Genomic DNA, 221,511 nt, shown 5'->3' with positions numbered 1-221,511 from the left:
TTCACCTGCAATGGAGTCCGTCCATGTCAAGTCACAAATGACGATCTCAGAGCTGCTTGCGGCGCGGCGCAGGTGCAGACGGGCATCCAGAATAGGGCGGTTACCGCCTTGATCCAAAGGCAAGATGTGATGCTGAACGACAACGCCAATATTGGGAGCACGAGTTAGCCATGTGCTGGAGGATCCGTGGGTGTCAAAGTCGATCAATGTCACGGTTTGTCCTTGGCGGCGCAAATAAGCGGCCAAATTGGCAGAAACGGTACTTTTACCAACGCCACCTTTTTGACTGGTGACCAAAATTTTGAATGTTGACATTTTTTTATCCTCCATGCTGATGAAGCAGCACTTCTTTTTTTTTGTTTGCTAGAACAGAAATTCTTAGCGGGGAATGGAATTTACATGGGTGTCGAACACTTGGTCAATGTGCCATTTCGAACATAAATCAGGGCTTAAATGGGAAATTTCATGAATAAAGAATACTTTTAGACGCATCGGCGGCATCAAAAGAAATTAAATTAAGAAAATTGAATATCTTGTTGATTTATAAAAGTTTTTTCAAATGTGTCAAAAAAAACAACACTTTTAGATAGAAATGCCATCCGTTAAAATAAGAAGTCGATTTTTTACAAACTTGAAAACCATGTCCAAACGTATTGCTATTCTTTTTTCTGTCTTGTCTATCGCTTTGTTGTCAGCTTGTAGCTCAACCAAATTGGATAACGTGACTGATGCCAAGGCATCTTCTACGGTCGCTTCGGTGTTGGCTGATCACTTGAACCCCAACAGCGCGATCTCTAAAGAACGCAGCGTTTACTTCGATTTCGACAAGTTCGACATCAAGGCCGACCAAGCTGCAGTGGTTGAGCGTCAGGGTAAATACTTGGCATCCAACGGCGCCTTGAAAGTGCGCGTAGAAGGCAATGCCGACGAGCGCGGTGGCCGCGAATACAACTTGGCTTTGGGTCAAAAGCGTGCTGAAGCTGTTGTGCGTGGCTTGAAAGCTTATGGCGTGAAAGATGGCCAAGCTGAGCCAGTGAGCTTTGGTAGCGAGAAGCCAAAAGCTGAAGGCCATGACGAAGCTGCTTGGGCACAAAACCGCCGCGCTGACGTGGCTTACTCTGCCAAGTAATCTTCAGATTCATCGCTGAGTTCATGCAACTCAACAGCGAGATCATCACAACACCACCGCGGGCTTCGGCCACGGTGGTGTTGTTACGTGATGAGCCCGAAAAAGGCCTGCAGGTCTTTTTATTACGACGCCACAAAGCTTCGGCTGTGTTGGGTGGTGCCTATGTTTTTCCCGGTGGCAAATTAGACGATGCAGATTGCTCGCCTGATGTGCATGCTTATTTAGATGCACCTGCAGATGAACTCCATCGTGCGTTGGGCGAGCCCGAAATTACGCCTCAGAAAGCTGCTGGACTCTATGTGGCCGCTGTGCGTGAGGTACTGGAAGAGTGCGGTGTGTTGTACGCCTGTCTCAGTGATAGCGAGGCTACGGCGCATGACGCCATGCAACGCCAACAATGGCAACAAGCGTTGCACCTTGGTCAGTCTTTTGTGGATGTGCTCGAAGCTGCAGGTTTGCGCGTAGACACTCAGCACCTCGCGCCTTGGTCGCGTTGGATTACACCGGTGCAGCCTTCGGTCACCAATAAGCGGTTTGACACCCGATTTTTTATCGCTGTCTTGCCGCACGGGCAGCACCCCATTCACGACAGCATTGAAGCAATTGACAGTGTGTGGCTCACACCGATCGATGCACTCACCCGCTACTGGGCAGGTGACTTGCCGCTGGTGCCACCGCAAATCATGACCTTGGTGTCTTTGCTGCCGCATGCAAATACGGCAAGTGTTTTACAAGCAGCCAAGGCGCAAACACCCCCAGTAGTGCTGCCAGAAACTTTTGATGATGATGCCAGCGTTCGCACGATGTGCTATCCCGGTGATGAGCTTCATTCAGTACCGCAACGCGCCATGCCAGGTCCCACCCGTTTGCGTTTTGTCGCGGGACGATTTGAGCCTTTGGGTGGCTTTGAGGAATTTTTATGAACACGATGTCTGCCTTTCATTTGCAAGGCAAAAAGGGGTTGGTGCTGGGTCTCGCCAATGAGCACAGCATTGCTTGGGGCTGTGCGCGCCAAGCGCAGGCTATGGGTGCCGAGGTGGTGGCGTCCTGCTTGAACGACAAAGCACGTGCGTATGTCGAGCCGCTGACTCAGCCGCTGGGCATGGACTTGCAAACCTGCAACATTGAAACGCCTGAAGAGTTAGAGAAGTTAGTGGCGTACGCCGTCGCTAAATTAGGCCGACTAGATTTTGTGATTCACTCGATCGCATGGGCGCCATTGCAAGATTTGCATGGCCGCGTGATTGACAGCTCAAGTCTGGGCTTTGCACGTGCTATGGAAGTGTCATGTCACTCGTTTGCCACACTTGCCAAACTGTGTGCGCCGCACATGACGCAAGGTGGCAGCATGGTCACCATGTCGTACTTGGGTGCAGACGAAGCCGTGCCGCACTATGGGTTGATGGGGCCAGTCAAAGCGGCGCTGGAATCGCTAGTGCGCTACATGGCGTTAGAGCTGGGGCTCCAAGGCGTGCGTGTGTATGCCGTGTCACCTGGTCCCATCCTCACGCGTGCGGCATCGGGCATTGAAGCCTTTGATGCGCTCATGCAAAGCAATATTGCCAAAGCGCCGTTAGGCCGCTTGGTGACGCTGGAAGAAATTGCCAACCTCAGCACCTTCTTGTGCACCGATGCCGCCAGCGGCATGACGGGTCAAACGATTTATGTAGACGCCGGCAGCCACGCCGTGAATTGAAGAGCACCATGAACGACATCACTGACACCACCAACGACCCCAACAACGAGTGGCTGGAAAACTACCCCTACGACTGCATCGTGGTGGGCCAAGCTGCACGCTTGGTACGCACGCTGACCTTGGCAGATATTCAAGCTTTCGCTGCTGTGTCGGGCGACACTAATCCCGCGCATTTGGATCCCGAGTACGCCAATGCCACCTTGTTTCATGGCGTGATCGGTCACGGCATGTGGGGCGGTTCGCTCATCAGCAGTTTGCTGGGCACCGTCTTCCCGGGCCCTGGCACGATTTACCTTGAGCAAAACCTGCACTTCAGTCGCCCTGTGCGAATTGGCGACACCTTGAATGTGACGGTCACTTGCATTAGCAAACAAGACGACAAGAAAACGGTTGAGCTGGATTGTTTACTGGTCAACCAAAAAGGCGAGCGCGTGCTGTACGGCGTGGCCAAAGTGATGGCACCTTCTGAGAAGTTGCGTATGCCACGCATCCCTGCGCCGCACATCAGTTTGTTTGACCCCGAGCAGCGCCATGCCAATTTGCTGGCGTTGGGTGCTCACCTCGAGCCCGTGCGATGTGGTGTGGTGCACCCGTGTGATACTGACTCCTTGCAAGGCGCGATGGATGCGCACCACGCAGGCTTAATTCAAGCAGTCCTGATAGCGCCTGAGAAAAAGCTGCGTGCTGTGGCTGCAGAAGCGGGTATTGATTTGACGGGCATTGAAGTGATTGACGTGGCGCACAGCCATGAAGCGGCAGACTTGGCTGCACAAATGGCAGCTGACAAAAAGCTAGAAGCTTTGATGAAAGGCAGCTTGCACACAGATGAGCTGATTCATGCCGTGGTGTCGCAAAAAGGTTTGCGCACGGGTCGACGCATGTCGCATGTGTTTCGCTTTGAAGCGCCCATGTATCCCAAGCCGCTGTACATCACCGATGCCGCGCTCAACATCGCGCCTACCTTGGCAGAGAAAGCCGACATTGTGCAAAACGCGATTTTGTTTGCACAGATCATGGGCGTGGCCACACCGAAGGTGGCCATTCTCTCGGCCGTAGAAACAGTCAACCCGAATATTCCTTCCACGATTGATGCTGCGGCCTTGTGCAAGATGGCCGACCGTGGGCAAATCAAAGGCGGCTTGCTCGATGGTCCGCTTGCGTTTGACAACGCCGTATCAAGCCACGCGGCTGAAATCAAACACATTGCCTCTGCCGTGGCAGGTCAAGCCGACATCTTGGTGGCCCCCGATTTGGAGTCGGGCAACATGATGGCCAAGCAGCTGGAGTACTTGGCTGGAGCTTCCGGCTCGGGTGTAGTGCTGGGTGCGCGTGTGCCCATTGCGCTGACCAGTCGCGCTGACACAGCGACGACTCGCAGTGCTTCGGCCTTGTTGGCCAAGCTCATTGCCCACCACTACCGCACGCATCCCGCATGAGCATCCTCTCAGTCAACGCGGGCTCGTCGAGTCTCAAGTTTGCGCTGTACCCGATTCAAGGTGCAGGCGTGGATGCTTGCATAGGCGAAGCAGAAGTCACGGGCAACATCGAAGGCTTAGAGCCTTCGGGTCAACCACGCATCAGTTTTTGTGCGACCGGCCAAGCGAAAGAATCTGCTGGCGTACCCGTGCAGCCCGAACAAGATGTGTTTGATGCGGCACTGAGCACGCTTAAAAATTTATTGGCTTCACGCTTTGCACATTTGCGCGTGCAAGCTATTGCGCACCGCGTAGTGCATGGCGGCGCGTACTACAGCAGCAGCGTGCGTGTTACGCCTGAGGTGATGACTCAGCTCGCCACACTCAACGCGCTGGCCCCGTTGCACCAACCGCACAACTTGGCTGGCATCAGCGCATTTGCAGATTCGTTTCCTGATGTGCCGCAAGTGGCGTGTTTTGACACCGCATTTCATCGCACGCTCTCGCCACTCGAAACCACATTCGCCATTGATAAAAAGCTCACCGAGCAAGGCGTGCGCCGCTATGGCTTTCATGGCCTGTCGTACCAATACGTGAGCCAAGTGCTCAAGCGCGATGTGCCTCGCTCATCAGGCCGCGTGGTGATGGCTCACTTAGGCAACGGGGCCAGCGTGTGTGCCACCACCGACCACCAAAGTCGCGCCACCACCATGGGCTTCTCGGCCCTCGATGGGTTGATGATGGGAACGCGCAGTGGCGCGCTCGACCCTGGTGTGCTGCTGTACCTGATGGAACAGGGCTGGAGCCACGACCAAATTCAAAAGCTGCTTTACAAACAAAGCGGTTTGTTGGGCGTCTCAGGCGAAAGCGCTGACATGCGCACCTTGCGTGCTTCATATTCCGACGCGGCGCGCTTTGCCACCGATTTGTTTGCCCACCGCGTGGTGCGCGAAGTGGGTGCACTCAGTGCCTGCATTGGTGGCTTAGATGTGTTGGCCTTCACCGGCGGCATTGGAGAGCATGATGCGGTGCTACGTCAACAGGTGGGCGACGCATTGGCTTACCTTGGCGTGCAAGTCGATGCCACGCGCAACGCAAAGGCCTCTGGCGACCAAGTGGTTTCGATTCACGCCGACAATAGCGCCATCGAGGTGTGGGTCATCCCCACCGACGAAGGCCGTGTGGCTGCACAAGACGCGCTTGCGTTTTTATAAATTTTTTGAAAGCATGGCGTGAACATCAAAGACGCAATGAGTTGTTTCACCACCGGCGTGACTGTGGTGACTGCTCACACCCAGGGCCTTGACTGGGGCATGACTTGTAACTCCTTCAACACCGTGTCGCTAGACCCCGCCATGGTGCTGTGGAGTGTGCGCAAAACATCGGCCAGCCACGAGGCGTTTGTCACGGCTGGTGGCTACATGGTTAACGTTCTGGGTGCTCAGCAAAAAGACGTGGCCCTCAAGTTTGCACAAGGCACGCAAGCCGAGCGATTTGCAGACCAGCCCTTGGTGCGTGGCATTCATCAACACCCGCGCCTTGATGGTGTGATTGCTTGGTTTGATTGCCGCATTGCACAAGTGGTCTCAGCGGGCGACCACGACATCTTGATTGGCGAAGTGCTCGACTTTGGCGTGCAAGCTGGCCACGGCTTGGCCTATGCGCAGCGCAGCTTTGGCGTATTGGCTGCTTTGGACGATTGAGTCCATTTTTGGTTTACAATGTTGCCCTGTTCGGTGGTATAGCTCAGTTGGTTAGAGCGCAGCATTCATAATGCTGATGTCGCAGGTTCAAATCCCGCTACCACCACCAAAATAAAAACCCACAGTTTCACGACTGTGGGTTTTTTCTTGGCTGTATCAGTTCTCCACAATCAAGCGACAGGGGGAGTGAATTTTGTGTTCTTCCCGTTTTTCGTCGCAATAGCGCATGGCTCGGCGTTCACCTTCGGCTGACATCTTGATGAAGATCGAGCAACGAAAAGCCATTTTGTCGCCATCGCTGGTGCTGTCCCATGCCGCTGCGCAATGACTCTTGTCTGTGAACTCGGGCTGAATTTTTTGTATTGCTGTTGAAGCGATTCAGGAAGACGGCTGAGCAAGACTGTTTGATATGGGGTTTCAGCCAGCAGATGCGATGTCATTAAGACAGTCAGCACACACAGGCCCAAGGTTTTGAGGTGTCTCATGTTTGAATCGATGGATGGAGTTGGTCGTCCAGTTCATTGGAGCACCCATCGATGTCTTGAGATTTGATGGAAATCAAACCATCCGTGAATGACCAGGTCTTACCTGAAAGACTGCACGTAAAGGTCGATGGCGTTGACGCTATAGAGTGTGATGCCGAGCAGTGCGCAGAAGATGACAAGTACATAGAAGTTCAGCATTCCTTCCGTCTTTTCAATCTTGTGGAGCAGCTTCAACAGTGGCTCTGATTTTGTGAAAAGGTGACCATTGAAGTTGAAGCACAAGTCGCTCGAGGAAAATTGCACTTTGTATTTTTCGTACAAATATTGGCCGTACTCAGGGTTGCTGAGCTTGCGTGCTTTTTTATCGAATTGTTTGTGTTTCATTTCTAGCTGAGCCTTCGCGCTTGCCGTGACGGTAAATTCTAGGGCTTGTTGTGGTGCAGCTTCACCACGTCTTTGCTACGCTTGCGAAAGCGGATGTTGAGCATTTCAACACCCAGCGAGAACGCCATCGCGAAGTAGATGTAGCCCTTGGGCACATGGTGACCCAAACCTTCAGCCATCAGTACCACACCGACCACAACCAAGAAGGCAAGGGCCAACATTTTGATGGTCGGATGGTTAGAAACAAATTCGCCAATCCCTTTGGCAAACAACATCATCAAACCAACCGAGGTAATGACAGCTGCAATCATGATGGCGACTTCATCCACCATGCCTACGGCAGTGATGATGGAGTCGAGCGAGAACACCAAGTCAATCACCATGATTTGCAAAATGACCGATGTCATGGTGTTGGCTGCTGCACTGCTGGCGTGCTCTTCATCACCTTCGAGCGATTGGTGAATTTCGCCGGTGCTCTTCCAAATCAGGAACAGGCCGCCCACAATCAATATCAAGTCTCGGCCTGATATGTCTTTACCGAATGCGGTGAACAAGGGTTCGACCAAGCCCACGATGATTGACAACAACAGCAGCAAACCAATGCGCATAAACATGGCCATGAACAAACCAATGCGACGTGCGAGCTCACGCTTTGCAGGTGGCAGCTTGTCCACCAAGATGGAAATGAAAATGATGTTGTCGATGCCCAGCACTAGCTCAAGGGCGGTGAGGGTGGCAAACGCCATCCACGCTTGTGGGTTGGTCAAGAGTTCCATGCGGTACTTTCTGATTCAGCTAACCCGCATGGTAACGAGCCCATAAAAGTCCACAAACTGTGGGCTTTTATGAGCTCATCGCGACAGGCTTATTGGTTCTTGAACGCAGCAGGGCGTTTGTTGACAAACGCGTCCATGCCTTCTTTTTGGTCGGTCGTGGCAAACAAAGCGTGGAACAGGCGGCGCTCAAACATAACACCGTCGGCCAGCGAGCCTTCAAAGGCGCGGTTGACCGACTCTTTGGCGGCCATGGCGGCGATTTGTGAATAGCCACAAATCATGAGGGCAGCACCCAAGGTTTCTTCCATCAGTTTGTCCAGCGGCACAACGCGGCTGACCAAGCCTGATCGTTCAGCTTCCGCTGCATCCATCATGCGGCCAGTCAAAGCCAAGTCCATGGCTTTGGATTTACCGACGGCGCGGGGCAAACGCTGTGTGCCGCCTGCGCCTGGGATGACGCCGAGTTTGATTTCGGGTTGGCCAAACTTGGCGTTGTCAGCAGCGATGATGAAGTCACACATCATGGCCAGTTCGCAACCGCCGCCCAAGGCAAAGCCGCTCACGGCTGCGATGACGGGTTTGCGGATGCTGCGGATGGTTTCCCAATCACGGGTGATGTAGTCGTTCTTGTAAACATCGGCAAAGCTGTAGGTGGCCATCGCGCCAATGTCAGCGCCTGCGGCAAATGCTTTTTCGCTGCCAGTGATGACCATGCAGCCAATGGCTTCGTTGGCATCAAAGTCTTTGAGGGCTTGGCCCAGCTCAATCATCAAACCCGCGTTGAGCGCATTGAGCTGCTTGGGACGGTTGAGTGTGATGACGCCCACTTTCTCGGCTTCGGTGTGGACGGTGATGAATTCGTAGCTCATGGGATAACTTTCTAAATGGGTTCAGAGAGGTGGAAGGTTGTTGTTCTCAACTATAGGCCCAGCCACTTGGTGATGAGCTTGGGGTTGTCCAGCACGAGACGCCATGTGCTGTTGGCTTTTGCATCGGGTAACGCGAGGATCAGACGCAGCAGTTGACGGTCGCGGCTGATGAGGGCGGTTACTTTTTTGGCCGTGCCTGCGTAGAGCGCCAAGTCGTCGAGCTTTTTAAGTCGCCACGCAGAAGTTGCTTTGCCTGCCACCTCCAAGCCCAACCACTCATCGCCCGGCGCAAAGCCAGCCTTGTGCGCCGCACTGCCATTGAGCACGGTTTTGATCTGCACGCTGTGGTCTTCTGCCACGCGCAGGCCCAAACGTTGGGCCAGTTGTGCAGGTTCGTGTTGTACGTTCACGCCGTGGTGTGCCAATAGTTTTTCTAATGGCAAGTCGCGTGTGCCATGCACCCACGCTTTGAACTCGGCGGTCCATGAACGGCCAGTTAGTTCTTTCAGCACCGCCAGTACATCGGCCTCAGTCATGGGGCCGTTGTGTTTTCCAGTACAGCAACGTGCCCACAAAGCGCGCATCACATCGTCCAGCGACACGCTGTGGTTTTTCACGCCGTGCTGGCGCAGCGTCAGGTCTAGGCACAGGGCCACCAGTGCGCCCTTGGTGTAGTAGCTCACGGTCAGGTTGGGGCTGTTGGCGTCTTGGCGGTAGTACTTGGTCCACGCTTCAAAGCTCGACTGCGCCACGCTGTGCACCTCACGGCCTGGCGTTTGCAGCACTTGGTTGATGGTTTTGTTGAGCAGCTTCAGATATTGCGCATCGTCAATCAGCCCTGCGCGGCGCAGCAGCAAATCGTCGTAGTAGCTGGTGAATCCTTCAAAGAACCAGAGCAGCTCGGTGTAGTTCTCTTGGGTGTAGTCGTAACGCGCAAACTCTGCAGGGCGCAAGCGCTTGACGTTCCACGTATGGAAATACTCGTGGCTGATGAGGCCCAGCAGCGTGGTGTAGCCATCGCTTTGTTTAGCGTCGTGTGCCTTGGCATCTTTAGCTGTGCTGCTGCTATCGCTGACACGCGGTAAGTCAGCACGGTTGCAAATGAGTGCGGTGGAGTTGCGATGCTCTAAGCCACCATAGCCATCGGCCACGGCGTTGAGCATGAACACATAGTTTTTGTGTGGCGTGGCTGAGTGTTTGTTGCCATGCCAAAAACGGATGGCGGTTTCGCAAATCTTTTGGCTGTCGCGCAGCAGGCGTTCGCCGTCAAACGCGGGTGTCGCGCCGGCCACCACAAATCGGTGTTCGATGCCGCAGGCTTTGAAGCTGCCGCTCCAGAATGCGCCCATCTCCACGGGACAGTCCACCAACTCGTCGTAGTTGGCGGCCACATAGGTGCCAAAGCCTTGACGGTCGGTTTTGACGGGGGTCAGGCCGGTAGCCACTTGCCACTTAGAAGCTGCGCCACCCGCATTGAATGAATCAGCCACCAGCTCTAACTGATGCGGCACATCAGCCAAACCTTCGGCCTGTAAACACAAACTCGTGCCATTGAAAAAGCCACGTTGCGTGGTGAGCCACGCTGTGCGCACAGAGTCATCGTGAGCATGCACTTGGTAGTGCAGGGTGACCGGTTGGCCTGCTTCGCAGTCGACCACCCACGTGGCTTTGTCCAGTTGATGCACAGCCACATGGCGCTTGCCTTGGCGTGCACTGATGCCTGTGATTTGCTTGGCAAACTCGCGCACCATGTAGCTGCCTGCAATCCACACGGGCAGCGATACGAGTTGATTTGCTGCGGGTTGCTCAATGGTGAGCGTCACGCCATACAGATGGGCGTGCAGGTCGGCGGCTTCGATTCGGTAGTGCATGGCGCTCAAGTTGCTGCAGCGCCTAGCAAGCAACACAGGGTGGATACCACGGTCAAGCGAAAGCGCATGGTCATCCAGTCGCGCAGGCCTGCTTCAGGCCATGTTTTGCGGTCCACCAAGTAGCACGCTACCAAGAGCATGGCTAATAAGGGCAGGCCTGCATAGGCCGGCATGATGACTGCCACCCACGCCACCAAAGAAGGCACCACGCCCCACATCATGTGCAGTTTGCGCTGTGGTGCGTTGTGTCGCAGACCAATGCCCCAGTGAATGCCGCCCAAAAATGCGGCGATGGTGGCGCCATAGGCGCAAAGCGCAATGGCCACAAATGGATGCGCTTCAGGTGTGACGATCCACATGAAGAGCGCAAGCACCACAAACGGGATGAGTCCCGCGTAGCCCAAGCGTCTAATCAACTGGCCAGCGTCGCTGTCGGGGGTGATGGGGGTGTGAACCATGATGAACTCGTTTCTTCTGTGTTACTTGCTGGCGTCGGCCAACAGGCGTTCAATTTTTGTACTGTCAATCGCGCCCGGCACGCGTGTGCCGTCTTGCGCCACCAGTGTCGGCGTGCCGGTGATTTTGTATTTGCGGCCGAAGTCTAAGTTGCGGTCAATCGCGGCGGTGTTGCACTGCGCGGCGGCAGGTGCCATGTCTTTTTGCATCATGTCTTTCCACGCAGTGGCTGGGTCTTTCGCGCACCACACATTGCGCGATTTCTCAACAGAACCTGGGCCCAACACGGGCATCAAGAACAAATACACCGTCACGTTGTCCACCTTGGCCAAGTCGCGCTCGAAGCGTTTGCAGTAGCCGCAGTTGGGGTCTTCAAACACAGCGAGCTTGCGCTTGCCATTGCCGTGCACGATGGTGATGGCGTCTTTCAGTGGGAGGGCGCTGAAATCAATCGCGCTGAGTTTGGACTCGCGCTCTTCGGTGAGGTTGCGCTTGCTCTTGGTGTCGATCAAGTTGCCTTGAATGAGGAAGTTGCCTGCGGCGTCGCTGTAGTAAATCTCGTTGGTGCTCAGACGCAGTTCGTAAATGCCAGCCAAGGGTGTGGGCGTGATTTCTTCAATCTTGGGGATTTGCGGAATGCGTTCGCTTAAGACTTTGCGAATGGTGGCTTCGTGGCCTTGAGCCATAGCGCTAGAGAGGCTGAGTGCCATCAGGGCAGCGGCGGCGAGTGAGCGGAAGGTGTGTTGCATGTGGAGCTTCTTTTTAAATGTTTAACCCATCGCCTGCTGCATGGCCCAAGCCTTGATAGGTGCAAGGCTGTTGAACCCATTCATGCCCCAGTTGCGCAGTGCTTGCACGCCGGCGTTGGGGTGTGCAAACAGGCGTTGCAAACCATCGCATGCCGCCCAAGTGGGCACCATGTCAGCTTTGCGGGCGCGTTCGTAGCGACGCATGAAGTAGCGGTCGCCCACGCTGCGCCAATAGTCTTTGGTTTCGCGGGCTTTCAGCACATGGGCCAATTCGGCCACATCGGCCAAGCCGAGGTTGAGGCCCAAGCCAGCCAGCGGGTGAATGTTGTGCGCCGCATCGCCCGCAAGCGCCCAAGCACTGCCATCTGCAAAGTTGCCGGTCCAACGGTCGGCGTGTGCCAGTTGCAGTGGCCACATGGCGCGTTCGCTGGTGAGTTCGATTTGGCCGAGCACGCCATTGCTGGCGTTTTCGAGCGCGATGCCAAACGCTTGGGCGCTCAAAGCCAACATGTCTTTGGCACGTTCGGGGGGCAGCGACCACACCAAACTGGCGGTGTCGCCCTGCGCGCCGCCCAATGGCAGCAGCGCCAAAATTTCTAAGCCCTGAGCACCGTGGTGAAACCACTGCAGCGCTTGCTGACGGTGCGGCGTGCTGCAACGCACGCGGGCGGCCACGGCGTGTTGCTGATAGGGCAGCACTTCAAAGTTCACACCCAGCTCATCGCGGGTGGCGCTGGCGCGGCCTTCGCACACCACGGTCAAAGCGGCAGGTTCATGAGCGGAGAGGGGGGTAATTTCAGCTTGGTAACGCACGGCTTCGGCCAGCTGGGCTTCGAGCACGGGTACGTCTACGATCCAAGTCAGGCCCTCGGGCGTGGGGCTTTCAAAGTGGGTAAAGCCGCCATCGTCGCCCCACACACGCATGTGTTGCACGGGGGTGGCGTGCAGGGCGTCCGGCCAGCAGCGAAGTTCTGAAAGCAAGCCACGAGAGGCGCTATTGAGTGAGTAAGCCCTAACGTCCTGCGTAGTTTTGGGTGGCGAAGTGACCAATCCCACACGTAGTTTTTGGCGTGCGAGCAGCAGGGCCAAGGTGCGTCCCACCATGCCATCGCCGCGAATACAAACGTCCAGTTTTTGAGCCATAAAGTCGATTGTAGGAGGGCGGCACAATGCCGCATGACGTCCAGCTTTCAGCCCTCCACTTCGCAAGCCCAAGCGGCCGCTTTACCCATGCATTCCCCTGTCGAATTTGAAGCCCGCATTGACGCCTTGTGGGTGTTTCCCATCAAGTCTTGCGGCGGCATCTCGGTGCAACAAGCGGTGCTCACGCCCACGGGTCTCGCCCACGACCGTGCGTGGATGGTGGTCGACGCCGACGGCGAGATGGTCACCCAACGCGAACTGCCGCGCATGGCACTGATTCAGCCGGAGTTGGTTAATTCGGGGGTGGGCTTGGCTGAGCTGGTGTTGCATGCGAGTGGCATGGCCGCTTTGCACTTGCCTTTGACGATGGACGGGTGCTTTGTGCAGGCGGCAAATCATTCTGCTTCCCCCGAGGCTCACGCCATCAAAGTTCGCGTCTGGGACGACCCAGTGCCCGCCTTCGACATGGGTACAGAAGTCAGCAAGTGGCTGACTGAATTTTTGGGCAGCAGCCTAGGCCCCTTGCGTTTGGCGCGCTTTGACCCAAAGCACCAACGCCCCAGCAATACCAAGTGGACGCAAGGCTTGCCGTCGCTCAACCAGTTCAGTGATGGTTTCCCTGTGCTCGTGGCCAGCACCGCATCGCTAGATGAACTCAATGCGCGTTTGCAAGCCAAAGGCGAAGTAGCGGTCGACATGCGGCGTTTTCGCGCCAATGTGGTGTTGGGCGATATGGATGCGGCGTCAAATCAAGTTGGTGCACAGCCAGCAAGTGCCCATCCCATCAACGCACACGACGAAGACCGCATTAGCACCCTGACCATTCACACGCAAGCCGATGCCAATGGCGAAGCTGCCCAGCTCAAGCCCGTCAAGCCCTGCCCGCGTTGCCCCATTCCCAACATCGACCCAGATTCAGCCCAAAGCCACCCTGCGGTGAATGACACCTTGCAGGCCTATCGCCAAGATCCGCGTGTGAATGGCGCGCTGACCTTTGGCATGAACTGTTTGCCCGTGGCGGGCATTGGCCAAGTGCTGCGTGTGGGCCAACGCGTCAGCGCCGATTGGGCGTTTTAAGCCCATCAGCCGTAACGCTCAGCCCTCAGAGTTCAGCGCGCAGGGCTAGGCACAACGGGCCGTACTACCTCGTGCAAGATGCCGCCACTTTGCACGCTGCCTGTGCTGCTGCCCTCACCGCGCGCGCGGGCTTCGCAAGCCTCGCGGTCGTCACCCTTAAACACGCGGCAGCGCTTGAGTTGGTTCTTTTCAAACAAATTGGCTGTGGTGTCGCTCAGCAGGTTGCGCTTGGCCTCGGCCAAGGCGTTACGCGCCTCAAGGCGGCAAGCGGCTAGGTCTTGCGTGGCTTGTTGGGCCTCGCATTCGGCCAAATCTTGCTGGTAGCGTGCCGTGAGTTCGTCTTGAGGTTGTGCAGGTGTTTGCGCCTGTGCGTGCAGGCAAAAGCTGGCGCAAAGCAATGCTTGGGCAGCGAACAAAGCGGGGCGAAAAACAGTTTGATAAGTGCGGTTCATCAGTGGTTCCTAGGCGAGCAACCCGCCTCATTACAATCTACACCAGTTATAAGGATATTTTTATGAGTTTGAAATGCGGCATCGTGGGTTTGCCCAACGTTGGCAAATCCACCCTGTTCAACGCCCTGACCAAAGCAGGCATCGCGGCAGAGAATTACCCCTTTTGCACGATTGAGCCCAACACTGGCGTGGTCGAAGTGCCTGACCCTCGCTTGCAACAGCTGTCAGACATCATCACGCCAGAGCGCGTGGTGCCTGCCATTGTGGAGTTTGTGGACATCGCTGGCCTCGTGGCTGGCGCCAGCACCGGCGAAGGCTTGGGCAACAAGTTCTTGGCTCACATTCGCGAAACCGACGCCATCGTCAACGTCGTGCGTTGCTTTGAAGACGACAACGTCATTCACGTGGCCAACAAGGTGGACCCCATTGCCGACATCGAAGTGATTCAGACCGAGCTTTGCTTGGCCGACTTGGCTGCTGTGGAAAAAGCCATTCACCGCGTGAGCAAAATTGCCCGCTCGGGCGACAAAGAAGCCGTCAAGCAAATGGCGATTCTTGAGAAGTGCCAAACCGCGCTCAACGATACCAAGCCCGTGCGCACCATCGACTTCAGCAAAGAAGAGCTGGTCGAACTCAAGCAGTTCTTCTTCATCACCGCCAAGCCAGCTATGTTTGTGGCCAACGTGTCGGAAGACGGCTTTGAGAACAACCCGTTCTTGGACCGCCTCAAGGCTTTTGCACAAGCGCAAAACGCACCCGTGGTGGCCATCTGCGCCAAGATCGAAGCCGAGTTATCTGAAATGGAAGACGCTGACCGCTTGGAGTTCCTCAAAGAACTCGGCCAAGACGAGCCAGGCCTGAACCGCCTCATTCGCTCTGCCTACACATTGTTGGGCTTGCAAACCTACTTCACCGCTGGCGTGAAAGAAGTGCGCGCATGGACCATCCATGTAGGCGACACCGGCCCACAAGCTGCTGGCGTGATTCACACCGACTTTGAAAAGGGCTACATCCGCGCCCAGACCATCGCGTTTGACGACTTCATCACCTTCAAAGGTGAACAAGGTGCCAAAGACGCGGGCAAGATGCGCGCTGAAGGCAAGGAATATGTGGTGAAAGACGGCGACGTGATGAACTTCTTGTTCTCGTCTTAAGCAACTGCTCTGCAGTCAAGAGAAAGCCGCTCAGTGAGCGGCTTTTTTGTTGGTGGGCGATTAACCCATCCCCCAATGCTGCGGAAACACCCAAAGCAACCCACCCGTCATCACCACATACCGCGCAAACTTACCCACCGCCATGTAGGCCACGCACGGCCAAAAGGGCAGGCGCAGCCAGCCGGCCACGGCGCACAGCGGGTCGCCCACGCCGGGCAGCCAGCTCAGCAGGCAGGCTTTAGGGCCTAGGGCGTGCAGCCAGCGCAGGGCGCGGGCGTCTTGGGCGGATGTTTCTTTGTGGCGTAGTTTGTCGCTCACCTTGTGCGCGCCGTGCCCCATCCACCAACTGATAGCGCCGCCAATGGTGTTGCCAGCTGTGGCCACAACGATGGCTGGCCAAAAGAATTCGGGGTTAAGTTTGACCAAGCCAAACACCACAGGTTCCGAGCCCAGCGGCAGCAAGGTGGCCGACACCAGCGACACCACAAATACGGTGCTCAGGCCGTATTCGGGCAGGGCCAAGGCGGCCAGCACAGATTGCATCCAAATTTCCATGCGCTCAGTGTAGTGACGCCAGCAGCTAAATAAAGCCAATCCTTCGCGAAGCCTTACAAAATGGTCATTTTCAGACCACATGCTGAAATTTTGAGCAGGTACAATAACGCCTCCTTTTTAAGCACTCCTCACTTCTTCCCACCCCATGCACATCGGTCCATACACACTGGCAAACAACCTGTTTGTCGCGCCGATGGCTGGCGTGACCGACCGCCCGTTTCGCATGTTGTGCAAACAGTTGGGCGCGGGCTATGCGGTGAGCGAGATGGTCACCTCGCGCAAAGACTTGTGGACCAGCCTCAAAACCTCGCGCCGCGCCGACCACACGGGCGAGAGCGGTCCCATCGCTGTGCAAATTGCAGGCACCGATGCGGCCATGATGGCCGAGGCGGCGGTGTACAACATTGAGCGCGGTGCGCAAATTATCGACATCAACATGGGTTGCCCCGCGAAGAAGGTGTGCAACAAATGGGCAGGCTCGGCCTTGATGCAAGACGAGCCACTGGCCATGTCCATCGTGCAAGCGGTGGTCGATGCCGCGCAGCCCCACAACGTGCCCGTGACGCTGAAGATGCGCACCGGTTGGTGCGACGAACACAAAAACGCCGTGGCCTTGGCCCGCGCTGCCGAGGCCGCTGGCGTGCAAATGATCACCGTGCACGGCCGCACCCGCGAGCAAGGCTACAAAGGCTTTGCCGAGTACGACACCATCACCGCCGTCAAGCAAGCCGTGCGCGTGCCCGTGGTGGCCAATGGCGACATTGATTCGCCCGAGAAAGCCAAAGAAGTTTTAAAGCTCACTGGTGCTGACGCATTGATGATTGGCCGCGCCGCGCAAGGCCGTCCTTGGATATTTCGGGAAATCGCGCACTACTTGGCCACGGGCGAGCACTTGGCTCAGCCTTTGGTGGAAGAAGTCAGCCGCTTGTTGCTGGCGCACTTGGATGAGCATTACGCCCTCTATGGCGAGAGCACCGGCGTGCGCAGCGCCCGCAAACACATTGCTTGGTACATCCGCAGCTTGCCTGGTGGCGAGGCGTTTCGCCAATACATGAACACCCTAGAAGACAGCGCGTCGCAACACCGCGCCGTGGCTGCCTTCTTCGATGACTTGGCCGAGCGTCACGAGCGCTTGCCCGACCCTGTTTTATTAGAAGAACCGTTAGCTTTGCATGAGTAAAAAACACATTGAAGAGGTGGTGCGTGCCAGCCTCGAAACCTATTTCCGCGACCTCAAAGGCACAGAGCCCGACAACATGCACGACATGATGGTGCGCGTGGTTGAAAAACCGCTGCTCGAAGTGGTGATGCAGCACGCCGACCACAATCAGTCACGCGCCGCCGAATGGCTGGGCCTCAACCGCAACACGCTGCGTAAAAAACTTCTCGACCACAAACTCATCAAATAAGACTGCACCCCAATGAAAGCACTCATCTCCGTCTCTGACAAAACCGGCATCGTTGAACTCGCGCGTGATTTGCACGCCTTGGGCGTGGGCCTCATCTCCACCGGCGGCACTGCCAAGCTCTTGGCCGAACAAGGCTTGCCCGTGACCGAAGTGGCCGAAGTCACCGGCTTCCCTGAAATGCTCGATGGCCGTGTGAAAACCTTGCACCCCACAGTGCACGGCGGCTTGCTGGCGCGTCGCGACACGCCCGAGCACATGGCTGCCTTGAAGGCACACAACATCGACACGATTGATTTGCTCATCGTCAACCTGTATCCGTTTGAAGCCACCGTGGCCAAGCCCGGTTGCACGCTGGTCGACGCGATTGAAAACATCGACATCGGTGGGCCAGCCATGGTGCGCTCTGCCGCCAAGAACTGGAAAGACGTGGGCATCGTCACCGATGCCAGCCAATACACGAATGTGATTGCTGAGTTGAAGGCCAACGGCAAACTCAGCGACAAACTGCGCTTTGCCTTGTCCGTGGCCGCGTTCAACCGCATCAGCCAATACGACGGTGCCATCAGCAACTACTTGTCGAGCGTGAACTTTGAAGCGGAGAAGCTGAGCGAAGACTACGTGCCCGAGCGCGCCCAATTCAGCGGCCAGTTCAACGAGCAATACGTCAAGGTGCAAGACCTGCGCTATGGCGAAAACAGCCACCAGCAAGCCGCTTGGTACCGTGACCTCGCACCTGCTGCTGGCTCGCTCGCCACTGGCGTGCAGTTGCAAGGTAAAGAACTCAGCTACAACAACATCGCCGATGCAGACGCTGCTTGGGAATGTGTGAAGAGCTTCGAGACCTCAGCGTGCGTCATCGTCAAACACGCCAACCCCTGCGGCGTGGCCGTGGGTGCGAACCCGCTCGAGGCCTACAGCAAAGCTTTCCAAACCGACCCCACCAGCGCCTTCGGCGGCATCATCGCTTTCAACCGCCCAGTTGATAAAGCCGCTGCCGAAGCGGTGAGCAAACAATTCGTCGAAGTGCTGATGGCCCCTGACTTCAGCGCCGAAGCGCTGGAAGTGTTCAAGAGCAAAGTGAATGTGCGCTTGATGAAAATTGCTTTGCCTGCCAACTACGGCGACGTGCGCAACGCGATTGAGACCAAGCGCGTGGGCTCAGGCCTGTTGCTGCAAAGCGCAGACAACCACGAGTTGGCTTTGGCCGACTTGAAAATCGTCACCGTCAAACAACCCACGCCTGAAGAGCTGAACGATTTGTTGTTTGCTTGGAAAGTGGCCAAGTTCGTCAAATCCAACGCCATCGTGTTCTGCAAAAACGGCATGACCATGGGCGTGGGCGCAGGCCAAATGAGCCGCCTCGACTCAGCCCGCATCGCCAGCATCAAGGCCGAAGCAGCAAAGTTGAGCCTGCAACACACCGTGGTCGCCAGCGACGCTTTCTTCCCGTTCCGTGACGGCCTCGATGTGGTGGTGGACGCAGGCGCTACGTGTGTGGCCCAGCCTGGCGGCTCCATGCGCGATCAAGAAGTCATCGACGCCGCCAACGAGCGTGGCGTGGCGATGGTGTTCACCGGTGTGCGTCACTTCCGTCATTGATTGCACCCATTGAATATTGACAACACCAACGCGTCGCTCGATGCGGCACTGACGCAAGAGCCTGCCACCGTGAGCTTTGCCCAGCTCGGCCTCAACGCCGAGCTGCAAAGCTCTGCAGCTCAAGCAGGCTTCACCGCACCCACACCTGTTCAGGTCGAAGCCATTGGCCACGTGCTGAACGGGCGTGATGTGCTGGCTACTGCCCAAACCGGCTCCGGCAAAACAGCGGCCTATGTGCTGCCCGTGTTGCAGCTACTCATGGCCACAGCCGCCTCACGTGACGAAGCCCCCAAGAAGCACAGCACCCAAGTGCTGGTGCTCGTGCCCACGCGCGAACTCGCCACACAGGTGAGCGACGTGTTGCGCGACTTGGCACGGCCTTTGGCTCAGTCCATCAAAGTGGGCACTTTGTTTGGTGGCGTGTCCATCAACCCCCAAATGATGAGCCTGCGCAGCGGTGCTGATGTGGTGGTGGCCACGCCCGGTCGCTTGCTCGACATCGTGGACCACAACGCCTTGAATCTCGGCCAAGTGCAGCATCTCGTGTTGGACGAAGCCGACCGCTTGCTCGACCTCGGCTTTGCCGAAGAGCTGCAACGCATCTTGGCGCTGTTGCCCGCCAAGCGACAAAACCTGTTGTTCAGCGCCACTTTCGAGCCTGCGGTGCAAACCTTGGCGGAGGCTCTGCTGAGCAACCCCGCACGCATCACCATCGCGCACACCGAAGCGCACGCGCCCGACATTGCGCAACGTGCAATTTCTGTGGACGAAAAAAGTCGCACCGCTTTGCTGCGCCACCTCATCAAAACGCACGCATGGAAGCGCGTGTTGGTGTTTGTGGCCACGCGTTACGCGTGTGAGCATGTGGCCAACAAGCTCTACAAAGCCGGCGTGTTTGCCACCGCGTTTCATGGCGAGATGAGCCAAGGCGCGCGTCAAGACGTGTTGGCCGAGTTCAAAGAAGAACGTTGGGAAGTGGTGGTCACCACCGACCTCGCGGCACGCGGCATCGACATCGCGCAGTTGCCTGTGGTGGTCAACTACGACTTGCCGCGCTCAGCCACCGACTACACCCACCGCATTGGCCGCACAGGCCGTGCAGGCGCCAGTGGCGAAGCCGTGAGCTTTGTCACCGCCGCTACATTGGCGCATTGGCAGCTGATTCAAAAACGTGCCCAAGTGCAGCTGCCACTCGAAGTGCTGGAAGGCTTTGCGCTCACTGACGTGCCACCACCAGTGTCGCCACTCAACGACGGCACGGGCGGCATCAAAGGTGCACGCCCGAGCAAGAAAGACAAGTTGCGTGCGGCTGCTGCGGCGCAAGCCGCGCAGCAAAAACCTTAATCGTTGTGGTCGTCATCCAAGCCGTCAAACGCATGACGTTCTTGGTGCTCCAGCGCTTCACCCGCTGGGCGCTTGGTGCGCACGCCGGGCTTGGCCAATAGTTCCACATAAAACTGAGTGGCTTGATTCGCCACTGCGTTGTCGATGCAGGTGATGACGTTGGCCAAGTGCACGACTTCGGCGGTTTCTTCGGTCAAGCCAAATTTGCAATCAAAGTCCCAAAAGTCTGCGCCTTCTGGTACGTCGCGGCGGCGTTCGCGTTTGAGGTATTTGCGAATGTCGTGTTTGATGGCTTCAAGCAAGCGGTCCGGGTGCTTGCCTTCGACCTGAAGTTGGAATGTTTTTTTCATGTGTGTCCTTGTGGGGAAAAGCGCCCGAGAAGGACGAGAGGTAAAAGCGCGTTAAGGCGCGACGTTGTATTTGAGTTGAAAGCTGATGGCGCTGTGCACACGGTCGCCAATTTTGGGAACGAAACCAACATTCAAGCCCAAGCTGCGGCCCTCGAATGCCAATGTGGGAACGGCTGCTGGAAACCAACCACCCTCGTGCATTTGTGGGTAACCATTGAAAGCGCCAACGGCCGCGCCGAGTTTGACGGGGCCAGCTCTGAAGGGCATGACATACGCACCCACATAGTGAGAGGTGGTGCGGTCGCTGTTTTGAAACACACCGGCAGTCAACGAATAGGTGTCTGTGATGCTGGCTTCAACGCCAAAGCCGCCGTTGTGGTTGTTCAGATTTTTATCTGTGTCAAAGTGGTACGAGTAAAAACCGGGGTTCACCCAAAACGCTGCAAAAGCAGCGGGCGTTGCGGCAATCACACACAAGGCTAAAAAAAGTTTTTTCATAGTTGTGCAAATACGTCTGCGGCAGCAGCCACAGTTTGAGCAATGTCGGCATCGGTGTGTGCGGCGCTGACAAAGCCTGCTTCGTACAACGCAGGCGCGATGTAGACACCACGGTCGAGCAAACCATGAAAGAGCTTGTTGAACTTAGGACTGTCGCTGGTCATGACCTTGGCATAGTTTTGTGGCAGCTCGGGCAATAAGAAGAAGCCAAACATGCCGCCTTGGCAATCAGCGCTGAAAGGCACACCTGCCTTGGCGGCTGCTGCGGTGAGTCCGTCGACCAAGCTTTGTGTGCGTGCACCCAATGCATCAAAGAAACCAGGCTTGGCAATTTCACGCAAAGTGGCTAAGCCGCAAGCTGTGGCCACAGGGTTACCGCTAAGGGTGCCTGCTTGGTACACAGGGCCAGTGGGCGCGAGTTGCTGCATGATGGCGCGTGGGCCGCCAAACGCTGCCAACGGCATGCCGCCGCCAATGACTTTGCCCAGTACGGTCACGTCAGGCTTGAAGCCGGGAATGAGTTTGGCGTACACGCTTTGTGCGCTGCCTAGTGCCACACGGAAACCGGTCATGACTTCGTCAAACACAAACAGTGCGCCGTATTCGGTGCATAGCTCGCGGCAGCGTTTCATGAATGGCACGCTCGCACGCACAAAGTTCATATTGCCTGCGATCGGTTCAATCATCACGCACGCGAGTTCTTTGCCGTGCAGCGCAAAAGCTTCTTCGAGTTGGGCGATGTTGTTGTACTCGAGCACCAAGGTGTCACGCACCACTTCAGGCGGCACGCCTGCGCTGGTGGGGTTGCCAAAGGTGGCAAGGCCCGAGCCTGCTTTGACCAGCAACGCGTCGCAGTGGCCGTGGTAGCAGCCTTCAAACTTGATGAATTTGCTGCGGCCTGTCGCACCGCGTGCCAAGCGCAAAGCGCTCATGCCGGCTTCAGTGCCTGAGCTGACCAAGCGCACCATTTCCATGGAGGGCACGTGTTTCAAAATCTCTTCGGCCAGCTCAATCTCGCGCTCGGTGGGCGCGCCGAATGAGAAGCCATCCAAGGCTGCTTTTTGCACAGCCTCCAGCACTACTGGGTTGCCGTGGCCCAAGATCATGGGGCCCCAAGAGCCGATGTAGTCGATGTACTTTTGGCTATTGGCATCCCAAAAGTAAGCGCCTTGGGCGCGTTGTACAAAGCGGGGCGTGCCGCCCACAGCACGAAACGCACGCACGGGCGAGTTCACGCCACCGGGGATGACTTGGGCAGCGCGGTCAAACAGGGTTTGGTTCAAATCGGTCATGGTTTTCTAACTATCAATGTTTGGTTTCGTGGCGCGGTAGCGAGAAGTCTTCTGCAGTGGCCGGCAGGCCGTCAGTGTCTTCGCCTGCGTCGCCTTCTTCATCTTCTTCGGCCCAAAACATGCGGTCGGGCACGATGTGGCCCATGCCAGGCCGAAAGCCGTTGTTGAGGCTTTGGTCAAGGTAATTCAACGCTTCACGTGTGGCCAGCTCAAGGTCGGTGCCTGCGGCCAGCACAGCTGCCAGCGTGATGCTCAGCGTGTCGCCAGCTCCGGCAAACACGGCGTCAAAGCGTTCATAGCGTTCGCTCACCATCACCGTGTGCGCAGTGGCCAAAGCGTTTTCAATGTGTTGGTCTGGGTGGTTGATGCCCGTCACCAGCACATAAGGCACGCCCACTTCGGCGGCAGCGCGTGCGATGTCGCGTGGACTGGGGCTTTTCTCGTTGCTCCACTCGGGCAACAACCAGCGCCACAGCGTGTTGTGGTTGCCGACCAGTACGGTGGTTTGCGGCAATATCAGTTCACGAAAAGCGTCTAAGTACGCGTCAATCTTTTCGTCTTCCCACCACGACAGGTTGGGCATGTAGGCAATGACGGGCACGTCGGCATAGTCGGTGCTGATCTCGGCAATGATGCTGAGGTTTTCGGGGTCGCCGCAAAAACCCACTTTGATGATTTGCACACTCACGTCTTCCAGCACGCTGCGGGCTTGTTCGGCGACTGCGTCTTCATCAAACGCGATGTGGTCAAAAATTTCAGCGGTATCGCGCATGTAGGCGCCCGTCACCACGGGTAGGGCGTGCGCACCGACCGAGGCTGCCGCCAACACGTCGGCGGACAAGCCGCCTGCACCGCTGGGGTCGTTGGCGTTGAACACCAGCACGCACGGTGGCGCGCCGCCTGTCTCATCAGACAGGGCAATTTCGGTGGGAAGGGGGGTATTTTCTGGCGCCATGGGTGGGGTCGATACAATGCATTTCATTCTATGCGTTGACGAAAGAAATACTGTGGCTAATACCTGGATGTGTCTGATTTGTGGATGGATTTACGACGAAGAGGCTGGCGCGCCTGAACATGGCATTGCCGCTGGCACTGCGTGGGCCGATGTGCCCATGAACTGGACCTGTCCCGAGTGCGGCGCACGCAAAGAAGACTTTGAAATGGTGCAAATTTAATCGCCATGGAAGTACGCGCGCAGTTTGAAAGCCATGTGTTGGCCTTGCTGCGCCATCGTCCCGCAGTGGATTTGCATGCGGCGCGTGAGCTAGAGCTGTTATGTCAACGCCAGCTCGATGCGGAAACCATTGCTGGCTGGCGCACCTTTTGGGCGCTGGCCACCCATTTTTTTGAAGGCATGCGATTGGCTCCCAATCGCAGCATTGAAGAGTCTGAGGCCAGCGCGGCCTCGCAGGTGCTGAGCGGTTTGCAGTTGCGCGAGCAGTTCAATGAGCACCACAAACCTGTGGAAGACAGCCTGCAAGTCATCAACCATCTGCTGTTTTTAGAGCAGGCTGATGTGATTTCGCAGCGCTTGGTGAGTATCTTGAATGACTGGTCTGAGTCGCCAGAGTCTGACTTGCCAACAGAAGCCCAGCTGGACGTGCAAAGCATGGCGCAGCTCGCGCAAGATGTGCAGCTAACTGCGGTTCAACAAGTGGCTGATTCATTGGCCGTTCAGTTGGCTCGCCTTCGCGCCAAACGTGTGGCGGACGACATCAAAACCAGCCTGAGCGGTGCCCAAGAGGTGAGCCGCTTGCTGCAGCACTTTGCGGTGGGCAGCCTGCGCGATGCGCAGCCGCAAGTGTTGGCGGCCCTCAAAGGCGAATAGCCTTTGATTTACTGCTACTAAGGCGATTGACAGCGCTTACGCGCTGTCGTGGTGAATAGCATTTGATCGCCTGCTGCCTCTCGTTACTTCACTTTCTTCACCACCGCATAGCGTTCCAGCGTGTGCGCACGTGCCTCGGCGTGGTCGACGATGGGCCTTGGGTAATCGCGCCCCAGCACCAAACCCGCTTCTTCTAATTCCAAAGGCTTGGCCAGCCACGGTGCGTGAATGGCTTTGTTGCTGAGCTTGGCAAGTGCAGGCACATAACGGCGAATGAACTTGCCTTCGGGGTCAAACTTCTCGCTTTGGTTGGTGGGGTTGAAGATGCGAAAGTAGGGCTGCGCATCGCAGCCGCTAGAGCTGGCCCACTGCCAGCCGCCGTTGTTGGCGGCAAGGTCAAAGTCGTTGAGGTGCTCCGCAAAATAGCGCTCACCCCAGCGCCAATCGATGCCAAGGTCTTTGGTTAAAAAGCTGGCCACCACCATGCGCAGGCGGTTGTGCATATAGCCAGTTTGGTTGATTTGCGCCATGGCGGCATCGACCAACGGATAGCCGGTGCGGCCTTCGCACCACGCGGCAAACAGCTCTTTGGCATGCTTGTGGTGATCCCATTTGATGTCGTTGTATTCGGGCTTGAAAGCTCCCGTCACCACACGCGGGTGGTGGTGCAAGATTTGGTGATAAAAATCGCGCCAAACCAGCTCAGACAGCCACACCTCTGCACCTGCCGAGCCCACCAACATGCGCTTGTACGCGGTCGATGCCAGTTGGCGAATCGACACCGTGCCAAAGCGCAAATGCACGCCCAAGTAGCTGGGGCCTTTGATGGCGGGGAAATTGCGGGTTTCGTCGTACTTGTCCATGCGGTCGAAGAAATCTTCAAACAAGGCCAAGCCGCCGGGACTGCCTGTTGGCACGTGCAGGCTGCTGAGGTTGGTGGGCTCAAAGCCAATGTCGGCCAATGTGGGGACCGGCACTTGGTAGGCCTTGGGCCGTGCGGCCAAGGCTTTGATGTATTTGCCCACGGGGTAGGACTTCAAATAGTAGTCGTTCACCTTTTGCAGCCATGCATTTTTGTAGGGCGTGAACACGCCGTAGGGCTTGCCCATTTGGGTCAACACCTCGCTGCGCTCAAAAATCACATGGTCTTTGAAGGTTTGAAAACCAATACCAAAGTTGGCTAAGCCGCCACGCACTTGGGCGTCGCGGGCAAGCGCGTCTGGCTCGTCGTCGTGGTTGGCAAACACCTCTTGCACGCCCAGCTCGTGTGCGAGGCGTGGCACTTCTGTTGAGGCCACCGCGTGTCGCACGATCAGGCCCGCACCAGCTTGGCCTGCTACGGCGTGCAGCTCAGCGTCCAGCGCGGCCAGCGATTCGCGGATGAACTCCACACGTCGGTCCGCGCGCGGCAGGCTGTCCAAAATAGCTTTGTCAAACACGAACACGCAGTGCACTTGCTTGCAGCTTTTGAGCGCTTGAAACAGCGCTGCGTTGTCGAACGCGCGTAGGTCGCGGCGGAACCACATCAGCCCTTTGTCCACGTGGGGCAAGTGGTGTGTAGATTTAGACGACTGGCTAGGCATGTTCACCCTTTAAAATTGCTGCATGACCGCTGATTCTGCCTCCATCAACCTGACGCATCATTTTTTGATTGCAATGCCCAGTTTGGAGGACGAGCTTTTTGCTAAAAGCGTGGTCTATGTGTGCGAGCACAGCGAACGCGGTGCGATGGGGCTGGTCATCAACAAACCCAGCGAGTTGTCGATGGAAGGCTTGTTCGAAAAAGTCGAGCTGCCCCTGCACCGCCAAGACCTGATGAACGCCCCTGTGCTGCAAGGTGGCCCCGTACATACTGAACGCGGCTTTGTGTTGCACGATGCGCTGTGGAGCCATGAGGCGCAGCATATCGGCGAGGCTGTAGCGGTGACGCCACCGGTCAACGCAGCAGATGCTGCGCAACAAGAGGCACATCAAGCCGCTGCCGAAGCCGCCACCGAAGTTGCCGAAGAAGCTGCGGCCCTCAGCGCCGTGAGCGACAAAGACACCGTCTACGCCTCCACCATGACCATCCCCGGTGGTTTGGAAATGACCACCTCCAAAGACGTGCTCGAAGCGCTGTCGATGGGCGCTGGCCCCAAGCGTGTGTTGATCTCTTTGGGCTACTCGGCTTGGGGTGAAGGCCAGTTGGAGTCGGAGCTGGCTGAAAACAGTTGGCTGACCGTTGGCGCAGACATGGCGGTGATTTTTGACACGCCAGTGGAACAGCGTTACGCGCGAGCCATGAAGTTGTTGGGCTTAGAGCCTTGGATGCTGTCCAACGAAGTGGGGCACTCATGAGCGCAGCGTTGGATGTGACCACACAAACTGCAGCGCCTTTGGCATCTGCGCCAAAGCCAGCGGTGCCAGCCCACTTTCAATCCTTTCTTGCGTTTGACTTCGGCGTCAAACGTACCGGCGTGGCCTACGGCAGCCGCATGCTGCGCGAAGCCCAGCCTCAAGCCACGGTCAATGCTGAAGGCGATGCCCGTTGGGCTCTTATCACCAAACGCATTGCCGAGTGGCAGCCAGACGCACTGGTAGTAGGCGTGCCGTATCACCCAGACGGTGCGGCGCACGAGAACACGGCCAAGGCCAAAAAATTTGCACGCCAACTCAATGGGCGTTTCAACCTGCCTGTGTTTGAAGTGGACGAGCGTTACAGCACCACAGAAGCGCACAGCCAAGGTGCCAAAGATGCAGACGCTGCATCGGCTTGCATCATCCTCAATCAATTTTTTCGAGAGAACTTATGAGTACCCACGGAAACCTCATGCTGGACGCAGAGAGCTTGTACACCGAGCTGCTCAAAGGCGTGCGCAGCATGCTCACGCCCACCACACGTTTGGTGGGCATCACCTCGGGTGGTGCTTGGTTGGCAGCACGTTTGCAAAAAGATTTGAATCTTGAAGGTGAAGCCGGCAGCATTTCGTCAGCCATGCACCGCGACGACTTTGCACAACGCGGTTTGGCCGATGGCGGCCAAACCAAGCTGCCGTTTGAAGTGAACGGCGCACACCTCATCGTGCTCGATGATGTGCTCTACACCGGCCGCACCATTCGCGCCGTGCTCAATGAGTTGTTTGACTACGGCCGTCCTGCGCATGTGCAGCTGGCCGTGTTGGTTGACCGTGGCGGCCGCGAGCTGCCCATTCAGGCCGACTACGCCGCAGCGCGTGTGGCACTGCCCGCTACCCAATCGCTGGCGCTGACCAAAGACGACAACGGCCAATTTAATTTCTCAGTGAAGGGCTGATCACAAGAACTCCTATGCTCTACAAACGCAACCCCCAACTCAACAAAAACGGCGAGCTGATTCACCTGCTCTCCACCGAAGGTTTGTCGCGAAATATCTTGACGCACATCCTCGACACCGCAGCCAACTTCGTCTCGGTCAACGACCGCGAAGTGAAGAAGGTGCCACTCTTGCGCGGCAAAAGCGTGTTCAACCTATTCTTCGAAAACAGCACACGCACACGCACCACGTTCGAGATTGCCGCCACGCGTTTGTCGGCTGATGTATTCAACCTTGACATCGCGCGTTCATCGGCCGCCAAGGGAGAGTCGCTGCTCGACACCATCGCCAACCTCAGCGCGATGGCCGCCGACATTTTTGTGGTGCGCCACAGCGAGTCGGGTGCGCCTTACCTCATTGCTGAACACGTCGCGCCGCATGTGCACGTGGTCAACGCTGGTGACGGCCGTCACGCACACCCCACACAGGGTTTGCTGGACATGTACACCATCCGTCATTACAAAAAAGATTTCACCAATCTCACCGTGGCCATTGTGGGCGACGTGTTGCACTCACGTGTGGCGCGCTCTGACATTCACGCGCTCACCACACTTGGCTGCGCCGAAGTGCGCGTGGTCGGCCCCAAGACCTTGGTGCCCAGCGACTTGTCCGCCATGGGTGTGCGGGTGTTCAACAACCTCGAAGAAGGCATCAAAGGCTGCGACGTGATCATCATGCTGCGCTTGCAAAACGAACGCATGAGCGGTGCGTTGTTGCCATCGAGCCAAGAATATTTCAAATCGTTTGGCCTCACGCAAGAGAAGTTGCAATTGGCCAAACCCGACGCCATCGTGATGCACCCTGGCCCCATCAACCGAGGTGTGGAGATTGACTCTGCCGTGGTCGATGGGCCACAAAGTGTCATCTTGTCGCAGGTGACGTTTGGTATTGCTGTGCGTATGGCCGTGATGTCCATCGTGGCGGGGAATGAAGCATGAACATCCTGATTCAAAACGGTCGCGTCATCGACCCAGCCTCTGGCTTTGACCACACTGCCGATGTGGCGGTTGCTGACGGCCACATCGTGGCCATTGCTAAAGCAGGCGAGAAGTTGCCCGCCAACTTCAAAGCTGAAAAAACCATCGACGCCAAAGGCTGTATCGTCGCCCCTGGCTTGGTCGACTTGCAAGTGCGCTTGCGCGAGCCTGGCTACGAACACGAAGGCATGCTGGCCTCCGAGCTCATGGCTGCTGTGGCCGGTGGTGTGACCAGCCTTGTGTGCCCACCCGACACCGACCCCGTGTTAGACGAGCCAGGCTTGATTGAAATGCTCAAGTTCCGAGCAGAAAAACTGCACCGCGCACGCGTGTTCCCACTGGGTGCACTCACCCGTGGTTTGAAGGGCGAAGTGCTGACCGAAATGTCAGACCTCACCGATGCAGGCTGCGTGGGTTTCAGCCAAGCTGAAGTGCCGCTAGAAAACACGCAAGTGTTGCAACGCGCTTTGCAATACGCAGCTACCTTTGGTTACACCGTGTGGCTGCGCCCGCAAGAAGTTCATTTGGGTAAAGGCGTCGCAGCTAGCGGCCCACTCGCCACCCGTTTGGGTTTGGGCGGCGTTCCTGTGGCCGCAGAGACCATTGCCTTGCACACCATCTTCGCTTTGATGCGCAGCACCAAAGCCCGCGTGCATCTGTGCCGCATCTCCAGCGCTGAAGGCGTCGAGCTGGTACGTGCCGCTAAAAAAGAAGGCTTGGCTGTGACGGCTGACGTGAGCATCAACTCTCTGCACCTGAGCGACCATGACATTGGTTACTTCGACAGCCGCGCCCGAGTGACCCCCGTGTTGCGCCAACAACGCGACCGCGATGCTTTGCGTGCCGCATTGGCCGATGGCACGCTCGACGCTTTGGTGTCAGACCATACGCCTGTCGACAACGATGGCAAGGCCTTGCCATTCGCCGAAGCTGAATCAGGCGCAACAGGCTTAGAACTGTTGCTCAGCCTTTCACTCAAGTGGGCGCAAGACAGCAAGGTGAGCGTGCTGCGTGCGCTCGATGTGCTGACCGCACAGCCCGCCAAAGTGTTGGGCAACGTGCAAGGCCAAAGCAACAGCTTGGGCCAGTTGCATGTGGGCGGCGTGGCCGATATCGTGGTGTTTGACCCAACGGTTGAATGGCACGTCACACCCAATGCACTGCACAGCCAAGGCAAGCACACACCGTTTGCGTTTGACATGACGGGCATGTCTTTGCCCGCACGCGTCAAAACCACGCTGGTGGCTGGGCACGTGGCTTACCAAGCCGATTGATGCGCAGCTTGCGCGCCATCGCTAAGTTTCTGCGCGTCATCGCGCAGGTCTTGCGTGGCTACTGGACGATTCGCACCATCTTCCCCAAACTCAACGACGAGCAACAGGCTCGCTATGTCGAGGTGTGGGCCCGTGGCATGCTGGCCATCATTGGTATTGAAGTGCGCGTCAAAGGCCATCCTGCGCCAGGGCCGGTGTTGATGGCGGCCAACCATATTTCGTGGCTCGACATCTTGGTCATGCATGCGGCGTGTCACTGCCGCTTTGTGGCCAAGTCTGAAATACGCAGCTGGCCTTTGGTGGGCGTGCTCACCACGGGAGGCGGCTCGCTTTACATTGAGCGCGGCTCGCGCAACGACGCCATGCGTGTGGTGCACCAAATGGCAGAGGCGTTGCGCCAAGGCCAAGTGTTGGCGGTGTTTCCTGAAGGGGGGACGGGTGATGGCATCACAGTGCTGCCATTCCACGCCAATTTGTTGCAAGCGGCTATTTCCGCAGAGGCACCCATTCAACCCATTGCTTTGCAGTTCTTCGACGCTATGACCCAAGAGGTGAGTCTCGCTCCGTGCTACCGCGATGACGACACCTTGATCAGTTCGTTGTGGCGCACGCTGTGTGCACCGCCGTTGTTGGCGCAGGTGCGCTATGGTGACAAGCAATACGCCGAAGGGCGCAACCGACGCGAATGGGCGCAAGATCTGCAAGCGACAGTAATCAATTTGTGCAAGTGATATGCTTTAAATCTTATGGCAACTAAAAAAACACCTATATCGGCCGTCAAAGTAAAAGCCGTGCCTAAACCTTTGGCTGCAAAAAAAGCTGCGGTTAAAAAAATGCCAGCTGCAGCTGCGCCGGCAAAAGTGTCTAAGAAAGCGATAGCTAAATCTGTGGATATGGATTTAATGTTTGATTTGGCGGCTGAAACTTTCCGTGTCATGTCTGCACCGATGCGTTTGAAAATTATTAACTGCCTCTGCAGTGAAGAAAAAAACGTTGGTCAGTTGCTCGATGAAATTAACACTACGCAGCCCAATATGTCGCAGCACCTGAACACCTTGTTTAAAGCCAAAATTTTAGGTCGTCGCCGCGAAGGCGTTCAAATTTATTACCGCATCATCAACGAACGTGTAGTAACCCTCTGCCGTGCGGTATGTACGCAGATTGCGATAGACAGCGATATCGAACACGTTTGATATCAATGCAGGAATAGAAAAGGGCCGCTGTTTCGGCCCTTTGGTATTCGAGAAATCAAGTTTCAAGGCTTTAGGTATACGTGACCTTCTTTGGCTTGCAAGCGCGCCACCTCTGCCACGCCTGACGGAACGATCTTGGCATCCATCGAAACTTTGTTGGCATCGATGTTGCGCGAGGTTAGCGTGTTGTTGCACACGCGAAACTGCACGCCTTTTCCTGCGAGGTCAGACACCATGCCGCTGAATTCACGGCCCTTGTTGTCTTTGGCGCCATCTAGCAAGAAGTCAATGCCAGGCCCGTGTGTCACCACGGTGATTTTGGTTGTGGGGTCTGCATTCAAGTGATTGCGCACATTGCCCAAGATGGCTGCGGCTGTATCTACACCCGTGTTGACGTGGTAGACCACCTTGATGTCTTGCGCTTGCGCCGAGCCAAAGCTCAATGCCAGCATCAAGGCAGCCAAGGTGTGAGAGATGTGTTTGAGAATATTCATTTGGACCATTCTCACATCAAGCTATCAGCCCAAATGTTTTGAGCCCAGTTCCATGCGTAGATGCCTTCCAGTTCGTTGGGGGCAGAGGACACGCCGCCAGAACCTGGCACGGTTTTGTAGGTCTTGTCTTTGTCATCGTACTGATGGACAGAGGCCACGTGAACCACCAACTTGTCATTCACAAAGCTGTAGCAAGTGTTGCTGAGGAACGGTGATGGATTGACTGGCATGTCTGACAACTGCGCCACGATGGCTGCGGCAGTTACTTTGCCATGCGAGTTGGCCATGTGGCCAGACTTCGGCATGAGTGGGGCCAGCATGATGGAGTCACCAATGACGTGAATGTCTTTGGCTTGTGTGGACTCAAAGGTTTGGTAGTGCACGCCGCACCAACGTGCGTTCACGTTGGCCAAGTTCGATTGCACCGCAATGCCACCGGCACGCATAGCAGGCAACACGTTGAGAACGTTGGCCTTCACATCGTTTTGCACATCAAACTTCAATGTGTTGGTCTTGGCGTCCACCGCCACCACTTTGTGCTGTGGCATGTATTCCAAGATACCTTTGTAGTTGTCAGCCCAGAACTTTTTGAACAACGGACCTTTGGATGTGACGTCTTGGTTGGCATCCAAGATCAGCACTTTGGATTTGGGCTTGTGCTGCTTGAAATAATGCGCCACTTGGCTGGCACGCTCGTACGGGCCAGGAGGGCAGCGGTAGGGCGCTTCTGGAATAGTGATGGCGTAGACACCACCGTCATCCATGGCTTCGAGTTGTTTGCGTAGGGCCAAGGTTTCTGGGCCGCCTTTCCATGCTTGCAAAATTTGGCCGGATGCGCTGGCTTCTTTCAGGCCTTCGATGGTGTTGAACATCAAGTCGATGCCGGGTGACATGACAAGCTTATCGTAGCGAATGGTGGGGCCGCTGGCCAAGGTGACGGTTTTCTTGACGGGGTCCACACTGGCCACGTAATCGCGCACGATGTTGACGCCGTGTTTGCCAGAGAGTTTGTCGTATGGCGTGGTGATGTCAGCCATGGTCTTGCTGCCACCAATCACCAAGTTGGAGATGGGGCACGACACGAACGCGCCGTTAGGCTCGATCAGCGTGACGTCAATCTTGTAGTCTGACAGCATGCGCACGTACTTGGCGGCTGTTGCGCCACCATAGCCGCCACCCACCACAACCACGCGTGCTTTTTCGGGCACGCGTCCAACAGAAGCACAACCCACCATGCTGCCAAGAGCGCCAAAAGAACCAAGAGCCAATGAGGCTTGAACAAAACTGCGACGTTTCATGATGAATCCTTGATTAACGCTTGGTAGCGGCGTAATAGTTGGCGATGGTGTCGATTTGGGCATCGGTCAAACCCTTGGTGATTTGGTGCATCACGGTAGCTGGGCGGCTACCGTCTTTAAATGCTTTCATTTGCAACACCATGTAATCTTTGGGCATGCCTACCAAGGATGGAATGGCCGAACCTTCGGTGGTTCGGCCATCAGTGCCGTGGCAGTTGGCGCACATGGCGGCTGTCGCACGGTTGTGCAGCTGTGTGGCTTTGTCTTGTGCGTGAGCTGTAGCGCTCACACCCAGCATCAGGATGGTGGTGGCCAGGAGACGCACCGCGAGTGGAGATGTTGTTTTCATCGAGACCTCGTTGAACGGAGTAAATCAATCAGTGATCGGTAATATATACAAAATGGCAAAACGCCATCACGGGGTAAACCCAGTGATGGCGTATCCGTGCGTTGAAAACTATAACGTAAGAATTCGAATCAAACGTCTCAATTAAGGCTGCATCAAGGTTGGAGCACTGATAGGCGGTGCATCCATCCAGCGGTCGATCAAACCTGCGCCAAGCCACATACCAATCAGGGCTACCCATGCGGTCAGCGCAAAAATGGCGCCGCCTGTCACACCTGCGCCCACAGCGCAGCCTCCTGCCAGCATGGCGCCAAATCCCATGAAGATAGCGCCCACAATGTAACGGCGCATGGCATAGCCGTCTTTGAAACCTTCGAGCTTGAGCTCTTTGCCCAGCCATGCAGCAAAAAAAGAGCCTAAGAACACACCAGGCAACAGACCAAAGTCAAAGCCAATAGCGGGTGGGTTGGGGGCTAACACGCGCATGAGCCATTCGGCCGATGGGCCGCTGAAGGTGATGCCTTGGATGTGCACCACTTCGAAAGATGCTTTAGACACGCTGTACGAGAACCACCATGCCAAGGCGACGCTTAAGCCCGTGCCAATGCCGCCCACCCACATCCAAGCGCGCTGCGTGGTGCGTGTGGTGAAGTACAAAGCCGCGCAGAGCCAAATGCCGCCCACGATCAATCCAGTGGTGTGGCTCCATCCCAAAATGGCCAGTAGGTCGCGGCTGCTGCCGCCTTCGACTGTCCACAAGTTGGTGATTTCTTGGCGCAAAGGTGAGAGTGCGCCTGACAGCGCCGATTGCGCGGTGACTGCAAAGATCAAACCCGACAGCAAAGCTCGCAAGTTACCGTTGGCTGACAAGATAAGTAAGCGGCTGGCGCAGCCGCGCGTCATGATCATGCCGGCGCCAAACAACAAGCCACCCACCAAGGCCCCTGACATGCTGCCACGCGAAGCCAACTGGCGCGCGGTGCTGACATCCAAACTTCCCAGAACAATCAAACCTTGAATAGCGATGACAGCTGCTGAAAATGTAAGCAACCACACTGAAAGCTTTTCGCCAAATTGGCGATGCCAAAACTCGATTACGGCGGCACGTAAACAAAATTTAGAGCGTTGCGCGAAAAAGCCAAACAACAGGCCAACGATCAAGCCACCAAAGGCAAGGACATAGGGTTCGCCATAGGCTTCATTGAGAGCGGTGAGATTCATATGATTTAGTCTACGCTTATATTTGCACTATGCTAAGTGCTCTGGCTTGCTTGAAACTTGATACATATCAAGTACAAACCTGCTTGCCGTATCTGGAGAAGTGATTGTGAAACTGCTGTTGATTCCTCAAATTTTTTTGAGCGTGATATTGGGTTGTGTGGGCTTTAGTCAATCGGCCCAGGCGCAAAAATCTCAGCCCAATGGGACAGCTAAACCCATCATGCAAGCTAAGCAAGTGGTACCTAACGTTTATTACGTGCAAGGTGTGTCAGAGATGGGGTCATCAGCCAATCAAAATTTCATCTCCAACGCGGGATTCGTCATCACGCCTGCGGGTGTGGTGGTTATTGATGCGTTGGGCTCGCCCGAATTGGCGCGTCGTCTCTTGGCTGAAATTGCCAAGGTCACTAAGAAACCTATTCATACCGTGGTTCTGACGCACTACCACGCAGACCATATTTACGGTTTGCAAGAGTTCAAAAATTTGGGTGCGCACATCGTCGCGCATGGCGCTGCGCGTGAGTACCTCACATCCGACACGGCACGTTTGCGCTTGGAAAGTTCACGCCAAGAACTCTGGCCGTGGGTGGATGAAAAAACTCGCTTGGTACCTGCTGATGAGTGGCTGCATGGCCCTAAAGCGTTGACCGTGGGTGGCGTGCGCTTTGACATCCAGCCTGTGGGCCCCTCACATACGGCCGAAGATTTGGTGGTGTACATGCCCCAGCAAAAAGTTCTGTTCGCGGGCGATTTGGTGTTTCGCAACCGCATCCCGTTTGTGGGCCAAGCAGACAGCCGCCATTGGATCGAAGCCATGGAAAGCCTGCTCAAGTTTGACACCCGCTGGGTGGTGCCAGGCCACGGACCCATCTCCAGCGATGCCAAGACCGACATGACCCTCACGCGTGACTACCTGATCTACTTGCGTGAGTCCATGGGACGTGCTGCCAAAGACATGGAACCGTTCGAAAGCGGCTATGCCAGCACAGATTGGTCAAAGTTCGAGAAAATGCCTCTTTTTAAATCAGCCAACCGCATGAACGCCTACAACACCTATTTGTTGATGGAGCAAGAAGCCAAGTGACCTACGCTCCATGCTTCTCTCGACGCCAAGCCCTACAAGGCTTAACTTTGTGCTTGGTGGGTGCTGGCCCCTTGGCCACCATTGCTGCGCCCATCACATTGCCCAGTACGGAGTCCTTGGCTACTTCGCTTGACCAAGCGCTTCGAGTCAAGCAGCCCTTGGTGGTCATGGTTAGCCTGCAGGGTTGTGCGTTCTGCAAAGTGGTGCGCGAGAACTATTTGCAACCATTGCGTGCTTCGGGTTTGCAGGTGGTGCAAGTTGATATGCGTGATAACCGTGCGTTAGTTGACTTTGATGGCACGGCGTTGACACACGATGCGTGGGTACGCAAGCAAGGCATTAAATTGGCTCCTACGGTACTGTTCTTTGGCGCACAAGGGCGAGAAGTGGCCACACGTTTGAAGGGCGCATACCTGCCCGATTTTTACGGCGCTTACTTGGATGAGCAGTTGACTGTGGCTCGACGCGTGGTGGCAGGCGCATGATTCCCATCAAAACCGAATCTGCATGGCGTGGCACTTCGGATTGCCGCAACTGCGGTATTCGCGACATGGTGCTGTTTGCTGATTTGAATGAGCAAGACTTCAACCTCATCCACGCACCGATTGACGACTTGGTTTATCAGTCGGGTCAATCGTTGTACGACGAATCAGACAAAGCATTAGGCGTCTTCACCTTGCGCAAGGGACTCGTCAAGCTGGTGCGCGTCACGGCCGATGGTCGAGAGCGCGTGGTGCGTGTTTTATTTCCTGGTGATGTGGTTGGGCTTGAAGCTTTGGCCACGGGTCGTTACGACAGCCAAGCTGTGGCACTGAGTGAGGTCTCGTTGTGCCGTATTCCGTTGGATGTTATTCATCAATTGGGGGCAAATAGTCCGCGTTTGCATCGCAAGCTCATGGAGAAGTGGCAAAGCGCATTGAAGCTGGCGGACGATTGGCTGGCTGAGCTGAACTTTGGAAGTGCGCGTCAACGTGTATTGCACTTCATTCGCAAAATGCATGAGGTGTCAGAGGATGGCACGGCAACCTTGTTTGGACGCGACGACATGGGGGCCATGATGGATTTGAAACTTGAAACCGTCAGCCGCGAGGTGACCGCTTTGGTTCGAGCAGGAGTGATGGAGCCGCTCGATAAACATGGGCGGCATTACAAGGTGTTACTGCCTGATTGCTTGGAAGAAAAGTAACGAGGAGATTTGGCATGAAATTTTTTTTAGTTTTAGCTTTGTTCATGGGGGCTGGCTTAGCGAATGCCCAACAACACCCGCTTTTCAAAGATGCGGATTTGCAAGCCGGCGAAAAACTGATTGCAGAAAATAAATGCAACGAATGTCACATTCGTCGTGTGGGTGGTAACGGCAGCGCCATCTATAACCCGAAAGGTCGCATCAACACCGCGGGTGCTTTGCGCGGCATGGTGGAGTATTGCAACACCGAGCTTAATCTCGGTTTTTTTCCAGAAGACACCAATTCTGTGGCTGCTGTCTTGAACAAGAAGCACTACAAGTTTCGCTGAGCTTACAAAAAGGTTTGGCGTAAACCCGATGGTTCTCCCATCAGAGATGATTTATATTAGCGGGTGTTGATATATTTAACTGATGTGGAAGGACTGTCTGTGAAAACACCAGATGGCATTCAATCGGGTCGCGTTCAAAAAGCGCCCGAAAACTTTTTAGACCGTGACGGTATCAGTACTGTCATTGCTGAGAGCAAAGCTGGTCGTCGTAACTTCATTCGCAGCGCATTTGCCGCTGCCGCCGCAGGTGCTGCTGCGCCGATGGCGTTGGCTCAGGGCAACCCTGTGCCGACTGAGGGCGGTGATCCCAATATCTTGAACTTGCCCGAGCACGCCACAGGTCTTGGCCAAGGTGTGGCAGCCAATAACGGCTACGGTGTACCTTCAAAGTTCGAGTCCAACGTGCAGCGTCGTCAAAGCCCAGGCTTGACACAAACCACACAAGCTTCGGTGTCATTTGCACCGTTGCAGTCGTTGTTTGGCATCGTCACACCCAGCGGTTTGCACTTTGAGCGTCACCACCAAGGTTGGTGGGACATCGACCCATCTAAGCACCGCTTCATGATCAACGGCATGGTGAAAACACCCAAAGTGTTCACCATGGATGAAATCATGCGTTTGCCTTCTGTGTCGCGTTTCCACTTCATCGAGTGCGGTGCGAACACCGCGGTCGAGTGGGGCAACGTGGCTGTGCCCACCGTGCAATACACGCATGGCATGGTGTCATGCAGCGAATTCACGGGCGTGCCGCTCATCACGCTGCTCCAAATCGCTGGCGCAGATTTCAAGAACGCTAAATTCATCTTGGCCGAAGGTGGTGATGGTTCATCCATGACCCGCACCATCCCCATGAGCCTGATCTTGTCAGGTGAAGTGTTGGTGGCCTATGGTCAAAACGGCGAAATGCTGCGTCCAGAAAACGGCTACCCATTGCGCTTGATCGTGCCTGGTATTCAAGGCGTGAGCTGGGTCAAGTACCTGCGCCGCATTGAAGTGGGCGACATGCCCTACGCTGCCAAAGACGAAGCTGTGCATTACATGGACTTGATGCCCGATGGTCAACACCGTCAGTACACCAACATCCAAGAATGCAAGAGCGTGGTGACCACGCCTTCTGGTGGTCAAGTGTTGCTAGACAAAGGTTTCTACAACATCACTGGCTTGGCTTGGTCGGGTCGCGGCAAGATTCAAAAAGTCGACGTGTCTGTGGACGGTGGTCGCAACTGGCGTCAAGCCCGTTTGGAAACGCCAGTGCTCAGCAAAGCGCTGACACGTTTCAACATCGATTGGGTGTGGGACGGCAAGCCCGCCATCATCCAAAGCCGTGCCACTGACGACACAGGGTTCGTGCAACCCACTTACAAGCACCTCCGTGCTGCGCGTGGCACACGTTCGATTTATCACAACAACGCCATCCAATCTTGGTTGGTGCAAGAAAACGGCGAGGTCAAGAATGTCCAAGTTTCGTAAAGTCGCTTTGGTTTCTGCTTTGACCGCGGGGCTGTTGGCTGCTGCTGGTTTTGCCAGCGCACAAAGCACAGCCTACCCAGGCGTGGGCCGCCCAGCCACTGCCAAAGAAGTCGCCGCATGGGACATCGATGTGCGCCCTGACTTCAAGGGCCTGCCCGCAGGCTCAGGCTCGGTTGCGCAAGGCCAAGATTTATGGGAAGCCAAGTGCGCCCACTGTCACGGTGTGTTTGGTGAGTCCAACGAAGTGTTCAGCCCATTGATCGGCGGCACGACCAAAGACGACATCAAAACCGGCAACGTGGCTAACTTGAAGCGCGCAGATTTCCCTGGTCGTACCACACTGATGAAAGTCGCCACGGTGTCTACGCTGTGGGACTACATCAACCGTGCCATGCCTTGGACTGCGCCTAAGTCACTCAAGCCTGACGAGGTATATGCGGTCACCGCGTACCTCTTGAGCCTGGCCGACGTGGTGCCTGAGAACTTTGTGTTGACAGACAAAAACATTGCTGAAGTGCAAAAGCGCATGCCTAACCGCAATGGCATGACCACCAAGCACGCGATGTGGGCTGGCAAAGAGTTCAATGGCACAGCCAAACCCGACACAGCCAATGTGGCTTGCATGAAAGACTGCATCCCTGAAGCCAAAGTCGCTTCGATGTTGCCCGACTACGCACGCAATGCACACGGCAACTTGGCTGAGCAAAACCGTTTGGTGGGTCAGCAGCATGGTGCCAACACAGCGGTGCCTGAAAACAAGTCAGCACCCGTGGGTGCAGTTGCTGCCGCACCGGCTGTGAAGCCTGCTGTCAAAGTGGTGGACCCAGCCTTGGCCTTGTTGGGCAAACACAATTGCACCGCATGTCACGCGCAAAACACCAAAGTGGTGGGCCCTAGCTTCAATGACATAGCCAAAAAGTATCCAGGTAAGGCTGATTACTTGGCAGGCAAAATCAAGGCAGGCGGCTCGGGTATTTGGGGACCTATCCCAATGCCCGCACAATCTGCACCTGAAGCAGACATCAAAACGATTGCTAACTGGCTCGCTGCCGGTGCTGCAAAATAACTTCACGCATTTTTAGGAGCATTACATGCAAACTCGTCGCGAGACCCTCAAGCACAGCGCCGCTGTGGCAGGCCTCTTGGCCTCTACTGGCCTGTTCCCACAATACGCACAAGCGTTTGACAAAGCTGCCTTTGACGCCAAGAGCGTAGCTGAAGCTGTCAAAGCCATGGGTGGCTCAGCCCCCGTGGAAAGCAAGGACGTCACCATCACTGGTCCAGACATCGCTGAAAACGGCGCTGTGGTTCCATTGGGCGTGAGCACCAGCTTGGCCAACGTCAAGCGTGTGTTGTTATTGGTAGAGAAAAACCCATCTGCTTTGATCGCCATGTTCAACGTATCGCCTGAAGTTGAAGCCAACTTCGCAACCCGTTCCAAGATGGGGCAATCGTCTGATGTGTACGCAGTTGCGATCACCAACGACGGCAAAGCTTTCTTCGCTAAGAAAGAAGTCAAAGTCACACTCGGCGGCTGCGGCGGCTAATTTAAAGTTTTAGGAGAAATACCATGGCAGATCCAATGCGCATCCGCGCCCAAGCAGCTGGCGACAAAGCAACCATCCGTGTCTTGATGAGCCACGAAATGGAATCCGGTCAACGTAAAGACGGCAACGGCAAACTCATCCCCGCATGGCACATCCAAGACGTGACCGCTAGCCTTAACGGCAAAGTCGTCATGACCGCCGAGTGGGGCCCCGCTGTGTCTAAGAACCCATTCCTGCAGTTCACCATCAAAGGCGCTAAAGCTGGCGACAAAGTGGGCGTGGTTTGGAAAGACAACAAGGGCGACACACGCTCTGACGAAGCAACCGTTTCGTAATGACCCTGAACGCAGTGGAGACACGAATGAAAAAAATAGTTTTTGCCTTAGGGCTCATCGGCTTGTCGGCCGCTGCGTTCGCCCAAAAATCGTCGACGGATAGCATTGCCGAATACCGCCAAATGCTACAAGACGGTAACCCTGCAGATTTGTTTGAAGCCAAAGGTGAAGACCTGTGGAAACAAAAACGCGGACCCAAAAATGCATCGCTCGAAAAATGTGATTTGGGCAAAGGCGCAGGCGTTGTCAAAGGCGCTTGGGTCGAATTGCCCCGTTACTTCTCGGACACCGGCCGTGTGCAAGACCTTGAGTCCCGTTTGGTGACTTGCATGCAAGAGTTGCAGGGTTTCAACGCCGAAGAAATTGCCAAAACACCTTTTGGTCGTGGCGAGCAAAGCAACGTCACAGCCATGGCGACTTGGATTTCTGCGGAGTCCAAGGGCATGAAGTTCAATCTCTCACAAAGCCATGTCGAAGAACGCAAGATGTATGAAGTTGGCAAGCGCTTGTTCTTCATGCGCGGTGGCTCACACGACTTTGCCTGTGCCACATGCCACAGCCAAGATGACAAACGTATTCGCTTGCAAGACTTACCCAACCTCACCAAGAACCCAGGCGCTGGCGCTGGCTTTGGTGCTTGGCCCGCTTACCGCGTGTCCAACGGGCAAATGTGGGGCGCTCAGTTGCGCTTGAACGATTGCTACCGTCAACAACGTTTCCCTTACCCCTTGTTCGGCAGTGAAGCCACCATCGCCCTCGGCGTGTACATGGGTGTGAACGGCAAAGGCGGTGAAGCCATTGCGCCCGCGATCAAACGATAAGGACAACGCAAAATGAACCGCAAATATCAAATCGCTTTGAGCGCTGTCGCCGTGGCCTTGTTGACTGCTTGTGCAGCGCCCATGCCTTCAAGCGCTGACCTCGACAAACTCACCCAAGACATCTTGGGCCGTTCCTTCCGAGCTGAAGGCCAAGCCAAACTCGACCGCTTGAACCCAGACGAAGACAACCGTTTGTGCGCTGAGTCGGATAGCACCGGTGTTGCACTCGATGCGAAAGTGGCAGAAGCCATCGAAGCGCGCAACATGAAAACCATCAAAGCACCTGCCGATGGCAAATACTTGGGCGACTTCAAAGAAGGCGAAAAAGTAGCGCAAAGCGGTGCCGGGAAAACCTGGACCGACAAAGCCGACTCTGTGAACGGCGGCAATTGCTACAACTGCCACCAAATCAGCAAAGAAGAGTTGTCCTACGGAACGCTCGGCCCTAGCCTGTATAACTACGGCAAGATCCGTGGTGTGACTAATCCCAACAGCGCAGAGGCCAAACCCATCGTGGAATACACCTGGGGCAAGTTGCAAAATGCGCGTGCGTACAACGCATGCTCCAACATGCCTCGTTTTGGACACAAAGGTGTCTTGACTGAAGCGCAAATCAAAAACGTCATGGCTTTGTTGCTCGACCCAGCGTCGCCAGTCAACAAGTAATTTCATTTAAGGCCGCAGCATGAGCTTTTCATCTGCGGCTTTTTTACGCAAATTAAATAAGTAGGTGCTGATATGAACTTAACCAAACGCGAATTCATGCAAGTCATGGGTGCTGGCTCGATGGCGGGCCTCAACATGAATGCTTTTGCCCAAGCAGATAACAAAGTGGCTGCCAATGGCCTGTATGACATTCCCAAGTTTGGTCAAGTGTCATTCCTGCACATGACCGACTGCCACGCGCAGTTGAAACCCATCTATTTCCGCGAGCCCAGTGTCAACCTTGGCATTGGCAGTATGAAAGGCCAGTTGCCCCATTTGGTTGGCGAGCATTTGCTCAAAACGGCTGGTGTGCGTCCTGGTAGCGCCGAAGCCTATGGCATGAGCTATTTGAACTTTGAAGTGGCCGCCAAGCGCTACGGCAAAGTGGGCGGCTTCGCGCACTTAGCCACTTTGGTCAAGCGCCTCAAAGCCAGTCGCCCCGGAGCCTTGTTGCTTGACGGTGGTGATACTTGGCAAGGTTCAGCCACCTCGTTGTGGACCAACGGCCAAGACATGGTCGACGCTTGTAAGTTGCTTGGCGTTGACGTGATGACCGGTCACTGGGAATTCACCTACGGCATGGAACGCGTGCAAGAAATCGTCAACAAAGACTTTGCTGGCAAGGTCGACTTCGTCGCGCAAAACATCAAGACACAAGACTTTGGCGACCAAGTGTTCAAGCCTTACGTCATCCGCGAGATGAATGGCGTGCCTTGCGCCATCATCGGTCAAGCTTTCCCGTACACACCGATTGCTAACCCACGCTACATGGTGGCCGATTGGGCGTTTGGCATTCAAGACGAAAACATGCAAAAGATGGTTGACGAAGCCCGTGCCAAAGGTGCGCAAGTGGTCGTCGTCATCAGCCACAACGGTATGGACGTGGACTTGAAAATGGCCAGTCGTGTGAGCGGCATCGATGCCATCATGGGTGGTCATACCCACGACGGCATGCCAGTCGCTACTTTGGTGAACAACAAGGGCGGCAAGACCATCGTCACCAATGCAGGCTCTAACGGTAAGTTTTTGGGTGTGCTCGACTTCGAAGTGAAGAACAAGAAGATCACGGACTTCCGTTACAAGCTGTTGCCCATCTTCTCCAACATGTTGCCTGCCGATAAAGAGATGGACGCGCTCATCAACAAAATTCGTGCACCTTATGAGGCCAAGCTGAATGAAAAGCTGGCCATCACAGAAGGCACGTTGTACCGCCGTGGCAACTTCAACGGCACGGGTGACCAGTTGTTGCTCGACGCATTGATGGATGTCCAAGGCGCCGATATGGCCTTCTCGCCTGGATTCCGTTGGGGCACATCACTCTTGCCTGGTCAAGCGATCACGCGTGAATGGTTGATGGATATGACTGCAACGACTTACTCGTATGCCACCGTGACCGAAATGACCGGCGAGACCATCAAGACCGTGCTCGAAGACGTGTGCGACAACTTATTCAACCCAGATCCTTACTACCAACAAGGTGGCGACATGGTGCGCGTGGGTGGCCTCGAATACGTTTGCAAACCCAATGAAAAGATGGGCAGCCGTATCAGTGAGATGCGCCTGAAAGGCAAGCTCATCGATGCCAACAAAAAATACAAAGTGGCTGGTTGGGCACCCGTGTCAGAAGACGCCAAAAACCAAAACCTCAAGCAAGTGTGGGAAGTGGCCGAGCAGTGGCTCAAGGCCAGCGGCGGCAAGGTGTCAACACGCAAGCTCAACACGCCAAAGCTCGAAGGTGTGCTGCCTAACCCCGGCTTTGCTGCGGTTTGAAACGAATTTAAATTGGAGTAATTGAAATGACTGTCGAACGTTACATCCGCATTGTTGCGGGCTTGTTCATCATGGTGTCACTGGCTTTGGGTGTGGAGACGAGCCCATTGTTTGTGAGCCACTGGGCTTTGGCCTTCACGGCATTTGTAGGACTGAACTTGTTTCAGTTTGGCTTTACCAACTTTTGCCCCATGGGCATCATCTTGCGCAAGCTCGGCGTGCCCGAGGGCACTGCCTGCGCCGTTGCTGAATAAGTTGTTTCAGATAGGGCTGTTGATGGACTTGAGCGCTTTGTAAGTCAATCCAGCCCCTAAGATGATCGACACCAGTGTGAGCCACGCGGTGTTTGAGAAGATGGCACCACCACTCATGCCTGAGCCCACGGTGCAACCACCCGCCATGACAGCGCCAAAGCCCATCAACACGGCGCCTGTCAGGTAGTGACCCAGTTTGTTTTCAGTTTGAAAGCCTTCAAACTTGAATTCACCAAACATCACGCTCGCCACCAATGATCCAATAAATACACCTGGCAATAAGCCCGCATCAAAACCAAAGTTAGGTGCGGTGGTCGTGGAGAGGGTGCGCATCAACCATTCTGCTGAAGGGCTGCTGAAACTCAAGCTTTGAACGGGGATCGGTTCGAACGACACGCCTGCAATGAGTTGCGTGAAACCCCAACCCAAGGCGATGGCCAAACCGACAAACGCACCGGCCCAGTTCCAAGTGTTGCTGCTACTGTCTTCGCTGTGACGCAGGCGCCAAAGTGCCACAGCTCCCATGGCAATACCTATGACCAAACCCAGCCATGTGCTGGTGAGATTGAGCAAATTGCGGTCAGGGCCACCCTCGACCATCCACAGAGATGTGACCCACTGACGTGCGGGTGCCAAAAGTCCAGAGATAGAGGCTTGCACGGTTACAGCAAACACCAAACCAGAGAGCAGGGCGCGCAAATTACCGTTGGCCGAAAGAATTAACAAACGGCTGGCGCAGCCACGCGTCATGATCATGCCCATACCAAACATCAGGCCACCCACCACAGCACCAGAGATGCTGCCGGGCGAACCCAGATGACGCGAGCTTTCAGGTTTCAAGAAACCCACCAACACAATGGCTTGCACCGCCAGAATGGCCACAGCAAAACCCATCAACCACACCGCCAAACGCGAGCCCCAGGTGCCATCGCAGCATTCAATGACAGCGGCACGTGCACAAAACTTTGAACGTTGCGCAAAAAAACCAAAAAACAAACCAATGAGCGCACCACCCACGGCCAATACCGAGTGGTCTCCGAAGGTTTCAATCAAGTTGGTCAAGTTCACAAAGTTCCCCAATGGTCAGTGGCGGTCAAGCCTTCAATTGTCTCTTTTTTTTGAAAAGCTCGAACAGCGCCATGCCAACCATCATCGCCAGTACAAATATCAAGGCTTTGTCATTGCCAGAGGCCATGGCCACCAGAGCGGGGCCAGGGCAAAAGCCTGCCAGCCCCCAGCCCAAGCCAAACATCAAACTGCCCAGCACCAATGGCCGGTCGATTTGCGTCATCTCAGGCCAATGAAAAGGCGCACCTGAGAGGCTGCACGTTTTCTTCTTGGCCCAGCCAAAGGCAAGAAATCCGACCATCACGCCGCCGCCCATGACAAAAGCCAACGAGGGGTCCCACAAACCAGCCAAGTCTAAAAAACCTTGCACCTTGCCGGGGTCTGTCATGCCAGAAATCAACAAGCCCAAGCCAAAGGTGAGGCCCAACACAAATTCAATCACGCGTTGCATGTAAGACACCTCACAACACATGGCGAATCACAAACACGGTGATGAACCCCGTGCTCATGAAAGACAAAGTAGCGACCAAAGAGCGCGCCGACAAGCGACTGAGGCCGCAAATACCATGACCACTGGTACAACCCGCACCCCAGCGTGTGCCAAAGCCCACCAGCAAACCTGCTGCAATGACCATGGCCCAATTCGCATCAATGCGAGGGGTATGCACCAGCTCCGCAGGCAGGATGAATTTGGCTACCCATGGTGCTGCAAACATACCGAGTAAAAATGTGAAACGCCAGGGGGAATCAGCAGACTTAGGCGTCAGAAGACCTTCCAAAATACCAGTGACGCCCAAGATGCGTCCACTGTTTAAAAACAACGCGCCCGCCGCTATGCCAAGCAAAATTCCGCCTAACAAGGCAGGCCAGGGTGTGAAATGAAGCCAATCGATTTGCATACTACGTATATCTAAAGTTACCTATATTATTGTGCCCTTATGAACCAGAGCTTATCTATGTCCGCTGCACTGAACCCGATCGTTCACGGCATCTTCGATCCAGCCACTTGGACCGTGACCTATGTGGTTTATGAGAAAGAGGGCAGTGCTTGCGCCATCATTGATTCGGTGCTCGATTACGACCCCAAATCAGGACGCACCAGCACTGAGTCGGCAGACAAAGTCATCGCGTTTGTGCGTGAGAAAAACCTGCAAGTGCAATGGATTTTAGAAACCCATGCCCATGCTGACCACCTCACTGCAGCCCCTTATCTCAAGGCGAAGTTGGGTGGACAAACCGCGATTGGCGACCACATCACTGCAGTGCAGCGTGTGTTCAAAGGCATCTTTAATTTAGAAGCTAGCTTCAAAGAAGACGGCACACAGTTTGACCATCTGTTGCAAATGGATGAAACATTTGCCATTGGTAACTTACGTGCCCAAGCCATTTATGTGCCGGGGCATACGCCCGCCTGTGTGGCCTATCAAGTAGGTGATGCGGTGTTTGTGGGTGACACCTTGTTCATGCCCGATGTGGGCTCGGCACGCTGTGACTTTCCTGGCGGTTGCGCCAAAACCCTCTATGCGTCAGCTCGCAAAATTTTGAGCCTGCCAGGCAACACCCGCTTGTTCATGTGCCACGACTACCCGCCCGAGACGCGTGACGTGAAGTTTGAAACCACAGTGGCCGAGCAACGCGCAAACAACATTCATTTGCACGATGGCATCGACGAAGCAGAGTTTGTGCGCATGCGCACTGAACGTGACGCTACCTTGGCTATGCCGGTGCTCATCTTGCCGGCGGTGCAAATCAATATTCGCGCGGGGGCGTTTCCGCCCAAGGACAACAACGGTGTGTCGTACCTCAAAATCCCATTGAACGCGCTTTGACACTGGCTTAGATGTTTCGGTAATTAACTACCAAAAACTCTGTCGTTCCCTTTTGGCGCTGTTGCGCCAAGAATCCATCCATCGCAAATTTAGATGGATTCAAAGGGAACACAATGATTCAACGCAAACACTTTCTCAAAACTCTGGTGGCCACAGCCTTTGTAGCTGTGAGCGGTTTGGCAACTGCACAAACCGCCCCCGTCACCTTGCTCAACGTGTCGTACGACCCGACCCGCGAGTTGTACAGCGAGTTCAACGCCGCCTTCGCCAAACACTGGAAAGCACAAACTGGCCAAGACGTGACCATCAAGCAGTCGCATAGTGGCTCGGGCAAACAAGCCCGCTCGGTCATTGACGGCATTGATGCAGACGTGGTCACCTTGGCATTGGCCGGTGACATTGATGCCTTGTACAAAAACGGTGGCCTCATTCCCCAAGACTGGCAAAAGCGTTTGCCACACAACTCGTCGCCTTACACCTCCACCATCGTGTTGGTGGTGCGCCAGGGCAACCCCAAGGGCATCAAAGACTGGGACGACTTGGTCAAGCCCGGCATCAGTGTCATCACACCCAACCCCAAAACATCGGGTGGCGCACGATGGAACTACTTGGCTGCTTGGGAATTTGCCAAGCGGAAATACGGTGGCGATGCAAAAGCCAAAGACTTTGTGAAGAAACTCTATGAGAATGTGCCCGTGCTCGACACTGGCGCCCGTGGCTCCATCATCACGTTTGCACAACGCAACCAAGGTGATGTCTTGATCGCTTGGGAAAACGAAGCTTACTTGCTCGAAAAAGAATTCGGCGCTAAGTTTGATGTGGTCGTACCTTCCATTTCTATCCTCGCGGAACCCGCTGTCACCGTGGTTGACAAAAATGTGGACAAGAAGGGTACGCGTGCCGTGTCACAAGCGTATTTGGAATATCTTTACAGCGAAGAAGGCCAAGACATTGCAGGCAAAAACTTCTACCGCCCTACATCTCCTAAAGCCCAAGCCAAATACGCCAAGCAGTTCCCTAAGCTGAACTTGGTCACCATCGATAAATCATTTGGCGGCTGGAGCAAAGCCACCAAAGAGCACTTTGCGGACGGCGCGAACTTTGATCAAATCTATCTCAAGAAGTAAGTGGGTACAGGATTTGTGGGGACTTTTGAAAGTCCTACAATCTAATAAAGTTGATGATTGATGCCTATGAAATACCTATTTGCATTTTTGCTGGCTTCTATGAGCTTTTGTGGCTACGCCCAAAAAGCGGGTGATTTGTTTGGCGGTATCAATTACTCTTTGGCGACTTTAAAAACTGAAAGCCTCGGAACTTACAAGCCCTCAACGCTTGGGCTTGGTCTGAGTTATGTGGCGATTGATAACTTGGCCATCGAAGGAGGTGTCTTTGGTGGTCTGCAAAGCTCATCTGACGCTTCCAATGCGGGCACACCTATGACGCTTAAAGTGATTGATGGATATGGCTTTAGTTTTCGTCCATTTATTGGTTTGAATGAGTCGTGGGGTGGCTATGTCAAGTTAGGCCGTCAATACGGCACACAGGAAGTTGTGTTCCAAAATGGCTCGAGTCAGCAGGCCACCTATGCGCACACCATTTATGGCTTGGGTGTGTCGCACAAAATCCATTCCCAATGGGGTATCACTGCTGATTACACCAAAACAAAACGTATCCCTAGCGAAAAGGCCACTTCTACCGCCATTGGCATTGGACTTCGCTATAAGTTTTAATGATGAGTGTCGATGGATCATCTAACTGCCCGCATGCATGCGGGCTTTTTCTTTATACGGCTACGTTGTGTATGGCTTCTTGGGCGATGTGAACTTGTTCCATGGCCGAGCCCACGAAGGCGAAATGCACATCGGTGTGGAAGACCAAACTGTGCGCGTGGCAAGCCCTGAGCACCATGACACACAAGATGCCAAAGCCTTTGCCTATGTGCGTCCGCATGACTTGGATGTGCGTCGCTACACCCATGGCGAAGAAGGCATCGTCGCTAAGCTCACGCGTGCGATTGTGGTGGGGCCGATTGCCCGCCTTGAGCTGATTGCCGCAGAAGGCGACAGCCCGTCTGACGAGCAGATCATTGAAGCGCAAATCCCTGCATCGCAGTTCTACGAGCAGGGATTTACAGAGGGGGAGACCTTGGTGCTCACACCGCGCAAAGCGCGGGTGTTTGTGGCCTAAGCGTTGTTCGCTTAAACGTATTGCTTGAGCCAAGCTATAGCGCGGCTCCAGCCATCTGCCGCAGGTGCTGCACGGAAGCTGGCACGGTAGTCGGCATGAAACGCGTGCGGTGCATCTGGGTACAACACAAACTCACTGGCCTTGGCCGCTTTGTTGCCTTTTGATGCAGCTTGCGCCAAGGCTTCTTTCATGTTGTTGATCGATGTGACGGGAATGCCAGTGTCGGCCCCGCCGTACAAACCCAGCACAGGTGCTTTCAAAGAAGCGGCTAATTCAATCGGGTGCTTTGGGTTGTTGACATTGGTTTGGCCCTCCATGCGACCGTACCAAGCCACACCTGCTTTGACCTTGGGGTTGTGCTCTGCGTAGAGCCATGTGATGCGACCCCCCCAGCAAAAACCAGTGATGGCCGCACGGTTAGCATTGCCACCGTTTTTGCCTGCCCATTGCAAGGCGGCATCTAAGTCGGCCATCACTTGTGCGTCTGGCACTTTGGAGATGATCTCTGCTTGCAGCTTGGCAATTTCGCCATACATGCTGGGATCACCTTGGCGCACAAACAGCTCGGGTGCAATGGCCAAGTAGCCGGCTTTGGCAAAGCGGCGCGTCACGTCGGCAATGTATTCATGCACACCAAAAATTTCGGAAATCACCAAGACCACGGGCAAGTCGGTTTTACCTTTGGGCGCCGAGCGGTAGGCTGGCATTTTGAAACCATTGACGTCAATCGTGACTTCGCCTTCGATCAAGCCTTCACCTGAAGTTTGAATGGCGGTCTGTGCGATCAAGGGCATGGCCGAAGCGGCGTACCCCAAGCCCAGTGCAGTTTGCAAAGCGAGGCGACGTGTGGGTGCCGATTCATCTTTGCTGTTGAGCAATGCCTGTGTGTCTTGGATCCAATTGGTGTGCATGAAGTGCCTCTTTAGAAATCGCCTTTGAGGACGGGGAAGCCCAATGCTGCCCAGTCCAACATACCGCCACGATAGTAATAAATTTTGGAAGCCGGGAAGCCATCACGTGTCATAGCCAGAATGGCCGTGGGGCTTTGTGGGCACACGGGGCCATTGCAAAACGCAAACACTTTTTTGGCGCTTGCACAGTCCCATCCTTTGGCTGTTTTCTTGCAGCCCAGTTCGTCCATGCGTGCAGACACTTCGGTGTAGACGATGTGGTGTGAACCGGGGATGGTGCCTGCGGCACGGTCTTCGGGTTCACGCATGTCGACCAACATGGCATCGCGGTCATTCATGGCGTTGAGCATTTCAATCTCGCCAACGGGGGTAACACCTGCGACCGGCACCATGGGTTGGAGCCAACCTTTGTTTTTGGCGCAGGGTGTCATGACGCGTTTTATTTCGCGCTCTTCGCCTTTGGCGTTCTTCACCACGAACTTGGTGTCAGTGCCAATGATGCGCAGGTATTCAGGGTCAGCGGCGACGCTGTTCAGGCTCAAGGTGGCCAAGCCGAGGGCTGCGAGGAGGTGGGTGATGTTGAGTTTCATCTTTTTCTTTCTATGCAAATGCTAAAAAAAGAGCTTCCCGAGGGAAGCTCATGAAGGTACGAGTACCAGTCGTATTACTTGGCGCCTGACAACACCCATGCAGCAAGGGTTTTTGCATCGGCATCGCTGAGTTGCGCTTGTGGTGGCATGGGGATAGGACCCCATTTGCCGCTACCGCCAGCTTTGATGCTTTTGGTCAGGTTGGCTTCAGCATCGGCTTGTCCGGCATATTTTTTGGCCACGTCTTGGTAGGCTGGGCCCACAATTTTTTTGTCTACAGCATGGCAAGCCAAGCAGTTGTTTTTCTTGGCCAAATCAGCGTTAGCCCATGCGCCTGTGCTGGCAAGGGCCAAAAGGGTGATGGCTGTCAATTTTTTCATTTGTCAATCCTCTGAGAATCTAATTCGTTAGTTGCTTATGTATAAATTCTAGCAATCTTGATTCAGACTATCTTCAAGGGATTTCCCTGTCTTTGCTGGACGCTTTACCAAACACGCAACATGCGTTTGGGCTTGACCAGCGATTCTTTGCACATCTTGTCATCGCCTCGTGCATGTTGCATGTAAGCAATGTTGCGAAAGTAGCTGATCTCTTTGATTTGCTCCACATTCACCACCGCGTCTTTACGAAGCTGGCCATCCATCACTACAGGGCAGGCAATGATTTGCCACCATTTGCGGTCTTCGCCGTATTGGCTGCGAAGTGCTTTGTCGACGGCCGCGATGTCCTCTGCACAGTTACTGGCCGACGCAGGTGATGCTGCCAGTCCTAAAAAGCTGGCAAGCAAAAACGTGTGGAGGAGTCGCGACATGGCCATGGCTTATTTCAGCAAAGCATTCACTTGGCGTAATTGGGCTTCGCCCAATTCACCACTTGCGGCAGACAAGCGCAGTTGCTCCATGGCGGTTTGAATGCGCAGTTGCACCAAGGCCAACTCGGCCTGTGCAGCATCGTGCTCAGCGCCTAACAGTTCGTTGGTGGTGCGCGCACCGGTGCGGTGAGCTTGGCGCGTGGATGTGAGGCGCGCCTTGCTGGCTTGCTCGGATTGACTCAATGCTTGTAAGCGGGCTTGCGCGGTGCTCAGGCTTTGCCACGCGTCGCGTACCTGTTGCTCGATTTGTTGCTCAACCGCTTCTTGGTCGTAGCGCAGTTTTTCGACTTGCTTCAAAGCTTCGCGCTCGCGCGATTCCACCATACCGCCTGTACTGAGTGGTGCATTGAGCTGAATGCCCACCATGTATTGCGCCGTTTGGTTGCTGGCACTGCCATACATGCCTTGGCCAGATAGTCGATCCATTTGCGCTTGAGCCACCCAGTTCACTGTCATGGCATTGCCAGCTTTGATGCGTTTGGCTTCCTGGCCTTGGATGGCCTGCTGCAAGCCCATCATTTGGAGACTGGGGGATTGTTGTTTGGCGCGCTGAACCCAAGTGTTGGCATCAGCCAAGTTGGGTGGTGTGAGATTGATGTTGCCGATGGGCAGCAATTGCGTGGGTTCTTGGCCTGTTAATTGGCGATAGGCCACCTTCTTGTTGGCTAAGTTGTTTTCATGCGTGAGCACTTGGGCGCGAATTTCAGACACACGTGCGTTGGCCTCTTGCACATCCATCACGCTGGCATCGCCCACGGATTGACGTTTGCTGATTTCGGCAGCAGCTTGCTGCATGGCTTTTTGTTGTCGCTGCAACACGCTGAGAGTTTGTTCAGCGCCCACCACATCAAAGTAGCGTTGCGCCGTGCGCATGATGAGTGCTTGCTGGGCTTGCTGCCATTGGGTTTGTACGATTTGTGCGGACAGCTCTAACTGCTTGCTTTGCGCTTCGCGCTCTGGGCTGATCCATGCTTTTTGTGCGCCGATGCTGGCACGCGTCAAAGCGCCTGCATTCACATTCGTTTTGAATGTCACATCGCTTTGGTCCATGGCCTCTGCACCTTTGGTGCGACTGTCTGCGCCGCCTATGCCAACAGCACCACCAGCGGACACCATGTGTGCCCACAAGGCTTTGGCTTGTTCTTGTCTGAACGTGGCCTGCTCGTGCAAGGCACGTGCGGCTGCGATTTCTGGATCACGGGCAAGCGCTGCTTGCCATGCGTCTATCAAGTCGGCGGCGTGTGTGGCAGAGGTGATGCCAGCCAAGGTGAGTGCGGCAATGAGGGGCAAGCGTTTCATGCGTGTTCTCCAGAAATGACGGAAGCAGGCTTGTTCTTGAAAGCCATGAAATAGAGCAACGGAATCACCAACAAGGTGAGTGCGGTTGAGACAAAAATACCGAAGATGAGCGAGATGGCCAAGCCATTGAAGATCGGGTCATCCAAGATAAAGAACGCACCCATCATGGCGGCCAAACCGGTCAACACAATGGGTTGAGCGCGGGTGATGGCTGAGGCCACCACGGCATCTTTCAGGGCTACACCTTGCGAGACTTGCAAGCGGATGAAGTCCACCAACAAGATCGAGTTGCGCACGATGATGCCAGCCAAAGCGATCATGCCAATCATGGATGTGGCGGTGTAGGGCGCACCCAGCAAAGCGTGGCCTGGCATCACACCAATGATGGTGAGCGGGATAGGTGCCATGATGATGAGCGGCACGAGGTAAGAGCCAAATTGCGCTACCACCAGCAAGTAAATGAGCACCAAGCCCACGGCATAGGCAGCACCCATGTCGCGGAAGGTTTCATACGTCATTTGCCATTCACCATCCCACTTCACGGCGAAGTGTTGATAGGGGTCAGCGGGTTGTTGGATGAAGTACTCATCCACAGGTTTGCCATTGGGTGCTTGAATTTGGTTCAAGCCACTGCGCATGCCAAACATGCCGTACAGCGGGCTGTCGACCTTGCCAGCCATGTCACCCACCACGTAGGTGACGGGCAGCAAGTCTTTGTGATAAATCGGCTGTTCGCGCTGGGTGTCACTGATGGTGACGAGCTGACGAATGGGCACGATTTCGCGTTGCGAGTTACGCACGCCAAGGCTGAGTAGTTTGTCTAATGAGTCTTGCTCGCTCTTGGCTAAGCGAATGACGATGGCACCTGCGTATTTGTGTTGGTCATGTGCGTAGACGGTTGATTCACCTGCCAATGCCGCACGTAAGGTGCTGACGATGGCTTGTTGCGATACACCCATCTGCGCTGCTTTTTGGCGGTTGATCAACAGCACTTGGCGAGGCGCTGCGCTGATGGTGCTGTCGTCCACATCCACCACGCCTTGTTGTGCGCTGAACATCGCGCGCACAGATTTGGCCACTTGATTACGGCCTTCGTCTGTGGGGCCATACACCTCGGCCACGATGGGGGCCAACACGGGTGGGCCTGGTGGCACTTCAATCACTTTGACATTGGCGTTGAACTGCTTGCCAATCGCTTGCAGGGCAGGGCGCTCGCGCATGGCGATGATGTGGCTTTGCGCTTTACGCAAGTGCTTGTCTTGCAAGTTGACTTGGATGTCACCCACGTTGCCGCCGCTGCGCAAATAATATTGACGCACCAAACCGTTGAAGTTGATGGGGGCACTCAGGCCTGCATAAGCTTGGTAATGCGTCACCTCTGGCACGGTGGCTAAGTGAGCCCCCAAGGCACGCAAGACTTTTTCGGTTTCTTCCACGCGGGTGCCTGCGGGCATGTCGACCACGATTTGGAATTCAGACTTGTTGTCAAACGGCAGCATCTTCAAGGCAACCAAGCCAGCCACTGGTAAGGCCACCGACACCACGATCGCGCCGAGCACGGCAGCGCCTAGGCTCCAACGGTTGCGCTGGCCAGACTTGTCATTCAAGAAAGGTGTGAACACGCCATTGAAAAAACGCTTGAGCCATTGTTTGAATGCACTGTCATCTACAGCGCCGTGGGCTGGTGCGGCTTTCATCCAAATGCGAGCGAGCCAAGGTGTGACTACAAACGCCACAGCCAGCGACAACAACATGCCCATGCTGGCATTGATTGGGATAGGGCTCATGTAGGGCCCCATCAAACCAGTCACAAACGCCATGGGCAACAAAGCTGCAATGACGGTGAAGGTGGCAAGGATGGTGGGTGCGCCCACTTCGTCCACCGCGCCTGGAATGATTTGTGTGAGGGTTTTGTGAGGGAACAAACCTTGGTGACGGTGGATGTTTTCCACCACCACGATGGCGTCGTCCACCAAGATACCAATCGAGAAAATCAGTGCAAACAACGACACGCGGTTGAGCGTGAAGCCCCAAGCCCACGACGCAAACAGAGTGACCGTCAAGGTCAAGATCACAGCAGTACCCACAATGGCAGCTTCTCGGCGACCCAAGGCAATGAACACCAAGGCCACCACAGAGGCTGTGGCGAACAGCAGCTTTTGAATCAGCTTCTTGGCTTTGTCGTTCGCGGTTTCGCCATAGTTGCGCGTGCTGGTGACTTCCACGTTTTGTGGAATCTTGCTTTGCTTGAGTGTGGCCACTTGTGCCAATACTGCATCAGCCACCTCAATGGCGTTTTCGCCGGGCTTCTTGGTGATGGCGATGGTCACTGCGGTACGTTCGCTTGGCTTGGCACCTGCCACGCCATGCCACACAGCGGTGTTGGCCTGTGCGCCGCCATCACGCACTTGGGCAATGTCATGCACATGCAAAGGCGTACCCGCACGCACGCCCACCACCAAACTGGCCACATCTTTGGCACTGCTCAAGAACGGGCCAGACTCAATCGCAATGGCTTGTTGGCCGACCAACAAATCACCCACCGGTGCGCCCAAATGCGCCGCTTGCAAAGCCATGCGTAGCTCAGGCACAGTGATGCCAGCGGCTTGCATGCGTGCAGGGTCAATGTCAATTTGAATGGCGCGTGATGGGCCGCCCACGGTGGTGACTTCGCGTGTGCCTTTGACGCGTTTCAAATCTATCTCAATGTTTTGTGAAATGCGCTCCAGTTCAAAGGCACTCAGGTCGGCGTCCTTGCCGTGCAAGGTGAGTGAAACGATGGGCACATCATCAATGCCTTTGGGCTTGATGAGGGGCTGCAACACGCCCAAGCCTTTGGGCAGCCAATCGGCATGCGAGTTAACCGTGTCATACAAACGGACCAATGCTTCGGTGCGCGGCACGCCCACCTTGTATTGCACAGTCACCACCGACATGCCGGGCTGCGAGACTGACATGACGTGCTCGACACCGGCAATTTGCGACAGCACTTGCTCGGCAGGGCCAGACACCATTTGCTCCACATCCTTCACCGATGCGCCCGGGAAGGGGATCAGCACATTGGCCATGGTCACGTTGATCTGTGGTTCTTCTTCACGCGGCGTCACCAAGACGGCGAATACACCGAGCAGAAAGCACACAAGTGCCAGCAGTGGTGTGATCTGTGAAGCTTGAAACATGCGGGCCAATCGGCCAGAGATGCGGAGTTTTGAATCAGTCATGGCGGCTATTCTATAAATAATTGACTGATTATTTAACTAAACAATTAAATAATCAATCACTTAAATAAGTCTACAATTCGTTCATGACCCAACTTCCAGAGCAAGCCATCGACCGTGTGGCCAACTACTTCCAAGCACTGGCCGAACCCACGCGCCTTCGCATCTTGAACCTGCTACGCGAGGCTGAGCACAACGTGGGCGAGCTGGCCGAGGCTTGTGGCTACACGGCCGCCAACATGTCGCGCCACTTGGCAGTGTTGATGCAACAAGGATTCGTCAAGCGCGAAGGCCGTGGCACCAGCGTGTATTACCAAATTGCGGACCCCACTATTTATGCCCTGTGTGATTTGGTGTGCGATCGCATCGCCCAACAGCACTCAGAACAATCGTGGCCAACCGCCATTGCTTCTAAAAAACGTAACGTCACAAGGAAAGCCGCATGAAAACCGCACACGATTTAGTTGTTGAAGCCAAGCAAGCCGTACAAGAAATTTCCGTCGATCAGGCTGTTGTCGCCCTTCAGTCGTGTGACGTTCTGATTGATGTGCGCGAGACAGACGAATATTTGGCAGGCCATTTACCAGGCGCCATCCACATGTCGCGTGGCATGTTGGAGTTCAAGATGGCGGGCAACCCCAAGATGCAGGCGCGAGACCTAAACATCCTGCTGTATTGCAAAACCAGTGGCCGTGCGGCTTTGAGCGCTAAGTCACTTGCTGAGATGGGCTACACCCACATCCAATCCATCGCCGGGGGCATTGATGCTTGGGTGGCTGCAGGGCACGACGTGTTCAAGCCTGCACAGCCTTCATTTGAATAAATCAAGGAAAAGCCTATGTCAGGAAAAACTATACGCGTTGAGCTATCGCAACGGCATGACTACCGCTTCGACATAGCATTTGGCGATGCAATGCCCGTGCTCACCAGCGACGAGCCCGCCCCCCTAGGAACAGGCTTAGGCCCATCGCCGGTGCAAATGCTTTGCGCAGCGGTGGGTAATTGTTTGTCAGATTCCTTGTTGTTTGCGTTTCGAAAATTCAAACACGAACCCAGTCCTATCCAGTGCGTGGTGATGGCCGAAATTGGGCGTAACGATGACAACCGTTTGCGCGTGTTGCACATGAATGCGCAAATTCGCATGGGTGTGCTGGCCGCGTCGCTAGAACAAGTCGACCACGTGTTGGCACAGTTTGAAGAGTTTTGCACTGTGACGCAAAGCGTGCGTCAAGGCATTCCCATCACGGTGGAAGTGTTTGACAGCGTTGGGCAGCAACTGAAGTAATTTGAAGAGGATCACACCATGAGTACGTTTGATCATGCCAACTTGATGCAAGGCATCAACGAGTGCTTGACGCCCTTTCGTAAATCGCAATCCGAAGCTATGCAAGGCTTTGGACAACTCGCGCGTGCTTCTATGGCTGAGGGCGCTATCACTGCCAAAAACAAAGAGCTGATCGCTTTGGCCATTGGCATTACTCAGCACTGCTCTGGTTGTGTGGGATTTCATGTCAAGGCTTTGCGTAAATTGGGTTGCACCCGCGAAGAGCTAGAAGAAATGTTGACCATCTGCGTGTACATGGGCGGTGGCCCTGCGTTGATGTATTCGGCCGAAGCCCTCAAGGCTTGGGACACATTGGCTTAAATTTTTTAATATTCGATTGAGTTTTATGATCACAGATAAGCAAGACCCCAGAAAAGTCATCTCTATCCAAGCTGTGCCAGTGGACGAGAGTGAAGAAATGGTTTCGCTCTACGCCGCAGCTAAGAAAATCTACCCACGCTCGGTCGAAGGCATTTTTGCTTATTGGCGCTGGATCACAGTGGCCATCACGCAAATCGTGTTTTACGGTTTGCCATGGGTGGAGTGGGGTACACGCCAAGCGGTGTTATTTGACTTGGAAGCCCGTCGCTTCTATATCTTTGGCTTGGTGTTGTACCCGCAAGACTTTATTTACTTGACTGGCTTGCTGGTCATCTCTGCTTTATCGCTGTTTTTGTTCACCGCAGTGGCGGGGCGTTTGTGGTGCGGTTATGCATGCCCGCAAACCGTGTACAGCGAAATCTTTTTGTGGATAGAACGCAAAATTGAAGGCGATCGCTCTGCGCGAATGCGTTTAGATGATGCAGAATTTTCTGTGAAGAAGCTCAGCAAAAAAATCTATAAGCACACAGCATGGATTCTGTTGTCACTGTGGACGGGGCTGACCTTTGTGGGCTACTTCACCCCGATTCAAGAATTGGTGTCGACAGCAGTGGCTTGGAGCTTTGGCCCATGGCAAGCCTTCTGGGTATTCTTCTACGCATTTGCCACCTATGGCAATGCAGGCTTCATGCGCGAGCAAGTGTGTAAATACATGTGCCCGTATGCACGCTTCCAAAGCGCCATGTTTGACCACGACACCCTCATCGTGACGTATGACGCAGAGCGTGGCGAGCCACGCGGTGCCCGTTCTAAGAAAACAGACTTAGTGGCTGCCAACTTAGGCTCGTGTGTTGATTGTTCGCTGTGCGTTCAGGTGTGCCCCACTGGCATTGATATTCGCAACGGCTTGCAATACGAGTGCATTGGTTGCGGTGCGTGTGCCGATGTGTGTGGCACAGTGATGGACAAGCTGGGCTACGCCAAAGGCTTGGTGCGCTACACCACGCAAAACGCCATGAACAACAAATGGACCACCAAGCAAACGCTGATGCGTGTTCTGCGCCCACGTGTGCTGATTTACACATCCATTTTGATGGCGATCATCATTGCCGTAGGTGTGTCCTTGGCCATGCGTACACCGTTCAAAGTGGATGTGGTGCGTGACCGTGCGACTTTGGCTCGAATCACTGAGAACGGTGGTATTGAAAATATCTACCGCTTGCAAGTAATGAACGCTTCCGAGGTCGATAAGACTTACCAAGTGTCAGTGGACGGCATGAAAGACATTGCCATCACCACGGATGCACAAGTGAAGGTGGCTGCAGCCCAAGCCCATTGGGTGGTGTTGAGTGTGAGCATTCCATATGGTTCGGCAGATGCGGGTTCTCACAAAATTACCTTCGATATCAAGGACACCTCTGGCAGCGATGTCATTCACGAGAAGTCCGTCTTCTTGGTGCCGCGTTAAAACGGTTAACTGTTTAAGCAGGGCCTGATGGCCCTGTTTCTTTTTGACTTTTCTATTGCCTATGACATCTCCACCTTCGACTGCTTTGCACTGGCGCACGCTGGTGCAGATGACGCGTCCCGGCTTTTTGGTCATCACGGCCGTGGCGTGTGTGTTGGGCACTTTGGTGGCTGCCGCATGTGGGCACAGCCCCAACATGTGGACGGCGCTGGCCACCTTGGTGTTGGCCTTGTTGATGCACGCCGCCGCCAATGTGATCAATGATTATCACGATGCCCTCAACGGCGCAGATGATGCCAACACGCAAGGCCTGTTTCCCTTCACCGGTGGTGCACGTCTGATTCAAAACGGCCATGTCAGCGTGCAAGACACGCACGACTTGGCTAAGGCTCTGTTTGTGTTTCTGATTCCTTGCGGGGCTTTGCTGGCGGTGAAGACGGGCGGAGGTTTGGTGGTGTTGGGGTTGGCAGGCATGTTGCTGGGATGGGGCTACTCAGCGCCGCCGCTTGCTTTGATGAAGCGTGGTTTGGGCGAGGCCACGGTGGCGTTGACGTGGGGCTTGGTGGTGGTGGGCGCTGACTATGTGCAACGTGGCCAGTTCTTTGTGATTCCTGTAGCCGTGGCGCTGAGCTTTGCGCTGTTGGTGGGCAACATCTTGGTCATCAATGGTTTTCCAGATGCGGTAGCAGATGCGCAAGTGGGCAAGCGCACGCTGGTGGTACGTTTGGGTACACGCCGCGGCGCTTGGCTGTATTTGCTCATTGCCTTGCTTGCGCATGCGTGGCTTGCGGCAGGTGTGTGGCTTTTTATTCACCCCGAGCCTGCGTTGTGGGGTTTGGTGTCAATGCCCTTATCGGTTTGGGCTTTTGTGCTTTTGCTTAAAAATGCAGACCAACCCGCACGTTTGGCCTTTGCCATTGTTTTGACCATCGCTGCTGCTGTGGTGCATGGTTTGGCCATTTCGGCTGGATTGCTCACTTTGATTTTTTAGGTCTTGTATGAACCGTCATCTAGTTTTGTTGTCTATCGCGCAGGGCTTGTTCCTGACCAACAACGTCACCTTCATTGCCATCAATGGTCTGGTGGGTTTGAGCTTGGCACCTGTCGCATGGATGGCCACATTGCCTGTCATGGGCTATGTGGTGGGTGGCGCATTCAGCACCGGCTTGGTGGCCAAATCGCAGCAGCGTTTTGGGCGCAAGGGCTCGTTTCAGTTAGGGCTGTTGGTGGCTTTGTTGTCCGCAGCCTTGGGCGCGTTTGCCGTGCTGTCGCAATCCTTCTGGTTGTTGGTCACGGCCACAGTGGTAGCGGGCTATTACAGCGCCAATGGCCAGTTGTATCGCTTTGCGGCGGCTGAGCTGTGCAAGCCTGACTACCGCGAGAAAGCGGTGTCGTTGGTGATGGCCGGCGGTTTGATTGGCGCGATCATTGGCCCCAACTTGGCGATTCAAACCAAGAGCTTATTTGGCATGCCGTTCGCCGGTGCCTATGTGGCCTTGATGGTGGTGGCTGTGTTGTCTATGGCGGTGATGAGCAAGATTGAATTCCCACCCGCACCCGTGGTCAAAGCCGATGAGGCAGGTGGCCGTCCCTTGGGCGAAATCATGCGTCAGCCTGTGTTCTTCATTGCGGCCTTGGCTGCTGCCTTGGGTTATGGCGTGATGAACTTGTTGATGGCCGCCACGCCACTGGCCATGCAGGTGTGCGGGTTCCCATTTGAAGACACAGCTTGGGTGTTGCAGTGGCACGTGATCGGCATGTTTGCGCCCGGCTTTGTGACGGGCCACCTCATCAAACGGTTTGGTGTGTTGACCATCATGGGCGTGGGCGTCTTACTGAATATTGGCTGCATTGCCGTGGCTTTGTCGGGTGTGGACTTGCACCAGTTTTTGTTCGCACTTTTCATGCTGGGTGTGGGCTGGAACTTTTTGTTCACAGGCAGCACCACCTTGTCGATGCAGGCCTACACGCCTCAAGAGAAAAACCGTGCCCAAGCCGCCATCAACTTTTGCGTGTTTTCTACCATGGCCTTCACTTCGTTTGCGTCAGGCGCGTTAGTGACCACACGAGGGTGGGCGTGGCTCAATTGGGGCTCGTTGGTGCCTGTGCTCATCACTGGTGCAGGTTTGCTCTGGTTGGCACGTAAAAAAGCCTCAGCCGCTTGAAAGCGCTGAGGCTGGTGTGAAGCGAGGGCTGTTTACATAGCAGGCTCTTCTTCCACCACTTTGAGTGGGCATGTGTTCAAACCCAACAAGGTGTACGCACCGCAAAAGCGGAACACACCTGTGGCCATCACGATGCCACCCACGATGTAGCCCCACAGTCCCACCACATTGGCGGCTGCCAATGCCATGAGTACCAAGCCTGCGACGATGCGCAGAACGCGGTCAATGCCGCCAACGTTTGCTGTCATGTATTTCTCCTAAGTGAAGCTTCATTAGACACCCAAGGCGTGGCATGGTGTTTGAGTTAAATCAATGCTTCAGAATTGGTAAAGCTGGTTCGGGTTGTCAACCAACACTCGTTGCTGTACTTCTGTGTTGGGTAGCCATTGCATGCGCTCATGCACAAGCGCATTGGCCGTGATAGCTCGGTACCGACTCACCTCATGTGGTCCTTTGCCTGGTTCTCGGTTTGTGTGTGGCCAGTCGCTGGCCCATAGCAAACGATCGGGGCGTGTGGCCAGCAAGCGTTGGCTCAGGGCCAGCAAAGTCTGCGCATCTTGGATGGGCGAACGGTAGCTGGCAGAGAGTTTGATGTAAATCTTGCCCTGTTCTAGCAAGTGCAACAAGGCTGTGGATTCAGGAGATGTGCAACTTGAGTCAGCCCACAGTGCAAAGTGATCCAGCACCACAGGCACCGCCAACTGATTGATGCACGCAGCACATGCCACGGTCACGGCCAACGGTGCATAGACTTGGATGTGCCAACCCAAGTCAGCCAACCTTGGTGCCCAAGTCTGCAAGGTCTCGCGCAATATGGCTGCGTTCAAAGCAACATCGTGCGCGCCCGAGCTTTCTAGGTTCAGTCGAATGCCCCGAACGCCTTGTGCATCCATGGTTTGCATAGCTGCCATGGGTGTGTCTGTGTCGAGCACCGCTACACCTCGGGCTTGTCCCTGCATGGCCTGCAAGGCATCGAGCATGCATTGGTTGTCGGTCCCATACACGCTTGGCTGGATGATGACCGTGCGCGTTAGTCCTTGGTGTTGCAGGTGGGCTTGCAGTTCAGGCACAGATGCAGGCCCCGGTGTGTATTGCCGTTCATCCACCATCGGATACGCCTGTACGTCACCGATGACGTGTACATGCGTGTCGCATCCACCCATAAGTATCATGGGTGTTGCAGGCGCTTCACCACGGCTTGACCCGTTGCTTGTGTGCCCAGCTTCCCGCCGATGTCGCGGGTTGATTCACCAACGGCAATGCATGCCGTGATGGCGTTTTCAATGGCGCTTGAGGCGTGCAGGTATGACTGCTGACCGCTGCGCTGTGCATGCCAGCTCAGCAGCATGGCTGCCGAGGTGATGAGCGAAAACGGATTGGCAATGTCTTGGCCTGCAATGTCTGGTGCAGACCCATGTGCCGCTTGTCCCATGGCATGGTGCAAACCGGCATTGAGTGAGCCGCCGAGACCTAAGCTACCCGAAAGTTCTGCAGTGAGGTCAGACAAGATGTCGCCAAACATATTGGTGGTCACGATGACGTCAAACCGATCAGGGGCGCGAACCACATGAGCCATCATGGCGTCGACGATGAAGTCATCTACAGTGACTTGTGGAAACTCTAAGGCAACGCGGCGGCAAGCATCCAAAAATATGCCGTCGGTGATCTTGAGTACATTGTGTTTGTGGACCAATGTCAAATGTTTGCGTCGTTGCATTGCCACTTCAAATGCGCTGCGTGCAATGCGCTCACAGCACTCACGTGTGATGCGACGCAGTGAGATGGCAACATCAGGAGTAACCAAGATCTCACTGTTGCCAGACTCCACGTTGCGGTCTGCATAAAAACCTTCTGTGTTTTCACGTACCACCACCAAATCAAATGGTGAAGTGATGGTTTTGACGCCCATATAAGTCCGTGAGGGGCGAATGTTGGCAAAGAGGTCGAGGCTTTTTCTAAAAAACTTTGAAGGATTAATTTCTCCTTTGGCTTCATCTTTGAAGTCGTAGGTGGCCATGGGGCCAAGCATTAAACCATCGGCGTTTTTTACTTTATCAAGCAAAGCTGGCGTCACTGTGGCGCCATGTATTTTTAAGCTCTCGTGACCTGCGATGTCATGCAATAAATCTAAATTGAAACCAAATTTTTCTGAGGCTGCACGCAGTACATCTACCGTGACTGCCATGGTCTCTGGGCCAATGCCGTCACCGGGTAAAACAACAATCTTCATATCACTGGTCAACTTTCACGTTTGCTTCTTTGATGAGTTTTTCAAATTTCACTGATTCAGCTTTGACATAGTCTGCAAATTCAGCGGGTGTGTTTTTTGGCACAGCCACGTTGTCTGATTCGAGTCTTGCACGGATGTCGGGCATCGCCAGTATGGCATTGACTTCGCGGTTCAAGCTGTCAATCACAGCAGTAGGTGTGCCAGCTGGCGCAAATAAACCACCCCACAAGGTGTAGCTGAAACCGGGCAAGCCCGCTTCAGCAATTGTGGGGACTTGTGGCAAGGAGTTCATGCGCTGTGGTGTGGTGACACCTAAGGCTTTGAGTTTTCCACCTTTGATTTGTGGCATCGCAGCAGAAGCACTGCTGAAGAAGGCTTGCAAGCGGCCTGCCATCAAATCAGACAACAAAGGACCAACGCCTTTGTAGGGCACATGCACCATATTGAGTTTGGCGCCAAGGGCTAGGGCCACAGCCGACAAATGGCCAGGTGTACCGGCACCCACAGAGCCGTAGCTGAAGTCGCCAGGTTTGGCGCGAGCCATTTGAATGAATTCATTCACGGTGTTGTAGGGAGCATCTGCAGGGGCAAGCATCACCAATGGCGCATTGCCAATCAAGACAACAGGCACGAGTTCTTTCATGGGGTCATAACCCATGTCTTTGATGAGCAATCGGTTCACCGTGATCTCACCTGTTTGTCCCAATAACAAGGTGTAACCATCGTTCTTGGATTTGGCTGCGATGCGTGTGCCCACTGTGCCTGAGACACCAGGTTTGTTATCGACCACCACAGGTTGTTTATAGACGGTGGAAAGCTTTTCGCTTACCAAGCGTGCAAATACATCGCCTTGTCCGCCGGGTGCATATGCCACAACGATATTGACGGGCTTGGTGGGGTAGTCTGTGTCTGCAGCAAACCCGCCAGTGGCAGCGAGGATAAGCATCAGTAAGGCAGCGATTTTTTTCAAGGCGTTCTCCGGTTATTCGGGTTTGATGTTGGCGTCTCGCACCACGCGTGACCATTGCGCCAACTCTTGTTTCAGCAAACTGTCGAGTTCTTGAGTGGAGGAGCTCACGGCTTGCAGACCTAGTTTGTTGAAGCGCTCTTTGACATCAGGGCGTTGCATGATGGTACGCAGGTCTTGGTTCATTTTGTCGACAATGGGTGTGGGTGTTTTGGCTGGCACAAAAAAAGCCAGCCAGATGGTGGTGACATAGCCTGACACGCCTTGCTCGCTGATGGTGGGCAGGTCTGGCAAGTCGGGATGGCGTTTGGCGCTGGCAATGCCGAGTGCTTTGACGCGGCCAGCTTTGATGTTGGGTACCGCAGAGTTGAATGCATCAAACATGAGCTGGATATGGCCTGCCAACAAGTCTTGTGCAGCAGGGCCTTGGCCTTTGTAGGGCACATGGCCTAGCTGTGTCTTCGTCATGTTGGCAAACATTTCTGAACCTAAGTGATAGGTGCTACCTGTGCCAGAAGAGCCATAAAACAATTTGCCGGGATTGTCTTTGGCGTAGCGAATGAACTCTTGCACGTTGTTGGCAGGTACGGACGGATGGACCACCATGATGTTTTCAATGGTGGCCACGGTGCTGACTGCAGCAAAGTCACGCACTGGGTCATAGGGTAGCTTTTGCATCAGCGCAGGGTTGGCAGCCATGATGCTGCTGGTGCCAAACAAAATGGTGGTGCCGTCAGCGGGCGAACGCGCCACAAAATCAGCGCCAATCGCACCTGTGGCGCCTACGCGGTTATCGACGATCACGGTTTTACCCATGGCTTCTGAAAGCAACGGTGCAATCACCCGCGCCGCGATGTCTGTCGGACCGCCGGTCGAAAATGGGACAACCAAACGAACGGTGTTGCTTTGTGCGAAGCTACAGCTAGCCGCTAAGAGTAGGCTGATAGCTATAGCGATGTGACGACGAGAAATCATGTCAAGCTCCTGCGGTTGAATGTCATTCGCTCAGCAAGCGTTGGCGAATGTCTAGCGGTGAGATTACTTCGAGTGGCTCTTGACCGCCTTCAGGGATACCCACTTGGGTGGCATTGAGCAGCATCGACACCATCACATAGGTGCCAGACAGCACGGTGAGGTCGACCACCGCTTGTTCCCCCATTTCTGCCACGGCTTTGTGCCAGAGATCATCAGGCACACGATGGTTGAGGCTGAGTTGAATGCAAAAGTCATAAACCAGTGCTTCATCGTCCTGCATGCCGATTGGTCGTTTGCATTCACGCAGTTGCTCGATGATGTGTGTGGACAAACCGGCACGCTGTGCAATGGGGTCATGTGCCCACCATTCGTATTGCGCATTGGCAATGCGCGCTTGAATCAGGATGGCAAACTCATTCAAGCGCTTGCTCACCGAAGTGCGAAAACGTAGGTAGTCTAAGAAATCAAAACAACGACGTGCCATGTCGGGGCTTCGCAGCAAAGCGTTATAGGGCCCGCCCAATGCAGCACTAGAAACTTTCAAAATATCGTCTGCCAAGGGCCGCACTTCAGGTGCAAGCTCTTCGTAGCTGAGTTGTCGAAAACGTTCCATCTGTGTGTCTTTCAAGGCAGGCTGCGCGCGTACACGGCCATGGCTTCTATTTCTTCATCGGTCAAGCTGCGTGCAGCGCTCGCCATCGTGCCGTCCATGTCGGCGCGGGCGCCAGAGCGTAAGTTGCGCAGCTGTGTGACGAAGTATTCAGATGACTGGCCTGACAAGCGAGGCACATGTTTTTGACCTTGCAGTTGTGCACCGTGGCATGACGAGCAGTATTGCTGTTGCGCAATTTGTTGGCCACGTGCGATTTTTTCTGCATCCCCACCGGTGTGCGGTGGTGGGGCGGGTTGTGAAGCGTAGTGCGCTGCAATATCGCGCATGTCTTGTTCGCTCAATGTGGCGGCAATGGCTTCCATGCCACCACCTTTGCGGCGTTGGTCTCGAAACTGCAGCAGTTGATAAAAGATCGACAGCTGCGGTTGTGCTGCCAAGTGGGGTGTACCAGTGATTGAGGAAACACCTTTGTCGCCATGACACGCCGCACAGACTTGTGCTTTGTCTTTTCCAGCGATTGCATCGGGCGCAGCCCATGCGATGTCAGTGGACAGCAGTATGAAAAAAAAGGCCATTGATGAAATGGCCTTTGAAGTTTGCATAGACATTACTTGCTGTGTGAGATGCGGAAAATTGCGCCAGCCACGTCGTCAGACACGAGCATCGAACCGTCCTTCATGACGTGTACGTCAGCGGGGCGGCCCCAGAAGTCGTCGCCTTGAATCCAGCCAGAGACAAACACTTCTTTCTTGGTCACGTTGCCTTTGGCATCCAGGGCCACGCGCACCACATCGAAGCCTGTTTTCTTGGTGCGGTTCCAAGAGCCGTGTTCAGCGATGAAGATGTTGTGTTTGAACTCAGCAGGGAATTGCTTGCCAGTGTAAAAGCGCATACCCAATGCAGCCACGTGCGGGCCAATTTTCAAGACAGGTTTGTCAAACTCATCACATGAGCGACCTTTGCCGTAGTCGAGGTCAAGCAAGTCGCCTTGATGGCAGAAGGGATAGCCAAAGTTCATGCGCTTGGCGGTGATGCGGTGGAGTGTGTCGTTCGGTAAATCGTCATTCACCCAGTCACGGCCGTTGTTGGTGAACCAGAGTTCTTTGGTCACAGGGTGAAAGTCCATGCCCACGCTGTTACGAACGCCTTGAGCCACAGTTTCCAAGATGTTGGTCTTGAGGTTCAAGCGCACGATGACGGCATGCGTCACGGGTTGCACAGTGATGTTGGCCGGTGTGCCGATTTGGAAATACAAGTAGTTGCCATCGGGGCTCAGCTTCATGAACTTCCAGCCGTGTGCTTCGTCCTTGGGCAGTGCGTCAAACACGACCACAGGTGCAGGTGGGTTGTCCAAGTTGGCTTCGATGTTGTCGTAGCGAATGATGCGAGACAACTCGGCCACATACAAGGCGCCATCTTTGAACACCACACCATTGGGACGGTGCAGGCCTTTAGCGATCGTCTTCACTTCACGCTTGCCATCTTTTTCGACCACGGCGTATACGTTGCCAGGGAAACGCGTGCCGACAAACAATGTACCGTTGGGTGATTGAACCATCGAGCGCGCGTTGGGCATACCTGACGCCCACAGCTCTACCTTGAAGCCCGCAGGTACTTTGAGTTTGTCTGTGGGGATGTCTGACACAGGCAACGCCGTCATGCCGGGTGGATGCGGCACCAAATTGAGTGCGACTTGATCGGGTGTACGACCTTGTGCCCATGTTGGAGGAATGGCGGATGCGGGAGGGGCAGCAGGTGCTTGAGCGATTGCCAAGCTGCTCATGGTCATTCCCATCATGAGCGCGATGGTTTGAATCTGTCGAGTAAAGCGTTGAAGTTTCACGTGTGTCTCCTTAGTAAGGAATTGGATTAAAAGCGCAATGTGCAAAAGTTGGAGTCGCCTATGCGATTTACACGTGAGTATTTTTTTCTTATTTATCTAAGTGGTAACCTATTTCTATGAATACACACGTTATTTCCTCCCCTAAAAATCTTTCAGGTGACATCTGGGGCGGTTTCGCCGCCATGTTGGTTGCATTGCCTTCAGCCATCGCATTTGGCGTGACGATCTTCTCGCCACTTGGTGCCGACTTTGGTGCCAAGGGCGCATTGGCAGGCATGCTAGGCGTGACTGCGTTGGGTTTGATTGCGGCCACGTTCGGTGGCACGCAGCGCCTTATCTCAGCCCCCTGTGCACCCGCCGCTGCGGTGCTGTCGGCGCTCACCATTCAAATGACCCAGCAGGGCACAGGCGTAGGCGCTGTGGTGCTGACCTTGTTCTTGGTCGCGTTTGTCAGCAGCTTGGTGCAAATTTCGTTTGGCTTGTTGCGCATTGGTGAGCTCATCAAGTACATGCCGTTTCCGGTGGTGAGTGGCTACCTCAGCGGTGTGGGCCTCATCATCATCATGAGTCAGTTGCCCAAGTGGATGGCGTTGCCCAAAGGCATGAACTGGTGGCAAGGCTTGCATGCGATGGAGTTGTGGCAAACGCCTAGCCTCATTGTGGGCGCTGTGACTGCGGCGTTTATGTTGATCGCGCCGCGCATCTCTACCAAGGTGCCTGCGGTGATTGTGGGTTTGATGGGGGGCATGGTCTCGTATTGGTTGCTGGCCTTCAGCGCATGGCCTGAGTTGCGCAACTTGCATGACAACCCATTCATCATTGGCCCATTGGCTGTGGGCGGTGAAGGTTTCTTTGAATCACTGCTGGACCCCTTCCGTAGCTTGAGTGAGTCAGGTTTCCCGAGTTGGACACAAATTGCATTCCCAGCCATCACCCTTGCCGTGTTGCTGTCGATCGACACGCTCAAGACCTGTGTGGTGCTGGATGCCATGACAGGCTCGCGCCACGATTCCAACAAAGAACTCATTGGTCAAGGCTTGGGCAATTTGGCTTCGTCACTCATCGGTGGCGCACCCGGTGCGGGCACCATGGGTGCAACCTTGGTCAACAAGGCCAGCGGTGGAACCACGTATTTGTCTGGCGTGTTTCAAGGCGTTTGGTCGCTGTTGGCAATTTTGCTATTGACCTCGCTCATCGCATGGGTGCCCGTGGCTGCCTTGGCTGCATTGTTGATCGTCATTGGTTTCAAGATGATCGACTGGCATTCGCTACAACTGCTCAAAGCCAAAGACACGATGCTCGACTTTGCGGTCATCTTGATTGTGGTCATCGTGGCCAATACCGTGAGCTTGATAGCTGCCTCGGGTGTGGGCGTAGCCATGGCCATCATGCTGTTCTTGCGTGAGCAAATTCACACCACCACGATTCGACGGAAATCGTTTGGCAACACCATGTTCTCTTCACGCGTGCGCGGTCAACGCGAGCGCGATGTGTTGACTGAGACCGGTAGCCACACCGTGATTTTTGAATTGCAAGGCAGTTTGTTCTTTGGCACCACCGATCAGCTTTACACCGCGATTGAGCCTGAGCTCAATAACGCCAAGTTTGTGGTGCTTGACTTCATGCGCGTGCAGTCGATGGACATGACGGCAGGCCACATGATTGAGCGCATTCGCAACATGCTGGCGGAGCGCCATGCCAAGCTCGTGCTCACGCGTGTGCCAGAGCGTTTGCCCAGTGGGCGCGATCTGCGCACCTATGTGAATCACATTGGTTTGTTGTCAGACAGCACCGCCAAAATATTTGACGAGTTTGATGAAGCGCTGGAATGGATTGAAGATCAAACTTTGATGCTGGCAGGTCATGCCCATGTGTCGAAAGAAGGCATTCCTTTGGGCAAGTTTGAACTCTTCCACGGTTTGAATGCGCAAGAGATTGAAGCACTTGAGCGTTGTGCGCAACACCATGTGTATCAAGAGGGCGACTTGGTGTTCAGTGCCGACTCAGGCGGTCATGAGTTGATGCTCATCAGTCGAGGCGAAGTCAAGGTGAGTTTGCCATTGGCCAATGGTAAAAACATTCATCTCACGACGTTCAGTCGTGGTCAGTTCTTTGGCGAGATGTCGTTCTTAGATGGCCGCGCTCACTCGGCCGATATTTATGCCACGCGCGAAACAGAACTGATTGCTATCGACCGCAAAGCCTTTGCGATCGTGGCCGCAGGCGACCCTGTGATGAGCATCAGTGTGATGCGCGCGGTGGCCTTGGCCATTGCTGACCGCTTGCGCCATGCCAACGCAGAGCTACGAGAGATGCGTCAGGCTTGATGCGGCTGCTTCATGCAACTTATGCAGCGGTGCGGCACATCGCACAAATCTTGTTGCCCGCTGGGTCACGCAAGTAAGCGATGTAGTAGCTAAACGCTGGATTGGTGCGTGGGCCCGGTGGGTCTTCGCAAGTGACGCCGCCGTTGGCCACGCCTGCTGCATGAAATGCGTCCACTTCGGCTGGCGACTTGGCTGCAAAACCTAAGGTGCTGCCGTTACCAAACGTAGCTGGTTCGCCATTGATAGGGGTGTTGATACCAAAGGTGCCCGTAGGGGTGCGGTACACATAACGTGTGCCACCACCTGCGCCTGCGGCATGGCCCAATGCACCGAGTGCTGCGTCATAAAACTTGCGTGATGCTTCAATGTCTTTGGCACCCAAGAAGATGTGTGTGAACATGCTCGTGTCTCAATCTATTTAGAAAAAATAAAAAAGCGGCTCGGTTGCCCGATGCCGCTTTTGTGCGTGAACGCGAAGAATTACTTCTTCTTGGTGTTCACAGCAGCTTTGAACGCTGCGCCGGCAGTGAAGCGAGGCACCACAGCAGCTGCGATTTTCAAGGCTTCGCCAGTACGTGGGTTCTTACCTGTGCGAGCAGCGCGAGCAGCAGCTTTGAAAGTGCCGAAGCCGATCAATTGCACGTCGTCTTTTTTGGCAACAGCGTGTGTGATGACGTCGAGGATGGCATTGACAGCGCGGCCAGCATCGGCCTTAGTCAATTCGGTGTGTGCTGCCACTGCTTCGATCAATTCAGTTTTGTTCATGAGAAGTTCCTTGTTAAAACGGGTGCATTGTGCCAGCTTTGACTAGTGTTTTTGCGGCTGAGTGGCGTGCTTTTTTCAAAACGATGGTTAGTAAATTCCCTGATTGGCTGTGTTCTGAGATAAAGGGTTTAAAAATGAATCCTGTTTAGTTACAAATGCGTTGCTGTACTGGGCTAGAAAGACTCGCATGAACATACAAAACTTGTTGCAACAATGCGTCGAACGTCGTGCATCTGACTTGCATTTGTCCTCTGGTACATCTGCCATGCTGCGACTCAACGGTGATCTCACACCGATTTCGGTCGATCCTTTGAGTCGTGACGAGATTCACTTAGCCATGATGAGCATCATGTCATCGACGCAGCAATCGCATTTCAAAAACACATTGGAATGTGACTTCTCATTAGAGATCGAGGGTCTTTCGCGCTTTCGAGTCAATGTATTTCAGCAAGCACGCGGGATGTCTGCCGTGTTTCGTGTCATTCCTCATTGCATTCCCAGTTTGCAATCATTGCAAGCACCAGCTGTTTTTTCTGAGCTTGTACAGCGAACCCGTGGTTTGGTGTTGGTCACAGGGCCCACAGGCTCTGGTAAATCCACCACGTTGGCGGCTATGGTCCATTCCCTCAATCAATCTGAGCCTAAGCACATCATCACCATTGAGGATCCGATTGAATTTGTGCACACGTCGCACCAATGTTTGATTCAACAGCGTGAGGTGGGAGCACATACCCACAGCTTTGCCAATGCTTTGCGCGCCGCATTGCGTGAAGACCCCGACGTGATTTTGGTGGGTGAACTGCGCGACCTTGAAACCATTCGTTTGGCCATGACAGCAGCTGAAACAGGTCACTTGGTGCTGGGGACCTTGCATACCTCGAGTGCCGCCAAATCCATAGACCGCATCGTGGATGTGTTTCCTAGTGAAGAGAAAGAGATGGTGCGCAGCATGTTGTCTGAATCGCTCAATGCGGTGATCTCACAAGTGCTGTGCAAGCGCAAAGATGGCGAGGATCGTGTGGCCGCTTATGAGGTGATGGTGGGCACACCTGCAGTGCGCAACCTGATTCGGGAAGGTAAAGTGGCTCAGCTGCATTCAGTCATACAAACAGGCCGCGCAGTGGGGATGCAGACGATGGAACAAAGCCTTGCTGCGTTGGCGCAGCATATCAAGTCATAAGTGGTGCCTCCGACAGGAATCGAACCTGTATCTACACCTTAGGAGGGAGTCGTTCTATCCATTGAACTACGGCGGCAGCACATGTATTTTAGGCGCCCTTGATCAGGGCCAAAAGGCAGGTTAAAGCTCTTTTCCTAATCGGCGATCTAACGAATAAGGTCCACCACCGCGCAAGGCGATCGCAAACATGATCAATCCCCACATGAGTGGGTATTCATAGCCAGGGCCAGTCCATCCAAACTTGGGAAGGTAGTGGTAGCTGATGACCATCATTTCCACAGTGATCGCGGCAGCAAATAATCGCGTACCCAAGCCTAAGGCCACGCACAAGCCACCTATTGTTTCAAGAAAAATTAACACAACGGCTAAAGGCTCTGCCGCTTCGATGCCGCGTTTTGTCAGGGCAGATGCTGCAGTGGATTCCACGCCGGCCATGAATTTTGGGATGCCATGGGGCAGCAGCATCAAACCTACGGTGAGCCGAATCAATAACCAAGACAGAGGTTCGACCGCATCGTAGAACGGCAGAAGTTGCGGAATAAATAGTTTAGGTAGGCGTGATTCAGGTGGTGTGTCATCAAGAATTTGATCGTCTGTTGTCATCGTTGTCTCCGGTTGTAAAACTACTTGCTCAACATTCGCATCGCTTCTTCTAGGCCTTTGAGCGTGAGCGGGAACATGCGGTTGCTCATGATTTGCTGAATGATGGCAATGCTTTGGCGGTATTCCCACACGCCTTGTGGCTCAGGGTTTATCCATGCAAACTTAGGGAAGGCGTGTAGCAAGCGTTGCAGCCACTCGGCACCGGCCTCTTCGTTGTTGTATTCCACGCTGCCACCGGGCTGCACAATTTCATACGGGCTCATGGTGGCGTCGCCAATGAAGATGAGTTTGTAGTCTTTGTTGTACTTGCGAATGATGTCCCAAGTCTCAAACTTCTCGGCATAGCGGCGCTTGTTGTTGCGCCACATGAAGTCGTAGACGCAGTTGTGGAAGTAATAAAACTCCAAGTGCTTGAACTCGGCTTTGGCCGCGCTGAACAGTTCTTCCACGCGGGCAATGTGGTCGTCCATCGTGCCGCCCACATCCATGAGCAACAACACCTTCACGTTGTTGTGGCGCTCGGGGCGCATCAAGATGTCTAAGAAGCCTGCATTGGCAGCTGTCTTGTGAATGGTGCCGTCAAGGTCCAGCTCTTCAGCCGAGCCCTCGCGTGCAAAGCGACGCAAGCGGCGCAGCGCCACTTTGATGTTGCGTGTGCCTAGCTCTTGCGTGTCGTCGTAGTCTCGGTAGGCACGTTGGTCCCACACCTTTACCGCGCTGCGGTTGCCGCCTTTGCCGCCAATGCGAATGCCTTGCGGGTTGTAGCCACCATTGCCAAAGGGTGAGGTGCCACCTGTGCCAATCCACTTGTTGCCACCCTCATGGCGTTCTTTTTGTTCTTCGAGGCGTTTCTTCAACGTCTCCATCAACTCGTCCCAGCCCATTTTTTCGATGGCGGCTTTTTGTTCAGGTGTGAGTTCTTTTTGAAGAATCTTCTCTAGCCAGTCGAGCGGCACTTCTTTGGTGAAGTCGGTCAACATCTCCACGCCTTTGAAGTACGCACCAAACGCACGGTCAAACTTGTCGAAGTGCTTTTCGTCTTTGACCAGCACAGTACGAGATAGGTGATAGAAATCATCCATGCTGCATGCGTCAGAGGCTGGGCCCACCACATTGGCCTGCAGCGCTTCGAGCAGTGTGAGGTACTCGCGCACCGACACAGGCACTTTGGCCGCGCGCAGGGTGTAGAAGAAGTCGATCAGCATGGCTGTGTTTTATTCAGCGTCAACCTTGGGTGCACGAAAGTGGCGTGCGGCTTGTAGCCCCATGCCGCCACCCAAGCCCACCAACATGATGGCAATGATGCTGCCCGTGCCGTAGCCGGGTGCAAACAAATCGAGCCCAAAAGCCACACCGAACCCATAGCCCAAGAGTGCACCCAACACAAAACCTAGGGCGTCTGTGAGGCCTTCTATCAATGATGCAAACATGGTGCGTCTTTCGTTTAGCGGTTGCGGCTTTGCATGAACACCAGTTTTTCAAACAGCGTGGTGTCTTGTTCATTCTTCAGCAGTGCGCCCACGAGTGGTGGGATGGACACTTTGTCGTCCGCGGTTTGCAGTGCTTCGAGTGGAATGTCTTCTGCCACCAACAGTTTGAGCCAATCAATCAGCTCACTGGTCGAAGGTTTTTTCTTGAGGCCAGGCAAGTTGCGAATGTCAAAGAAGGTTTTCATCGCCACGCTCAGCAAGTCTTGCTTGATGGTGGGGAAGTGCACCTGCACGATGTGGCGCATGGTGTCAGCATCTGGGAACTTGATGTAGTGGAAGAAGCAGCGGCGCAAGAACGCGTCTGGCAACTCTTTCTCGTTGTTCGAGGTGATGAACACCAGCGGACGGTTTTTAGCCTTGATGAGCTGTCGCGTCTCGTAGCAATAAAACTCCATGCGGTCGAGTTCACGCAGCAAGTCGTTAGGGAACTCGATGTCGGCTTTGTCAATCTCGTCAATCAGCAAGGCCACAGGCTCTTCGGCTGTGAAAGCCTGCCACAACACACCTTTGAGGATGTAGTTGTTGATGTCTTTCACGCGCTCGGCACTCTCAGTGTCGGCCATTTGGCTGTCGCGCAAGCGGCTCACAGCGTCGTACTCGTACAAACCTTGCTGCGCTTTGGTGGTCGACTTGATGTGCCACTGCAGCAGGGGCATACCTAGGGCCTGTGCCACTTCTTCGGCCAGCATGGTTTTACCGGTGCCTGGCTCGCCCTTGACCAGCAGAGGGCGCTTAAGTGCGATGGCGGCGTTGACTGCCAGCATCAAATCTTGGGTTGCAACGTAGTTGTCTGTGCCTTTGAATTTCATCGGTCGTTCCGTTAGCGTTAAATTTATAGGTAGCGTATCAGACGCTTAGCTCACTCAGTACTTCTTCGGTGTGTTCACCCAAACGCGGTGCTGGTCGCCACACACCCGTGGGCGTCCCGCTCATACGCACTGGCGGTCGCAGCTGTCGCAACATGCCTTCAAATGGATGCGGTACATCTAGCCAGCCTTGTGTGGCGGTGAGGTGTGGGTCTGTCAATAAGTCATCTAGCTTCATCATGGGCATGACGGGGATGTCATGCGTGGTGAGGTCTTTCATCCACTCGGCGGTGGTGCGCTTGCGCATGTGTTGGCCGACCACGCCATAGAGCGCATCGATGTTTTTGAGGCGTTCAGCATGCGTAGCAAAACGCGTATCGGTTTGAAACAAGTCAGGCACGCCCACGAGTTTTAAAAACGCTTGCCAATGTGCGTCGTTGTACATGAGGGCGCAGATGTGCCCGTCTTGTGTGGCGTAGGGTTTGCGATTGACCGCCAGCAAACGTGCATAGCCCATGTTGCCAAGAGAGGGCTGCCAAGTTTCACCACACAAGTGATCGCCCAACACAAACTGCAACAAGCATTCAAACATGGGTACTTCCACATGCTGGCCCACGCCAGTGCGGTAGCGCGCAATGATGGCGGCCATGACGGCGTGGACCATGTTGAGCCCCGTCACGCGGTCGGCAAAGGTGGTGGGCGCGTAACGGGGTTCGGTGCTGCCGCTTTGCGTCATCAACCACGGCATGCCTACAGCGCCTTGAATGAGGTCGTCGTACGCGGGCCAGTCGGAGTAGGGGCCGCCTTCGCTGTAGCCATACGCGCCGCATACCACCAAGCGTGGGTTGACGGCGTGCAGCGTGTCAAACGACAAACCCAAACGCGCCATGGCGGCAGGACGAATGTTGTAGACCAATACATCGGCGGTTTTGCACAAAGCCAGCAACTGTTCGCGTTGTTCGGGTTTTTTTAAGTCCAGTACCACTGAGCGTTTGTTGCGGTTGGCATTGATGAAAATGTGGCCCATGCCCGGGTGCTTCATCGGTCCCGCATGGCGCATGATGTCGCCACTGGGTGGCTCGATCTTGATGACGTCTGCGCCATAGTCGCCCAAGATTTGGGTGGCGTAGGGGCCTAGCACGACGCCGGTCATGTCGATGACGCGTAACCCTGCGAGTGCGCCGTGGGTACCGGCGTTTTGTGCCAAGTGGTCGTTGCTATTCATGGCTTATTCAGGTGTGATGCCAGCGGTCTTGACCCAGCCGCCCCATTTTTTGATTTCGGCGTCGATGGTTTTGGCGAGTGTGGCGGAGTCTTCCGCATCCAGGTCAATGCCCACGCCTTGAATTTTTTCGCGCACTTCAGGCTTGGCCAGAACAGCCATCAAAGTGGCTGTGGCTTTCTTTTGCACGTCAGCAGGCATGCCCGCAGGGGCCATCAGGCCAAACCACGCGCTCACGTTGTAGCCGCTCACGGTGTCGCCAATGGGCGGCACGTTGGGGGCTTTACCTGCACGTTTCTTGGTGGTCACACCGAGGCCACGCATACGCCCGCCATTCATTTGCGACACGGCGTTGCCCGTGTCGGCAAACGCGAATTGAATCTGGCCACCGAGCAAATCGGTCAATGCAGGTGGGATGCTTTTGTAGGGCACGTTGACGGTTTGCAAACCTGCCAACTCAGTGAGCATGGCAGCAGACACGAGTGAACCCGATGAGCCATGACCAAACGCGAGCTTGCCGGGGTTGGCCTTGGCGTAGCTCACAAACTCTTTCATGTCTTTGGCGGGGAAGTCGGCGTTCACCATCAAGATAAAGCCGGTCTCACCAATCTTGCCGATGGGCGTGAAGTCTTTCACGGGGTCATAAGGCAGCTTGCGGTACAGGTGCACGTTGGCCGCTTGCGTGGTGCTGGTCGTCACCAAAAATGTGTAGCCGTCGGCAGGCGCGCCTTTGACCATTTCAGCACCCAAGATGCCGTTGGCACCTGCTTTGTTTTCCACCGTGATGGTTTGCCCCATCGCGTCACCCATGGCTTGCGCCAAGATGCGGCCCACGTTGTCAGTGGCGCTGCCTGCACTGAAGGGCACGACAAACTTGATGGGCTTGCTGGGGTAGCTTTGCGCGTATGCCGCTGGGCTGAGCCAGCTGCACAAAGCCACAGCGGCAAGGCTCATGCACATCGTGCGACGAATGCGGGCGGGCGTTTGGATGGTGTGCATGGTTTGTCTCTTGTTATGACTTTTCATGCATTGTGGCAAAGAATATTTTGGCTGTCGGGTGGGGGTGTCTCGGTCTTCATCTTGATTAGTGAATGCTATAGTTATCTAAAAAATTGCATTCACTCATTGATTAGTAAGCACTTGACCGCAGCGAAGAGTGCGGGGTTTCATGACAAATTTATACCTAGACGCACTGACAGTGCACACCTCTGAAAGGCTTGCTGTGAGCGGCTTTCAGCCATTCCATTCAAAAGATGTATCGTCATGGTCAGGATGTATCAACGTGTTTTGCGGTCTACATTACATTAGCCCCGTCATCCAATGACCGTCCCATCCTTCGATCTTGCGGTAATTCAGTCAATTGCCAATATTCTTGGCGATACAGAGCACGGCTTCACTGGTACGGAAATCGGGAATCTATTGCAGGAGTGTCGCATTCCCGATCTCTCGCTGTGTACAACGAAGCGGATTCGCTTGTCCGAAGCCCTTCATCACAAGCAAAATCTGGATAAATGTGGCAATGGAGTCGCTGGATTCATAGAGCATGCTATGAATCCAGCCCGTCACTTTGATTCACAAGAGTGGTTTGAAGAAACAAGGACAAAACTTAATCAGGTTCTAGCGTTTGCGGCGCTTCAGCTTGCTGAGAATGGCAAGCTACGACAAACAGCTGTTGCCGAGACGCATGCCGAGGCGGCCGCTCGCGCATCGACGCTTAGAACGAATCTGGTTGCCCGAAAAGTGCACCCCGATGTGCTGCGCTATTGCCGAGAAGAGCTACTTGTAGACAACTACTTTCACGCCGTCTTCGAGGCCACAAAGAGCGTAGCCGAGAAGATTCGCCTTCGAACAGGCCTCCCTTCAGATGGTGCAGACCTCATCGATCAAGCGTTTTCCTTCAAGTCGGCTGTTCCGCACTTAGCGCTAAATTCGTTGCAGACTGAGAGTGAGCAAAGTGAGCAAAAAGGATTTATCAACCTTCTAAAAGGCCTGTTTGGCACGTTTCGAAATACCACTGCTCATGCTCCGAAGATTACATGGGAGATTGAGGAGCAAGATGCGCTAGACATACTATCCCTCGTCTCACTCGTTCATCGCCGCTTGGATTCAGCCATTCAAGCAAGAGCAATCTATGAAGGCCGGGGCTAACCCAGCGGTGCAGGGGATGCTGCGAGATAAAGCGCCGCCCAGCGCCCCTGACCTTGAACATTAGGCTCCAATAAGTCCAACAACGTCGACTCACACACATGATCAATCCCCACCTGTCTTGGCACAAGCCACAAGCCCTAAAGGCGTACCCATATCAGCCAGATCTTTCGGCAATTCCGAATGAAGCCGGTGTGTATGTCTTCTACCGAACCTACGGCCCTAAGAAGTTCCAAGTCTTTTACGTAGGAAAAGCAAAGAACCTCCGCAATCGCATCAAGGGTCAGTTAAATAATCTGAAGCTGATGACTGGAATACAGATGGCTGCAAATGGAGCAAGGTACTTGGCGTATGCAGAAGTGGCACTAAAGCCAGGGCAGAAACCGGAACCAACGATTCACGCCGCAGAAAAGCTTCTGATCCGTCACTACGTCGAAGAGGGGCACGAACTGCTAAACATTCAGGGTATCAAGATTCGCATTCAGACGCTTACTAACGAGCGTCCGAGCTCACTCAATAAGCTCGTTCCGTTGCGAACGCAAGTTGATGCCTAACCCTTCCATTGAACTTCGTGCCTCGGCAAACAGGGGCACGAAGTTCATGTCAAACGTTCATACTCTATTCAGATCCGCGCAGCTGAAAAACTTCCCAAGCAGCAGCTTGCCGCATCGTCCCACCCAAGGACTTTAGTCTCTAGTCGCCCTACGCTGCACCGCATCAATATAAGCCTGCCCATCAGGCGGGCGGCCGCTGCGTTGGCTTTCCCAAATCATTTGGCCCAGGGCGTCCATGGTTTGGTGGTGGGCGTCGTGCAGTGAGTCGAGTTTGGCGGTGAGCAGCTCCACCGCTTGGCGAATGCCGCGCGGCTGGTCAATCGAGCATTGCTCGCTCACCGATAGGTGCATGGACAAATGCAAGAAGGGGTTGGTCTTGCCGTCTTTCACTTCGTACATGCGCTCAAGCGCGGCGTTGACGTCGGCAAAGTCGGCGTGGTATTCGGGGTGCTCGGCCACCCATTGGCTGGCGAGTGTTTCGAGGGCGTCCATGGGCTGGGCGTTGCGCCACTTGGCATAGACCGAACAGAAGAAGCGCCGAACATCGGCTTGACTGGGTTCAAACATTACTGTTCAACGAACGCACGTTCCACCACAAAGTCGCCGGGGGTGGTGGTCGAGCCTTCTTTGAAGCCACGCTCTTCGAGCAAGCTGCGCATGTCTTTGTTCAGACCGGGGCTGCCGCAAATCATGATGCGGTCGTTGGCTGGGTCAAGGTTGGGCAAGCCCAAATCTTGGGTAAGTTTGTTAGAGGTGAGCAAGTCAGTCACACGGCCTTGATTTTTGTAGGGCTCGCGGGTGACGGTGGGGTAGTACAGCATTTGCGAGCTGACCATCTCGCCCAAGAACTCGTGCTTGGGCAGCTCTTCGGTCAAGTAGTCGTGGTAGGCCAGTTCTTTGACTTCACGCACTCCGTGGACCAAGATGACTTTCTCAAAACGCTCATACGTATCAGGGTCACGCACGATGCTAAGGAACGGGGCCAAGCCCGTGCCTGTGCCGATGAGGTGCAGGTTTTTGGCGGGCAGCAAATAGTCGATCAACAAAGTGCCAGTGGGCTTTTTGCCGACCACAATTTTGTCGCCCACTTTGATGTGTTGCAGCTTGGAGGTGAGGGGGCCGTCTTGCACCTTGATGCTCAGGAACTCCAAGTGTTCTTCGTAGTTGGCGCTGACGATGCTGTAGGCGCGCAACAAGGGTTTACCGTTTTCGCCGCGCAAGCCAATCATGGTGAAGTGGCCGTTGGAGAAACGCAGCGAGGTGTCGCGTGTGGTGGTGAAGCTGAACAGGCGGTCGGTCCAATGGTGAACGGACAAAACTTCTTCGTCTAGGAATGCACTCATGACTGGAATAAATCTATATAAATCAAGCCCTCTAGTGTAGGCGAGGGCTTAAAACCTCTGGCTATATGTTCGTATGCCGAACGCTATAAGCCTTGACTTGAATCAATCAGGTTTCTGGTCTTTTTCAAGTCTTGCCCACAAACCCGTTTTGTCGCCACGCCTCGTAGGTGATGACAGCCACGGAGTTAGACAGGTTCAGGCTGCGCTGGTCGGCACGCATGGGCAGCCGCAGGCGCTGGTTGAGGGGGAAGCTTTCGCGAATGTCCACGGGTAAGCCGCTGGTTTCAGAGCCAAACACAAACCAATCGCCGGGCTGAAAGGCCATGTCGTGCGCGGTGCTAGAGCCTTTGGTGGTCATGGCAAACATGCGGGCGGGGTCTGGCTTGGCGTCGTTCAAAAACGAGGCCCAGTCGGCGTGGCGCAGCACGGGCGCGTACTCGTGGTAGTCCAAGCCCGCGCGGCGCATGTGCTTGTCTTCCATCGAGAAGCCCAAGGGCTCGACCAAATGCAAGGTGCAGCCAGTGTTGGCCGCCAAGCGGATGACGTTGCCCGTGTTGGGCGGAATTTCGGGGTGGACGAGGACGATGTGGAACATGTGTGCATTGTCCCGCAAGAGCGAGTTGCCTCGTCGTGTGGTTTGCGCGCTCACAAGACCGCGTTGCGTCAGTGATGCGCTTCGCGTTCTTCCGTGCGAGCCAGCACCAAGCCTGTGATGTGGGCAGCTCCCGCAACCTGCAAAGCTCGCGCTGCCTCGTACATTGAAGCCCCCGTTGTCATCACATCGTCCACCAGCACCACGCGCTGCCTGCGCACAGCAGACACAAGTTCGGGTGCGACCCAAAACGCATCACGCACATGGTCTAACCGCTCTTGGCGCGAAGCACCCACTTGGTGGGCGCTGTCGCCACGGCGCAGCAAGGTGTAGGCGTGGGTTTTGTGTGGGGCCAAGTGGCGGGCCAGTTCTAGCGCTTGGTTAAAGCCGCGTTCGCGCAGGCGTGTGGGTGAGAGGGGCATGGGCACCACCAGTGTGGCGGCATCCAGCGCAGGCTCTACCCACGGTGCGTGGCGCATGAGGTGGGCCAAGGCACGAGCGAGGCTGGGGTCGGCTTGAAACTTAAAGCGTGCAATGCAGCCTGCCCACGGAAAGGTGTAGCTCACTGCGGCCACGCAGGCGTCTAGCGGGCTGGGGTGCTGGGCGCAGTTGTGGCACTTGGGCTGTGTGAGGGTGAGGGCGCAAGTGGGGCAACGCTGTGTGGGCTGAGCAAAGCGCTCGACACAGGGCGTGCACAAAGGCTGGCTGGGCCAGCGACGGCAGATGTGACAAATGCTAGGTAAAGAACGTGAGAGCTTCAACATGCCCCGCATTGGAAAGACATTGCGTCCATTTGGGTTGAAGCTCCGCGCAATGTTTGCGAAGAATGTGGTGTCGATAATAGGTGCCATGTCTGAACCTTCCTCGCCTGATACGCCCCCTTCGATTGACCCTGTGGCCAGCGCCCGTTGGGCCGCTTGGCCGCACGCTGCATCGCCTTGGTTGAACGAGGAAATTGGCCGACGCATGGAAGACCGTTTGCAGTGGATTCGCTTGCAACCCAAATCATGGGTGGATTGGGCGCCCTTGAGTGGCGGCCTGCAAACGCACGCCAAACTGCGCGCGCGTTACCCACAAGCGCAATGCAGCGTGGTGGAGGCATCGCCCCATCTTGAACAACTTGCACGTCAGTCGTTGCAAGCGCCGTTTTGGAAACGCTGGTTGCCAAGCCATGCGCTGAGTTTTGGCGCACCCGCTGCGGGCAGTGCCGACATGCTCTGGGCCAACATGGCGCTGCACAACAGTGCCAACCCGCAAGCTTTGTTGCAGCAGTGGCATCAGCAGTTGGCGGTGGATGGCTTTTTGATGTTCTCTTGCCTGGGCCCCGACACCTTGCGCGAGCTGGCCGAGGTGTACCAAGCCCAAGGCTGGCCACCTGCTAGCCATGCCTTTACCGACATGCACGACTGGGGCGACATGCTGGTGCAAGCCGGTTTTGCCGAGCCGGTGATGGACATGGAACGCATCACGCTGACCTATGCCGACGCTGACAGCTTGTTGGCCGAGTGCCGCTTGCTGGGCCGCAATTTGCACCGTGAGCGCTTTGCCGGCTTGCGCGGCAAGCGTTGGCTGGCCCAACTGAAAACGGCTTTGCTGGCGCTGGCCAAACCGCAACAAGACGGCCGCCTCACGCTCACCGTCGAAGTGATTTACGGCCACGCCCTCAAACCGATTCCGCGCCTGAAAGTGCAGAGCGAAAGCACCGTGTCCTTGCAAGACATGCGCACCTTGTTGTCTAAGAAATGAGTTACTCCATGTTTACTTTTTCGCGTCGCCTTGTTCTGGCAACCTTTGCTGTGTTCGCCCTTGTGGCGTGCAGCCCAGCAAAGCCTACTTTTAGCAGCATTGACGTCACGGGTGCCGACTACGCCAAGGGCTTTACCTTGACTGACCACAACGGCCAAAGCCGCAGCTTGAGCGACTTCAAAGGCAAGGTGGTGGTGCTGTTCTTTGGCTACACACAATGCCCAGATGTGTGCCCCACCACCATGACCGAACTGGTGGAAGTCAAGCGCTTGCTGGGTGCGGATGGTGACAAACTACAAGCCGTGTTTGTGACGGTCGACCCCGCGCGTGACACCTCCGAATTGCTCAAAGCCTACATGATCAACTTCGACCCGACGTTTGTGGCTTTTGTGCCTACTGCTGACGAGCTGCCTGACGTGGCCAAGCAATTCAAGATTTATTACAAAAAGCAAGTTGGCAAAACGCCCACCAGCTACACCATGGATCACTCGGCGGGTAGCTACGTGTATGACACGCAAGGCAATCTGCGTCTTTATAGCCGCTATGGTGCAGGGGTTCAGGCGCTGGCGCAGGATATTCAAACTTTGCTTAAAAACACGCCCTGATTCATCGCTTATTTAACTCGTGCGTGTTGGCTTTTTCGATCAAGAAGTCAATGCAGGTTTTGATCGCGCGTGTGCGATGTCTAGAGGGTAAGTACAGCAAGTACATGTTTGTGCCAAAGATGCTTAAGCGGTGGTCATCGAGGGTGGTGACCACTTCGCCACTGCCAATCACGTCGGCCACCATGTAGTCGGGCATCAAGCCGATACCTAAGCCACCCAGAATGACTTCTTTTAAAAATGGGTAATGATCTGAAATGACGGTGGGTGTCAACATGACTTCTTGGCGCTCATCCCCTCTGTATGAGCGAAGCGAGAGTTGCCGTCCGACCACGTTGGCGGTGATGATGGGTTGTGTGCGCAGCTGCGACAGTTCGTTGGGCATGCCGTGTTGTTTGGCGAAGGCTTTGGACGCGCAGGCCAAGTAACGCACTGTGCCCATGTCTTTGGCCACCATGGTTTCGGGGGGCTGAGGCAGCACGCGAATGGCGATGTCCACGTCGTCACGCAAGTTGTCGATTCGGTTCTCAAACACCACATCCAACACCACACCGGGGTAGCGCTGCTTGAACTCAATCAACCAAGGTGTCATCACGATGTGGCCATAGCCACTGGGCACGCTGATGCCCACGCGGCCTTGCAAGCCTTGGCCCAAGTTGGTGACGGTTTCGTGGGCGCTGGCCATCTCGTTGCGAATGGCGCGTCCGTGCTCGCACAGTCGCCAGCCCAGCTCGGTGGGTTCCATGCGGCGGCTGGTGCGGCGAATGAGTTCGGCACCCAGCGCTTTTTCAAGCTGACGCAGGTGGTAGCTCACATTGGCGCGGGTCATCTTGAGCTTGCTGGCTGCTTTGCTTAAGTTGCCCGCATCAATGATGTCCACCAGCAGGGTCAGGGAGGCGAAATCGACGTTCATAAGTAAATATTATTAGACATAGCGTCAATAAAGATTGTTATTGTCAAGAAATATTATCTGACAAACTATCGCATCAAAGATAAAAACAATCAGGAGCTCCAGTTTGACCACCGAATCTGAAACAAACGTCGTACGCACATCCAAAGACGGTGACCTGTTGGTTGTCACGATCGACCACCCACCAGTCAATGCCATCAGCGTGGATGTGCGCCGTGGCTTGATGGCTGCGATGGATGAAGCTGAGGCGGATGCCGCCGTGAAGGGCGTTTTGATTGTGGGCGCGGGCCGCGCTTTTATTGCGGGGGCTGATATCCGTGAGTTTGGTCGCCCGCCCATGCACCCCATCTTGCCCGAGGTGTGCAACCGCATTGAAGCGTGCACCAAGCCAGTGGTGGCTGCCATTCATGGCCCCGCTTTGGGCGGTGGCTTAGAGGTGGCCATGGCGGCGCATTACCGTTTGGCTATGCCCGATGCCAAGTTGGGTTTGCCCGAAGTTCAACTCGGTTTGCTGCCAGGCTCTGGCGGCACGCAACGTGCCCCGCGCTTGATGGGCGTGGAAGCTGCTGTTGAGTTGATGCTCAGTGGCCGACACATGAAAGCCCAAGAAGCGGGGGACTGCAAACTGGTTGATCAGTTGGGCGAGGGCACGGATGTGCTGCAAGCGGGCCGGAGCTTTGCACACGCGTTGTTGGCCGACGGTGCGCCTGTTCGACGTACGCGTGATTTGGATGCGTTCAAAGTGGGCTACGACCATCAGCTGGAAGTGCTCGCCAAAATCCAAAAAGACGTTGAAAAGAAATCGCGCGGTTTGTTCTCGCCACTCAAGGTGATTGTGGCGGTGCGTGCTGGTTTACAAATGGCGTTTGACGAAGCACTGGCCAACGAACGCCAATTGTTTTTGCAATGCATTGACAGCCCACAGCGTGCAGGTTTAATCCATGCCTTCTTTGCAGAGCGTGAAGTGGTGAAGGTGCCAGAGGTCAAAAGCGTCGCTCCTCGCCCAGTGACAAATGTGGGCGTGATTGGCGGCGGCACTATGGGCGCGGGCATTGCTGTGTCGGTGCTCGATGCGGGTTTGCCAGTGACCATGATTGAGCGCGATGACGAAGCTGTGGCCAGAGGCAGACAGAACGTCGAGAAGGTGTACAACGGTTTGATCGCCAAGGGACGCATGACCGAGCAAGCCAAAGCGCAAGTGATGGCGCGTTTCAGCACCAGCACGAACTACGACGCTTTGGCGCAAACCGACTTGGTGATTGAGGCGGTGTTTGAAGAAATGTCGGTCAAGAAGGCTGTGTTTGCAGAGCTTGACCGCGTGTGCAAACCCAATGCGGTGATTGCCACCAACACGTCGTATTTGGACATCAATGAAATCGCTGGCAGCATTTCGCGCCCGCAAGATGTGATTGGCCTGCACTTTTTCTCGCCTGCCAACATCATGAAGTTGCTTGAAATTGTGGTGCCTGAAAAGGTGAGCGCAGACGTGGTGGCCACCGCATTTAGCTTAGCCACGCAGCTCAAAAAAGTACCCGTGCGTGCGGGTGTGTGCGATGGCTTCATTGGCAACCGCATCTTGGCGGTGTATCGCGCGGCGGTTGATCACATGATGGAAGACGGTTGCTCGCCCTACGAGATTGATGCAGCTATGCGTGAGTTTGGTTACCCCATGGGCCCGTTCCAAGTATCCGATTTGGCCGGCGGCGACATTGGTTGGGCCACACGCAAACGACGCGCAGCCACGCGTGACCCGAAAGCGCGTTATGTGCAAATTGCCGATCGCATTTGCGAGCGCGGCTGGTTTGGTCAAAAAACGGGGCGCGGTTATTACCTCTACCCCGAAGGTTCTCGTGCAGGTGTGCCAGACCCCGAGGTGTTGCAAATCATTGATGCAGAGCGTGTGCGCGCCAACATCCAACCGCGTGCGTTGACGCCAGAGCTGATCGTTCGCAAATACATGGCGGCCATGGTCAACGAGGGTGCGAATGTGGTGCACCAAGGCATTGCGCTGCGCCCCTTGGATGTGGACGTCACGTTTGTGCACGGCTACGGATTTCCGCGATATCGCGGCGGCCCTATGAAGTACGCCGACATGGTGGGCTTAGAAAACATCTTGGCCGACATTCAAGAATTCGCCAAACAAGACCCCTTGTTTTGGCAAGCATCGCCACTGCTGGAGCAGTTGGTGAAAGACGGCAAAAACTTTGACAGCTTGAACCGCTGATCAGACATTCATTGAAGGATTATTTATGCGTGAAGCGGTCATTGTTTCCACAGCTCGTACACCACTGACGAAGTCGCACCGAGGTGAGTTCAACGCCATCTCTGGCGCAGAGTTGGCCTCACACGCAGTGAAGGCTGCGGTGCATCGCTCAGGTGTTGATGCCCAGTTGATTGAGGATGTGATTCTGGGTTGCGGTTATCCAGAGGGACGCACGGGCCGCAATGTGGCACGCGCCAGTGTGCTGCGTGCGGGTTTGCCATTGCAAATTGCAGGTGCCACTGTGAGCCGTTTTTGCGCTTCGGGTTTGCAAGCCATTGCCACAGCAGCGGGCCGCATTGTGGTGGACGGTGCGCCTGTGATGGTGGCCGGTGGACTAGAGAGCATTTCGGGTTTACGCCGCGGCCCTGGCACCACGGTGGACGATGGCATTGACCCATGGATGACGCAGCACAAGCCCGACTTGTATTTGCCAATGATTGAGACCGCAGACATTGTGGCTAAGCGCTACAACATCAGCCGCGAAGACCAAGATCGTTTTTCAGTCGAGAGCCAACGCAAAACATTAGAGGCACAAGAGGCCGGTCGTTACAAGGAAGAAATCATTTCCGTCACCACCACCATGGCCGTGACGGATAAGGAAACCAAAGAAGTGTCGTACCAAGAGGTGACGGTCGACCACGACACCAGCAACCGCCCCGGCACAAACTATGAATCCTTGGCCAAGCTGCAGCCCGTGCGTGGTGAAGAGCACTTCATCACTGCGGGCAATGCATCGCAACTGTCAGATGGTGCTGCCGCCTGCGTGATGATGGATGGCAAGCTTGCCTCTCAGTTGGGCTTGCAGCCCTTGGGCGCATTTCGTGGCATGGCACTGGCGGGATGCGAACCTGACGAGATGGGCATTGGCCCTGTGTTTGCCGTGCCTAAGCTGTTAGCACGTCATGGCCTGACGGTGGACGACATTGATTTGTGGGAACTCAACGAAGCCTTTGCCTCGCAATCCATTTACTGTCAAAAGACATTGGGCATCCCAGACGAGCGATTGAATGTGAATGGTGGCGCGATTTCTCTAGGCCATCCATTTGGCATGACGGGCGCACGTTTGGCGGGCCACATTTTGTTAGAGGGTAAACGCCGCAAAGCCAAGTGGGGCGTAGTCACCATGTGCATCGCGGGTGGCATGGGTGCCGCAGGCTTGTTCGAAATATTCTGACCAAGAGACCGATATGGATTTGAACTTTACCCCTCAAGAAGAAGCGTTCCGCGATGAAGTGCGTGCCTTTTTGGCGCAGAACCTATCGGCTGATTTGTCAGCCAAAGTGCGTGCCGGAGAACATTTGTCCAAGGCCGAGATGGAGGGCTGGCATGCCAAGCTCAACGCACGCGGCTGGCTGGCCAACCATTGGCCCGAAGAATGGGGCGGCCCCGGTTGGAACGCAGTTGAAAAATTTATTTTTGAAAACGAATGTGCCTTGGCACATGCACCGCGCATCGTTCCGTTTGGCGTGAGCATGTTGGGACCGGTGTTGATGAAGTACGGCAGCGAAGCGCAAAAAGCACATTGGCTGCCACGCATCTTGGATGGTTCGGACTGGTGGTGTCAGGGGTATTCAGAGCCAGGATCTGGTTCTGATTTGGCGTCGGTCAAAACCTCAGCGGTGCGTGATGGTGATCACTACATCGTCAATGGCCAAAAAACTTGGACCACGCTGGGGCAACACGCCAACATGATTTTTTGTCTTGTGCGCACAGACCGCGAGGCCAAGTCGCAATCGGGCATCAGCTTCTTGCTGGTGGACATGACGTCACCCGGCATTGAGATACGACCCATCATCACCTTGGACGGTGCGCATGAAGTGAACGAGGTGTTTTTCACCGACGTCAAAGTGCCAGTGGCCAACTTGGTGGGCGAAGAAAACAAAGGCTGGACATATGCCAAATATTTGCTCACCTACGAGCGCACCAACATTGCAGGTGTTGGCTTCTCTGTGGCTGGCCTAGAAAAACTCAAAGTGATCGCAGACCGTGTGCGCTGCAATGGCAAGCCTTTGTCGCAAGATCCCTTGTTCGCGGCACGCATGGCCAAGGTAGAGATTGACCTAGAGAACATGAAGACCACCAACATGCGTGTGATTGCTGCCGTGGCAGGCGGTGGTGCGCCAGGCGCTGAGAGTTCGATGCTCAAGATTCGTGGCACTGAAATTCGCCAAGAGATTTTGTCGTTGACGCGTCGTGCCATGGGGCCTTATGCCGCACCTTATTTGCAAGATGTGTCCGATGCTGAACCGCCCTTAGGTGATGAGGCTGCGGCGAAGGCAGCATCGTCTTATTTCAACAACCGCAAGTTGTCGATCTTTGGTGGCTCGAATGAGATTCAGAAAAACATCATTTCCAAAATGATCTTGGGCCTGTGATGGCTGGCTGCGTGTGAAAGGAACAACAAATGAATTTTGAACATACCGAAGACCGCCGCATGCTGATGGACAGCCTGAACCGTTTTGTGTCGGAGCAATACGGCGCAGACGTTCGCACCCAAATCGCCTATGGCGCAGAAGGACACAGCCCTAAGTTGTATGCGCACTTAGCCGAGTTGGGAACCATCGGCGCCTTGTTTCCCGAAGAGGTGGGTGGCTTTGCTGGCGCAGGCTTTGACATCAGTGTGGTGTTTGAATGCTTGGGCCGAGGCATCGTGCCCGAACCTTTGTTGGGCGCGCTGCTGGTGGGCCGTGCGTTGATGTTGGCAGGCAGCGATGCCCAAAAAGAACAGCTGCAAAGTTTGATGGACGGCACGGCCATTGCCGCCTTGGCACATGACGAACCAGGTGCACATCATGAGTTAAACCATGTGACCACCACTGCCAAACGTGAGGGCGCACATTGGGTGCTCAACGGCGTGAAAGGCTTGGTGAGCTTTGGTGAAAAAGCGGATTACTTGCTGGTGTCTGCGCGTACCTCGGGGGCGACTGACAGCGACGCAGGCATCAGCTTGTTCCTCGTGCCTGGTCAGGCAGCAGGTATCAAGTGTCGGTCGTTCAACCGCATTGATGGCGGTCGCGCTTCAGAGTTGGTTTTTGATCATGTTCAAGTACCCGCCGATGCGTTGGTGGGATCTGAGGGCGCAGGCCATGCAGTGTTGGAGCGTGTGCGCGGCTATGCATTGCTGGCCTTATGCGCCGAGGCTTTGGGCGCGATGGATGTGGCCAAAGACCAAACCTTGGAATACCTGCGCACACGCAAGCAGTTTGGTGCGCCCATTGGTAGCTTTCAAGCTTTGCAGCACCGCATGGTCGATGTGTTGTTGGAGGTCGAGCAAGCGCGTTCTGCGGTCATCAATGCTGCTGCAGCCGTTGATGAGCAAGACCGCGTGGCCCGTGAAAAGGCCTTGGCGGCAGCCAAGTACAGTATTGGTCGTATCGGCACCCTAGTGGCTGAGGAGAGCATTCAGTTGCATGGCGGTATTGGTATGACCTGGGAGTTACCCCTGTCTCACTACGCCAAGCGATTGGTGATGATTGACCATGAGTTTGGTGACGAGGACCATCACTTGGCACGTTTCATCGCTTTGAGCCAAACGCACTGACTAAGGAAATACATGTCGCAAGTATTAGTGACCCGTCGCGAAGGTGCTGTGTTGGTTTTGTCCAATAACAATGTGGCTGCGCGTAATGCATTGAGCGTTGAGTTTTACACCGCTATGGGGGAAGCCTTGAGCGATGCTGCTAATGATCCTTCCGTCGGTGCAATTGTGCTAACTGGTGAGGGCGGGTATTTTTGTTCTGGAGGTGACCTTCGCCAATTGGCAAAGCGCCGTGAGTTACCTGTCCAGGAACGTCGTGTGCGACTTGAGGGCTTGCATGATTTGATTCGTGCGTTGCGTGACTGTCCCAAGCCCGTGATAGCAGCTGTCGAGGGGGCCGCAGCAGGGGCGGGGCTTTCTTTGGCGATGGCATGTGACATGTTGGTGGTTGCCAAAGATGCCAAGTTCAGCGTGGCCTATGTGAAGGTGGGACTCACGCCCGATGGTGGTGCGACGGCTTTTCTGGCGGAGTTTGTGTCTCGGCAAGTGTTGACCGAGTTGTGCCTGACAGGTGCGCCTCTCAGCGGTGAGCGCATGCATGCTTTGGGCGCCGTCAATCGGCTGGTGGACTCAGGAAGTGCACTGTCGCAGGCGATTGTCCTGGCCACTGAAGTTTCAGAAGGTCCGCTGCAGGCTATGAGCCGCATCAAAAGCTTGTGTCGTCATGCGATGCGAAATTCTTTGGATGATCAACTTGAACTCGAAGCCCAGTTCATGGTTGAGGCCATGGGCAGCGATGAGTCCTTGGAAGGCATTCATGCCTTTTTGAGTAAACGACCACCCAATTACACCCAACTACGTCAGGTCCGCGAATGAGCACATCTACTTCACATCCGGAACACGATTTGCCTTTGGCAGGCATTCGTGTCTTGGACCTCTCGCGTGTGTTTGCGGGCCCCATGTGCGGCATGGTCTTGGGTGATTTTGGTGCGGAGGTGATCAAGGTTGAGCACCCAGGTCGAGGCGACGATACACGCGATTGGGGTATTCGCATTGGCAAGACCGAGACGACTTACTACAACAGCATGAACCGCAATAAGCGGTCCATCACGGTGGATCTTCAGTCGCCTAAAGGTTTGAAAATCATCCACGCCTTGCTGCCGCAGTGCGATGTGGTGATTCACAACTTTAAGACGGGCGGCGCCGAAAAACTCGGCATTGGTTATGAGCAGCTCAAAGCCATCAAGCCCGATTTGATTTATTGCGCCGTGGCCGGTTACGACACCAGTGGGCCTGAAGCGAGCCGACCAGGCTACGACTTGGTGATTCAAGCTGAGGCTGGCTTGATGGCGCTCAATGGCGATGCTCAAATGCCGCCCTTAAAGTTTGGCGTGGCCGTGGTCGATTTGATGACGGGCATGTATTCAGCTCAAGCAATTTTGGCGGCGCTGTTGCGCCGTGAGCGCCGTGGTGTGGGGCAGCTCATTGAGATGGCCTTGTATGACTGTGGTTTGTCTGTCTCAGGCTATTACGGCTTGGATGCTTTGCAGCTTGGCCATGACCCCGAGCGCTATGGCAACGCGCATCCTTCGATCGTGCCCTATGGCATGTACGAAGCAGCAGATGGCCCCTTGATCATCGCCGTGGGCAACAACGCACAGTTCGATAAGTTTTGCCGCCAAGTCATCATGCGCCCAGACATTGTGGAGAACCCACTGTTTGCCACCAACGTGGAGCGAGCCAAAAACCGCAAAGAACTTGGGCCCATGCTCAAAGCCTTGATTCAGTCGTTCCCGCGAGAAGTGCTGTTAGAGCGCTTAAAAGTTGCAGGCATTCCCTGCGGCAAAGTGGCAGGCTTGCACGAGGCCTTGACGAGTGAGCGAACACGCCGTGGCCGCATGGTGCAAGACATGGCGCATCCTGTGGTGGGCACCACACCTGTGTTTGCACCGCCTTACCGTTTGGATGGGCAGCGCTTGCCGATACGCAGCGCACCACCCACACTGGGCGAGGGCACACGCGCTGTGCTGCAAGAACTTTTGGCGATGAGTGATAGTCAACTTGAAGCGTTGCAAGCTGCTGGTGTACTGACCTTGCCAAACAACGGATGACCCTACTTTTTGGAGATGCCTATGCTTTCTAAACACACAATGCGTTGCATGTTGCGCTGGGTCTTGATGGGGGCTCTGTTCGGTGGGCATGCCATTGGTGTGCAGGCGCAGCAGGGGAGTGCAACTGACAAAGCCATCAAACTGATCGTGCCATTTCCAGCAGGCGGCCCGACAGATACAGCCTCGCGCATCGTCGGACAACGCTTGGCTGAACGTCTCAAACAAACCGTGGTGGTTGAAAACCGCGCAGGCGCTTCAGGCGCCATTGCCGCCGCACAAGTGGCCAAAAGCACACCTGACGGCAACACCTTGATGATGTTGGCCACGCCCACCATGCTGGCGCCTCACTTCAACAAATCGGCAGGCTACGACACCACCAAAGATTTCATGCCTGTGGCCACCGTGTATGACTTGCCCATCGTCATTGTGGTCAACCCCACACTGCTGCCTGATGTGACCGACTTGTCCAAGCTCATCGCGCACGCCAAAGCGCAACCCAAGCCCATGAACTACACAAGCTCAGGCGTGGGCAGTTTTGGCCACCTCAGCATGGAGTTGTTGCAACAGCTGGCTGGTTTTGAAATGCAGCACGTGCCCTACAAAGGCGGCGTACCCGCCATCACCGACACGATCGGTGGCGTGGTGCCCGTGATGTATTCAGATTTGGTGGCTGCGTTGCCACACATCAAGTCGGGCAAGTTACGAGCGATTGCCATTGGCTCACCCCAACGGGTGAGTGTGGTGCCCGATGTGAAGACGATTTCTGAGCAAGGCATCAAAGGCTATGACGCGGTGTCTTGGGGCGGTTTGCTTGTCGTCAAAGGCACCCCCAAAGCTGTCGTGGATAAATTAGCCATTGAAATACAAGCCATCTTGTCTGAGAAGGAAGTGCAAGAACGATTGCGCGAAGCAGGTTGCATTGCCAACTTTGAAGGACCCATTCAAATGGGACAACGTGTTCAGAATGACTACGCCAAGTGGGGGCGGGTGATTAGAGATCGAAGCGTTTCTAACGATTGACAAAACAGGAGACAACCTTGTTAAAGAATAAATCACGTCGTCAATTAATGGTCAATGCTGCTATGGCATTGATGGCAACTTGTGTGAACTTTTATGCGCACGCACAGACCTACCCATCAAGGCCAATTAAGTTGATCGTTCCGTATGCACCCGGCGGCGCTACAGACATCATTGCGCGTACTCTGGCTGAAAAACTTTCGGATCGTTTAGGGCAGCCTGTCTTGATCGACAACCGAGCTGGAGCTGGCGGTGTCACGGGCACAGATACCGCGGCTAAATCTGCGCCTGATGGCTACACCTTCTTGATTTCACTGGGCACCACGATACTCATCAATCAGTTTTTGTACGAGAAATTGCCCTACAACCCCAGCCGTGACTTTGCGTTGGTATCGCAACTGGCTTTGGCCCCTGTCACGCTATTGGTCAACCCCAATTCACCCATCAATAATGCCAACGACTTGAAGGCGCATATTCTGAAGAACCCAAAGAAACTCTCTTATGGTTCTTGGGGCATGGGCTCATATGCCCATTTGGCAGGTGCTTACCTCAGCCAAAATTTGAATGCAGACATGACGCACGCCGCCTACAAAGGCGAGGCCCCCATGTTGCAAGACTTAGTGGGCGGACAAATTGATTTCGCCTTTGCCAGTGCGCAAACTGCAAAGCCGTACATCGATGGTGGCAGGTTGCGTTCCATCGCGGTGACAGGTGAGCAGCGTATGAGCGTGTTGCCCAACGTGCCCACCATGCGTGAGCAAGGACTCAAGGACGACATCTTTCGAGTGACGGGTTGGATCGCGATGGCGGCCCCTGCCAAGACCCCAAATGATGTTTTACAACGCGTGTCAGCTGAGGTACGCGCCATTGTGGCGTTGCCAGAAACACAAGATCGAATTAATAAGATGGGGTTCATGCCTGTGGGCAATACGCCTGAGCAGTTCTCTGTTGTTTATAAAACCGAATCTCCTGTGTGGGAGCGTGTGGTGAAGTTGTCTGGCGCAAAGCTGGATTGATTCTTTAATTTCCAATTTTTTAGCAAGAAAGTCATCCGATGAGTTCTACCAATTTTTCTTGGGCTGATCCGTTTCAACTCGATGCGCAATTGACCGCCGATGAGCGTCAAGTCAAAGAGGCCGCTGCAACATATTGCCAAGAGCGCTTAGCACCTCGCGTGCTTGAAGCTTTTCGTCACGAAAAAATGGACGCCACCATTTTTAGAGAAATGGGAGAACTCGGCCTCTTGGGTGCCACGATTCCTGAGGCTTATGGCGGTGCAGGCTTGAACTACGTGTGCTATGGCCTTGTGGCGCGCGAGGTGGAGCGTGTGGACTCGGGCTATCGCTCAATGATGAGCGTGCAATCGTCTTTGGTGATGGTGCCGATCAACGAGTTTGGCTCTGAAGCGCAAAAGCAAAAGTACTTGCCTAAGCTCGCCACTGGCGAGTGGATTGGTTGCTTTGGTTTGACAGAGCCCAACTACGGCTCAGACCCCGGCAGCATGATCACGCGAGCCAAGAAAGTAGCGGGTGGTTATTCGCTGTCAGGCGCCAAGATGTGGATCACCAACAGCCCCATTGCCGATGTGTTTGTGGTTTGGGCCAAAGATGATTCAGGCGCGATTCGCGGCTTCATTTTGGAAAAAGGCTGGAAGGGTTTGAGTGCTCCCGCCATTCACGGCAAAGTGGGTTTGCGTGCATCCATCACCGGCGAAATCGTGATGGACGAGGTGTTTGTGCCAGAAGAAAACGCCTTCCCTGATGTGCGCGGACTCAAAGGTCCGTTCACGTGTTTGAACAGTGCGCGCTATGGCATTGCTTGGGGCGCACTGGGTGCGGCTGAGGACTGCTTCCACCGTTCACGTCAATACGTGATGGACCGTCAGCAATTTGGTCGCCCACTCGCAGCCAACCAACTGATTCAAAAGAAGCTGGCCGACATGATGACGGAGATTTCATTGGGCTTGCAGGGCTGTTTGCGTTTGGGCCGTATGAAAGACGAAGGCACTGCTTCGGTGGACATCACTTCCATCCTTAAGCGCAACAGCTGCGGCAAGGCGCTGGACATTGCGCGCATGGCCCGTGACATGATGGGCGGCAATGGTATCAGCGATGAGTTTGGTGTGGCGCGCCACTTGGTGAACTTGGAGGTGGTCAACACCTACGAGGGCACACATGATGTGCATGCGCTGATCTTGGGGCGTGCCATCACAGGGATTGCTGCGTTCAGTAATTAACACTGGGTGTCATCATGCGATGACGATTGAAAAAAGGGCCACCATGTAAAACATGGCGGCCCTTTTTATTTTGTTGTCTGGCCTATCGCGGCCTTGGTGCTTTAAGCATATTCAGCCAGAGCAGCTTTCATCTTCTTCATGGCAGCCACTTCGATTTGGCGAATGCGTTCAGCGCTGACGCCGTATTCGGCTGCCAAGTCGTGCAGCGTCATGCCGCCCGAGCCGTTGTCTTGTACTTTGAGCCAACGCTCTTCCACGATGCGGCGACTGCGCTCGTCGAGCACGTTCAGCGCAGCGGCAATGCCGTCAGAGGCCAACACATCGCGCTGGTGCGCAGCCATCATGGCGGTGGGCTCGTGGTTGGTGTCGGTCAAGTAGGCGATGGGGCCAAAGGCTTCGTCGCTGTCTTCGTTGGGCGTTGGGTCTAGCAGCACATCGCCGCCGGACATGCGCATTTCCATCTCCAGCACTTCTTCGGGCTTGACGTTGAGCTTGGTTGCCACCGCATTCACCTCGTGTGGGTTGAGGGTGTTGCGATGCGTGTTGTCGAGCGCGTCAGACTTGAAGCCCTGCTTCATAGAACGCAGATTGAAAAACAATTTGCGCTGGGCTTTGGTGGTGGCCACCTTGACCATGCGCCAGTTTTTCAGGATGTATTCGTGAATTTCGGCCTTGATCCAGTGCATGGCGTAGCTCACCAAACGCACGCCTTGATCGGGGTCGAAGCGTTTGACGGCTTTCATCAAGCCGATGTTGCCTTCTTGAATCAGGTCTGCATGGGGCAGGCCGTAGCCCAAGTATTGGCGTGACACCGAGATCACCAAACGCAGGTGCGAGAGCACCAGCTTTCCAGCGGCTTCGAGGTCGTTGTTGTCTTTGAGTTGACGGGCAAACTCCTGCTCTTGCTCAAGCGTGAGCATGGGCAAGCGGTTGGCAGCGGTGATGTAGGCATCAAGGTTGCCCAGCGACGGTACCAAGCCCCAAGGATTGGTGATAGCGTGTGGCTGTTGGGTGATTGCAGTCATTGAATTAGTCCTTTCGGATAACTAAAACGTATATTAGCACTCCTGCACCAAGAGTGCTAAACCCTGCTGAGTTTATGGGTTAACCCTTGGTAAAGGCGCTCTAGAAATACTGTGTTTTTTAACATATACTGAATTTAATCACAGTATTTAAGGAGCCCGTTATGCCCCCCATGACCTTGGAGCGAATTGCCGTGCAGTGCTGCAAGAGCTGCGCGCATGTGCTCAATTCCGACTCATCTGAAACCCATCTGCGTTGCGGCTTGGGCTATTACATTCAGCCGCCGCTCACGCGCAAGCAAGGCCGCATGGATAGCTATCCCGTGGTGGAGGCCCATGAGAGCTGCGGTCGCTGGCGCGAGAGCTTGAAAGGTGTGCTCAAGCGCGATTAAGCCTTAGCCCAAGAGGGCGTCAGCAAACTCTTGGGCGTTGAAGGTTTCGAGGTCTTCCACGGCTTCGCCCACGCCAATGAAGTACACAGGCACGACCGATCCGCCCTCAGCCGCGCGGCCTTGGCCCCACAGCGCAATAGCAGCCAACACGCCGCCCTTGGCTGTGCCGTCGAGCTTGGTAACGATCAGGCCCGTTAAACCCAGCGTTTCATCAAACGCCTTCACTTGGGCGAGCGCGTTTTGGCCGGTGTTGCCGTCAATCACTAGCAATACTTCATGCGGGCCTGTCGGTTCGGCTTTTTGCACCACACGTTTGATCTTTTTCAACTCTTCCATCAGGTGCAGCTGCGTGGGTAGGCGGCCTGCGGTGTCGACCAACACCACGTCTTTGCCGCGTGCGCGGCCTGCGGTGACGGCATCAAAGCTCACAGAGGCGGGGTCGCCGCCTTCTTGACTGACGATTTCCACCGTGTTGCGCGTCGCCCAAACGGCCAGCTGCTCACGGGCAGCAGCGCGGAAGGTGTCGGCTGCCGCTAACAAAACGGAGGCACCGCTGTCGCTCAAGTGGCGGGTGAGCTTGCCAATGGAGGTGGTTTTGCCTGCACCGTTCACGCCGGCCACCATGATGATGGTGGGCTTGTGTGCGCCGATGGCGAGTGGCATCTCTAGGGGCTTGAGCAGCTGTGCAATCGAGGCAGCCAGCAAGGCCTTCACGGCGAAGGGCTCGGTGGTGGCGGTGTCTTTGACGCGCTGCTTCAAGTCTTTCAGCAAATATTCGGTGGCTTGCACGCCAGCATCGGCCATGAGCAGGGCTGTTTCAAGTTCTTCATAGAGCTCGTCATCAATCTGCGTGCCCGTGAACACCGTGCTGATGCTTTGGCCAGTGCGGCGCAGGCCAGTGCCTAAGCGGGCAAGCCAGCTGGCGCGGGGGCGCTCGGCGGGCATCTGCTGTGGGGGGGCTTCGGTGGATGCAGCGCTCTCAGCTGTGGTGGTGCTGCCTGCTGTCTCGGGCGCAGGTTGGTCAGCGATTTTTTTCTTGAAGAAGCTAAACATGTGTGGGTGTTTCTAGAATCAGTCCATTCTATGAAAACCCGCACACCAAAATCTTTCAACACTCCACCCGTCAAACCTGTCGCCGAGAAGCGGCACAAAGGTGCAGGCGAGGTGCGCATCATCGGCGGCGAATGGCGCCGCACCAAATTGCCCGTGGCCTTGAAGCCCGGCCTTCGCCCCACGCCAGACCGCGTGCGCGAAACCTTGTTCAACTGGTTGGGCCAATCACTCTTGGGTTGGCGTTGTGTGGACCCGTTTGCGGGCACAGGTGCTTTGGGCTTTGAAGCCGCATCTCGTGGCGCAGCCCATGTGCAGGTGTGCGAACTTGACCCCGCTTTGGTGGCGCAACTCAGCACGCAAGTCAACCGCCTCAAGGCCACCAACGTGCATGTGTTGCGCACCGATGGTGTGGCGTGCTTGAAGCAGCTCAGCGAATCAAGCGTGGACTTGATTTTCATTGACCCACCGTTTGATGGCAATTTGTTTGAGCCCGCGTTGCAAGCCGCAGGCAAGGCGGTGAAGGCTGATGGCTATGTGTACCTTGAAGCGCCTGTGGCGTGGACGGACGAGCAGCTGACGCCCATGGGTCTGAGCTTGCACCGTCATCTCAAGGCTGGCGCGGTGCATGCGCATTTGCTGCGCCGAATTGCATAATCAGTTTTGATATTTAGAAACACGTAGGAGTGCCCATGTCTAAGCAAGTCGTTGCCATTTACCCCGGCACCTTTGACCCCATCAGCTTGGGCCATGAAGACATCGTGTTGCGCGCGGCGGCCATGTTTGACAAAGTCATCTTGGCAGTGGCCACCGCCCACCACAAGAAAACCTTGTTCACCTTGGAGGAGCGCATGGACATGGCGCGTGAAGCGTTGGCCGCACACCCCCAAGTCGAAGTAGTGCCCTTCACCGGCTTGGCGCGCGACTTTGTACGAAGCCACAACGCCACCGTGATGGTGCGCGGTGTGCGCACGGTGACCGACTTTGACTACGAGTTTCAACTCGCAGGCATGAACCGCGAACTGATGCCTGAGGTGGAAACGGTGTTTCTGACGCCCAGCGCCAAATACCAATTCATCTCTAGCACCTTTGTGCGCGAAATCTCTTTACTGGGTGCTGGCGACGATGGGCAGAACTTGGTGTCGGCATGTGTTTACCAGCGCTTGTTGGCCAAGCGTGCGGTGAAGTGACGGACTTTCTTCTCATCCGCCACGGCGAAACCGCTTGGAACCGCGAGCTTCGGTTTCAGGGACAACTCGATGTGCCGCTCAACGAGATGGGCTTAGAACAAGCCCAGCGTTTGAAAACACGCATGGTGCAAGCCTTGGCCGAATGGCAAGCGCAGGGCCGTGTGCCTACCCGACTCATCAGCAGTGATTTGCTGCGTGCCCAACAAACTGCCCAGCCCGTGGCCGAGGTGCTGGGCCACACCTGTATCTTGAATGCAGGTTTGCGCGAGCAGTGCTACGGTGTGTTTGAAGGTATGCGCAGTCCCGACATTCAAGCGCAACACCCTGAGGCCTGGCAACGTTGGTTGGCCTTTGATGCCGACGAGGCCGTGGAGGGCGCTGAAACCACGCGCGCTTTTCATGACCGTGTGATTGCCACATTGCAAGACCTAGCCCAGCAATACGCGGGCGAGCATGTAGTGGTGGTCACGCATGGCGGCGTGCTGGATATGGTGTGGCGTCATGCGCAGGCTTTGTCGCTCAGCGGCCCGCGTGTGTGTGACATTCCTAATGCAGGGCTCAATCAAGTGGCTTGGCGCGATGGTGGGCTGCACATTCAGCTCTGGGCCGATGCCGCGCACTTGGCCGATTTACCTGATCAACCTGTGTACAGCCAACAGCGTTTGCTTGAAGTGCGTGAGCAACTCGCTGCACAAACACATGTCAACGGTGTGGCCTAAGCACCGCGCCCTTGGGTAACCGCAGGTGAGCGGGGATAATTGCTTCTTTGTTTAGCCCACTGACGGATTTTTTATGGCCTTGATGATCACCGATGAATGCATCAACTGCGATGTGTGTGAGCCCGAGTGCCCGAACGAAGCCATCTTCTTAGGGCCAGAGATTTACGAAATCAACCCCGATAAATGCACCGAGTGCGTGGGCCATTTCGACGAGCCCCAATGTGTGCAGGTGTGCCCTGTGGCGTGCATTCCTGTGAACCCCGAACGGGTAGAGGGGCGTGATGCTTTGCTGGCGAAGTTTCGTTTGTTGCAGCAGTCCGCGCAGTAATTCAAAGTTGGCCTTGAAGCGCGTTGTGCTTTAGGGGTTAGAGGTAGCAGGCACCGCTTTGGCGGTGCTTTTCTTTTTGGGCTCAGCCTTCGGATTTACGGCTGTGAAGTAGGGGCTGTTTGGCTTTCGGATCTGTTTGCCGTGGTGTTTCTTGCCATTGGTGAGTGGTTCATTGCTTTTGGTGCTGGCAAGGGGTGGAGGGGGCGCGCTGAGCCTGATGGGGGTGGATTGTGCTGCTTGACGCTCGGCTTGCAGCCGTTGCTTTTCTAGAGATTGCGCCTCGCGCAAGTCACTGTTTGCCATGTTGTTTTTGTCCTGCCCAGTGGTGTGCAGTGCCGAAGTTGGTTTGACTTCTGTGGCGGTTGTGTTGCCACATTGGTTCGATGTGCTGTACGCCTCGCCGCAGCGGTAAATCGTGTCTGCTTGTGTCGGCGCAATAGCGTAAAAAATAAAGCTGATGTAGACAGTTAAGCGCTGCGCATGGCTAAGACCTGTGCCGCGTCGCAGCCATGCCCACAAAAAATTACTTGGGCTCAGCCCCTTTGGTGTGTGTCGTCTCAACATTCGCAGCCCCTGTCTTCTCAGTGCCAGGCAGCGTGGCCGGCCGAGGTGGTTTGGGCCGGGGCGGCTTGGCGGTGTGAATCATTTGCGTGGCTTTCACGATGTCGCCCGCAAGCAAATGCGGCAAGGCCAAGCTGGTGCGTGTGATGCAGTCTTCAATGGCGGTGCGTTGGTCGGGGGCTGGTTTTTTCAGCACCCAATTCGCAACCTCTGATTTCACACCGGGGTGGCCAATGCCAATGCGCAGTCGCCAGTATTGGTCTGTGCCGAGCTGTGCATGGATGTCGCGCAGGCCATTGTGGCCAGCATGGCTGCCGCCGAGTTTGAGTTTGGCTTCGCCAGGCGTGATGTCCAACTCGTCGTGGACCACCAAAATTTCCTGTGGCTGTATCTTGAAGAACCGCGCCAGTGCACCCACCGACTTACCCGAGAGGTTCATGAAAGTTTGTGGCTCCAAGAGCCACACGTTCTCGCCTTTGACCGATGTGCGAGCCACCAAGCCGTGATAGGTGCGGTCGGGTTGTAGCGACACTTTCAGGTCGCGTGCGGCCATGTCGACCCACCAAAAACCAGCGTTGTGCCGTGTGGCTTCGTATTCAGTGCCGGGGTTGCCCAGGCCAACAATGAGCTTGATCATGTGTGAATTATCAATGAGTGCGCACCAATGAAAACGGCCCACCGAGGTGGGCCGCTGTAGCAATCTACGAAGAGATTACTTTTTCTTTTTGCTGTCTGCAGCTGGGGCGGCAGCAGCAGGTGCTTCAGCTTCAGCTTTAGGAGCCACAACAGAAACCAACACAGGGTTGTTTTTACCGTGGATCACAGCAGTCACGCCTTTTGGCAAGACGATGTCGCTGGCGTGCAAAGAGTGACCTTTGGTCAACTTGCTCAAGTCCACAGCAATGAACTCTGGCAACTCTTTAGGCATGCAAGAGATTTCCAATTCTGTAGCCACGTGAGTGATCAAGCAGTGGTCCAGTTTGAAAGCTGGAGACTCTTCTTGGCCGCTGAAGTGCAATGGCACTTTCTTGTGCATCTTGGTGTTGGCATCGATGCGTTGGAAATCGATGTGCAACACGAGTTGCTTGAAGGGGTGGTATTGCACGTCGCGCAACAACACTTCGGTTGTTTTGCCGTTCAATTCCATCTGCAAGACAGAAGCGTGGAAAGCTTCTTTCTTCAAAGCGTGCCACAAGGCGTTGTGATCGATTTCGATCAATGAAGGTTCAGTAGCGCCACCGTAGACGATGCCAGGTGTACGACCAGTGATACGCAGACGGCGGCTCGCACCCGTTCCCTGCTTAGCGCGCTCAAAAGCGACAAATTTCATAATTAACTCCAGTAAGAACCCACCGCGACCAGTGTGATTCCAGTTTCAAAAATAGGCTGCATGAATGCAGCCCGGGGTCGATGTTCGACGACTTGGACGCTGGCTGTTTAGAACAGCTGGTCTTGGTCGGAGAACAAGCTCATGACCGACTCGCCGCTGGCAATGCGTTGGATCGTTTCGGCGATCAACGGAGCCACGGTGAGTTGGCGGATTTTCTTGCAGGCGCGGCCAGCTTCGCTCAAAGGAATGGTGTTGGTCACCACAACTTCGTCGAGGGCATCGCCTTTGGCAATGCGTTCAATCGCAGGGCCAGAGAAGATGGGGTGTGTGCAGTAGGCGTAAACCTTCTTGGCACCACGTGTTTTCAAAACTTCAGCGGCTTTCACCAAAGTGCCTGCGGTGTCGATCATGTCGTCCATGATCACGCAGTTGCGGCCTTCGATGTCGCCAATGACGTTCATCACTTCAGACACGTTGGCTTTGGGACGACGCTTGTCGATGATGGCCAAATCGCAACCGAGTTGCTTGGCCAAAGCGCGGGCGCGCACCACACCACCCACATCGGGTGACACAACGATCAGGTCTTCGTAGTTTTTCGTGCGCAAGTCGCCCAACAAAACGGGAGATGCGTAGATGTTGTCGACGGGAATGTCGAAGAAACCTTGAATTTGGTCAGCGTGCAAGTCCATGGTCAACACGCGGGCCACGCCAGCGGTTTGCAACAAATCTGCCACCAGCTTGGCAGAGATTGGCACACGGCTTGAACGTGGGCGGCGGTCTTGACGGGCATAGCCGAAGTAGGGGATGACCGCGCTGATGCGCTCTGCTGAGGCGCGCTTCAAAGCGTCGACCATGATCAGCAACTCCATCACACTTTCGTTGGTGGGTGCGCATGTGCTTTGCACCACGAACACATCGCGGGCACGCACGTTTTGGTTGATTTCAACGGTGACTTCGCCGTCAGAGAAGCGGCCCACATGGGCTGCGCCTACTTCGATGCCGAGGTGGGTTGCAATTTCGGCGGCCAAAGTAGGATTGGCATTGCCGGTAAAGACCATGAAGTCGGGGGTGTGGTTCGACATGATGACGTGTGACTTTCGCTTCAAGACCAATGACGCAATAAGTCGTCACTTGCAAACCAAGCACGGATGTGCTTTTTAAGAAATTTGGCAGGGGAAGAAGGACTCGAACCTTCGAATGCCGGAATCAAAATCCGGTGCCTTAACCAACTTGGCGACTCCCCTACACAGGTCAGGCGCTTTGCAGCGACCAACCGTTAACTTTCACTGGCTGCCCAACCCGCTTGTGGATGAACTGCCATATTGCTGCATATCCGCATTTGCCAGTTGTGTGGGGCTGAATCAATCAGCACACCATCGGGTAACTGGGCAAACACTGCGCTGCCAGAGCCTGTCATGCGAGGGCTTAACCCAAAAGAGCCTAACCATTGAATGGCTTCGGTAATCTCTGGGCACAACGCCTGAGCTACTGGCTGCAAATCATTACGACCAAAACCGTACGGATTAGCAGCGAAGAACGGCATTGTAGCAGTTTCTGTAGCCCTTTGCAGCTCTGGTGCGCGAAAAATTTTGGCTGTCTCCAAACCCGCGTTGGGCTTGACCACGGCAAAGCGCGCGGCAGGCACATCAATGGGCGTAATTTGTTCGCCAATGCCTTCAATCCAAGCGTTGTGACCACTTAAGAAAAACGGCACATCAGCCCCCAGTGCCAACCCCAAAGGCATGAGTTTGGAGAGCGGCCAGTTCAAGCCCCACAAACGGTTGAGGGCCAGCAGGGTGGTTGCTGCATCGGATGAGCCTCCGCCCATTCCAGCTTGGGCAGGGATGTATTTTTCAATCGCGATGTGCACACCCAAGGGCGTGCCGCTGGCGCGTTGCAGTGATTGCGCGGCACGCATGACCAAATCATCGGCAGGCAGCACCACGTTGAGGTCTTCGCGCTCTATCACACCGTCGTCACGCACATCAAAGTGCAGGGTGTCGCACCAGTCAATCAGCATGAAGACCGATTGCAGCAAGTGGTAACCATCATCGCGTCGCCCAGTGATGTGCAAAAACAGATTGAGCTTGGCAGGGGCTAAGACGTTGTGTAGCGAGCGCATGTTTTACTGGTCGAGTTTGATGCGCAGCGTCACTTCGGGCGCTGGTTCTGTCCGACGTGCAAAGAGTGAGCCTTGCGACACGCTAGATAAATCAGCCTGCCACCCTCTGATATTGACCTGTTGGCCTTGTAGCCAACCAAAGATGGCTTCAACGGGCAATGCAGCACCCGTGGCTTTTTCAGTCAGTTCAGCCAGGGAGTTGAAGTACTGGTGCTTGCCGCCATCGCTGAGCTGCACCAGTTGAGGTGTCCATTGCAGTGCGCCGAGGGTTGTACCCAGCGGTGAATACAAATCTAACTCGCCGTTTTTCGCATCGCCACGCAGCAAGAAGCTGGCACTCATCGATGAGGGGGTGTCGCCCAATACTTGCACGCTGATGCGGCCTTGCCATTCAGGCATGTTGGCTTGCTCGGTGCTAAAAGACTTGGCCGTGCGGCTAGGCGTGGCGCAGCCAACCAGCAACGTACTCATCAGCAAAGCAATCCACCAACAGCGCATGGTTTACAGCGCAGGTTTGAGGCGTTGCAAAGTTTCTTGCAAGGTCTCGTTGTTAGGTGCATTGTTCAGGCCCTCACGCCAGATTTTGAAGGCTTCGTCTTGGCGCTTCATCTTCCAAAGTACCTCACCCAAGTGGGCTGCAATCTCAGCATCAGCACGGTCTTTGTAGGCTTTTTGCAGGTAAGTCAGTGCAGCACCGAGGTTGCCCATGCGGAACTCGACCCAACCCAAGCTGTCGGTGATGAACGGATCATCTGGTGCAAAGGTCAGAGCTTTGACGATGAGTTGTTTGGCTTCAGGCAGTCGAATATTGCGATCTGCCAATGAAAAGCCCAATGCGTTGTAAGCGTTGTAGTAGCTGGGGTTTTGTGCAATGACTTTGCGCAGCAGCTTTTCCATGTCATCGAGCTTATTGAGCTTTTCAGCCAACATGGCTTGTTCGTAAATGAGGTCGGTGTCGCCGCCGCTGTTGGCCGCTAATAAATCAAAGGCAGCTTGCCATTGGCGGTGTTCACGTAAAAGTTGTACTTCAGCCAACACGCGGCTGCGCTGCTCATCGGCGTTGTTGGCTGGAATTTGATGAATCAGTTCACGCGCTTCGCTCATCTTGCCTTGGCGAGCCAGCAGTGCAGCACGACGTGTTTGGGCTTGGTTTAAGCCTCGCGTGCTGGTGTCCGAAGGTGTGTTGCTGGCCAAGATCACATAGCGGGCCAATGAGGCTTCCGCATCTTTGTCTTGGCCTTGTTCAAATTGCAGGGAGCCCAATACCAGCCATGCATCCGCTAGTTTGGAGTCTCTGCGGGTGATGGCTTGCAATTGTTCGGTGGCTTCTTTGTAGCGCTCTAACTCAATCAGTACGCGTACATAGCTCATGGCCATTTCTGAACCGTCTTGTTTGCGCAAGCCTTGTTGAACCAAGAGTTCGGCACCTGAAACATTTTTGCTCATCAACTCCATCGCCAGCAGCAAAGGGCCTTGGGCTTTGCTATCGGCGGCTTGGCCTTTTTTACTTGAGTCGACAGCCCCAGCAAAGTCATCGCTGGCCAAACGCATACGGCCCAAACTGGTCCAAGCGGTAGCACCCGTGGTGTTACTTTTGTTCAGGTAGGGCTCAAGCGCTTGCTCTACCACGGCAGCTGCACGCTTTTTATCGGTGACGCGTGCGTAGTGGCGAGGGATGAGGTTGATCGCGGCATCACGCTCGGTATCGGGTGCTAATGCAATTTCCTTTTTCAACGGCTCTAAACTCTCGACGACTTGGTTGAGCGCTAACAAAATTTGCAGCACTTGGTTGTTGGCCTTGCGGTCTTGTGGCCAAGCGCTTGACCAAGCGCGTGCAGCCATCAATGCGCCATCGCCTGAACGCGCTTGCAACGCAATTTCCACTGCACGGTCATACAAGGCTACATCATTGGATTTGCGTGCTGCATCGAGCAACAGTGAAAAACCAGCGGCAGGCTCGCCATGGCGCAGGTTCATCTCGCCAAGCAAAATTTCATAAAGCAACTCGCCGTTCATGGCAGAGTTTTCGGTCTTGTCGGAATCGCTGGCTTGCGCATGGCCGATGATGGGAGCGGCGCAAGAAGCCGCGGTGACTAGCGTGATACGCAGGGCCCAAAGACGGGCGGCGGACAAGGGGAATTTCATACTCGCATCATAATCGCTGACACATTTTCCTTGCCCACCTATGCCTGAATTACCCGAAGTCGAAGTGACCCGCCTGAGCTTTGCCGATCGCATAGCAGGCGCGCGCGTGACTGGGGTGCGCGTAGGCAAGCCCTTGCGTTGGTCTTTGGGCTGCAAGCCTGAGTCATTGGTGGGTCGGCAAGTGTTGGGCGTGCGACGCCGTGGCAAGTATTTGTTGGTCGATTTGAACGATGGTCTGTTGCTCTGGCACTTGGGCATGTCGGGTAGCTTGCTGTTTGGTAACGACCGCAGTGCAGCACAAGCACATGATCACTTTGATTTAGACACCACTCAAGGCTTGCTGCGCTTGAACGACCCACGCCGCTTTGGCGCGGTGGTGTTTGCGCCCAGTGAGCAAAGTGCAGAAGCAGTCAAACTACTGGGCCACTTGGGTGTGGAGCCTTTGAACGGTGGCTTTGAGCTAGAGGCCTTTCATGCCGGTTTGCGCAAACGCAAATCTGCCATCAAGCAGGTGTTGCTTGCTGGGGAGTTGGTGGTGGGTGTGGGCAATATTTATGCGTCAGAAGCCTTGTTCTTGGCAGGCATTCGTCCCACCACTCGCGCTGATCGCATCAGTCGACCTCGTGCTGAAAAGCTGCGCTTGGCCGTGATGGATGTGTTGACCCGTGCCGTCAAAAAAGGTGGCAGCACTTTGCGCGACTTCTCTGCCGCCGACGGCAAGAACGGTTACTTTCAACTCGAAGCCCATGTGTATGACCGCGTGGGCGAGCCATGCCGCGTGTGCGGTACGACGATCCGCCGCATTCAGCAAGGCCAGCGTTCGACCTATTACTGCACCGTGTGCCAAAAACCATGACGACGATAAAGAGCTTTGGCGACACCGTGGTGGCGTGGCAAAAAAAACATGGCCGTCATGACCTGCCATGGCAAAACACGCAAGACCCGTATGCCGTGTGGCTGTCGGAAATCATGTTGCAGCAAACGCAAGTTGTCACGGTGCGTGAGTACTTTGCGCGTTTCATGGCGCGTTTTCCCACCGTGGCAGATTTAGCCGCTGCGCATCAAGACGAAGTGCTGGGCCTGTGGAGTGGCTTGGGCTACTACAGCCGCGCTCGCAACATGCATCGTGCGGCGCAGGATGTGGTCGCTTTGCACGGTGGCGTGTTTCCGCGTGATTCTGAAACCTTGCAAACCTTGCCCGGCATTGGCCGCTCCACCGCAGCGGCGGTGGCTTCGCTGTGTTTTGGCGAACCCATTGCCATCTTGGATGGCAACGTCAAGCGCGTGCTCACACGCTATTTGGGCTTCAAAGATGATTTGGCTTCAACGAAGGTAGAGAAAGCACTGTGGGCCATCGCCCAAACCATGTTGCCCCAGTGTGATGTGAAAAATGCCATGCCGCGCTATACCCAAGGGGTGATGGATTTGGGGGCCACTGTGTGCACGCCCAAAAAACCGCAATGTGCGCAATGTCCTGTTGCCGATGCTTGCGTGGCCAAGGACGAAGGCCAGCCCGAAGCCTATCCGGTGAAAACACGCAAACTCAAACGCACGTCAGAGCAGTTGTGGTTGCTGCACGCCGTGACTAGCAATGGCGATGTTTGGCTGATGCAGCGCCCGCAAACCGGCGTGTGGGCGGGTTTGTATTGCTTGCCTGTGTTTGAAAGTTTTGAGGCTTTGGTGGCGGCTTTGCCCGCCAAGTTCCGCACGCAGCTGCAGGATGGCACGGTGTTTAAGCATGTGCTGACGCACAAGGATTTGCACTTGCATCCCGTGCATTTGAGTTTGCCAAGTTCTGTGAAGTTGGGCGCTGCGATGGGTGAGGGGCAGTGGGTGATTAAGTCCGACTGGCCAGCGCTGGGTCTGCCTGCGCCTATTCGTAAGCTGCTGACGAATTAAGGCGCAACGTCTAGTTCGCGGTGACGCTTGAGCGTGACCCACTCTTTGGCAAAGCGCTTGGATAGCAACTCCACCAAATAAACAGAACGGTGTTGTCCACCGGTGCAGCCAATGGCCACGGTCACATAGCTCCGGTGGTCTTGGTTGAGGTCAGGCAACCAGGTATTCATGAAGTCGGTGATTTGGCTGGCCATTTTTTCCACCGCGCCGTGTTCGGCTAACCAGTCCGCCACAGGCGCATCGCGACCCGTGAGCGGGCGCAAGGCGGGTTCATAGTGCGGATTGGGCAGCATGCGCACGTCAAACACGTAGTCGGCATGCACGGGGATGCCGCGCTTGAAGGCGAAGGATTCAAACATCAGCGTCAGCTGTGTGGCTGGCGCCGAAATGAGCGACTTGATGTAGCCCTGTAACTTGCTGCTGCGCAACAAGCTGGTGTCGATGATGTGCGACTCTTCCCGCAGCTCGGACAGCAGCTCGCGCTCATGCTCAATCGCTTCGACCAAGTCACGTTGTTGATCTCGAATCACGTCTTGACCATCTTGGCGCGAGAGGGGGTGGCGGCGGCGTGTTTCTGAAAAGCGGTGCACCAAAATTTCGGTGGTCGCGTCTAAGAACAGCAAACGTACATCCACGTCCATTGTTCGCAGATGAGCGAGCTGAGCAGGGACCAAAGGCAAAGAGCTGGCGCTTCGTACATCCATCGCGATGGCTACCTTGCTGATACTTTGTTGCTGTTCCAGTTGCACGAATGGCAGCAGCAACTCGGGTGGGAGGTTGTCCACGCAGTAGTAGCCCGCGTCTTCTAACGCGTTCAGCGCCACAGACTTGCCCGAGCCGGACATGCCTGTGATGAGCACCAGTTCTTGTTTCATTTTTTGCCAGTCTTCGCAGAGGTTTGAAGCATTTCACGCGCATGGGCGAGGGTGGTGTCTGACACCTTTTCGCCGCCCAGCATGCGTGCAATTTCGTTCACCCGTGCATCGGCACTCAGGGCGTTGACTTGACTCGATGTGCCTTGCGCATCGCTGTGTTTGGACACTACCAAGTGGTGATCCGCACACGCGGCAACTTGTGGCAAGTGGGTCACGGCTAGCACTTGGCGGTCAATGCCTAGCTGCTTCATCAAGCGGCCGACGGTTTCGGCCACTGCGCCGCCCACGCCAGAGTCAACCTCGTCAAAAATCAGGGTTTGCGCCGTGCCCAGCTCGCTGGTGGTTACGGCAATCGCCAAAGCAATGCGCGACAACTCACCACCCGAAGCCACTTTGCCCACAGGGCGCGGCGTGCTGCCGGGGTGGCCAGCCACCAAGAAGGTGATGCTCTCAAGGCCGCTGGCTGTGGGTTGCTCGGTCTTGTCGAGCTGCACCTCAAAGCGGCCGCCTTGCATGCCCAAGCCTTGCATGGCTTGGGTAATGGCGGTGGCGAGTTTGGGTGCGGCTTGTGTGCGGGCTTGCGAAATTTTGCGAGCTTCTGTTTGGTACGCGGCTGCAGCTTTGGCTTCTCTGGCCTCAAGCGCTTCAAGGTCGGTTGCAGCATCGAGCTGCGTCAAACGGGTTTTCCACTCTAGGTAGAGCGCAGGGAGTTCTTGCGGCGTGCGCTTGAAGCGGCGCGCCAAAGACATCCACAACGACATGCGGTCGTCCAACGTTTGCAAGCGTGCGGGGTCAAGTTCGGTGCGGCCTAAATAGGCGTTGAGCGAATGCGCCACATCGCCCGCTTGCGCGAGGCTAGAGGCCAGCACATCCACCAGCGCGGTGAATTCGGGCTCTACATCGGTTTGGTCTTGCAGCGCGTCTTGCGCTTTGGCCAACAGGCGCAGTGCGCCGCTGTCGTCGTCTTCTAACGATTGGATGGCCGCTTGTGCGGCATCCATTAAGGCTTGTGCGTTGGACAGACGCGTGTGTTGGCTGTTGAGCTCGTCCCACTCGTCTTCGGCGGGGCTCAGCTTGTCGACCTCGGCAATTTGCCACAGTAAACGCTCGCGCTCTTCTTGCAGTGTGGCTTGTGCGGTGCGTGCTTCGTGAAGGGCTTGGGTGGCTTGACGCCATTGCGTCCATGTTTGGGTCAGGCCTTGCAGCGTCACGCTTGCATAGGCGTCGAGCAAGCCGCGCACTGCATCAGGACGGGTCAGGCTTTGCCAGGCGTGTTGGCCGTGGATGTCGAGCACCATGTCGCCTAAGGCGCGCAGTTGGGTGGCGGTGGCGGGGCTGCCGTTAATCCACGCGCGGCTTTTGCCTTGTGCATCAATCGTACGTTTGAGGAGTAGTTGGTCTTCGGTGGCGATGTCTGCAAAGCCTTCGTTATCCAGCCACTTCACGATCTCGGGTGTGGTGTCAAACTCGGCGCAAATTTCGGCACGGGCTGCGCCCTCTCGCACCACGCTGGTTTCAGCACGTGCGCCCAGCACCAATTGCAAGGCGTCTATCAAAATCGATTTGCCAGCACCGGTCTCGCCGGTGAGCGCAGAAAAGCCGCTCGACAAATCGAGGTCCAGTTCGCGCACGATCACAAAATCGCGCAAAACGATATGTTGCAAACTCATGCGCCGCCCTCGTTCCAGTGCAGTTTTTGGCGCAGGGTGTCGTAATAGCTCCAGCCGCGTGGGTGCAAAAAGGTGGCGTGGTAGTTGGAGCGCTTCACGGTGATGCGGTCGCCAATCAAGAGCGATGCGAGCGATTGCATGTCAAAGTTGGCACTGGCGTCGCGACCGGCCACGAGGTCAATCGTGACCTCGCCTGTGTCAGCCAACACGATAGGGCGGTTTGACAGCGTGTGCGGCGCAATCGGGGCCAAAACCCAAGCAGGTAGCGATGGGTGAAGCAAGGGGCCGCCGACCGACAGTGAGTAAGCGGTAGAGCCAGTGGGGGTGGCAATGATCAAACCGTCGGCACGTTGGTTCGCCACGAAGCGGCCATCCACAGCGACACGCACTTCCAACATGCCGCTGGTCGCGCCGCGGTTGACCACAACGTCGTTCAAAGCGAGTGCATTGAACACGCAATGCCCATCACGCCACACTTTGGCGCGCATCAGAGCACGTCGATCTTCTTCGTAGCCGCCGCTGAGCATGGTGGTGAGCGTGTTTTTTACTTCGCTCAGAGGAATGTCGGTGATGAAGCCTAAGCGGCCTTGGTTGATACCAATTAGCGGCACGTTGTGCGGTGCCAATTGACGTGCATAGCCTAGCATCGTGCCGTCGCCGCCGAGCACAATGGCCAAGTCACAAGACTTGCCGATTTCTTCGGTGGTCTTCACGGTGTAGCCGTTCAGACCAGAACCGGCGGCTGTGTCATGCTCTAGGATGACTTCGCAGCCGAGTGTGTGCAAGAGCTCGGCAATGCTCTCTAAGGTTTGGCGAGAAGATGGGCTAGCGCTTGAACCTGAGTTCAAGTGGTATTTCCCAAGCAAGGCAATCTGACGAAACTTTGATTTCATAGGCAAATTACATCACTAAAATTCGACAACAGGATGACCATGCTAGACGATCGCGCCAAGTTATTGCTCAAAGCGCTAGTAGAGCGCTATATCGCCGACGGGCAACCCGTCGGTTCGCGCACGTTGTCTCGCGCCACTGGCATTGAACTGTCGCCTGCCACCATCCGCAATGTGATGTCCGATTTGGAGGAGTTAGGCTTCATTGCAAGCCCCCATACCTCGGCAGGCCGCATTCCCACAGCCTTGGGCTATCGCTTGTTTGTAGACACCATGCTGACCGCCGAGCGCGGTCACATGCAAACCCCCACGCTAGCGCCTGACCAGCCTCAAAAAGTAATTGCCAACGCGGCGCATTTGCTGTCGGACTTGTCGCACTTTGTGGGTGTGGTGATTGCACCCAAGCGCAGCTCGGTCTTTCGCCATATTGAGTTTTTGCGCCTGTCGGATCGCCGCTTGTTGGTCATCATCGTGTCGCCTGAGGGCGATGTGCAAAACCGCGTGTTGTTTACCGAGACTGACTACACCGCCTCGCAGCTGGTGGAGGCGTCAAACTACTTGAACCATCATTTCGCAGGCATGGCCATTGAGCAAGTGCGCGAAAAACTGCTGGCCGAGGTGGAGTCGCTGCGCGGTGAAATTGCCACACTCATGCAGGCTGCGGTGCAGGTGAGCACCGAGGCGCTCACCCAGGTGCAAGATGACGTGATCATCAGCGGCGAGCGCAACTTGCTGTCAGTGAGCGATTTCTCTAGCGACATGGGCAACCTGCGTCGCGCCTTTGATTTGTTTGAACAAAAAGCGCAGTTGGTGCGTTTGTTGGATAGCTCAGCGCAAGCCGAAGGTGTGCGTATCTACATCGGCGGCGAAAGCAAAATTGTTCCGATGGAAGAGCTGTCGGTCGTCAGTGCTCCGTACGAGGTAGACGGCCTAGTGGTGGGTACGCTGGGTGTGATTGGCCCTACGCGCATGGCTTATGACCGCATGATTCAAATTGTGGACATCACGTCCAAGCTGGTGAGCAACGCCCTCAGCCACAAATAAGCGGCTTAAGGTTTTGGCAAGCGCACGCCAAACAAAATGCCGCAAGTCACCATGGCCAAGCCTGCCAGCAAGTTCAGGCTCATCGGCTCATTCAAAAATACCACCGCACCTAACGCAGACAGGCCCGGCACTAAGGCGGTAATCATGGTTGAACGTACGGGGCCAAAGTGGCGAATCATCACGTTGAAGGTAATGCCTGAAATTACAACAGAGCCAATGCCTTGGTATATCGCTTGAAACACCATTTCTCCAACTGGAGCGATAGACAGATGGCTAGGTACCCAACCCGCATAAGACGCCAAGGCATAAGCTGGAATAAAGGTGGTGCACGAAAATGCGGTGATGGCGATGGTGGCGCGCACAGGGTCGAGTGAATGACGGCGCACCAGCACGGTGTAGCAAGCCCAGCAAAAGGCAGCGCTCATGAAGAGCAAGTCGCCCTTCCAGACTTCGCCACCATGAAAGGCTTTGAGCAAACTGGCTCCGCCCACAAAAAGGTCTCCCAAGACAATGCAAGCGAGGCCGATGGCACGAGCGCGTGTGATGTGGTCATGCAGCACCACGATGGCTAACAGTGATGTCCACAGCGGCAAACTGCCTGGCATCAACACCGAGGCATGTGCTGCGGGTGCAAAGAAAAAGCCTGAATAGGCCAGCATGGCGTAGAGCATGCTGCCAAAGAAACCACCCAGCGCCGTGATGCGCCACGGCAGGGGCGATAAGCCCATGAAGGAGCCAGAACGTTCACCCGACTGACGCTGAGTACGCATCAGCCACCAACCCCAAGGCAGCAACACGCAGCCCGCGCCGAGGATGCGCAGAAAACCTATGTCGAGGGGGAGAAGGGTGTGCGCTGCCGATGCTCTGGCCACCACAATGAAGGACGACCAGATGAGCACCGTCAATACAGCGCAGGTGAGCCCGAGGGCTCTGGGGGAGAGTTTCATGCGAGGGATGATAAATCCCTCGCTGATTTAAAGCCGGAGTCGCTTAGAAATTGAAGCCGACCAAAAGCGCAGCCTGACCCTGTTTGAATTTCACGCCAGCCAATCCTGCGCCGCCGTCTGCTGTGCGCTGAGTCAATTCGCCTTGAATGAAGTTTTGACCATAAACGTAATGTTTGATACCAACGCCGTAGCTCATGCCGCTTAAGTTGCGGCTTGGGTTGCCACCTGCTTCGTAGCGGCTTGAATAGGTACCCAGCTTGCCATAGAGCAACGAGTTGCTGATGAGCAAAATGCCAGGCTCAATGCTGACTTCGGTGGGCGAGCTGATGGCTAAATATTCTGTATCGCTAACTTTGGAGTTTTTCAAATCAAAGGTAGCGCTCACGCCCAATTTGGCTGGGTATGCCAAAGCGAATGTGTAGTTGATCTTTGCAACGCCTAAGCTGGTGTTGCTCTTGGCCGTTGCTGAGGAGGGCGTAGTTTCAGTGGAGTTCTGAGCCACACCCATGCTGAGGTTGATGCCTTCATAGTAGGAGTAGCTAGGCTTGGCTGGCTGAGCAAAGCTTGCCTGTGCGCCGACTACCAAAGCGGCCAATGTGAGAAGTTTTTTCATAAGGCACCATTCGTGAAAGAAGATTGTTGAACCATGAATCGGCTTGCGACGCAATAACTTGATTATTGTGGAGACCACAGCTCAGCTTTTTTATCAGCTGTGCCAGCAGTGGTGTAGTAGTTGCCCATGATCAAAACAGAACTACTTGTTAACTTAACGCTTCTGTGCATAGAGCGTGCAAAGTTCAAGTTTTTCTGAATTGAATGATCCGCAAACGTTGTAGTGTCTAGCTTAAATACATCAGTGCTGATTACATCATTTAAAAGTAAGTTCTTGCCACCAGTTAGCAGTACATCACCAGAGTCCAGCAGTGTGCTTGTGTGGAATGATCGTTCTTCCGGCATCGTAATGAGTGAGCCTTTAGTCCAAGCCGTGGTTGTGACTGCAGGGGTGGTGACGCCGCCAGTGGTGACTGCAGCCGTCGCAATCGTGACGGTTCGAGTCAATATTTCGGCCTTGCTGCTGGCCAAATTCCCAGATCCACCTGTAATCAGCACTTGGAATTTTGAAACCACAGTGTTAGCAGTTGTTGCAGTGCTGTAAGTTGGATTGAGGAGTGTTGCTGCATGAGCTTTTCTGCCCACGTTCATGACCGGGCCTAAGCTCCATGTGCCTGCAACATCATCGTAAATTTCGGTGGTTGTTGAATCCACCAAGTCACCATTGGTATTGCGCGGTGCACCCTCGCTGTCGTTACGGCCAGCGATAAGGACTTGTCCGTTTGGCAATAGCGTTGCTGTGTGCTGTTGTCGTGCAACGTTCAAACTACCAGTAGCTGTCATGATGCCCGTTAATGTGCTCGGATCAAACAACTCCACCACTGTGCCTTTGCCAGAGCTCACTGCACCTCCTGCGATCAGCACTTTTCCGCTGTTGAGCAAGGTTGCCGTATGGCCTGTACGCGCCTCAATCAGGGGAGTGCCTGCAGACCACGATCTGCTGCCTGGGTCATAAATTTCAGTGGTCTTAAGCGCAGTTGTAGCGACAGTGCCGTCGTAACCACCAGCCACCAAGACCTTACCGCTGCTCAATAAAGTTGCAGTGTGTCCGCGACGAACGGTTGCCATAGGACGCGTGGCCGTCCATGTGCCGAAGAACGGATCGTAGAGTTCGCAGGAATTTAAAACGGTAGAAACACCTGGAGTTGCGTTGTTCACGCCACCGCAAACTAAAACTTGACCGTTGTAAAGCGGCGTTGCCGTGAAATCGCTTCGCGCAATATTCATATCTGCGGCCGTGCCAATTGTTCCTGCACCTGTTGTTATGGAAACAATTTGTTCGGCAGTCTTGATATAGCTAGGATGAGATGAATATCGATTGTCTATATAAGTGACGCGAAGTTTGAATGGCGTGTCAGCTTGCAGGTTAGTGATTGTCGTGCTGGCCCCTGAGCTCATGCGAATGAATGTGGATTCATCGTTGCCTGTCACTATGCCAGTCGTAGCCGTATCAATTGTGAGATCTGGATGTGTCGGGAAAGTTGGCGTCAATGTGACTGAGCCACCGCGTAAAACGGTATTCGCTGAAATGTCCAATATCACGTCTGGCACGATGGCTGGTGGCGTGTTCACACTCACACTAAGTGTCACAGGTGCAGTTTGCAGTATCGAAGGACGAACAGTCGTTGGGTCTTGATAGCTGACAACAAGTGTGTACGTCGTATTTGTTAATGGCGTAACTCGAATGGCCTCGCCAGAATTAACAGTTCTGTTTGTGAAAGAGCCGTCACTTGCGCTCAAGCTACCTGCGCCGTAACTAAACAATGGCACAAAGAGGGCTGGATAACCTGGGTTCGTAGTGTTACCACCATCTGTCCTGACCAAACTGGGTTGCGGTGCTGCGGGTGCTGTGTATGTGGCTGACGTGGTTGATCCCCCGCCGCCGCCCCCGCCGCCACATGCGACGAGCAAGCAAAGGCCGCCAGCCATCAATAAATGGCGTGGCCAGCGAATGATGTGGCTCTTGAGAGAGCTGAGAATCTCGAAGGTCATGGCGTGTGTCAATACGATCTGTGGCGCTGAAATCAGTGCCGTACACAGATGTTTCGACCTCACAGCGGAATACTTGAATGTCCTGATTCAGCCCCATTCATAGCTATTGCTTGTGTTGGAGCGATGACTTCATTGGTTGGAGCAGAAGATGCATCAATGGGTTGATAACTTTGTAATTAATAAAATTCCCATTGAAATCAACGGCTTACAAGGTCTCAACTTCAATAAGTGACTTTTGCATCGTCTTTGAAGTCTGCTTCATGGTTGAGCGCCCGATTCGGGGCGGTCTAGCGCCTAGAATCACTCTGTTTTAAGGGGCGTTAGCTCAGTTGGTTAGAGCAGAGGACTCATAATCTATTAAAAAAGTTCTCATAATCGTAAAAAACCCTTATAAAACAACAAGTTGCGTGTCTTAAGCCTGTGTATAAAACACTACACACCGCTTACACACTTTTGAGGGCTGTTTTTATATAAAAACGACCACGTACAATCACTTTTTAAGGGGCGTTAGCTCAGTTGGTTAGAGCAGAGGACTCATATTTCTCAAATGTGCCTTACACGTGGAAACTGTGTAAGGGATGGTGTCAAATTCGATGAAACCTAAGTGTGGCAACACATACGGCAATGTCGAGCGAAGCCTTATTGCGAAAGCATTTTGGAACGTGTAGAGACTTGACGGCACCCGCCTAAGTTGAGCAGTCAATATGGTGAAGGCAAAGTCCAGCGAGTGGCGAAAGTCACACAAAGCGGAATCCTTTGGTCGACAGTTCAAGTCTGTCACGCCCTACCAACGAGGAAAGAGGACTGTGTAAAAGCAGTTCTCTTTTTTTTGTTTAGACACTACACACTTACTTGGTTGCTCTTTTGTCGTTTTGAAATTAAAGTGCGTTTATGTCCGCCAAACTTGAAACGACACACATAGTCACAGAAAACGAACTTGTCGTTTACAGACGAGAGCGAAGTTCAATTTGGCAATGCCGCTACAAAGTTGATGGTGTTTGGCAACGTGCCTCAACTAAAGAACGCAAGTTGAAAGATGCCAAAGAGGTAGCGAAGGCGATAAAGATACGTGCGGAAATTCGCAAGCACGACAACCTGCCAGTCATCACACGTAAGTTTAGAGATGTTGCCAAACTTGCCGTACAGCGTATGGAGCAGAAGTTAGCCAACGGTGATGGCAAAGTCTCGTACAAAGATTACATACGCATCATCAATGAGTACTTGATTCCAATATTGGGCAACAGGCTGATCACAAACATTGATAGCACAGCACTTGATCACTTGGATGCTGAACGCATACGAATGATGGAAAGAACGCCAAGCAACAGCACGATGCTCAGTCAAAACGCCGCACTGAACTTGGTGTTTGATGAGGCTGTTCTGCGTAACTTCTTAACTGATCTCAATCGTCCAAAACTTGAGGCGAAAGGTAAGAAGAGCACACGTCATCCAGCCTTCACATTGACAGAGATACAGGCTGTCATCAACAACTTTGAAGCGTGGATTGAACGAGCACGTAACGCACACAGCAAAGAGATGCGTCAAATAATGCGTGACTATTCAGAGATGCTGATAGATACAGGAGCAAGACCTGGCAAAGAGTTGATGAATTTGAAATGGAAACAGATCAAGTTCACTATGAATCCAAAACAAATACACACTGGCGAAAAATCAGTTTTGGACGACGGTACTGAAGAAGAGATTGTTCTGACTGATCTAAACAGAGGTGTTGAGTTAATTGTTACTGGTAAGACGGGTACACGTGAAATAGTTGGACGACAGCCAACGGTCAAAGTGCTTGAACGTATTGCTCGTCGTGTTTATGGCGTTAGAAATAACATCATTGATCCATTCAAAGATGTTGTGACACCAAACAATGATGACTTCGTATTGCGTACAAAAGAAAAGAAGCAAGACGTCAGTCCTGCGTTTCAACATATGTTTGAGCGTTACTTGGATGAGCACAACTTGCTGTACGACCCAAAGACAGAGCAGAACCGTGTTTTCTACAGTTTCCGTCACACATACGCAACGCTGGCACTGACGCACGATAAAGTGCCAATTCACACGCTTGCCAAACAGATGGGTACAAGTGTGCTGATGATTGAGCGTCACTACAGTCATCTGAAAGTAATTGAAGCAACAGAGCAATTGCGTGGACAAGAAACACGACGAAGAATTGCTTCAACTTCAACGGTTGAAGAAATCTATCAGTCAGCACAAGCAAAGAAGAAGGCTGAGTTGTTAGCCAGAAAAACAGCCCCTAAGAAAACGACTGCTAAGAAATCTGTCAAAGCCAAGTGAGGTAAGTGATGAATGACAAATACGCTGACCTACAACAAGAGTTAGTGAGGTCGTTGACTGAAAGACTGCTTGAAATTGAGTACGAATTAGGAAAGAGGAATTTTTTCTTTGATGATGTAGAGATAGACCGTCACATCTTTGATCTTTTGAGTGATCATCTTTGGCACAAAACAGCATACGCAGAAACGGTTTCTGAATTAGTTAAATCAGAGTCTGATGGAAATGCTTTTGACAGGCGAGTGAGAGAGCGTGTTTACGATGATTTATACGAAGCGTTAGGTGGCTTGAAGTAACGAATACACCGCCAGTTTGGCAGGACTCAGGTTGTCCATTTGATGCGTAGAACTAATACTGTGTTCACACTTAAAGGAACACAGAAATGGTTGAAGAAAATGAATTGCTGACAACTCTGAAACAGTTCACAGGTTGTGATCAGTTAGCAAGATTGACACGCACAGTCTTGCTCACAGAGGGCTCACGCTACCTTGCTGAAGCCGCAGAGTGCTTTTGGTTGTTTGATGTGTACGCATCGCACTTGAGCGGTGTTGATCACAACAAAGATTGGTTCACTTGCCTAAAACTAACAAAAATAAATCATTCAGCCTCTGTATCAATTGAAGATGGCAACGGTAGGGTGTTAGCAAAGCAGAAGATTGAATACACAGATTTCCCACTATCTGCTATCACACTCTACGGCTGTTGGACGGGTGAGTTTTGGGTGTTGATGCTGACAAGTGAGTACTGAAGCAAATTGGGCTTCACACCAACGTTAGACCAGCCCTACAACGCACGTTTAGAGAACATATAAGCCGTCTCAGTTGCGGAATAAAAAACGACAGCGTGTAGGGCTTTTTACAGCGTGACCATTTTTGCTATGCCTGTCATCCGTCTTCTCAGAGATTTCAAAAACGACATAAAAATCACCAAAAACCCGTTGATTTCGCATCTTTTTGGTGTTTTTGTTTTTTTTTGAGTTTGTTGTCGCACGTATGGGGGTGCGTGATTTATGAGGTGACGCACATAGGGGGTGTGCTTACAAACGGTAGGGGGTGTGGTCAAAAACTGGTGGGGGTGACGAAAAAGTAGTTAAGCCTCAAAAAACTACGAGGCTAAAACACTGGGGGTGTTAGATTAAAACTGGTGGGGGTAGAGATCTCGTATGGGCTTTGAAATTACGCAACAGGTTTTTGCGTAGTAGCCATACGAATTTGTTGCTGTGCCTTCGCAACTTTCTGTCTGTCACGTTCAGCCTTTAAGTTGTTGGACGCAACTTCTTTCTGTTTCTTCAACGAATCAAGTTTTGCTTGCTGTGGGTTCATTGGCTTTATAGGTTTGATGGTGCCAATCACTTCATCAAGTGGTGTGTAGTCTTCATTCGCTTTTGAGGATTGGGTTGGGTTGCTGACAACGTTGCCAATTCCAAACTGATATTCCAAAATTAAACGTGCGTGTAACGAACTATCCGCAAAGACCATAGTCCTCACAGTTTGTCCCTTTACACGCACAGTAGCCAAATACTTGTTCATACAGTTATTTATATGAACAAGGACTGTGGTTACTTCAAAAAGCCAGCACGTAGAGCACCGCTTGTCGCTTCAATCTGTAGATCAAGTTCGCCCTGTTCAACAGCCAATTTCAGCGACTCAAGTGCGGTAAGCAATTCATCACCGTTTGACACTTCAATTGCGTTTTTGCCTTTAGCGTCAAATTGGATTTGTTTGCTACCGTACTTACAAATCAGGTTGATTTTTCCGTTATCACTGATGTGCCACCACTCACGCACTTTTTTGACTGATTCAATGGTCTTGCGTTCACCTGTTTGTTTGTTCACATAAGTTTTCAAGCGAGTGGGTGCGTATGTGCGTCCCTCTTTTTGGGCTTGAGCAAGTTGAATCTGTTCAAAAATCTTGTTGCTCAACTTGTTTCTACGCTGAATCACAGGCGAAATGCCCTGTTTTTTCTTGCTCGCTACAAGCTTGAGATTTGAAAGAATGCTCATTACGATCGTCCTATAAAGTTAATAAGAACTTAACTTTAGTTTCAGAGAAGCGGAGAGAGCAACCTCAATATTTCTATCTCCTTTTCTTTGGTTTTACTAAATAGAAGTATGAGACAGTACAACGCAAAAGACATTGAATCTATGTTCAATCAGCACGAGCAACACGTGAGTCACGTAGTTGTTGCCCACACATTACATCGCCCTTATGTAGCGAGTACAGATGTGGGACGCTTCAAACACGTGCGAGCAGATCAGTACATCAAAACAAAGATGGAACAGACGAGCAAAGACACAAGACACGCATTGAACTGCTTCTACAAATTACTTTATCCAACTCACTCTAATAGACCAACTCAAAATCCCAATATCTTTAAGCCTCTGACATTCGTAACGATTGAAGGGGCGAATCAAACAACTGACAGATCACAAACAATTCACGTAAACATCTCTTTAGGCAACTTACCCTCAGTTCTCAACACAGACGACATAGAAACATTATTTAGGCACGCTTGGCACGATATGGCACATCAATCAACTGATGTGAAGGTATACGACTACTACAAAGTGGACGAGGCTTCACATTGGGCTGGTTATTCATTAAAAGAAGCACAACAAAACACACGTAAGGCGTGGGACACAAACAGCATTTGGGATGTAAGCAACTGCTGGATTCCTCACGCCGCCCTTAAAGCAGACTGAAGTCACTTTAAGGCTCTTACATCACTACGAATCGTATGAGGGGTTCGTAGTTCTTTGTCACACTTGATTGATTCATACATAGATAAAACACTCAAACATTGAATCAAACATCAAACAGAACATACACAGTGATACACAGTGATACATAGTGAACACAGCAAACGAACTGAATCAACTATAGAAAACTGTAATTTGAAGAATTGAATACAACACACGAAAGAAACAGCAGTACTAAAACGCAATGAATTAAAGCGTCTACAAGCGTAGATCTTTATGGGTTGGGTACTTGGGTAGTGGACTTCGCTAACAAACGCTTGTAGGGTTTGTATTTCAATCTGTGTTCTAAAAGCCACAGAAAACTCATAAATACGAAATCAAAGAAAATTGCTGAAATATGTAGTTCCAGCAATAACGTGTTGATTTTCAACAAAACAGCATAGAAACCCGCCAAGTTGACGGGTCGTTTACATAGAGGTTGCTCAGACCTAACTTCAGAAATTATGCTTATTTCAAGTTATTTATTTGATTACGCAAAGGAGCAACAAATGTCACAAGCAAAAACATTAAACGAACAAGAAATTAAACAGGTACTTGACTATGTGAGTACAAAAAAATATGCCAAACGAGATAGGGCATTGATTCTTACAAGTCATTTGAGTGGAATGCGTGTTGGAGAGATCGCATCGCTGACTGTTGGACACGTATTAGATCAAAATGGAAATATTAAAAATGAAATTCGTTTGACAGCAGAGCAAACGAAAGGAAAGCATCCTCGTACTGTGTTTGTTAGTTCAAAACTCAAAGAGGAATTGGCTAACTACATTCAGTTGATTCGTACAGATGACAAAGAACGGTCATTGTTTCCAACTCAAAAGAATCCTCGTATGGGATTCACAGCAAACACATTGACACAACACTTTTTGAGTTTGTATAAAGCCGCTGGTTTAGATGGAGCAAGTAGTCACAGTGGACGCAGAACTTATGCCACATCAATTGCATCACAGGGCGTTGGTTTACGTGTGTTGATGCGTTTGATGGGACATAGAAATGTGAGCACAACAGCCGTTTATATTGACGCTAATGACAATATGCTTCGTAATGCGGTTGAACTGGTTTAATGTAGGGTTGAAAATTGCCTTATTGATTTTTCGATAACTTTTTGAATATCGTTTGCTAAATCAAGCTCGCTTTTATTAGTTGTTATGTAGTCATATGAAGTAGCAGATTTGAAGTTGCTAGTAATACAAATAGTTCCTACCAATTTATTTTCTGCGATTGCTTCTTCTAAATAATTAACCATTGATTCAATGCGGTTGTAGTTAATGCCCTCAATGTCACCGCTAAGAACATAAGTAGGCAAATCTTCGTCATTAACGAAGTCAAAACAATCGTGTTCATCATCTATCAATCCAAACATAAAAATTCCTTTGTGAATACATATTTCAGTGAAAGTGAAGTGACTCTATAGGATCAAAGTTGATATGTCGAGCGAGACATTGAATCATTGATCCAATGACCGTTTTTACGTAAAAACGGCATAAGGAGCAGAAAGTTGATGTCCTCGCTCGACGAAAAAATTGTTGCTCTATAGAGTCACATATGACATACAAGTTGTACGTCAATTTTTAACTCTATGAAAGAAAAAATATGTTTATTCAAGCACTTAATCCGTCATTACTTTCAACCATCATTAGCATTCCAACACAACGAATTGATTTCTATTATTCTGAGTCGTTCAGTGACTACCTGTATGCGAATTTCCTTCCGTTACATAAAGACAAGATTGAGGCTATCTACATTGGTGATGAAGGGTCACGTTTTGGTGAAGTTGCTGATGTGATTCGTTGTGAAATGTATTTGGACAAAGTCAGTATTACAGCAGTAGAAGCAATTCACGCAGATTTAAGAAAAAGCACAGAGGAATGGCTTGAAAGTGTTGGCGGTTACGAAGCTGTTCAACCCTAAAAGTCATCAGATAGAGAGTCAAATCTCTATCTCTTCTTAATATCGTTTTTACGTAAAAACGGCAATGGGATCAGAAAGATGTTGGTCTCGCTCGACGAGAAAATTGATGCTCTATAGGATCAAGTCTGACAAGTGAGTTTGTCAATTATTCAATTTTTAGGAGAATTTAATGTACAAAGCAACACGTGATTTTATTAAGGCTCGTCAACAATATTCAAAGTATGTTGTTGAGCAAGTTTCAGTCAAGCAAATTGATGGGGGAAAGCCCAATGACTGCTTTAACAATGCTTGTGACGCGATTGATCGTACTAAAGGGATCAAACACACAAGTGGATGGATTATTGGAAAATTCAATAAATTCACAAATTCAACTGAAATTATTCAGCACTTTTGGAACGTGGATAAAGATGGAAATCATTTTGATACAACGCCACTTATTGGTTCAGAGTTTGAATATGTAATTGATTGTGAGATTAACGCATACGGACAACAAAATTATGACAACGTTGATAGTTGTGTTGCGTCTTCTTTGTTGTTAAAGAATGGTAAGTTTGTGGCAGTTGATGTTGGTCAAAATGGGGGACTTGTATATCGTAATATTGAATCTTTATCAACTAATAAGTTATTTGAAAAAGATACTAAAGGTTCAGAAAATGATGAGGCATTTGCTAATGGACGAAGTGCGATTTCTATTGGTGAGTATATGAATATCGTTATGTCACAAGATTCAACCTTCAAAATTGCCGCTTAAAGGAGAATTACAATGAATGAAAAATTAAACTGTAGAGTTTATATGAATGTGATGCTTAATGTCGCTATCAGTGTTGATGCTGATAATGAAGAAAAAGCAATTGAAATGATTCAGAATATGCCGCAAAAAGAGTTATTGAGGAGTAAGCATATTTTGAGTGTTAGCAACATTGAAGTACGTACAGTGAATACCCCTCAAAAACGGGTTATTGTGTGACTGGAGATATGGAAAATAAAAAAGCCTCATTGAGGCTTTTTTTATGGTTTGTAGAAAACAAATATTGGTTCGTACTTTCGCCATTTCCCATTAACGATACAAAAATTTTTCATACTTGGCTGTCGTGTTTCTTTTCCAACTTTCATTGATGGGCTAATTGCTAAGACCATCTTCAGTTTTCCCTCATACCGCAAACCAAATTCTTTTAGTATCTCAACTGTGTCTTGTTCAAGTGGATATTGCTTTGAGCCAACATTTATGTCCGCAATGTTGAAAGCGAGAATGCGATCATTCTTCAGCCATTCAGCCGCAGTTTTTAATGTTGGTCTAAGAAAGTTGTCACGCCAACTGTCATACTCTTTGAACTTTATTGAACTTTGAGTTGGTTCGTTGCTGTAAATCTCAGCGGAGAAGTAGGGCGGTGAAGTGAAAACGAAATCAACTTTGCCTTTGTACTTTTTGAACTCATCATTGTTGGCAACATCTTCACTACCACTACAGATGTAAGTGCCTTTGAACTCTTTGCCGTAACGCACGTGACTTTTGAATATACGTGCCATATATTCGTAACGAGAGATACCAAGTTCTTTAATCCAGTTCTCTGTATTTGGATCAGTGCCAATGTAATGAATGGCTCTATCACGCAAACTTAACGCACCTAACAATCGTCCGCCAAAGCCCATACTTGGGTCATAGATGACGATCTCTTTTTGATCAACACATCTGTCTGTCGCATATTTGTAAAGAAGACGGGCGATGGATGAGGGAAAGTTGTTAGGGGCAATGCCAGCACCAAGTTCTAAGTGCCTATAGATGAGTGGTAGTACACGCTTCGCTGAATCATTGATGCCGTACACACGAATACGAAAGAGGCTGTCGTCACTGACCTTGCTCAAGTTCACACCGTTTAGATGGTGCTTCTTTAACAAGCCTTTTGCTTTGAGTACCTTTAGTTCTTTGACGTTGATGCGAGGTGTACGTTTTTCAACTTTGGCAGACGCATCAATCCAAAGACAACGTTGTCCATTTCCAGTTGCTTCTTCTGTGAGAATTTCCTCAACAATGCGACGAGCCTCACGTCTTAAATCGCCTTTGAAAGATGTGGGTGGTCTATAGATTGGAGCAAAGTCATAGAAGCCATCTTCACGTATACATTTCGTCAACACAGCCAATGTCTTGTCACGTGCTGATTGTTTGGCAAAGAGGTCATACACACTGACCGCTTTACCTTCTCCCACTGTGTCTTGTGCTTTGAGAATGTTTGGGAAAAAACTATTGGCTATAGAAACACGAGCACCGTCTATGACGCAATCAAGTTTGCGTGTTTGTTCGTCTTTGAACCACATCTTGTCTGTATCAACTTTACAGATACGTTCAAACTCACTGCCCATCTCTTCAAGTCTTACACCTGCCTTTGGAGGCTGACCAAATTCATCCCATTGAAGCGTGACAGCAAAACAAAGTTCATCAACCCAAATCGCAAACTCTTCTTCAGTACAAGTGAACAGTTCACCAAATGACTTGTTCAGAGGGGACTTGATCAGGTCATCATTCTTTGTATAGAAGTACGACATCGTTATGCCTTGTTGCTAAAGCGGTTCAATTCTTCAATGATTACTTTGCCAAGTTCTCTGATAGCAGGGAATCTACTGCGGCTGGACATATCTTTAAGACGCTTCATAGCACCTTTAATGTCTTTTTTCTCAAGTATTAAACGTGCCTGTTCCCAAAGATAAATCTCTTTGTCCATTGATTTCAAATCAGTAAATTGATTTGGAATTTTATTGGTCACACAGTATTTCTCAATCTCACCGCGTGTGATATTTTCAACGCCTAATAATTTAGAAAGTACTTTGTAATCTTTGTAATCAGTTGGGATCGCAACACGCTCAACAAGTTCACCATCTTTTACGACTTCAACTTTATATTTTCTATTTTTCTCTTTAGAAATGTAGAAACAAGCATCTTCCAATATACGCATATTTTCCAAACAGATGCTTGTGTTCAGTTCAGATTCGTACTCAGCAATCTTTTCTAATGCCTGACTAAGCAACTTCTGGTTGTGCCAGTCAGAAAGTGATGAATCTTTGTTTGTATGTGTGATGGTTCCGTTGTACTTGGTCAGAAGTTTTGTCAAGTCTTTTTGGAATTGGTCAACGTTGTCTGGTGCGGCAATGCTGATTGAACCAACTTCGTATGTAAGTGTCTTTGGTTTTTTTGGGACGGCTGTTGACGACGAAGGTTTTTTGGGTAGTGCCTCACGTAAGGACTTAGCACTTGCGAGGGTGAAGTTAGGTGTGATCTCGCCGTTCTCAATTTGCTCAACAAGTTGCTTCTCGTCTACACTGGCAAGGTAGTACAACGTGTTGTAGCCGTTGGGCAAACGAGCGTGGTAAGTTGGGTTGCTGAGAACAGGATTTTCAGCAATTTTGATGAGAAAAGCCGCAACAGTTGAGCTGAAGGGTAGTTCCGTTTCAAGTAGTGTGTAACTGACACCAAGTTGTTCTTTCGCTTGTTTGACCAAGTTCCCAACCTCAATCACACTTTGAACACTCTTTTGCCACGCAGACTCAATACGAGTACGCCACTCCGCCAACTCTTTTTGACTACTGATGACTATGGTGTTCATTGATACTCCAAAAGGTCGTTTTTACTTAAAAAGGTAGAAAAGCCAGTGCTCAGACTTTATACTGCTTTGAGGCAATTTTGACCCAAAAACCGTCCTGTAGAAAGTGAACTGATGGCTGAAACCGTTTACGTGCTCACAAATGAGGCAATGGAAGGTTTGGTAAAGATTGGGCGTACAACGACCAGTGTTGAGCAACGAATACGAGAACTTGACAACACAAGTATGCCCCTGCCGTTTCAGTGTTTCTACGCAGGTGAGGTTGCTAACTCTGCGTTGGTTGAAGGCAAACTTCATCGTATCTTTGCTGACAAGCGAATTCGCAACAACAGAGAGTTTTTTCGCATAGACCCAAATCAAGTACGTGAGGCAATACAGTTGGCTGAATTGCGAGAAGTAACACCTCGCTATGACGTTGTAGTAGACGCTGAGGACGTACAAGCATTGAAAAAGGCTGTTGCGACTGAAGAGCGAAGAACTCGTTTGCGATTCACTGAATTGGGAATAAAGAGTGGATCAATACTGACATTCCTCAAAGATAACAAGATAACTTGCCAAGTCGTTGCTGACGGGAAAGTTGACTTTGATGGAAAAGTAATGTCTCCAAGTGCTTCAGCCCTTATTGCTGTAAAGAGATTGGGATATGAATGGGCGGCTGTCAGTGGAAGCGATTATTGGGAGTTTGAAGGTGAAACTCTCACTGCCAGAAGATTAAGAATTGAGGATGAACAAGAATGAGTTTGTTAGATAAATTACCAAAAATTGTAGAGCAAGGTCGAAAAACTGCTGAACAAATATTGGAAGGCTTACAAGGTAAGCAGAAAATTGCCCTACAAACAAGAGAATTGGTTTATCCAGCAAAGGATACTCTAATTGGAGATATGTTTAGGCAAAACAAGTTACAAACTGAAGATCCATTTAATCGACTTATATATGGCGATAATTTGCTCGCAATGGCGGCACTTTTAAGTGGTGATTCAGGTACTGATGGCATCAGAGGCAAGGTTGATCTTGTATATATTGATCCACCGTTTGACTCAAAAGCAGATTACAGAACAAGAGTGAAATTGCCAAGCGGAGATATTGAGCAGAAGCCAACTGTAATTGAGCAATACGCTTACTCAGATACTTGGAAGGACGGTACGGAGTCATACTTAGAAATGATAACTCCTCGCTTGTTCTTAATAAAAGAGCTCTTAAGTGATAAAGGTTCAGTCTTAATTCATTTGGATTGGCACGTAGGACATTATGTCAAAGTAATTGCGGATGAGATATTTGGAAAAGATAATTTCATTAACGAAATTATTTGGAAACGGACATTCGCACACGGAGATACAGGGCAAGGAGCATCTCACTTAGGTCGTGTACACGATGCTATCTTCCTTTATAAAAAGGGAGAGGCTCCAACTTTTAATCAAACATACACACCTTATGCCGCTGATTACATAGAAAAACATTTTCGATATATCGAAGAAGGAACTGGTAGAAGATTCCAGTCTGTATCACTTACTGGACCAGGTGGTGCGGCAAAGGGAAATCCATATTATGAATTTTTGGGTGTGAAGCGTTACTGGCAATTCAGTGAGTCCAATATGTATAAATTATTGGATGATGGAAAAATATACCAGAGCAAACCTAATGAGAGTGTTCCACGTAGGAAGATGTATTTGGATGAAAGTAAAGGAATTCCATTACAGGATATATGGGTTGATATAGCTCCAGTACAGGGTCAAGCAAAAGAATATTTGGATTACGCTACACAAAAGCCTGAGGCATTGCTTTCTCGCTTCATTTCATTGTTGACCAATGAGGGCGATTTAGTAGCTGACTTCTTTGGGGGGTCTGGTACAACTGCCGCAGTCTGTGAAAAGATGAACAGACGGTGGATCGTCAGCGACTTAGGAAAACCATCTTGTATGGTTATGAGGAAACGCTTCATTGATATGGACGCAAAGCCCTTCCTCTACCAAGCAATTGGTGATTATCAAGTTGAGACAATCCGTAGTACGTTGGGCAAGCGTTTTGCGATGGGTGAGCTTGCTCGCATTGTTGTAGAGCTTTATGGAGCATTACCACTATCACAAGATAACAATCCAAATAAAGACAGAGGCTATATTGGGAAGACATTAGTAATTTGCGACTCTCCCAATAAGATTACTGGTTTGCCAACGTTAAAAAAGGCACAAGCATTACGAGATCAATTGATGGGTGGTTGGGACAAGGTAGTAGTTTTAGGATGGAACTTCGCACCTGACATTGGACATTCTGTTACTCAGCTGAGTGATGAAAGATTAGAGGTATTAGTTATACCGCCTGACTTGATGGACAGGATGAGAAAGAAGGGCGGCTTTGACAAGCTCAAAGACAGCATTCGTTTCTCAAGTCTTCAATATCTCACTGCTTCTCAACCAAAAATCACGTATGGCGAAACGCATATTGTTGAAATTGAGTTGACTAACTATGTGCTTCTTTCACCTGAGGCAATTAACTTAGATGAGGCAAATCGAAAAAATCTACAAAAAATCATAAACAGTGATCCTCTATCGTTAGTTGAGTATTGGGCTGTAGATACCAACTATGACGGAGAATTATTTAGATCTGTATGGCAAGACTACAGAGGTAATACTGATAAAGACGATGATGATTTACACGTTGTCCGTAAAGCTGTAATTCAAGCAGATCCAATTGAGGGCAAGCGAAGAATCTGTATTCGTGCTGTTGATGTATTTGGTTTTGAGTCAGAAGTAGAGTTTGAGGTTTGAAATGAAAAAAGATCATCTGCCTCTATCAGAAGCATTGACCACCAAAGTCAATGAAGTTTGTATTGGACTTGAAGATGGTGTCGCAGACATTTACGAGTTAGTGACTGAGACTACTTCAAACTTGCTCAAGTATTGGTTCTTACAAGACTTCGTTGACCTTCGTAGAGGATTCAACTTTCACGTTGGACAAAAGCAAGCAATACTCAACACAATTTACGCACACGAAGTGCTTGAAAAGTCATCAGTAAAAGATTTATACACGCTGTTGGCACCTGATGCTTTGCTCAAAGATAGTTTGCTAACTCATATAAGTCAAAGCAAATACAACCATCCTAAGTACTGCTTGAAGATGGCGACTGGTACGGGGAAGACTTGGGTGCTTCAAGCACTAATGATCTGGCAAATTGTCAATAAAATTGATAATCCAACAGATCCACGCTTCACAAGAAACTTTCTATTAGTGGCACCAGGTCTGATTGTCTATGACCGTTTGCTTGATGCTTTGAAGGGCAAAGTCAAAGATGGCGTTCGTAATTTTGATGATTCAGACATAAAAAACTACAGCGAATTATTCATACCTGAAAACTACAGAGACGCTGTTTTTAGTTTTGTTAAAAATAATACCTGTGAAAAGCGGGAGATTGGCAAGAAGATCACAAGTAATGGTTTGATTGCGATCACAAACTGGAACGCACTTGTTACAGAAGATGAGTTAGTTGATTATGAAGTCGACACTTTTGGTGTTGACATTGATCCAGTTGATGTAGTTAAAGATCAGTTACCCATCGTTCCAAATACAAGTGCGGGAAACACTTTGGAAGTGTTAGATAGTCGTGCTAACAAGGGTGGAATACTTGAGTACTTGAAGTCTTTACCAGACTTGATGAACTTCAACGATGAAGCACATCACATACACGAAGTTCGAAAAGGCGGCGAGTTAACAGAGGTTGAATGGCAAAAAAGTTTGATCGCTATTGCCGCATCCAAAGGTGAACGTTTCATCCAAGTTGACTTTTCTGCTACACCATACAACCAAATAGGAACTGGTGAAAAAGCTAAGAAAGCATTTTTCCCTCACATCATTTCAGACTTTGATTTAACTGAGGCAATCAAATTGTGCCTTGTTAAAAGTATTGCTTTAGATGTGCGTAAAGAAGTCAATGACTTAGAAGATTTGGACTTTAAGGCTGAACGGGATGAAGAGGGTAAGGTTCAGTTGAGTGAAGGTCAGCGAAAGATGCTTCGTGCTGGCTTAACTAAGCTGAGGAGACTTGAAGAGGCATTCAAAGCCATTGATGAAAGTCGCCGTCCCAAAATGCTGGTTGTTTGTGAAGACACAAAAGTAACAGAGAAGGTCGTTGATTTTTTGGTTGCTGAAGGTTTAGAAACAGAAGATGTCTTAGGCATTGATAGCGGCAAGAAAGCGGAATTAAGTGAGGGTGAATGGAAAGAAGTCAAAGAGCAACTCTTCAATGTAGACAAACATCCTAAGCCTCGTGTAATTGTTAGTGTGTTGATGTTGCGTGAAGGATTTGACGTTAACAACATCTGTGTAATTGTTCCATTGCGTAGCTCTGCGGCAAACATTTTGTTAGAGCAGATTGTTGGACGTGGCTTACGTTTGATGTGGCGTGGTGAAGATGTTTACACAGAGATGAGACGTGAGAACAGGGAACTATTTGACAAAGGCAAAGAGCCTAAAAATCTGATTGATGTGCTGTCAATCGTTGAACATCCTCGTTACAGAGATTGGTACAAGCAGATGCTTGGGAATTTAGTTGGTGAAGTCAGTGATGACTCTTCAACTACAGCAAGTGGTGATTTGATCAATGTTGGGCTTGTTGACGGGTACGAAGAATATGATTTTCAAATACCTGTCATTCTGCGTGACGCTGAGGAACTTATTGAAGAGCAAGTTATTCATCCAAAGAATCTGCCCCCTTTCAAGCAGATGGGAATCGCTGAACTCAAGTCAATCATTGGAAAAGGTGATAACTGGATTAGCACTGAGTTACAAAGCGAGACAATGTTTGGTAACTACAAAGTCAGTGGCTCTATATTGAACGTTGAGGGCTACAACGACTACCTATCACGTGTGACTCATCGCATTAGTTACGCCCTATCTAATCCCGTAGAAAAGGGTGGTCGCAAAAATGTCAACAAACCATTCATAGGTTTTGACACAGTAAAGCTCGCACAGGCGATCGACATTTACATTCGTCAGTATTTGTTTAGTTCAGAATTTGATCCATTTGATGATGAAAACTGGCGAGTGCTCCTGTTGCGTGATGTGCTTGATCACATTGTTCGTGTCACAGCATTGGCTTTTTCAGAAAGCTTTGACAAAACGTTTGAAGAAGACGCACAGGTTGAGCACAGGCTGTTGAGTAGTGTTAAAACCTTAACCGTTAGTGAGACTTCTTCAATTGCTACTGTTAAAAGCATCTATGAACGTTTGCCTTTTCCAAAACGTAGTGGCGGGTTGGAGCTTAAGTTTATGGAGTGGTGTAACAAGGACAGTAGTGTTCAGGCTTTTTGTAAATTACACGAGTACAAACACGATTTCCTCTGGCTTCGTTACGTTAAAGAGGATGGAATGTTGGGACGCTATTCACCAGACTTCATTGTGCGTTGCGGGACTAATGTTTATTTGGTTGAGACTAAAGCTCAAAGCGATGTAACAAAGGCTAATGTTCAGCGTAAGTTAAAAGCGGCGACTTTGTACTGTGAGCGGATCAACAAGTTGTTACCAGAGCAACGCAATAGCGAGACTTGGCATTACGCACTTGTAGGAGAGGGAATCGTTGAGCAGTATCTAAAAGGCAATGGCTTAGTAAGTGAACTGCTCAACTACGCAAGGGTAAGACAAGTAACAACGGCTGATCAGCAAAAGCTGATTTGAACTTAGGGAGTTAGATTTATGTTGTTTTTTACAAGTGCTCCGCTAATGTCCAGCTCTTTGGCACCAGATACAGAGCCACTTGCCAAACCAACAAGTTGGCAAACTGTGTCAAATGCTACTGTTCTGAAAATTCTCAAAGGAACATACAGAAACGCAGTCTTTGATGGAGTCTTCCTTGTTGATGAAGTTGAGACTGCTAAACACAAGGATTCAAAAGACGGCTGGTCTGTTGCTATCGTCTATTGTTTATGGTTTGGAACAAGACTGAAAACACGCGGCATTGAGTTGAAGTATCAAGCAGATGGATCAGAGCTGATAGCAAACTACACAGGCGAAGTAGTTTCCAATCTGTCAACATAAGTGATGGAGTGTTGCTATGGTCAGTAGGTTCTCCGCAAGTGAAGCTCGTAAAAAGTCTGAGTTAGCTCTCCAACGTATTGAAGAAGAAAAACAAAGAGTAGAAGCAGAGAGAAAACGTTTAGCTGACGAAAGAAAGAAACAAGCTAAAGAACAAGCTTTACTTAAAACTGGGTGGCAAGCTCAGAAGAATTTAATTCTTACCGCCGCTATGGATGGGAAGCACGAACTTCAACTTGCTCCTCCTGTCTATTTGTACAAAGATTTACTTGAGTCTTTTATATCCGTTGTTGAAACTGGTCTTGTACCAAAGCAAATGACAGAGGTAGAGAGAGAGAAGTACGCTCAAGTTGCTTATGACTCATTGAAGAACTCACACAGTCGAATCTACTCATTGCTTGACAAGTTCATCGACAACCATAAAGAGCATCTTCTTTCGCACTACGGAACACTCAAGTTTATGAAGTCCTCTCTTAAAGAGGCTTTAGATGAAGCAATTGAATCTGACTCGTCAATTTTTGATGGAGATGAAAATCTTTGGTCAAGTTTGACTTCGCCAACTGATATGGCTCGTTACGTGCCTGAGTTACGTGAAATTACACGAACGATAAAAAGTTACAAAAAAACAATGGCAGAGGTTAAGTACGATCCCTACAGCGTGTCTGACATTAAGGTTAATAGTACTGAGCTTGTTTATGGTGAGTATTTCTTTACTGACGAAGATAGAGATTGGGACAAGTTGACGCCTTCAAAGCGTCAAAATAAATTGAAGGTTGTTTGGGATACAGAGCCTCAGTCTAAGTTTCTTAACGCTTCTCTTTTTAGTGGAGCTGGTCTTACGTGGTTATCTTCACACTATGGTCAAAAGTTGATCACAGCTTTGTTTGAGGCGTTGAAGGATGCCGCAGAAGAGGGGAAAGAGCAACTAACTTTGAAATTCAAGTTAGCTAAGGATGGGTGGTACTTTTCAGACTCTGTTGACTACTACTGTTGCGTACCAGATGAATTAGTTGAAGTCATTGAACGTGAAGGATATGAAATCAATGACACAGAAGCTACTGATAAAAAATACACGATCACAGTTAGTTGGTAAGACTAAGAGAGAATTCAAATGGGCACGCAACTAACAGGTCAGTGTAATTGTGGCTATGAGGCTAATGTCTTCATTGCCAGTGGACGTGCTCAACACGGAAAAGTTTTTAAGTATCCCCATCATTGTGAAGCTTGTAACTCATTAACCAGCATTGATATGTTGGGCGACGATTTCAAGTGTACTGAGTGCGGTAGCGATCAGATTCATTCGTATGCCGCATCAACAAAAACCTTGTCGTACAAGTCTTTACTTAACAGACTTCCTACGGATGTATTGAAGACGGCTGGTTATCACAGGTCTGATGTTGTACACGAAGAAACATTTTGCTATCCCTTAAAAAAGACTTTCGTTTTCTTGCGTGGAGATCACTACTGTCCAAAATGTAAATTGAACTCAATGCGTTTTTTTACTTCAATGCTCTATGACTAAAACTCAAAATGGATAACTCTGTTTATTACTTGACTGGTATGGGTGGGCGTTTAGACGCTGGATTGGGACAAGGCTTGTTAAGTAGGGGCATAGAAGTCATAGGCAGAGAGTTAGTTGGTGAGTTCAGGCGATTAGATTTTCAACAGCAGGTTGATCTAATCGTTAGTGATTTACAAACTAACTTCTGGCAAGAAAACGCTCGTGTAATTGCTAACTCGTTTGGTGCTTACTTGTTCTTACACGCACAAGCTCAAATGAAGCCTTACATTGGCAGAGTAATCTTGTTGTCTCCCATCGTTGGTGAGTTTTCTAATGAGGACACGCATATGAACTTCATACCGCCTCGTGCTGAAAAGCTTTTACGTCTTGCTGAAGATGGAATTTATCCAATTCCAAAAACTTGTGAAGTTCACGTTGGCTCAGAGGATTGGCAAAGTAATCCAGCGAACGTTACGGCATTTGGATCTAAGCTTGGCATTGATGTGACGGTTGTTCCTAACGCTGGACATAATTTGCCTAAAGAGTATGTAGGTGCCTTGTTGGATAGTTGGTTGGCAGTTGATTGACGACTAATGAACTTTCTGACTAAATGGTTTGCTAAGGCAAAGCCTGTTGAGACGCCTCAATATGAGAAGCCAACAATTGATTGTTCAAATCTAATTTTGTTGTCTGGTCCAGCTTATGGTGACAAGACATTTTTTGGAAGTTTTTTGCTAAATGCTGTTTCAGTCAGAGAGTGGTCTTTAGAACACAGTAAGAGTGTTTGGTCTACTGCTAATTTGGAACAACAGGCACGTGTCTTCTTGCCTATCTGGCTGGAAGGGGCAACTTACGATTCTGATAGTTACATCACCCTAATTGATTTGCCTATGCGGCAAGTGCTGGTGCCATACACCTATGACTTTTATTTGAAGGGGTGGCTGTCTGTCTATTGCCATCAATGTTCAAAGTTTTACGATACGTTGGTAGACAACGATCACAGTCATCAAAAAGTTGGACATACATCTAACTGGACAGAGGAATGGCTTTGCCCATCTGGTCACATCCTTCACCACAAAGAGCAAGAGGTTCGTTGGATTGTTAGAAAGACAAAGCAGGACTGACTTGTATGAGTAAGAACAAATCAAATCAATTAGCAAGATCTGCGGGTGGTCACAAAGTTTTCCAGCCTGAGCTTAGCAAGGGACTTTCAGAGACTGAGAGACAAAAACGGATAGCGTTTGTGATGATGGCATCTGGTGAAAAATCAATCAATTCTGTCGTTGATTCTTTTTACAAAATTCTGACCACCTTTGAAGCCAATCCAAAAGTTGTTGATGAAGTCAGTAAGAGAACTAAACTGAGCAAACGAGAGTTGGTAAGTAGGTTAGCGTTCTACAAAAAGGAATACGAGGACGTTGTTGAGGTTAGAGATTTGCTTTACAAAGTCTGGTGAAAGGTTTTTTATGTCGTTTTGGAACATATTTGGAAGGTTCGCTGTGTCAGACACAGGTGAGACGATTCAGAAAGTGTCAGACACTACAAGCGTCTCGTCAGACGGTACAACGTACACAAAGATGGGGTCAACAACTGTAGGCAGTGACGGTTCAGTGTTTACGCAGATGGGCAGTTTCAGCACTGATGGCAGTACACGTATGGGAAGCACAGCAACAGGTTTAGGTGCTGTGTTCAATGACCGTAGGGAAGACAAGTTTGGGTTCAACACGCACGACGATGACAAGTGGTAACAGCGTTACACTTGGCTCGCAACGGCTGTTTTTTAGTACGTCCAAAGTAATTTCTGAAAAGTTTTTTGTAGCGTAATAGTTCGTTGAAATAAAAAAATTTGAAGTTATTTTTAACTAAAAACGATACAGTTAACTACACACTTTGCTACACACCTGATAAAAGTCGCTGTAACGTGTTGTTTTATAACGATATTTTTTTATTGAAACTTCTCATAACCTATTTAACTAAGCGGTAAGTACTCAAAAAACCGCTTATAAATCAACAACTTAGGAGATTTTTAACCTTAAAATATTGCTTCTACAGTGCTTCTACAGTTTTGCAAGTTTGCAATGTAGAAAAACGTGGAGAATATAGATTTTTCGGGCCTCTAGCTCATGCTTGGTTAGAGCAGCGGACTTAAAAGAAGCCAACCTAAAGCTTAGGCAATGGTTGGCAACGATTGGGTTGCATATAGGTAAGTTAGCTCTGCTTATATGTAGAACTACTCAAAGTCGGGGAAGCCTCTGTGTAACAGCGTGGTAATCCCGAGCGAAGCCAAACAGAAATGTTTGGAACGTGTAGAGACTGTACGGGTAGGTCGTAAAGACAAGAGACAGTCCAGACTACAAACTGGAAACAGGCAGTGAAAACTGTAGTGGTAAGCATAATCCGTTGGTGCCGTGTTCGACTCACGGGAGGCCCACCATATTAGATAAGGGTTGCACATTAGCGTGTGCAGCCCTTTTTTATTTCTGCTTCTACAAAATCCGTTGCACGTAAACTGCTAAGACTTTAAAGTAAGCACATGCCCGTAAAACGTGACGACACACATCAACTTATAGAGCGCGAGCTTGTTGTCTTCAAGCGCCCAAACACTGAAGTTTGGTATTGCAGATACAAGGTGGAAGACACGTGGTTTACGCAAACTACAAAAGAGCGTGATTTAAACAAGGCAAATGCTGCTGCACAAAAAATACTGGCTAAAGCTCTTTTGCGAAAAGAGGAAAACTTGCCAGTAGTTACAAAACGACTGCGTGATGTTGCACAGTTAGTTTTGAAAGCAATGGAAGCGCGAATAGCTTCTGGTCACAAAGTCGATTCCTACACACAGTACAAGCGCATCATCGACAAGTACCTTGTTCCGTTTTTTGGAAGCATGGTCATCTCAAATATTACAAGCGAAACCATCGAAGATTATGAGAAGTGGCGCGTGAAAGAGATGGGCAAGACACCCAAGTACAGCACAGTAAGAAAGCACAACGTTGTGCTCAATATGATTTTTAAGGAAGCAATCTCACGCAACTTGATGTCAGGTTTAAAAATGCCCTATCTGGAAACGAAAGGGCAAAAGAGCGAGAGGCACGCAACCTTTACGGTATATGAAACAAACATCATTCTTGCAAACATGCCAGAGTGGGTTGCTAATGGACGTCAACACCACAAAGAAAAGCGTCAAGTAGTACATGACTACGTAAGGGTGTTAGTTGATACAGGAGCGCGACCCGGAAAAGAGTTGTTAGATTTGCAGTGGAAGAACATAGAGTTCGAAGTGCAGCACGAAACAGCAGGTGTGCAGTTTGTTGAAGATGAAGTTGAAAAAGAAGAAATGATCGACTACGAACGAGAGTATGTTGAGTTGAGCAATGGGCCGTATGACGAAGAAGGAAATCCGCTTCCAAACACAGTCTGGACACCAATAGTTTCGTTATTCGTAGATGGCAAAGAAGGTACTAGGCATGCTGTTGGTTATGACATGACATACAGAGTGCTGAAAGAGATTGCGAATAGACGCTATAAAAATATTAGGAAATCAAACAAGTTACAGCACCTCATCGAAACTAAGAATGAAGACAAGATATTCATGACGAGTGACGGCGAAGGCTTGGCAAGTGCGCTGCATATGTTCCAGCACTTTCTTGAAGAGTACAACATGTTGAAAGATAGGAACACTGGAAGAAAAAGAGTGCTTTACAGCTTCCGCAGCTTGTTTAGTACAGCGGTAATGGACTATGACGATGTGGATATGCGTGACTTAGCTAAGGCACTTGGAAACTCGCCTGAAATGTTGATGAAGCGCTATGACCGAGGCACGCTCAAGCAAATCAAACACAAGCTTAAAGCGCCTAATGCTCGTCAAGCATTGTTTAAGCCTGTAGAAGTTCCTGACTTGTACCAATCTGCGAAAGTTGCAGCTAAGGCTAGCAAGGCTAAAAGCAAAGCTAAGACCAAGTCTCAGTAGCTATCAAACAAGTTCAATAGCGTTACGCAGCACTCCTGGACGCAAATCAATGTAGCGTTGAGTAGTAGACATTGCGCTATGACCAGCAAGTGCCATCATCACTCTTACGCTAACGCCTTTCTCAGCAAGGTTAGTTAAAAAAGTTCTGCGACCGCTATGACTGCTGCCGCTGTCAAAGCCCGCTTGCTTGTAAATACCGTTAACGATTTGGGTTAGCGAGTTTGCAGTAAACGCTGCGCTGCGCTGCGTAGCAAACAAAGCTTGCTTTACATCTTTAATGCGCAACGTGCGGACGTAGCTTTCAAGCTCGCTGCGCATACGCTCATTTAAAAGCACTGTCCTGCTCTTGTTGCCCTTCGTTTGCATTGCGCTTAAGTTGATTTCATCACGCACTGTTCCGTCTGTAGCAAGCACATCGCAAACGCGAACAGCAGCAACTTCGCCAATGCGCATACCAGCTAAGTGCGTGAGCAGCAGGATTGCACGGTTGCGCTTTGCGCTTTTTGTAGCTGCTGCGCATTCAAGCAATCTTTGCAGTTCGCGCTCGTTTAGTGTTTTTGCTTGCTTCGTCATTTCGTCCTGCTTTCCTATTAAAACGTTGCTTGCAGTATGTTTTCTTATGTTCAATATTCCTACCCCTTTTTTGCCTGTTGCTAGCCTCTTGTAAATCAACGACTTAGCTGCACTGATAATGTTTTGTATAAAACATGCTCAGTACTTATTTAGCTGTTTTCGTGGCAGATTAGCCACGAACAATGCGGGATTTGCGTACACGCCCTGCAAGCGTTTTGAGGGTTGAGGGCTGGCTTGGGTAGCAGAGCTTGCACTAGCGCAGCTTGTAGGGCTTAAAAAAGGGTTACAGCCCGCAAAAAAATAGCTGCGTAAAAAATAGTGCTGGAGTACTTAGGCTTTTGAGGTGGTGATTTTTGACCCCACCCACCCCTTTGTTACTGCAAGTAACAAAACTCAAATCCTTCTCAAATGTGAACCAGTCGGTTAGACTGTGGATACACATTGTGTAACCTAGAAAGACAGCTATGAAAGATGCAGGAATGCGCATACGGGTCGAACCAGAGCTTCGCGAGGAGTTTGTGGAGCTTTGCCGAAAAAATGACGTACCCGCAGCGCAAGTACTAAGAGCATTTATGCGCGACTTCATCAAAACCAACAGCCCCAAAAGAAAGCAGCTTGGTAGCTTCAATGCCAAAAAAGCTATCCGCTAACAACAACGAGAAAATAACAATGCTGGACGATATAAAAAAAACGCTTTGGGCTACTGCTGACAAGTTACGTGCAAACATGGATGCTGCTGAGTACAAGCATCTTGTTCTTGGTCTCATCTTCGTTAAGTACATCTCCGATACCTTCTCAGCAAAGCAACAGGAGTTAACGCAACGATTGCGTGACCCAAAAGATGACTATTACATAGCTGACGCTAGTGATAAAGACATTGCAGCAGAGCTTGAGGAACGTGACTACTACACAGCAGCTAACGTGTTTTGGGTCCCTGAGGTAGCACGTTGGGAAGCGTTAAGAGCGGCTGCAAAGTCCCCCGATATTGGCAAGCGTATTGACGATGCTTTAACAGTTATTGAAACTGAAAATCCAAAACTAAAAGGCATTCTTGACAAACGCTATGCCCGTGCCCAACTTCCAGATGGCAAGCTAGGAGAGCTTGTTGACATGATTTCAACGATTGGCTTTGGCGAGAACCCAAGCACTGCTCGTGATGTTTTAGGACAAATCTACGAATACTTTTTGGGGATGTTTGCTAGCGCAGAGGGCAAGCGTGGAGGTCAGTTCTACACGCCTGCATCTATTGTCAAAACACTGGTTGCCGTTCTAAGTCCGCACGAAGGCAAGGTGTACGACCCTTGTTGCGGCTCAGGCGGCATGTTTGTGCAATCCGAAAAGTTTATTGAATCGCATGGAGGCAAGATTGGGGATGTCGCTATTTTTGGGCAAGAAGCGAACCCAACAACTTGGCGACTTGCTGCAATGAACCTAGCGATTCGTGGAATCGATTTCAATCTAGGTCGTGAACCAAACGACACATTTACTAAGAATCAGCATCCCGACCTTCGTGCTGATTTCATCTTAGCCAACCCACCTTTTAATATTAGTGATTGGTGGCACGGTAGCTTAATGGGAGATGCACGTTGGACTTTTGGCGACCCGCCTCAAGGTAACGCTAACTATGCATGGCTGCAACACATGCTGTATCACCTTAAGCCGACAGGTCGCGCAGGTATTGTTTTAGCTAACGGTAGCATGAGCTCAAGCCAAAATAATGAAGGTGTAATCCGCGCTGCCATGGTCGAAGCAGACGTGATTGAGGTCATGGTTGCCTTACCTAGCCAACTATTCTTCAACACTCAAATACCAGCTTGTCTTTGGTTTTTAGTTAAGCAAAAAAACAAACGTAAAGGTGAAGTTCTTTTTATTGATGCTCGTAAGCAGGGAGCGATGATTAGCAGAGTTCAATCTGAGTTAACTGATGAAGTGATTCGAGACATTGAGCTTACTGTTGCTGCATGGCGCGGTGAAGGCGACGACTATCACGATATTGCTGGTTTCTGCCGCAGTGTCAAACTTTCTGAGATTGCTGAACACGGTCACGTGCTTACTCCAGGTCGATATGTTGGTGCAGAAGAGATTGCAGATGATGATGAAGCATTCTCAGAAAAAATGCTAAGGCTAACTGAAATGCTTGGTGAGCAAATGGCAAGGGGTGCAGAACTTGATGGGCTAGTAAGAAGCAAGCTTAAGGAGCTTGGATATGAGTTCTAAAACTGCATGGCTTACCCTCAGCGAAATCGTTGAAGACATCATCGACCGACGCGGAGTTACGCCTCTTAAGCTTGGGGGCGATTTTTGCGATGCTGGGCATAGAGTCATTTCTGCAAAAGTTTTGAAAAATAGAAAGATTGACCTCGATGCTGACGAAGCTCGTTATGTTGATAGCGCAATCTATAAAAAGTGGATGAAATCACCTTTGCAAAAAGATGATGTGTTGATGACCTCAGAAGCTCCGCTTGGTGAGCTGGCCTATTTAAATAAAGATACAGACTGGGTGCTTGGACAAAGGCTTTTCGCGATACGTCCAAAAAAATCAGTCATGTCTGGTCGTTTTTTATATTACGTGCTGCAAACACAAAATGTTCGAGCAGATATCTTCGGCCGAGCTTCTGGAACTACTGTTCAAGGCATACGTCAAGCCGAGTTACGAATGGTAAAAGTTCCCGTACCACCAATGCCGCAGCAGTTAGCAGTATCGGATTTTCTTGGCAATATTGATGACCGCATTTCGCTTCTTAATGAAACTGCGGCAACACTTGAAGGTATTGCATTAGCCATTTTTAAATGTTGGTTTTTAGATTTTGAACCTGTTCGTGCAAAGGTAGATGGGCAAACCGTTGAAGGACTGGATAAGTCGTCCGCAGAACTCTTTCCAAACTCTTTTCAGAGTAAAAATGACACAGCAATACCCGAAGGTTGGTCTGTAAAGACAATGGGAGAGGTGTCAAGCGTGGGCATTGGAAAAACGCCACCTAGAAAAGAGCAGCAATGGTTTAGTAGCAATGCCAGTGACGTAAGGTGGGCTTCTATTCGCGATATGGGCTATTACAAGGTATTCGCCACTAAAACAAATGAATACTTAACTAAGCTAGCGATTGATAAGTTCAATGTTCGAGTCGTTCCAGACAACACCACATTAATGAGTTTTAAGATGACTATAGGTCGCTTAGCTATAACAGATGGTGAGATGGCAACCAACGAAGCAATCGCACATTTCAAACTAGAAAAGAACTCTGTTTTGACTAGTGAATACATCTATTTGCACCTAAAACATTTTGATTTTTCTAGTCTCTCTAGCACTTCATCTATTGCCGATGCAGTCAACTCAAAAACGGTTCGAGAGATTCCCATACTCGTTCCAGATAAGCGCGTAGTCGAACTTTTTCAGAATCGCATAGCACCAATATTTTCGTCAATAAAAAACATAACGAGTGAGATTGAAACCTTAACAAATATTCGGGACACTTTGTTATCGCGACTTATATCAGGCGACCTTCAGATTGCATTAGATAACGAGACTCTTGAATCCTTTGCGGATTAAAAATCATGACAGAAGACCAACTAGAACAAGAAACTTTAGGCTGGCTAGGCGATATTGGATACAAGCTGCTTAAAGGTCCTGACATTGCTTTTGATGGTAATGAGCCAGAGAGGGTTGATTACGTTCAAACGCTACTACCTTTACGTTTGCGTGAAGCAATCAATCGCCTTAACCCATCTGTACCAAGTGCAGCACGTGAAGATGCATTCAAGCAAGTACAAGACTTAGGTATACCTGTACTTCTATCTGCTAACCGTTACTTTCATAAGTTGCTTGTTAATGGCGTTCCTGTTCAGTATCAAAAAGATGGAGAGACAAGAGGCGACTTTGTTAAGTTGGTTGATTGGCTGAATCCAGAAAATAACGACTGGGCAGCAGTCAATCAGTTCACTATCAAGGGTCCCCGTCATACACGCCGACCTGACATTATTTTGTTTGTTAATGGGCTTCCGCTATCTCTCATCGAGCTAAAAAATCCAGCAGACCTAAATGCAGATGTTTGGAAAGCGTTCGACCAAATACAAACCTACAAAGAACAGATACCCGATGTGTTCCAGTACAACGAGGTCTTAGTTATTTCGGATGGCACAGAGGCGCTGCTTGGCTCGTTGTCGGCAGATGCAGAACGCTTTATGGCATGGCGAACGATTGACGGTTTAACGATTGACCCACTTGGACAGTTCCACGAACTCGAAACTTTGGTGCGTGGTTTATTTGACCCTCAATACTTTTTGGACTATCTCCGCTTCTTTGTATTGTTTGAAGACGACGGCAAGTTGGTTAAAAAGATTGCTGGGTATCACCAGTTCCATGCTGTACGTGCAGCTATCAATCAAGTCGTAACTGCATCGCGTCCTAATGGAACGCATAAAGGCGGCGTTGTTTGGCATACACAAGGAAGCGGCAAGAGTATCACTATGACTTGCTTTGCAGCTCGCGTGATGCAAGAGGCTGCAATGGAGAACCCAACAGTCGTTGTTATTACAGACCGCAACGACTTAGATGGGCAGTTGTTTGGTGTGTTCAGCTTGTCTCAAGATTTGCTTCGTGAACAACCTATACAAGTGGCATCACGACAAGACTTGCGGGATAAGTTAAGCAAACGGCCTTCTGGCGGTATCGTGTTTGCGACCATCCAAAAGTTTATGCTGGATGAAGGCGAGAATGCTTTCCCTGTTTTATCTGACCGCAGCAACATCGTAGTGATTGCAGATGAAGCACACAGAACACAGTACGGCTTTGAAACAAAGCTTAAAGGCAAAGCTGGCGAAGAACGCTATCAAGCTGGATATGCGCAGCATCTACGCGATGCCTTCCCGAATGCAACCTTTGTAGCCTTTACTGGAACGCCCGTAAGCAGCGAAGACCGTGACACTCGCGCAGTATTTGGCGACTACATACACGTTTACGACATGCAGCAGGCTAAAGAGGATGGCGCTACTGTTGCGATTTACTACGAATCACGATTAGCCAAGCTAAGACTAAAAGATGAAGACCTACCAACGATTGACGCTGAAGTTGATGAGCTGGCAGAAGATGAAGAAGAAGGCGCACAGGCAAAGCTGAAGTCTAAGTGGGCTGCACTTGAAAAGGTAGTCGGTGCAGCGCCACGTGTTGCCCAAGTTGCTGCTGACTTAGTGCTGCACTTTGAAGAACGTAATAAGGCAATGGCTGGTAAGGCAATGGTTGTTGCTATGAGCCGTGAAATCTGCGTCCACTTGTATAACGAGATTGTCAAACTACGTCCTGATTGGCACAGCGAAGACCCCGAAAAAGGCGCAATCAAAGTTGTGATGACTGGCAGCGCAAGTGATAAAGCCTTGCTTCGACCGCACATTTACGATGGCAAGACTAAGAAGCGTCTTGAGAAACGATTTAAAGACCCCAACGATGAGCTGAAGCTGGTTATTGTTAGGGACATGTGGCTAACAGGCTTTGACGCTCCCTGCGTGCATACGCTGTACGTCGACAAGCCCATGAAAGGCCATAACCTAATGCAAGCGATTGCGCGTGTTAATCGCGTGTTTAAGGACAAGCAGGGCGGCTTAGTAGTTGACTACATCGGCATTGGTAACGAGCTTAAAGCTGCCATGAAAGAGTACACAGGCAGCAAAGGCCGTGGACAAATCAAAGTCGATGCACAAGAGGCCTACAGCGTACTAGCTGAGAAGCTCGATATTCTTCGTGGAATGCTGCATGGCTTCGACTACAGCAACTTTATGACTGCTGGTCACAAAGCACTTGCAGGTGCAGCCAACCATGTCCTAGGCGTTAAGGATGGCAAGAAACGCTTTGCTGACACGGCAGTAGCTATGAGCAAGGCATTTACCCTTTGCTGCACATTGGATGAAGCGAAACAAGTACGCGAAGAAGTGGCGTTCATGCAAGGCATCAAGGTGTTGCTGACTAAGCGTGATTTAACGGCGCAGCGCAAGACAGACGAGCAACGTGACCTAGCTATCCGTCAAATCATTAGCTCAGCAGTTGTTTCCGATAGCGTTGTAGATATCTTTGATGCTGTTGGCCTTGAGAAACCAAACATTGGGCTACTTGATGATGAGTTCTTAGCTCAAGTACGAAACCTACCTGAGCGTAACTTGGCAGTTGAGCTGCTTGAACGCTTGCTTCACGGCGAAATCAAAAGTCGCTTCAAAAGTAACGTTGTGCAAGAAAAGAAGTTCAGCGACTTGTTAACCAGCGTCATTCAGCGTTACCAAAACCGTGCAATCGAAACAGCGCAAGTCATGGAAGAGCTTATCGAGATGGCTAAAAAGTTCCGCGAAGCTAGCGGACGCGGTGAACAACTTGGACTGACTGATGATGAAGTTAAGTTTTATGACGCACTTGCAAACAACGAATCTGCTGTTCGCGAACTGAACGATGAGATTTTGAAGAAGATTGCGCATGAGCTAACAGAGAATCTGCGTCAAAACTTAAAGGTTGACTGGTCTGAGCGTGAAAGTGTTCGTGCAAGCCTACGATTGATGGTTAGGCGTATTCTGCGCAAGTACAAGTACCCACCCGACCAACAAGATGCCGCTGTCGAACTAGTCTTGCAGCAAGTTCAGGCGCTGGGTGAAGATTGGGCACAGTCTGTGTAGGCTGTTTATTACTTGAAGTAACAAACTGAAATCAAGGGAAATATGGCTACTGCTAAGTTCAAAATGCCGACCGACAAACAAATATGGGCTGAGGTTGATGCATTTCTTGATGCCTACCCTGAAGCTGTAAAGGCAATCAGAAAACCGCCATCTCGCGAGACGTTATTTAAGAGCAAAAAGTCTGGGTATGAAAATACACCGAAACGATTGGCTGCTGAAGCAAAAGCAAAAAAGGATAAGGCCATTGCGATTAAGGAAGCTGACAAGGCGTATTTGACGCTAAGAAAGAAACAGGGCAAGCCAATAGTTACCCTTAAAGAGCTAGTTGCCAAGTACCCGCATATTTCTTTCGAAAGCAGCTATACACAGCAAAAACTGCATGAAACAGCTGAAATATTAGAGCAACTTGCTGCACTGGAAAAGCTTAGACATGAGGTCAATCGTGTTGAGCTAGCGAGTCGAAGATTGCAAATGAAGCACCTTAGCGAAGCCTACGGCGTCTATAGGTCTATTAATAAATGTGAGTTCGCTGAAGAAACATTCGAAAAGATGCGAAGTGCTTTATGGAATGTTTTCAAAATCAAAACGCACGATGACTTACCGCGACCCACACTGCTGTTAAAAATGGTGTTTAAAGGGGTATCCGAAAAAACTTTTCACCTTTACTCTCGGACCTTTCTTATTGCCGATAGCTATGACGTCTTGCAAGCTGACTTTGAGAGCTTCATAACCGAACTTGGCGGAATGGAAAAGATACGAAAGGCATATGCGACAGTAATCGCTGCTGATGCTGGGAAACTTGTTCCGAAGTACGTAAAGCAATCCGAAGAATACGCTTCCATACAAGCTCTAGGCAAACTCAAACCATTTGTAGTTCAGTTGAGTAGTGGTCAAACGGCTAGCTTTAAAAATGACATCTTCGGAGAGTATGGCCTTGTCCTTGCTCGAAGCGGAACTATGGACCAACTGGAGCTTTATTGTCATGTGCCATCAACGACTGCTATCGAAAACTATGTCCTGAAATGGGTCGGCGATACCGCAAAAGACAAGAAGGTTTCAGGTTGGTTTGCTGATAAAGACTTTGCTGTTTCTGGAAATATCAAAAAAGGGATTGTTGCGTATCAAGAGAAGGTGCGCAAGAACGAAGAAAAAGCGGTAGCAAAGAAGAAGAAGGAAGATGCTCGCGCAAAGAAAGACGCTGCTGAAGCAAAGCGTTTTGAAAAACAACGTGCCAACTCAAAGTTAACTAAAGTCAAGTAGCTCGTCTCCTGTCTAAGTCTCAATGTGTAGCTCTATGTTTCTTGCTGTGTCTTTGTTGAATGTGTCGGTTTCATAGTCGTGCTCATATAACTAGCCATCTGCTAGTAACCTAGACAAAAGCCTTAAGACAAGTAACGCTTGGTCAACTTGCCAGCAAGTGTTTTGGTATTTGTGTATTTTCTAAATCTATGCAGTCCATGTTGCCTTTCCATGCCTCTTTGCTAATGTAAGTACCCCAACCGTGTTCGCGACCACTTGTTAGGGGGTGGATTTTTATATCGTCTGTGCCTATGCCTGTTTCTATCCAAAGTTTTGAGAGTTTTTCTAGGAAATCTACGTCTAGCCTTTTTGTATCAATGTTTCCGAATGCAATGTGATAGTGAAGCGTTCGATTGTGGTCGTATGTATTTGTAGTGCCTTCGAGTGAAACGATAAGAATAGGAAGGTATTTGGGATTTCGTTTGTGTCCGTTGCCTGTAAGTAGCCAGTTAAGTTTTTTTCTAAAGTCGCACATTACATCGTTTGCAATGCTGACCAGTTCGGTCATTTTTGTTGCGTTTGCATTACGTGTTCTTAAAGTTGTTTGAAGTGTCATTCCGTATGTGCAATGACTTGCAAACTGTCCGTAAAGCTGCTGCTGTGCCTTTATTAGTTCTCGCTTGTTCATGCAAATATTTATCTGCACTGATATTTATTTGTGAAAAGACTGGTTCTTTTCTGTTCAAAGGCTAGATAGGGGTTGTCCATTTACAAGCACCGAAAATAAAGTTGTGTTGCCCAGTTAAAAAAAGGAGAAAGACTATGGCAACACTTGCATCGTTAAAGCTTGTAGCAGCTAAAAAACCTACAAATCAGTCACCTGTTGTGCAGCGCCGCAATAAGCTAAGCAGTAAGGTGTTCGAACAAATCCAGCTGGCACATGCACAAAGCCGCGGCGAAAGTTATGCGCCAACTAAAAACAAGACAGTTACAAATACAGGCGGTGAGCGTGTTGTTGTAACAGTGCCTAAGCGCATTAAGCCTTGGTGGTTTGTTGCAGAAAATGGCAAGTGCTGTATTGCTATCCGTTACGGCGCAAAGGTTATTGAACTTGCAAAAGGCAAGACTGCTATTGAAGTTGCTAATCCTGATGCGCTTATTGAAGCTTTGGAAGCGGTAAACGTAGCAGTACTCGCGGGTGAGTTAGACAGCCAGATTGAAGCTGTTTCAGGTCAGCTGCGGAGTGGCTTTCTAAAGTAAGCGAAAGGGTGTGTTTGCCAAGCGCCAGCACACCCATAAATACTTTTTTAGAGAGGTACTGAAATGAGAGCATTTGAGTTTGTGGATGTTGGGCAGCAGCATGTAGATGCAATAAAACAGCAAGCAAAGGCTGCACAAAAACGAGCTAAGGAAGCGGCGTTGCGGTTAAGGTTGCAGCAGACGCAGCAACGCTTAACAAAGATGTCTACGCAACCTGCATGAAGCTAACGCTGAAATCCAGTCAAACGATTCAAAAGAGCAATGTTGATGAACTGACGCTATGCATTGCGTAAACATGTATCCATGACGTGTCTTGTATAGCTAAAATAGTCACTCAAGATAGCTGTTCTTTAGCAGTGCTAGTTTTACGTAAAATGCTACTTACTTCTACAGTTGCTTCTACAGTCTTGCAAATAGCCCGCTAAGCCGCATAAACACTAGGTTTATTTTTAGTTAATCGTCTCATAAAATTTGTGCACCGAGATTGGGAAACTGCTCGTGTGAATGACGTCAAATTCGGTGAAAGCTAAGTCGCAAGATATGCCAATGCCGAGCGAAGCTAAGTGCGAAAGCACTTTGAACGTGTAGAGACTAGACGGCGTCCACCTAAAGCGCAAGCCATGGTGAAGGCATAGTCCAGGGAGTAGTGAAAGCTACACAAACCTGAATCCTTTGGTCGACAGTTCAAGTCTGTCACGCCCTACCAACTATGAAAAGCTCTTGTCAGAAATGACAAGAGCTTTTTTCATTTGGGTTTATTTCGATGGTGTTAACGTGCAGTAACTAACTTGTCGTTAGAGCAATCGAATAGGAAAAACAATGTCGTTGATGACCTCAGAAACCTTTGGTGATGTCAAGGTAAAAAATCGCATCTTTATGGCCCCGCTTACCCGCATGCGCGCTGGAAATGATGGTGTCCCTGGTGAGTTGGCTGCACAGTATTACTCGCAACGGGCCTCTGCAGGTTTGATCATCACAGAGGCAAGCCAAATCTCCGAGCACGGCAAAGGCTATCCAGCGACGCCTGGTATCTATAGCGATGCGCAACGTGATGCTTGGAAAAAAATCACTGACTCAGTACACGCTGCAGGTGGCGTCATTTTTCTTCAGTTATGGCATGTGGGACGTATTTCACATTCATCGCATCATCCCAAGGATGGATTGCCTGGGGCGCCATCTGCAATCAAGCCAACTGGTAAGGTCTATATGGCTTCGTGGGCTTTGGAAGACTATGAAACTCCAAGAGAGATTTCACTTTCAGAGATAGAGGCGCTCAAAAAGTCGTATGTCCACGCCGCGACACAAGCGAAGTTGGCAGGTTTTGATGGAGTTGAGCTGCATGCTGCGAATGGTTACTTGCTTGATCAATTTTTGCAAGATGGTAGCAACCAACGCACGGATGCCTATGGCGGCTCGATTGAGAACAGATGCAAATTGGTGCTTGAGATTTTGAATGACATCATTCCAGTTTGGGGTAGCGGCAGAGTGGGCATCCGTCTTTCGCCCTATGGTGAATTCAATGACATGAAAGATTCTGATCCGATCAAGTTGTTCTCTTACTTGATTGAAAAGCTCAATCCATTGAATCTTTCATATTTGCATTTGATTGAGCCGCGTGCAACTTCAGCTGGAGGAAACGATCAAATTGCCGAAGATGCCCCCAGTACTGGCAAGCTGTTTAGAAAATTATTCAAAGGTAAAGTCGTTTTGGCTGGAGGTTTTAACAAAGACAACGCAACCGCAGCTGTTGAGCACGCAGAAGCGGATGCAGTTGCCTTTGGTCGCATTTTTATTTCCAATCCAGATTTACCAAAGCGCTTTGAGCACGACTTGCCATTGACCCCATACGATAGAGCGACCTTCTATGGTGGCGCTGAAAAAGGCTATACGGATTACCCGTTTGCTGACTGATATTTGCAAAGTCCAGACATAGCCCAACCAGTCATAAAACTTTGCGGACCAAAATTCTTTGGCCAAAGTACCGTCTGGTACTAGCAAATATCTGTGATATACTTTCGGTTTTCCAGAGCGGCTGTAGCTCAGCTGGATAGAGTACTTGGCTACGAACCAAGGGGTCGTGGGTTCGATTCCTGCCAGCCGCACCAAATTGAACAAGGGTTTACATCTTCGGATGTAAACCCTTTTTCTTTTTCCGCGTTGATTGACTTTCCCTCCCTACAATTTCTCTTATGAAAAATTTCTTTGTTATTTCTTTTTCAGCTTTTACTGCTTTATTGGTCGGTTGTGCCACACCAGTGGCTAAGCCTGCGTTCTACCCCAATGCGCACTACCAATATGTCGGTCCTGCCCAAGCGCAGGCTGATGCGCAGGCTTGCTCATACATGGCGCAGCAATCGGATGTGGGCGCTGTGAACAAGGTGGATGCTGGTCGCGCAGCGGCAGCCGGTGCTGCTGGCGTCGGTACAGCTGGGGTGGTGGGCTCATTGCTGACGGGTCACAAGCCAGATTTGAAAGACATCGCCGCCGGCGCAGCTGCCATTGGTGCTGGTGGTGCAGCTGCTACCGCGGCTGCCCAATCGGTAGGCGGTAGCAGTTTGTACCGCCAATTCGTGCAGCAATGCTTGGCTGAACGAGGCTATCAAGTTATTGGCTGGCATTAAGTTCAGTCAGCAGCAATGAGCAAGGCCTTCACCCGTGAAACCGATGGCGAGGACGATGACCTTACTTTGCCGCCATTGCCAGCAGGTAGCAAAAATTACATCACGCCGCAAGGCTATGCGGTGCTGCGTGACGAGTTGTTTGATCTGATCGACAACGAGCGCCCGCGCATTGTTGAAATCGTGCACTGGGCCGCCAGCAATGGTGACCGTTCAGAAAACGGCGACTACTTGTATGGCAAAAAACGCCTGCGCGAGATTGACCGCCGCATTCGCTTCCTCACCAAGCGTTTAGAGATTGCCGAAATCACCGACCCCAGCAATCACCATGGCAAAGACCAAGTGTTCTTTGGTGCAACGGTCACGTATGTGGACGAGGCTGACATCGAGCGCACCGTCACCATCCTAGGTATTGATGAGGCCGACAGCCTCAAAGGCCAAGTGACGTGGGTGTCGCCCATTGCACGCGCCTTGCTCAAAGCACGCGAAGGCGATGTGGTGAAGTTGGTCACACCCGTGGGTGTGCAAGATGTGGAGGTGGTGGAGGTTCGTTATCCAGCACCTGTGGCTGAAAAGACCTAAGCCTGAGCGATCGGTCGTTTACGCTTCGCGCCCCACGCCCGACACCACGCGCTGCGCTTGCAGCACCGAAGGCACGCGGCGTAAGGAGCCCAAAACGGCGTCTAAGTGTGCACGGTCACGCACGGCAATGACAAAGCGCAAGTCAAACGCTTCTTGCCCGCTCACCTCGTCTGCCATGTTTACCAAAGTGATGTCTGCTTCCGCACTGGTGATGGCTGATGCCACGCGAGCCAGCACACCTTTGCCGTTGCTTGCTGTCACCACCACGGCCACTTCAAAGCTGCGTGCGGGTTCTTCAGACCATTCCACGTTGATGAAGCGTTCGCTGTCTTTGTATTTCAGACGCTGCGCCACGCCGCAGTTGTCAGTGTGCACCACCAAGCCTTCGCCGCGACCTAGGTAACCCACAATGGCGTCGCCCGGCACAGGGCGGCAACAGGTGGCGTATTGCACGGAAGCGTTTTCGCTGCCATCCACTGTGACGCTGCCTTGCGACACGTTTTCGTGTGCGGTGAAGCGTTCGCGGCTCAACAACAAGGCATCAGGTTTTTGGCCTGTGTCTGACAACAAGGTGGCCAATCGCTTGGCCACGATGCTGGCCACGCGCTTGCCTAGGCCAATGTCTGTCAGCAGTTCTGCTTTGGTTTTGCTGCCCGTGAAGTGCAGCAACTTTTCCCAAATATGGGCGTACTGTTCGTCTTGCGCAGGCATGTCTTCAATGCCTTCAGCACGCAGTGCTTGGGCCAACAGTTTTTTGCCCAAGTCTTGCGACTCGGAGTGCGCCATAGTCTTGAGGTGATGGCGAATTTTGGATCGTGCACGACCTGTGCGCACAAAGCCCAGCCATGCGGGGTTGGGCGAAGCCACGGCAGAAGTCACCACCTCGACGATGTCGCCATTGCGCAGCTCGGTACGCAGTGGCACTTGCTCACCGTTGATCTTGCCCGCCATCGTGCGGTCGCCCACATCGCTGTGCACCGCATAGGCAAAGTCGACGATGGTCGCGCCGCGTGGCATTGCCATGATCTTGCTCTTTGGGGTGAACACATACACCGCATCTGGGAATAGATCGACTTTGACATGATCCCAAAACTCGGTGGCGTCTCGCGTTTCATCTTGAATGTCCAGCAAGGATTGCAACCATTGGTTACCCAAGTTGGCATTGGATTCGTTGCTCGATCCTTTGTCTTTGTAAAGCCAGTGAGCAGCCACGCCAGTTTCGGCCACGAGGTGCATGGCCTCAGTGCGCATTTGAAACTCAACGTTCAAACCCGAGGGCCCCACGATGGTGGTGTGCAGCGATTGGTACCCGTTGAGCTTGGCAATGGCAATGTGGTCTTTGAACTTGCCCGGTACGGGCTTGTACATCTGGTGCAACACGCCCATGGCTGTGTAGCAGTCAATGACATCGGGCAGTACCAAACGGAAGCCGTAAATATCGGTCACCTGTGCAAAGCTCAGGTGCTTGCCATCCATTTTTTTGTAAATGGAATACAACGTTTTTTCGCGGCCCGAAATGCGCACCTTCAAACCTTGCTTAGCAAAAGAGGCTTCCACCTCTTGCTCTACCTTTTGCATCAAATCGCGTCGGCGGTGACGGGCTTTTTGAATGGCTTTGTTCAGCACCTTGTGACGCCACGGCCACAGGTATTGAAAGCACAGCTCTTGAAGTTCGCGGTAGGTTTGGTTCAAGCCCAAACGGTGGGCGATGGGTGCGTAAATCTCTAGTGTTTCGTTGGAGATGCGGCCCCATTTGGCACGGGGCATATCGCCCATGGTGCGCATGTTGTGGCTGCGGTCGGCCAGCTTGATGAGGATGACGCGCACATCACGCGCCATGGCCAGCAACATCTTGCGGAATGACTCGGCTTGGTTTTCTTCACGGGTGTTGAATTCCAGCTTGTCGAGCTTGGTCAGGCCATCTACCAGCTCGGCCACTTGAATGCCAAAGCGCTCGATCAAGTCGGTTTTGGTGATGCCACAGTCTTCCATCGCGTCATGCAGTAGCGCAGCCGACAGGGCTTGCGCGTCTAGCTTCCATTCCGCGCACTGCGCGGCCACGGCGATGGGGTGGGTGATGTAGGGCTCGCCACTGTTGCGCAGTTGACCCAAATGGGCTTCGTCGGCATAGCGGTAGGCGCGGCGCACCATGTCTAGGCCTTCTGGGTTGAGGTAGCCTAATTTTTCAGTCAACGCCGCAAAGCTTGCCGCGGCAGCATTGGCTGCGGCAGCGCTTCCAGACATGGAAGCAGGGGGCTTTAACGTGGATTGGCTGACGCTCATAGTGAATACTTTACCCGCAATGAAAAAAGCACCGACAGAGCGGTGCTTTTTACTTGGGATAACCCCGATTTAGCCTGGTACTTTTTTCAGCATCTCAATGCCGATTTGGCCAGCCGCAATTTCGCGCAAGGCGGTCACGCCTGGCTTGTTTTTGCTTTCCACCTTAGCAGTGTGGCCTTGGCTGAGCATGCGAGCGCGGTAAGTGGCGCACAGCACCAATTGAAAGCGGTTAGGGATTTGCTCGAGGCAATCTTCAACAGTGATGCGGGCCATGTGGATACTCCAGAATTCAGGTGATGTTCAGGGCTTGAAAGATCTCAGCCCGAGCCCGGCGCTGTGCCAGGTATTTGAGGCGCTGTGCATGCACGATCGCTTTAAGGTCGAACAATGCCGTCTCAAACAATTCGTTGATTATAACGTAGTCAAATTCTTTGGCCTGTGCCATCTCGTCTGCGGCGTTTTGCAGGCGCAGCTCAATGATCTCAGGCGCGTCTTCGCCACGGTTGTGCAGGCGAGACTTCAGTTCTTCCCAGCTGGGCGGCAAGATGAAGATGAGTACGGCGTTGGTAAACAGCTTTTTGACTTGAATCGCGCCTTGGAAGTCGATCTCCAAAATCACATCTGCGCCTTGCGCAATACGGTCTTCAATGGCTTTGCGCGACGTGCCGTAGCGCTGGCCGTGCACATTGGCCCATTCCAAAAACGCGTTGCCTTCCACCATTTGGTCGAATTCAGGGGGCGACACAAAGAAGTATTCGCGGCCATGCTTTTCTTGGCCACGTGGCTGGCGCGTGGTGTGGGACACGGAAGGGCGCACTTTGGCGTCTAGCTCCATCAAGGCTTTGACGAGGCTTGATTTGCCAGCCCCGCTGGGGGCCGCGACCACAATGAGGTTGCCGGGGAAGTTGTCCATTATTCGATGTTCTGTACTTGTTCGCGGAGTTGTTCGATCAACACTTTCATGTCCACCGAAATACGGGTCATTTCCATGGTGGCCGACTTTGAGCCCAAGGTATTGGCCTCGCGGTGCAGCTCTTGAATGAGGAAGTCCAAACGCTTGCCCACACCTTCTGCCTTGCCGCCTTTGGCCAGCAAGTCGTCCATCTCGTCAAAGTGGGATACCAAGCGGGTCAGCTCTTCGGCCACGTCAATGCGAATGGCAAAGGAGGTGGCTTCGGTCAAAGCACGGTCTTGCGCGGCTTCGGGCAGGGCCGTGCCTTCGGTCAAGGCCATGGCTTCGCGCCAACGCTCTAAAAAGCGCAAGCGTTGTTGCTCCACCAGTTGGGGCACCAGTGGTGCGGCCTGTGTGGCCAGCACGCGCAGCTGGCCAATGCGCTCGCGCAGGGTTTGCGACAAGCGTGCACCTTCGCGTTCGCGGGCGTCGCTCAGTTGGGTCAGGGTGGTTTGGGCCAGTTTCAGCACCGCAGGGCCAATGTCGGCGGGCGCGGCAGATTGGGCCGTGGCCAAGCGCAATACATCGGCCACAGACAGGCCGTTGGCCTTTGGCAAGTGAGCGTGTACTAGCTCTTGTAAGCCCAGCAGGCGTTGCAGCAGGGCAGGGGTGGGCTCAGAAAAGCTGCTGTCAGCCGTGCTTTCAATGTTCGCGCGCACCTCGACTTTGCCGCGTTTGAGGTGCTTGGTGACGAGTTCGCGCATGGCCGCTTCGTGCTGGCGCAGCTCTTCGGGCATCTTGAACGTGAGGTCTAGAAAGCGGCTGTTGACCGAGCGAATCTCCAGCCCCAAGCGCAGGGCTGGGCTGTTGGCGATGTCTGAAGTCAGCTCGGTTTGCGCGCTGGCATAACCGGTCATGCTGTAAATGGGCATGGGGTGGCGTTTCGTATCAAAGGTTAGATTATCTCAGGCTCTCCGTTTCAGTTTTTTGACGCAGGGGCGGGGTATTCGGATTGGTCGACAATTAGTCTTTTACCGAACCGCTAGAAGTATTAAAAAATGACCACCACCTTGCCCGCCTCTCGCCACACCCGTGCTGCCGACCAACTGCGCCCCGTGCGCATTACCCGTAACTACACCATGCATGCCGAAGGCTCGGTGCTGATTGAGTTTGGCCACACCAAAGTGCTGTGCACCGCATCGGTGGAAGAAAAAGTGCCTGGCCACAAAAAAGGTTCGGGCGAAGGCTGGGTCACCGCCGAATACGGCATGCTGCCTCGCGCCACCCACACCCGTAGCGACCGCGAAGCCGCACGCGGCAAGCAATCGGGCCGCACGCAAGAAATTCAGCGCCTCATTGGCCGCTCGATGCGCGCTGTGTTTGACCTGAAGAAACTGGGCGAACGCACCATCCATTTGGACTGCGACGTGTTGCAAGCCGACGGCGGCACACGCACCGCCAGCATCACCGGCGCATTTGTGGCTGCGCAAGACGCTGTGAACAAGCTCATTGACGCAGGCAAGATTTCAGAGAGCCCCATCACCCAAGGCATTGCTGCGATTTCGGTGGGCATGTTGGGTGACTTGCCCTTGCTGGATTTGGAATACACCGAAGATTCAGGCTGCGACACCGATATGAACGTGGTCATGACCAGCGCTGGCCACTATGTGGAAGTGCAGGGCACAGCCGAAGGCTTGCCGTTCACCCGAGATCAAATGAACGCCTTGCTGGCCTTGGCCGAAAAAGGCGTGCGCGAACTCATCGCCATGCAGCAAGAAGCCTTGGCTTCTTAACCATGACGCAGTCCATGAAACGAATCGTTCTGGCCTCTAACAACAAAGGCAAACTCGCCGAGCTGCAAGCCATGTTTGCGCCGTTGGGCGTCGAGCTGGTGCGCCAAGGCGATTTGCACATTGGCGAAGCCGAAGAGCCGTTTCACACCTTTGTAGAAAACGCCCTGGCCAAAGCCCGCCACGCCGCGCGTGAAAGCGGCTTGCCCGCTGTGGCTGACGATGCGGGCTTGTGTGTAGACGCCTTTGGCGGCTTGCCCGGCGTGCAAACCGCGTACTACGCCACCCAGTTTGGCTACGAAAAAAGCGACAACAACAACGTGCGTGCATTGCTAGAGCAAATGGCCAACATCGACAACCGCCGCGCCGCCTTGGTCAGCACCCTAGTCGCCGTGCGCCACCCCGACGACCCCGAGCCGCTCATTGCGGTGGGCCGCGCTGTGGGTGAAATTACCCGTGAGCCTGTGGGCAGCAATGGCTTTGGCTTTGACCCCATCATGTTCATCCCGCGCTTTGGCAAAACCTTTGCCGAGCTGCCCATCGACGTGAAAAACGCCAACAGCCACCGTGGCCAAGCCGCGCAGCAAATGCTCGCGCTCATGCTTGAGCGTTGGTTCGTTTGAAACACTGTCAATGACTCAAGACATCCAACACCTCATGCGCCCCGGCACGCTGTCGCTCAGCAGCTTGCCGCCACTCTCGCTGTATGTGCATTTGCCGTGGTGCTTGAAGAAGTGCCCGTACTGCGACTTCAACTCGCACGAACTAACTAGTAGCGTGGGTGGCGAGCTGCCCGAGCAGCGTTACCTTGACGCCTTGTGTGCCGACCTAGAGCACAGCCTGCCGCTTATTTGGGGCCGCACTGTGCACAGCATCTTCATTGGGGGCGGCACGCCCAGCTTGTTTTCGCCTGCTGCGATTGAGCGGCTCATCAGCGACATGCGCGCGCGTTTGCGCCTAGAGGCCGATTGCGAAATCACGCTAGAGGCCAACCCCGGCACGTTCGAGAAAGACCGCTTCCGCGCCTTTCGTGCCGCAGGCGTGACCCGCTTGTCGGTGGGCGTGCAAAGCTTTAATGACCAACATTTGCAGGCTTTAGGCCGCGTACACAACCGCGCCCAAGCCATTGCCGCGGTAGATGAGGCACGTGAAGCCTTTGACACCTTCAACCTCGACTTGATGTACGCCTTACCCGGCCAAACGCTGTCGCAGTTGGACGAAGACCTGGACATGGCCTTGTCGCTCGCGCCCCCGCATTTGTCGGTGTACCACCTCACCATCGAGCCCAACACCGTGTTTGCCAAATTCCCGCCGCAAGTGCCGGAGGATGACGACGCCTACGCCATGCTCGACCGAATCACCGAGCGCACCGCCGCCGTGGGCCTGCACCGCTACGAAGTGTCGGCCTACGCCAACGACAACCACCGCTGCTGGCACAACCTCAACTACTGGCAGTTTGGTGACTACCTAGGCATTGGCGCTGGCGCACACAGCAAGCTCAGCTTTGCCCACCGCGTGCTGCGCCAGGTGCGCAACCGCGACCCGCGCCTGTTCATGGACCACGCGCTAGACACCAGCCGCGCCGACCGCGCTGTGGCCCAAAGCACCGAGGTGTCGCGCGCCGAGCTGCCGTTTGAATTCATGCTCAACGCTTTGCGCTTGCGCCATGGTTTTTCTCTGGCCGACTTCACCGACCGCACCGGCCTGCCCGTGACCGCCATTCAAGCCGCGTTGACCGAAGCCGAAGCCAAGGGTTTGATCACGCGGGACTTTCAGCGCGTGGTGCCCACCGAACGTGGCTTTGATTTCTTGAGCGATTTGCAATCTTTGTTTTTGTCTGAGGACTGAAGCAAAAGGACGTAAAAGTCGCATTACAATGCTGGCTGAATTCAACTGGAAGCGTGGCAGAGTGGTTGAATGCACCGGTCTTGAAAACCGGCGAAGGTGTGAGCCTTCCGTGAGTTCGAATCTCACCGCTTCCGCCAAACAAAAAACGCACCCCTTGGGGTGCGTTTTTTCTTTCCCTACATACATCCCCCCTCAAGCTCCAACATCGGCAAACCATTGCCGCTTGTGCTTTGGCACGCCTTATGCATATTTGCCACCAATTGGACAACCCAATTACCGCAACAAGGAACACACGGAAATGACCTCAACATCTTGAAGGAGCTTTCTATGGAACCCACAAGCATGATGCGTGTCAACGCCCACTCCAGCAGCTATGGTGGGCACGGCAGCACGCCGCAAGACCGGCAGCACCAGCGGCGTCAAAAGAAATTGGCGCTGATTGATGCGGTAGAGCACGGCCACTTAGAAGCTTCCAAGCATGCTCTCAAGGTGTTGATGAATTTCGATCAATCGCTCAGCACCGATGCGCAGTTTGTGCGCTTGTCCAAAGCGCTAGATGCGGGCAGTGTGTACTTGGCGCAGCAGATCGTGCGCGAGATCAAAGCCAAGCTGATCAACGCCACGCCATTAACAACTCATACGGCTCATGTATCGCACACCGTGCATGCGTCACACCCACACCGGCCACACTTACCCGACGGCACGCATTTGGTGGATACACAGGCTTAGCGTGTTTTGGCCCTGCAGGCCGCTTGCATGTCGCGGTCTCGAATAAAGCCGCATTGCCCGCTGCCGCCGCCTGTTTCGGCGCGGCACATGGCTTGTAGGTCGCTGTCGCGGATAAAGCCACATTGGCCGCTACCCCCGCCGGTGGTGGCGCGGCAATAGGCTTGCTTGTCTGGGTTTTGAATGAACCCACATTGGCCCGAGCTACTAGATGATGACGTGTTGGCGCGCTCTGCGCTGGCACGGCAAGCAGCCTGCATGTCATGGTCTCGAATGAATCCGCACTGGCTGCTGCCGCCACCTGTTTCGGCGCGGCAACGCGCTTGCAAATCGCTGTCGCGAATAAATCCACAGTGGCTAGACCCACCGCCGTTGATGGCACGGCAATAGGCTTGTCGGTCAGGGTTTTGAATAAAGCCGCAGTCGCCTTGTTGGGCGAACACTGAGAGGGGCATTAGCAGGTAAGCAAGCCACAGCAATGCGCGAAGGTAATGTGTGTTCATCCGTGTTCTCCTGTCTTGTTGATTCTCGTCGTGATTGAGCGTGAGGGTAGCGCGCTAAAATCATCACAACTTCCAAAGCCAACTCTTGCGGTTGGCTTTTTTATTTCGGCGAGAGCCGAAAAGCAAAGGTGACCCGTGTTTAAAAATGTGATGGTGTATCGAATTGCTGAGGGCTGGAGCCCCAGCCTTGAGCAAATGGAACAGGCGCTAGACGCCGAGCGTTTTGTGCCGTGTGGCGCAAGCCAAGAAAAAGCGATTGGCTGGGTCGAACCACGTGGCGAGGCGCATGGCCCGCTGGTGGAGGCGGTGAGTGGTCAGCGTATGTTGAAGCTCAAGATCGAGACCAAGGGTGTGCCCGGCTCCATCGTGACCCGAAAGGCCAAAGAGCGCAGCGCGGTGATTGAAGCCACCGAAGGTCGCAAGCCCGGCAAGAAGGAAATGAAGGAAATCAAAGAAGACGTGAAGATGTCTTTGATGCCCATGGCCTTCAGCAAAGAGTCGTCGATTCTGGTGTGGATTGACCCAGTCACTAACCTGATGGTGCTGGACGCAGGCAGTCAAGCCAAAGCGGATGAGGTGGTGACGATGCTGATCAAGTCATTCGCGGGTTTGAGCCTGACTTTGATCAACACACAAATGTCGCCGCAGTCGGCCATGGCTTCATGGTTGATCACGCAAGAGTCGCCTGCTGCATTCAGCGTGGACCGTGAGTGCGAGCTAAAGGCCGCTGATGAGTCAAAGTCAGTGGTGCGCTATGTGCGCCACCCACTCGATACCGATGAGGTGAAGCAGCACGTAGAAGGCGGCAAGCTGCCCACACGATTGGCGCTGACGTGGGAAGGACGCGTGTCGTTCTCGCTGACCGAAGGCATGCAGCTGAAAAAGATCACGTTTTTAGATGTGGTGTTTGAAGCTACTTCCACTGAAAAAGACGAAGGCTTTGATACCGACGTGGCCATTGCCACGGGTGAGCTGAGCAAACTCATTCCTGATTTGTTTGAAGCCTTGGGCGGCGAGATGGCGCTGGGCTAAAAGCAAAAGGTGTGTGATGCGAATTAACCTTGTCACCCCATTTGCCGAGAAGGATGCGGCCAAGGCGCTAGGTGCGCGTTGGGATGCGGCCAAAAAGTGCTGGTACATCGTGGACGTAGATGACTTAACCCCGTTCATGCGTTGGATTCCAAACTTGGATGCAGCGCAAGACACGGGCGCTACAGCGGCCACAAGCCCCCAAGCAAGCACCAAGACTGCGACGGTGAAGACCAAGCCACCCGTGGCTTCTAAATCTGCCGTAGAGGTGCCGCATTGCGGCTGCCCAGTGTTGCCCTGGGAAGACTGCCAGCATTCGCTAGCGAAGCGCCTGACTTAGTCGGTAATCAGCTCAACGTTCAAGCGGCGGGCGCGTGGGTCCACGTAGTAGCCACCAAATTCGGTGTAGCGCAAAGCGTGTTGTTGGCATTGGCTGCAGGCGTGCACATCGCAACGGTTGTATGGGAAAAACTTCAAGGCCACAGGTGCATCGGCTGATTCGTAACGGGTGCCGTTTGAATGCTGTTCTTCAAACGTAGGTTCATACACATCGGGGTCGCGCAGTGTGGCGACGTGCGTCATCTGCTGGGCAGGCCACACGGCTTCGCTCACGCTCTCCCAGCCTGCGCAGTGTTGCAGGCTGCATTGGCAGGGCGTGTGGGGTTTGGCGGCCAGTTGGCGCAGGGCTTCAGGCGTGCTGATGAACGGAACAGAACTCATAGGGACAGAGCCTACCACTGGGCCGATATGTGAAAGCTCCAAAAACAAAAAAGCCCTGCAGTGCAGGGCTTTTTGCTGTCGCGCACGAGTCGCGGCGGGGCTGTGTGCAATTACTTGCGCTTGGCCAATACTTCGACGTTGCGGTGTGCTTCGCCTGTGAACAACTGACGTGGACGGCCGATTTTGTACTCGGGGTCGCTGATCATTTCGTTCAACTGAGCGATCCAGCCCACGGTACGTGCCAAGGCGAAGATGCCGGTGAACAAGTTCACTGGAATGCCGATGGCGCGTTGCACGATGCCAGAGTAGAAGTCGACGTTGGGGTAGAGCTTGCGGCTGACGAAGTATTCGTCTTCCAAAGCGATCTTTTCCAAAGCCTTGGCCAACTTGAACAAGGGGTCGTTCTCGAGGCCGAGTTCTTTCAACACTTCGTCGCAAGTTTCTTGCATCAACTTGGCGCGTGGGTCATAGTTTTTGTAAACGCGGTGACCGAAGCCCATGAGCTTGACGCCAGAGTTCTTGTCTTTGACCTTTTCCATAAACTCGCCCACTTTGGAGATGCCACCCATTTTTTGGATGTCTTCCAACATGTTCAAGCAAGCTTCGTTCGCGCCGCCGTGTGCTGGGCCCCACAAGCAAGCCACGCCAGCAGCGATGGCTGCGAATGGGTTGGTGCCTGATGAACCGCACAAACGCACGGTAGAAGTAGAAGCGTTTTGCTCGTGGTCTGCGTGCAATGTGAAGATACGGTCCATGGCGCGCTCGAGCACGGGGTTGACCACGTATTCTTCGGTCGGTGTACCGAACATCATGCGCAAGAAGTTACCTGCGTAGCTCAGGTTGTTCTGTGGGTACATGTAAGGCTGGCCCACGCCGTATTTGTAGGCCATCGCAACCAGAGTTGGCATCTTGGCGATCAAGCGGATCGCGGCGATTTCGCGGTGCTCTGGGTTGTTGATGTCAGTGCTGTCGTGATAGAACGCAGACAAAGCGCCCACCAAGCCAGTCAACACAGCCATTGGGTGTGCATCACGGCGGAAGCCGCGCAAGAAGAATTGCATTTGCTCGTTGACCATGGTGTGGTTGGTCACGGTTTTTTCGAATTCAGCTTTTTGTGCTGCGTTAGGCAGTTCGCCCTTCAACAACAAATAGCAAGTTTCGAGGTAGTCGCAGTTGGTGGCGAGTTGTTCGATGGGGTAGCCGCGGTACAGCAATTCACCTTTGTCGCCGTCGATGTAGGTGATGCCAGATTGGCAAGAAGCTGTAGACAAGAAGCCTGGGTCATAAGTGAACATGCCAGTTTGGCCGTACAACTTACGGATGTCGATCACGTCAGGACCAACGCTGCCGCTGTAGACGGGCATCTCGATGCTAGGGCTGCCGTTGCTGAACGACAGAGTGGCTTTGTTATCTGCAAGTTTCATGGTTCTTCCTAAATGTCTTTTTATTAAAAGCGGTGTTCGGTTCAGTCTCTCAACATACGCAGCACTTCAAGTGCTTCTTCTGTCAGGGGCTTTTCTGGCAAGTCTTTGCGTTTCAAAAAGATGTCGAGCAAATCGTTGTCAGACAAGTCCATCAATTCATACATGCCTCTGGCATGACCCACGGTTAAGCGAGATTCATGCCGCTCAAAGAACTTCTTGATGAACAAATCGTTCTCGAGCAGGCCGCGCCGGCTACGCCAGTGCAGTTTGCTGAGGGCTCGTTCGCCAAGCGAAAGCTTGCCGTCTAAGCCATCCAGCGTTGGGTCACCCACAGAGGTGTCGCGAAATGGTGCGTCCGCGTCCATGTTGGTGCTCCGTGTGATGTTTGCCGTGCCTTAGATGGCGCGACGAACCATCAATTCTTTGATCTTGCCGATGGCCTTTGTGGGGTTCAAACCCTTGGGGCACACGTCGACGCAGTTCATGATGGTGTGGCAACGGAACAGACGGTATGGGTCTTCCAAGTTGTCCAAACGGCCAGCGGTGTCTTCGTCACGGCTATCGGCAATGAAGCGATAGGCTTGCAACAAACCAGCGGGGCCCACGAACTTATCGGGGTTCCACCAGAACGATGGGCAGCTAGTGGAGCAGCTGGCGCACAAGATGCACTCGTACAAGCCGTTCAACTCATCGCGCTCTTCGGGTGACTGTAGGCGCTCTTTTTCGGGCACTTGTGTGTCGTTGACCAAGTAAGGCTTGATGGAGTGGTATTGCTTGAAGAACTGAGTCATGTCCACGATCAAGTCGCGGATGACAGGCAGACCTGGCAGAGGCTTCAACACGATCACGCCGGGGAGGGTGCGCATGTTGGTCAAGCAGGCCAAGCCGTTTTTGCCGTTGATGTTCATTGCGTCTGAACCGCACACGCCTTCACGGCATGAACGACGGAACGAAATAGTGGGATCGACGGCTTTGAGTTTCATCAAAGCATCCAAGAGCATGCGCTCGTTGCCATCCAATTCGACCTCGATGGTCTGCATGTAGGGCTTGGCGTCGGTGTCTGGGTCGTAGCGATAGATTTGGAACGTGCGTTTTGTCATGGTGTTTACCTGATCAGAAAGTACGGGTCTGCAGCGGAATGCTGTCGACGGTCAATGGCTTCATTTGCACGGGCTTGTAAGTCAGCTGGTTGCCTTCTTTGTGCCACAGGGTGTGCTTGTGCCAATCTTGGTCGTTACGGCCGTTTGGATGCTCTGGGGTGTCGCCGTAGTCGTTCACAGTGTGAGCGCCGCGGCTTTCGTGACGAGCAGCAGCAGACACCATGGTGGCTTGTGCGGCTTCGATCAAGTTTTCCACTTCCAAGGCTTCGATGCGTGCGGTGTTGAAGACTTTGGAGTTGTCTTTCAAACCAATGTTGTTCACGCGCTCGCGCAGGGCAGCGATTTGCTTGACGCCTTCGTCCATCAACGCCTGTGTGCGGAACACGCTGGCGTGTGACTGCATGGCATCACGGATGTCGTTGGCCACGTCTTGGGCATATTCGCCTGTTTTGTTGGCTTCCAAGCGAGCCAAACGAGCCAAGGTCACGTCAGCCGCATTGGCTGGCAGAGGCTTGTGCTCTTTGTTCTTTTGGTTGAATTCAACAATGTGGTTGCCAGCAGCGCGGCCGAACACCAACAAGTCGAGCAATGAGTTAGTGCCCAAGCGGTTAGCGCCGTGCACTGATACGCAAGAGCATTCGCCCACAGCGTACAAACCGTTCACCACAACGCTTTCGTTGTTGGCGTTTTGCGTCACAACTTGGCCGTTGATGTTGGTGGGGATGCCGCCCATTTGGTAATGGATGGTTGGGATCACTGGGATTGGCTCTTTGGTGATGTCGACGTTGGCAAAGTTGTGGCCAATTTCGAACACCGAAGGCAAACGCTTCATGATGGTGTCAGCACCCAAGTGGGTCATGTCGAGGTTGATGTAGTCCTTGTTTGGACCGCAGCCGCGACCTTCTTTGATCTCTTGGTCCATACAGCGTGACACGTAGTCGCGTGGGGCCAAGTCTTTGTAGGCGGGTGCATAACGCTCCATGAAGCGTTCGCCATTGCAGTTACGCAAGATAGCGCCTTCGCCACGGCAGCCTTCGGTCAACAACACGCCAGCACCGGCCACGCCAGTGGGGTGGAATTGCCAGAATTCCATGTCTTCGAGTGGGATGCCAGCGCGTGCTGCCATGCCCAAGCCGTCGCCGGTGTTAATGAACGCGTTGGTTGAAGCAGCAAAAATGCGGCCTGCACCACCGGTTGCCAACAACACGGTTTTGGCTTCCATGATGTAGAGCTCGCCAGTTTCCATCTCGAGGGCGGTCACGCCCACCACATCACCTGCGTCGTCGCGGATCAGGTCGAGGGCCATCCACTCCACGAAGAAGCTGGTTTTGGCTTTGACGTTTTGCTGGTACAGGGTGTGCAACATGGCGTGACCGGTACGGTCAGCGGCGGCACAAGCGCGCTCAACAGCCTTTTCGCCGTAGTTGGCGGTGTGGCCGCCGAAGGGGCGTTGGTAAATGGTGCCGTCTGGGTTACGGTCGAAAGGCATGCCCATGTGCTCCAAGTCGTACACGACTTTGGGCGCTTCACGGCACATGTATTCAATCGCGTCTTGGTCGCCGAGCCAGTCGGAGCCTTTGACGGTGTCATAGAAGTGGTAGTGCCAGTTGTCTTCGTTCATGTTGCCCAAAGACGCGCCAATGCCGCCTTGTGCAGCCACGGTGTGTGAACGTGTGGGGAACACTTTAGACAACACGGCCACGTTCAAACCTGCGCGAGCAAGTTGCAACGAAGCGCGCATGCCAGAGCCGCCGGCTCCGACGATGACCACATCAAATTTACGACGTGGGATAGAGCTTTTAACTGTCATGACTTAGAGCCTCCAGAGAACCTGAATGGCCCAGCCGAGGCAAGACACCAGCCAGACCAAAGTGAATACTTGCAGAACCAAACGCAAACCGACAGGTTTGACGTAGTCCATCCAAATGTCGCGAACGCCAACCCACACGTGGATGGCAAGTGCGATGAAGACTGAGAAGGTCAAAGCCTTCATGAATTGGGTGCTGAAAATGCCAGCCCATTTGTCATAGCTGATTTCGCCGCTGGTCAACAGCACTTGGCCCAAAACAGCCAAGGTGAACAAAACCATCAAAACACCGGTGACGCGTTGGGCGAGCCAGTCGCGCAGACCGTAGTGCGCGCCCACGACGACGCGCTTGGAACCGTAATTCACGGACATGTTGTTGCTCCTAGGAAATCAGTAAAGGCCAAACAGCTTGGCGCCCAAAGCGGCAGTCAGACCCAGGCTCAACACCAAGGTGACAACAGCTGAAGACTTGCCGAATTCTTTGGTCACTGCGTGGCAAACGTCCATGTAGACGTGGCGAACGCCAGCGATCAAGTGGTGCAAGTAAGCCCAAATCAGGCCCAACACCACAACTTTGACCAACACAGCAGGCACAAAGCCCAAACCGACGGTGAACGCGGCGCTGAATTTGGCAAAGGAAATTTCTGATGACACAGAGGTGTCAAACATCCAAACGAGGAGTGGCAACAACAAGAACATGATCAAACCGCTGATGCGGTGCAAGATCGACACGATGCCGGCCGCTGGAAGGCGGTAAGAAGGCAGATCGGTCAGGGCGTTGATGTTGCGGAACTCAGGCCGCTTTTTGGCAAGCTGGGTCATGTGGGCTCTTTCTTCGGGTTTATCTGTATGTCAAAGCAACTTTAAATTCTATTTCACTTCATCAAACTGACATGAGGGTTTCACGCCTGTCAGCTCAAAGCATTACGGTAGTGATGCGTGTCAGTTCGATAAAGACCACGACGCAGTTCCATGGGGGTGTCGTTGTAGGTGTAGGCCACGCGTTCCACGCTCAGAAGCGGCGTGGCTGCGTCGACCTTGAGTAGTTCGGCTTGCTCGGCGTCTGGGTTGACGGCGCGGATGTTTTCGTCGGCGCGCACCATGCGCACGCCAAACTCGGTTTCGAACAGCGCGTACATCGGGCCGCTGTAATTACTTAAGCGTTCGGCGGTGAGGCCTTTAAATGGTGCGCCAGGCAGCCACAGTTCTTCCAAAATGGTAGGCACTCCCGCATAAGCCAGCACGCGACGCACTTGCAGCACTGGGTCTCCGCTGCGCAGGCTGAGGGCGCGGGCCACGTCGGCACTGGCGCGCAGGCGCTTGCAGTCGATGATGGTGCGCTCGGCAGGGCCTTCGCTTTGGGTGTCGCCGTTGTCGGGCTGTAGCTTTAAGAAGCGGTATTGCACATGCTGTTCAGCGTGTGTCGCCACGAAGGTGCCTTTGCCTTGGCGGCGCACCACCAGGTTTTCAGCGGCTAGCTCGTCAATGGCTTTGCGCACCGTGCCTTGGCTGACGCGAAAACGGGCGGCCAAGTCCATCTCGCTAGGAATGGCTTCGCCCGGCTTCCACTCGCCCGATTGCAGGCTTTGCAGAATCAGCCCCTTGATTTGCTGATACAGCGGACTGAAGGCGGGGGTGAGGCCAGGCGCGCCCAGAGCATCGCCGCCCGCATACGGCGGGTTAGGGCTGGTTGCAAATGAGGGCGCGGAGGTGGTGGCCATTTTTTATTGGATAGACGCTTTTACGTCAGTTCTTTGTCAAGCTCGTATCATATCTTCTATAAGACATAAGACAGAGCAATTCGTCGATTTCGCGGGTAAACTCTGTCCACATTCTTTTTTTAATCACTACTTGGAGTTTTCCTCATGAGCAAGAAGCCTGTTCGCGTTGCCGTCACTGGTGCAGCTGGTCAAATTGGTTACGCACTGTTGTTCCGTATCGCCTCTGGCGAAATGTTGGGCAAAGATCAACCCGTCATCTTGCAGTTGTTGGAAATCCCTGACGAAAAAGCACAAAAAGCGCTCAAGGGCGTGATGATGGAACTCGAAGATTGCGCGTTCCCATTGTTGGCCGGTATGGAAGCCCATGGCGACCCAATGACTGCATTCAAAGACGTCGACTACGCTTTGTTGGTCGGTTCACGTCCACGCGGCCCAGGCATGGAGCGCGCTGAATTGCTCGCCATCAACGGCGCGATCTTCACAGCTCAAGGTAAGGCTTTGAATGCTGTGGCTTCACGCGACGTGAAAGTCTTGGTCGTCGGCAACCCAGCCAACACCAACGCTTACATCGCCATGAAAGCGGCTCCTGACCTCAAGCCAGGCAACTTCACTGCCATGCTGCGTTTGGACCACAACCGCGCCGCTTCTCAAATCGCTGCCAAGACTGGCAAAGCCGTGGCCGACATCGAGAAATTGTGCGTGTGGGGCAACCACTCTCCAACGATGTACGCCGACTACCGCTTCGCCACCATCAAGGGCGAGTCTGTCAAGACCATGATCAACGACCAAGAGTGGAACGCCAATGTGTTCTTGCCAACAGTTGGTAAGCGCGGCGCCGCCATCATTGACGCACGCGGTTTGTCTTCAGCTGCTTCTGCTGCTAACGCTGCCATCGACCACATGCGCGATTGGGCTTTGGGCACCAACGGCAAGTGGGTGACCATGGGTATCCCATCACAAGGCTGGTACGGCATTCCAAAAGACGTCATGTTCGGTTTCCCCGTGACATGCGAAAACGGCCAATACAAAGTGGTCGAAGGTTTGGAAATCGACGCATTCAGCCAAGGCTGCATCGACAAGACTCTGAAAGAGTTGACCGATGAGCAAGCTGGCGTTGCCCACTTGATCTAATTCTCAACAGAGACATAGAGTGAGCCATCCGCGCGACGTTCTGCTGGGGGCACAGGCCTCGGGGGTATCCCTCCCGGTCTGTGACCACTACAGCGGTGTCGAAGCGCGGATGCGCAAAAGCTTGCAGCTGCAAGCTGAAATGACGCAAGAGTTTGGAACCTGCGTCTTTGATGTGACCCTAGATTGTGAAGACGGTGCCCCCGTGGGCGGCGAGGCAGAGCATGCCGCGCTGGTCACCGAGCTGGCATTGAGTGCTGCACCCGAGGCCCGTGTGGCCGTGCGTGTGCACCCCGTTGATCACCCCAGTTTTCAAGCAGACATTGCCACCATTGCTGGCAAAGCTGCTAATCGCTTGACGCACATCATGGTGCCCAAGGTCGAGTCAGTTGCCGATGTGCAACTGGCCGAGCAAGCCTTGATTCAAGCCGGCGCCAAAGATTTGGCCCTCCATGTATTGATTGAGTCGCCCGCTGCTGTGCATCGTGCGTTTGACATTGCCGCGCAGCCGCGCGTGCAGTCGCTCAGTTTTGGTTTGATGGATTTTGTGTCTGCCCATGGCGGCGCAATTCCTGCGCATGGCATGAGTGGCAAAGGCCAGTTCACCCACCCGCTGGTGGTGCGTGCCAAGCTAGAAATTGCCAGTGCCTGCCACGCCCATGGCAAAGTGCCGTCGCATTGCGTGGTGACCGAGTTCAATGACACCGCGGCTATGCGCGCAGCAGTCCAGCGTGCTGCGCACGAGTTTGGCTACACCCGCATGTGGAGCATTCACCCCGCACAAATCCGTCCCATCCTTGAGGCCATGGCCCCTGATGCGGCAGCTATTGAGGTGGCCAGTGAGATTGTGTTGGCTGCGCGTGCCGCTCAGTGGGCGCCCATCAGCCATCAAGGTCAGCTGCATGACCGCGCCAGTTACCGCTTCTTTTGGCAAGTGTTGGAACGTGCGCACAGCACGGGCTGTAGCCTGCCAGCCGAAGTCCAGTTATTCTTCAAGGATTAACCGGAGATGAGTATGCGCAACTTCATGGCTGTGTGGGTTTCGTTGACCCTGTCTAGCTTGGCTTTCGCTGCTGAGCCTGTGGCGCAGCAACAGTCAAAAGCTACGGCTTCAACCCCCGCTAAACAGCTAGCCGTCAAGCACGCGGCGGCCAAGCCCCCAGCTAGACCAGCTGCGCCTAAATACTATTACGTCAGAGGTGATTCCTTGCCAGCTTTGCCAGCAGCAACCACGTCTATACCTGTTTCTGCAGCGCAAATGCAAATGACCGCCCCTGAGCCAGGTGACGTACACACTGGTCGCATGGTGTGCGAGTTGGGCAACTTTGTGAGTGTCACCCCTGACCCGCAGCAGCCTTCACGCTTTGTGGTGCAGATGAAGAAAAACACCTACCTGATGACGCCCGTGGAAACCACCACAGGTGCCGTGCGTTTGGAAGACGCGCAAGCAGGTGCCATGTGGCTGCAGCTGCCGCATAAGTCAATGTTGATGAACAGCAAGCTGGGTCAACGCATGGCTGACGAGTGTCAAAGTGAACATCAAACTGTTGCGGCCCACGCCATGAAGCTAAACCCGCCTCCCAGCTTGCTGGATGGCCCGACCCTTGCCAAAAAATAACCCTTTTAATTTTTGATTTGATAGACCGGAGAAAACCATGTTGAAAGCCTACCGTGACCACGTAGCCGAGCGCGCAGCGCTGGGTATCCCACCTCTGCCATTGGACGCCAAGCAAACGGCTGAATTGATCGAGTTGATCAAAGCCCCTGCCGCAGGCGAAGAAGCGTTCTTGATGGACTTGCTGACTCACCGCGTGCCACCAGGCGTGGACGATGCTGCCAAAGTCAAAGCTTCATTCTTGGCTGCTGTGGCACACGGCGAAGTGAAGGTGGGCTTGATCTCTAAGTCCAAAGCCACTGAGTTGTTGGGCACCATGGTAGGTGGCTACAACGTGCACCCCTTGATCGAATTGCTCGACGACGCTGAAGTGGCTGCTGTAGCCGCTGAAGCTTTGAAGAAAACATTGTTGATGTTCGACTTTTTCAACGACGTCGCTGAAAAAGCCAAGGCCGGTAACGCCAAGGCCAAAGAAGTCATGCAAAGCTGGGCCGATGCCGAGTGGTTCACCACACGTCCTGAAGTCGAGAAAAAAATCACCATCACCGTGTTCAAGGTGCCTGGCGAGACCAACACCGACGACCTGTCTCCTGCGCCTGACGCATGGAGCCGTCCAGACATTCCATTGCACTACTTGGCGATGTTGAAAAACACGCGCGAAGGCGCGGCGTTCAAGCCAGAAGAAGACGGCAAGCGCGGCCCAATGGCCATGATTGAAGAGCTGAAGAAAAAAGGCCATTTGGTCTCTTATGTTGGCGACGTGGTTGGCACAGGCTCTTCACGCAAGTCAGCCACCAACAGCATCATCTGGGGCTTTGGTGAAGACATTCCGTTTGTGCCAAACAAGCGTTTTGGTGGCGTGACCTTGGGCGGCAAGATTGCCCCCATCTTCTTCAACACCCAAGAAGACTCTGGCGCTTTGCCGATCGAAGTGGATGTGACCAAACTCGAAATGGGTGACGTGGTTGACGTGTTGCCCTACGACGGCAAGATCGTCAAGAACGGCGAAACCATCACCACCTTCCAACTCAAGAGCGATGTGCTGTTTGACGAAGTGCGCGCCGGTGGCCGTATCAACTTGATCATCGGGCGCAGCTTGACCGCCAAGGCCCGCGAATTCTTGGGTCTGCCAGCATCAACCGTGTTCCGTTTGCCCACAGCACCTATCACCACAAAAGCTGGTTTCACATTGGCTCAAAAGATGGTCGGTCGTGCGGTTGGTTTGCCAGAAGGCCAAGGCGTTCGCCCCGGCACTTACTGCGAACCCAAGATGACCACCGTGGGTTCACAAGACACCACAGGTCCAATGACACGCGACGAGTTGAAAGACTTGGCTTGCTTGGGCTTCTCTGCTGACATGGTCATGCAATCGTTCTGTCACACAGCGGCTTACCCCAAGTCTGTGGACGTGAAAACGCACCGCGAATTGCCAGCGTTCATCAGCAACCGTGGTGGCGTGGCTCTGCGTCCAGGCGACGGTGTGATTCACTCTTGGCTGAACCGTTTGTTGTTGCCTGACACCGTCGGTACAGGTGGCGACTCTCACACACGTTTCCCAATCGGTATCAGCTTCCCAGCTGGTTCTGGCTTGGTGGCTTTCGGTGCGGCTACAGGCGTGATGCCTTTGGACATGCCCGAGTCCATCTTGGTTCGTTTCAAAGGCGAAATGCAACCTGGCGTGACATTGCGCGACTTGGTGCACGCCATTCCTTTGTACGCGATCAAGCAAGGTTTGTTGACTGTGGCTAAGGCCGGCAAGATCAACGAATTCTCTGGTCGCATCTTGGAAATCGAAGGCCTGCCAAACCTCAAAGTGGAACAAGCGTTTGAATTGTCTGACGCGTCTGCTGAGCGTTCTGCTGCCGGTTGCTCGATCAAGCTCAACAAAGAGCCAGTGGCTGAGTACCTCAAGTCCAACGTGGTTCTGATGAAGAACATGATCGCTGATGGCTACGCTGACGCACGCACTTTGGCTCGTCGCATCGAGAAGGTTGAGCAATGGTTGGCTGCGCCAACTCTGCTCGAGGCCGACAAAGATGCTGAGTACGCACACATCATCGAAATCGACTTGGCTGACATCAAAGAGCCTATCGTGTGCTGCCCGAACGACCCAGATGACGCCAAGTTCTTGTCTGAAGTTGCTGGCACTCACATCGACGAAGCCTTCATTGGTTCTTGCATGACCAACATCGGCCACTTCCGCGCAGCTGCTAAGTTGCTCGGCGGCCAACGCGACATCCCTGTCAAGTTGTGGGTGGCTCCTCCAACAAAGATGGACGAGAGCGAGCTGATCAAAGAAGGTCACTACGCTGCGTTCGGCACTGCCGGTGCTCGTACAGAAATGCCAGGCTGCTCGTTGTGCATGGGTAACCAAGCGCAAGTGCGTGAAGGCGCAACTGTGGTGTCTACATCTACACGTAACTTCCCCAACCGTTTGGGCAAGAACACCAACGTGTACTTGGCTTCTGCCGAATTGGCTGCCATCACATCGAAGATGGGCAAGTTCCCAACAGTGGCCGAGTACCACGCTGCAATGGGCGTGGTCAACAGCGACGGCGCAGCCATCTACAAGTACTTGAACTTCAACCAGATCGACGAGTACGTTGAAACAGCCAAAGGCGTGACAGCTTAAGCTGCCTGCGTCTTCACCCGGCACTTCGGTGCTTGGGTGATAAACAAAACCCCGCAAAGCAACAGCCTTGCGGGGTTTTGTTTTGAGTGCTGTGTGGCTTAGAACATACGAGCCAACAGGCCACCTTCAACAGGACCATCGACAGGAATCCACACGTGCGTAGGGCTGCCTGCGGCCACGTCAATCGACGCACCGTTTTTGTCTTTCATCTGTTCCAGCTTGACCTTGCGGTTGCCGCTGGGGTGAATGATCTCGATGGTGTCGCCGACTGAAAATTTGTTTTTAGTTTCAATCTCAGCCCAACCATTTGCCACGCCACGCACTTCACCCACAAACTGGCTGCGGTGGGCAATGGAGTGGCCGGTTTCGTAGTTTTGGTAGTCGTTGGCAGGGCGGCGGTCCATCAGGCCGGCGGTGTAGCCACGGTTGGCTAAGCCTTCGAGTTCAGTGATGAGCTCGGGGTTGAACGGGCGGCCTGCCACGGCATCGTCGATCGCGCGGCGATACACCTGCGCGGTGCGACTCACGTAGTAAAGCGATTTGGTGCGGCCTTCAACCTTGAGTGAGTCCACACCAATTTTGGTGAGTCGCTCCACGTATTCCACAGCACGCAAGTCTTTGCTGTTCATGATGTAAGTGCCGTGCTCGTCTTCCATGATAGGCATGAGCTGGCCTGGGCGGCCTTTTTCTTCGAGCAAGTAAATGTTGTCGGCTGCAGGGTGGCGCTCACCATTGCCGCACGATGAGAAGCTGGATTCGGCTTCTTGTTGTGACTTAGCAAAGTCAAAGTCGCCTTGCATCGGAACAGCCATGGCTTCTCCGGTGTTGGGGTCGGTGGCGCTGGCTTGTGTGCCGTACTCCCAGCGACAGGCGTTGGTGCAAGTGCCTTGGTTGGGGTCGCGGCGGTTGAAGTAGCCCGACAGCAAGCAGCGGCCTGAGTAGGCAATGCACAGCGCGCCGTGCACGAACACTTCTAGCTCCATGTCTGGGCACTCTTGGCGGATTTTTTCGATCTCGTCAAAGCTGAGTTCGCGCGACAAGATGATGCGCTTCACGCCCACGTTTTGCCAAAACTTCACAGCCGCCCAGTTGACGGTGTTGGCTTGTACCGAGAGGTGAATGTCCACCTCGGGCCACTTCTCGCGCACCATCATGATCAGGCCGGGGTCGGCCATGATGAGGGCATCGGGCTTCATGGCGATGATGGGCTCGATGTCACGTATATAGGTGCGCACCTTGTCGTTGTGCGGCAGCAAGTTGCTGGTCAAAAAGAACTTTTTGCCACGTGCATGGGCTTCGGCAATGCCGATGCCAATTTGCTCGAGGCGGAACTCGTTGTTGCGCGCGCGCAAGCTGTAACGAGGTTGGCCGGCATACACGGCATCAGCGCCGAAGTCATAAGCGGCGCGCATTTTGTCGAGCGATCCTGCAGGCAGCAGGAGCTCGGGGGCTTTGAGTGTGGTCATAGAGGTGTGCTGCTTACAGGGCAGCTAAAAAATCATTCAGGGTCGATTTTCGCATCCCGCACGACTTTTGCCCAACGTGGGGCTTCTGCCTTGATCAGCGCTGCAAATTGCTCAGGCGTGCCGCCACCCACCTCATTGCCTTGGCTCAAGATTTTTTCTTTCACCTCAGCCGTTTGTAGGGCTTGGTTGCACACTGCATTGAGCTGCTTGACCAGTTCAGCTGCCATGCCTTTGGGGCCAATCAGGCCTTGCCAGTTGAGCACTTCGACTTCTGGAAAACCTTGTTCTGCCATGGTGGGGATGTTGGGCAGCAAAGGGGATCGCTTTTTGCTGGTGATGGCCAGCGCACGCATGCGGCCACCTTGGATAGACGGCATGGCGGCGTACATCTGCTCAAACATCATGTGCACTTGGCCGCCCATCAAATCGGTGGCGGCGGCAGAGCCGCTTTTGTATGGGGCGTGAATCATGTCGATGCCAGCTGAATGCTCAAATAAAGCGCCGCTCAAATGGTGCGAGCCACCAATGCCACCCGAACCGTAGCTGAGTTTGCCGGGCGAGGCCTTGGCCGCTGCCACGAGGTCTTTGACGGTTTTGTAGGGCGAGTCGTTACGTACCATCAAGATGAGAGGGCCGCGTTCAATCAAGCAAATGGGAACAAGGTCATTGAGTGGGTCGAAGTTGAGTTTTTTGAACAACGATTGATTGACTGCTAAGGGCGCGAAGTTACCCATCCCCAGTGTGTAGCCGTCAGGCTTGCCGCGCGCAATAGCTTCAGTGCCAATGTTTCCGCCAGCACCGGCCTTGTTGTCAATGATGATGGGCTGGCCAAGTATGGTGCCCATCGCCTTGGCCACTTGGCGCGAGCGACTGTCGGCGTTACCGCCTGCAGCGTAGGGACAGATCCACATGATGGTTTTGCTGGGATTAGGGTATTTATCTTGGGCTTGTGCAAACAATGGCAACAGGCTGGTGCTGGCAGCAGCTTGAATCAGGGTGCGGCGTTTCATGGCGGAAGTCTCCTTGTTTTTTGATGCAACAAATCATAGGCTGAGCGGTAGACTTTTTGAGAGCTTCAGACATAGCACAATCACGTATATGAATCGAAATGTGTTGATTGCAGGTGGCGGCATTGCTGGCATGGCCGCTGGCTTTGCGGCTGCGCGCGCGGGTTGGTGTGCCACGGTTCTGGAGCGAGCAGTTGAGTTCTCTGAAGTTGGCGCTGGTGTGCAGCTGGGCCCCAACGTCACGCGCATATTGAGCGCGTGGGGTTTGGGTGATGCACTGGCGCAAGTCGCAGCATTTCCTAGTGGTTTGCATGCGCGCAGCATGACAACGGGTGAGGTGCTGGCAACTTTGCCCGTGAAAGACGCTGCAACCATCTATGGTGCACCCTATGTGACGATTCACCGCGCAGATTTGCATGGCTTGCTTTTGCAAGCGGCTGAGCGCGAAGGTGTGCAAGTGCATAGCGATGCGTTGGTGCAACGCGTGAACCAAATGCCTGATGCTGTCTCGTTAGAGGTCATGCAGCATGGGCAGCTTCAACAGCATCACGCTGCTATGGCTGTGACTGCCGATGGTGTTTGGAGTCCCTTGCGTCAACAGTTGCTAGGCGATGGATTGGCCAGCTTCACGGGGCATATTGCATATCGCGCCTTGGTGGCGCAAGCCGATTTACCCAAGCATTTACGTAGCCAAGACGTGTCGGTATGGATGGGCGTGCAAGCCCATGTAGTGAGCTATCCCGTGCGCGCTGGAAAGTACCTGAACGTGGTGTGTTTGGCCGAGGGGCGATTGCTCGATGACGATGCGAATAACTTGCAAGCCTTACAAACGTGGAATGCGCAAAAGTCTGAAGCACAAACCCTGGCCGAGTTGCACCACGCTTTGCGCGGGGCATGTCAGCCGTTGACTGATTTGATGTCTGCCTGCAGCGATTGGCGCTTGTGGCCCTTGTGTGGCAGGCCTGCGATGCAAGGCGCACATCAGCATGCGCAAGGCCGAGTGGCTTTGGTGGGTGATGCCGCACACCCGATGCTCCCGTATTTGGCGCAAGGCGCTGGCATGGCGATTGAAGACGCTTACGAGTTGGCGGCGCAATTGTTGGGCGCTACACCAGCACATGTGCCCGAACGGTTGCAGCAGTTTGCCCATGCCCGCTGGCAGCGCAATGCGCGTGTGCAGGCGAGGGCGGTACGTAATGGGCAAATCTTCCATGCTAAGGGGCCGATGCGCATGGGGCGTGATATGAGCTTGCGCCTCATGGGCCCGCGCTTGATGGATGTGCCGTGGTTGTACGGCTATCGCTAAAGCGAAAGCCGAATCCGAATAGTTTTAGCTGAGTGCAGCCAGCCCGTGGCGCATGCGCGCACGTTGGCAAGCATCGCTGCCTTCTTCAAATTCTCGGCAAGGGGAGGGGCGCCATTCGTAAATGCCGCAGGTGGCTTTTTCGCCCACTTGGCCACTCAGTGCGCCGCAGCGTGGTGGCGAGTAGTCGGTGCCGCGCATACGGCACATCGTGGACGTGAGTTCTTGGCCCAAGCCTGAGGGCACGGAGCCGCCATGCGTGTCCATTTCTTCCACGCTGAAGTCCACCCGAAAACTGGCGCAGCAAGCGCCGCAGCTGGTGCAGGCCGACATCACTGACGTCCGAGCAGCAGGTACTCCATGAGCGCTTTTTGCACGTGCATGCGGTTTTCGGCTTCGTCCCACACCACGCTTTGTGGCCCGTCGATCACATCGGCCGACACTTCTTCGCCACGGTGGGCTGGCAAGCAGTGCATGAACAAGGCATTGGGTTTGGCCACGGCCATCATTTCGCTGTCCACGCACCAATCGGCAAAGGCTTTTTTGCGTGCTTCGTTTTCCGCCTCGTAGCCCATGCTGGTCCACACATCAGTGGTGACAAGGTCTGCGCCTTCGCAGGCTTGCATGGGGTTGTCGAACACCTTGTAGCAGTTGGCGTTGCTCAGGCCTGCAATGGCAGGGTTGACTTCGTAGCCACTAGGCGTGCTGACGTGAACGGTAAAGCCCAACATGTCGGCCGCTTGCAGCCAAGTGTTGGCCATGTTGTTGCCGTCGCCCACCCAAGCCACCACTTTGCCTTTGAGGCATTCAAGCGGGTGCACGGTCAAGCCGCGGTGCTCGATGAAAGTGAACAAGTCCGCCATGATTTGGCAGGGGTGAAATTCGTTGGTCAAACCGTTGATCACGGGCACGCGCGAGTTGGCAGCAAAGCTGTTGATCTTGTCTTGGCCGTAAGTGCGAATCATCACCAAGTCGGTCATGCGGCTGATGACTTTGGCGCTGTCTTCAATCGGCTCTGAGCGTCCCAGTTGGCTGTCGCCCGTGGTCAAGTGAACCACCGAGCCGCCCAGCTGATACATGCCAGCCTCAAAGCTCACGCGCGTGCGCGTGGAGGCCTTCTCGAAAATCATGGCCAGCGTGCGGTCTGCCAGCGTGTGGTGTTTTTCGTAGGCTTTGAATTTCTTCTTGATCAGCGCTGCGCGCGTGAACACATAAGCGTATTCATCCGCCGACAGGTCAGTGAACTGCAGGTAATGTTTGATCGTCATGCTTTTTCTGCCAAGAAGGTTTTGATCAGCGGCACCAAGATGGAAATCAACTCATCGCATTCAGCTTGGGTAATGATGAGCGGTGGCAACAAGCGCACCACGGTGTCGGCGGTGACGCTGAGCATCAAGCCCGCATCCAAAGCGCGTTGCATGATCGCGCCGCAGGGACGGTCGAGCTCAATGCCAATCATCAGGCCTTGGCCGCGAATGTCTTTCACGCCTGGCTCATTGGTAAATTCGCGCTTGAATGCATCAGCCAGGTATTGACCCATGCGGGCCGCGTTGCCCATCAGGTCGTCTTTTTCCATGATGTGGATGGTTTCCAAACCAGCGCGCACAGCCAGTGGGTTGCCACCAAAGGTGGAGCCATGTGTGCCCGCTGTCAATACGCCAGCCGCTTTGGGGCCAGCCACCACCGCGCCAATCGGCACGCCAGAGGCCAAGCCTTTGGCCAGTGGCATCACATCAGGCACCACGCCTGCCCATTGGTGGGCGAACCATTTGCCTGTGCGGCCCATGCCGCTTTGCACTTCGTCGACCATCATCAGCCAATCGTGTTGGTCGCACAGGGCGCGCACGTCACGCAGGTAGTTCATGTGCATGGGGTTGACGCCGCCTTCGCCTTGGATGGTCTCCAAGAACACAGCCACCACATTGGGGTTGCCTTCGGTGGCTTGCTTGAGTGCTTCGATGTTGTTCACGGGCACACGGATGAAGCCTTCGAGCAACGGTTCAAAGCCTTTTTGAATCTTGGCGTTGCCCGTGGCGCTGAGTGTGGCGATGCTGCGGCCATGGAAGGCTTTTTCGTAGACCACGATTTGTGGGTTGTGGATGCCTTTGTCGTGGCCGTATTTGCGTGCCAGCTTGATAGCAGCTTCGTTGGCTTCCAAGCCGCTGTTGCAATAGAACACATTGCTCATGCCCGAGAACTCGGTCAGCTTGGCAGCCAGCTTTTCAGCATTGGGGGTGTAGTAGTAGTTACAGCAGTGAATGACTTCGGTCATTTGTTGCTGCAAAGCGGCCACAAACTCAGCGTGGTTGTGGCCCAAGGTGTTGACCGCAATGCCAGCCAAGGCATCTAAGTAGGCGCGACCTTCGGTGTCCCACACGCGGCAGCCTTGACCGCGTGCAATGGCGATGGGCAAGCGCCCAAAAGTCGGCATGACATGAGGTTCGGTAGGCACAGTGCGTGTAGCGGATGACATGTAGGTACTCCAAAAATAAAAACGACCCAACGAAGGTTGAGCCGTTGAGGCGTGATTTTAAAGGCACTGACATGACAAAACCGTGGCGGTTTTGGGGGCATCCAAATGTCACAAGTCTTATATAAGATAGAATACCTGTCACCGAGCGACTGCGGGAGATCCCCCGTTCGCCACGCAACCGTTTTCAGCATCTACCCGATGGTTTCACACTCCGCCAAAGAAGTTTTTATTCTGGGTATCACCCATGAAGGACGCACGTTTCGCCCCAGCGATTGGGCCGAGCGTTTGGCGGGCGTGATGAGCCAATTCCGCCCGGGCGGCGCAACACCCGGCAGCCACTTGAGCTATTCCCCTTGGTGTGTGCCCAATGTGCTGGATGGCAATAAGTGCGTCATCGTCCACACCGACTTGCGCGACGAAGATGCCATGGCCTGGAACTTCGTGATGAACTTCGCCCGCGACAACAACTTGCAAGTGGTGGAAGCCTGCTTGCTGCCTGAGCATCCACCTGCTGTTTAATTTCGCGCCCAAAGGGCAGTGCCACAAAAACACCAGACAACAAAAAACCCGCTCAAGAGCGGGTTTTTGCTTTTTCTTTGCTGACAGCGCACCCGTTACAAACGGCGGGCTGAACATTCAGCCCGGGCTGGTTGCCTAATAAATTAGGCGGCGAGTGCCAAGGCTTTCACCTTGGTAGACAAGCGGCTCTTATCGCGAGCTGCTTTGTTCTTGTGGAAGATGCCTTTGTCAGCAATCGTGTCCACAACAGCTTGCATCTTGGCAAACAGTTCGGTAGCTTTGGTTTTGTCGCCAGCCAGAACAGCTTTCTCGACGTTCTTCACCGCAGTGCGGTACTTCGAGCGCAACGAGGTGTTGGCAGCGTTGATTTTGATGTCCTGACGGACGCGTTTACGGCCTGATGCCAGGCGTGGGTTCTTTTTCTTGGGTTTGGCTGAAGCCATGATTAAATTCCTTAAGTGTCTGAGGATGATGTCAGCAAAGCCCACGATTGTAGCAAATCCCAAAACTGGGGCCGAAGCCCACCCAAAAGGCTTGTCAAGCCCTCGCTACACTCCAAAGCGTGTCATTGTTCAAATCTGCCTCCATCGTCTCGGGCTTGACCCTGGTTTCCCGCATCACTGGGCTGATGCGCGAACTGCTGATTGCTTCGACTTTCGGGGCCAGCGCACTGACTGACGCCTTCAATGTGGCGTTTCGCATCCCCAATTTATTCCGACGTCTGTTTGCCGAGGGGGCATTCAGTCAAGCTTTTGTTCCGGTGCTGGCCGCTAGCCGCCAGCAAAACGGAGATGAGGCCACCCATGTACTGATCAACCAAGTCGCCACCTTGCTGATTTGGGCTTTGTTCATCACATCAGTGCTGGGCGTTTTAGCTGCGCCTTGGCTGGTGTGGGCCATGGCCAGTGGTTTGCAGCAGTCGCCCGAGGGTTTTGAGGTGGCTGTGGTGATGACGCGCTTTATGTTTCCGTACATCGCTTTTATGTCGCTCGTGGCTCTGGCCGCAGGCGTGCTCAACACTTGGAAGCGTTTTGCTGTGCCAGCGGCCACGCCTGTGCTGCTGAACGTGTCGATGATTGCCGCCGCTTGGTGGGGTGGCCCGTGGTTTGGTACTTTGGGCGTGCCCCCGATTTATGCCTTGGCCGTGGGTGTGATGCTGGGCGGTGTGGCCCAGCTCAGCATTCAACTCTTGGCTTTGCGCCGTTTGGGTATGTTGCCCCGCGTGGGCCTGAGCTGGCGTGCCGTGCGAGAAGCTTGGGGAGGCGAAGGCCCCAAACGCATCTTGCAGCTGATGGTGCCTGCTTTGCTGGGCGTGAGCGTGGCGCAGATTTCTTTGTTGATCAACACGCAAATCGCATCGCACCTCACGGCTGGTAGTGTGAGTTGGCTCAGCTATGCCGACCGTTTGATGGAGTTCCCCACGGCCTTGCTAGGCGTTGCTTTGGGGGTGGTGCTGATGCCTCAGCTGTCGGCGGCCAAAGCGGCCAATGACACCGCTAAATATTCAGACATGCTTGATTGGGGCTTGCGCTTGGTGCTGCTGTTGGCACTGCCGTGTGCTTTGGCTTTGCTGGTGTTTTCTAAAGCTTTGGTGGCCGTGCTATACAACTACGGCGCGTTCAGCGCCCACGATGTGCAGCAAACCACACTGGCGCTGATGGGCTACGGCGTGGGATTGCTCGGGCTGGTGGCCATCAAGGTGCTGGCGCCCGGCTACTACGCCAGCCAAGACATTCGCACGCCGGTGCGCATTGCGGTGGCAGTGCTGATCATCACGCAGCTGCTTAACTTGGCCTTGGTTCCTTACTTGGCGCACGCTGGCTTAGCTTTGTCGATTGGCTTGGGAGCCTTGGTCAACGCAGCTTGGTTGCTGTGGGGTTTGCGCAAGAATGGCACGTATGTGATGAGCGCGGGGTGGTTGCGATTCGTGTTGCAAGTGCTGGCTGCATGTGCCGTGTTGGCAGCATGGTTGTGGTGGTCTGCCCAGTATTGGGATTGGACGGCTTTGCACGCCACGCCGCTGTTGCGCGTGGGCTTGATGGCCGGTGTGTTGGCTGTGTCTGCATTGCTGTACTTTGCGACACTCACCCTCACCGGCTTGAAGCTGCGTGCCTTGTTGCGTCGATAACTTAGCGCCGATCAACCCAAACAAAGAAGGGGACTGAGCCATGGATTTCAAACTCGAAGTACCCACCGCCCTGGAATACTTTGCTTCCTTGGTGCAAAGCGATGAGCAGTTCCCCTTGCTCGAAGCTGCCGCCAGCTTGGCGCAAGACGAATACCCAGAGCTAGACATTCAAGAGGTGCTGGATCTGGTGGATCAGCTCAGCAGTCGCCTCAAACAACGCTTGCCCTCAGATGCTGGCGCTTTACAAAAACTGCGCTTGCTCAACAAGTTCTTTTTTGAAGAACTTGGCTTCAGTGGCAACCTCAACAACTATTACGACCCTGACAACAGCTATTTGCATGTGATGTTGCGCACGCGCCGAGGCATTCCCATCAGTTTGGCGGTGTTGTGGTTAGAGCTGGCGCAAAGCATTGGGTTGCGTGCGCAAGGCGTGGGCTTTCCTGGACACTTCCTGATGAAAGTACGATTGCCTTTCCCGAACGAAGGGCAGGTGGTGATCGACCCGTTCACGGGCGAGTCGCTTAGCAAAGAAGATTTGTCTGAGCGCTTGGTGCCTATACATGCCGAGTCGGGGTTGTTGCGCGACGGTCATGTGTCGGACGAATTGCTTAAGCACTATTTACGTGCCGCAACGCCACGCGAAATCGTGGCGCGCATGCTGCGCAATTTGGAAGAGGTCTACACCTCGCACCAAGACCCAGAGCGGTTGCTGTTGGTACGGCAAAGGTTGATGGTGCTGCTGCCGCAAGTGCACGACGACGAAGAATAAAAAAAGCACCCGAGGGTGCTTTTTTGTTGGGGCAAGGGGCTTTAGGCCACCACCACCGCAGGGCCATTACCCAGCTCAGCAATCACGCCAATGGTGTGCACTTGCTCACCGTGAGCGCGCAGCACGTCGGCACAAGCGGCAGCGTGTGCGGCGTCAATCACCACCACCATGCCAATGCCGTTGTTGAAAGTACGGTTCATTTCGATGTCGTCGATGCCAGCCGTGTTTTGCAACCAAGCAAACAGCTCGGTTTGTGGCCAGCTGCCTTTTTTCAGGTGAGCGGCCGTGCCTTCGGGCAACACGCGTGGGATGTTTTCCAGCAAGCCGCCACCGGTGATGTGGGCGAGTGCTTTGATGGGTGTCTCGGCCAAAGCAGCCAACACGCTCTTCACGTACAAGCGGGTGGGGGCCATGATGGCTTCTTTGAACGGCTTGCCGTCCAAGGTATCGGGTGCGTTTGCGCCTGCACGGTCAATCACTTTGCGCACTAATGAGAAGCCGTTGGAGTGCACACCAGCTGATGTCAAGCCCAACACCACATCACCTGGCTTGACGTTTTGGCCGGTCAGGATTTTGGATTTTTCCACCGCACCCACGGCAAAACCGGCTAGGTCGTATTCGCCATCGGGGTACATGCCTGGCATTTCAGCAGTTTCGCCGCCAATCAAGGCGCAGCCTGACAGCTCGCAGCCTTTGGCAATGCCGCCCACCACCGCAGCGGCGGTGTCGATGTGCAATTTGCCGCAGGCAAAGTAGTCGAGGAAGAACAGGGGTTCAGCGCCTTGCACCAACACGTCGTTCACGCTCATGGCCACCAAGTCGATGCCCACGGTGTCGTGCATTTGCCATTCAAAGGCCAGCTTGAGCTTGGTGCCCACGCCGTCAGTGCCACTCACCAGCACGGGTTCTTTGTAGCGCTTGGGCACTTCAAACAAGGCACCAAAACCACCGATGCCGGCCAACACGCCCTCGCGCATGGTTTTCTTGGCCAAGGGTTTGATGCGTTCGACCAAGGCATCGCCTGCGACGATGTCGACGCCGGCGTCTTTGTAGGAGAGGGGTTTGTTCATAGTGAAAAGGTGCTGGGGCGCTGCAAGGTGTGCGCCGATAGAATCAAGCGGTAATTTTAAAGCCATCACCTTCACACGCTGTATGCAATTCACCCCCGCACAACAACACGCCCTCGCTTGGACTGGCCTCGCGGGCGTGACCGCGCTTGTGCTGTGGCTGCTGGGCCCTGTGCTGATGCCGTTTGTGGTGGCAGCTGTGTTGGCTTATGTGCTGAGCCCGATGGTGCGAAGTCTCCAGCGTGTATTTGGTGGGCGTTTGCCCCGCTTGGTGGCGGTGGTGCTGGTTGAGGTGTTCTTTTTGACGCTGCTAGTGGCGCTGTGTACCTTACTGATTCCTATCTTGGCTCACGAGTTGCCGCGCATGCGCGATCAAGTGCCCGTGCTTGTGGAGCGTTTGCAAACCGACATCGTGCCTTGGCTGCAAGCCAAAGGCATTCACGTCATGCTGGACAGTGCCAGCATTAAAGCTTTTGTGCTGCAAACCTTCAGCACCTCGTTTGACGATGGTTTCAGACAAGCTCTGACTTCGCTACGCATTGGTGGCAGCGTGGCTCTTGCCGTGGTGGGCAATTTGATCTTGATCCCTGTGGTGCTGTTTTATTTGTTGGTCGATTGGCAGCGCTTGGTGCACCATGTGGAAGCCTTGGTGCCTATGCCTGCACGGGGTTCATACGACAGTTTTGTGAACGAATGCGATGAGGTGCTGGGTCAATACTTGCGCGGCCAGTTGTCCGTCATGGCCTTGTTGGCGGTGTATTACAGCGTGGCCTTGTGGGCCTTTGGTTTGGAATTGGCATTCCCGATTGGCGTGTTCACAGGCTTGGCGGTGTTTGTGCCATATGTGGGTTTTGGTGTGGGCTTGGTCTTGGCCATCTTGGCGGGCGTGCTGCAGTTTGCGCCCAGCGAAGCTTTGCTGATGGTGGCGGTGGTCTATGGCTTGGGCCAACTCATTGAGAGTTTTGTGCTGACGCCACGCTTGGTGGGCGAGCGCATTGGCCTGCACCCGCTGCATGTGATTTTTGCTTTGATGGCCTTTGGCCAGTTGTTTGGTTTTGTCGGTGTGCTGGTGGCCTTGCCTGCCAGCGCAGTGTTGTTGGTGGCCATTCGCCGCTTGCGTGCGCAGTACCAAGCCAGCGCTTTGTACCGTGGTGTTTGAGTGCAGATGAAGCAAATCGCACTCGACATTGGTTTGGCTCCCGGCCCGACTCTCAAAAACTTTTTCGCAGGCCCCAATCAAGCGGCGTTGCAGCACTTGCAACTCTGGGTGGGCAACGACAAGCGCTCACCCGTGCCCACGTATGTGTGGGGCGAGGGTGGTAGCGGTAAAACCCATTTGCTGCGCGCTGCGCAAGCCGCCTTGCGCGACCAAAGCTGCCCCGTGGGCTGGATGGATGCCACATTGGCCGAGCCTTCTGCTTTCAATGACGCATGGCGCGTGGTCATCTTGGACGATGTGCACCTCTACACCGCCGTGCAGCAACACGCCGCTTTCAATTGGTTTGTCAACGCCACTACGCCCAACGATGGTCAGCAGCGTTGGGTGCTAGCCGCAGGTAGCGTGCCGCCCAGCGACTTGGCCTTGCGCGAAGACTTGCGTACCCGCTTGGGTTGGGGCCATATTTTTCAATTGCAGGTGCTCAGCGAAACCGAGCGCCGCGCTGTGCTGCGCCAACAGGCCGATGACCGAGGTGTGTTCTTGAGCGATGAGGTGATGGACTTCATGCTCAACCGCTTCAGCCGTGACCTCAGCAGCCTCATTCAACTCCTCGATCAACTCGATGGCTACGCCTTGCAAACGCAACGAGCCATCACTATCCCGTTGATCAAAGCCATGCTGGAAGCCATGTGATGAAACTCGCCTTATTTGACCTCGACCACACCTTGCTGCCGATTGACTCCGACCAATCGTGGGGCGAGTTCACCGTGCGTTTGGGCTGGCATGAGCGTGATGCGTTCATCAGGCGTAACGACGAGTTTTATGCCCACTACCAAGCAGGCACTTTGGATATTCACGACTACGTGCGTTTTGCATCCGAAGCGTTTTGCCAGCGTGGCCCAGATGTGGCGGCGCAGGCCCATGCGCAATTCATGCGCGAAGTCATTCAGCCAGCCATTCGCCCCGAAGCGCTGGCGCTGGTGCAAAAGCACAAAGATGCAGGCGACCGCGTCATCATCATCACCGCTACCAACGAGTTTGTGACCCGCCCCATTGCCAAAGCCTTTGGCGTGGAAGAGCTGATTGCGGTGGAGCTGGTGCGCGATGCGAAGGGCTGGTTCACCAACGAAATCAGCGGTGTGCCCACCCTGCGCGAAGGCAAAGTGCAACGTCTGCAACAATGGCTCATACGCGAAGGCTTGGACTGGGCCGATGTAGAGACCACCTTCTACAGCGATTCCCGCAACGATTTGCCCCTGTTGGAGCGCGTCAACCACCCCGTGGCGACCAACCCCGACAACACACTGCGCGCCGTGGCCTTAGAAAAAGGCTGGCCGATTTTGGAACTGTTCCCAAAACAATGATCAAACAATTCATCAACAAGCTGATGGGCAAGTCGCCCGCCAGCACGCTGCCCAACTTAGGCAAACGCCATGTGGTGCCTGCCAAGGTGCACGGCATCAACGTCGACTGGGTGGATGAACGCGCCTTGAACGTGGTGCGCACCCTGCAAGACCGTGGCTTTGAAGCCTACATCGTGGGTGGCGCAGTGCGCGATTTGTTGCTGGGCTTGAAGCCCAAAGACTTTGATGTGGCCACCAACGCCACGCCCGAGCAAGTGAAGGCGGCATTCCGTCGCGCCTTCATCATTGGCCGACGTTTCCGCATCGTGCACGTGGTGTACGGCCGAGGCCGTGAGCACGAAGTGATTGAGGTGTCCACCTTCCGCGCCCACTTAGACAACGCCGATGCCGAAAAAGTCAAAGGCAACGAGCGCAGCAGCAAGCAAGAGCTGGCCAATATGAAGCACGCCGTTGACGCCAGCGGCCGTGTGCTCCGCGACAACGTGTGGGGCCCACAAGACCAAGACGCGGCGCGCCGCGACTTCACCATCAACGCCATGTACTACGACCCCGAAACGGGCAACGTGATCGACTACCACGGCGGCATTGCCGACGCGAAGAAAAAAGTCATTCGCATGATTGGCGACCCTGCCACGCGCTACCGCGAAGACCCTGTGCGCGTGATTCGCGCCGTGCGTTTTGCGGCCAAGCTCTCGGGCTTAGGCTTCAAGATGGAAGCAAAGACGGCTGCTCCTCTGAAAAAAGCCGCCAAGCTGCTGGCCGATGTGCCGCAAAGCCGCTTGTTTGACGAAATGCTCAAGCTTTTGCAAACCGGCCACGCGCTGGCCAGCATTGAACAACTCAAGCAACACGGTTTGGCCAAAGGTATTTACCCCTTGCTCGACATCGTGGTCGAGCGTGCCAGCGAACAATTTGTCACCACCGCTTTGAACGACACCGACCGCCGCGTGGGCGAGGGCAAGCCGGTAGCACCTAGCTTCTTGCTGGCCTGTGTGTTGTGGTCGGATGTGCGTGAGACATGGGCGCATCGCAGTGTCAAACAGCCATCGTTCCCTGCCTTGCAAGATGCCATTGACGAAGTGTTTGACTCTCGCATTGGCGATGTGTCGGGCCGAGGCAAGCTCGGCGCGGACATGCGCGAAATTTGGATGATGCAGCCGCGCTTTGAAAAGCGCACAGGCAGCGGCCCTTGGACCTTGGTGGATCAAGCGCGTTTCCGTGCTGGCTTTGACTTCATGCGCTTGCGTGCCGATGTGGGCGAGGTGGACGAAGCCTTGTCGGATTGGTGGCAAGAGTTCAGCGTGGCCAGTGACAGCGAGCGCGAAGACCTGTTGCAGCAAGTGCGCCAAGAACAACAAAAAGCCCAGCGCGCACCCCGCGTGCATGCGGTGCGTCGTGCGCCAAAGCCCGAGAGTGAAGACCCACGTTTCCGTGAGGTGGAGCCCGAAGGTGAAGAAGGTGCAGCATCGCCCGCCAAAAAACGCCGTCGTCGCCGTCGCAAGCCCACGGGCGAAGCCGGTGGCTCACCCGCCGCCGAATAAGCAGAGCCTTCGCCATGTCAGCAAAACCCGTCATGGCGTGTGTGGCCCTCGGCGCCAATTTGGGCGACGCGGTGGCCACCGTGCAGCAAGCCTTGCGCGATGTGGCGGGCTTGCCTGAGACGCAGTTGTTCAAAGCCTCGTCGCTGTACCGCAGTGCACCCTATGAGGCCCAAGGGCCAGATTTCATCAATGCTGTGGCCTTGATCCACACCCAGCTCAGCCCAGTGGCGCTGTTGCATGCCTTGCAAGCGCTCGAGCTGCAAAGTGGGCGTGAGCGACCTTTTAAGAATGCCCCGCGCACGCTCGACCTCGACCTCATTTTTTATGGCGATGTGGCTTTGGCAACGCCTGAGCTGACTTTGCCGCATCCGCGCTGGCACGAACGCGCGTTTGTGCTGCAACCCGTGGCTGAGGTGTGGCCCGAGCGTGTGAGCGATCTGCAACTTGTGGCCGTGCAAGATCAACCGATTCAGCGTATCTTGCCTTAGACATTTCTCAATTCGTATGGCACACCTCGGGAGACGTGGGATGGCTCAGGGTGATGAGCTGCGTTTACACTTCGGTGTCATTTAACTGTCACAAATAAGTCATCCCACAGGAGCTCCAAATGTTGTTTGGAAAGTTGTTGCCCACTGAAGGCAATTTTTTCGTCATGTTCAACCAGCACGCCGACCGCATCGTCGAAGCTGTGCACGCGTTTTCGCATTTGGTGGCCAATTACGGCGACCCCATCTTGCGTGACAAGTACAACACTGAAGTGGACAACGCTGAGCGCGGTGCTGATCGCATCACGCACGAATGCAATGTGGCCATTCACAAAACATTCATCACGCCCATCGACCGTGAGCAAATCCACTCCTTGATCAACACCATGGACGACGTGGCTGACTTGATCCAAGACACGGCCGAGACCATGGCTTTGTACGACGTGCGCGTGATGAACGAAGAGATCGTGCGTTTGACCGACCTCAGCGTGAAGTGCTGCGAGCGTCTGCGCGACGCCGTGTACTTGTTGGAAAAAATCTCTGACCACGGCACTGCTGAAGCTGCATTGAAGACTTGCGAAGAAATTGACAAGCTTGAATCAGATGCTGACCGCGTGATGCGCAGCGCCATGAGCAAGTTGTTCCGCGAAGAGCCCGATGTGCGCGAAGTGCTCAAGCTCAAAGCCATTTATCAGTTGTTGGAAACCATCACTGACAAGTGCGAAGACGTGGCCAACTTGATCGAGGGCATCGTCCTCGAGAATTCTTAATCACGGGCTGATCATGGAAACCGTACAAACCGCCTTCTGGGTGGTCGCCTTGTTGGTAGCGTTGGCTTTGATGTTTGACTTCATGAATGGTTTTCATGATGCTGCCAACTCCATCGCGACTGTGGTGTCGACCGGGGTGTTGAAGCCTGCGCAAGCTGTTTTGTTTGCTGCGTTCTTTAACTTTGTAGCCATCTTCATCTTCCACTTGAGCGTGGCTGCTACGGTGGGTAAAGGCATTGTTCAGCCTGGTGTTGTGGATACCCATGTTGTGTTTGGCGCTTTGGTGGGGGCCATCACTTGGAACGTGATCACTTGGTACTACGGCATTCCCAGCAGCTCGTCGCATGCCTTGATTGGTGGCATTTCGGGCGCTGTGATTGCCAAAGCAGGTGCAGGTGCATTGGTCGCTGCTGGCATTTTGAAAACTGTGGCCTTCATTTTTGTGTCGCCACTGCTTGGCTTTACGTTAGGCTCGTTGATGATGGTGGCTGTGGCTTGGATTTTCCGAAGCTTCCGCCCCTCACGCGTGGACAAGTGGTTCCGTCGCTTGCAGCTGGTTTCTGCTGGCGCCTACAGCTTGGGCCACGGTGGTAACGATGCGCAAAAAACCATTGGCATCATTTGGATGTTGCTGATGGCCACGGGGTACGCCGAGGTTGACAGCGCGTCGCCTCCTGGCTGGGCCATCGTCAGTTGCTACATGGCGATTGGCTTGGGCACCATGTTTGGTGGCTGGCGCATTGTGAAGACCATGGGTCAAAAAATCACCAAACTCAAGCCTGTGGGCGGCTTCTGTGCCGAAACCGGCGGCGCCATGACCTTGTTCTTGGCTACGGCGATGGGCGTGCCCGTGTCGACCACCCACACCATCACCGGCGCTATCGTGGGCGTGGGCTCGACGCAGCGCGCCAGTGCCGTGCGTTGGGGTGTGGCGGGCGGCATCGTGTGGGCTTGGATCTTGACCATTCCTGCCAGCGCCTTTGTGGCTGGCGTGGCTTATTGGGTGAGCTTGCAGTTGTTCTAAGGTTTGCGCGCTATAATGGCAGGCTTTTCAGCGTGTCGCAGGCCGGGTGGCTTAGCGCGTGTCTCAAACGTTGAAAAAAATTTCCACCCGAAGGATTCATCATGGTCGTCATCCGACTCTCACGCGGCGGTTCTAAAGCCCGTCCGTTTTTTAACATTGTTGTTGCCGACAAGCGCGATCGTCGCGACGGCCGCTTCATCGAGCGCATTGGTTTTTACAACCCAATCGCCAAAGGCCAAGCTGAAAGCTTGCGCGTTGCGCACGACCGTTTGAACCACTGGACCAGCGTGGGCGCTCAATGCTCTCCTACTGTTATCCGTTTGGTCAAGCAAGCTGCTAAAGCAACGCCTGCTGCTTAATTGATAAAGGCATTGCAATGACGCTGGGCCTTGAGTCCGCAGATCTTCCTGCGGACGCTATCGAAGTCGGGCGTATTGCAGATGCTTGGGGCATCAAAGGCTGGTTCAAGGTCTTGCCCCACAGCGCTTCTCCGGAAGCGCTTTTTTCTTCCAAGCGTTGGTTTTTACAACCCTCGGAAAGAGGTGCCAAAACATTTTCTGGCACCGTGCTTCTGAAAATCAAAGAAGCCAAAGATCATTCTGATTCTGTGGTGGCCACCTCGGCCGAAGTGCCAGACCGCAACACCGCAGAACTTCTCAAAGGCGCACGCATTTTTGTCTCGCGTGCCAGCTTTCCAACCCCCGAAGCAGACGAGTACTACTGGGTCGACCTGATTGGCCTTGACGTGGTCAACCGCGAAGGCGTGGCGCTAGGCGCTGTGCGCGAGTTGCTACACACCGGCCCACAAACCGTGTTAGTGCTTGCTTACGAGGAAGAGGGCAAAGCCAAAGAGCGCATGATTCCTTTTGTGTCGGCCTACATCGACACTGTCGACTTGGCGGGTCGTCGCATCACTGCCGATTGGCAACCCGATTACTAAATCGAGCCGTCCAAGGCCATCGCCATGCGCTTTGACATCATCACCCTGTTTCCAGAGCTGTTTGAGCCGTTTTTAAAAATCGGCATCACACGTCGTGCCTACGAGGCGGGCTTGGTGGATGTGCTCTTGTGGAACCCCCGTGATTACGCCGAAGGCAACTACCGCCGCGTCGATGACCGCCCGTTTGGTGGGGGCCCCGGCATGGTCATGATGGCCGAGCCGTTGGCTGCCTGCTTGAGCGCTATTCGCGCCGACCGTGGTCAAGGCCGTGATGTGGCCCCGCTGGTGCTGTTTTCGCCCATTGGCGAGACCTTGCGCCATGCCGCTGTTCAGCGTTGGTCTGACAGTCAAGGTGCTGTGCTGCTGTGTGGCCGCTACGAAGGCATTGACCAACGTTTCATCGACACCCATGTGGACCTGCAAATCAGCGTGGGCGACTTTGTGTTGTCGGGTGGCGAAATCGCCGCCATGACCCTGCTCGACGCTGTGGCTCGCTTGCAGCCTGGTGTGCTCAACGACGAAGGCAGCCATCAGCTCGACAGCTTTAACCCCGCCTTGGATGGTTTGCTGGATTGCCCGCACTACACGCGCCCTGAGCAGTGGGAGGGGCAGGGCGTGCCGCCTGCGTTGGTTTCTGGCCATCACATCAACATCGAGCGCTGGCGCCGTGACCAGCGTTTGCTGCTGACCGCCCGTCTGAGGCCAGAGCTGATTGACGCAGCCCGAGCCGCGTCCAAGCTGACCCCGCAAGACGAGGCTGTCTTGAAGGTCCAAAACTCGCTATAATGGTGGGCTTTTCGATCCTCTGGTCGGCCGCTTCGAGCCTTTGTTGCAAGAAGCCTTTTGTGTAGCGCGATCAAGATCTTTTAGAGGAAAACATGAACCTGATCCAAACTCTCGAGGCAGAAGAAATTGCCCGCCTCGGCAAAACGATTCCTGAATTCGCACCTGGTGACACAGTCATTGTGAGCGTCAACGTGGTTGAAGGTACACGCAAGCGTGTGCAGGCCTACGAAGGTGTGGTGATCGCTAAGCGTAACCGTGGCCTCAACAGCGGCTTCACAGTGCGCAAGATCTCTAGCGGCGAAGGCGTGGAGCGTACGTTCCAAACTTACAGCCCATTGATCGCTAGCATCGAAGTCAAGCGTCGCGGTGATGTCCGTCGTGCCAAGTTGTACTACTTGCGCGACCGTAGCGGCAAATCTGCTCGTATCAAAGAAAAATTGGTCAGCAAGTCAGCCGCAGCTTCTAAAGCCGCAGCAGCAGCTCAATAAGCAGGTTAATCCTTGCTTAGAAGCCACCCCAAGTGAGAGCTTGTGGTGGCTTTTTCTATGTCCAAACTTCCCATTTTTGATCCCAAACAAGTGCCCGTGTTCCAAGTGGACATGCACCTGGAGGCCGTGCCTGCGCATCACCTCACGCCTGAGGCCTTGCAAGCGCGCTTTGCCAATCCACCGCAGTGGAAGCCCGAGCTGGTGCGTGAGCGCAAGTTCATGGATCGTCAGCCTGCCCAAGCCGCTGTCTTGTTGGGAATCGTGATGCGTGATGAGCCCAAGGTGCTCTTGACCCAGCGCCCCTCTCACATGTCTACGCACGCGGGGCAGATTGCATTTGCGGGTGGCAAATGCGATGAGACGGATGCCGATGTCGCCGCCACCGCCTTACGTGAAGCGCATGAGGAAGTCGGGCTAGACGCCCACCATGTGCAGGTGTTGGGCACTTTGCCCGAATACGTGACAGGCTCGGCCTTTTATGTAACGCCTGTGGTGGCCTTGATTTCACCCGCTATGACGCTAAGGCTCAACACCCACGAGGTGTCGGATGCGTTTGAAGTGCCCTTGGCTTTTTTGATGAATCCTGCCCATCACCGCTGGCACCGCTACGAGTTTGAGGGTGTGACCCGCGAGTGGCTATCTATGCCTTACCAAGACGGCGAGCACCTGCGTTTTGTGTGGGGTGCGACTGCAGGGATGTTGCGCAACTTTTACCGCTTCTTGCGTGCTTGAACCTCTTAAATTGATAGAACTCACAGCTATCATTCAGGCATGAGTTTCCTTTCCCTGCTCCTCGCGTTGTTGATTGAACAAGCCCGACCACTGGTGCGCGGCAATTGGGTGCATGGCACCGTGCGAGTGTGGGTCAATTGGATCAGCCAGACCTTGGATGCTGGCCACCCCCGGTTGGCTTGGACGACGTGGATGCTGGCCGTGGGCTTGCCCGCCGTCATTGCCACGGTGGTGCATTGGTTTTTGATTGGTGTTTTTGGCTGGCCAGTTGCCATGATTTGGAGCGTGGCGGTGTTGTACGTGACCTTGGGGTTCCGTCAGTTCAGCCACCATTTCACCGACATTCGTGACGCCTTGGATGTGGGCGACGAGCGCTTGGCGCGCGAGCTGTTGGCCGAGTGGCAACACGTGGAGGTAGGTAGCTTGCCGCGCAGCGAATTGCTGCGTCATGTGATTGAGCATTCGGTGCTCTCAGCACACCACCATGTATTTGGTGTGCTCACTTGGTTTTCTGTGCTCGCTGCATTGGGTTTTGGCCCAGCTGGCGCAGTGATTTATCGCATGAGCCAAATGGTGTCTCATGCATGGCAAGCGTCCCCCAAAGCTACCAAAGGATGGGTGAGTGACACCTTGCAAAACGCCGCGCGCGAAGCATGGCGTCGAGTCGATTGGCTACCCGCCCGATTAACTGCTGTAGCGTTTGCCGTGATGGGCAATTTTGAAGAGGCCATTGATTGCTGGCGTAACCATGCGCAGCGTTTCCCAGATGACAACGATGGCGTGGTCCTCGCCGCTACGGCAGGGGCCTTGAATGTGCGTTTGGGTGGTGAAGCCCTGCGTGCAGAAGATGCCCACGATGAGAGCCAAGACAGTGAAAGCACCCCAGGCCGTACGCCAGAGATGGCGCATTTACCCAGTGTCGTGGGTTTGGTTTGGCGCAGTGTGGTGCTGTGGATGGTGTTGCTGGCCTTGCTCACTTTGGCCCGCTTGCTGGGCTAAAGCTTTGGCAACCCGTTGACGGGGTTCAGTAATTCACGGGCTGCGTGAGCTCGGCAAACAACATGCCGTAAAGCTTGTAGCGCGATGGGCTGATAACCCCAGCTTCTACCGCGTCTTGCACACCGCACGAAGGCTCATGCAAATGCGTGCAGTTATAAAACTTGCAGTTCGCCACATGCGGTTTGAAGTCTGGCATATAGGCCGCCAACTGCATGGCATCGATGTGATGCACGCCAAATTCTTGAAAGCCGGGTGAATCAATCAAGCCCGTTTTACGCTCGGCATCCACCCAGTGCCACGTGGTCGATGTGGTGGTGTGCTTGCCTGAGTTGAGCGCTTGAGAAATCTCTGCCGTGGCCACATTGGCGTTGGGCACAAGGGCGTTGATGAGCGTGCTTTTGCCTGTGCCTGAGGGTCCAAGCACCAAGGTGGTTTTGTGTTTCAAGCGCTCGGGCAAATCACCCAAATCACCTGATTTAAATGCACCTTGCAGCACGGTGTAGCCCATCTTCACATAAGGCTCTAAGCGGGCGAGGGCGCGGGCATGCAACTCGGTCAAATCGCGTTTGTTGAGAACGATGAGGGGCGTGATGTGCTCGGCTTCGGCTGCAATGAGGGCGCGCGTGAGCTGCATTTCAGAGAACTCTGGCTCTGCCGCCAACAGAATCAACACTTGGTCTAGGTTGGCTGCAAACGATTTGGTTCGAATCTCGTCTTGTCGGTAAAACAAGTTGTGGCGCGGCTCCACTTTTTCGATCGTGCCTTCGTCGGTGCTGGCCAACCATTGCACGCGGTCGCCCACCACCACTTGGCTTTTCTTGCCACGTGGATGGCAAATGCGACGCTCACCATCGGGTGTTTCCACCACGCAGTGTCGTCCGTGGCTGGCTACCACCAAGCCGGTTTGCTTCATGCGGCCATGCGCGCCAAGCGCTGTGAGGCGGGCGGATGCGAGTAGTAAAACGCCACGTACCAAGGGTCGGGTGTGAGGGTGGAGGCGTTGTCTTGGTAGAGCTTCAACAGCGCGTTTGCCAAAGCCTTGCCATCGCTGTTGGCCACCGCATAAGCATCGGCTTCAAACTCAAACTTACGCGAGCGACGTGCCGACAAGGGCGACACAAAGAAAGTAAACAATGGCAGCACCAGCATGAACAGCAACAAGGCCAATGCGCTGTTGTTGCCGTTGAGGTTAGGCATCACGCCCAAGCCTGTGTAAAACCAAACTTGTTGCGACACCCAGCCCAGCAAGGCAAGGCCAGCGAGGCTAGTAGCAAAGCTGGTGGCCATCATTTTGAGAATGTGGCGGTGTTTGAAGTGGCCCAGTTCGTGTGCTAACACGGCTTCCATTTCATCGCCATTCAATTTGGCCAGCAGTGTGTCGAAAAACACCACGCGCTTGGCGGCTCCAAAGCCGGTGAAAAAAGCATTCGAGTGGGCTGAGCGGCGGCTGCCGTCCATTACAAAAAAGCCCTTGGCAGTGAAGCCAGAGCGGGTCATCAGCGCGGTGACGCGCTCTTTGAGAGTGGCGTCTTCCAGCGGTGTGAATTTGTTGAACAAGGGCATGATGACGTTGGGTGCAATCCACATCACAAACAGTTGGTACACCACCAAGGCCGCCCAGGTGTAGAGCCACCACAGCGCGCCACCTGCTTGCATGAGCCACAACACCAGCCAAAGAATGGGCAAGCCCAACACCATGCCCACCAACAAACCTTTTAGCATGTCGCTCACCCACAGTTTGGGTGTGGTGTTGTTAAAGCCAAAGCGCTGCTCGATGCCAAAGGTTTGGTAAAGCGACAAAGGCAGGCCAATCAAACCGCCTATCAAAGTGAAGCTCACCACCAGCATGATTTGCTGGCCCATGCCTTCGCCCATCCAATTCAAAATCACTTGGTTGAGCAGATCCAGGCCGCCGAGTAATGTCCATGCCACCAAGGTAACGGCATCAACACCCAAGTCCATCAAGCCCACGCGTGCTTTGGCCAATGTGTAGTCAGCGGCTTTTTGATGCGCGTCTAAGCTGATGGTGTGTGCGAAGGCCTCAGGCACTTGGGCGCGGTGTTGCGCCACATGGCGTACTTGACGGCCGCTGAGCCAAAGTTTGGTGAGCAGGTTAGCCACCAGCACAGCTGCCAGCGTCAAGGTCATCGCGAGAGAGGGATTCATCATGAGGGAGGAGTTTAGATGATGGGCGACAATCTAGCCTATGTCTGAAGTTGCAACCACTCCTGTTACCCCCGTCATCCCCAAACTCGCCAAGTCAGACTTGAACTTGGTTTGGCTCGATTGCGAAATGTCTGGCCTTGACCCCGAGCGCGAGCGCTTGCTGGAAATTGCCGTCATCGTCACCAACCCCGATTTGTCGATCCGCATCGAAGGCCCCGTGTTTGTGATTCACCAAAGCGACGAATTGCTCAGCAAGATGGACGCATGGAACAAAGGTACACATGGCAAGAGCGGCTTGATTGACAAAGTCAAAGCCTCCACCGTGACTGAAGAGCAAGCGCAGGAGCAACTCATTGCCTTCATGAAGCAATATGTGTCTAAGGGCGCATCGCCCATGTGTGGCAACACCATTGGCCAAGACCGCCGCTTCTTGAACAAATACATGCCCAAGCTTGAAGGCTGGTTCCACTACCGCAATGTAGACGTGAGCACGCTCAAAGAGCTGTCACGCCGATGGAAACCCGAGGTGTTGAACGCTTTTAAAAAGGCCCAGAAACACACAGCCTTGGCAGATGTGCACGAGTCGATTGACGAGATGATTCACTACCGTGAACATTTTTTGAAACTTTAATTAGGTAAAAACCCGAATCCGTGCCATAATTGCAGTCTTCGCTACCAAGCCGTAGCGAATTTGTACATCTCCCTTCATTCACCGGGCTCGCCAAATGAGCCCCAAGCACTGAATAAACCCCTAGCGGGTCAGAGCAGGTTCCGTTTGATGGTTGATGTTTTTTAACCTAGAACGGAGCAGCCGCACAACTTGCGGCGCTCACGTGCGAGAAAAAATCATGACTGACACTTTGAATGTGACAGGCGAATTTGCGCCTGCCGAAACTATTTCTATTGCTGCTCAAAATGCAGTTTCCAATGAGGGCGTTCAAGCTCCCGAAGCCGCTCAAGCTGAAGCTGAAGCACCTAAAGTCGACGTGCCTAACGGCTTCGTTGAATTGGGCTTGGCCCCTGAATTGGTGCAAGCCGTGGGCGATTTGGGTTACACCCAACCCACCACCGTTCAACTCAAAACCATTCCTTTGGCTTTGCCTAACGACAACGCGGATGCCAAAGCTGGCTTCATCGACTTGATGGTGTCCAGCCAAACAGGTAGCGGCAAAACAGCTGCGTTCTTGTTGCCTGTGTTGCACACCTTGATTCAACAACAAGCCCAAGCCGAAGCCGCTGATAAAGCAGCTTGGGACAAGCTTGTTGCTGACGCTGCGGCCAATGGCGAAGAGCCACCCAAGCGCGCCAAGCGCAAAGACCCCACCAACACACGCAACTTCAAAGCCCCAACACCTGGCGCCTTGATCGTTTGCCCAACCCGCGAATTGGCACAACAAGTGGCGCACGACGCCATCGACTTGGTCAAGCATTGCCGTGGTTTGCGCGTGGCCAACGTGGTGGGTGGCATGCCTTACCAGTTGCAAATCGCCAAACTGCAAAACGCTGACTTGGTTGTGGCCACACCTGGCCGTTTGCTCGACCTGCAACGCTCCATGCAAATCAAGTTGGACAAGGTCCAATTCTTGGTGGTGGACGAAGCCGACCGTATGTTGGACCTCGGTTTCTCGGACGACTTGGCTGAAATCAACCAGCTCACCATCGACCGCAAGCAAACCATGATGTTCAGCGCAACTTTCGCGCCGCGCATTCAACAGTTGGCCACACGCGTCATGCGTCAACCTCAACGCGTGCAAATTGACTCACCTCAAGAAAAGCACAACAACATTCGCCAAGTGCTGCATTGGGCAGACAACGCGCAACACAAGCGTCGTTTGTTGGATCACCTCTTGCGCGACACCACCATCAACCAAGCCATCATCTTCGCTAGCACCCAAATCGAGTGCGACGGCTTGGCCAATGACTTGCAACAAGAAGGCTTCTCCGCTGTCGCATTGCACGGCGCGTTGAGCCAAGGCTTGCGTAACCGCCGCTTGATGGCTTTGCGCCAAGGTCAAGTGCAGTTCTTAGTCGCCACTGACGTGGCCGCTCGCGGCATTGACGTGCCTACTATCACGCACGTTTTCAACTTCGGCTTGCCTATGAAGTCTGAGGATTACACCCACCGCATTGGCCGTACCGGTCGTGCTGGCCGTGATGGCTTGGCGATCACGTTGGCTGAGTTCCGCGACAAGCGCAAAATTTATGACATCGAAGCCTACACACGCCAGCAGTTCACTGCTGAAGTGATTCCAGGCATGGAACCCACACAACGCGTTGAACAACGCGGCGGTGCGGGCCGTGACTACGACCGCAAAGGCGGCGGTAAGTTCGGCGGCGGCGGCGGCGGTGGACGTGGTGGCTTCGGCGGCGGCAACAAGTTTGGTGGCGGCGGTGGCCGTTTTGAAGGCAACGGCCAAGGCCGCTTCGAGCCACGTTCGGAAGGTCGTTTCGAAGGTCGTCAAGACAACCACCGTTCTGACGCACCTCGTGGCAACAGCTTCGAACCACGTCAAGGCGCTCCACGCGGCAATTTCGGCGACAACCGCGGTTTCAATGAAAACCGTGGCTTCGGGGGCGAAGGCCGTGGCGCTCCTCGTGGCAACTTTGGCGAAGGCCATGGCGCACCACGTGGCAACTTCGGCGCACCTCGTAGCTTCGAAGATCGCGCACCACGCAGCTTTGATGACCGTGCCCCAGCACGTGGCCCACGCGCCCCGTTTGAAGCAGGTCGTACACCCTTTGACAAGCCAGGCCGTCCAGCCGGTGGCAAGTCGTTTGGTGGCGGTTTTGATGCCAAAAAACGCGCACCTAAGCCACGCACACCTCGTTAATGAGTTCCCGCTTCACAGCGGGCTAAAACGCATTCAGCCACCGCGTTGCACCTTGCGTGCAACTCCGGTGGCTGAATTGTTTGTGGACTTCGATTGAGGCCTTGAGCTTTGAATTAGTCCTTGAGCTTTTGCGCCACAAAGTCCAAGCGGTCTTGGCCCCAAAACATCTCACCCTCCACCATAAAGGTGGGTGCACCAAACACATGGGTGTCTATCGCGCTTTGTGTGTAGCTGTCATAGCGGGCTTGCACCTCTGGCGTGTTGGAGAGTGCCAAGCAAGCTGCGTCTAGCTTGTGTTCGGCCAGAAGGGTGCCCAAGGTGGCAGCGTCTGCAATGTCTCGCTCTTGGTGCCAGACAGCAGCCAGTACGGCCCCTGTGATGGCTAATGCTGCGTCTGTGCCGTGGTGCATATCCACCGCAATGATGAGTTTGGCAGATGGGTCGCCTGCTACGGGGAAAAACTTGGGGTGTAGGTTGAGTGGCAAATTCAGGCGTTGGCTGAAACGTGTTAATTCGACCAGTCGATACGCTTGGCGCTGAGGCGCACGTTTGCCCAAAGGCAAACCACCCGAAATGGGAAACACCTTGCCCAAATCCATTGGCATCACACGCACCGTAGCACCTGCTGCTTTGGCAATTTGCACAAAGCGTTGGTGGCCCAAATACGTCCAAGGACTCATGGGGGCGAGGTAGTAATCAACCGTCATTGTCATGGGTGTCTCCAGTAAAAATTCAAATGAATACGATCGAGAGCATGGCCGCGTCATCAATCAGGTTGACAACGGCATAGGCGCTCAGTCGATACAGCACCGAGAGCACGAACTCGCTCAGCTCAAGGGTATGTTGCTCTTTCAAAGCTTCGGTCATGCTCAGTAGTGCGGAGGCAACTCGTCGCGCAAGCTGGTGAAGCCGCCTGTCCCGCCGTCTGGTGTTTGCTGGCGAAGTTGGCTCACTTCGCGAATGAGCGCATCAATTTGCTGCTGTTGCTGAAAAATAGTTTGATTGAGCTGCTCCACCAAGTCTTCGGTGAAGCTGGCCTTGATCTCAAGGTCCATCAAGCGTTTGTCAATGTCGGTGTGTGGCATTTGGTGTTTTTGTTATTTGAGTTTGGCCAATTCGGTGCGCAGGTTTTCGAGTTCGTCTTTGTAGCTCTGGGCATCGCCAAAGTCTACAAAACCGGTGTAGTAGGGGTGTGCCGCCATGATTTTGCGAGCATGTTTGATGGGGCACCAATACTGCTCGGTGCGCGCCACCACTTCGCGGCCATAAGCCATCACGCCATTGCCGTACGAGCAGTAAGCGCAATTGATTTTCTCAATCAAGTTCAAGTAAGCCAAATGCGCGCGGTCGAACACAAAGTAATCACCGCGCTTCACGCGGGGGAGACCATAGGCACGAAAACAAATGTGTTGGTAGACCGTGATGGATAAATCCAGAAACACGATAGGAAAGAAGAGGGCGTAAATGACGGGTGCGGTGAGCACGCTCATGAAATTGGCGGTCAGCAAATAGGCAATCACGCCGGTTTTAAAGCGGCGCTGTTGCTCAAGCACCTCATGCTCAAAGCGCACCCGTGTTTCCTCGAAGTCGGCTTGAAGTTCAGCGCGTTTGCGCTTCATCTCTAGCTCGATTTCTTGCTCCATTTTTTGGATGCGGTCGAGCAGTTCGCTGATTTTTGGGTTCATAAATGCCTTAGGTTGCGCTGATTATGGGTTGTTCCGTGCGAAAATACGCCAAAACCTGTGGCCTAATAAGGGGCTGTAACTTTTTACTTGGAAAATTTCATGGGAAACAAAATCGTCACTGAAGCCGACCGCCAACGCGCACCAAAACCAATCCCACTGCCAGGCACCACGCTGCGCACCGGTGGTCGTGGTCAACGTGTGAGTCTTGAGCGCGGTGTTGCGACACGTAGCAAAAAGAACCCTGGCAAGCGTTCAAACAAAGGCGGTTAATTCCCCCTCTTGCTTTTACAAGCCAAACAAAAAGCGACCCTCGGGTCGCTTTTTGTTTTGTGGGCGATGAAGCCTTTTACTCTGGCAGTTCGATTTTGACTTCGAGCACTTCGAGGTTATCGTGACGCTCCAGATTGACCTTGATATCTTCTGGATTGATCTTCACGTATTTAGACAGCACAGCCACTAAATCGCGCTGCAAATCAGGCAAATAGTCTGGCTGTGGGTTACGACCCGTGCGCTCGTGGGTGAGGATGAACTGCAAACGTTCTTTGGCAACGTTCGCTGTTTTTTTCTTCTCACCGAGTAATAGAGAGAGCAACGACATGGCTTACTTCCCACCAAACATACGTTTGAGCAAACCAGGCTTGACGTATTCGGTAAATCGCATAGGTACGTCTTCACCCAAGAAACGGCTGATCACGTCTTTGTACGCTTCAGACACATCGGTGTTTTCCAAATGCACTGCTGGCAAACCTTGGTTAGAGGCAGTCAACACAGTCTCTGATTCGGGAATCACGCCAATCAATGGAATGCGCAAGATGTCTTGGATGTCTTCGAGCGACAGCATATGGCCATCTTCCACACGGCTTGGGTTGTAGCGGGTGATGAGCAGGTGTTCTTTGATGGGTGTATCGCCGTCAATTGCACGTTTGGTTTTGCTGCTGAGCATGCCTAAGATGCGGTCAGAGTCGCGCACCGAGGAAACTTCAGGATTGGTCACCACCAAGGCTTCGTCGGCAAAGTGCATGGCCATCATGGCGCCCACTTCGATGCCAGCAGGTGAGTCGCACACGATGTAGTCGAACTTCATTTCTTTGAGTTCGTTCAACACGCGCTCGACGCCGTCTTGTGACAACGCATCTTTGTCGCGGGTTTGCGAAGCAGCCAGCACGTACAAGTTGTCGCACTGCTTGTCTTTGATCAAGGCTTGGTTTAGCGTGGCTTCACCGTTGATGACGTTGATGAAGTCATACACCACACGACGTTCGCAACCCATGATGAGGTCGAGGTTACGCAAGCCAACGTCAAAGTCGATGACCACCGTTTTGAAGCCGCGCAATGCGAGGCCAGAGGAAAAACTGGCGCTGGTTGTGGTCTTGCCCACGCCGCCCTTGCCAGAAGTCACCACCACGATTTTTGTCATGAATAAAGCCTTAGTTGTTTCTGTTATTTAATTGCTGAATTTTACAGTGCTTGCATCACCAACTTATCCCCTTGCAAGCTGATTTGCGCGGGTTTGCCTGCGACATCCGCAGGCAGTGGTGCATCGCCGCTGGTGCGGTAGGTTCCTGCAATTGAAAGTAGCTCTGCTTCTAGGCTTGAAGTGAAGATACGCGCTTGTTCGTCACCGCGTGCGCCTGCAATGGCTTTGCCGCGCAGCGGTGCGTACACGTGGATGTGGCCGTCTGCCATGATTTCAGCGCCTGGGTTGACCATGGCGAGCACGATCAAGTCGCGTCCCTTGGCATAGACGTGTTGGCCCGAGCGCAAAGGCTTGTCGATCACCATGGCTGCGCCGTTGCCGGTTTGCACTTCGCGCACCACTTCCACTTCGCGAATCACCTCTTGCACCACGGTTTCGACGCGTGGCGCTGCTGGTGCTTGAATGCTCAAATCACTTGCTTCAAACAACCCTGCCTTGTGCGCGTTAGCTAATTGGTGTTCATTAGCGCCGCGTACTGCCACAGGCAGCATTTGGTGTGTGCGCAGCATCAGGCACACCGAGGGGAGGTCGAGTAGGTTGTGGGGGTCCTCTAGGACGCTCAAATCGATCACCACGGGGTCGTTGTCAAAGAACCCAGGGGTAGCCCCCAAGCGGCGTGCCATATCGGCTTGGAGCGCGGATGTGTCGGGGTTTTTGAGGAGGAAAGACACCAAGGGCAACGAGGCACTTTTGATTTCGTAGGCGTGTGGCGCGGAGGCTTGGCTCATGGAACTTGCGTAAAAAAGAAAACCTCAACTTTACACGGCAAGGGTATTGATACCTAGGTAAACTTTTTTAAATGCACTCTCAACACTTCATACGTTCCATCTTTGTCCCATTTGCGCTCAGTGCAACTGCGGCGTGGGCACAGCAAGCGGCCACGCCTGCTGCCACCTCTGACATGGGGCGCATTGAAATCACGAGCGGTCGTGACAACGACACGCAACAGCGCCGTGAATCCACCGCCAGCAAAATTGTGATTGGTCGTGAAGAGATTGAACGTCAAGGTGATTCCAACCTTGGCGAAATATTGAAGCGTATGCCAGGCATCACCTTGGGTGGCGCGCCCGGTCGAGGCGGTGGCATTCGCATGCGTGGCCTGAGCCAAGGCTACACACAAATACTGCTTGACGGCCAGCGTGTGCCACCCGGCTTTAGCGTGGAGTCGCTCACGCCTGAGATGATTGAGCGTGTGGAAATTTATCGCGCACCTACGGCTGAAACGGGTGCTCAAGCGATTGCAGGCACGATCAATATCATCACGCGTGAAGGTCGCAAAGGCATGCCCACTGAGTTGAAAGTGGGCTCGTCATTTCAAGGCGGTTATGCATCGCCCACAGCTTCGTTGGTCAAATACCACGATGCTGAGAAGTGGACGGCCAACTACACCTTGTCGGTCAACCGCTATGCCGTGCCTGACCACAGTGAGACGCACATCGAGCGCGGCGGTATCACGCGTGATCGCAGCAGCAACAGTCATTACGATCGACAAGGTATGAACGCAACAGCGCGTTTGCAGCTCAAAGGGGAGCCGGGCGAAGCGCTCACTTTGATGCCATTTATTGCGTATTCGCAAGGCTCAACGCCTGGCAGCATGTGGGCATCACAGACCAACAGTCAACCGACAACGGCCGCCACACAAATCGACAACCATTTCATGGTGGCGAGGCTCAACGGTCAATGGAAGCGCAAGCTCTCCAGCGACAGCACTATGGAGTGGAAGTTCAATGTGGGTGGTTGGGACAGTCATTCACAGTCCAATCAATACTCGCTCAACCCGAGCTTGCTGCCCTCCATCAATGAGGACTCGCGCATGCAAGACAGGTCGGTCAACCTTGGCGGCAAATATACCAATGTGTTGGGCGGTGGGCATCAATGGGTGAGTGGTAGTGAAGTCGAACGTGTGCGTCGCACGCAAACCATTCTGGGTACGTACGACTTTGGCACATCCTCTCTGAACGCCAATTCCGATTTGCAAGCCAGCACTACGCGCTATGCGATTTACTCGCAGGATGAGTGGCAGCTCACGCCGCACTGGGCCACACACCTCGGTGCACGCTACGAAAGCCTGACCACTGAAGGCGCTACAAGCACCAGCGATGTGACCAATCGCAGCAGCGTGTTCACACCGTTGTTGCATGCGATGTGGCGGCCCAACCCCGACAGCCGTGATCAGGTGCGCATGAGCTTGACCAAAAGCTTTAAAACCCCCAGCATGCCTAGCTTCTTGGCGCGCCGCACGTATTCAAAAGATCCATCGAGTCCATCAAGTCCCGACACGATTGGTAACCCAAATCTCAAGCCTGAAGTTGCTACAGGGTTGGATGTAGCGGTTGAGCGTTATTTGCCTCAAGGTGGTGTGTTGAGTGCAAGTGCATTCCATCGCCGTGTACAAAACTTGATTCGCAATGTCACTAGCCCAGATGGCAGTGGCTATTTGTCCCGTCCTGAAAACATCAGCGAAGCTGTGACCGAAGGTATTGAGCTAGAAGCTAAATTTCGGATGGATCAATGGATTGACGATGCCCCCAATATCGACCTGCGCAACAACGTCAGCTTCTATCGTTCACGCGTGCTTAGCATCATGGGGCCTGATAACCGTTTAGATCAACAACCCAGCATGACGGCAAACCTCGGTGCGGATTACCGCTTGAAAATTGTGCCGCTCACCATTGGTGGCAACGTGAACTACAACCCTGGCTACAGCACCCGCTTAAGTGCTGAGCAATTAACTGTGGTTTCTCAAAAACGCGTGATGGACCTCTATGGTTTGTGGCGCGTGGATGGCAGCACGGCCTGGCGACTGACCTTGAGTAACCTTGATCCGCATAACTACAACACCGGCAGCATCTACAACGGCAATGGTGTGCTTGAAAATAGCAATACCCAAAACCGCAGCTGGACCAACGTGCAAATTCTTCTGGAGAAAAAACTATGACGCAACACGATGGCGCTTGGTATGACCGCATGTATAACAACCGGGCCTTGGTGCCTGAACACGCCGCGCACTTTGCGCATTGGCATGAGTCATCCGCACATGTGCGTGCCAAGCACCGCTGCTATCAAGACGTGGCCTATGGCCATGGCTTGAATGAAACCTTAGACATTTTTCCCAGCGACTCTGCGGGTGACAAAGCCCCTGTGGTGGTGTTCATTCACGGTGGCTATTGGCGCTCGCTCGACAAAGCCGATCATTCGTTTATCGCACCCACTTTCACGGCACAAGGCGCGCATGTGGTCGTGCCCAACTATGCGTTGTGCCCGGCAGTGACGGTGTCTGACATCACCTTGCAAATGGTCAAGTGCGTGGTTTGGGTGTGGCGCAATATTCATCGCTTTGGAGGCGACCCCAGCCGCATCACCTTGGTGGGGCATTCAGCTGGTGGCCATTTGGTGACCATGCTGTTGGCTTGCGATTGGCCTGCGTATGCCGCTGATTTGCCTGCGCATCTGGTTACCAAGGCGTTGTCGATTTCTGGTTTGTATGAACTTGAATCTGTGCAAGCCACGCCGTACCTCAAAGACAGCTTACGCTTGACCGACGATGTGGTGCTGCGCAACAGCCCCGCTTGGATGCCAGCGCCCAAGCAGAGCACGCTTTACAGCGTAGCGGGTGGCATTGAGAGCGAAGAATTCATTCGCCATAACTTTTTGATTCAACAAGCTTGGGGCAAAGCACATGTACCCGTGGCTGAAACCTTAGAGGGCTTGCAGCACTTCAGCATCGTCGAGGCGATGACGCAGCCTGGAAGCCGCTTGCACACGCTGGCGCTTGAACTGATGCACAAGTAAAAAACCACAGCAATAAAAAAAGCCTGTCATGCGTAAAGCAGACAGGCTTTTTTGTTTGGCCATCAATGGCCAAGGTGCGAGGTTTACATCAACAGATGTTCGCCAGCGTTGTCGCCGCCCAAAGTCACGTAGTTCACTTTGCGGATGTCCATCAACTTGGTGCCGCCGGCGTAGCTGATGGAGCTTTGCACGTCTTGCTCCATTTCGATGAGCGTGTTGGCCAGTTTGCCTTTGACGGGCTCGAGGATGCGTTTGCCTTCCACGTGCTTGTATTCGCCTTTGTTGAAGTCAGAGGCTGAGCCGTAATACTCTTTGAACATCTCGCCGTTAACTTCCACAGTCTTGCCTGGCGACTCTTCGTGGCCAGCAAACAGGGAACCAATCATCACCATGCTTGCGCCAAAGCGGATGCTCTTGGCAATGTCACCGTGGCTGCGAATGCCGCCGTCCGCAATGATGGGCTTGGTCGCCACGCGTGCGCACCACTTGAGCGCTGACAACTGCCAGCCGCCTGTGCCAAAACCAGTTTTGAGCTTGGTGATACACACCTTGCCTGGACCCACACCCACTTTGGTCGCATCAGCGCCCCAGTTTTCGAGGTCGATCACGGCTTCAGGTGTTGCCACGTTACCCGCGATGATGAAGCTCTTAGGCAACTTGGCCTTGATGTAGCCAATCATGTCGCGCACGCTGTCGGCGTGGCCGTGGGCGATGTCGATGGTGATGTACTCAGGTGTCAAGCCAGCAGCAGCCAGCGTGTCCACGGTGGCGCGGTCTGGGCCTTTGACGCCCAAAGAGATAGAGGCGTACACACCCTTGGCGTGCATGTCTTTCACGAATTGGACATTGTCCAAATCGAAGCGGTGCATCACGTAGAAGTAATTGTTTTGCGCCATCCACAAGCAGATGCTTTCATCCACCACGGTTTTCATATTGGCGGGGACAACAGGCAAGCGAAACTTGCGGCCACCGAGTTCAACACCTGCATCGCATTCAGAGCGGCTTTCCACGCGGCACTTGCGTGGCAGCAACAAGATGTTGTCGTAATCAAAAATTTCCATTTCCCAAGCTCCAGAAAATAACGTTCGAAGATTGAGCGCTTGGCTTGGCCGGTTTTTTTAGGCGCAAATAGCAGACATAAAAAAACCGAGCGCAAGAATCTTGGGCCCGGTGGCTGATTCTAAACCTAAAATCTTTCGATGCATTCCACCCCCCACACATCCCCCTTGCTCCAAGGCCTCAATAACGAGCAAGCCGCCGCAGTCACGTTGCCGCAGGCGCATGCCCTTATCTTGGCGGGGGCAGGGTCGGGTAAGACGCGGGTGCTGACCACGCGCATTGCGTGGCTCATGCAAACGGGGCAGGTGTCGCCAGGCGGTTTGTTGGCCGTGACCTTTACCAACAAGGCGGCCAAAGAAATGCTCACGCGTTTGTCGGCCATGCTGCCAGTCAGTGTGCGCGGCATGTGGGTGGGCACGTTTCACGGGCTGTGCAACCGCTTTTTGCGCGCGCACTGGAAACTGGCCAACTTGCCCCAGTCTTTTCAAATCTTGGACACCCAAGACCAGCTCAGCGCCATCAAGCGCCTGAGCAAACAGTTCAATGTGGATGACGAGCGTTTTCCACCCAAAGAAACCATGCGCTTCATCGCCGGTTGCAAAGAAGACGGCTTACGCCCCAAAGACGTCGTGGCCCGCGACCCCGACGACCGCAAACGCGTGGAGCTGTACGAGCTGTACGAAGCCCAATGCCAACGCGAAGGCGTGGTGGACTTTGGAGAACTCATGCTGCGCTCATACGAGCTGCTGCGCGACAACGATCCGCTGCGCGAACACTACCGCCGCCGCTTTCAACACATCTTGGTAGACGAGTTTCAAGACACCAACAAGCTGCAATACGCATGGCTCAAACAACTCGCAGGGCCTGTAGACCAAGGCGGCGGGGCTATCTTGGCTGTGGGCGACGATGACCAAAGCATTTACGCCTTCCGTGGCGCACGCGTGGGCAACATGGCCGACTTTGTGCGCGAGTACAACGTGACGCACCAAATCAAGCTCGAGCAAAACTACCGCAGCTTCAGCAACATCTTGGACAGTGCCAACCACCTCATCAGCCACAACAAAGGCCGTTTGGGTAAAAACCTGCACACCACGCAGGGCGCTGGCGAGCCCGTGCGTGTGTATGAGTCGCCCACCGACTTTGCGGAAGCGCAATGGATGGTGGAAGAAATGAAGCAGCTCTTGCGCGATGGCCAAAATGGCGATGGCGCAAATGGCGTTCAACACCGCAGCGAAATTGCTGTGCTCTACCGCAGCAACGCACAAAGCCGTGTGATTGAAACCGCGCTGTTCAACGCTGCCATGCCTTACCGTGTGTACGGCGGTTTGCGCTTCTTCGAACGCGCCGAAATCAAACACGCATTGGCCTATTTGCGCTTGCTAGAAAACCCACGCGACGACACCAGCTTCATGCGCGTGGTCAACTTCCCGCCGCGTGGCATTGGTGCACGCAGCATCGAGCAGCTGCAAGACGCATCCCGCGCCATGGGCTGCGCCATGAGCGATGCCGTGGCTGCCGTGGCTGGCAAAGCAGGCGCCAACCTCAGCGCCTTTGTGGCCAAGATTGATGTGCTGCGTGAGCAAACGCAAGGCCAAAACTTGCGCCAAATTATTGAGCTGTTGCTCGACCACTCAGGCCTCATCACGCATTACCAAGGTGAACGCGAAGGCCAAGACCGCATAGAAAACTTGCAGGAATTGGTCAACGCCGCCGAGAGCTTTGTCACGCAAGAAGGCTTTGGCCGCGATGCCGTGGCTTTGCCCATTGACGAGCATGGCGAGCCTGTAGCTATAGGTGGCAACACACCAGCCACACCGCAAACCATGATCAACGCCGACACGGGCGAAACCCTGTCGCCTTTGGCCGCCTTTCTCACGCATGCTGCGTTGGAGTCGGGCGACAACCAAGCGCAAGCGGGTCAAGACGCGATTCAGCTGATGACGGTGCATGCATCCAAAGGCTTGGAGTTTGATTGCGTGTTCATCACAGGTATGGAAGAGGGCTTGTTCCCCCACGAAAACTCGATGAACGACTTTGACGGCCTTGAAGAAGAACGTCGCCTCATGTATGTGGCCATCACACGTGCGCGCAAGCGTTTGTACCTCAGCCATTCGCAAACCCGCATGCTGCATGGCCAAACGCGCTACAACCTGAAAAGCCGTTTCTTCGAAGAGCTGCCAGAGCACACCATGAAGTGGATCACGCCTGCGCGTTCAGCGTTTGCAGATGCGATGCCAACGCGGCGTGATGCTTGGCAGAACAACAACGGTTGGCAAAACAACGCATGGGGTGGTGGAGCAGCTACGGCCGTTGCGCCCAAGCCCGTGCCTCAGCGTGCAGCCCCTGTGACCAGTGGGCCGAATGCATGGGTGCGCAGCGGTGTGCAGGTGTTCCACGCCAAGTTTGGCGAGGGTGCGGTGGTGAGCATTGAAGGCGTGGGTGACGATGCCCGTGCGCAAGTGAACTTCCCGCGTCACGGCACCAAGTGGCTGGCGCTGAGTGTGGCAAAGCTCACACAGGTGTAAGCACGATGCCTTTTAGGCGTAAATCGTGTCCGACGTGAAGCAGTCTACGAAGCTGTAGTACGTCGAGCAAAAAAACATCGCAGCCAGCATCAGCATGGTGGGCAGCAGGGCCATGGCAGCAAAGTCGGCGTCGTCGATCAAGCTGCCAATGAGCGTGATGCCAAACGTGGTGCCCAAGAAGATGAAAGACCACATCAAGCCAAACACCAAAAACGCACGCCAGTTGCTCAGGCATGCGACTGTGCTGAAGAACAAACTCTTGGTCACAGGTACGCCGTTCCAATGTGTGAGGGCAGGCGAGTGCCAAAACACAATGGACAACGGTAAATACAACATGAGCGAGAGCCACATCGCGTTTTGAAACTCGGGCTTCATCAAGGTGTCCATCTCGAGTGAGCCACCCATCAAATACAACTTCGCAAAGTCACCACCGTCGACCAAGGTGGACAAGCCCATCACGCCCACAAAGCACAACGCGTAGATCAGGCCCAACACGATCATGTTGCGTTTGCCTTCTTGGCCTGTTCTAAAACCTGCGGCCAAGATGAAGGGCATCGGGAACTTGCCTAGCTCCACTTCGCGTGTGGCGGCCATCAAGCCGAGCGACATCGCTGGTAACAACATCAAAGCTAAGAAGCCACCCAACACAGGCACGATGGACAGTATGGACATGCTTGCCATGAACATGAAGAACAAACCGGTGAGTGCCAGTGGTTGCTTCCAAAAAGCGCGAATGCCTTGGCGCACCCAGAGCGAGCCAGTTTTTGCGGGGACGACGTTGAGTTTCATAGCTCAGAGTGTGACAGGGTGTGCCACACGTTGGCGCAACACACGCTCAAAGTGTGTCGGATCGTGGGGTTGCAACATGCTGGCTTCGCGTGGCAGATAGAAGTCCCACAGGCGAGACGTCCAAAAACGCAAGGCGCCTGCACGCAACATGGGGTTGAGCAGCTGGCGCTCAGCCGGTGTGAAGGGGCGCACTGCTTGATAAGCGTCGATGAACGCTTGCGCCTTAGCCGCATCATGCGTGCCCTCGGCGTGGGTGATGCACCAGTCGTTCAAACACACAGCCACATCAAACAACCAAGTGTCTACGCCTGCAAAGTAAAAGTCGAAGAAACCACTCAGCTCGGGCGCTTCTGGTGTGCCATCAAACATCACGTTGTCGCGGAACAAGTCGGCATGCACAGGGCCACGGGGCAGGGCGGTGTAGGCCGACGAGGCTGCAGTGTGGTTTTGATAGGCCAGCTCGGTTTGAATGAGTGCAGCTTGTGATTCGTTCAAATACGGCAGCACCACAGGCACTGTCTCGTTCCACCAAGGCAGGCCGCGCAAGTTGGGCTGTTGGCGGTTGTAGTCGCGGCCAGCCAAGTGCATGCGGGCCAGCATGTCACCCACAGCGGCGCAGTGTGCAACTGTGGGGGCCAGTTCGCTTTTGCCGCGCAGGCGGTTGACCACCGCAGCAGGCTTGCCTTCAACGGTGAGCAAAATGTCGCCGTCTTGGTTAGACATAGGGTCTGGCACAGGAATACCGCCTTGTGCCAAGTGTTTCATCAGGTACAGATAAAACGGCAGTTGCGCGTGCGTGAGGCGCTCAAACAGCGTGAGCACGTATTGGCCGGTGCTGCTGGTGAGGAAGTAATTGGTGTTTTCAATCCCGCCTTGGATGCCTTTGAGCTCCACCAACTCGCCAAGCTTGAGTTGGGTCAGCAGTTCTTGCGCGGAGGACTCTGAAACTTCGGTAAAAACTGCCATGACTGCCAAGGGATTAAAAAGTTCGCACATTGTAGTTGGCGCTTAGGTGACAGTTTGGCTTGTTTTGCTGGGCTCGCTTGGGGGCTGAGGGATGAGCGGGTTCCTCATGCTGGGGTACCAGAAATCGTCACCCGCCCATCCCTCAACCCCCAAGACTGCGACAAGCATTGTTGTGAGTTGCAGGCGTGCCAAAACATATGTCGCAGACTGGGCGTGGCTGGTGGGCGTCGCCATGATTTCTGGTACTCCAGCATGAAGCAGCGACGCCCACCAGTCGCGTCCAGCGAGCCCAGCAACAAAGCACAAAGGCCACGCAACAACCCACGGCACAATCAACAGTTATGAGTGAATCCAAAACATTGCTGCTGGTCGACGGCTCCAGCTACCTTTACCGCGCCTTCCATGCCATGCCCGACCTGCGCGCTGTGCCAGGCGACCCAACGAGCGCGGCCACAGGCGCTATTCGCGGCATGATCAACATGATGCAGGCCTTGCGCAAAGAAGTGCCCACCCAGTTGGCTGCTTGCGTGTTTGACGCCAAAGGCCCCACCTTCCGCGACGAGATGTACCCCGCGTACAAAGCCAACCGCTCGCCCATGCCCGATGACTTGCGCTCGCAAATCGAACCCATCCACGCCATGGTGCGCATGTTGGGCTGGACGGTGCTGGATGTGCCGGGCGTTGAGGCTGACGACGTGATTGCCACACTTGCTGTGACCGCTGCCAAGCAAGGCGTGACGGTGGTGGTGTCGAGCGGTGACAAAGATTTGAGCCAGTTGGTGAACGAACACATCACCATCATGGACACCATGAACGGCAAGAAGCGCGACGTGGCCGGCGTGACCGCCGAGTTTGGCGTGCCGCCGAATTTGATGATCGACTATCAAACCTTGGTGGGCGACACGGTGGATAACGTGCCCGGTGTGGCCAAGGTGGGCCCCAAGACCGCGGCTAAGTGGCTGATGGAATACGGCTCGCTTGATAACTTGCTGCAAAACGCCAGCGCCATCAAAGGCGTGGCGGGTGAGAACTTACGTCAAGCCGTTGAGTGGCTGCCCACAGGCCGCCAGCTGGTGACCATGAAAACCGATTGCGATTTATCTGCCTACGTGCCCAACTTGCCCGCACTCGATGCGCTGCACTTGGCTGAGCCTGACAAGCCTGCACTCAAAACCTTTTACGAAACCTATGGCTTCAAAGGTTTGGCCCGCGCCATCAGCGAAGGTGGTGATTCGGCTGGAGCATCAGAGGCTAAGCCGAAGTTTGAACCCAATCCCAGCCTGTTTGACGAACCCGAACCCACGGTATCTACCGTGACTGACAAGCATTACGACTGCGTGCTGGACTGGGCCATGTTTGACACATGGCTGGCTAAACTCAATGCAGCCGAGCTAGTGGCGTTTGACACCGAGACCACATCGCTCGACGCCATGCGCGCCGAGATTGTGGGCCTGAGTTTTTCGGTCAAGCCGGGCGAGGCTTGCTACATCCCGCTGGCGCACAGCTATGGTGATGCACCTACGCAGTTGCCCATCAATGAAGTGCTGGCCAAACTCAAGCCTTGGTTTGAAAACGCCGGCATCAAGAAGCTAGGCCAACACATCAAATATGACCGCCATGTGATGGCCAACCACGGCATTGAGGTAAAGGGCTACGCGCACGACACCATGCTGGAAAGCTATGTGCTGGAAGTGCACAAGCCTCACGGGTTAGCCAGCTTGGCCGAGCGTCATGTGGGCCGGAAGGGTTTGAACTACGAAGACCTGTGCGGCAAAGGCGCGCACCAAATTCCGTTCTCGCAAGTGGACGTGGCGCGTGCCACCGAATACTCGTGCGAAGACTCCGACATGACGCTAGACGTGCACCAAGTGCTGTGGCCGCGTTTGCAAGCCGACGACAAACTGCGCTTCATCTACGACCTTGAAATTCAAAGCAGCGAAGCGCTGTATCGCATCGAACGCAACGGTGTGTTGATTGATGCACCCACACTCGCCGCACAAAGCCACGCGCTGGGCCAACGCATCGTGCAGCTAGAAACTGAAGCGTATGAAATAGCAGGCCAGCCGTTTAACTTGGCCAGCCCTAAGCAATTGGGCGAAATCTTCTTTGACAAACTGGGCTTGCCCGTTATCAAAAAAACCGCCACCGGCGCACGCAGCACCGACGAAGAAGTGCTGGAGAAATTGGCCGAAGACTACCCACTGCCTGCCAAAATTTTGGAGCACCGTAGCCTTAGCAAACTCAAAGGTACGTACACCGACAAGCTCGCGCAAATGGCCGTGCCCCGCACAGGCCGCGTGCACACGCACTACGCACAAGCCGTGGCGGTGACGGGACGCTTGTCTAGCAACGACCCCAACTTGCAGAACATCCCAATTCGCACCGCCGAAGGCCGCAAAGTGCGCGAAGCATTTGTGGCCCCTGCGGGCTGCGTGATAGCCAGTGCCGACTACAGCCAGATCGAGCTGCGCATCATGGCGCACATCAGTGGTGATGAGGCGTTGGTCAAAGCATTCCATGATGGTTTAGACGTGCACCGCGCGACAGCCGCCGAAGTGTTTGGCGTGGGTGTGGATGCAGTCAGTACCGAGCAGCGCCGCTATGCGAAGGTCATTAACTTTGGCCTCATCTACGGCATGAGCGCGTTTGGTTTGGCCAAAGCGCTGGGCATCGACAACAGCGCGGCCAAGAACTACATCACCCGTTACTTTGAACGCTTCGCGGGCGTGAAGCGCTACATGGACGACACACGCGAACAAGCCAAAGCACAAGGTTATGTAGAAACCGTGTTTGGCCGCCGCTTGTACTTGCCCGAAATCAACAGCCCCAACGGCCCACGCCGCGCAGGCGCAGAGCGCGCTGCCATCAATGCGCCCATGCAAGGCACAGCTGCCGATCTCATCAAGATGAGCATGGTGGCCGTGCAAAAAGCCATTGACGATCAACAGCGCCAAACCAAAGTCATCATGCAAGTGCACGATGAACTGGTGTTTGAAGTGCCCGAGTCAGAAGTGGAATGGGTCCGCACCGAAGTGCCACGCCTGATGGCTGAAGTGGCGCAGCTGAAAGTGCCGTTGTTGGCTGAGGTGGGGGTGGGACCTAATTGGGATAAGGCGCATTGATTCACTTTTAGCGACCCTTGCTTCAACGGCCCTCTTTTGAGGGCCGTGTTTTTTTATTACTTCGAGCGCATATCCCAATCGTCTAGACTGCGGCCCAAGCGGCGAGGCGCGTCTTTGTAGTTCCGGCTAGAGCGCATATCCCAATCGTCTAGACTGTGCATCAAAGTCTCAAGCTCATGTGTTCAGTTCCGGCTAGAGCGCATATCCCAATCGTCTAGACTGTCTGCACCTTCGGCAAAGGCCAGCATGAGGTTCCGGCTAGAGCGCATATCCCAATCGTCTAGACTCTGATGGATGCGTGGCTGCTGCCAGCGATGGTTCCGGCTAGAGCGCATATCCCAATCGTCTAGACTTGTTGTTGTCATACGTTCGGCACCACGCAAGTTCCGGCTAGAGCGCATATCCCAATCGTCTAGACTTGGCCGTGACGCTCGTAACTGGTTCGCGGTGGGTTCCGGCTAGAGCGCATATCCCAATCGTCTAGACTAAAGCGCACTGTGCACAACTTGCGCAATGTGTTCCGGCTAGAGCGCATATCCCAATCGTCTAGACTCACATCTGCCACCGTAAAGGTAGTGCCATCGTTCCGGCTAGAGCGCATATCCCAATCGTCTAGACTCGGAATTGTTCTTCAATGCTTCGCCCTGTTGTTCCGGCTAGAGCGCATATCCCAATCGTCTAGACTCCGAAAATTCATCGTATGCAGGCAGTCGTTGTTCCGGCTAGAGCGCATATCCCAATCGTCTAGACTCACAAAAGCTGGAGTGGATTGAGGCCTGCAGTTCCGGCTAGAGCGCATATCCCAATCGTCTAGACTACACGGCACGTAACCTCTTGTTTTACAAGGGTTTATTTGCTTTTGGACGTTCAAAAAAAACAGCTCATTCAAAACAAATCAAACTGATCAGGCGTCTTTTTCGCAGGCATGGCTTTGCGGCCTTGAAAGCTAATGATGCGTTCGTACTGCTTATCGGTCATTTGCAGAATGTTTACTTGTCCGCCCAGCGGCAGCGCTTGTTCTACACGTTGGCAATAGGTTTGTACTTGTGTATGGCTGGTGCAAAAGCGCATGTACACACTCAGCTGGCTGCGCAGAAACCCCATGTCTAGTAAATTGAGCCGAAACTCATTGGCTGCTTTGCGTTCGGGCTTGGTCACCACGGGTAAATCAAACATCACCAGCATCCACATCAGTCGATATCCGCTCAGCATGTTGTGAATCAGTCGCGCATGTCCTGCACATGTGCTGCGGGCACACATGGGTGTGGCAGATCAAGTGCTGTGCACTCGTTGGTCAGTACTTGCGCCAAAGATGTAGCCAGTTTTTGTATGGCCACCAGTACAGATGTATTGCCCGCGGGCGTGGCAAGGTCAAGGTACAGGCTTTTGACCAAGGCGCGTTTAGTCTCTGGGTTGATGTGACATGGCTGGTTGTGTTGCAGTTGCCAAACGGTCCAATCGACCACAGGTCTGAACGGCTCCATCAAGTCATCCACTAATCGCATGGCGTTGTTGTCATGGCTATGGTGCAGCCCAATGCTTGGGTGCAAACCTGCGGCCACAACTGCACGGGCCGTCGCCGCACGCAGCACGGTGTAGCCATAATTCAGCAGGGCATTGAGCCCGTCAGCTTCTTGATCACGCGTAAATAAAGAGCCAAACAGTAGGCCCCAATATTTGCGTGCGCCTTGGGCTTCAAGGTTGTCAGGGTCACCACTGCGTACGTTTTTGGCCAGTGTTTTTAAAGGCGCAGTTGCTACGCCTGTGGCTTCTAGTACGGCTGCTTGTTGCAATAGCTTGGCTTTGACAAGGCTGGCCCACAAACGTTTTTTAGTAGGCAATGTGCAGGCAATTTGTGCATCAAATCGGTGGGCTTGAAGGTGATGGCCATCTAAAGGCCACAACATGCCAACAGGTTTGTGATTAGCCGCGCACAGTACAAAAGGCACACCGCGTTCAGCCAGTGCTACCAACAAGTTGTTGGTGTAGCTGATGCCGTGTGCGCTGGCTATCAGTGCCGCCATATCGTCCAGCGCTACGCGTCCTAACTCTTGACGCTCATCGCCTGTGCTGTGCACCAGCATGAAACCGCGATAGACCGACAGATGTCTGCGGTCATCGGCAACTTCAACGATGCGGCCTTGCATGCTTAGCCTTGAAAGCCTAGGTCTTTTAGTTCGCCAATGGGTGAAATGGTGACACGGCGTCCATGAGCTTTTTGTAGTGAACCAGCCATTTTCGAAATATAAGAAAATGCATCTTCTTTACTTCGATTTCGCGCATCTACATTAGCTTCATTGTGGGGAGCCATAAATATCTGACCATTTCCACTAATCGTTGCGATGCGTCCAACATAGTCGTTGTCAGATGTGTTTAATTTCACAATGTCATCAATCAATAAACGCATGACGAGAGGTTTATTGCTCACGCTAATGGTTGGATGACGTAGTTTCGAAAAACCATGCTTTCGAACTATTTGATATGCCTCGAAGGTAGAAACAACTTCGCCTTCCCACTTGCCTTTTTCATTGCGCACAATTTCGATGCAGTAGTTGCTGTCGCCTTTGTAGCCTTTGTAAGGTTTGGCGTCGCCAGTTGGTAATACGCCGTGACGTGCTGATGCTTTGGGTTCACTGAATGCAATGACTTTGAGTGAGCTTTCTTCTAGCGTGCGAACGCCTTCCACCATTTTGTGAACGCGCACTTTGCCGTTTGCGCCCAAACCATAGGCTGTGTCGTTATGCATGGCTCCTTCATGGCCATGATCAGGCTTATGACTGACCCAAATGTTTTCGACGGCACGCTGCACATGCTCGCGGTAGGTGGGCCAAGGCATGGGCATGTTGTCCACCAATTTACCCAGCTGTTGCTGACGTGCGTTGGCGCTGGCTTGTGCAAAGCGTTGCAGCATGCCTTGGTCTGTTACGGCAATGACGCATGCATCCACTGCGTGGTGTCGGTGGTCGTTGCGGTTTTTCTCACCATCTAAACCAAGAATGTTGTTCAGTCCAAACTTGCCACGCAGCATGGCGGTCAACTGGCCTGGCACTGCACGTGTGTTTTGCGGGCAGATCAAGCTCATGTATTCCTTCGCTACACGGCTGAAGTGGCGCGTGTCGTTCAGTGCGCGCGCTAAAAATCCTTTGTCATCACGCAACCACTGTGCGTAGCCGGTTTCGCTAAAGCGGTAGCGTTTGTTTCTAGGCATCAGTTCGGCGCGTCCCAGCATGTCTTCTGTAGCCCAGCCTTGTTTGGCAAAGTCGTCTTTCGCTTGCCATGGAGTGCGATTGCCTTTGATGCGATTGGCTTGACGCATGGCCACTGTTTTGTTGCTCAGGCTGTCATCTAAGGTTTCAGAGAAAGGCAAGATGTGCTCAATCTCCACTTGATCGCTAAATAGCATTTGCGCGCTAATTTGCACACCGCTGTAGGGGCAGCGTCGGTCGGCCACATTGAAACTCAACTCTTCCCACAAAATCATTTTTTGAAGGTCGGCAGTTTTGACACGGTCAGCGCTGATGTGCAGCAGCGCTGCAATGTCTTCGCGCATACGTTGGTTGCGTTTTTGATTGGTGGCTTGGCGCTGTTGTTCTTCTTTGCGTTGCTCTTGGCTCTGCTTCAAATCACGAGCGAGTTCAATGATGACTTCACTAGGGTGGCCGTAGCGTTTGATGAGTGCGTTTACCACTGTGCGAATTTGGTTCAAGCCAATGTGTACGGTCGGGTTGGCAATCTTGCCGTAACGCTTCTCTGGTGTGTCTTCGGGCTTGCCAGTGCCAAAGCCAACATGGCGCTGCAAGTATTCGCCGTAGTAGGGCAGGCTAGGTAGTATTTCGCCTGTGCTGGCATGGCTGATGTTGCTGTGATGGTCAAAGCCTGCAGCCAGCACAGCTTTGTCATAGGTGATGACCTCGACCTTGAGTGCTGGCAATATTTTTTGCAGTGCCTTAGCGCAAAGGCTGCCGTAGCCTTCGGCTAAGTTGGTGTTGGCCACGCGTTCTGCGTTTGCCTCGTCGATACCCGTGTTGTCTTGTAACCAACGTACCAGTGTGGCTTCGTTTTCTTCTTTGACAAGCTGCATCACGATGCTGTCTTGTTGATCTTCACTCAGGTCAAACCATGCAGGGCCAAACAAATCTTTCTTGCACAGCATTGCACTGGTGCTGTTGCCTTTGAGTTCGGCGCGCTTTTCGTCTTCAAGGTTGAAATCGCCCGAAAAGCCAATGAGTTTTTTAATTTGCGTGAAGGTTCGTTTGGTGTTGCCTTCAAGCGCTTGAACGATTTGGTTGCGTTGGTCTAACGAGAGTGCTTCTTCATTCAGCCCTTCTTTCAACAAGCGTAGGTTGTTGACCTCTTGGTAAATACGAAAGCGTTGTTGGCTAGGCAGTGCCAATGGCGCGCGCTCTTCTTCCGGCATGAGCGTGCATCGGCCAGGCTTAACTGGTTTGAGTGGGCGTTGGTGCAGCAAGCAGTCTTTGAGTTCCGCACGCGCCGTTTCGGTAAACAGATTGGGGTTGAGTTCGGATTGCTTTTGCCAAAGTGCATCAAACTCGCCTTCGATCATTGCGCGATCAATGTATAGGTCGTAACGCATTTCTGTTTTGGTTTTGCCATCTTCGCGCTGCACCATGTGTTGGCGATAGCGTGCGCGCACAGATAGACCTGACTGGTGACGCATATTGAGCCATTCGCCCACGGTGCGGCATTGGGTGGCTTGCATGGCCTGACGCAGTTGGCTGATGGCCGTTTTTAATGCCCCGCTGTCGTTTTCTTTTTTGTCAGTTTTGCGGTTGCTTTTAAAACCGCGTCTTTGGTTGATGTGAAATAACGCACGCGCAAATTCATCGGGCCTTAGTGCTTGGTCAAGTCCTTTGGCGCGAAGTGCGAATGGGTCAGAACGTTCTAATAGTTTTCGATCTTCTTCGTCTTGCGGAAAGAAGCCGTGCGCGATGAGTGTTTTCATCATGCGCGCTTTGCGCTTGAGCAACCTATCGCGGCGGCGGCGCATGGCGCGTGCTTCGCGCCGAGTCACTGCAAGTGATGACCCGTCTTTGGGGTTACGACCATCGCTGAAAATCCGAACACCGGATTTGATAATGGCGCAGGGTTGGTTTTCTGCATTTAGCCTGACCATGGCCCAGCCAAGTGATGTGGAGCCTAAGTCAAGTGCAAGGCGGTAGCGCATTTTGTTCATTCTGGTTTCTTTTTAAGAAATTAATGAATCCTATTGTGCTATATTTGTCCCCGCATAAAACGATTGGGATATGCGCTCTGGACGCTAACAAGCAGAAAGATGCACCAAATGAAAGGGCCGCTATATGCGGCCCTTTATCTTTTCTGCTTCGTTATAAGTTCAAAAAAGCGGCTCAGCTCATTTTGGCTGTGCGCGTTCGGATGAGCGTCTTTTATCTGCTGTGAACACAGGGGGTGTAGTGCGCAATGCTTTGATTTGATTCAGCTCTTGTGCTGGCAGCACATTGTGTTTACTCAGTGCATGTGCGGTTTCCAGCAGTTCGCTGGTGATGCGGTCTGGCTTCTTAGCGTTCTTAATAGCAACCCATTAATGTTGTCTAGCCACAGACAAGTGAAGTCCCGATGCGTTTAAAACAGCGAGCAAGGTTTTGATGGTGGGGTTGCCACGGGGCCCAAGCGCACGGTACAGCGACTCTCTAGGCATACCCGCTTTCTCGGCCACATTAGCCATGCCTTGTGCTTCGGCAATGTGGCGCAAAGCGGTCAGCATGGCTTGATGGCCACCTGGTTGCTCAGTCTCTTCTAGTGCAGCGGCCAAGTAGGCATCTGCAAATTCGGGGTCTGCTCTCAGCATCTCAACCACCACTTCATCATGTGAGCGTCCAGTTTTTGCTGTCATTTGGATTTCCTCTGCATTTGCCAGTTGTTCCAGTAGTCTTGTGCTTTTGTAATGTCTGATTGCTGCGTGCGTTTATCGCCACCAATCAGCAACAAGATCAAGCGACGACCTGCTTGCGCGTAGTACAGGCGATACCCTGGGCCATAGTCAATGCGGGCCTCCCATACACCGTCACCCACAGGTTTGACATCGCCCAGATTGCCGCCAGCCATTCGGTTGACGCGAACCACAATCCGAGCCTTGGCTTGACGATCAGGCAATGCACCCAACCAAGCAACGTAGGGCTGTACATCATCATCGGTGCGATAAGTTTGGATGTCGTACACGTTTTGTGAATTATAAGTTACAAATTTAAATTCAGAAATCCGTGTTGATTTTTGGCTGCCTTAACTGTTTTGAGGTGAAGTCAGGCTTTCATAAGTTGCGTCTCATGTGCAACCTTGACATGCTGGTTGGCTTGGGTGGCTGCTATGTGGTCTAGGCTACGTCCGTCGACTTGTCGTGCCACACCACCTGACGAGCCAGCTTGATAAAGCGCTCTTGCTCAGCCGCACTCAAGGGGTAAAGAATGTCTGCTTGCAGCTCATGCACGATGGGCAGCAGCGCCAAGTAAATTTTGTTGCCCTTGGCAGTGAGCGATAGTTCGCGCGATCGGCGGTCTTGCTCGCTCACCACACGGCGCACCCACCCTTTAGTGTCTAGACGCTCAATCACTCCGCCAATGGTGGCGCGGTCGTAGCCAATGATTTCGGCCACGGTGGCTTGGTCGACATGCGGGTTGTTGGCGATGGCGTCTAGCGCGGCGTATTGCACCGAGGTCAGGTCATAGCCTGCGGCTTGGGTGCGCTGCGCAAAGATTTGGGTGGATTGCTGTTGCAGGCGACGTATCAAGTGCCCCGCCATGTCGTGCATCGCCATGCCTGTGTCTCCGTAGAAATACCAATATGGTAATCATACATACCATCTTGACGGCTATTAGTAAGTATAGTTATCATTTGCTCATTCCGAGGTTTCGGACAGGTATCAATAACGGAGACAAGACATGCAGTTTTACAAAGACGGATTTCGCGGTGGCAGCCCAGACATCAAGCCAGCTGCGCCCAACCGCCGCAACCGTGGCATTAACGAGCCCTTGCCCGAAAAAGTAGATGTGTTGATCTCAGGTACTGGCCCTGCTGGTCTTTGTTTGGCCGCGCAGCTGGCGCAGTTTCCAGAGATAGAGGTGATGATCACTGAACGCATGCCCAGCAACATCATCAAAGGCAAGGCCGACGGCATCAACACGCGCACGATGGAAATGTTCCAAGCGTTTGGCTTTGCCGACAAGGTCAAGCGTGAAACGTATTGGGTGAACCAAACCGCGTTTTGGATGCCCGACCCGGAAACCCCCGATCACATCAAACGCGTAGGCCGCGTGCAAGACGTGGCCGACGACAGCTCTGAGATGCCGCACATCTTGATCAACCAAGCGCGCTTGCACGAGTTGTTTTTAGAGGTGATGAAAAACTCACCCTCACGCCTAGAACCTGACTACAGCTGGGAGGTGGTGGGGCTGACCATTGACGAGACCACCGACGACCACCCCGTGACCGTGACCCTGCGCGACGCCAGTGGCTTGAACTGGGGCGCTACACGCACCGTACGCGCCAACTACGTGGTGGGCTGCGACGGTGCGCACTCGGCCGTGCGTAAGGCGATAGGCAGGGAGTTGCAGGGCGATGCCGCGAACCAAGCTTGGGGCGTGATGGACATCTTGGCCAACACCGATTTTCCCGATGTGCGACAGAAGTGTTTGATCTCTTCAGCCAGCGAGGGCAACTTATTAATTTTGCCCCGCGAAGGCGGTTACGTGTTTCGCATGTACGTTGCGCTCGACAAGCTCCGCCCCGACGAAAAAGCCGCGCACCGCAAGTTCACACAAGACGACATGATTGCAGCGGCCAACCGCATCATCAAACCGTATGCGATTGATGTGAAAGAAGTGGTGTGGTGGTCGATCTATGACATTGGCCACAGCATCACCGACCGCTTTGATGATGTGCCCGAGGGCGAGGACCGCGATCCACGCGTGTTCATCGCAGGCGACGCGTG

Annotated in this window: 236 protein-coding genes, 5 tRNA genes, 1 pseudogene and 1 CRISPR repeat array (2 of these 243 running past the window's edge); of the genes and pseudogenes, 131 read left to right on the top strand and 111 right to left on the bottom strand. The window is 53.3% G+C overall.

Features of this window, described 5'->3' with window-relative positions:
- Positions 1-315 carry the 5' end (the start) of a ParA family protein gene (locus tag B9Z35_RS08010; RefSeq protein WP_158268130.1) on the bottom strand. It extends 645 nt beyond the left edge of the window, so the window shows 315 of its 960 coding nt (coding positions 1-315); the start codon lies at positions 313-315; its stop codon lies off the left edge, out of view.
- Between the two features lie 325 nt (positions 316-640).
- Between B9Z35_RS08010 and pal the strand changes: the two genes are divergently transcribed.
- The 7 genes from pal (at position 641) to B9Z35_RS07975 (ending at position 6,052) form a co-directional block, all read left to right on the top strand.
- Entirely contained in the window at positions 641-1,129 is a 489-nt protein-coding gene (gene pal, locus B9Z35_RS08005) for a peptidoglycan-associated lipoprotein Pal (protein WP_108283165.1), read from the top strand.
- A gap of 23 nt (positions 1,130-1,152) precedes the next feature.
- Complete coding sequence (locus B9Z35_RS08000) at positions 1,153-2,052, top strand: NUDIX hydrolase (RefSeq protein WP_108283164.1); 900 nt, start codon at positions 1,153-1,155, stop codon at positions 2,050-2,052.
- 5 nt (positions 2,053-2,057) lie between these two features.
- The gene (gene fabI, locus B9Z35_RS07995) at positions 2,058-2,825 is read left to right on the top strand and encodes an enoyl-ACP reductase FabI (protein ID WP_108283513.1); all 768 of its coding nucleotides are present in this window, start codon (positions 2,058-2,060) and stop codon (positions 2,823-2,825) included.
- Positions 2,826-2,833: 8 nt separating this feature from the next.
- Complete coding sequence (locus B9Z35_RS07990; protein WP_108283514.1) at positions 2,834-4,261, top strand: bifunctional enoyl-CoA hydratase/phosphate acetyltransferase; 1,428 nt, start codon at positions 2,834-2,836, stop codon at positions 4,259-4,261.
- The gene (locus tag B9Z35_RS07985; RefSeq protein ID WP_108283163.1) at positions 4,258-5,454 is read left to right on the top strand and encodes an acetate/propionate family kinase; all 1,197 of its coding nucleotides are present in this window, start codon (positions 4,258-4,260) and stop codon (positions 5,452-5,454) included. The genes B9Z35_RS07990 and B9Z35_RS07985 overlap by 4 nt, the downstream gene beginning before the upstream one ends.
- Before the next feature lie 36 nt (positions 5,455-5,490).
- Entirely contained in the window at positions 5,491-5,943 is a 453-nt protein-coding gene (locus B9Z35_RS07980) for a flavin reductase family protein (protein ID WP_108283512.1), read from the top strand.
- Positions 5,944-5,975: 32 nt separating this feature from the next.
- Positions 5,976-6,052, top strand: a tRNA-Met gene (locus tag B9Z35_RS07975).
- A 475-nt stretch (positions 6,053-6,527) separates the two neighbouring features.
- Here B9Z35_RS07975 and B9Z35_RS07970 read toward each other — a convergent pair.
- The 7 genes from B9Z35_RS07970 to B9Z35_RS07940 all read right to left on the bottom strand — a co-directional run bounded on the left by B9Z35_RS07970 (position 6,528) and on the right by B9Z35_RS07940 (position 12,676).
- Positions 6,528-6,812, bottom strand: coding sequence for a hypothetical protein (locus B9Z35_RS07970; protein ID WP_108283162.1), 285 nt, complete (start codon positions 6,810-6,812; stop codon positions 6,528-6,530).
- Between the two features lie 38 nt (positions 6,813-6,850).
- Positions 6,851-7,588: a TerC family protein gene (locus B9Z35_RS07965; RefSeq protein ID WP_108283161.1), complete on the bottom strand. Its 738-nt coding sequence runs from the start codon at positions 7,586-7,588 to the stop codon at positions 6,851-6,853.
- Between the two features lie 89 nt (positions 7,589-7,677).
- Entirely contained in the window at positions 7,678-8,457 is a 780-nt protein-coding gene (locus tag B9Z35_RS07960) for an enoyl-CoA hydratase (protein WP_108283160.1), read from the bottom strand.
- Between the two features lie 50 nt (positions 8,458-8,507).
- A complete protein-coding gene (locus B9Z35_RS07955; RefSeq protein WP_108283511.1) occupies positions 8,508-10,328 on the bottom strand; it encodes a M61 family metallopeptidase in 1,821 nt (606 codons plus the stop codon).
- Between the two features lie 5 nt (positions 10,329-10,333).
- Positions 10,334-10,786, bottom strand: a complete 453-nt coding sequence (locus B9Z35_RS07950; RefSeq protein ID WP_108283159.1) for a DUF3429 domain-containing protein — start codon at positions 10,784-10,786, stop codon at positions 10,334-10,336.
- A gap of 21 nt (positions 10,787-10,807) precedes the next feature.
- A complete protein-coding gene (locus tag B9Z35_RS07945) occupies positions 10,808-11,533 on the bottom strand; it encodes a DsbC family protein (RefSeq protein ID WP_199219792.1) in 726 nt (241 codons plus the stop codon).
- 21 nt (positions 11,534-11,554) lie between these two features.
- Positions 11,555-12,676 carry an FAD-dependent monooxygenase gene (locus B9Z35_RS07940; RefSeq protein ID WP_108283158.1) on the bottom strand — a complete coding sequence of 374 codons (1,122 nt, stop codon included), beginning with the start codon at positions 12,674-12,676 and terminating at the stop codon, positions 11,555-11,557.
- Positions 12,677-12,709: 33 nt separating this feature from the next.
- Between B9Z35_RS07940 and B9Z35_RS07935 the strand changes: the two genes are divergently transcribed.
- Positions 12,710-13,753, top strand: coding sequence for an MOSC N-terminal beta barrel domain-containing protein (locus B9Z35_RS07935; RefSeq protein WP_108283157.1), 1,044 nt, complete (start codon positions 12,710-12,712; stop codon positions 13,751-13,753).
- Between the two features lie 32 nt (positions 13,754-13,785).
- On the opposite strand, the gene B9Z35_RS07930 is transcribed toward B9Z35_RS07935, so the two are convergent.
- Positions 13,786-14,205 carry a hypothetical protein gene (locus B9Z35_RS07930; protein ID WP_108283156.1) on the bottom strand — a complete coding sequence of 140 codons (420 nt, stop codon included), beginning with the start codon at positions 14,203-14,205 and terminating at the stop codon, positions 13,786-13,788.
- Positions 14,206-14,267: 62 nt separating this feature from the next.
- Here B9Z35_RS07930 and ychF point away from each other — a divergent pair, with 62 nt between their 5' ends.
- A complete protein-coding gene (gene ychF, locus B9Z35_RS07925) occupies positions 14,268-15,359 on the top strand; it encodes a redox-regulated ATPase YchF (protein ID WP_108283155.1) in 1,092 nt (363 codons plus the stop codon).
- Between the two features lie 60 nt (positions 15,360-15,419).
- Here the strand turns inward: ychF and B9Z35_RS07920 are convergent, their stop codons facing one another.
- Entirely contained in the window at positions 15,420-15,914 is a 495-nt protein-coding gene (locus B9Z35_RS07920) for a YqaA family protein (protein ID WP_108283154.1), read from the bottom strand.
- A gap of 145 nt (positions 15,915-16,059) precedes the next feature.
- On the opposite strand from B9Z35_RS07920, the gene dusB reads away from it, so the two are divergent.
- The 4 genes from dusB (at position 16,060) to B9Z35_RS07900 (ending at position 20,266) form a co-directional block, all read left to right on the top strand.
- Positions 16,060-17,094 carry a tRNA dihydrouridine synthase DusB gene (gene dusB, locus B9Z35_RS07915; protein WP_108283153.1) on the top strand — a complete coding sequence of 345 codons (1,035 nt, stop codon included), beginning with the start codon at positions 16,060-16,062 and terminating at the stop codon, positions 17,092-17,094.
- Complete coding sequence (locus B9Z35_RS07910) at positions 17,087-17,323, top strand: helix-turn-helix domain-containing protein (RefSeq protein WP_104801377.1); 237 nt, start codon at positions 17,087-17,089, stop codon at positions 17,321-17,323. Before dusB ends, B9Z35_RS07910 begins: the two co-directional genes overlap by 8 nt.
- Positions 17,324-17,335: 12 nt before the next feature.
- Positions 17,336-18,922: a bifunctional phosphoribosylaminoimidazolecarboxamide formyltransferase/IMP cyclohydrolase gene (purH, locus tag B9Z35_RS07905; protein WP_108283152.1), complete on the top strand. Its 1,587-nt coding sequence runs from the start codon at positions 17,336-17,338 to the stop codon at positions 18,920-18,922.
- A 69-nt stretch (positions 18,923-18,991) separates the two neighbouring features.
- Positions 18,992-20,266 carry a DEAD/DEAH box helicase gene (locus B9Z35_RS07900; RefSeq protein ID WP_108283509.1) on the top strand — a complete coding sequence of 425 codons (1,275 nt, stop codon included), beginning with the start codon at positions 18,992-18,994 and terminating at the stop codon, positions 20,264-20,266.
- Here the strand turns inward: B9Z35_RS07900 and B9Z35_RS07895 are convergent.
- From B9Z35_RS07895 to B9Z35_RS07880, 4 genes are read right to left on the bottom strand one after another with little or no spacing between them, the layout of a single operon-like run.
- Complete coding sequence (locus tag B9Z35_RS07895; RefSeq protein WP_108283151.1) at positions 20,263-20,616, bottom strand: DUF6172 family protein; 354 nt, start codon at positions 20,614-20,616, stop codon at positions 20,263-20,265. The genes B9Z35_RS07900 and B9Z35_RS07895 overlap by 4 nt on opposite strands.
- Before the next feature lie 51 nt (positions 20,617-20,667).
- Entirely contained in the window at positions 20,668-21,114 is a 447-nt protein-coding gene (locus B9Z35_RS07890; protein ID WP_108283150.1) for a hypothetical protein, read from the bottom strand.
- Complete coding sequence (hemL, locus tag B9Z35_RS07885) at positions 21,111-22,406, bottom strand: glutamate-1-semialdehyde 2,1-aminomutase (protein WP_108283149.1); 1,296 nt, start codon at positions 22,404-22,406, stop codon at positions 21,111-21,113. The genes B9Z35_RS07890 and hemL overlap by 4 nt, the downstream gene beginning before the upstream one ends.
- Positions 22,407-22,419: 13 nt before the next feature.
- Positions 22,420-23,361, bottom strand: a complete 942-nt coding sequence (locus B9Z35_RS07880; protein ID WP_108283148.1) for a bifunctional hydroxymethylpyrimidine kinase/phosphomethylpyrimidine kinase — start codon at positions 23,359-23,361, stop codon at positions 22,420-22,422.
- 16 nt (positions 23,362-23,377) lie between these two features.
- Between B9Z35_RS07880 and B9Z35_RS07875 the strand changes: the two genes are divergently transcribed.
- On the top strand, positions 23,378-23,581 hold the full coding sequence (locus B9Z35_RS07875; RefSeq protein ID WP_108283147.1) for a rubredoxin: 204 nt from the start codon (positions 23,378-23,380) through the stop codon (positions 23,579-23,581).
- A 5-nt stretch (positions 23,582-23,586) separates the two neighbouring features.
- Entirely contained in the window at positions 23,587-24,234 is a 648-nt protein-coding gene (locus B9Z35_RS07870) for a hypothetical protein (protein ID WP_108283146.1), read from the top strand.
- 83 nt (positions 24,235-24,317) lie between these two features.
- Here the strand turns inward: B9Z35_RS07870 and B9Z35_RS07865 are convergent, their stop codons facing one another.
- On the bottom strand, positions 24,318-25,817 hold the full coding sequence (locus B9Z35_RS07865; protein WP_108283145.1) for a deoxyribodipyrimidine photo-lyase: 1,500 nt from the start codon (positions 25,815-25,817) through the stop codon (positions 24,318-24,320).
- 22 nt (positions 25,818-25,839) lie between these two features.
- On the opposite strand from B9Z35_RS07865, the gene B9Z35_RS07860 reads away from it, so the two are divergent.
- The 7 genes from B9Z35_RS07860 to B9Z35_RS07830 all read left to right on the top strand — a co-directional run bounded on the left by B9Z35_RS07860 (position 25,840) and on the right by B9Z35_RS07830 (position 31,009).
- A complete protein-coding gene (locus B9Z35_RS07860; protein WP_108283144.1) occupies positions 25,840-26,571 on the top strand; it encodes a YqgE/AlgH family protein in 732 nt (243 codons plus the stop codon).
- A complete protein-coding gene (ruvX, locus tag B9Z35_RS07855; RefSeq protein ID WP_108283143.1) occupies positions 26,568-27,026 on the top strand; it encodes a Holliday junction resolvase RuvX in 459 nt (152 codons plus the stop codon). The genes B9Z35_RS07860 and ruvX overlap by 4 nt, the downstream gene beginning before the upstream one ends.
- Positions 27,023-27,526 carry a bifunctional pyr operon transcriptional regulator/uracil phosphoribosyltransferase PyrR gene (gene pyrR, locus B9Z35_RS07850; protein WP_108283142.1) on the top strand — a complete coding sequence of 168 codons (504 nt, stop codon included), beginning with the start codon at positions 27,023-27,025 and terminating at the stop codon, positions 27,524-27,526. Before ruvX ends, pyrR begins: the two co-directional genes overlap by 4 nt.
- 14 nt (positions 27,527-27,540) lie before the next feature.
- Positions 27,541-28,503 carry an aspartate carbamoyltransferase catalytic subunit gene (locus tag B9Z35_RS07845; protein WP_108283141.1) on the top strand — a complete coding sequence of 321 codons (963 nt, stop codon included), beginning with the start codon at positions 27,541-27,543 and terminating at the stop codon, positions 28,501-28,503.
- Positions 28,500-29,816: a dihydroorotase gene (locus B9Z35_RS07840; RefSeq protein WP_108283140.1), complete on the top strand. Its 1,317-nt coding sequence runs from the start codon at positions 28,500-28,502 to the stop codon at positions 29,814-29,816. The genes B9Z35_RS07845 and B9Z35_RS07840 overlap by 4 nt, the downstream gene beginning before the upstream one ends.
- Positions 29,816-30,547 carry a 1-acyl-sn-glycerol-3-phosphate acyltransferase gene (locus tag B9Z35_RS07835; RefSeq protein ID WP_108283139.1) on the top strand — a complete coding sequence of 244 codons (732 nt, stop codon included), beginning with the start codon at positions 29,816-29,818 and terminating at the stop codon, positions 30,545-30,547. The genes B9Z35_RS07840 and B9Z35_RS07835 overlap by 1 nt, the downstream gene beginning before the upstream one ends.
- A 162-nt stretch (positions 30,548-30,709) precedes the next feature.
- On the top strand, positions 30,710-31,009 hold the full coding sequence (locus B9Z35_RS07830; RefSeq protein WP_108283508.1) for a metalloregulator ArsR/SmtB family transcription factor: 300 nt from the start codon (positions 30,710-30,712) through the stop codon (positions 31,007-31,009).
- A gap of 62 nt (positions 31,010-31,071) precedes the next feature.
- Here the strand turns inward: B9Z35_RS07830 and B9Z35_RS07825 are convergent, their stop codons facing one another.
- From B9Z35_RS07825 to B9Z35_RS07810, 4 genes are all read right to left on the bottom strand, one after another.
- Positions 31,072-31,503: a DsrE family protein gene (locus tag B9Z35_RS07825; RefSeq protein WP_370444117.1), complete on the bottom strand. Its 432-nt coding sequence runs from the start codon at positions 31,501-31,503 to the stop codon at positions 31,072-31,074.
- 11 nt (positions 31,504-31,514) lie between these two features.
- Complete coding sequence (locus tag B9Z35_RS07820) at positions 31,515-32,801, bottom strand: NAD(P)/FAD-dependent oxidoreductase (protein WP_108283138.1); 1,287 nt, start codon at positions 32,799-32,801, stop codon at positions 31,515-31,517.
- A gap of 13 nt (positions 32,802-32,814) precedes the next feature.
- Positions 32,815-33,150, bottom strand: a complete 336-nt coding sequence (locus tag B9Z35_RS07815) for a c-type cytochrome (RefSeq protein WP_108283137.1) — start codon at positions 33,148-33,150, stop codon at positions 32,815-32,817.
- Between the two features lie 141 nt (positions 33,151-33,291).
- Positions 33,292-34,368 (bottom strand): YeeE/YedE family protein, encoded by a 1,077-nt coding sequence (locus tag B9Z35_RS07810; protein WP_108283136.1) that lies wholly within the window; start codon positions 34,366-34,368, stop codon positions 33,292-33,294.
- 148 nt (positions 34,369-34,516) lie between these two features.
- Between B9Z35_RS07810 and B9Z35_RS07805 the strand changes: the two genes are divergently transcribed.
- The 12 genes from B9Z35_RS07805 to B9Z35_RS07750 all read left to right on the top strand — a co-directional run bounded on the left by B9Z35_RS07805 (position 34,517) and on the right by B9Z35_RS07750 (position 43,869).
- The gene (locus B9Z35_RS07805) at positions 34,517-35,452 is read left to right on the top strand and encodes an MBL fold metallo-hydrolase (RefSeq protein WP_370444122.1); all 936 of its coding nucleotides are present in this window, start codon (positions 34,517-34,519) and stop codon (positions 35,450-35,452) included.
- On the top strand, positions 35,449-35,937 hold the full coding sequence (locus B9Z35_RS07800; RefSeq protein WP_108283135.1) for a thioredoxin fold domain-containing protein: 489 nt from the start codon (positions 35,449-35,451) through the stop codon (positions 35,935-35,937). The genes B9Z35_RS07805 and B9Z35_RS07800 overlap by 4 nt, the downstream gene beginning before the upstream one ends.
- Positions 35,934-36,638, top strand: coding sequence for a Crp/Fnr family transcriptional regulator (locus tag B9Z35_RS07795; RefSeq protein WP_108283134.1), 705 nt, complete (start codon positions 35,934-35,936; stop codon positions 36,636-36,638). The genes B9Z35_RS07800 and B9Z35_RS07795 overlap by 4 nt, the downstream gene beginning before the upstream one ends.
- A 14-nt stretch (positions 36,639-36,652) precedes the next feature.
- Complete coding sequence (locus B9Z35_RS07790) at positions 36,653-36,967, top strand: hypothetical protein (protein WP_108283133.1); 315 nt, start codon at positions 36,653-36,655, stop codon at positions 36,965-36,967.
- 99 nt (positions 36,968-37,066) lie between these two features.
- Positions 37,067-38,437 carry a sulfite dehydrogenase gene (gene soxC / locus B9Z35_RS07785; protein WP_370444116.1) on the top strand — a complete coding sequence of 457 codons (1,371 nt, stop codon included), beginning with the start codon at positions 37,067-37,069 and terminating at the stop codon, positions 38,435-38,437.
- Positions 38,421-39,503: a c-type cytochrome gene (locus B9Z35_RS07780; RefSeq protein ID WP_108283132.1), complete on the top strand. Its 1,083-nt coding sequence runs from the start codon at positions 38,421-38,423 to the stop codon at positions 39,501-39,503. The genes soxC and B9Z35_RS07780 overlap by 17 nt, the downstream gene beginning before the upstream one ends.
- A gap of 25 nt (positions 39,504-39,528) precedes the next feature.
- Entirely contained in the window at positions 39,529-39,984 is a 456-nt protein-coding gene (gene soxY, locus B9Z35_RS07775; RefSeq protein ID WP_108283131.1) for a thiosulfate oxidation carrier protein SoxY, read from the top strand.
- A 23-nt stretch (positions 39,985-40,007) separates the two neighbouring features.
- A complete protein-coding gene (gene soxZ, locus B9Z35_RS07770) occupies positions 40,008-40,319 on the top strand; it encodes a thiosulfate oxidation carrier complex protein SoxZ (RefSeq protein ID WP_199219791.1) in 312 nt (103 codons plus the stop codon).
- A gap of 26 nt (positions 40,320-40,345) precedes the next feature.
- Positions 40,346-41,140, top strand: coding sequence for a sulfur oxidation c-type cytochrome SoxA (gene soxA, locus B9Z35_RS07765; RefSeq protein ID WP_108283504.1), 795 nt, complete (start codon positions 40,346-40,348; stop codon positions 41,138-41,140).
- Positions 41,141-41,152: 12 nt separating this feature from the next.
- Positions 41,153-41,806, top strand: coding sequence for a sulfur oxidation c-type cytochrome SoxX (gene soxX / locus B9Z35_RS07760; protein ID WP_108283129.1), 654 nt, complete (start codon positions 41,153-41,155; stop codon positions 41,804-41,806).
- 72 nt (positions 41,807-41,878) lie between these two features.
- Positions 41,879-43,615, top strand: a complete 1,737-nt coding sequence (soxB, locus tag B9Z35_RS07755; RefSeq protein ID WP_108283128.1) for a thiosulfohydrolase SoxB — start codon at positions 41,879-41,881, stop codon at positions 43,613-43,615.
- Positions 43,616-43,641: 26 nt separating this feature from the next.
- On the top strand, positions 43,642-43,869 hold the full coding sequence (locus tag B9Z35_RS07750) for a DUF2892 domain-containing protein (protein WP_108283127.1): 228 nt from the start codon (positions 43,642-43,644) through the stop codon (positions 43,867-43,869).
- Between the two features lie 6 nt (positions 43,870-43,875).
- Here the strand turns inward: B9Z35_RS07750 and B9Z35_RS07745 are convergent, their stop codons facing one another.
- Genes B9Z35_RS07745 through B9Z35_RS07735 form a run of 3 tightly spaced genes read right to left on the bottom strand, consistent with a single transcriptional unit; the run spans position 43,876 to position 45,836 of the window.
- Positions 43,876-44,937, bottom strand: a complete 1,062-nt coding sequence (locus B9Z35_RS07745) for a YeeE/YedE family protein (RefSeq protein ID WP_233246513.1) — start codon at positions 44,935-44,937, stop codon at positions 43,876-43,878.
- 25 nt (positions 44,938-44,962) lie between these two features.
- Complete coding sequence (locus B9Z35_RS07740) at positions 44,963-45,388, bottom strand: YeeE/YedE family protein (RefSeq protein WP_108283126.1); 426 nt, start codon at positions 45,386-45,388, stop codon at positions 44,963-44,965.
- A 10-nt stretch (positions 45,389-45,398) separates the two neighbouring features.
- Positions 45,399-45,836 carry a YeeE/YedE family protein gene (locus B9Z35_RS07735; RefSeq protein WP_108283125.1) on the bottom strand — a complete coding sequence of 146 codons (438 nt, stop codon included), beginning with the start codon at positions 45,834-45,836 and terminating at the stop codon, positions 45,399-45,401.
- Between the two features lie 57 nt (positions 45,837-45,893).
- On the opposite strand from B9Z35_RS07735, the gene B9Z35_RS07730 reads away from it, so the two are divergent.
- The 4 genes and pseudogenes from B9Z35_RS07730 to B9Z35_RS07715 form a co-directional block, all read left to right on the top strand.
- Complete coding sequence (locus B9Z35_RS07730; protein WP_108283124.1) at positions 45,894-46,766, top strand: MBL fold metallo-hydrolase; 873 nt, start codon at positions 45,894-45,896, stop codon at positions 46,764-46,766.
- A gap of 113 nt (positions 46,767-46,879) precedes the next feature.
- Positions 46,880-47,893, top strand: coding sequence for a sulfate ABC transporter substrate-binding protein (locus B9Z35_RS07725; protein ID WP_108283123.1), 1,014 nt, complete (start codon positions 46,880-46,882; stop codon positions 47,891-47,893).
- A 66-nt stretch (positions 47,894-47,959) separates the two neighbouring features.
- Positions 47,960-48,499: an outer membrane beta-barrel protein gene (locus tag B9Z35_RS07720; protein WP_158268129.1), complete on the top strand. Its 540-nt coding sequence runs from the start codon at positions 47,960-47,962 to the stop codon at positions 48,497-48,499.
- Positions 48,500-48,566: 67 nt separating this feature from the next.
- Positions 48,567-48,956 (top strand): annotated as a pseudogene (locus B9Z35_RS07715) (TOBE-like domain-containing protein); the annotation flags it as partial.
- An 11-nt stretch (positions 48,957-48,967) separates the two neighbouring features.
- Here B9Z35_RS07715 and B9Z35_RS07710 read toward each other — a convergent pair.
- The 6 genes from B9Z35_RS07710 to B9Z35_RS07685 all read right to left on the bottom strand — a co-directional run bounded on the left by B9Z35_RS07710 (position 48,968) and on the right by B9Z35_RS07685 (position 55,848).
- Positions 48,968-49,867, bottom strand: a complete 900-nt coding sequence (locus B9Z35_RS07710) for a dienelactone hydrolase family protein (RefSeq protein ID WP_108283120.1) — start codon at positions 49,865-49,867, stop codon at positions 48,968-48,970.
- A gap of 11 nt (positions 49,868-49,878) precedes the next feature.
- Positions 49,879-50,457, bottom strand: coding sequence for a rhodanese-like domain-containing protein (locus tag B9Z35_RS07705; protein WP_108283119.1), 579 nt, complete (start codon positions 50,455-50,457; stop codon positions 49,879-49,881).
- A 74-nt stretch (positions 50,458-50,531) separates the two neighbouring features.
- Entirely contained in the window at positions 50,532-50,837 is a 306-nt protein-coding gene (locus B9Z35_RS07700; protein ID WP_108283118.1) for a c-type cytochrome, read from the bottom strand.
- Between the two features lie 104 nt (positions 50,838-50,941).
- Positions 50,942-51,268, bottom strand: coding sequence for a hypothetical protein (locus B9Z35_RS07695; protein ID WP_146178968.1), 327 nt, complete (start codon positions 51,266-51,268; stop codon positions 50,942-50,944).
- 9 nt (positions 51,269-51,277) lie between these two features.
- Complete coding sequence (locus B9Z35_RS07690) at positions 51,278-52,627, bottom strand: TolC family protein (protein ID WP_108283116.1); 1,350 nt, start codon at positions 52,625-52,627, stop codon at positions 51,278-51,280.
- The gene (locus B9Z35_RS07685) at positions 52,624-55,848 is read right to left on the bottom strand and encodes an efflux RND transporter permease subunit (protein WP_108283115.1); all 3,225 of its coding nucleotides are present in this window, start codon (positions 55,846-55,848) and stop codon (positions 52,624-52,626) included. The genes B9Z35_RS07690 and B9Z35_RS07685 overlap by 4 nt, the downstream gene beginning before the upstream one ends.
- Positions 55,849-55,931: 83 nt before the next feature.
- Here B9Z35_RS07685 and B9Z35_RS07680 point away from each other — a divergent pair, with 83 nt between their 5' ends.
- The 7 genes from B9Z35_RS07680 (at position 55,932) to B9Z35_RS07650 (ending at position 61,123) form a co-directional block, all read left to right on the top strand.
- Positions 55,932-56,291: a helix-turn-helix transcriptional regulator gene (locus B9Z35_RS07680; RefSeq protein WP_108283114.1), complete on the top strand. Its 360-nt coding sequence runs from the start codon at positions 55,932-55,934 to the stop codon at positions 56,289-56,291.
- Positions 56,288-56,668, top strand: a complete 381-nt coding sequence (locus tag B9Z35_RS07675; protein WP_108283113.1) for a rhodanese-like domain-containing protein — start codon at positions 56,288-56,290, stop codon at positions 56,666-56,668. The genes B9Z35_RS07680 and B9Z35_RS07675 overlap by 4 nt, the downstream gene beginning before the upstream one ends.
- Before the next feature lie 15 nt (positions 56,669-56,683).
- The gene (locus B9Z35_RS07670; protein WP_108283112.1) at positions 56,684-57,130 is read left to right on the top strand and encodes an OsmC family protein; all 447 of its coding nucleotides are present in this window, start codon (positions 56,684-56,686) and stop codon (positions 57,128-57,130) included.
- A gap of 18 nt (positions 57,131-57,148) precedes the next feature.
- Positions 57,149-57,490, top strand: coding sequence for a carboxymuconolactone decarboxylase family protein (locus tag B9Z35_RS07665; protein ID WP_108283111.1), 342 nt, complete (start codon positions 57,149-57,151; stop codon positions 57,488-57,490).
- Positions 57,491-57,515: 25 nt separating this feature from the next.
- Positions 57,516-58,958, top strand: coding sequence for a cytochrome c oxidase accessory protein CcoG (gene ccoG / locus B9Z35_RS07660; protein ID WP_108283110.1), 1,443 nt, complete (start codon positions 57,516-57,518; stop codon positions 58,956-58,958).
- 61 nt (positions 58,959-59,019) lie between these two features.
- Entirely contained in the window at positions 59,020-59,949 is a 930-nt protein-coding gene (locus B9Z35_RS07655) for a prenyltransferase (RefSeq protein ID WP_199219790.1), read from the top strand.
- 7 nt (positions 59,950-59,956) lie between these two features.
- On the top strand, positions 59,957-61,123 hold the full coding sequence (locus B9Z35_RS07650; protein ID WP_108283109.1) for an MFS transporter: 1,167 nt from the start codon (positions 59,957-59,959) through the stop codon (positions 61,121-61,123).
- Positions 61,124-61,155: 32 nt separating this feature from the next.
- Here the strand turns inward: B9Z35_RS07650 and B9Z35_RS07645 are convergent, their stop codons facing one another.
- The 8 genes from B9Z35_RS07645 to B9Z35_RS07610 form a co-directional block, all read right to left on the bottom strand.
- Positions 61,156-61,371, bottom strand: coding sequence for a DUF2892 domain-containing protein (locus tag B9Z35_RS07645; RefSeq protein WP_108283108.1), 216 nt, complete (start codon positions 61,369-61,371; stop codon positions 61,156-61,158).
- A 69-nt stretch (positions 61,372-61,440) separates the two neighbouring features.
- Complete coding sequence (locus B9Z35_RS07640; RefSeq protein ID WP_233246512.1) at positions 61,441-62,286, bottom strand: amidohydrolase; 846 nt, start codon at positions 62,284-62,286, stop codon at positions 61,441-61,443.
- A 5-nt stretch (positions 62,287-62,291) separates the two neighbouring features.
- A complete protein-coding gene (locus B9Z35_RS07635; RefSeq protein ID WP_108283107.1) occupies positions 62,292-63,353 on the bottom strand; it encodes an isocitrate/isopropylmalate dehydrogenase family protein in 1,062 nt (353 codons plus the stop codon).
- Between the two features lies 1 nt (position 63,354).
- Entirely contained in the window at positions 63,355-64,323 is a 969-nt protein-coding gene (locus B9Z35_RS07630) for a tripartite tricarboxylate transporter substrate binding protein (RefSeq protein WP_146178967.1), read from the bottom strand.
- Positions 64,324-64,335: 12 nt separating this feature from the next.
- Entirely contained in the window at positions 64,336-65,295 is a 960-nt protein-coding gene (locus tag B9Z35_RS07625; protein WP_108283105.1) for a tripartite tricarboxylate transporter substrate binding protein, read from the bottom strand.
- Positions 65,296-65,317: 22 nt separating this feature from the next.
- Positions 65,318-65,908 (bottom strand): carboxymuconolactone decarboxylase family protein, encoded by a 591-nt coding sequence (locus B9Z35_RS07620; protein WP_108283104.1) that lies wholly within the window; start codon positions 65,906-65,908, stop codon positions 65,318-65,320.
- Positions 65,909-65,919: 11 nt separating this feature from the next.
- On the bottom strand, positions 65,920-66,483 hold the full coding sequence (locus B9Z35_RS07615) for a cytochrome c (protein WP_158268128.1): 564 nt from the start codon (positions 66,481-66,483) through the stop codon (positions 65,920-65,922).
- 32 nt (positions 66,484-66,515) lie between these two features.
- Positions 66,516-67,751 carry a sorbosone dehydrogenase family protein gene (locus tag B9Z35_RS07610; protein ID WP_233246511.1) on the bottom strand — a complete coding sequence of 412 codons (1,236 nt, stop codon included), beginning with the start codon at positions 67,749-67,751 and terminating at the stop codon, positions 66,516-66,518.
- Between the two features lie 116 nt (positions 67,752-67,867).
- Between B9Z35_RS07610 and B9Z35_RS07605 the strand changes: the two genes are divergently transcribed.
- Entirely contained in the window at positions 67,868-70,078 is a 2,211-nt protein-coding gene (locus B9Z35_RS07605; RefSeq protein WP_108283102.1) for an SLC26A/SulP transporter family protein, read from the top strand.
- 19 nt (positions 70,079-70,097) lie between these two features.
- Here the strand turns inward: B9Z35_RS07605 and B9Z35_RS07600 are convergent, their stop codons facing one another.
- Together B9Z35_RS07600 and B9Z35_RS07595 are read right to left on the bottom strand one after the other, a co-directional pair.
- A complete protein-coding gene (locus B9Z35_RS07600) occupies positions 70,098-70,478 on the bottom strand; it encodes a VOC family protein (RefSeq protein WP_108283101.1) in 381 nt (126 codons plus the stop codon).
- A gap of 80 nt (positions 70,479-70,558) precedes the next feature.
- Positions 70,559-70,843 (bottom strand): HU family DNA-binding protein, encoded by a 285-nt coding sequence (locus tag B9Z35_RS07595; RefSeq protein WP_108283100.1) that lies wholly within the window; start codon positions 70,841-70,843, stop codon positions 70,559-70,561.
- A 187-nt stretch (positions 70,844-71,030) separates the two neighbouring features.
- Between B9Z35_RS07595 and B9Z35_RS07590 the strand changes: the two genes are divergently transcribed.
- Positions 71,031-72,023 carry a type IV pilus twitching motility protein PilT gene (locus B9Z35_RS07590; protein WP_108283099.1) on the top strand — a complete coding sequence of 331 codons (993 nt, stop codon included), beginning with the start codon at positions 71,031-71,033 and terminating at the stop codon, positions 72,021-72,023.
- A 1-nt stretch (position 72,024) separates the two neighbouring features.
- Here B9Z35_RS07590 and B9Z35_RS07585 read toward each other — a convergent pair.
- The 7 genes from B9Z35_RS07585 to B9Z35_RS07555 form a co-directional block, all read right to left on the bottom strand.
- Positions 72,025-72,099 (bottom strand) — tRNA-Arg (locus B9Z35_RS07585).
- Between the two features lie 44 nt (positions 72,100-72,143).
- A complete protein-coding gene (locus B9Z35_RS07580; RefSeq protein WP_108283098.1) occupies positions 72,144-72,626 on the bottom strand; it encodes a DoxX family protein in 483 nt (160 codons plus the stop codon).
- Positions 72,627-72,646: 20 nt separating this feature from the next.
- The gene (locus B9Z35_RS07575; protein ID WP_108283097.1) at positions 72,647-73,831 is read right to left on the bottom strand and encodes a VWA domain-containing protein; all 1,185 of its coding nucleotides are present in this window, start codon (positions 73,829-73,831) and stop codon (positions 72,647-72,649) included.
- A gap of 9 nt (positions 73,832-73,840) precedes the next feature.
- Positions 73,841-74,056 (bottom strand): hypothetical protein, encoded by a 216-nt coding sequence (locus B9Z35_RS07570; protein ID WP_108283096.1) that lies wholly within the window; start codon positions 74,054-74,056, stop codon positions 73,841-73,843.
- Between the two features lie 14 nt (positions 74,057-74,070).
- The gene (locus B9Z35_RS07565; protein WP_108283095.1) at positions 74,071-74,925 is read right to left on the bottom strand and encodes a MoxR family ATPase; all 855 of its coding nucleotides are present in this window, start codon (positions 74,923-74,925) and stop codon (positions 74,071-74,073) included.
- A gap of 37 nt (positions 74,926-74,962) precedes the next feature.
- Positions 74,963-76,147 (bottom strand): CaiB/BaiF CoA-transferase family protein, encoded by a 1,185-nt coding sequence (locus B9Z35_RS07560; protein ID WP_108283094.1) that lies wholly within the window; start codon positions 76,145-76,147, stop codon positions 74,963-74,965.
- Between the two features lie 3 nt (positions 76,148-76,150).
- On the bottom strand, positions 76,151-77,143 hold the full coding sequence (locus B9Z35_RS07555) for a tripartite tricarboxylate transporter substrate binding protein (protein ID WP_158268127.1): 993 nt from the start codon (positions 77,141-77,143) through the stop codon (positions 76,151-76,153).
- Between the two features lie 321 nt (positions 77,144-77,464).
- Here B9Z35_RS07555 and B9Z35_RS07550 point away from each other — a divergent pair, with 321 nt between their 5' ends.
- Together B9Z35_RS07550 and B9Z35_RS07545 are read left to right on the top strand one after the other, a co-directional pair.
- The gene (locus B9Z35_RS07550; protein ID WP_108283092.1) at positions 77,465-78,292 is read left to right on the top strand and encodes a TIGR02391 family protein; all 828 of its coding nucleotides are present in this window, start codon (positions 77,465-77,467) and stop codon (positions 78,290-78,292) included.
- A gap of 98 nt (positions 78,293-78,390) precedes the next feature.
- Positions 78,391-78,843: a GIY-YIG nuclease family protein gene (locus tag B9Z35_RS07545; protein ID WP_146178966.1), complete on the top strand. Its 453-nt coding sequence runs from the start codon at positions 78,391-78,393 to the stop codon at positions 78,841-78,843.
- A 132-nt stretch (positions 78,844-78,975) separates the two neighbouring features.
- On the opposite strand, the gene B9Z35_RS07540 is transcribed toward B9Z35_RS07545, so the two are convergent.
- The 4 genes from B9Z35_RS07540 to B9Z35_RS07525 all read right to left on the bottom strand — a co-directional run bounded on the left by B9Z35_RS07540 (position 78,976) and on the right by B9Z35_RS07525 (position 81,542).
- On the bottom strand, positions 78,976-79,410 hold the full coding sequence (locus B9Z35_RS07540; RefSeq protein WP_108283090.1) for a DUF1841 family protein: 435 nt from the start codon (positions 79,408-79,410) through the stop codon (positions 78,976-78,978).
- Positions 79,410-80,186, bottom strand: coding sequence for a ferredoxin--NADP reductase (locus B9Z35_RS07535; RefSeq protein ID WP_108283089.1), 777 nt, complete (start codon positions 80,184-80,186; stop codon positions 79,410-79,412). The genes B9Z35_RS07540 and B9Z35_RS07535 overlap by 1 nt, the downstream gene beginning before the upstream one ends.
- A gap of 124 nt (positions 80,187-80,310) precedes the next feature.
- Complete coding sequence (trmL, locus tag B9Z35_RS07530; protein ID WP_108283088.1) at positions 80,311-80,781, bottom strand: tRNA (uridine(34)/cytosine(34)/5-carboxymethylaminomethyluridine(34)-2'-O)-methyltransferase TrmL; 471 nt, start codon at positions 80,779-80,781, stop codon at positions 80,311-80,313.
- 68 nt (positions 80,782-80,849) lie between these two features.
- Positions 80,850-81,542 (bottom strand): ComF family protein, encoded by a 693-nt coding sequence (locus B9Z35_RS07525; protein ID WP_233246510.1) that lies wholly within the window; start codon positions 81,540-81,542, stop codon positions 80,850-80,852.
- Between the two features lie 85 nt (positions 81,543-81,627).
- On the opposite strand from B9Z35_RS07525, the gene B9Z35_RS07520 reads away from it, so the two are divergent.
- Together B9Z35_RS07520 and B9Z35_RS07515 are read left to right on the top strand one after the other, a co-directional pair.
- On the top strand, positions 81,628-82,524 hold the full coding sequence (locus B9Z35_RS07520) for a methyltransferase domain-containing protein (RefSeq protein ID WP_108283499.1): 897 nt from the start codon (positions 81,628-81,630) through the stop codon (positions 82,522-82,524).
- Between the two features lie 8 nt (positions 82,525-82,532).
- Positions 82,533-83,129 (top strand): SCO family protein, encoded by a 597-nt coding sequence (locus B9Z35_RS07515; RefSeq protein WP_233246509.1) that lies wholly within the window; start codon positions 82,533-82,535, stop codon positions 83,127-83,129.
- 1 nt (position 83,130) lies between these two features.
- Here B9Z35_RS07515 and B9Z35_RS07510 read toward each other — a convergent pair whose 3' ends face one another.
- On the bottom strand, positions 83,131-84,039 hold the full coding sequence (locus B9Z35_RS07510; RefSeq protein WP_108283085.1) for a LysR family transcriptional regulator: 909 nt from the start codon (positions 84,037-84,039) through the stop codon (positions 83,131-83,133).
- A gap of 103 nt (positions 84,040-84,142) precedes the next feature.
- Between B9Z35_RS07510 and B9Z35_RS07505 the strand changes: the two genes are divergently transcribed.
- The 9 genes from B9Z35_RS07505 (at position 84,143) to B9Z35_RS07465 (ending at position 95,141) form a co-directional block, all read left to right on the top strand.
- Complete coding sequence (locus tag B9Z35_RS07505; protein ID WP_233246508.1) at positions 84,143-86,260, top strand: 3-hydroxyacyl-CoA dehydrogenase NAD-binding domain-containing protein; 2,118 nt, start codon at positions 84,143-84,145, stop codon at positions 86,258-86,260.
- A gap of 25 nt (positions 86,261-86,285) precedes the next feature.
- On the top strand, positions 86,286-87,473 hold the full coding sequence (locus B9Z35_RS07500; protein ID WP_108283083.1) for an acetyl-CoA C-acyltransferase: 1,188 nt from the start codon (positions 86,286-86,288) through the stop codon (positions 87,471-87,473).
- 13 nt (positions 87,474-87,486) lie between these two features.
- Positions 87,487-88,674 carry an acyl-CoA dehydrogenase family protein gene (locus tag B9Z35_RS07495; protein WP_108283082.1) on the top strand — a complete coding sequence of 396 codons (1,188 nt, stop codon included), beginning with the start codon at positions 87,487-87,489 and terminating at the stop codon, positions 88,672-88,674.
- A gap of 29 nt (positions 88,675-88,703) precedes the next feature.
- Positions 88,704-89,840 carry an acyl-CoA dehydrogenase family protein gene (locus B9Z35_RS07490; RefSeq protein ID WP_108283081.1) on the top strand — a complete coding sequence of 379 codons (1,137 nt, stop codon included), beginning with the start codon at positions 88,704-88,706 and terminating at the stop codon, positions 89,838-89,840.
- 12 nt (positions 89,841-89,852) lie between these two features.
- Positions 89,853-90,653 (top strand): oxepin-CoA hydrolase, alternative type, encoded by an 801-nt coding sequence (locus tag B9Z35_RS07485; RefSeq protein WP_108283080.1) that lies wholly within the window; start codon positions 89,853-89,855, stop codon positions 90,651-90,653.
- Complete coding sequence (locus B9Z35_RS07480) at positions 90,650-91,888, top strand: CaiB/BaiF CoA-transferase family protein (protein WP_108283079.1); 1,239 nt, start codon at positions 90,650-90,652, stop codon at positions 91,886-91,888. The genes B9Z35_RS07485 and B9Z35_RS07480 overlap by 4 nt, the downstream gene beginning before the upstream one ends.
- A gap of 48 nt (positions 91,889-91,936) precedes the next feature.
- Positions 91,937-92,908, top strand: a complete 972-nt coding sequence (locus B9Z35_RS07475) for a tripartite tricarboxylate transporter substrate binding protein (protein WP_233246507.1) — start codon at positions 91,937-91,939, stop codon at positions 92,906-92,908.
- A 62-nt stretch (positions 92,909-92,970) separates the two neighbouring features.
- Entirely contained in the window at positions 92,971-93,921 is a 951-nt protein-coding gene (locus B9Z35_RS07470) for a tripartite tricarboxylate transporter substrate binding protein (RefSeq protein ID WP_233246506.1), read from the top strand.
- A 38-nt stretch (positions 93,922-93,959) separates the two neighbouring features.
- Positions 93,960-95,141, top strand: coding sequence for an acyl-CoA dehydrogenase (locus B9Z35_RS07465; RefSeq protein WP_108283076.1), 1,182 nt, complete (start codon positions 93,960-93,962; stop codon positions 95,139-95,141).
- A gap of 101 nt (positions 95,142-95,242) precedes the next feature.
- On the opposite strand, the gene rpoH is transcribed toward B9Z35_RS07465, so the two are convergent.
- A complete protein-coding gene (gene rpoH / locus B9Z35_RS07460; protein WP_108283075.1) occupies positions 95,243-96,166 on the bottom strand; it encodes an RNA polymerase sigma factor RpoH in 924 nt (307 codons plus the stop codon).
- Between the two features lie 161 nt (positions 96,167-96,327).
- On the opposite strand from rpoH, the gene B9Z35_RS07455 reads away from it, so the two are divergent.
- A complete protein-coding gene (locus B9Z35_RS07455) occupies positions 96,328-96,555 on the top strand; it encodes a hypothetical protein (protein ID WP_108283074.1) in 228 nt (75 codons plus the stop codon).
- A gap of 3 nt (positions 96,556-96,558) precedes the next feature.
- On the opposite strand, the gene ftsY is transcribed toward B9Z35_RS07455, so the two are convergent.
- Positions 96,559-97,608, bottom strand: coding sequence for a signal recognition particle-docking protein FtsY (gene ftsY, locus B9Z35_RS07450; RefSeq protein ID WP_108283073.1), 1,050 nt, complete (start codon positions 97,606-97,608; stop codon positions 96,559-96,561).
- Positions 97,609-97,638: 30 nt separating this feature from the next.
- On the opposite strand from ftsY, the gene rsmD reads away from it, so the two are divergent.
- From rsmD to B9Z35_RS07430, 4 genes are all read left to right on the top strand, one after another.
- Positions 97,639-98,262: a 16S rRNA (guanine(966)-N(2))-methyltransferase RsmD gene (gene rsmD, locus B9Z35_RS07445; protein ID WP_108283072.1), complete on the top strand. Its 624-nt coding sequence runs from the start codon at positions 97,639-97,641 to the stop codon at positions 98,260-98,262.
- A gap of 35 nt (positions 98,263-98,297) precedes the next feature.
- A complete protein-coding gene (gene coaD, locus B9Z35_RS07440) occupies positions 98,298-98,795 on the top strand; it encodes a pantetheine-phosphate adenylyltransferase (RefSeq protein ID WP_108283071.1) in 498 nt (165 codons plus the stop codon).
- A complete protein-coding gene (locus B9Z35_RS07435; protein ID WP_233246505.1) occupies positions 98,792-99,514 on the top strand; it encodes a histidine phosphatase family protein in 723 nt (240 codons plus the stop codon). The genes coaD and B9Z35_RS07435 overlap by 4 nt, the downstream gene beginning before the upstream one ends.
- 73 nt (positions 99,515-99,587) lie before the next feature.
- Positions 99,588-99,842, top strand: coding sequence for a YfhL family 4Fe-4S dicluster ferredoxin (locus tag B9Z35_RS07430; protein WP_108283069.1), 255 nt, complete (start codon positions 99,588-99,590; stop codon positions 99,840-99,842).
- 30 nt (positions 99,843-99,872) lie between these two features.
- Here B9Z35_RS07430 and B9Z35_RS07425 read toward each other — a convergent pair whose 3' ends face one another.
- From B9Z35_RS07425 to B9Z35_RS07390, 8 genes are all read right to left on the bottom strand, one after another.
- Positions 99,873-100,406, bottom strand: coding sequence for a hypothetical protein (locus tag B9Z35_RS07425; RefSeq protein ID WP_146178965.1), 534 nt, complete (start codon positions 100,404-100,406; stop codon positions 99,873-99,875).
- The gene (gene pth, locus B9Z35_RS07420; RefSeq protein WP_108283067.1) at positions 100,366-101,040 is read right to left on the bottom strand and encodes an aminoacyl-tRNA hydrolase; all 675 of its coding nucleotides are present in this window, start codon (positions 101,038-101,040) and stop codon (positions 100,366-100,368) included. Before pth ends, B9Z35_RS07425 begins: the two co-directional genes overlap by 41 nt.
- 75 nt (positions 101,041-101,115) lie before the next feature.
- On the bottom strand, positions 101,116-101,733 hold the full coding sequence (locus B9Z35_RS07415; RefSeq protein WP_108283066.1) for a 50S ribosomal protein L25/general stress protein Ctc: 618 nt from the start codon (positions 101,731-101,733) through the stop codon (positions 101,116-101,118).
- A 107-nt stretch (positions 101,734-101,840) separates the two neighbouring features.
- Entirely contained in the window at positions 101,841-102,818 is a 978-nt protein-coding gene (locus tag B9Z35_RS07410) for a ribose-phosphate pyrophosphokinase (RefSeq protein WP_108283498.1), read from the bottom strand.
- Positions 102,819-102,900: 82 nt separating this feature from the next.
- Positions 102,901-102,977, bottom strand: a tRNA-Gln gene (locus B9Z35_RS07405).
- A 32-nt stretch (positions 102,978-103,009) separates the two neighbouring features.
- Positions 103,010-103,855 carry a 4-(cytidine 5'-diphospho)-2-C-methyl-D-erythritol kinase gene (ispE, locus tag B9Z35_RS07400; RefSeq protein ID WP_108283065.1) on the bottom strand — a complete coding sequence of 282 codons (846 nt, stop codon included), beginning with the start codon at positions 103,853-103,855 and terminating at the stop codon, positions 103,010-103,012.
- Positions 103,856-103,858: 3 nt separating this feature from the next.
- A complete protein-coding gene (locus B9Z35_RS07395; protein WP_158268126.1) occupies positions 103,859-104,326 on the bottom strand; it encodes a lipoprotein insertase outer membrane protein LolB in 468 nt (155 codons plus the stop codon).
- 30 nt (positions 104,327-104,356) lie between these two features.
- A complete protein-coding gene (locus tag B9Z35_RS07390; RefSeq protein WP_108283063.1) occupies positions 104,357-106,000 on the bottom strand; it encodes a lipopolysaccharide assembly protein LapB in 1,644 nt (547 codons plus the stop codon).
- A gap of 40 nt (positions 106,001-106,040) precedes the next feature.
- Between B9Z35_RS07390 and mutM the strand changes: the two genes are divergently transcribed.
- Together mutM and mutY are read left to right on the top strand one after the other, a co-directional pair.
- Positions 106,041-106,856 (top strand): bifunctional DNA-formamidopyrimidine glycosylase/DNA-(apurinic or apyrimidinic site) lyase, encoded by an 816-nt coding sequence (gene mutM / locus B9Z35_RS07385; protein ID WP_108283062.1) that lies wholly within the window; start codon positions 106,041-106,043, stop codon positions 106,854-106,856.
- Positions 106,853-107,899: an A/G-specific adenine glycosylase gene (gene mutY, locus B9Z35_RS07380; protein WP_108283061.1), complete on the top strand. Its 1,047-nt coding sequence runs from the start codon at positions 106,853-106,855 to the stop codon at positions 107,897-107,899. The genes mutM and mutY overlap by 4 nt, the downstream gene beginning before the upstream one ends.
- Here the strand turns inward: mutY and rapZ are convergent.
- From rapZ to B9Z35_RS07365, 3 genes are read right to left on the bottom strand one after another with little or no spacing between them, the layout of a single operon-like run.
- The gene (rapZ, locus tag B9Z35_RS07375) at positions 107,896-108,774 is read right to left on the bottom strand and encodes an RNase adapter RapZ (RefSeq protein WP_108283060.1); all 879 of its coding nucleotides are present in this window, start codon (positions 108,772-108,774) and stop codon (positions 107,896-107,898) included. The genes mutY and rapZ overlap by 4 nt on opposite strands.
- A complete protein-coding gene (gene recN / locus B9Z35_RS07370) occupies positions 108,771-110,444 on the bottom strand; it encodes a DNA repair protein RecN (RefSeq protein WP_108283059.1) in 1,674 nt (557 codons plus the stop codon). Before recN ends, rapZ begins: the two co-directional genes overlap by 4 nt.
- Positions 110,441-111,337, bottom strand: a complete 897-nt coding sequence (locus B9Z35_RS07365) for an NAD kinase (protein ID WP_108283058.1) — start codon at positions 111,335-111,337, stop codon at positions 110,441-110,443. Before B9Z35_RS07365 ends, recN begins: the two co-directional genes overlap by 4 nt.
- A 39-nt stretch (positions 111,338-111,376) precedes the next feature.
- On the opposite strand from B9Z35_RS07365, the gene hrcA reads away from it, so the two are divergent.
- Positions 111,377-112,378, top strand: coding sequence for a heat-inducible transcriptional repressor HrcA (gene hrcA / locus B9Z35_RS07360; RefSeq protein WP_108283497.1), 1,002 nt, complete (start codon positions 111,377-111,379; stop codon positions 112,376-112,378).
- Between the two features lie 5 nt (positions 112,379-112,383).
- Here hrcA and B9Z35_RS07355 read toward each other — a convergent pair whose 3' ends face one another.
- The 3 genes from B9Z35_RS07355 to B9Z35_RS07345 all read right to left on the bottom strand — a co-directional run bounded on the left by B9Z35_RS07355 (position 112,384) and on the right by B9Z35_RS07345 (position 115,677).
- Positions 112,384-113,325 carry a DMT family transporter gene (locus tag B9Z35_RS07355; protein WP_199219787.1) on the bottom strand — a complete coding sequence of 314 codons (942 nt, stop codon included), beginning with the start codon at positions 113,323-113,325 and terminating at the stop codon, positions 112,384-112,386.
- A 43-nt stretch (positions 113,326-113,368) separates the two neighbouring features.
- Positions 113,369-113,938 carry a hypothetical protein gene (locus B9Z35_RS07350; RefSeq protein WP_108283056.1) on the bottom strand — a complete coding sequence of 190 codons (570 nt, stop codon included), beginning with the start codon at positions 113,936-113,938 and terminating at the stop codon, positions 113,369-113,371.
- 62 nt (positions 113,939-114,000) lie between these two features.
- A complete protein-coding gene (locus tag B9Z35_RS07345; RefSeq protein WP_158268125.1) occupies positions 114,001-115,677 on the bottom strand; it encodes a kelch motif-containing protein in 1,677 nt (558 codons plus the stop codon).
- 1,143 nt (positions 115,678-116,820) lie between these two features.
- On the opposite strand from B9Z35_RS07345, the gene B9Z35_RS07340 reads away from it, so the two are divergent.
- The 3 genes from B9Z35_RS07340 (at position 116,821) to B9Z35_RS07330 (ending at position 118,978) form a co-directional block, all read left to right on the top strand.
- Positions 116,821-118,233: a hypothetical protein gene (locus tag B9Z35_RS07340; protein WP_108283054.1), complete on the top strand. Its 1,413-nt coding sequence runs from the start codon at positions 116,821-116,823 to the stop codon at positions 118,231-118,233.
- A gap of 8 nt (positions 118,234-118,241) precedes the next feature.
- The gene (locus tag B9Z35_RS07335) at positions 118,242-118,526 is read left to right on the top strand and encodes a hypothetical protein (RefSeq protein WP_108283053.1); all 285 of its coding nucleotides are present in this window, start codon (positions 118,242-118,244) and stop codon (positions 118,524-118,526) included.
- An 86-nt stretch (positions 118,527-118,612) separates the two neighbouring features.
- Positions 118,613-118,978 carry a DUF6876 family protein gene (locus tag B9Z35_RS07330; RefSeq protein ID WP_108283052.1) on the top strand — a complete coding sequence of 122 codons (366 nt, stop codon included), beginning with the start codon at positions 118,613-118,615 and terminating at the stop codon, positions 118,976-118,978.
- A gap of 427 nt (positions 118,979-119,405) precedes the next feature.
- Here B9Z35_RS07330 and B9Z35_RS07325 read toward each other — a convergent pair whose 3' ends face one another.
- Positions 119,406-119,759, bottom strand: a complete 354-nt coding sequence (locus B9Z35_RS07325) for a hypothetical protein (RefSeq protein WP_108283051.1) — start codon at positions 119,757-119,759, stop codon at positions 119,406-119,408.
- A 29-nt stretch (positions 119,760-119,788) separates the two neighbouring features.
- Positions 119,789-120,232 carry a DUF6641 family protein gene (locus tag B9Z35_RS07320; protein ID WP_108283050.1) on the bottom strand — a complete coding sequence of 148 codons (444 nt, stop codon included), beginning with the start codon at positions 120,230-120,232 and terminating at the stop codon, positions 119,789-119,791.
- 108 nt (positions 120,233-120,340) lie between these two features.
- Here B9Z35_RS07320 and B9Z35_RS07315 point away from each other — a divergent pair, with 108 nt between their 5' ends.
- Complete coding sequence (locus tag B9Z35_RS07315; protein ID WP_108283049.1) at positions 120,341-120,931, top strand: hypothetical protein; 591 nt, start codon at positions 120,341-120,343, stop codon at positions 120,929-120,931.
- 545 nt (positions 120,932-121,476) lie between these two features.
- The gene (locus B9Z35_RS07310; protein WP_108283496.1) at positions 121,477-122,049 is read left to right on the top strand and encodes a site-specific integrase; all 573 of its coding nucleotides are present in this window, start codon (positions 121,477-121,479) and stop codon (positions 122,047-122,049) included.
- On the opposite strand, the gene B9Z35_RS07305 is transcribed toward B9Z35_RS07310, so the two are convergent.
- Complete coding sequence (locus tag B9Z35_RS07305) at positions 122,046-122,348, bottom strand: hypothetical protein (RefSeq protein ID WP_108283048.1); 303 nt, start codon at positions 122,346-122,348, stop codon at positions 122,046-122,048. The genes B9Z35_RS07310 and B9Z35_RS07305 overlap by 4 nt on opposite strands.
- A 230-nt stretch (positions 122,349-122,578) precedes the next feature.
- Between B9Z35_RS07305 and B9Z35_RS07300 the strand changes: the two genes are divergently transcribed.
- The 3 genes from B9Z35_RS07300 to B9Z35_RS07290 all read left to right on the top strand — a co-directional run bounded on the left by B9Z35_RS07300 (position 122,579) and on the right by B9Z35_RS07290 (position 123,863).
- Complete coding sequence (locus B9Z35_RS07300) at positions 122,579-122,896, top strand: hypothetical protein (protein ID WP_108283047.1); 318 nt, start codon at positions 122,579-122,581, stop codon at positions 122,894-122,896.
- A 169-nt stretch (positions 122,897-123,065) separates the two neighbouring features.
- A complete protein-coding gene (locus B9Z35_RS07295; protein ID WP_108283046.1) occupies positions 123,066-123,647 on the top strand; it encodes a hypothetical protein in 582 nt (193 codons plus the stop codon).
- A gap of 12 nt (positions 123,648-123,659) precedes the next feature.
- Complete coding sequence (locus tag B9Z35_RS07290; RefSeq protein ID WP_108283045.1) at positions 123,660-123,863, top strand: hypothetical protein; 204 nt, start codon at positions 123,660-123,662, stop codon at positions 123,861-123,863.
- 41 nt (positions 123,864-123,904) lie between these two features.
- Here the strand turns inward: B9Z35_RS07290 and B9Z35_RS07285 are convergent, their stop codons facing one another.
- Together B9Z35_RS07285 and B9Z35_RS07280 are read right to left on the bottom strand one after the other, a co-directional pair.
- Positions 123,905-125,437 carry a hypothetical protein gene (locus B9Z35_RS07285; protein WP_108283044.1) on the bottom strand — a complete coding sequence of 511 codons (1,533 nt, stop codon included), beginning with the start codon at positions 125,435-125,437 and terminating at the stop codon, positions 123,905-123,907.
- A 2-nt stretch (positions 125,438-125,439) separates the two neighbouring features.
- Positions 125,440-126,492 (bottom strand): hypothetical protein, encoded by a 1,053-nt coding sequence (locus B9Z35_RS07280; RefSeq protein WP_108283043.1) that lies wholly within the window; start codon positions 126,490-126,492, stop codon positions 125,440-125,442.
- Between the two features lie 111 nt (positions 126,493-126,603).
- Between B9Z35_RS07280 and B9Z35_RS07275 the strand changes: the two genes are divergently transcribed.
- The 9 genes from B9Z35_RS07275 to B9Z35_RS07230 all read left to right on the top strand — a co-directional run bounded on the left by B9Z35_RS07275 (position 126,604) and on the right by B9Z35_RS07230 (position 137,978).
- Entirely contained in the window at positions 126,604-127,227 is a 624-nt protein-coding gene (locus B9Z35_RS07275; RefSeq protein ID WP_108283042.1) for a GIY-YIG nuclease family protein, read from the top strand.
- Positions 127,224-129,251, top strand: coding sequence for a site-specific DNA-methyltransferase (locus B9Z35_RS07270; RefSeq protein WP_108283041.1), 2,028 nt, complete (start codon positions 127,224-127,226; stop codon positions 129,249-129,251). Before B9Z35_RS07275 ends, B9Z35_RS07270 begins: the two co-directional genes overlap by 4 nt.
- A gap of 1 nt (position 129,252) precedes the next feature.
- Complete coding sequence (locus B9Z35_RS07265) at positions 129,253-132,153, top strand: DEAD/DEAH box helicase family protein (RefSeq protein ID WP_108283040.1); 2,901 nt, start codon at positions 129,253-129,255, stop codon at positions 132,151-132,153.
- Positions 132,154-132,171: 18 nt separating this feature from the next.
- A complete protein-coding gene (locus tag B9Z35_RS07260; RefSeq protein ID WP_108283039.1) occupies positions 132,172-132,513 on the top strand; it encodes a hypothetical protein in 342 nt (113 codons plus the stop codon).
- A gap of 16 nt (positions 132,514-132,529) precedes the next feature.
- Complete coding sequence (locus tag B9Z35_RS07255; protein ID WP_108283038.1) at positions 132,530-133,603, top strand: cell envelope integrity protein TolA; 1,074 nt, start codon at positions 132,530-132,532, stop codon at positions 133,601-133,603.
- A gap of 437 nt (positions 133,604-134,040) precedes the next feature.
- Entirely contained in the window at positions 134,041-134,598 is a 558-nt protein-coding gene (locus B9Z35_RS07250) for a hypothetical protein (protein WP_108283037.1), read from the top strand.
- A gap of 6 nt (positions 134,599-134,604) precedes the next feature.
- Entirely contained in the window at positions 134,605-135,135 is a 531-nt protein-coding gene (locus B9Z35_RS07245; RefSeq protein WP_108283036.1) for a hypothetical protein, read from the top strand.
- Between the two features lie 5 nt (positions 135,136-135,140).
- Positions 135,141-135,467 (top strand): hypothetical protein, encoded by a 327-nt coding sequence (locus tag B9Z35_RS07240; RefSeq protein WP_108283035.1) that lies wholly within the window; start codon positions 135,141-135,143, stop codon positions 135,465-135,467.
- A gap of 1,077 nt (positions 135,468-136,544) precedes the next feature.
- A complete protein-coding gene (locus tag B9Z35_RS07230; RefSeq protein ID WP_067496253.1) occupies positions 136,545-137,978 on the top strand; it encodes an N-terminal phage integrase SAM-like domain-containing protein in 1,434 nt (477 codons plus the stop codon).
- Positions 137,979-137,981: 3 nt separating this feature from the next.
- Here the strand turns inward: B9Z35_RS07230 and B9Z35_RS07225 are convergent, their stop codons facing one another.
- Positions 137,982-138,551 (bottom strand): site-specific integrase, encoded by a 570-nt coding sequence (locus B9Z35_RS07225; protein ID WP_108283033.1) that lies wholly within the window; start codon positions 138,549-138,551, stop codon positions 137,982-137,984.
- 464 nt (positions 138,552-139,015) lie between these two features.
- Here B9Z35_RS07225 and B9Z35_RS07220 point away from each other — a divergent pair, with 464 nt between their 5' ends.
- Genes B9Z35_RS07220 through B9Z35_RS07200 form a run of 5 tightly spaced genes read left to right on the top strand, consistent with a single transcriptional unit; the run spans position 139,016 to position 146,459 of the window.
- Positions 139,016-139,201, top strand: a complete 186-nt coding sequence (locus B9Z35_RS07220; RefSeq protein ID WP_108283032.1) for a hypothetical protein — start codon at positions 139,016-139,018, stop codon at positions 139,199-139,201.
- 19 nt (positions 139,202-139,220) lie between these two features.
- The gene (locus B9Z35_RS07215; protein ID WP_108283495.1) at positions 139,221-140,768 is read left to right on the top strand and encodes a class I SAM-dependent DNA methyltransferase; all 1,548 of its coding nucleotides are present in this window, start codon (positions 139,221-139,223) and stop codon (positions 140,766-140,768) included.
- Complete coding sequence (locus tag B9Z35_RS07210; RefSeq protein ID WP_108283031.1) at positions 140,758-142,098, top strand: restriction endonuclease subunit S; 1,341 nt, start codon at positions 140,758-140,760, stop codon at positions 142,096-142,098. Before B9Z35_RS07215 ends, B9Z35_RS07210 begins: the two co-directional genes overlap by 11 nt.
- 5 nt (positions 142,099-142,103) lie before the next feature.
- Positions 142,104-145,199 carry a type I restriction endonuclease subunit R gene (locus B9Z35_RS07205; protein ID WP_108283030.1) on the top strand — a complete coding sequence of 1,032 codons (3,096 nt, stop codon included), beginning with the start codon at positions 142,104-142,106 and terminating at the stop codon, positions 145,197-145,199.
- 42 nt (positions 145,200-145,241) lie between these two features.
- A complete protein-coding gene (locus B9Z35_RS07200) occupies positions 145,242-146,459 on the top strand; it encodes a hypothetical protein (protein ID WP_108283029.1) in 1,218 nt (405 codons plus the stop codon).
- Positions 146,460-146,601: 142 nt separating this feature from the next.
- Here B9Z35_RS07200 and B9Z35_RS07195 read toward each other — a convergent pair whose 3' ends face one another.
- A complete protein-coding gene (locus B9Z35_RS07195; protein WP_108283028.1) occupies positions 146,602-147,126 on the bottom strand; it encodes a hypothetical protein in 525 nt (174 codons plus the stop codon).
- Positions 147,127-147,260: 134 nt separating this feature from the next.
- Between B9Z35_RS07195 and B9Z35_RS07190 the strand changes: the two genes are divergently transcribed.
- The 5 genes from B9Z35_RS07190 (at position 147,261) to greB (ending at position 150,898) form a co-directional block, all read left to right on the top strand.
- The gene (locus tag B9Z35_RS07190; protein WP_108283027.1) at positions 147,261-147,698 is read left to right on the top strand and encodes a DUF6641 family protein; all 438 of its coding nucleotides are present in this window, start codon (positions 147,261-147,263) and stop codon (positions 147,696-147,698) included.
- A gap of 819 nt (positions 147,699-148,517) precedes the next feature.
- Entirely contained in the window at positions 148,518-149,609 is a 1,092-nt protein-coding gene (locus B9Z35_RS07185; RefSeq protein WP_108283026.1) for an alkene reductase, read from the top strand.
- Positions 149,610-149,726: 117 nt separating this feature from the next.
- Positions 149,727-149,803 (top strand) — tRNA-Arg (locus tag B9Z35_RS07180).
- Between the two features lie 84 nt (positions 149,804-149,887).
- Entirely contained in the window at positions 149,888-150,319 is a 432-nt protein-coding gene (locus tag B9Z35_RS07175) for a hypothetical protein (protein WP_108283025.1), read from the top strand.
- A 15-nt stretch (positions 150,320-150,334) separates the two neighbouring features.
- The gene (gene greB, locus B9Z35_RS07170; RefSeq protein WP_108283024.1) at positions 150,335-150,898 is read left to right on the top strand and encodes a transcription elongation factor GreB; all 564 of its coding nucleotides are present in this window, start codon (positions 150,335-150,337) and stop codon (positions 150,896-150,898) included.
- 18 nt (positions 150,899-150,916) lie between these two features.
- On the opposite strand, the gene B9Z35_RS07165 is transcribed toward greB, so the two are convergent.
- The 4 genes from B9Z35_RS07165 to B9Z35_RS07150 all read right to left on the bottom strand — a co-directional run bounded on the left by B9Z35_RS07165 (position 150,917) and on the right by B9Z35_RS07150 (position 155,005).
- Positions 150,917-153,142: a bifunctional (p)ppGpp synthetase/guanosine-3',5'-bis(diphosphate) 3'-pyrophosphohydrolase gene (locus B9Z35_RS07165; RefSeq protein WP_108283494.1), complete on the bottom strand. Its 2,226-nt coding sequence runs from the start codon at positions 153,140-153,142 to the stop codon at positions 150,917-150,919.
- Positions 153,143-153,250: 108 nt separating this feature from the next.
- A complete protein-coding gene (rpoZ, locus tag B9Z35_RS07160; protein WP_104801046.1) occupies positions 153,251-153,454 on the bottom strand; it encodes a DNA-directed RNA polymerase subunit omega in 204 nt (67 codons plus the stop codon).
- Positions 153,455-153,470: 16 nt separating this feature from the next.
- Complete coding sequence (gmk, locus tag B9Z35_RS07155) at positions 153,471-154,094, bottom strand: guanylate kinase (protein WP_108283023.1); 624 nt, start codon at positions 154,092-154,094, stop codon at positions 153,471-153,473.
- Positions 154,094-155,005, bottom strand: coding sequence for a YicC/YloC family endoribonuclease (locus B9Z35_RS07150; protein ID WP_108283022.1), 912 nt, complete (start codon positions 155,003-155,005; stop codon positions 154,094-154,096). Before B9Z35_RS07150 ends, gmk begins: the two co-directional genes overlap by 1 nt.
- Before the next feature lie 126 nt (positions 155,006-155,131).
- On the opposite strand from B9Z35_RS07150, the gene rph reads away from it, so the two are divergent.
- The 5 genes from rph (at position 155,132) to B9Z35_RS07125 (ending at position 158,440) form a co-directional block, all read left to right on the top strand.
- Positions 155,132-155,866 carry a ribonuclease PH gene (gene rph, locus B9Z35_RS07145; protein ID WP_108283021.1) on the top strand — a complete coding sequence of 245 codons (735 nt, stop codon included), beginning with the start codon at positions 155,132-155,134 and terminating at the stop codon, positions 155,864-155,866.
- Between the two features lie 14 nt (positions 155,867-155,880).
- Positions 155,881-156,486: an RdgB/HAM1 family non-canonical purine NTP pyrophosphatase gene (gene rdgB / locus B9Z35_RS07140; protein WP_108283493.1), complete on the top strand. Its 606-nt coding sequence runs from the start codon at positions 155,881-155,883 to the stop codon at positions 156,484-156,486.
- Positions 156,487-156,496: 10 nt separating this feature from the next.
- Positions 156,497-157,711: a radical SAM family heme chaperone HemW gene (gene hemW, locus B9Z35_RS07135; protein ID WP_108283020.1), complete on the top strand. Its 1,215-nt coding sequence runs from the start codon at positions 156,497-156,499 to the stop codon at positions 157,709-157,711.
- 47 nt (positions 157,712-157,758) lie between these two features.
- A tRNA-Ser gene (locus tag B9Z35_RS07130) sits at positions 157,759-157,848 on the top strand.
- Between the two features lie 190 nt (positions 157,849-158,038).
- Positions 158,039-158,440, top strand: a complete 402-nt coding sequence (locus tag B9Z35_RS07125; RefSeq protein ID WP_108283019.1) for a hypothetical protein — start codon at positions 158,039-158,041, stop codon at positions 158,438-158,440.
- Here B9Z35_RS07125 and B9Z35_RS07120 read toward each other — a convergent pair.
- The gene (locus B9Z35_RS07120) at positions 158,437-158,940 is read right to left on the bottom strand and encodes a hypothetical protein (protein WP_199219786.1); all 504 of its coding nucleotides are present in this window, start codon (positions 158,938-158,940) and stop codon (positions 158,437-158,439) included. The genes B9Z35_RS07125 and B9Z35_RS07120 overlap by 4 nt on opposite strands.
- A gap of 135 nt (positions 158,941-159,075) precedes the next feature.
- Between B9Z35_RS07120 and B9Z35_RS07115 the strand changes: the two genes are divergently transcribed.
- Together B9Z35_RS07115 and B9Z35_RS07110 are read left to right on the top strand one after the other, a co-directional pair.
- Complete coding sequence (locus B9Z35_RS07115) at positions 159,076-159,972, top strand: recombination-associated protein RdgC (RefSeq protein ID WP_108283017.1); 897 nt, start codon at positions 159,076-159,078, stop codon at positions 159,970-159,972.
- Positions 159,973-159,988: 16 nt separating this feature from the next.
- Positions 159,989-160,309, top strand: a complete 321-nt coding sequence (locus tag B9Z35_RS07110; protein ID WP_108283016.1) for a DUF5710 domain-containing protein — start codon at positions 159,989-159,991, stop codon at positions 160,307-160,309.
- Here the strand turns inward: B9Z35_RS07110 and B9Z35_RS07105 are convergent.
- The 8 genes from B9Z35_RS07105 to B9Z35_RS07070 form a co-directional block, all read right to left on the bottom strand.
- Positions 160,306-160,689 (bottom strand): hypothetical protein, encoded by a 384-nt coding sequence (locus B9Z35_RS07105; RefSeq protein WP_233246503.1) that lies wholly within the window; start codon positions 160,687-160,689, stop codon positions 160,306-160,308. The genes B9Z35_RS07110 and B9Z35_RS07105 overlap by 4 nt on opposite strands.
- Positions 160,690-160,799: 110 nt before the next feature.
- Positions 160,800-162,113 (bottom strand): citrate synthase, encoded by a 1,314-nt coding sequence (locus B9Z35_RS07100; protein WP_108283015.1) that lies wholly within the window; start codon positions 162,111-162,113, stop codon positions 160,800-160,802.
- 41 nt (positions 162,114-162,154) lie between these two features.
- On the bottom strand, positions 162,155-162,478 hold the full coding sequence (locus B9Z35_RS07095) for a succinate dehydrogenase assembly factor 2 (RefSeq protein ID WP_108283014.1): 324 nt from the start codon (positions 162,476-162,478) through the stop codon (positions 162,155-162,157).
- Between the two features lie 30 nt (positions 162,479-162,508).
- Positions 162,509-163,213, bottom strand: coding sequence for a succinate dehydrogenase iron-sulfur subunit (locus tag B9Z35_RS07090; RefSeq protein ID WP_108283013.1), 705 nt, complete (start codon positions 163,211-163,213; stop codon positions 162,509-162,511).
- Positions 163,214-163,226: 13 nt separating this feature from the next.
- Positions 163,227-165,023: a succinate dehydrogenase flavoprotein subunit gene (gene sdhA / locus B9Z35_RS07085; RefSeq protein WP_108283012.1), complete on the bottom strand. Its 1,797-nt coding sequence runs from the start codon at positions 165,021-165,023 to the stop codon at positions 163,227-163,229.
- Positions 165,024-165,026: 3 nt separating this feature from the next.
- On the bottom strand, positions 165,027-165,392 hold the full coding sequence (sdhD, locus tag B9Z35_RS07080) for a succinate dehydrogenase, hydrophobic membrane anchor protein (protein WP_108283011.1): 366 nt from the start codon (positions 165,390-165,392) through the stop codon (positions 165,027-165,029).
- Positions 165,393-165,410: 18 nt separating this feature from the next.
- The gene (sdhC, locus tag B9Z35_RS07075) at positions 165,411-165,842 is read right to left on the bottom strand and encodes a succinate dehydrogenase, cytochrome b556 subunit (RefSeq protein WP_108283010.1); all 432 of its coding nucleotides are present in this window, start codon (positions 165,840-165,842) and stop codon (positions 165,411-165,413) included.
- 89 nt (positions 165,843-165,931) lie between these two features.
- Positions 165,932-166,741 carry a GntR family transcriptional regulator gene (locus B9Z35_RS07070; protein ID WP_108283009.1) on the bottom strand — a complete coding sequence of 270 codons (810 nt, stop codon included), beginning with the start codon at positions 166,739-166,741 and terminating at the stop codon, positions 165,932-165,934.
- A gap of 144 nt (positions 166,742-166,885) precedes the next feature.
- Here B9Z35_RS07070 and B9Z35_RS07065 point away from each other — a divergent pair, with 144 nt between their 5' ends.
- Genes B9Z35_RS07065 through acnB form a run of 4 tightly spaced genes read left to right on the top strand, consistent with a single transcriptional unit; the run spans position 166,886 to position 172,116 of the window.
- Complete coding sequence (locus B9Z35_RS07065; RefSeq protein ID WP_108283008.1) at positions 166,886-167,872, top strand: malate dehydrogenase; 987 nt, start codon at positions 166,886-166,888, stop codon at positions 167,870-167,872.
- A gap of 19 nt (positions 167,873-167,891) precedes the next feature.
- Positions 167,892-168,872: a CoA ester lyase gene (locus tag B9Z35_RS07060; protein WP_108283007.1), complete on the top strand. Its 981-nt coding sequence runs from the start codon at positions 167,892-167,894 to the stop codon at positions 168,870-168,872.
- A gap of 6 nt (positions 168,873-168,878) precedes the next feature.
- Entirely contained in the window at positions 168,879-169,487 is a 609-nt protein-coding gene (locus B9Z35_RS07055; RefSeq protein WP_146178964.1) for a hypothetical protein, read from the top strand.
- A 37-nt stretch (positions 169,488-169,524) separates the two neighbouring features.
- Positions 169,525-172,116, top strand: coding sequence for a bifunctional aconitate hydratase 2/2-methylisocitrate dehydratase (gene acnB / locus B9Z35_RS07050; RefSeq protein ID WP_108283005.1), 2,592 nt, complete (start codon positions 169,525-169,527; stop codon positions 172,114-172,116).
- Positions 172,117-172,214: 98 nt separating this feature from the next.
- Here acnB and yegQ read toward each other — a convergent pair whose 3' ends face one another.
- A complete protein-coding gene (gene yegQ, locus B9Z35_RS07045; RefSeq protein ID WP_108283004.1) occupies positions 172,215-173,582 on the bottom strand; it encodes a tRNA 5-hydroxyuridine modification protein YegQ in 1,368 nt (455 codons plus the stop codon).
- 32 nt (positions 173,583-173,614) lie between these two features.
- On the bottom strand, positions 173,615-174,592 hold the full coding sequence (locus B9Z35_RS07040; RefSeq protein WP_108283003.1) for a tripartite tricarboxylate transporter substrate binding protein: 978 nt from the start codon (positions 174,590-174,592) through the stop codon (positions 173,615-173,617).
- Positions 174,593-174,680: 88 nt separating this feature from the next.
- On the opposite strand from B9Z35_RS07040, the gene B9Z35_RS07035 reads away from it, so the two are divergent.
- Positions 174,681-175,895: an FAD-dependent monooxygenase gene (locus tag B9Z35_RS07035; RefSeq protein ID WP_108283002.1), complete on the top strand. Its 1,215-nt coding sequence runs from the start codon at positions 174,681-174,683 to the stop codon at positions 175,893-175,895.
- A gap of 24 nt (positions 175,896-175,919) precedes the next feature.
- On the opposite strand, the gene B9Z35_RS07030 is transcribed toward B9Z35_RS07035, so the two are convergent.
- The 3 genes from B9Z35_RS07030 to B9Z35_RS07020 are packed head-to-tail and all read right to left on the bottom strand — an operon-like array spanning position 175,920 to position 178,365.
- Positions 175,920-176,225, bottom strand: coding sequence for a YkgJ family cysteine cluster protein (locus B9Z35_RS07030; protein WP_108283001.1), 306 nt, complete (start codon positions 176,223-176,225; stop codon positions 175,920-175,922).
- The gene (gene argF / locus B9Z35_RS07025) at positions 176,225-177,160 is read right to left on the bottom strand and encodes an ornithine carbamoyltransferase (RefSeq protein ID WP_108283000.1); all 936 of its coding nucleotides are present in this window, start codon (positions 177,158-177,160) and stop codon (positions 176,225-176,227) included. Before argF ends, B9Z35_RS07030 begins: the two co-directional genes overlap by 1 nt.
- On the bottom strand, positions 177,157-178,365 hold the full coding sequence (locus tag B9Z35_RS07020) for an aspartate aminotransferase family protein (protein WP_108282999.1): 1,209 nt from the start codon (positions 178,363-178,365) through the stop codon (positions 177,157-177,159). The genes argF and B9Z35_RS07020 overlap by 4 nt, the downstream gene beginning before the upstream one ends.
- Positions 178,366-178,563: 198 nt before the next feature.
- Between B9Z35_RS07020 and B9Z35_RS07015 the strand changes: the two genes are divergently transcribed.
- A complete protein-coding gene (locus B9Z35_RS07015) occupies positions 178,564-178,884 on the top strand; it encodes a DUF3579 domain-containing protein (RefSeq protein WP_108282998.1) in 321 nt (106 codons plus the stop codon).
- A 143-nt stretch (positions 178,885-179,027) separates the two neighbouring features.
- On the opposite strand, the gene rpsT is transcribed toward B9Z35_RS07015, so the two are convergent.
- Positions 179,028-179,327 carry a 30S ribosomal protein S20 gene (rpsT, locus tag B9Z35_RS07010; RefSeq protein ID WP_108282997.1) on the bottom strand — a complete coding sequence of 100 codons (300 nt, stop codon included), beginning with the start codon at positions 179,325-179,327 and terminating at the stop codon, positions 179,028-179,030.
- Positions 179,328-179,446: 119 nt separating this feature from the next.
- Between rpsT and murJ the strand changes: the two genes are divergently transcribed.
- Together murJ and B9Z35_RS07000 are read left to right on the top strand one after the other, a co-directional pair.
- A complete protein-coding gene (murJ, locus tag B9Z35_RS07005) occupies positions 179,447-181,012 on the top strand; it encodes a murein biosynthesis integral membrane protein MurJ (RefSeq protein ID WP_108282996.1) in 1,566 nt (521 codons plus the stop codon).
- A 40-nt stretch (positions 181,013-181,052) separates the two neighbouring features.
- The gene (locus B9Z35_RS07000) at positions 181,053-181,781 is read left to right on the top strand and encodes a SirB1 family protein (protein WP_108282995.1); all 729 of its coding nucleotides are present in this window, start codon (positions 181,053-181,055) and stop codon (positions 181,779-181,781) included.
- Positions 181,782-181,822: 41 nt separating this feature from the next.
- On the opposite strand, the gene purM is transcribed toward B9Z35_RS07000, so the two are convergent.
- A complete protein-coding gene (purM, locus tag B9Z35_RS06995; protein WP_108282994.1) occupies positions 181,823-182,851 on the bottom strand; it encodes a phosphoribosylformylglycinamidine cyclo-ligase in 1,029 nt (342 codons plus the stop codon).
- A gap of 82 nt (positions 182,852-182,933) precedes the next feature.
- Here purM and B9Z35_RS06990 point away from each other — a divergent pair, with 82 nt between their 5' ends.
- The 13 genes from B9Z35_RS06990 to B9Z35_RS06930 all read left to right on the top strand — a co-directional run bounded on the left by B9Z35_RS06990 (position 182,934) and on the right by B9Z35_RS06930 (position 193,136).
- Positions 182,934-184,007: an AI-2E family transporter gene (locus B9Z35_RS06990; RefSeq protein WP_108282993.1), complete on the top strand. Its 1,074-nt coding sequence runs from the start codon at positions 182,934-182,936 to the stop codon at positions 184,005-184,007.
- Positions 184,008-184,013: 6 nt separating this feature from the next.
- Positions 184,014-184,700, top strand: a complete 687-nt coding sequence (gene hda, locus B9Z35_RS06985; RefSeq protein ID WP_108282992.1) for a DnaA regulatory inactivator Hda — start codon at positions 184,014-184,016, stop codon at positions 184,698-184,700.
- The gene (locus B9Z35_RS06980) at positions 184,700-185,371 is read left to right on the top strand and encodes an HAD family phosphatase (protein WP_108282991.1); all 672 of its coding nucleotides are present in this window, start codon (positions 184,700-184,702) and stop codon (positions 185,369-185,371) included. The genes hda and B9Z35_RS06980 overlap by 1 nt, the downstream gene beginning before the upstream one ends.
- The gene (gene pcnB / locus B9Z35_RS06975; RefSeq protein WP_108282990.1) at positions 185,368-186,912 is read left to right on the top strand and encodes a polynucleotide adenylyltransferase PcnB; all 1,545 of its coding nucleotides are present in this window, start codon (positions 185,368-185,370) and stop codon (positions 186,910-186,912) included. The genes B9Z35_RS06980 and pcnB overlap by 4 nt, the downstream gene beginning before the upstream one ends.
- Before the next feature lie 14 nt (positions 186,913-186,926).
- Positions 186,927-187,400 carry a 2-amino-4-hydroxy-6-hydroxymethyldihydropteridine diphosphokinase gene (folK, locus tag B9Z35_RS06970; RefSeq protein ID WP_108282989.1) on the top strand — a complete coding sequence of 158 codons (474 nt, stop codon included), beginning with the start codon at positions 186,927-186,929 and terminating at the stop codon, positions 187,398-187,400.
- Positions 187,401-187,519: 119 nt separating this feature from the next.
- Positions 187,520-188,167, top strand: a complete 648-nt coding sequence (locus B9Z35_RS06965) for a DUF47 domain-containing protein (RefSeq protein WP_108282988.1) — start codon at positions 187,520-187,522, stop codon at positions 188,165-188,167.
- Positions 188,168-188,180: 13 nt separating this feature from the next.
- The gene (locus B9Z35_RS06960; protein ID WP_108282987.1) at positions 188,181-189,191 is read left to right on the top strand and encodes an inorganic phosphate transporter; all 1,011 of its coding nucleotides are present in this window, start codon (positions 188,181-188,183) and stop codon (positions 189,189-189,191) included.
- Between the two features lie 101 nt (positions 189,192-189,292).
- Positions 189,293-189,550: a 30S ribosomal protein S16 gene (gene rpsP, locus B9Z35_RS06955; RefSeq protein WP_108282986.1), complete on the top strand. Its 258-nt coding sequence runs from the start codon at positions 189,293-189,295 to the stop codon at positions 189,548-189,550.
- Positions 189,551-189,567: 17 nt separating this feature from the next.
- Positions 189,568-190,131 carry a ribosome maturation factor RimM gene (gene rimM, locus B9Z35_RS06950; protein WP_199219785.1) on the top strand — a complete coding sequence of 188 codons (564 nt, stop codon included), beginning with the start codon at positions 189,568-189,570 and terminating at the stop codon, positions 190,129-190,131.
- A 24-nt stretch (positions 190,132-190,155) separates the two neighbouring features.
- Entirely contained in the window at positions 190,156-190,917 is a 762-nt protein-coding gene (trmD, locus tag B9Z35_RS06945; protein WP_108282984.1) for a tRNA (guanosine(37)-N1)-methyltransferase TrmD, read from the top strand.
- Between the two features lie 92 nt (positions 190,918-191,009).
- Positions 191,010-191,405 carry a 50S ribosomal protein L19 gene (gene rplS / locus B9Z35_RS06940; protein ID WP_108282983.1) on the top strand — a complete coding sequence of 132 codons (396 nt, stop codon included), beginning with the start codon at positions 191,010-191,012 and terminating at the stop codon, positions 191,403-191,405.
- 57 nt (positions 191,406-191,462) lie between these two features.
- Complete coding sequence (locus tag B9Z35_RS06935) at positions 191,463-192,137, top strand: CoA pyrophosphatase (RefSeq protein WP_108282982.1); 675 nt, start codon at positions 191,463-191,465, stop codon at positions 192,135-192,137.
- Positions 192,138-192,176: 39 nt separating this feature from the next.
- Positions 192,177-193,136, top strand: a complete 960-nt coding sequence (locus B9Z35_RS06930; RefSeq protein ID WP_108282981.1) for a CobD/CbiB family protein — start codon at positions 192,177-192,179, stop codon at positions 193,134-193,136.
- A gap of 25 nt (positions 193,137-193,161) precedes the next feature.
- Here the strand turns inward: B9Z35_RS06930 and rsgA are convergent, their stop codons facing one another.
- Positions 193,162-194,049 carry a ribosome small subunit-dependent GTPase A gene (gene rsgA / locus B9Z35_RS06925; protein ID WP_108282980.1) on the bottom strand — a complete coding sequence of 296 codons (888 nt, stop codon included), beginning with the start codon at positions 194,047-194,049 and terminating at the stop codon, positions 193,162-193,164.
- Positions 194,046-195,302, bottom strand: coding sequence for a M48 family metallopeptidase (locus B9Z35_RS06920; RefSeq protein ID WP_108283491.1), 1,257 nt, complete (start codon positions 195,300-195,302; stop codon positions 194,046-194,048). Before B9Z35_RS06920 ends, rsgA begins: the two co-directional genes overlap by 4 nt.
- Before the next feature lie 40 nt (positions 195,303-195,342).
- On the opposite strand from B9Z35_RS06920, the gene orn reads away from it, so the two are divergent.
- Positions 195,343-195,933, top strand: coding sequence for an oligoribonuclease (gene orn / locus B9Z35_RS06915; protein ID WP_108282979.1), 591 nt, complete (start codon positions 195,343-195,345; stop codon positions 195,931-195,933).
- Positions 195,934-196,150: 217 nt separating this feature from the next.
- A complete protein-coding gene (locus tag B9Z35_RS06910) occupies positions 196,151-198,133 on the top strand; it encodes a DEAD/DEAH box helicase (RefSeq protein ID WP_108282978.1) in 1,983 nt (660 codons plus the stop codon).
- Between the two features lie 113 nt (positions 198,134-198,246).
- Here the strand turns inward: B9Z35_RS06910 and B9Z35_RS06905 are convergent, their stop codons facing one another.
- The 4 genes from B9Z35_RS06905 to B9Z35_RS06895 are packed head-to-tail and all read right to left on the bottom strand — an operon-like array spanning position 198,247 to position 199,818.
- The gene (locus B9Z35_RS06905) at positions 198,247-198,846 is read right to left on the bottom strand and encodes a 2-hydroxychromene-2-carboxylate isomerase (protein ID WP_108282977.1); all 600 of its coding nucleotides are present in this window, start codon (positions 198,844-198,846) and stop codon (positions 198,247-198,249) included.
- A 19-nt stretch (positions 198,847-198,865) separates the two neighbouring features.
- On the bottom strand, positions 198,866-199,000 hold the full coding sequence (locus B9Z35_RS13140) for a hypothetical protein (protein WP_255416681.1): 135 nt from the start codon (positions 198,998-199,000) through the stop codon (positions 198,866-198,868).
- Positions 199,001-199,002: 2 nt separating this feature from the next.
- On the bottom strand, positions 199,003-199,218 hold the full coding sequence (locus B9Z35_RS06900; protein WP_108282976.1) for a SlyX family protein: 216 nt from the start codon (positions 199,216-199,218) through the stop codon (positions 199,003-199,005).
- A gap of 12 nt (positions 199,219-199,230) precedes the next feature.
- The gene (locus B9Z35_RS06895) at positions 199,231-199,818 is read right to left on the bottom strand and encodes a hypothetical protein (protein ID WP_108282975.1); all 588 of its coding nucleotides are present in this window, start codon (positions 199,816-199,818) and stop codon (positions 199,231-199,233) included.
- A 99-nt stretch (positions 199,819-199,917) separates the two neighbouring features.
- Here B9Z35_RS06895 and B9Z35_RS13030 point away from each other — a divergent pair, with 99 nt between their 5' ends.
- A complete protein-coding gene (locus B9Z35_RS13030) occupies positions 199,918-200,088 on the top strand; it encodes a hypothetical protein (protein ID WP_199219784.1) in 171 nt (56 codons plus the stop codon).
- 76 nt (positions 200,089-200,164) lie between these two features.
- Here B9Z35_RS13030 and minE read toward each other — a convergent pair whose 3' ends face one another.
- The 3 genes from minE to minC are packed head-to-tail and all read right to left on the bottom strand — an operon-like array spanning position 200,165 to position 202,023.
- Entirely contained in the window at positions 200,165-200,416 is a 252-nt protein-coding gene (gene minE, locus B9Z35_RS06890) for a cell division topological specificity factor MinE (RefSeq protein WP_108282974.1), read from the bottom strand.
- Positions 200,417-200,419: 3 nt separating this feature from the next.
- Complete coding sequence (gene minD / locus B9Z35_RS06885; protein WP_108282973.1) at positions 200,420-201,235, bottom strand: septum site-determining protein MinD; 816 nt, start codon at positions 201,233-201,235, stop codon at positions 200,420-200,422.
- A 41-nt stretch (positions 201,236-201,276) separates the two neighbouring features.
- Entirely contained in the window at positions 201,277-202,023 is a 747-nt protein-coding gene (minC, locus tag B9Z35_RS06880; RefSeq protein ID WP_108282972.1) for a septum site-determining protein MinC, read from the bottom strand.
- 71 nt (positions 202,024-202,094) lie between these two features.
- Here minC and B9Z35_RS06875 point away from each other — a divergent pair, with 71 nt between their 5' ends.
- Together B9Z35_RS06875 and B9Z35_RS06870 are read left to right on the top strand one after the other, a co-directional pair.
- Positions 202,095-204,233, top strand: coding sequence for a TonB-dependent siderophore receptor (locus B9Z35_RS06875; RefSeq protein ID WP_108282971.1), 2,139 nt, complete (start codon positions 202,095-202,097; stop codon positions 204,231-204,233).
- Positions 204,230-205,087: an alpha/beta hydrolase gene (locus B9Z35_RS06870; RefSeq protein WP_108282970.1), complete on the top strand. Its 858-nt coding sequence runs from the start codon at positions 204,230-204,232 to the stop codon at positions 205,085-205,087. Before B9Z35_RS06875 ends, B9Z35_RS06870 begins: the two co-directional genes overlap by 4 nt.
- Before the next feature lie 83 nt (positions 205,088-205,170).
- Here B9Z35_RS06870 and B9Z35_RS06865 read toward each other — a convergent pair whose 3' ends face one another.
- A complete protein-coding gene (locus B9Z35_RS06865; protein WP_108282969.1) occupies positions 205,171-206,148 on the bottom strand; it encodes a GMP reductase in 978 nt (325 codons plus the stop codon).
- A gap of 138 nt (positions 206,149-206,286) precedes the next feature.
- Here B9Z35_RS06865 and B9Z35_RS06860 point away from each other — a divergent pair, with 138 nt between their 5' ends.
- Positions 206,287-208,671, top strand: coding sequence for a UvrD-helicase domain-containing protein (locus tag B9Z35_RS06860; RefSeq protein WP_108282968.1), 2,385 nt, complete (start codon positions 206,287-206,289; stop codon positions 208,669-208,671).
- Positions 208,672-208,683: 12 nt separating this feature from the next.
- Here the strand turns inward: B9Z35_RS06860 and B9Z35_RS06855 are convergent, their stop codons facing one another.
- On the bottom strand, positions 208,684-209,460 hold the full coding sequence (locus B9Z35_RS06855) for a BPSS1780 family membrane protein (protein WP_108282967.1): 777 nt from the start codon (positions 209,458-209,460) through the stop codon (positions 208,684-208,686).
- A gap of 3 nt (positions 209,461-209,463) precedes the next feature.
- On the bottom strand, positions 209,464-210,426 hold the full coding sequence (locus tag B9Z35_RS06850; protein WP_108282966.1) for a homoserine kinase: 963 nt from the start codon (positions 210,424-210,426) through the stop codon (positions 209,464-209,466).
- 341 nt (positions 210,427-210,767) lie between these two features.
- Between B9Z35_RS06850 and polA the strand changes: the two genes are divergently transcribed.
- Positions 210,768-213,548, top strand: coding sequence for a DNA polymerase I (gene polA / locus B9Z35_RS06840; protein WP_108282964.1), 2,781 nt, complete (start codon positions 210,768-210,770; stop codon positions 213,546-213,548).
- Between the two features lie 53 nt (positions 213,549-213,601).
- Positions 213,602-214,365: direct repeats of the CRISPR family, unit length 36 nt; unit sequence GTTCCGGCTAGAGCGCATATCCCAATCGTCTAGACT.
- A gap of 68 nt (positions 214,366-214,433) precedes the next feature.
- Here polA and cas2 read toward each other — a convergent pair.
- The 6 genes from cas2 to B9Z35_RS06805 all read right to left on the bottom strand — a co-directional run bounded on the left by cas2 (position 214,434) and on the right by B9Z35_RS06805 (position 220,338).
- Complete coding sequence (gene cas2 / locus B9Z35_RS06835) at positions 214,434-214,760, bottom strand: CRISPR-associated endonuclease Cas2 (RefSeq protein ID WP_199219783.1); 327 nt, start codon at positions 214,758-214,760, stop codon at positions 214,434-214,436.
- 8 nt (positions 214,761-214,768) lie between these two features.
- On the bottom strand, positions 214,769-215,695 hold the full coding sequence (cas1, locus tag B9Z35_RS06830) for a type II CRISPR-associated endonuclease Cas1 (RefSeq protein WP_108282962.1): 927 nt from the start codon (positions 215,693-215,695) through the stop codon (positions 214,769-214,771).
- 2 nt (positions 215,696-215,697) lie between these two features.
- Positions 215,698-218,742, bottom strand: coding sequence for a type II CRISPR RNA-guided endonuclease Cas9 (gene cas9 / locus B9Z35_RS06825; RefSeq protein ID WP_108282961.1), 3,045 nt, complete (start codon positions 218,740-218,742; stop codon positions 215,698-215,700).
- A 366-nt stretch (positions 218,743-219,108) separates the two neighbouring features.
- Entirely contained in the window at positions 219,109-219,420 is a 312-nt protein-coding gene (locus B9Z35_RS06815; protein ID WP_108282959.1) for an addiction module antidote protein, read from the bottom strand.
- The gene (locus B9Z35_RS06810) at positions 219,417-219,746 is read right to left on the bottom strand and encodes a type II toxin-antitoxin system RelE/ParE family toxin (RefSeq protein ID WP_108282958.1); all 330 of its coding nucleotides are present in this window, start codon (positions 219,744-219,746) and stop codon (positions 219,417-219,419) included. The genes B9Z35_RS06815 and B9Z35_RS06810 overlap by 4 nt, the downstream gene beginning before the upstream one ends.
- A 151-nt stretch (positions 219,747-219,897) precedes the next feature.
- Positions 219,898-220,338 (bottom strand): MarR family winged helix-turn-helix transcriptional regulator, encoded by a 441-nt coding sequence (locus B9Z35_RS06805; RefSeq protein WP_108282957.1) that lies wholly within the window; start codon positions 220,336-220,338, stop codon positions 219,898-219,900.
- A gap of 124 nt (positions 220,339-220,462) precedes the next feature.
- Between B9Z35_RS06805 and B9Z35_RS06800 the strand changes: the two genes are divergently transcribed.
- Positions 220,463-221,511, top strand: the 5' portion of a protein-coding gene (locus tag B9Z35_RS06800) for an FAD-dependent monooxygenase (protein WP_108282956.1). The gene runs 862 nt beyond the window's last position; 1,049 of the gene's 1,911 nt are visible here — the first part of the coding sequence; it begins with the start codon at positions 220,463-220,465; its stop codon lies off the right edge, out of view.

This window comes from Limnohabitans sp. Jir61 (genome assembly GCF_003063545.1).
In the GTDB taxonomy this organism is placed as follows: Bacteria; Pseudomonadota; Gammaproteobacteria; order Burkholderiales; family Burkholderiaceae_C; genus Limnohabitans.
Note: the sequence above shows the minus strand (reverse complement) of the source record. Positions and strands in the feature narration are given on the sequence as shown.

Bases quoted from the DNA above. Each gene is read 5' to 3' on its own strand.
- B9Z35_RS06865 (WP_108282969.1), bottom strand. From the start codon at position 206,148: ATGGAAATTTTTGATTACGACAACATCTTGTTGCTGCCACGCAAGTGC.
- B9Z35_RS06920 (WP_108283491.1), bottom strand. From the start codon at position 195,302: ATGAATCCCTCTCTCGCGATGACCTTGACGCTGGCAGCTGTGCTGGTG.
- B9Z35_RS06855 (WP_108282967.1), bottom strand. From the start codon at position 209,460: ATGAAACTCAACGTCGTCCCCGCAAAAACTGGCTCGCTCTGGGTGCGC.
- B9Z35_RS06990 (WP_108282993.1), top strand. From the start codon at position 182,934: ATGCAATTCACCCCCGCACAACAACACGCCCTCGCTTGGACTGGCCTC.
- soxY (WP_108283131.1), top strand. From the start codon at position 39,529: ATGCAAACTCGTCGCGAGACCCTCAAGCACAGCGCCGCTGTGGCAGGC.
- mutM (WP_108283062.1), top strand. From the start codon at position 106,041: ATGCCTGAATTACCCGAAGTCGAAGTGACCCGCCTGAGCTTTGCCGAT.
- B9Z35_RS07845 (WP_108283141.1), top strand. From the start codon at position 27,541: ATGCTCTACAAACGCAACCCCCAACTCAACAAAAACGGCGAGCTGATT.
- B9Z35_RS07815 (WP_108283137.1), bottom strand. From the start codon at position 33,150: ATGAAAACAACATCTCCACTCGCGGTGCGTCTCCTGGCCACCACCATC.
- B9Z35_RS06965 (WP_108282988.1), top strand. From the start codon at position 187,520: ATGTTGTTTGGAAAGTTGTTGCCCACTGAAGGCAATTTTTTCGTCATG.
- trmL (WP_108283088.1), bottom strand. From the start codon at position 80,781: ATGTTCCACATCGTCCTCGTCCACCCCGAAATTCCGCCCAACACGGGC.
- purM (WP_108282994.1), bottom strand. From the start codon at position 182,851: ATGAACAAACCCCTCTCCTACAAAGACGCCGGCGTCGACATCGTCGCA.
- B9Z35_RS07030 (WP_108283001.1), bottom strand. From the start codon at position 176,225: ATGTCGGCCTGCACCAGCTGCGGCGCTTGCTGCGCCAGTTTTCGGGTG.
- folK (WP_108282989.1), top strand. From the start codon at position 186,927: ATGTCAGCAAAACCCGTCATGGCGTGTGTGGCCCTCGGCGCCAATTTG.
- B9Z35_RS07945 (WP_199219792.1), bottom strand. From the start codon at position 11,533: ATGCAACACACCTTCCGCTCACTCGCCGCCGCTGCCCTGATGGCACTC.
- B9Z35_RS07895 (WP_108283151.1), bottom strand. From the start codon at position 20,616: ATGAAAAAAACATTCCAACTTCAGGTCGAAGGCAAGCACCCGGACCGC.
- B9Z35_RS06850 (WP_108282966.1), bottom strand. From the start codon at position 210,426: ATGGCAGTTTTTACCGAAGTTTCAGAGTCCTCCGCGCAAGAACTGCTG.
- pth (WP_108283067.1), bottom strand. From the start codon at position 101,040: ATGATCAAGCTCATTGTTGGCCTGGGCAACCCCGGCACTGAATACGAA.
- B9Z35_RS07125 (WP_108283019.1), top strand. From the start codon at position 158,039: ATGGAACCCACAAGCATGATGCGTGTCAACGCCCACTCCAGCAGCTAT.
- B9Z35_RS07930 (WP_108283156.1), bottom strand. From the start codon at position 14,205: ATGAACCGCACTTATCAAACTGTTTTTCGCCCCGCTTTGTTCGCTGCC.
- B9Z35_RS07110 (WP_108283016.1), top strand. From the start codon at position 159,989: ATGCGAATTAACCTTGTCACCCCATTTGCCGAGAAGGATGCGGCCAAG.
- B9Z35_RS07970 (WP_108283162.1), bottom strand. From the start codon at position 6,812: ATGAAACACAAACAATTCGATAAAAAAGCACGCAAGCTCAGCAACCCT.
- B9Z35_RS07330 (WP_108283052.1), top strand. From the start codon at position 118,613: ATGGTTGAAGAAAATGAATTGCTGACAACTCTGAAACAGTTCACAGGT.
- B9Z35_RS07695 (WP_146178968.1), bottom strand. From the start codon at position 51,268: ATGTCGCGACTCCTCCACACGTTTTTGCTTGCCAGCTTTTTAGGACTG.
- B9Z35_RS07540 (WP_108283090.1), bottom strand. From the start codon at position 79,410: ATGTTTGAACCCAGTCAAGCCGATGTTCGGCGCTTCTTCTGTTCGGTC.
- B9Z35_RS07255 (WP_108283038.1), top strand. From the start codon at position 132,530: ATGGTCAGTAGGTTCTCCGCAAGTGAAGCTCGTAAAAAGTCTGAGTTA.
- B9Z35_RS07465 (WP_108283076.1), top strand. From the start codon at position 93,960: ATGAGTTCTACCAATTTTTCTTGGGCTGATCCGTTTCAACTCGATGCG.
- B9Z35_RS07600 (WP_108283101.1), bottom strand. From the start codon at position 70,478: ATGTTCACACACATCTTCTTGGGTGCCAAAGACATTGAAGCATCACGC.
- rpoZ (WP_104801046.1), bottom strand. From the start codon at position 153,454: ATGGCCCGCATCACTGTTGAAGATTGCCTCGAGCAAATCCCTAACCGC.
- recN (WP_108283059.1), bottom strand. From the start codon at position 110,444: ATGAGTTTGCAACATATCGTTTTGCGCGATTTTGTGATCGTGCGCGAA.
- cas1 (WP_108282962.1), bottom strand. From the start codon at position 215,695: ATGCAAGGCCGCATCGTTGAAGTTGCCGATGACCGCAGACATCTGTCG.
- gmk (WP_108283023.1), bottom strand. From the start codon at position 154,094: ATGGACAACTTCCCCGGCAACCTCATTGTGGTCGCGGCCCCCAGCGGG.
- rsgA (WP_108282980.1), bottom strand. From the start codon at position 194,049: ATGAAGCAAACCGGCTTGGTGGTAGCCAGCCACGGACGACACTGCGTG.
- B9Z35_RS07685 (WP_108283115.1), bottom strand. From the start codon at position 55,848: ATGACTGATTCAAAACTCCGCATCTCTGGCCGATTGGCCCGCATGTTT.
- B9Z35_RS07205 (WP_108283030.1), top strand. From the start codon at position 142,104: ATGACAGAAGACCAACTAGAACAAGAAACTTTAGGCTGGCTAGGCGAT.
- B9Z35_RS07980 (WP_108283512.1), top strand. From the start codon at position 5,491: ATGAGTTGTTTCACCACCGGCGTGACTGTGGTGACTGCTCACACCCAG.
- B9Z35_RS07810 (WP_108283136.1), bottom strand. From the start codon at position 34,368: ATGAATCTCACCGCTCTCAATGAAGCCTATGGCGAACCCTATGTCCTT.
- B9Z35_RS07035 (WP_108283002.1), top strand. From the start codon at position 174,681: ATGAATCGAAATGTGTTGATTGCAGGTGGCGGCATTGCTGGCATGGCC.
- B9Z35_RS07550 (WP_108283092.1), top strand. From the start codon at position 77,465: ATGACCGTCCCATCCTTCGATCTTGCGGTAATTCAGTCAATTGCCAAT.
- B9Z35_RS07990 (WP_108283514.1), top strand. From the start codon at position 2,834: ATGAACGACATCACTGACACCACCAACGACCCCAACAACGAGTGGCTG.
- B9Z35_RS07320 (WP_108283050.1), bottom strand. From the start codon at position 120,232: ATGAGCATTCTTTCAAATCTCAAGCTTGTAGCGAGCAAGAAAAAACAG.
- B9Z35_RS13030 (WP_199219784.1), top strand. From the start codon at position 199,918: ATGGGAAACAAAATCGTCACTGAAGCCGACCGCCAACGCGCACCAAAA.
- B9Z35_RS07265 (WP_108283040.1), top strand. From the start codon at position 129,253: ATGAAAAAAGATCATCTGCCTCTATCAGAAGCATTGACCACCAAAGTC.
- acnB (WP_108283005.1), top strand. From the start codon at position 169,525: ATGTTGAAAGCCTACCGTGACCACGTAGCCGAGCGCGCAGCGCTGGGT.
- B9Z35_RS07240 (WP_108283035.1), top strand. From the start codon at position 135,141: ATGAGTAAGAACAAATCAAATCAATTAGCAAGATCTGCGGGTGGTCAC.
- minE (WP_108282974.1), bottom strand. From the start codon at position 200,416: ATGTCGTTGCTCTCTCTATTACTCGGTGAGAAGAAAAAAACAGCGAAC.
- B9Z35_RS07270 (WP_108283041.1), top strand. From the start codon at position 127,224: ATGAGTTTGTTAGATAAATTACCAAAAATTGTAGAGCAAGGTCGAAAA.
- B9Z35_RS07920 (WP_108283154.1), bottom strand. From the start codon at position 15,914: ATGGAAATTTGGATGCAATCTGTGCTGGCCGCCTTGGCCCTGCCCGAA.
- B9Z35_RS06870 (WP_108282970.1), top strand. From the start codon at position 204,230: ATGACGCAACACGATGGCGCTTGGTATGACCGCATGTATAACAACCGG.
- orn (WP_108282979.1), top strand. From the start codon at position 195,343: ATGTCTGAAGTTGCAACCACTCCTGTTACCCCCGTCATCCCCAAACTC.
- B9Z35_RS07835 (WP_108283139.1), top strand. From the start codon at position 29,816: ATGCGCAGCTTGCGCGCCATCGCTAAGTTTCTGCGCGTCATCGCGCAG.
- greB (WP_108283024.1), top strand. From the start codon at position 150,335: ATGAGCAAGGCCTTCACCCGTGAAACCGATGGCGAGGACGATGACCTT.
- B9Z35_RS07470 (WP_233246506.1), top strand. From the start codon at position 92,971: ATGGCATTGATGGCAACTTGTGTGAACTTTTATGCGCACGCACAGACC.
- B9Z35_RS07000 (WP_108282995.1), top strand. From the start codon at position 181,053: ATGGATTTCAAACTCGAAGTACCCACCGCCCTGGAATACTTTGCTTCC.
- B9Z35_RS07605 (WP_108283102.1), top strand. From the start codon at position 67,868: ATGAATACACACGTTATTTCCTCCCCTAAAAATCTTTCAGGTGACATC.
- B9Z35_RS07690 (WP_108283116.1), bottom strand. From the start codon at position 52,627: ATGAAACGCTTGCCCCTCATTGCCGCACTCACCTTGGCTGGCATCACC.
- ccoG (WP_108283110.1), top strand. From the start codon at position 57,516: ATGATCACAGATAAGCAAGACCCCAGAAAAGTCATCTCTATCCAAGCT.
- B9Z35_RS07250 (WP_108283037.1), top strand. From the start codon at position 134,041: ATGGATAACTCTGTTTATTACTTGACTGGTATGGGTGGGCGTTTAGAC.
- coaD (WP_108283071.1), top strand. From the start codon at position 98,298: ATGTCTAAGCAAGTCGTTGCCATTTACCCCGGCACCTTTGACCCCATC.
- ychF (WP_108283155.1), top strand. From the start codon at position 14,268: ATGAGTTTGAAATGCGGCATCGTGGGTTTGCCCAACGTTGGCAAATCC.
- cas9 (WP_108282961.1), bottom strand. From the start codon at position 218,742: ATGAACAAAATGCGCTACCGCCTTGCACTTGACTTAGGCTCCACATCA.
- B9Z35_RS07105 (WP_233246503.1), bottom strand. From the start codon at position 160,689: ATGAGTTCTGTTCCGTTCATCAGCACGCCTGAAGCCCTGCGCCAACTG.
- B9Z35_RS06905 (WP_108282977.1), bottom strand. From the start codon at position 198,846: ATGACAATGACGGTTGATTACTACCTCGCCCCCATGAGTCCTTGGACG.
- argF (WP_108283000.1), bottom strand. From the start codon at position 177,160: ATGACGATCAAACATTACCTGCAGTTCACTGACCTGTCGGCGGATGAA.
- pyrR (WP_108283142.1), top strand. From the start codon at position 27,023: ATGAGTACCCACGGAAACCTCATGCTGGACGCAGAGAGCTTGTACACC.
- B9Z35_RS07575 (WP_108283097.1), bottom strand. From the start codon at position 73,831: ATGCTGATCGACTTCTTCTACACCCTGCGCGCGGCCAAAGTGCCTGTG.
- B9Z35_RS07830 (WP_108283508.1), top strand. From the start codon at position 30,710: ATGGATTTAATGTTTGATTTGGCGGCTGAAACTTTCCGTGTCATGTCT.
- B9Z35_RS07415 (WP_108283066.1), bottom strand. From the start codon at position 101,733: ATGAAATTTGTCGCTTTTGAGCGCGCTAAGCAGGGAACGGGTGCGAGC.
- B9Z35_RS07735 (WP_108283125.1), bottom strand. From the start codon at position 45,836: ATGCAAATCGATTGGCTTCATTTCACACCCTGGCCTGCCTTGTTAGGC.
- B9Z35_RS07340 (WP_108283054.1), top strand. From the start codon at position 116,821: ATGTCCGCCAAACTTGAAACGACACACATAGTCACAGAAAACGAACTT.
- B9Z35_RS07425 (WP_146178965.1), bottom strand. From the start codon at position 100,406: ATGTTGAGACGACACACACCAAAGGGGCTGAGCCCAAGTAATTTTTTG.
- B9Z35_RS07590 (WP_108283099.1), top strand. From the start codon at position 71,031: ATGAACATACAAAACTTGTTGCAACAATGCGTCGAACGTCGTGCATCT.
- B9Z35_RS07200 (WP_108283029.1), top strand. From the start codon at position 145,242: ATGGCTACTGCTAAGTTCAAAATGCCGACCGACAAACAAATATGGGCT.
- rpoH (WP_108283075.1), bottom strand. From the start codon at position 96,166: ATGACTGCAATCACCCAACAGCCACACGCTATCACCAATCCTTGGGGC.
- B9Z35_RS07280 (WP_108283043.1), bottom strand. From the start codon at position 126,492: ATGAACACCATAGTCATCAGTAGTCAAAAAGAGTTGGCGGAGTGGCGT.
- rpsP (WP_108282986.1), top strand. From the start codon at position 189,293: ATGGTCGTCATCCGACTCTCACGCGGCGGTTCTAAAGCCCGTCCGTTT.
- B9Z35_RS07875 (WP_108283147.1), top strand. From the start codon at position 23,378: ATGCATTTCATTCTATGCGTTGACGAAAGAAATACTGTGGCTAATACC.
- B9Z35_RS06815 (WP_108282959.1), bottom strand. From the start codon at position 219,420: ATGACAGCAAAAACTGGACGCTCACATGATGAAGTGGTGGTTGAGATG.
- yegQ (WP_108283004.1), bottom strand. From the start codon at position 173,582: ATGACCACACTCAAAGCCCCCGAGCTCCTGCTGCCTGCAGGATCGCTC.
- B9Z35_RS07790 (WP_108283133.1), top strand. From the start codon at position 36,653: ATGAAATTTTTTTTAGTTTTAGCTTTGTTCATGGGGGCTGGCTTAGCG.
- B9Z35_RS07220 (WP_108283032.1), top strand. From the start codon at position 139,016: ATGAAAGATGCAGGAATGCGCATACGGGTCGAACCAGAGCTTCGCGAG.
- B9Z35_RS07950 (WP_108283159.1), bottom strand. From the start codon at position 10,786: ATGGTTCACACCCCCATCACCCCCGACAGCGACGCTGGCCAGTTGATT.
- trmD (WP_108282984.1), top strand. From the start codon at position 190,156: ATGCGCTTTGACATCATCACCCTGTTTCCAGAGCTGTTTGAGCCGTTT.
- B9Z35_RS07055 (WP_146178964.1), top strand. From the start codon at position 168,879: ATGAGTATGCGCAACTTCATGGCTGTGTGGGTTTCGTTGACCCTGTCT.
- B9Z35_RS07680 (WP_108283114.1), top strand. From the start codon at position 55,932: ATGACCCAACTTCCAGAGCAAGCCATCGACCGTGTGGCCAACTACTTC.
- B9Z35_RS07355 (WP_199219787.1), bottom strand. From the start codon at position 113,325: ATGAAACTCTCCCCCAGAGCCCTCGGGCTCACCTGCGCTGTATTGACG.
- B9Z35_RS07275 (WP_108283042.1), top strand. From the start codon at position 126,604: ATGGCTGAAACCGTTTACGTGCTCACAAATGAGGCAATGGAAGGTTTG.
- B9Z35_RS07545 (WP_146178966.1), top strand. From the start codon at position 78,391: ATGATCAATCCCCACCTGTCTTGGCACAAGCCACAAGCCCTAAAGGCG.
- B9Z35_RS07335 (WP_108283053.1), top strand. From the start codon at position 118,242: ATGAATGACAAATACGCTGACCTACAACAAGAGTTAGTGAGGTCGTTG.
- B9Z35_RS07295 (WP_108283046.1), top strand. From the start codon at position 123,066: ATGTACAAAGCAACACGTGATTTTATTAAGGCTCGTCAACAATATTCA.
- B9Z35_RS07365 (WP_108283058.1), bottom strand. From the start codon at position 111,337: ATGAAATCAAAGTTTCGTCAGATTGCCTTGCTTGGGAAATACCACTTG.
- B9Z35_RS07520 (WP_108283499.1), top strand. From the start codon at position 81,628: ATGTCTGAACCTTCCTCGCCTGATACGCCCCCTTCGATTGACCCTGTG.
- hrcA (WP_108283497.1), top strand. From the start codon at position 111,377: ATGCTAGACGATCGCGCCAAGTTATTGCTCAAAGCGCTAGTAGAGCGC.
- B9Z35_RS07350 (WP_108283056.1), bottom strand. From the start codon at position 113,938: ATGAAAAAACTTCTCACATTGGCCGCTTTGGTAGTCGGCGCACAGGCA.
- sdhA (WP_108283012.1), bottom strand. From the start codon at position 165,023: ATGACAGTTAAAAGCTCTATCCCACGTCGTAAATTTGATGTGGTCATC.
- B9Z35_RS07640 (WP_233246512.1), bottom strand. From the start codon at position 62,286: ATGGGTGGATGCGACACGCATGTACACGTCATCGGTGACGTACAGGCG.
- soxB (WP_108283128.1), top strand. From the start codon at position 41,879: ATGAACTTAACCAAACGCGAATTCATGCAAGTCATGGGTGCTGGCTCG.
- B9Z35_RS07315 (WP_108283049.1), top strand. From the start codon at position 120,341: ATGAGACAGTACAACGCAAAAGACATTGAATCTATGTTCAATCAGCAC.
- B9Z35_RS07985 (WP_108283163.1), top strand. From the start codon at position 4,258: ATGAGCATCCTCTCAGTCAACGCGGGCTCGTCGAGTCTCAAGTTTGCG.
- B9Z35_RS07750 (WP_108283127.1), top strand. From the start codon at position 43,642: ATGACTGTCGAACGTTACATCCGCATTGTTGCGGGCTTGTTCATCATG.
- B9Z35_RS07090 (WP_108283013.1), bottom strand. From the start codon at position 163,213: ATGACAAAACGCACGTTCCAAATCTATCGCTACGACCCAGACACCGAC.
- B9Z35_RS07015 (WP_108282998.1), top strand. From the start codon at position 178,564: ATGGTTTCACACTCCGCCAAAGAAGTTTTTATTCTGGGTATCACCCAT.
- minD (WP_108282973.1), bottom strand. From the start codon at position 201,235: ATGACAAAAATCGTGGTGGTGACTTCTGGCAAGGGCGGCGTGGGCAAG.
- B9Z35_RS07490 (WP_108283081.1), top strand. From the start codon at position 88,704: ATGAATTTTGAACATACCGAAGACCGCCGCATGCTGATGGACAGCCTG.
- B9Z35_RS08000 (WP_108283164.1), top strand. From the start codon at position 1,153: ATGCAACTCAACAGCGAGATCATCACAACACCACCGCGGGCTTCGGCC.
- B9Z35_RS06900 (WP_108282976.1), bottom strand. From the start codon at position 199,218: ATGCCACACACCGACATTGACAAACGCTTGATGGACCTTGAGATCAAG.
- rapZ (WP_108283060.1), bottom strand. From the start codon at position 108,774: ATGAAACAAGAACTGGTGCTCATCACAGGCATGTCCGGCTCGGGCAAG.
- B9Z35_RS07955 (WP_108283511.1), bottom strand. From the start codon at position 10,328: ATGCACTACCGAATCGAAGCCGCCGACCTGCACGCCCATCTGTATGGC.
- B9Z35_RS07310 (WP_108283496.1), top strand. From the start codon at position 121,477: ATGTCACAAGCAAAAACATTAAACGAACAAGAAATTAAACAGGTACTT.
- rimM (WP_199219785.1), top strand. From the start codon at position 189,568: ATGACGCTGGGCCTTGAGTCCGCAGATCTTCCTGCGGACGCTATCGAA.
- B9Z35_RS07165 (WP_108283494.1), bottom strand. From the start codon at position 153,142: ATGTCTGGAAGCGCTGCCGCAGCCAATGCTGCCGCGGCAAGCTTTGCG.
- rdgB (WP_108283493.1), top strand. From the start codon at position 155,881: ATGAAACGAATCGTTCTGGCCTCTAACAACAAAGGCAAACTCGCCGAG.
- B9Z35_RS06805 (WP_108282957.1), bottom strand. From the start codon at position 220,338: ATGGCGATGCACGACATGGCGGGGCACTTGATACGTCGCCTGCAACAG.
- B9Z35_RS07890 (WP_108283150.1), bottom strand. From the start codon at position 21,114: ATGAAAAAACTTTTTTTAGCCTTGTGTGTGATTGCCGCAACGCCCGCT.
- hemW (WP_108283020.1), top strand. From the start codon at position 156,497: ATGACTCAAGACATCCAACACCTCATGCGCCCCGGCACGCTGTCGCTC.
- rsmD (WP_108283072.1), top strand. From the start codon at position 97,639: ATGAAAACCCGCACACCAAAATCTTTCAACACTCCACCCGTCAAACCT.
- B9Z35_RS07870 (WP_108283146.1), top strand. From the start codon at position 23,587: ATGGAAGTACGCGCGCAGTTTGAAAGCCATGTGTTGGCCTTGCTGCGC.
- B9Z35_RS13140 (WP_255416681.1), bottom strand. From the start codon at position 199,000: ATGACCGAAGCTTTGAAAGAGCAACATACCCTTGAGCTGAGCGAGTTC.
- B9Z35_RS07510 (WP_108283085.1), bottom strand. From the start codon at position 84,039: ATGAACGTCGATTTCGCCTCCCTGACCCTGCTGGTGGACATCATTGAT.
- B9Z35_RS07555 (WP_158268127.1), bottom strand. From the start codon at position 77,143: ATGCACACCATCCAAACGCCCGCCCGCATTCGTCGCACGATGTGCATG.
- B9Z35_RS07935 (WP_108283157.1), top strand. From the start codon at position 12,710: ATGACGTCCAGCTTTCAGCCCTCCACTTCGCAAGCCCAAGCGGCCGCT.
- B9Z35_RS07040 (WP_108283003.1), bottom strand. From the start codon at position 174,592: ATGAAACGCCGCACCCTGATTCAAGCTGCTGCCAGCACCAGCCTGTTG.
- B9Z35_RS07705 (WP_108283119.1), bottom strand. From the start codon at position 50,457: ATGAAACTCAACATCACCCACCTCCTCGCAGCCCTCGGCTTGGCCACC.
- B9Z35_RS07820 (WP_108283138.1), bottom strand. From the start codon at position 32,801: ATGAAACGTCGCAGTTTTGTTCAAGCCTCATTGGCTCTTGGTTCTTTT.
- B9Z35_RS07880 (WP_108283148.1), bottom strand. From the start codon at position 23,361: ATGGCGCCAGAAAATACCCCCCTTCCCACCGAAATTGCCCTGTCTGAT.
- B9Z35_RS07100 (WP_108283015.1), bottom strand. From the start codon at position 162,113: ATGAAACTTGCAGATAACAAAGCCACTCTGTCGTTCAGCAACGGCAGC.
- rpsT (WP_108282997.1), bottom strand. From the start codon at position 179,327: ATGGCTTCAGCCAAACCCAAGAAAAAGAACCCACGCCTGGCATCAGGC.
- B9Z35_RS07650 (WP_108283109.1), top strand. From the start codon at position 59,957: ATGAACCGTCATCTAGTTTTGTTGTCTATCGCGCAGGGCTTGTTCCTG.
- B9Z35_RS06980 (WP_108282991.1), top strand. From the start codon at position 184,700: ATGAAACTCGCCTTATTTGACCTCGACCACACCTTGCTGCCGATTGAC.
- B9Z35_RS07710 (WP_108283120.1), bottom strand. From the start codon at position 49,867: ATGCACACCAATTGGATCCAAGACACACAGGCATTGCTCAACAGCAAA.
- B9Z35_RS07305 (WP_108283048.1), bottom strand. From the start codon at position 122,348: ATGTTTGGATTGATAGATGATGAACACGATTGTTTTGACTTCGTTAAT.
- B9Z35_RS07725 (WP_108283123.1), top strand. From the start codon at position 46,880: ATGATTCAACGCAAACACTTTCTCAAAACTCTGGTGGCCACAGCCTTT.
- B9Z35_RS07395 (WP_158268126.1), bottom strand. From the start codon at position 104,326: ATGAGTACGTTGCTGGTTGGCTGCGCCACGCCTAGCCGCACGGCCAAG.
- B9Z35_RS07560 (WP_108283094.1), bottom strand. From the start codon at position 76,147: ATGAATAGCAACGACCACTTGGCACAAAACGCCGGTACCCACGGCGCA.
- soxA (WP_108283504.1), top strand. From the start codon at position 40,346: ATGAAAAAAATAGTTTTTGCCTTAGGGCTCATCGGCTTGTCGGCCGCT.
- B9Z35_RS06930 (WP_108282981.1), top strand. From the start codon at position 192,177: ATGAGTTTCCTTTCCCTGCTCCTCGCGTTGTTGATTGAACAAGCCCGA.
- B9Z35_RS07795 (WP_108283134.1), top strand. From the start codon at position 35,934: ATGATTCCCATCAAAACCGAATCTGCATGGCGTGGCACTTCGGATTGC.
- B9Z35_RS07065 (WP_108283008.1), top strand. From the start codon at position 166,886: ATGAGCAAGAAGCCTGTTCGCGTTGCCGTCACTGGTGCAGCTGGTCAA.
- mutY (WP_108283061.1), top strand. From the start codon at position 106,853: ATGACGACGATAAAGAGCTTTGGCGACACCGTGGTGGCGTGGCAAAAA.
- B9Z35_RS07230 (WP_067496253.1), top strand. From the start codon at position 136,545: ATGCCCGTAAAACGTGACGACACACATCAACTTATAGAGCGCGAGCTT.
- B9Z35_RS07150 (WP_108283022.1), bottom strand. From the start codon at position 155,005: ATGCCCATTTACAGCATGACCGGTTATGCCAGCGCGCAAACCGAGCTG.
- B9Z35_RS07020 (WP_108282999.1), bottom strand. From the start codon at position 178,365: ATGTCATCCGCTACACGCACTGTGCCTACCGAACCTCATGTCATGCCG.
- fabI (WP_108283513.1), top strand. From the start codon at position 2,058: ATGTCTGCCTTTCATTTGCAAGGCAAAAAGGGGTTGGTGCTGGGTCTC.
- hda (WP_108282992.1), top strand. From the start codon at position 184,014: ATGAAGCAAATCGCACTCGACATTGGTTTGGCTCCCGGCCCGACTCTC.
- pal (WP_108283165.1), top strand. From the start codon at position 641: ATGTCCAAACGTATTGCTATTCTTTTTTCTGTCTTGTCTATCGCTTTG.
- B9Z35_RS07495 (WP_108283082.1), top strand. From the start codon at position 87,487: ATGGATTTGAACTTTACCCCTCAAGAAGAAGCGTTCCGCGATGAAGTG.
- B9Z35_RS07260 (WP_108283039.1), top strand. From the start codon at position 132,172: ATGTTGTTTTTTACAAGTGCTCCGCTAATGTCCAGCTCTTTGGCACCA.
- B9Z35_RS07730 (WP_108283124.1), top strand. From the start codon at position 45,894: ATGTCCGCTGCACTGAACCCGATCGTTCACGGCATCTTCGATCCAGCC.
- B9Z35_RS07620 (WP_108283104.1), bottom strand. From the start codon at position 65,908: ATGGAACGTTTTCGACAACTCAGCTACGAAGAGCTTGCACCTGAAGTG.
- B9Z35_RS06935 (WP_108282982.1), top strand. From the start codon at position 191,463: ATGTCCAAACTTCCCATTTTTGATCCCAAACAAGTGCCCGTGTTCCAA.
- B9Z35_RS07580 (WP_108283098.1), bottom strand. From the start codon at position 72,626: ATGACAACAGACGATCAAATTCTTGATGACACACCACCTGAATCACGC.
- B9Z35_RS07645 (WP_108283108.1), bottom strand. From the start codon at position 61,371: ATGACAGCAAACGTTGGCGGCATTGACCGCGTTCTGCGCATCGTCGCA.
- ruvX (WP_108283143.1), top strand. From the start codon at position 26,568: ATGAGCGCAGCGTTGGATGTGACCACACAAACTGCAGCGCCTTTGGCA.
- ispE (WP_108283065.1), bottom strand. From the start codon at position 103,855: ATGCGCTCGCTACACAACGTCTTAGCCCCTGCCAAGCTCAATCTGTTT.
- B9Z35_RS07525 (WP_233246510.1), bottom strand. From the start codon at position 81,542: ATGTTGAAGCTCTCACGTTCTTTACCTAGCATTTGTCACATCTGCCGT.
- B9Z35_RS07615 (WP_158268128.1), bottom strand. From the start codon at position 66,483: ATGGCCTTTTTTTTCATACTGCTGTCCACTGACATCGCATGGGCTGCG.
- B9Z35_RS07225 (WP_108283033.1), bottom strand. From the start codon at position 138,551: ATGACGAAGCAAGCAAAAACACTAAACGAGCGCGAACTGCAAAGATTG.
- B9Z35_RS07865 (WP_108283145.1), bottom strand. From the start codon at position 25,817: ATGCCTAGCCAGTCGTCTAAATCTACACACCACTTGCCCCACGTGGAC.
- B9Z35_RS07740 (WP_108283126.1), bottom strand. From the start codon at position 45,388: ATGCAACGCGTGATTGAATTTGTGTTGGGCCTCACCTTTGGCTTGGGC.
- purH (WP_108283152.1), top strand. From the start codon at position 17,336: ATGAAAGCACTCATCTCCGTCTCTGACAAAACCGGCATCGTTGAACTC.
- B9Z35_RS07665 (WP_108283111.1), top strand. From the start codon at position 57,149: ATGAGTACGTTTGATCATGCCAACTTGATGCAAGGCATCAACGAGTGC.
- B9Z35_RS07840 (WP_108283140.1), top strand. From the start codon at position 28,500: ATGAACATCCTGATTCAAAACGGTCGCGTCATCGACCCAGCCTCTGGC.
- B9Z35_RS07675 (WP_108283113.1), top strand. From the start codon at position 56,288: ATGAAAACCGCACACGATTTAGTTGTTGAAGCCAAGCAAGCCGTACAA.
- B9Z35_RS07670 (WP_108283112.1), top strand. From the start codon at position 56,684: ATGTCAGGAAAAACTATACGCGTTGAGCTATCGCAACGGCATGACTAC.
- hemL (WP_108283149.1), bottom strand. From the start codon at position 22,406: ATGACCGATTTGAACCAAACCCTGTTTGACCGCGCTGCCCAAGTCATC.
- B9Z35_RS06910 (WP_108282978.1), top strand. From the start codon at position 196,151: ATGACTGACACTTTGAATGTGACAGGCGAATTTGCGCCTGCCGAAACT.
- B9Z35_RS07720 (WP_158268129.1), top strand. From the start codon at position 47,960: ATGAAATACCTATTTGCATTTTTGCTGGCTTCTATGAGCTTTTGTGGC.
- B9Z35_RS07430 (WP_108283069.1), top strand. From the start codon at position 99,588: ATGGCCTTGATGATCACCGATGAATGCATCAACTGCGATGTGTGTGAG.
- B9Z35_RS07215 (WP_108283495.1), top strand. From the start codon at position 139,221: ATGCTGGACGATATAAAAAAAACGCTTTGGGCTACTGCTGACAAGTTA.
- B9Z35_RS07455 (WP_108283074.1), top strand. From the start codon at position 96,328: ATGCCCCCCATGACCTTGGAGCGAATTGCCGTGCAGTGCTGCAAGAGC.
- B9Z35_RS07195 (WP_108283028.1), bottom strand. From the start codon at position 147,126: ATGAACAAGCGAGAACTAATAAAGGCACAGCAGCAGCTTTACGGACAG.
- B9Z35_RS07700 (WP_108283118.1), bottom strand. From the start codon at position 50,837: ATGAAAAAATTGACAGCCATCACCCTTTTGGCCCTTGCCAGCACAGGC.
- B9Z35_RS07210 (WP_108283031.1), top strand. From the start codon at position 140,758: ATGAGTTCTAAAACTGCATGGCTTACCCTCAGCGAAATCGTTGAAGAC.
- B9Z35_RS07965 (WP_108283161.1), bottom strand. From the start codon at position 7,588: ATGGAACTCTTGACCAACCCACAAGCGTGGATGGCGTTTGCCACCCTC.
- B9Z35_RS07535 (WP_108283089.1), bottom strand. From the start codon at position 80,186: ATGAGTGCATTCCTAGACGAAGAAGTTTTGTCCGTTCACCATTGGACC.
- rplS (WP_108282983.1), top strand. From the start codon at position 191,010: ATGAACCTGATCCAAACTCTCGAGGCAGAAGAAATTGCCCGCCTCGGC.
- polA (WP_108282964.1), top strand. From the start codon at position 210,768: ATGAGTGAATCCAAAACATTGCTGCTGGTCGACGGCTCCAGCTACCTT.
- B9Z35_RS06960 (WP_108282987.1), top strand. From the start codon at position 188,181: ATGGAAACCGTACAAACCGCCTTCTGGGTGGTCGCCTTGTTGGTAGCG.
- B9Z35_RS07780 (WP_108283132.1), top strand. From the start codon at position 38,421: ATGTCCAAGTTTCGTAAAGTCGCTTTGGTTTCTGCTTTGACCGCGGGG.
- B9Z35_RS07515 (WP_233246509.1), top strand. From the start codon at position 82,533: ATGTTTACTTTTTCGCGTCGCCTTGTTCTGGCAACCTTTGCTGTGTTC.
- dusB (WP_108283153.1), top strand. From the start codon at position 16,060: ATGCACATCGGTCCATACACACTGGCAAACAACCTGTTTGTCGCGCCG.
- B9Z35_RS07095 (WP_108283014.1), bottom strand. From the start codon at position 162,478: ATGGACGCGGACGCACCATTTCGCGACACCTCTGTGGGTGACCCAACG.
- B9Z35_RS07825 (WP_370444117.1), bottom strand. From the start codon at position 31,503: ATGAATATTCTCAAACACATCTCTCACACCTTGGCTGCCTTGATGCTG.
- B9Z35_RS07485 (WP_108283080.1), top strand. From the start codon at position 89,853: ATGTCGCAAGTATTAGTGACCCGTCGCGAAGGTGCTGTGTTGGTTTTG.
- B9Z35_RS07285 (WP_108283044.1), bottom strand. From the start codon at position 125,437: ATGTCGTACTTCTATACAAAGAATGATGACCTGATCAAGTCCCCTCTG.
- soxZ (WP_199219791.1), top strand. From the start codon at position 40,008: ATGGCAGATCCAATGCGCATCCGCGCCCAAGCAGCTGGCGACAAAGCA.
- B9Z35_RS07185 (WP_108283026.1), top strand. From the start codon at position 148,518: ATGTCGTTGATGACCTCAGAAACCTTTGGTGATGTCAAGGTAAAAAAT.
- cas2 (WP_199219783.1), bottom strand. From the start codon at position 214,760: ATGCTGAGCGGATATCGACTGATGTGGATGCTGGTGATGTTTGATTTA.
- B9Z35_RS07565 (WP_108283095.1), bottom strand. From the start codon at position 74,925: ATGAAATTCAAAGGCACAGACAACTACGTTGCAACCCAAGATTTGATG.
- B9Z35_RS07290 (WP_108283045.1), top strand. From the start codon at position 123,660: ATGAATGAAAAATTAAACTGTAGAGTTTATATGAATGTGATGCTTAAT.
- B9Z35_RS07120 (WP_199219786.1), bottom strand. From the start codon at position 158,940: ATGAACACACATTACCTTCGCGCATTGCTGTGGCTTGCTTACCTGCTA.
- pcnB (WP_108282990.1), top strand. From the start codon at position 185,368: ATGATCAAACAATTCATCAACAAGCTGATGGGCAAGTCGCCCGCCAGC.
- B9Z35_RS06895 (WP_108282975.1), bottom strand. From the start codon at position 199,818: ATGAACCCAAAAATCAGCGAACTGCTCGACCGCATCCAAAAAATGGAG.
- B9Z35_RS07190 (WP_108283027.1), top strand. From the start codon at position 147,261: ATGGCAACACTTGCATCGTTAAAGCTTGTAGCAGCTAAAAAACCTACA.
- B9Z35_RS06875 (WP_108282971.1), top strand. From the start codon at position 202,095: ATGCACTCTCAACACTTCATACGTTCCATCTTTGTCCCATTTGCGCTC.
- B9Z35_RS07245 (WP_108283036.1), top strand. From the start codon at position 134,605: ATGAACTTTCTGACTAAATGGTTTGCTAAGGCAAAGCCTGTTGAGACG.
- B9Z35_RS07635 (WP_108283107.1), bottom strand. From the start codon at position 63,353: ATGAAGATTGTTGTTTTACCCGGTGACGGCATTGGCCCAGAGACCATG.
- B9Z35_RS07480 (WP_108283079.1), top strand. From the start codon at position 90,650: ATGAGCACATCTACTTCACATCCGGAACACGATTTGCCTTTGGCAGGC.
- B9Z35_RS07860 (WP_108283144.1), top strand. From the start codon at position 25,840: ATGACCGCTGATTCTGCCTCCATCAACCTGACGCATCATTTTTTGATT.
- B9Z35_RS07500 (WP_108283083.1), top strand. From the start codon at position 86,286: ATGCGTGAAGCGGTCATTGTTTCCACAGCTCGTACACCACTGACGAAG.
- B9Z35_RS06860 (WP_108282968.1), top strand. From the start codon at position 206,287: ATGCATTCCACCCCCCACACATCCCCCTTGCTCCAAGGCCTCAATAAC.
- B9Z35_RS07910 (WP_104801377.1), top strand. From the start codon at position 17,087: ATGAGTAAAAAACACATTGAAGAGGTGGTGCGTGCCAGCCTCGAAACC.
- B9Z35_RS07655 (WP_199219790.1), top strand. From the start codon at position 59,020: ATGACATCTCCACCTTCGACTGCTTTGCACTGGCGCACGCTGGTGCAG.
- sdhC (WP_108283010.1), bottom strand. From the start codon at position 165,842: ATGACCCAGCTTGCCAAAAAGCGGCCTGAGTTCCGCAACATCAACGCC.
- B9Z35_RS07595 (WP_108283100.1), bottom strand. From the start codon at position 70,843: ATGAACAAAACTGAATTGATCGAAGCAGTGGCAGCACACACCGAATTG.
- ftsY (WP_108283073.1), bottom strand. From the start codon at position 97,608: ATGTTTAGCTTCTTCAAGAAAAAAATCGCTGACCAACCTGCGCCCGAG.
- B9Z35_RS07570 (WP_108283096.1), bottom strand. From the start codon at position 74,056: ATGTTTGCATCATTGATAGAAGGCCTCACAGACGCCCTAGGTTTTGTG.
- B9Z35_RS07300 (WP_108283047.1), top strand. From the start codon at position 122,579: ATGTTTATTCAAGCACTTAATCCGTCATTACTTTCAACCATCATTAGC.
- B9Z35_RS07175 (WP_108283025.1), top strand. From the start codon at position 149,888: ATGAAAAATTTCTTTGTTATTTCTTTTTCAGCTTTTACTGCTTTATTG.
- B9Z35_RS07070 (WP_108283009.1), bottom strand. From the start codon at position 166,741: ATGGCCACCACCTCCGCGCCCTCATTTGCAACCAGCCCTAACCCGCCG.
- rph (WP_108283021.1), top strand. From the start codon at position 155,132: ATGACCACCACCTTGCCCGCCTCTCGCCACACCCGTGCTGCCGACCAA.
- B9Z35_RS07325 (WP_108283051.1), bottom strand. From the start codon at position 119,759: ATGAACAAGTATTTGGCTACTGTGCGTGTAAAGGGACAAACTGTGAGG.
- B9Z35_RS07475 (WP_233246507.1), top strand. From the start codon at position 91,937: ATGTTGCGCTGGGTCTTGATGGGGGCTCTGTTCGGTGGGCATGCCATT.
- B9Z35_RS07390 (WP_108283063.1), bottom strand. From the start codon at position 106,000: ATGAAATTCCCCTTGTCCGCCGCCCGTCTTTGGGCCCTGCGTATCACG.
- sdhD (WP_108283011.1), bottom strand. From the start codon at position 165,392: ATGTCCGTGAATTACGGTTCCAAGCGCGTCGTCGTGGGCGCGCACTAC.
- B9Z35_RS07940 (WP_108283158.1), bottom strand. From the start codon at position 12,676: ATGGCTCAAAAACTGGACGTTTGTATTCGCGGCGATGGCATGGTGGGA.
- B9Z35_RS07625 (WP_108283105.1), bottom strand. From the start codon at position 65,295: ATGATTTCTCGTCGTCACATCGCTATAGCTATCAGCCTACTCTTAGCG.
- minC (WP_108282972.1), bottom strand. From the start codon at position 202,023: ATGAGCCAAGCCTCCGCGCCACACGCCTACGAAATCAAAAGTGCCTCG.
- soxX (WP_108283129.1), top strand. From the start codon at position 41,153: ATGAACCGCAAATATCAAATCGCTTTGAGCGCTGTCGCCGTGGCCTTG.
- B9Z35_RS07960 (WP_108283160.1), bottom strand. From the start codon at position 8,457: ATGAGCTACGAATTCATCACCGTCCACACCGAAGCCGAGAAAGTGGGC.